At 71.8% G+C, this 209,280-nt stretch carries 178 protein-coding genes, 4 pseudogenes and 1 riboswitch (1 of these 183 running past the window's edge); of the genes and pseudogenes, 51 read left to right on the plus strand and 131 right to left on the minus strand.

Going from position 1 to position 209,280, the window contains the following annotated elements:
• On the plus strand, positions 1-144 hold the end of the coding sequence (gene dapD / locus ACIBP6_RS17135) for a 2,3,4,5-tetrahydropyridine-2,6-dicarboxylate N-succinyltransferase (protein WP_397053106.1). It extends 819 nt beyond the left edge of the window; the window shows 144 of its 963 coding nt (coding positions 820-963); the start codon falls outside the window, past its left edge; its stop codon occupies positions 142-144.
• 153 nt (positions 145-297) lie between these two features.
• Here the strand turns inward: dapD and pyk are convergent, their stop codons facing one another.
• The 5 genes from pyk to gltB all read right to left on the minus strand — a co-directional run bounded on the left by pyk (position 298) and on the right by gltB (position 9,986).
• Entirely contained in the window at positions 298-1,728 is a 1,431-nt protein-coding gene (gene pyk / locus ACIBP6_RS17140; protein ID WP_132614217.1) for a pyruvate kinase, read from the minus strand.
• Between the two features lie 35 nt (positions 1,729-1,763).
• Positions 1,764-2,111, minus strand: a complete 348-nt coding sequence (locus tag ACIBP6_RS17145; protein ID WP_397053108.1) for a DUF2784 domain-containing protein — start codon at positions 2,109-2,111, stop codon at positions 1,764-1,766.
• Complete coding sequence (locus ACIBP6_RS17150) at positions 2,108-3,763, minus strand: S8 family peptidase (protein WP_397053110.1); 1,656 nt, start codon at positions 3,761-3,763, stop codon at positions 2,108-2,110. The genes ACIBP6_RS17145 and ACIBP6_RS17150 overlap by 4 nt, the downstream gene beginning before the upstream one ends.
• A gap of 163 nt (positions 3,764-3,926) precedes the next feature.
• A complete protein-coding gene (locus ACIBP6_RS17155; RefSeq protein ID WP_397053111.1) occupies positions 3,927-5,405 on the minus strand; it encodes a glutamate synthase subunit beta in 1,479 nt (492 codons plus the stop codon).
• A gap of 75 nt (positions 5,406-5,480) precedes the next feature.
• On the minus strand, positions 5,481-9,986 hold the full coding sequence (gene gltB, locus ACIBP6_RS17160) for a glutamate synthase large subunit (RefSeq protein ID WP_397053113.1): 4,506 nt from the start codon (positions 9,984-9,986) through the stop codon (positions 5,481-5,483).
• Between the two features lie 282 nt (positions 9,987-10,268).
• Here gltB and ACIBP6_RS17165 point away from each other — a divergent pair, with 282 nt between their 5' ends.
• Both ACIBP6_RS17165 and ACIBP6_RS17170 read left to right on the plus strand, forming a co-directional pair.
• Positions 10,269-11,816, plus strand: a complete 1,548-nt coding sequence (locus ACIBP6_RS17165) for a bis-aminopropyl spermidine synthase family protein (RefSeq protein ID WP_397053115.1) — start codon at positions 10,269-10,271, stop codon at positions 11,814-11,816.
• Between the two features lie 403 nt (positions 11,817-12,219).
• Positions 12,220-12,995: pseudogene (locus tag ACIBP6_RS17170) on the plus strand (DUF899 family protein).
• Positions 12,996-13,266: 271 nt separating this feature from the next.
• Here the strand turns inward: ACIBP6_RS17170 and ACIBP6_RS17175 are convergent.
• The gene (locus ACIBP6_RS17175) at positions 13,267-13,857 is read right to left on the minus strand and encodes a hypothetical protein (RefSeq protein ID WP_397053117.1); all 591 of its coding nucleotides are present in this window, start codon (positions 13,855-13,857) and stop codon (positions 13,267-13,269) included.
• A gap of 31 nt (positions 13,858-13,888) precedes the next feature.
• On the opposite strand from ACIBP6_RS17175, the gene ACIBP6_RS17180 reads away from it, so the two are divergent.
• Positions 13,889-14,314, plus strand: coding sequence for a hypothetical protein (locus tag ACIBP6_RS17180; protein WP_397053118.1), 426 nt, complete (start codon positions 13,889-13,891; stop codon positions 14,312-14,314).
• On the opposite strand, the gene ACIBP6_RS17185 is transcribed toward ACIBP6_RS17180, so the two are convergent.
• The 6 genes from ACIBP6_RS17185 to ACIBP6_RS17210 form a co-directional block, all read right to left on the minus strand.
• Complete coding sequence (locus ACIBP6_RS17185; RefSeq protein ID WP_397053120.1) at positions 14,275-15,276, minus strand: hypothetical protein; 1,002 nt, start codon at positions 15,274-15,276, stop codon at positions 14,275-14,277. The genes ACIBP6_RS17180 and ACIBP6_RS17185 overlap by 40 nt on opposite strands.
• 1,028 nt (positions 15,277-16,304) lie before the next feature.
• Complete coding sequence (locus tag ACIBP6_RS17190) at positions 16,305-16,442, minus strand: hypothetical protein (protein WP_397053121.1); 138 nt, start codon at positions 16,440-16,442, stop codon at positions 16,305-16,307.
• Between the two features lie 654 nt (positions 16,443-17,096).
• Positions 17,097-17,801 (minus strand): VIT1/CCC1 transporter family protein, encoded by a 705-nt coding sequence (locus ACIBP6_RS17195; RefSeq protein ID WP_397053123.1) that lies wholly within the window; start codon positions 17,799-17,801, stop codon positions 17,097-17,099.
• Complete coding sequence (lgt, locus tag ACIBP6_RS17200) at positions 17,801-18,883, minus strand: prolipoprotein diacylglyceryl transferase (RefSeq protein WP_397053127.1); 1,083 nt, start codon at positions 18,881-18,883, stop codon at positions 17,801-17,803. Before lgt ends, ACIBP6_RS17195 begins: the two co-directional genes overlap by 1 nt.
• Before the next feature lie 26 nt (positions 18,884-18,909).
• Positions 18,910-19,677: a DsbA family protein gene (locus ACIBP6_RS17205; RefSeq protein WP_397053129.1), complete on the minus strand. Its 768-nt coding sequence runs from the start codon at positions 19,675-19,677 to the stop codon at positions 18,910-18,912.
• Positions 19,674-20,150, minus strand: coding sequence for a MauE/DoxX family redox-associated membrane protein (locus ACIBP6_RS17210; protein WP_132614195.1), 477 nt, complete (start codon positions 20,148-20,150; stop codon positions 19,674-19,676). The genes ACIBP6_RS17205 and ACIBP6_RS17210 overlap by 4 nt, the downstream gene beginning before the upstream one ends.
• Before the next feature lie 377 nt (positions 20,151-20,527).
• Between ACIBP6_RS17210 and ACIBP6_RS17215 the strand changes: the two genes are divergently transcribed.
• Positions 20,528-20,923 carry a hypothetical protein gene (locus ACIBP6_RS17215; protein ID WP_397053131.1) on the plus strand — a complete coding sequence of 132 codons (396 nt, stop codon included), beginning with the start codon at positions 20,528-20,530 and terminating at the stop codon, positions 20,921-20,923.
• Between the two features lie 52 nt (positions 20,924-20,975).
• Here the strand turns inward: ACIBP6_RS17215 and trpA (ACIBP6_RS17220) are convergent, their stop codons facing one another.
• The 8 genes from trpA (ACIBP6_RS17220) to ACIBP6_RS17255 all read right to left on the minus strand — a co-directional run bounded on the left by trpA (ACIBP6_RS17220) (position 20,976) and on the right by ACIBP6_RS17255 (position 26,750).
• Complete coding sequence (gene trpA / locus ACIBP6_RS17220) at positions 20,976-21,770, minus strand: tryptophan synthase subunit alpha (protein ID WP_397053132.1); 795 nt, start codon at positions 21,768-21,770, stop codon at positions 20,976-20,978.
• A 122-nt stretch (positions 21,771-21,892) separates the two neighbouring features.
• The gene (gene trpB / locus ACIBP6_RS17225; RefSeq protein WP_397053414.1) at positions 21,893-23,062 is read right to left on the minus strand and encodes a tryptophan synthase subunit beta; all 1,170 of its coding nucleotides are present in this window, start codon (positions 23,060-23,062) and stop codon (positions 21,893-21,895) included.
• A gap of 74 nt (positions 23,063-23,136) precedes the next feature.
• Complete coding sequence (gene trpC / locus ACIBP6_RS17230; protein ID WP_132623068.1) at positions 23,137-23,976, minus strand: indole-3-glycerol phosphate synthase TrpC; 840 nt, start codon at positions 23,974-23,976, stop codon at positions 23,137-23,139.
• 143 nt (positions 23,977-24,119) lie between these two features.
• Positions 24,120-24,545: a DUF2752 domain-containing protein gene (locus tag ACIBP6_RS17235; RefSeq protein WP_397053135.1), complete on the minus strand. Its 426-nt coding sequence runs from the start codon at positions 24,543-24,545 to the stop codon at positions 24,120-24,122.
• A 17-nt stretch (positions 24,546-24,562) separates the two neighbouring features.
• The gene (locus ACIBP6_RS17240) at positions 24,563-25,285 is read right to left on the minus strand and encodes a DUF4190 domain-containing protein (protein WP_397053136.1); all 723 of its coding nucleotides are present in this window, start codon (positions 25,283-25,285) and stop codon (positions 24,563-24,565) included.
• A gap of 108 nt (positions 25,286-25,393) precedes the next feature.
• A complete protein-coding gene (locus ACIBP6_RS17245; protein WP_397053138.1) occupies positions 25,394-25,990 on the minus strand; it encodes a Trp biosynthesis-associated membrane protein in 597 nt (198 codons plus the stop codon).
• An 8-nt stretch (positions 25,991-25,998) separates the two neighbouring features.
• Complete coding sequence (gene hisI, locus ACIBP6_RS17250) at positions 25,999-26,343, minus strand: phosphoribosyl-AMP cyclohydrolase (RefSeq protein WP_397053140.1); 345 nt, start codon at positions 26,341-26,343, stop codon at positions 25,999-26,001.
• A gap of 65 nt (positions 26,344-26,408) precedes the next feature.
• A complete protein-coding gene (locus ACIBP6_RS17255; RefSeq protein WP_132623074.1) occupies positions 26,409-26,750 on the minus strand; it encodes an STAS domain-containing protein in 342 nt (113 codons plus the stop codon).
• A gap of 150 nt (positions 26,751-26,900) precedes the next feature.
• Between ACIBP6_RS17255 and ACIBP6_RS17260 the strand changes: the two genes are divergently transcribed.
• On the plus strand, positions 26,901-27,734 hold the full coding sequence (locus ACIBP6_RS17260; RefSeq protein ID WP_397053142.1) for an MEDS domain-containing protein: 834 nt from the start codon (positions 26,901-26,903) through the stop codon (positions 27,732-27,734).
• Positions 27,727-28,134, plus strand: coding sequence for an ATP-binding protein (locus ACIBP6_RS17265; protein WP_397053144.1), 408 nt, complete (start codon positions 27,727-27,729; stop codon positions 28,132-28,134). The genes ACIBP6_RS17260 and ACIBP6_RS17265 overlap by 8 nt, the downstream gene beginning before the upstream one ends.
• Before the next feature lie 3 nt (positions 28,135-28,137).
• Here the strand turns inward: ACIBP6_RS17265 and ACIBP6_RS17270 are convergent, their stop codons facing one another.
• Positions 28,138-29,919, minus strand: a complete 1,782-nt coding sequence (locus ACIBP6_RS17270; RefSeq protein ID WP_397053146.1) for an ABC transporter ATP-binding protein — start codon at positions 29,917-29,919, stop codon at positions 28,138-28,140.
• The gene (locus ACIBP6_RS17275; RefSeq protein ID WP_397053416.1) at positions 29,916-31,733 is read right to left on the minus strand and encodes an ABC transporter ATP-binding protein; all 1,818 of its coding nucleotides are present in this window, start codon (positions 31,731-31,733) and stop codon (positions 29,916-29,918) included. Before ACIBP6_RS17275 ends, ACIBP6_RS17270 begins: the two co-directional genes overlap by 4 nt.
• Positions 31,734-31,848: 115 nt before the next feature.
• On the opposite strand from ACIBP6_RS17275, the gene ACIBP6_RS17280 reads away from it, so the two are divergent.
• Complete coding sequence (locus ACIBP6_RS17280) at positions 31,849-32,478, plus strand: TIGR03085 family metal-binding protein (protein WP_397053148.1); 630 nt, start codon at positions 31,849-31,851, stop codon at positions 32,476-32,478.
• Between the two features lie 30 nt (positions 32,479-32,508).
• On the opposite strand, the gene ACIBP6_RS17285 is transcribed toward ACIBP6_RS17280, so the two are convergent.
• Complete coding sequence (locus ACIBP6_RS17285) at positions 32,509-33,141, minus strand: MerR family transcriptional regulator (RefSeq protein WP_246075465.1); 633 nt, start codon at positions 33,139-33,141, stop codon at positions 32,509-32,511.
• A gap of 97 nt (positions 33,142-33,238) precedes the next feature.
• Between ACIBP6_RS17285 and ACIBP6_RS17290 the strand changes: the two genes are divergently transcribed.
• From ACIBP6_RS17290 to ACIBP6_RS17305, 4 genes are all read left to right on the plus strand, one after another.
• Complete coding sequence (locus ACIBP6_RS17290; protein WP_397053149.1) at positions 33,239-34,147, plus strand: hypothetical protein; 909 nt, start codon at positions 33,239-33,241, stop codon at positions 34,145-34,147.
• Positions 34,144-34,599, plus strand: a complete 456-nt coding sequence (locus ACIBP6_RS17295) for an ABA4-like family protein (protein WP_397053151.1) — start codon at positions 34,144-34,146, stop codon at positions 34,597-34,599. Before ACIBP6_RS17290 ends, ACIBP6_RS17295 begins: the two co-directional genes overlap by 4 nt.
• 129 nt (positions 34,600-34,728) lie before the next feature.
• A complete protein-coding gene (locus tag ACIBP6_RS17300) occupies positions 34,729-34,890 on the plus strand; it encodes a cytochrome c family protein (RefSeq protein WP_165970060.1) in 162 nt (53 codons plus the stop codon).
• Positions 34,891-34,951: 61 nt separating this feature from the next.
• Positions 34,952-36,313, plus strand: a complete 1,362-nt coding sequence (locus ACIBP6_RS17305; RefSeq protein ID WP_397053153.1) for a glutamine synthetase family protein — start codon at positions 34,952-34,954, stop codon at positions 36,311-36,313.
• 10 nt (positions 36,314-36,323) lie between these two features.
• Here ACIBP6_RS17305 and ACIBP6_RS17310 read toward each other — a convergent pair whose 3' ends face one another.
• Positions 36,324-36,941 carry a TetR/AcrR family transcriptional regulator gene (locus ACIBP6_RS17310; protein WP_397053155.1) on the minus strand — a complete coding sequence of 206 codons (618 nt, stop codon included), beginning with the start codon at positions 36,939-36,941 and terminating at the stop codon, positions 36,324-36,326.
• Positions 36,942-37,132: 191 nt separating this feature from the next.
• On the opposite strand from ACIBP6_RS17310, the gene ACIBP6_RS17315 reads away from it, so the two are divergent.
• On the plus strand, positions 37,133-38,125 hold the full coding sequence (locus ACIBP6_RS17315; protein ID WP_397053157.1) for an aldo/keto reductase: 993 nt from the start codon (positions 37,133-37,135) through the stop codon (positions 38,123-38,125).
• A 35-nt stretch (positions 38,126-38,160) separates the two neighbouring features.
• On the opposite strand, the gene hisF is transcribed toward ACIBP6_RS17315, so the two are convergent.
• Genes hisF through hisD form a run of 9 tightly spaced genes read right to left on the minus strand, consistent with a single transcriptional unit; the run spans position 38,161 to position 44,235 of the window.
• A complete protein-coding gene (gene hisF, locus ACIBP6_RS17320; RefSeq protein WP_397053159.1) occupies positions 38,161-38,922 on the minus strand; it encodes an imidazole glycerol phosphate synthase subunit HisF in 762 nt (253 codons plus the stop codon).
• The gene (locus tag ACIBP6_RS17325) at positions 38,919-39,329 is read right to left on the minus strand and encodes a Rid family hydrolase (RefSeq protein ID WP_397053161.1); all 411 of its coding nucleotides are present in this window, start codon (positions 39,327-39,329) and stop codon (positions 38,919-38,921) included. Before ACIBP6_RS17325 ends, hisF begins: the two co-directional genes overlap by 4 nt.
• 21 nt (positions 39,330-39,350) lie before the next feature.
• Complete coding sequence (priA, locus tag ACIBP6_RS17330; RefSeq protein ID WP_397053163.1) at positions 39,351-40,073, minus strand: bifunctional 1-(5-phosphoribosyl)-5-((5-phosphoribosylamino)methylideneamino)imidazole-4-carboxamide isomerase/phosphoribosylanthranilate isomerase PriA; 723 nt, start codon at positions 40,071-40,073, stop codon at positions 39,351-39,353.
• The gene (locus tag ACIBP6_RS17335) at positions 40,073-40,402 is read right to left on the minus strand and encodes a hypothetical protein (protein WP_132619658.1); all 330 of its coding nucleotides are present in this window, start codon (positions 40,400-40,402) and stop codon (positions 40,073-40,075) included. The genes priA and ACIBP6_RS17335 overlap by 1 nt, the downstream gene beginning before the upstream one ends.
• Before the next feature lie 52 nt (positions 40,403-40,454).
• Positions 40,455-41,084 carry an imidazole glycerol phosphate synthase subunit HisH gene (hisH, locus tag ACIBP6_RS17340; RefSeq protein ID WP_397053165.1) on the minus strand — a complete coding sequence of 210 codons (630 nt, stop codon included), beginning with the start codon at positions 41,082-41,084 and terminating at the stop codon, positions 40,455-40,457.
• A 25-nt stretch (positions 41,085-41,109) separates the two neighbouring features.
• Positions 41,110-41,265, minus strand: coding sequence for a hypothetical protein (locus tag ACIBP6_RS17345; protein ID WP_165970059.1), 156 nt, complete (start codon positions 41,263-41,265; stop codon positions 41,110-41,112).
• On the minus strand, positions 41,262-41,855 hold the full coding sequence (gene hisB / locus ACIBP6_RS17350) for an imidazoleglycerol-phosphate dehydratase HisB (RefSeq protein WP_111183057.1): 594 nt from the start codon (positions 41,853-41,855) through the stop codon (positions 41,262-41,264). The genes ACIBP6_RS17345 and hisB overlap by 4 nt, the downstream gene beginning before the upstream one ends.
• Positions 41,852-42,922, minus strand: coding sequence for a histidinol-phosphate transaminase (locus ACIBP6_RS17355; RefSeq protein ID WP_397053168.1), 1,071 nt, complete (start codon positions 42,920-42,922; stop codon positions 41,852-41,854). The genes hisB and ACIBP6_RS17355 overlap by 4 nt, the downstream gene beginning before the upstream one ends.
• The gene (hisD, locus tag ACIBP6_RS17360; protein ID WP_397053170.1) at positions 42,919-44,235 is read right to left on the minus strand and encodes a histidinol dehydrogenase; all 1,317 of its coding nucleotides are present in this window, start codon (positions 44,233-44,235) and stop codon (positions 42,919-42,921) included. The genes ACIBP6_RS17355 and hisD overlap by 4 nt, the downstream gene beginning before the upstream one ends.
• Before the next feature lie 354 nt (positions 44,236-44,589).
• Between hisD and ACIBP6_RS17365 the strand changes: the two genes are divergently transcribed.
• From ACIBP6_RS17365 to ACIBP6_RS17375, 3 genes are all read left to right on the plus strand, one after another.
• The gene (locus tag ACIBP6_RS17365; protein WP_397053171.1) at positions 44,590-44,775 is read left to right on the plus strand and encodes a hypothetical protein; all 186 of its coding nucleotides are present in this window, start codon (positions 44,590-44,592) and stop codon (positions 44,773-44,775) included.
• A gap of 58 nt (positions 44,776-44,833) precedes the next feature.
• Complete coding sequence (gene ligD / locus ACIBP6_RS17370; RefSeq protein ID WP_397053173.1) at positions 44,834-45,847, plus strand: non-homologous end-joining DNA ligase; 1,014 nt, start codon at positions 44,834-44,836, stop codon at positions 45,845-45,847.
• Between the two features lie 101 nt (positions 45,848-45,948).
• Entirely contained in the window at positions 45,949-47,466 is a 1,518-nt protein-coding gene (locus tag ACIBP6_RS17375; RefSeq protein WP_397053175.1) for a trypsin-like serine peptidase, read from the plus strand.
• On the opposite strand, the gene ACIBP6_RS17380 is transcribed toward ACIBP6_RS17375, so the two are convergent.
• The gene (locus ACIBP6_RS17380; protein ID WP_397053177.1) at positions 47,461-48,573 is read right to left on the minus strand and encodes an MFS transporter; all 1,113 of its coding nucleotides are present in this window, start codon (positions 48,571-48,573) and stop codon (positions 47,461-47,463) included. The genes ACIBP6_RS17375 and ACIBP6_RS17380 overlap by 6 nt on opposite strands.
• A gap of 54 nt (positions 48,574-48,627) precedes the next feature.
• Between ACIBP6_RS17380 and ACIBP6_RS17385 the strand changes: the two genes are divergently transcribed.
• Positions 48,628-49,359, plus strand: a complete 732-nt coding sequence (locus ACIBP6_RS17385; RefSeq protein WP_397053179.1) for an AraC family transcriptional regulator — start codon at positions 48,628-48,630, stop codon at positions 49,357-49,359.
• A 59-nt stretch (positions 49,360-49,418) separates the two neighbouring features.
• Positions 49,419-49,874: a Cys-tRNA(Pro) deacylase gene (gene ybaK / locus ACIBP6_RS17390; RefSeq protein ID WP_132622599.1), complete on the plus strand. Its 456-nt coding sequence runs from the start codon at positions 49,419-49,421 to the stop codon at positions 49,872-49,874.
• A 1-nt stretch (position 49,875) separates the two neighbouring features.
• On the opposite strand, the gene ACIBP6_RS17395 is transcribed toward ybaK, so the two are convergent.
• Both ACIBP6_RS17395 and murA read right to left on the minus strand, forming a co-directional pair.
• Positions 49,876-52,134, minus strand: a complete 2,259-nt coding sequence (locus ACIBP6_RS17395; protein ID WP_397053181.1) for a transglycosylase domain-containing protein — start codon at positions 52,132-52,134, stop codon at positions 49,876-49,878.
• Between the two features lie 73 nt (positions 52,135-52,207).
• Positions 52,208-53,524: a UDP-N-acetylglucosamine 1-carboxyvinyltransferase gene (gene murA / locus ACIBP6_RS17400; protein ID WP_246075658.1), complete on the minus strand. Its 1,317-nt coding sequence runs from the start codon at positions 53,522-53,524 to the stop codon at positions 52,208-52,210.
• A 63-nt stretch (positions 53,525-53,587) separates the two neighbouring features.
• On the opposite strand from murA, the gene ACIBP6_RS17405 reads away from it, so the two are divergent.
• Positions 53,588-54,103, plus strand: a complete 516-nt coding sequence (locus tag ACIBP6_RS17405; protein ID WP_397053183.1) for a hypothetical protein — start codon at positions 53,588-53,590, stop codon at positions 54,101-54,103.
• Here ACIBP6_RS17405 and ACIBP6_RS17410 read toward each other — a convergent pair.
• The 4 genes from ACIBP6_RS17410 to ACIBP6_RS17425 form a co-directional block, all read right to left on the minus strand.
• Positions 54,100-55,470 carry an amidase gene (locus ACIBP6_RS17410; protein ID WP_397053185.1) on the minus strand — a complete coding sequence of 457 codons (1,371 nt, stop codon included), beginning with the start codon at positions 55,468-55,470 and terminating at the stop codon, positions 54,100-54,102. The genes ACIBP6_RS17405 and ACIBP6_RS17410 overlap by 4 nt on opposite strands.
• 163 nt (positions 55,471-55,633) lie before the next feature.
• Positions 55,634-56,461: a nickel/cobalt transporter gene (locus ACIBP6_RS17415; protein ID WP_397053187.1), complete on the minus strand. Its 828-nt coding sequence runs from the start codon at positions 56,459-56,461 to the stop codon at positions 55,634-55,636.
• Positions 56,458-57,117: a hypothetical protein gene (locus ACIBP6_RS17420; protein WP_397053189.1), complete on the minus strand. Its 660-nt coding sequence runs from the start codon at positions 57,115-57,117 to the stop codon at positions 56,458-56,460. The genes ACIBP6_RS17415 and ACIBP6_RS17420 overlap by 4 nt, the downstream gene beginning before the upstream one ends.
• Positions 57,118-57,575: 458 nt before the next feature.
• Positions 57,576-59,246 (minus strand): fibronectin type III domain-containing protein, encoded by a 1,671-nt coding sequence (locus tag ACIBP6_RS17425; protein WP_397053191.1) that lies wholly within the window; start codon positions 59,244-59,246, stop codon positions 57,576-57,578.
• Between the two features lie 222 nt (positions 59,247-59,468).
• Between ACIBP6_RS17425 and ACIBP6_RS17430 the strand changes: the two genes are divergently transcribed.
• Complete coding sequence (locus ACIBP6_RS17430; protein WP_397053193.1) at positions 59,469-59,936, plus strand: hypothetical protein; 468 nt, start codon at positions 59,469-59,471, stop codon at positions 59,934-59,936.
• Between the two features lie 149 nt (positions 59,937-60,085).
• On the opposite strand, the gene dnaE is transcribed toward ACIBP6_RS17430, so the two are convergent.
• Complete coding sequence (gene dnaE / locus ACIBP6_RS17435; RefSeq protein ID WP_397053419.1) at positions 60,086-63,613, minus strand: DNA polymerase III subunit alpha; 3,528 nt, start codon at positions 63,611-63,613, stop codon at positions 60,086-60,088.
• 164 nt (positions 63,614-63,777) lie between these two features.
• Between dnaE and ACIBP6_RS17440 the strand changes: the two genes are divergently transcribed.
• Both ACIBP6_RS17440 and ACIBP6_RS17445 read left to right on the plus strand, forming a co-directional pair.
• A complete protein-coding gene (locus ACIBP6_RS17440; protein ID WP_397053195.1) occupies positions 63,778-65,205 on the plus strand; it encodes an amino acid permease in 1,428 nt (475 codons plus the stop codon).
• A gap of 43 nt (positions 65,206-65,248) precedes the next feature.
• A complete protein-coding gene (locus ACIBP6_RS17445) occupies positions 65,249-66,328 on the plus strand; it encodes an SGNH/GDSL hydrolase family protein (RefSeq protein WP_397053197.1) in 1,080 nt (359 codons plus the stop codon).
• A gap of 8 nt (positions 66,329-66,336) precedes the next feature.
• Here the strand turns inward: ACIBP6_RS17445 and ACIBP6_RS17450 are convergent, their stop codons facing one another.
• The gene (locus tag ACIBP6_RS17450; protein ID WP_397053199.1) at positions 66,337-67,596 is read right to left on the minus strand and encodes a chorismate mutase; all 1,260 of its coding nucleotides are present in this window, start codon (positions 67,594-67,596) and stop codon (positions 66,337-66,339) included.
• A gap of 290 nt (positions 67,597-67,886) precedes the next feature.
• Between ACIBP6_RS17450 and ACIBP6_RS17455 the strand changes: the two genes are divergently transcribed.
• Genes ACIBP6_RS17455 through ACIBP6_RS17480 form a run of 6 tightly spaced genes read left to right on the plus strand, consistent with a single transcriptional unit; the run spans position 67,887 to position 74,744 of the window.
• Entirely contained in the window at positions 67,887-69,695 is a 1,809-nt protein-coding gene (locus ACIBP6_RS17455) for a serine/threonine-protein kinase (RefSeq protein ID WP_397053201.1), read from the plus strand.
• A 10-nt stretch (positions 69,696-69,705) separates the two neighbouring features.
• A complete protein-coding gene (locus ACIBP6_RS17460; protein ID WP_397053203.1) occupies positions 69,706-71,424 on the plus strand; it encodes a serine/threonine-protein kinase in 1,719 nt (572 codons plus the stop codon).
• A 9-nt stretch (positions 71,425-71,433) separates the two neighbouring features.
• On the plus strand, positions 71,434-72,276 hold the full coding sequence (locus tag ACIBP6_RS17465; RefSeq protein ID WP_397053205.1) for an AraC family transcriptional regulator: 843 nt from the start codon (positions 71,434-71,436) through the stop codon (positions 72,274-72,276).
• 11 nt (positions 72,277-72,287) lie between these two features.
• A complete protein-coding gene (locus ACIBP6_RS17470; protein ID WP_397053207.1) occupies positions 72,288-72,950 on the plus strand; it encodes an AzlC family ABC transporter permease in 663 nt (220 codons plus the stop codon).
• Positions 72,947-73,261, plus strand: coding sequence for an AzlD domain-containing protein (locus tag ACIBP6_RS17475; protein ID WP_132623722.1), 315 nt, complete (start codon positions 72,947-72,949; stop codon positions 73,259-73,261). Before ACIBP6_RS17470 ends, ACIBP6_RS17475 begins: the two co-directional genes overlap by 4 nt.
• Positions 73,262-73,271: 10 nt before the next feature.
• Positions 73,272-74,744: a serine/threonine-protein kinase gene (locus tag ACIBP6_RS17480; protein ID WP_397053209.1), complete on the plus strand. Its 1,473-nt coding sequence runs from the start codon at positions 73,272-73,274 to the stop codon at positions 74,742-74,744.
• On the opposite strand, the gene ACIBP6_RS17485 is transcribed toward ACIBP6_RS17480, so the two are convergent.
• From ACIBP6_RS17485 to ACIBP6_RS17495, 3 genes are read right to left on the minus strand one after another with little or no spacing between them, the layout of a single operon-like run.
• Positions 74,693-75,622 (minus strand): RluA family pseudouridine synthase, encoded by a 930-nt coding sequence (locus ACIBP6_RS17485; RefSeq protein ID WP_397053211.1) that lies wholly within the window; start codon positions 75,620-75,622, stop codon positions 74,693-74,695. The genes ACIBP6_RS17480 and ACIBP6_RS17485 overlap by 52 nt on opposite strands.
• Entirely contained in the window at positions 75,615-76,172 is a 558-nt protein-coding gene (locus ACIBP6_RS17490) for a signal peptidase II (RefSeq protein ID WP_397053212.1), read from the minus strand. Before ACIBP6_RS17490 ends, ACIBP6_RS17485 begins: the two co-directional genes overlap by 8 nt.
• A 5-nt stretch (positions 76,173-76,177) precedes the next feature.
• Positions 76,178-76,588 (minus strand): TraR/DksA family transcriptional regulator, encoded by a 411-nt coding sequence (locus tag ACIBP6_RS17495; RefSeq protein WP_397053214.1) that lies wholly within the window; start codon positions 76,586-76,588, stop codon positions 76,178-76,180.
• A 471-nt stretch (positions 76,589-77,059) separates the two neighbouring features.
• Here ACIBP6_RS17495 and ileS point away from each other — a divergent pair, with 471 nt between their 5' ends.
• From ileS to ACIBP6_RS17515, 4 genes are all read left to right on the plus strand, one after another.
• Positions 77,060-80,206, plus strand: coding sequence for an isoleucine--tRNA ligase (ileS, locus tag ACIBP6_RS17500; RefSeq protein ID WP_397053216.1), 3,147 nt, complete (start codon positions 77,060-77,062; stop codon positions 80,204-80,206).
• Between the two features lie 510 nt (positions 80,207-80,716).
• The gene (gene trpB / locus ACIBP6_RS17505; protein WP_397053218.1) at positions 80,717-81,922 is read left to right on the plus strand and encodes a tryptophan synthase subunit beta; all 1,206 of its coding nucleotides are present in this window, start codon (positions 80,717-80,719) and stop codon (positions 81,920-81,922) included.
• On the plus strand, positions 81,919-82,734 hold the full coding sequence (gene trpA / locus ACIBP6_RS17510; RefSeq protein WP_397053220.1) for a tryptophan synthase subunit alpha: 816 nt from the start codon (positions 81,919-81,921) through the stop codon (positions 82,732-82,734). The genes trpB (ACIBP6_RS17505) and trpA (ACIBP6_RS17510) overlap by 4 nt, the downstream gene beginning before the upstream one ends.
• Positions 82,731-83,486 (plus strand): GntR family transcriptional regulator, encoded by a 756-nt coding sequence (locus tag ACIBP6_RS17515; protein ID WP_397053222.1) that lies wholly within the window; start codon positions 82,731-82,733, stop codon positions 83,484-83,486. The genes trpA (ACIBP6_RS17510) and ACIBP6_RS17515 overlap by 4 nt, the downstream gene beginning before the upstream one ends.
• A gap of 645 nt (positions 83,487-84,131) precedes the next feature.
• Here ACIBP6_RS17515 and ACIBP6_RS17520 read toward each other — a convergent pair.
• The 18 genes and pseudogenes from ACIBP6_RS17520 to mraZ all read right to left on the minus strand — a co-directional run bounded on the left by ACIBP6_RS17520 (position 84,132) and on the right by mraZ (position 106,536).
• Entirely contained in the window at positions 84,132-86,366 is a 2,235-nt protein-coding gene (locus ACIBP6_RS17520; RefSeq protein ID WP_397053224.1) for a hypothetical protein, read from the minus strand.
• 62 nt (positions 86,367-86,428) lie between these two features.
• Positions 86,429-87,307: a DivIVA domain-containing protein gene (locus tag ACIBP6_RS17525; protein ID WP_132623774.1), complete on the minus strand. Its 879-nt coding sequence runs from the start codon at positions 87,305-87,307 to the stop codon at positions 86,429-86,431.
• Positions 87,308-87,411: 104 nt separating this feature from the next.
• Positions 87,412-87,699 carry a YggT family protein gene (locus tag ACIBP6_RS17530; RefSeq protein ID WP_111185070.1) on the minus strand — a complete coding sequence of 96 codons (288 nt, stop codon included), beginning with the start codon at positions 87,697-87,699 and terminating at the stop codon, positions 87,412-87,414.
• Between the two features lie 80 nt (positions 87,700-87,779).
• Positions 87,780-88,280, minus strand: coding sequence for a cell division protein SepF (locus ACIBP6_RS17535; RefSeq protein ID WP_132623772.1), 501 nt, complete (start codon positions 88,278-88,280; stop codon positions 87,780-87,782).
• Positions 88,281-88,418: 138 nt separating this feature from the next.
• Positions 88,419-89,111 carry a YggS family pyridoxal phosphate-dependent enzyme gene (locus ACIBP6_RS17540; RefSeq protein ID WP_132623770.1) on the minus strand — a complete coding sequence of 231 codons (693 nt, stop codon included), beginning with the start codon at positions 89,109-89,111 and terminating at the stop codon, positions 88,419-88,421.
• A gap of 90 nt (positions 89,112-89,201) precedes the next feature.
• Positions 89,202-90,674, minus strand: a complete 1,473-nt coding sequence (gene ftsZ / locus ACIBP6_RS17545) for a cell division protein FtsZ (RefSeq protein WP_397053228.1) — start codon at positions 90,672-90,674, stop codon at positions 89,202-89,204.
• Between the two features lie 336 nt (positions 90,675-91,010).
• Positions 91,011-91,676, minus strand: coding sequence for a cell division protein FtsQ/DivIB (locus tag ACIBP6_RS17550; RefSeq protein WP_397053230.1), 666 nt, complete (start codon positions 91,674-91,676; stop codon positions 91,011-91,013).
• Positions 91,677-91,769: 93 nt separating this feature from the next.
• A complete protein-coding gene (murC, locus tag ACIBP6_RS17555; protein WP_397053232.1) occupies positions 91,770-93,167 on the minus strand; it encodes a UDP-N-acetylmuramate--L-alanine ligase in 1,398 nt (465 codons plus the stop codon).
• The gene (gene murG / locus ACIBP6_RS17560) at positions 93,164-94,240 is read right to left on the minus strand and encodes an undecaprenyldiphospho-muramoylpentapeptide beta-N-acetylglucosaminyltransferase (RefSeq protein ID WP_397053234.1); all 1,077 of its coding nucleotides are present in this window, start codon (positions 94,238-94,240) and stop codon (positions 93,164-93,166) included. The genes murC and murG overlap by 4 nt, the downstream gene beginning before the upstream one ends.
• A gap of 12 nt (positions 94,241-94,252) precedes the next feature.
• Positions 94,253-95,542: a putative lipid II flippase FtsW gene (gene ftsW, locus ACIBP6_RS17565; RefSeq protein ID WP_187368313.1), complete on the minus strand. Its 1,290-nt coding sequence runs from the start codon at positions 95,540-95,542 to the stop codon at positions 94,253-94,255.
• The gene (gene murD, locus ACIBP6_RS17570; RefSeq protein ID WP_397053236.1) at positions 95,526-96,902 is read right to left on the minus strand and encodes a UDP-N-acetylmuramoyl-L-alanine--D-glutamate ligase; all 1,377 of its coding nucleotides are present in this window, start codon (positions 96,900-96,902) and stop codon (positions 95,526-95,528) included. Before murD ends, ftsW begins: the two co-directional genes overlap by 17 nt.
• Positions 96,899-97,966 carry a phospho-N-acetylmuramoyl-pentapeptide-transferase gene (gene mraY, locus ACIBP6_RS17575; protein ID WP_132622761.1) on the minus strand — a complete coding sequence of 356 codons (1,068 nt, stop codon included), beginning with the start codon at positions 97,964-97,966 and terminating at the stop codon, positions 96,899-96,901. The genes murD and mraY overlap by 4 nt, the downstream gene beginning before the upstream one ends.
• Before the next feature lie 671 nt (positions 97,967-98,637).
• Positions 98,638-99,873, minus strand: a pseudogene (locus tag ACIBP6_RS17580) (UDP-N-acetylmuramoyl-tripeptide--D-alanyl-D-alanine ligase); the annotation flags it as partial.
• Positions 99,870-101,402: a UDP-N-acetylmuramoyl-L-alanyl-D-glutamate--2,6-diaminopimelate ligase gene (locus ACIBP6_RS17585; protein ID WP_397053421.1), complete on the minus strand. Its 1,533-nt coding sequence runs from the start codon at positions 101,400-101,402 to the stop codon at positions 99,870-99,872. The pseudogene ACIBP6_RS17580 and the gene ACIBP6_RS17585, both read right to left, overlap by 4 nt.
• 40 nt (positions 101,403-101,442) lie before the next feature.
• A complete protein-coding gene (locus tag ACIBP6_RS17590; RefSeq protein WP_449594566.1) occupies positions 101,443-103,173 on the minus strand; it encodes a peptidoglycan D,D-transpeptidase FtsI family protein in 1,731 nt (576 codons plus the stop codon).
• A gap of 899 nt (positions 103,174-104,072) precedes the next feature.
• The gene (locus ACIBP6_RS17595; protein WP_397053240.1) at positions 104,073-104,924 is read right to left on the minus strand and encodes a hypothetical protein; all 852 of its coding nucleotides are present in this window, start codon (positions 104,922-104,924) and stop codon (positions 104,073-104,075) included.
• Positions 104,914-105,879: a 16S rRNA (cytosine(1402)-N(4))-methyltransferase RsmH gene (gene rsmH, locus ACIBP6_RS17600; RefSeq protein ID WP_397053241.1), complete on the minus strand. Its 966-nt coding sequence runs from the start codon at positions 105,877-105,879 to the stop codon at positions 104,914-104,916. The genes ACIBP6_RS17595 and rsmH overlap by 11 nt, the downstream gene beginning before the upstream one ends.
• Positions 105,880-106,104: 225 nt before the next feature.
• On the minus strand, positions 106,105-106,536 hold the full coding sequence (mraZ, locus tag ACIBP6_RS17605) for a division/cell wall cluster transcriptional repressor MraZ (RefSeq protein ID WP_397053242.1): 432 nt from the start codon (positions 106,534-106,536) through the stop codon (positions 106,105-106,107).
• Positions 106,537-106,933: 397 nt separating this feature from the next.
• Here mraZ and ACIBP6_RS17610 point away from each other — a divergent pair, with 397 nt between their 5' ends.
• From ACIBP6_RS17610 to ACIBP6_RS17620, 3 genes are read left to right on the plus strand one after another with little or no spacing between them, the layout of a single operon-like run.
• On the plus strand, positions 106,934-107,983 hold the full coding sequence (locus tag ACIBP6_RS17610; protein ID WP_397053244.1) for an AAA family ATPase: 1,050 nt from the start codon (positions 106,934-106,936) through the stop codon (positions 107,981-107,983).
• The gene (locus tag ACIBP6_RS17615; RefSeq protein ID WP_397053246.1) at positions 107,980-109,242 is read left to right on the plus strand and encodes a DUF58 domain-containing protein; all 1,263 of its coding nucleotides are present in this window, start codon (positions 107,980-107,982) and stop codon (positions 109,240-109,242) included. Before ACIBP6_RS17610 ends, ACIBP6_RS17615 begins: the two co-directional genes overlap by 4 nt.
• Positions 109,239-111,677 (plus strand): transglutaminase family protein, encoded by a 2,439-nt coding sequence (locus ACIBP6_RS17620; RefSeq protein WP_397053248.1) that lies wholly within the window; start codon positions 109,239-109,241, stop codon positions 111,675-111,677. Before ACIBP6_RS17615 ends, ACIBP6_RS17620 begins: the two co-directional genes overlap by 4 nt.
• 59 nt (positions 111,678-111,736) lie before the next feature.
• On the opposite strand, the gene ACIBP6_RS17625 is transcribed toward ACIBP6_RS17620, so the two are convergent.
• From ACIBP6_RS17625 to ACIBP6_RS17670, 10 genes are all read right to left on the minus strand, one after another.
• A complete protein-coding gene (locus ACIBP6_RS17625; RefSeq protein ID WP_132621781.1) occupies positions 111,737-112,144 on the minus strand; it encodes a DUF3040 domain-containing protein in 408 nt (135 codons plus the stop codon).
• Between the two features lie 228 nt (positions 112,145-112,372).
• Positions 112,373-113,614, minus strand: a complete 1,242-nt coding sequence (gene dinB / locus ACIBP6_RS17630) for a DNA polymerase IV (protein WP_397053250.1) — start codon at positions 113,612-113,614, stop codon at positions 112,373-112,375.
• A 55-nt stretch (positions 113,615-113,669) separates the two neighbouring features.
• Positions 113,670-114,407: a methyltransferase domain-containing protein gene (locus tag ACIBP6_RS17635; RefSeq protein WP_397053252.1), complete on the minus strand. Its 738-nt coding sequence runs from the start codon at positions 114,405-114,407 to the stop codon at positions 113,670-113,672.
• 234 nt (positions 114,408-114,641) lie between these two features.
• Positions 114,642-114,980, minus strand: a complete 339-nt coding sequence (locus ACIBP6_RS17640; protein WP_132621775.1) for an MmcQ/YjbR family DNA-binding protein — start codon at positions 114,978-114,980, stop codon at positions 114,642-114,644.
• Positions 114,981-115,134: 154 nt separating this feature from the next.
• Complete coding sequence (gene nusB, locus ACIBP6_RS17645) at positions 115,135-115,545, minus strand: transcription antitermination factor NusB (protein WP_132621773.1); 411 nt, start codon at positions 115,543-115,545, stop codon at positions 115,135-115,137.
• Between the two features lies 1 nt (position 115,546).
• The gene (gene efp / locus ACIBP6_RS17650; protein WP_397053255.1) at positions 115,547-116,107 is read right to left on the minus strand and encodes an elongation factor P; all 561 of its coding nucleotides are present in this window, start codon (positions 116,105-116,107) and stop codon (positions 115,547-115,549) included.
• 220 nt (positions 116,108-116,327) lie between these two features.
• Positions 116,328-117,869: a serine/threonine-protein kinase gene (locus ACIBP6_RS17655; RefSeq protein WP_397053257.1), complete on the minus strand. Its 1,542-nt coding sequence runs from the start codon at positions 117,867-117,869 to the stop codon at positions 116,328-116,330.
• A 149-nt stretch (positions 117,870-118,018) separates the two neighbouring features.
• Positions 118,019-118,543, minus strand: a complete 525-nt coding sequence (locus ACIBP6_RS17660) for an SRPBCC family protein (RefSeq protein ID WP_397053259.1) — start codon at positions 118,541-118,543, stop codon at positions 118,019-118,021.
• Positions 118,544-118,745: 202 nt separating this feature from the next.
• Positions 118,746-119,759: a methyltransferase gene (locus ACIBP6_RS17665; protein ID WP_397053260.1), complete on the minus strand. Its 1,014-nt coding sequence runs from the start codon at positions 119,757-119,759 to the stop codon at positions 118,746-118,748.
• A gap of 134 nt (positions 119,760-119,893) precedes the next feature.
• Complete coding sequence (locus tag ACIBP6_RS17670; RefSeq protein WP_397053262.1) at positions 119,894-120,547, minus strand: methyltransferase; 654 nt, start codon at positions 120,545-120,547, stop codon at positions 119,894-119,896.
• A gap of 858 nt (positions 120,548-121,405) precedes the next feature.
• Here ACIBP6_RS17670 and ACIBP6_RS17675 point away from each other — a divergent pair.
• The 5 genes from ACIBP6_RS17675 to ACIBP6_RS17695 all read left to right on the plus strand — a co-directional run bounded on the left by ACIBP6_RS17675 (position 121,406) and on the right by ACIBP6_RS17695 (position 130,356).
• Positions 121,406-123,340 carry a KedN5 family methylcobalamin-dependent radical SAM C-methyltransferase gene (locus ACIBP6_RS17675; protein WP_397053264.1) on the plus strand — a complete coding sequence of 645 codons (1,935 nt, stop codon included), beginning with the start codon at positions 121,406-121,408 and terminating at the stop codon, positions 123,338-123,340.
• A 172-nt stretch (positions 123,341-123,512) separates the two neighbouring features.
• Complete coding sequence (locus tag ACIBP6_RS17680; RefSeq protein WP_397053266.1) at positions 123,513-125,603, plus strand: BTAD domain-containing putative transcriptional regulator; 2,091 nt, start codon at positions 123,513-123,515, stop codon at positions 125,601-125,603.
• Between the two features lie 59 nt (positions 125,604-125,662).
• Complete coding sequence (gene rfbA / locus ACIBP6_RS17685; RefSeq protein ID WP_397053268.1) at positions 125,663-126,538, plus strand: glucose-1-phosphate thymidylyltransferase RfbA; 876 nt, start codon at positions 125,663-125,665, stop codon at positions 126,536-126,538.
• A gap of 31 nt (positions 126,539-126,569) precedes the next feature.
• Positions 126,570-129,344, plus strand: coding sequence for an AAA family ATPase (locus tag ACIBP6_RS17690; protein WP_397053270.1), 2,775 nt, complete (start codon positions 126,570-126,572; stop codon positions 129,342-129,344).
• An 85-nt stretch (positions 129,345-129,429) separates the two neighbouring features.
• On the plus strand, positions 129,430-130,356 hold the full coding sequence (locus ACIBP6_RS17695) for a putative sugar O-methyltransferase (protein ID WP_397053272.1): 927 nt from the start codon (positions 129,430-129,432) through the stop codon (positions 130,354-130,356).
• Here the strand turns inward: ACIBP6_RS17695 and ACIBP6_RS17700 are convergent.
• The gene (locus tag ACIBP6_RS17700) at positions 130,331-131,146 is read right to left on the minus strand and encodes an SAM-dependent methyltransferase (RefSeq protein WP_165970248.1); all 816 of its coding nucleotides are present in this window, start codon (positions 131,144-131,146) and stop codon (positions 130,331-130,333) included. The two genes, ACIBP6_RS17695 and ACIBP6_RS17700, sit on opposite strands and share 26 nt — an antisense overlap.
• Before the next feature lie 291 nt (positions 131,147-131,437).
• Between ACIBP6_RS17700 and ACIBP6_RS17705 the strand changes: the two genes are divergently transcribed.
• Together ACIBP6_RS17705 and ACIBP6_RS17710 are read left to right on the plus strand one after the other, a co-directional pair.
• Positions 131,438-132,706 (plus strand): activator-dependent family glycosyltransferase, encoded by a 1,269-nt coding sequence (locus ACIBP6_RS17705; RefSeq protein WP_397053423.1) that lies wholly within the window; start codon positions 131,438-131,440, stop codon positions 132,704-132,706.
• Positions 132,707-132,775: 69 nt separating this feature from the next.
• Positions 132,776-134,092, plus strand: coding sequence for an MFS transporter (locus ACIBP6_RS17710; protein WP_397053274.1), 1,317 nt, complete (start codon positions 132,776-132,778; stop codon positions 134,090-134,092).
• 93 nt (positions 134,093-134,185) lie between these two features.
• Here the strand turns inward: ACIBP6_RS17710 and ACIBP6_RS17715 are convergent, their stop codons facing one another.
• From ACIBP6_RS17715 to ACIBP6_RS17740, 6 genes are read right to left on the minus strand one after another with little or no spacing between them, the layout of a single operon-like run.
• Positions 134,186-135,214: an NAD-dependent epimerase/dehydratase family protein gene (locus ACIBP6_RS17715; protein ID WP_397053276.1), complete on the minus strand. Its 1,029-nt coding sequence runs from the start codon at positions 135,212-135,214 to the stop codon at positions 134,186-134,188.
• Positions 135,211-135,807: a dTDP-4-dehydrorhamnose 3,5-epimerase family protein gene (locus tag ACIBP6_RS17720; RefSeq protein WP_132609356.1), complete on the minus strand. Its 597-nt coding sequence runs from the start codon at positions 135,805-135,807 to the stop codon at positions 135,211-135,213. The genes ACIBP6_RS17715 and ACIBP6_RS17720 overlap by 4 nt, the downstream gene beginning before the upstream one ends.
• Positions 135,808-135,852: 45 nt before the next feature.
• A complete protein-coding gene (locus tag ACIBP6_RS17725) occupies positions 135,853-136,566 on the minus strand; it encodes a class I SAM-dependent DNA methyltransferase (protein WP_132609358.1) in 714 nt (237 codons plus the stop codon).
• A 43-nt stretch (positions 136,567-136,609) separates the two neighbouring features.
• Entirely contained in the window at positions 136,610-137,731 is a 1,122-nt protein-coding gene (locus tag ACIBP6_RS17730; RefSeq protein WP_397053279.1) for a DegT/DnrJ/EryC1/StrS family aminotransferase, read from the minus strand.
• Entirely contained in the window at positions 137,728-139,080 is a 1,353-nt protein-coding gene (locus tag ACIBP6_RS17735; RefSeq protein ID WP_397053281.1) for an NDP-hexose 2,3-dehydratase family protein, read from the minus strand. Before ACIBP6_RS17735 ends, ACIBP6_RS17730 begins: the two co-directional genes overlap by 4 nt.
• The gene (locus ACIBP6_RS17740) at positions 139,077-140,291 is read right to left on the minus strand and encodes an FAD-dependent oxidoreductase (protein WP_397053283.1); all 1,215 of its coding nucleotides are present in this window, start codon (positions 140,289-140,291) and stop codon (positions 139,077-139,079) included. Before ACIBP6_RS17740 ends, ACIBP6_RS17735 begins: the two co-directional genes overlap by 4 nt.
• 19 nt (positions 140,292-140,310) lie before the next feature.
• On the opposite strand from ACIBP6_RS17740, the gene ACIBP6_RS17745 reads away from it, so the two are divergent.
• Positions 140,311-141,297 (plus strand): UbiA family prenyltransferase, encoded by a 987-nt coding sequence (locus ACIBP6_RS17745; RefSeq protein WP_397053285.1) that lies wholly within the window; start codon positions 140,311-140,313, stop codon positions 141,295-141,297.
• On the opposite strand, the gene ACIBP6_RS17750 is transcribed toward ACIBP6_RS17745, so the two are convergent.
• From ACIBP6_RS17750 to ACIBP6_RS17830, 17 genes and pseudogenes are all read right to left on the minus strand, one after another.
• Positions 141,290-142,141 (minus strand): phytanoyl-CoA dioxygenase family protein, encoded by an 852-nt coding sequence (locus tag ACIBP6_RS17750; RefSeq protein WP_397053287.1) that lies wholly within the window; start codon positions 142,139-142,141, stop codon positions 141,290-141,292. The two genes, ACIBP6_RS17745 and ACIBP6_RS17750, sit on opposite strands and share 8 nt — an antisense overlap.
• A 28-nt stretch (positions 142,142-142,169) precedes the next feature.
• Positions 142,170-143,009, minus strand: a complete 840-nt coding sequence (locus tag ACIBP6_RS17755; RefSeq protein WP_397053289.1) for a phytanoyl-CoA dioxygenase family protein — start codon at positions 143,007-143,009, stop codon at positions 142,170-142,172.
• A 31-nt stretch (positions 143,010-143,040) separates the two neighbouring features.
• A complete protein-coding gene (locus ACIBP6_RS17760; RefSeq protein ID WP_397053291.1) occupies positions 143,041-144,237 on the minus strand; it encodes a cytochrome P450 in 1,197 nt (398 codons plus the stop codon).
• A 25-nt stretch (positions 144,238-144,262) separates the two neighbouring features.
• On the minus strand, positions 144,263-145,450 hold the full coding sequence (locus tag ACIBP6_RS17765; RefSeq protein ID WP_397053293.1) for a nucleotide disphospho-sugar-binding domain-containing protein: 1,188 nt from the start codon (positions 145,448-145,450) through the stop codon (positions 144,263-144,265).
• On the minus strand, positions 145,450-146,709 hold the full coding sequence (locus ACIBP6_RS17770) for a cytochrome P450 (RefSeq protein WP_397053295.1): 1,260 nt from the start codon (positions 146,707-146,709) through the stop codon (positions 145,450-145,452). The genes ACIBP6_RS17765 and ACIBP6_RS17770 overlap by 1 nt, the downstream gene beginning before the upstream one ends.
• A 25-nt stretch (positions 146,710-146,734) precedes the next feature.
• Positions 146,735-147,922: a cytochrome P450 gene (locus tag ACIBP6_RS17775; RefSeq protein WP_397053297.1), complete on the minus strand. Its 1,188-nt coding sequence runs from the start codon at positions 147,920-147,922 to the stop codon at positions 146,735-146,737.
• A 26-nt stretch (positions 147,923-147,948) separates the two neighbouring features.
• Positions 147,949-149,346 carry a cytochrome P450 gene (locus tag ACIBP6_RS17780; protein ID WP_397053299.1) on the minus strand — a complete coding sequence of 466 codons (1,398 nt, stop codon included), beginning with the start codon at positions 149,344-149,346 and terminating at the stop codon, positions 147,949-147,951.
• Positions 149,346-151,055, minus strand: coding sequence for a prenyltransferase/squalene oxidase repeat-containing protein (locus tag ACIBP6_RS17785; protein WP_397053301.1), 1,710 nt, complete (start codon positions 151,053-151,055; stop codon positions 149,346-149,348). Before ACIBP6_RS17785 ends, ACIBP6_RS17780 begins: the two co-directional genes overlap by 1 nt.
• Before the next feature lie 60 nt (positions 151,056-151,115).
• Positions 151,116-152,201: an NAD-dependent epimerase/dehydratase family protein gene (locus ACIBP6_RS17790; RefSeq protein WP_397053303.1), complete on the minus strand. Its 1,086-nt coding sequence runs from the start codon at positions 152,199-152,201 to the stop codon at positions 151,116-151,118.
• On the minus strand, positions 152,191-153,162 hold the full coding sequence (locus tag ACIBP6_RS17795; RefSeq protein ID WP_397053305.1) for a polyprenyl synthetase family protein: 972 nt from the start codon (positions 153,160-153,162) through the stop codon (positions 152,191-152,193). Before ACIBP6_RS17795 ends, ACIBP6_RS17790 begins: the two co-directional genes overlap by 11 nt.
• A gap of 379 nt (positions 153,163-153,541) precedes the next feature.
• Positions 153,542-153,739, minus strand: a complete 198-nt coding sequence (locus ACIBP6_RS17800) for a ferredoxin (protein WP_132609386.1) — start codon at positions 153,737-153,739, stop codon at positions 153,542-153,544.
• A 2-nt stretch (positions 153,740-153,741) separates the two neighbouring features.
• Positions 153,742-154,935: a cytochrome P450 gene (locus ACIBP6_RS17805; RefSeq protein ID WP_397053307.1), complete on the minus strand. Its 1,194-nt coding sequence runs from the start codon at positions 154,933-154,935 to the stop codon at positions 153,742-153,744.
• Between the two features lie 54 nt (positions 154,936-154,989).
• Positions 154,990-156,159: a cytochrome P450 gene (locus ACIBP6_RS17810; protein WP_246074479.1), complete on the minus strand. Its 1,170-nt coding sequence runs from the start codon at positions 156,157-156,159 to the stop codon at positions 154,990-154,992.
• Positions 156,159-157,295: a flavodoxin-dependent (E)-4-hydroxy-3-methylbut-2-enyl-diphosphate synthase gene (gene ispG / locus ACIBP6_RS17815; RefSeq protein ID WP_397053310.1), complete on the minus strand. Its 1,137-nt coding sequence runs from the start codon at positions 157,293-157,295 to the stop codon at positions 156,159-156,161. Before ispG ends, ACIBP6_RS17810 begins: the two co-directional genes overlap by 1 nt.
• Before the next feature lie 166 nt (positions 157,296-157,461).
• Positions 157,462-159,309 (minus strand): annotated as a pseudogene (gene dxs, locus ACIBP6_RS17820) (1-deoxy-D-xylulose-5-phosphate synthase); the annotation flags it as partial.
• Positions 159,310-159,382: 73 nt separating this feature from the next.
• Positions 159,383-160,339: a 4-hydroxy-3-methylbut-2-enyl diphosphate reductase gene (locus ACIBP6_RS17825; protein WP_397053312.1), complete on the minus strand. Its 957-nt coding sequence runs from the start codon at positions 160,337-160,339 to the stop codon at positions 159,383-159,385.
• Positions 160,340-160,555: 216 nt separating this feature from the next.
• Positions 160,556-161,596 (minus strand): LLM class F420-dependent oxidoreductase, encoded by a 1,041-nt coding sequence (locus ACIBP6_RS17830; RefSeq protein ID WP_397053314.1) that lies wholly within the window; start codon positions 161,594-161,596, stop codon positions 160,556-160,558.
• Positions 161,597-161,689: 93 nt separating this feature from the next.
• Between ACIBP6_RS17830 and ACIBP6_RS17835 the strand changes: the two genes are divergently transcribed.
• Positions 161,690-162,577, plus strand: a complete 888-nt coding sequence (locus tag ACIBP6_RS17835; RefSeq protein ID WP_397053316.1) for an endonuclease/exonuclease/phosphatase family protein — start codon at positions 161,690-161,692, stop codon at positions 162,575-162,577.
• Here the strand turns inward: ACIBP6_RS17835 and ACIBP6_RS17840 are convergent.
• The 10 genes from ACIBP6_RS17840 to ribD are packed head-to-tail and all read right to left on the minus strand — an operon-like array spanning position 162,563 to position 170,768.
• A complete protein-coding gene (locus ACIBP6_RS17840) occupies positions 162,563-163,123 on the minus strand; it encodes a nucleotidyltransferase family protein (protein WP_132609402.1) in 561 nt (186 codons plus the stop codon). The two genes, ACIBP6_RS17835 and ACIBP6_RS17840, sit on opposite strands and share 15 nt — an antisense overlap.
• Complete coding sequence (locus tag ACIBP6_RS17845) at positions 163,120-164,211, minus strand: XdhC family protein (RefSeq protein WP_397053318.1); 1,092 nt, start codon at positions 164,209-164,211, stop codon at positions 163,120-163,122. The genes ACIBP6_RS17840 and ACIBP6_RS17845 overlap by 4 nt, the downstream gene beginning before the upstream one ends.
• A complete protein-coding gene (locus ACIBP6_RS17850; protein ID WP_397053320.1) occupies positions 164,204-165,280 on the minus strand; it encodes a VWA domain-containing protein in 1,077 nt (358 codons plus the stop codon). The genes ACIBP6_RS17845 and ACIBP6_RS17850 overlap by 8 nt, the downstream gene beginning before the upstream one ends.
• Positions 165,273-166,175, minus strand: a complete 903-nt coding sequence (locus ACIBP6_RS17855) for an AAA family ATPase (RefSeq protein ID WP_397053322.1) — start codon at positions 166,173-166,175, stop codon at positions 165,273-165,275. The genes ACIBP6_RS17850 and ACIBP6_RS17855 overlap by 8 nt, the downstream gene beginning before the upstream one ends.
• Before the next feature lie 45 nt (positions 166,176-166,220).
• Positions 166,221-166,673: a PH domain-containing protein gene (locus ACIBP6_RS17860; RefSeq protein WP_397053324.1), complete on the minus strand. Its 453-nt coding sequence runs from the start codon at positions 166,671-166,673 to the stop codon at positions 166,221-166,223.
• Between the two features lie 19 nt (positions 166,674-166,692).
• The gene (gene ribH / locus ACIBP6_RS17865) at positions 166,693-167,160 is read right to left on the minus strand and encodes a 6,7-dimethyl-8-ribityllumazine synthase (protein WP_397053326.1); all 468 of its coding nucleotides are present in this window, start codon (positions 167,158-167,160) and stop codon (positions 166,693-166,695) included.
• Positions 167,157-168,374 (minus strand): bifunctional 3,4-dihydroxy-2-butanone-4-phosphate synthase/GTP cyclohydrolase II, encoded by a 1,218-nt coding sequence (locus ACIBP6_RS17870; protein ID WP_397053328.1) that lies wholly within the window; start codon positions 168,372-168,374, stop codon positions 167,157-167,159. Before ACIBP6_RS17870 ends, ribH begins: the two co-directional genes overlap by 4 nt.
• On the minus strand, positions 168,371-169,030 hold the full coding sequence (locus ACIBP6_RS17875) for a nicotinamide mononucleotide transporter family protein (RefSeq protein WP_132609416.1): 660 nt from the start codon (positions 169,028-169,030) through the stop codon (positions 168,371-168,373). The genes ACIBP6_RS17870 and ACIBP6_RS17875 overlap by 4 nt, the downstream gene beginning before the upstream one ends.
• Positions 169,027-169,617, minus strand: a complete 591-nt coding sequence (locus ACIBP6_RS17880; protein WP_397053330.1) for a riboflavin synthase — start codon at positions 169,615-169,617, stop codon at positions 169,027-169,029. Before ACIBP6_RS17880 ends, ACIBP6_RS17875 begins: the two co-directional genes overlap by 4 nt.
• On the minus strand, positions 169,617-170,768 hold the full coding sequence (gene ribD / locus ACIBP6_RS17885) for a bifunctional diaminohydroxyphosphoribosylaminopyrimidine deaminase/5-amino-6-(5-phosphoribosylamino)uracil reductase RibD (protein ID WP_397053332.1): 1,152 nt from the start codon (positions 170,766-170,768) through the stop codon (positions 169,617-169,619). Before ribD ends, ACIBP6_RS17880 begins: the two co-directional genes overlap by 1 nt.
• A 105-nt stretch (positions 170,769-170,873) precedes the next feature.
• Positions 170,874-171,004: riboswitch (FMN riboswitch) on the minus strand.
• Between the two features lie 227 nt (positions 171,005-171,231).
• Here ribD and ACIBP6_RS17890 point away from each other — a divergent pair.
• A complete protein-coding gene (locus ACIBP6_RS17890; RefSeq protein WP_397053334.1) occupies positions 171,232-173,910 on the plus strand; it encodes an RICIN domain-containing protein in 2,679 nt (892 codons plus the stop codon).
• Positions 173,911-174,014: 104 nt separating this feature from the next.
• On the opposite strand, the gene ACIBP6_RS17895 is transcribed toward ACIBP6_RS17890, so the two are convergent.
• From ACIBP6_RS17895 to pyrR, 24 genes and pseudogenes are all read right to left on the minus strand, one after another.
• Positions 174,015-174,824 carry an oxygenase MpaB family protein gene (locus ACIBP6_RS17895; protein WP_397053336.1) on the minus strand — a complete coding sequence of 270 codons (810 nt, stop codon included), beginning with the start codon at positions 174,822-174,824 and terminating at the stop codon, positions 174,015-174,017.
• A gap of 30 nt (positions 174,825-174,854) precedes the next feature.
• A complete protein-coding gene (rpe, locus tag ACIBP6_RS17900) occupies positions 174,855-175,520 on the minus strand; it encodes a ribulose-phosphate 3-epimerase (RefSeq protein ID WP_132609422.1) in 666 nt (221 codons plus the stop codon).
• Positions 175,521-175,563: 43 nt separating this feature from the next.
• Positions 175,564-176,556 carry a phosphatase PAP2 family protein gene (locus ACIBP6_RS17905; protein WP_397053338.1) on the minus strand — a complete coding sequence of 331 codons (993 nt, stop codon included), beginning with the start codon at positions 176,554-176,556 and terminating at the stop codon, positions 175,564-175,566.
• A gap of 468 nt (positions 176,557-177,024) precedes the next feature.
• A pseudogene (locus tag ACIBP6_RS17910) lies at positions 177,025-178,569 on the minus strand (RsmB/NOP family class I SAM-dependent RNA methyltransferase); the annotation flags it as partial.
• Between the two features lie 250 nt (positions 178,570-178,819).
• Positions 178,820-179,746 (minus strand): methionyl-tRNA formyltransferase, encoded by a 927-nt coding sequence (gene fmt, locus ACIBP6_RS17915; RefSeq protein ID WP_397053340.1) that lies wholly within the window; start codon positions 179,744-179,746, stop codon positions 178,820-178,822.
• A 4-nt stretch (positions 179,747-179,750) separates the two neighbouring features.
• A complete protein-coding gene (def, locus tag ACIBP6_RS17920; RefSeq protein ID WP_132609430.1) occupies positions 179,751-180,299 on the minus strand; it encodes a peptide deformylase in 549 nt (182 codons plus the stop codon).
• A 62-nt stretch (positions 180,300-180,361) separates the two neighbouring features.
• A complete protein-coding gene (locus ACIBP6_RS17925) occupies positions 180,362-181,708 on the minus strand; it encodes a hypothetical protein (RefSeq protein WP_397053343.1) in 1,347 nt (448 codons plus the stop codon).
• Between the two features lie 37 nt (positions 181,709-181,745).
• Positions 181,746-183,215, minus strand: coding sequence for a hypothetical protein (locus ACIBP6_RS17930; RefSeq protein WP_397053345.1), 1,470 nt, complete (start codon positions 183,213-183,215; stop codon positions 181,746-181,748).
• Between the two features lie 49 nt (positions 183,216-183,264).
• Entirely contained in the window at positions 183,265-185,517 is a 2,253-nt protein-coding gene (locus tag ACIBP6_RS17935; protein WP_397053347.1) for a primosomal protein N', read from the minus strand.
• A gap of 136 nt (positions 185,518-185,653) precedes the next feature.
• The gene (metK, locus tag ACIBP6_RS17940; protein WP_132609438.1) at positions 185,654-186,841 is read right to left on the minus strand and encodes a methionine adenosyltransferase; all 1,188 of its coding nucleotides are present in this window, start codon (positions 186,839-186,841) and stop codon (positions 185,654-185,656) included.
• A gap of 128 nt (positions 186,842-186,969) precedes the next feature.
• On the minus strand, positions 186,970-187,332 hold the full coding sequence (locus ACIBP6_RS17945) for a hypothetical protein (RefSeq protein ID WP_397053349.1): 363 nt from the start codon (positions 187,330-187,332) through the stop codon (positions 186,970-186,972).
• A 125-nt stretch (positions 187,333-187,457) separates the two neighbouring features.
• Positions 187,458-188,669, minus strand: coding sequence for a bifunctional phosphopantothenoylcysteine decarboxylase/phosphopantothenate--cysteine ligase CoaBC (gene coaBC, locus ACIBP6_RS17950; RefSeq protein ID WP_397053351.1), 1,212 nt, complete (start codon positions 188,667-188,669; stop codon positions 187,458-187,460).
• A gap of 8 nt (positions 188,670-188,677) precedes the next feature.
• On the minus strand, positions 188,678-188,947 hold the full coding sequence (rpoZ, locus tag ACIBP6_RS17955; RefSeq protein WP_043638590.1) for a DNA-directed RNA polymerase subunit omega: 270 nt from the start codon (positions 188,945-188,947) through the stop codon (positions 188,678-188,680).
• Positions 188,948-188,952: 5 nt separating this feature from the next.
• Positions 188,953-189,546, minus strand: a complete 594-nt coding sequence (gene gmk, locus ACIBP6_RS17960; RefSeq protein ID WP_397053425.1) for a guanylate kinase — start codon at positions 189,544-189,546, stop codon at positions 188,953-188,955.
• 115 nt (positions 189,547-189,661) lie between these two features.
• On the minus strand, positions 189,662-189,985 hold the full coding sequence (mihF, locus tag ACIBP6_RS17965) for an integration host factor, actinobacterial type (RefSeq protein ID WP_132609442.1): 324 nt from the start codon (positions 189,983-189,985) through the stop codon (positions 189,662-189,664).
• A gap of 424 nt (positions 189,986-190,409) precedes the next feature.
• The gene (locus ACIBP6_RS17970; RefSeq protein WP_397053353.1) at positions 190,410-192,167 is read right to left on the minus strand and encodes a glycoside hydrolase family 15 protein; all 1,758 of its coding nucleotides are present in this window, start codon (positions 192,165-192,167) and stop codon (positions 190,410-190,412) included.
• Between the two features lie 396 nt (positions 192,168-192,563).
• A complete protein-coding gene (gene pyrF / locus ACIBP6_RS17975) occupies positions 192,564-193,256 on the minus strand; it encodes an orotidine-5'-phosphate decarboxylase (RefSeq protein WP_397053355.1) in 693 nt (230 codons plus the stop codon).
• Positions 193,257-193,281: 25 nt separating this feature from the next.
• Positions 193,282-194,259 (minus strand): dihydroorotate dehydrogenase, encoded by a 978-nt coding sequence (locus tag ACIBP6_RS17980; RefSeq protein ID WP_397053357.1) that lies wholly within the window; start codon positions 194,257-194,259, stop codon positions 193,282-193,284.
• Entirely contained in the window at positions 194,249-195,100 is an 852-nt protein-coding gene (locus ACIBP6_RS17985; protein ID WP_397053359.1) for a dihydroorotate dehydrogenase electron transfer subunit, read from the minus strand. Before ACIBP6_RS17985 ends, ACIBP6_RS17980 begins: the two co-directional genes overlap by 11 nt.
• Before the next feature lie 39 nt (positions 195,101-195,139).
• Positions 195,140-198,418, minus strand: a complete 3,279-nt coding sequence (gene carB, locus ACIBP6_RS17990) for a carbamoyl-phosphate synthase large subunit (protein WP_397053361.1) — start codon at positions 198,416-198,418, stop codon at positions 195,140-195,142.
• Positions 198,405-199,511, minus strand: a complete 1,107-nt coding sequence (gene carA, locus ACIBP6_RS17995) for a glutamine-hydrolyzing carbamoyl-phosphate synthase small subunit (protein ID WP_397053363.1) — start codon at positions 199,509-199,511, stop codon at positions 198,405-198,407. Before carA ends, carB begins: the two co-directional genes overlap by 14 nt.
• Positions 199,508-200,794 (minus strand): dihydroorotase, encoded by a 1,287-nt coding sequence (locus ACIBP6_RS18000; RefSeq protein ID WP_397053365.1) that lies wholly within the window; start codon positions 200,792-200,794, stop codon positions 199,508-199,510. The genes carA and ACIBP6_RS18000 overlap by 4 nt, the downstream gene beginning before the upstream one ends.
• On the minus strand, positions 200,791-201,708 hold the full coding sequence (locus ACIBP6_RS18005; protein ID WP_132609458.1) for an aspartate carbamoyltransferase catalytic subunit: 918 nt from the start codon (positions 201,706-201,708) through the stop codon (positions 200,791-200,793). Before ACIBP6_RS18005 ends, ACIBP6_RS18000 begins: the two co-directional genes overlap by 4 nt.
• Positions 201,705-202,250, minus strand: a complete 546-nt coding sequence (gene pyrR, locus ACIBP6_RS18010; RefSeq protein WP_132609460.1) for a bifunctional pyr operon transcriptional regulator/uracil phosphoribosyltransferase PyrR — start codon at positions 202,248-202,250, stop codon at positions 201,705-201,707. Before pyrR ends, ACIBP6_RS18005 begins: the two co-directional genes overlap by 4 nt.
• Positions 202,251-202,537: 287 nt before the next feature.
• Between pyrR and ACIBP6_RS18015 the strand changes: the two genes are divergently transcribed.
• The 6 genes from ACIBP6_RS18015 to bldD all read left to right on the plus strand — a co-directional run bounded on the left by ACIBP6_RS18015 (position 202,538) and on the right by bldD (position 208,825).
• Positions 202,538-203,782, plus strand: a complete 1,245-nt coding sequence (locus tag ACIBP6_RS18015) for an arginine deiminase (protein ID WP_132609462.1) — start codon at positions 202,538-202,540, stop codon at positions 203,780-203,782.
• A gap of 15 nt (positions 203,783-203,797) precedes the next feature.
• Positions 203,798-204,802: an ornithine carbamoyltransferase gene (gene argF, locus ACIBP6_RS18020; RefSeq protein WP_397053368.1), complete on the plus strand. Its 1,005-nt coding sequence runs from the start codon at positions 203,798-203,800 to the stop codon at positions 204,800-204,802.
• Positions 204,803-205,738, plus strand: coding sequence for a carbamate kinase (arcC, locus tag ACIBP6_RS18025; RefSeq protein ID WP_397053370.1), 936 nt, complete (start codon positions 204,803-204,805; stop codon positions 205,736-205,738).
• A gap of 10 nt (positions 205,739-205,748) precedes the next feature.
• The gene (locus tag ACIBP6_RS18030) at positions 205,749-207,170 is read left to right on the plus strand and encodes an amino acid permease (RefSeq protein WP_397053372.1); all 1,422 of its coding nucleotides are present in this window, start codon (positions 205,749-205,751) and stop codon (positions 207,168-207,170) included.
• Positions 207,171-208,028, plus strand: a complete 858-nt coding sequence (locus tag ACIBP6_RS18035) for a universal stress protein (RefSeq protein ID WP_397053374.1) — start codon at positions 207,171-207,173, stop codon at positions 208,026-208,028.
• A 302-nt stretch (positions 208,029-208,330) separates the two neighbouring features.
• A complete protein-coding gene (bldD, locus tag ACIBP6_RS18040; RefSeq protein ID WP_132609472.1) occupies positions 208,331-208,825 on the plus strand; it encodes a transcriptional regulator BldD in 495 nt (164 codons plus the stop codon).
• The last annotated feature ends 455 nt before the right edge of the window (positions 208,826-209,280 follow it).

Below are 209,280 nucleotides of genomic sequence, written 5' to 3' on the forward strand. Positions count from 1 at the left end.
CCCGACGGCACGGTGGTCAAGGCGGCCGAGCTGTCGGGCTCCGACGGCATCCTGCTGCGGCGCAACTCGCAGTCGGGCGCGGTCGAGGCCGTGCCGCGCAAGGGCCGGCGCATCGAGCTCAACGCCGCCCTGCACACCAACTGACAACCCTGCGGGCAACCTGTGGGCCACGGAGATGGCCCACAGGGCGCTCGCGTCGCGGCGGCCCGCCGGTGAAGGGTCAGCGGCCGTGTCCCTGGAAGGTCCTCAGCCGGAGTGCGGCGGGTGGCCGGCCACGACGGAGCGTGAAGAGAAAATCTAATGCGCGTGGGAGACGGCGGAGCCGATCGTGTGGACGCGCAGGGCGTTGGTCGAGCCGGGCGTGCCGGGAGGCGAGCCGGCCACGATGACCACCTTGTCGCCCTTCTCCAGCCGTCCCAGCGACAGCAGCGACGCCTCCACCTGCCGCACCATGTCGTCGGTGTGGTGGACGAACGGCACCTGGAAGGTCTCCACCCCCCAGGTCAGCGAGAGCTGCCCGCGCACGTGGGGCGAGGAGGTGAAGGCCAGCAGCGGGATCGGCGAGCGGTAGCGGGCCAGCCGCCGCGCGGTCTCACCGGACATCGTGAACGCCACCAGCGCCTTCGCCCCGACGATCGCCCCCACCTCGGCCGCGGCACGCGCGATGGCGCCGCCGGTGGTCTCCGGCATGCGCTCCAGCGTGTGGGTGGCGCTCAGGGAGTGTTTCTCCGCGGCGCACGCGATGCGGTCCATCGTGGAGACGGCCTCGATCGGGTAGTTGCCGACCGAGGTCTCGCCCGAGAGCATCACCGCGTCGGCGCCGTCCATGACCGCGTAGGCCACGTCGGAGGTCTCGGCGCGGGTGGGGCGCGGGGAGTTCATCATCGAGTCGAGCATCTGGGTGGCGACGATGACCGGGTGGGCCTTCTCGCGGCACAGCTCGATGATGCGCCGCTGGACGATCGGCACCTCTTCGAGCGGCAGCTCGACGCCGAGGTCGCCGCGGGCCACCATGACGCCGTCGAAGGCGTCGACGATCTCGGGGAGCCGGTCGACGGCCTGCGGCTTCTCGATCTTGGCGATCAGCGGCAGCCGGACGGCCTCCTGCTCCATGATGTTGCGCACCACGTCGGCGTCGGACGGGCGGCGCACGAACGACAGAGCGATCATGTCGAAGCCGGTGCGCAGCGCCCAGCGCAGGTCGGCCTCGTCCTTGTCGGTCAGGGCCGGGGCGCTGACATTGACGCCCGGCAGGTTGAGGCCCTTGTTGTCGGAGATCATGCCGCCGATGACGACCCGGGTGATGATCCGCTCCCCCTCGACGCGGGTGGCCTCGAGCACGAGGCGGCCGTCGTCGACGAGGATCGTGTCACCGGGGCGGACGTCGTTCGGCAGCCCCTTGTAGGTGGTGGAGACCTGCTCGCGGTCGCCCGGCACGTCTTCGGTGGTGATGGTGAAGACGTCGCCGAAGCCGAGCCTGACGGGGCCCTCCCCGAACGTGCCGACGCGGATCTTGGGGCCCTGCAGGTCGGCGAGCACGCCTACGCCGCGGCCGAGGTCGGCCGCCACCTCCCTGACCCGGTCGAAGACCTCTCTGTGCAGGTCATGGGTGCCATGACTGAGGTTGAACCGTGCCACGTCCATGCCCGCGGCGATCAATTCGCGCAGGCGTTCTTCGGACGATGTGGCGGGGCCTAGAGTGCAGACGATTTTCGCGCGACGAGTCACGAGTCCTACCTTAATTGGTACAGACCACTTGGCAGTCACTGACGCCGGAGAACGTACCCGGCGTAGGAGAACAGAACGAGAACGGCGACTCCCAGACGTGCCAAGTTCGTGTGCTCCCCCGGGTAGATCACGCCCTCGATGTAGTGGTCGATGAATCCGCTGGACGGCAGCCCCGCCTGGCCGGCGTTGCGCCGCCCCCAGTCCTCGACGTGGGTCAGGGGACAGTCGACACCGAAGACCGACAGCACCCCCCAGGCCGTTACGGCGAGATGTAACCCGATCGTACGCCGCCACCGCCATGCCAGGAACCCGCCCACGGCCAAGTACGCCAGGAAAGCGAAGTGCACCACCATCGCGATGTCCGCGACGAGGCGATACATCATGGTTCGACAGTAGCGGCCTTCCAGGCGTCCACGATGCCGTGGCCGTAGAAACCGTTGTCCGCCGTGTCGCCCTCGCAGGCGTGCGTGACGCTCTGGCCGTAGGCCTTGTAGACGTACTCGCGCGGCGACGGGCAGGACTTGCGGGTCGCCGTCTTGTAGAGCAGGTCCTCCACCGTGGCCGGGGCGAGCTCCACGCCGCCCCTGCCGGGCTTGCCGAAGCGGCTGATGAGGATGGCGGCGACGCCGGTGGCATGCGGCGCGGCCATCGAGGTGCCTTCGAGGTACTGGTAGTAGGCGCAGGTGCTGCCCTTGCAGCTCTTGACGACGTCGGTGCCCTTGGGCTCGCCGTCGGCGTCGATGCGGGCCGCCTTGCGCAGCACGCGCTCGGGCGCGGCGGCCAGGATGCCACGGGCGGCGTTGGCGCCGCCGTGGCCGTCCAGCACGTCGCCGCCGGGTGCGGCCACGTCGGTCTGCTCCAGGCCGTAGTCGCTGTAGATCGCCTTGCGGCCGGACGGGCCGACGGAGGAGACCGAGATGACGCCGCGCGACTCGGCGGGGACGCTGAGGCAGGAGTTGTCGACCCGGCGCACCTTCTCGTCGCCCTTCGGGTAGCCGGGGCTCTGCCGGTCGACCGTGGGCCGGCCGAGGTCCATGGACCCGTTGCCGAGGGCGGAGACGATCGTGACGCCGCGCGCCCGGGCGTAGTCGACGGCGCGCTGGATGCCGGTGATGATGGCGCGCTGCTCCAGCTGCTGCTTCCTGTTGTCGGAGGAGTTGTCCGGGCAGTTGAACAGCCACGGGTCGACGAAGTAGCTCATGTTGACGACGTCCACGCCGATGTCGGCGGCGTACGCGAGGGCGTCGAGGCTGGGCTTGAGGAAGAAGAACCCGGAGTCCTGGCCGGCCCGGATGTTGACGATCTGCACGCCGGGGGCGACGCCCGCGATGCCGATGCCGTTGATGGGAGAGGCGATCGTGCTGGCCACGTGGGTGCCGTGGCCGTCGTCGTCGGCGTCCACGGGGTCCTTGCAGCCGCTGACCTCGCAGGGGCCGTCGAGCGTCTCGCCCTTGTCGTCCTTGGGCCGGTCGGTGACGAAGTTCCGGCTCAGCGAGCGGTTGAAGTTGGGGGCGATGTCGGGGTGCTTGCCGTCGACGCCGGTGTCGATGACACCGACCAGCACCTTCTTGGTGCCGGGGGCCTTGGCGTTGGCGCGGTCGGCGCCGATCATCCGCATGTCCCACTGGCGGCCGGCGAGCGGCTCGCCCCTGGCCTCGGTGAACGAGCTCGCGTCGGGGAAGGCCGCCCTCCCCGCGGTGCGGCCCGCGGCGACGCCGATGCGCCGGTCCGGGGAGACGCCCACTATGGACGGGTCCGCGCCGGCGTCCACGGTGAAGCGGTCGCCGTCGGCCCTGGCCATGAGGTAGCCGAGGCGGGTGTCCGCCGACAGCTGGGTGCCGCCGGCCCGCTCGACGGCGGCCTCGGCCTCGTTGCGTTTGCCCGGGGCGTAGAAGACGAGGTAGTCACCCTTGCCCGCGCTCCTGGTCTGCTGGGCGGAGGGGGTGCCGGCCTGCTCGGTGGCGGGTTTCTGCGGTCGTTGGGCCGTCCCGGGCGAGCAGGAGCTCAGCGCGACCACGGCGGCCAGCGCAGACAAGCCAGAGACGACCCGCCGCATAGTTCCCCCATCCGATATGCCGCAGAATCTGCATGTTCCCGACAGTCATCGACTGATGCAACCTAGTACCGAAATTTCGGTCGATGGGGGGCGAAGCAGGCGTTCAGGCGGGCCGGGATCCCCGGCCCGCCTGTACGCGGGATCAGACCAGCGGGCGCGCGGTCGGCAGGATCGGGTACGGCAGTGCCGTGTCCCCGGTCAGGAACCGGTCCACACCCGAGGCGGCGGCGCGCCCCTCGGCGATGGCCCACACGATGAGTGACTGCCCGCGGCCGATGTCACCGGCCACGAACACGCCGTCCACCTTCGACATGTACGTCTTGTCGCGCGCCACGTTGCCCCTGGCGTCGTAGAAGCCGTCGCCGGCGGCCTCGGCCAGGTCCTGCAGCAGCGAGCCCTTCTCCGGCCCGACGAAGCCCATGGAGAGCGTGACCAGCTCGGCCGGGATCTCCCGCTCGGTGCCGGGGATCGGCTTGAACCCGGCCTGCGGCCCCTCGACGCCGACCAGCCGCAGCGCCCGCACGTTGCCGTCGGCGTCGCCGACGAACTCCGTGGTGGAGACGGCGTACAGGCGCTCGCCGCCCTGCTCGGCCAGCTCCTCGTGGGCGCTCTCCACCTTGAACAACATCGGGTACGTCGGCCACGGCTGATTGTCGGGCCGCGCCTGAGGCGGCGTCGGCATGATCTCCAGCTGGGTGACCGACGCGGCGCCCTGCCGGATCGCCGTGCCGATGCAGTCCGCGCCGGTGTCACCGCCGCCGATGACCACCACGTGCTTGCCCTCGGCCGAGATCGGCGACCGGTCGAAGTCGCCCTCCTGGACCTTGTTGGACAGCGGCAGGTATTCCATCGCCTGGTGGACGCCCTTGAGCTCGCGCCCGGGCACCGGCAGGTCGCGCCACTGGGTGGCGCCGCCCGCGAGCACCACGGCGTCGAACTGCTCGCGCAGCTGGGCGGCCGTGACGTCGACACCGACGTTGACGCCGGTGCGGAACTCGGTGCCCTCGGCCCGCATCTGCGCCAGGCGCCGGTCGATGTGGCGCTTCTCCATCTTGAACTCGGGGATGCCGTAGCGCAGCAGGCCGCCGATGCGGTCGGCGCGCTCGAACACCACCACGTCGTGCCCCGCCCTGGTCAGCTGCTGGGCGGCGGCCAGGCCCGCGGGCCCCGAGCCGACGACCGCGACCCTCCTGCCGGTCCTGACGGGCGCCGGCTGCGGGGTCACCCAGCCCTCGGAGAACGCCCGATCGATGATCTCGACCTCGACCCGCTTGATCGCCACCGGGTCGGAGTTGATGCCGAGCACGCACGCCGCCTCGCACGGAGCCGGGCAGAGCCTGCCGGTGAACTCCGGGAAGTTGTTCGTGGCGTGCAGCCGCTCGATCGCCTCGCGCCAGTCGGTGCGGTAGACGAGGTCGTTCCACTCGGGGATGAGGTTGCCCAGCGGGCAGCCGTTGTGGCAGAACGGGATGCCGCAGTCCATGCAGCGGGCCGCCTGCTTGGTCAGCTTCTCCTGCGAGAAGTCCTGATAGACCTCACGCCAGTCGCTGATGCGCACGTCCACGGGGCGGCGCGCCGGCAGCTCCCGGTCGTGCGTGAAAAAACCCTTGGGGTCAGCCATCGGTACGCCTCCCTTGGCCCTGAACAGTGGTTGACATGCACAGCCGGCCATCATGGCCAGGCTCATCACGGCGGGTCATGACTGCACCGCGGCGGCCATGACCGCCTCGTCGATGTCCCTGCCTTCGATGCGGGCGGCCTCAGCTGCCGCCAGCACCCTCTTGTAGTCGGTCGGCATGACCTTGCCGAACCTGGCCAGCGCCGCGTCCCAGTCGGCCAGCAGCTGCTTGGCCACCGGCGAACCGGTCTCCGCGAAGTGCTTCTCGACCGTCTCCTTGAGGAACTCGGCGTCCTGCTCGGTGATCGCCTCGATGGCCACCATCTCGCGGTTGACCCGCTCGGTCCTCAGGTCCAGCAGGTACGCGACACCGCCCGACATGCCGGCCGCGAAGTTGCGCCCGGTCGAACCCAGCACCACGACCTTGCCGCCGGTCATGTACTCGCAGCCGTGGTCGCCCACGCCCTCGACGACCGCCGTGGCGCCGGAGTTGCGCACGCAGAACCGCTCGCCCACGACGCCGCGGATGAACACCTCTCCGGACGTGGCGCCGTACAGAGCGACGTTGCCGGCGATGATCTGCCCGTCGAGCGGGGCCGACTCGTGCGGGCGCACGGTGATGCGGCCGCCCGACAGGCCCTTGCCGAGGTAGTCGTTGGCGTCGCCGGTCAGCCGCAGCGTGACGCCGCGCGGCACGAACGCGCCGAACGAGTTGCCCGCCGACCCGGTGAACGAGGTGTCGATGGTGTTGTCGGGCAGGCCCTGGCCGCCGTACCGCTTGGTCACCTGGTAGCCGAGCATGGTGCCGACCGTGCGGTTGACGTTGCGGATGGGCAGCTCCAGCGTGACCGGGGTGCCGTCCTTGAGCGCGCCCTCGGCGAGCTGGATGAGCGTGTTGTCGAGCGCGTGCTCCAGCCCGTGGTCCTGGCCGACGATCCGGCGCAGCGCGGTGCCCTCGGGCAGCTCGGGCCGGTGCAGGATCGGCGACAGGTCGAGGCCGCCGGCCTTCCAGTGGTTCTCGGCCGCCGACATGTCCAGCATCTCGACGTGGCCGATCGCCTCGTCGAGCGAGCGGAAGCCCAGCTCGGCGAGGTATTCGCGGATCTCCTGGGCGACGAACTCGAAGAAGTTGACCACGAACTCGGGCTTGCCGGAGAAGCGCTTGCGCAGCTCGGGGTTCTGCGTGGCCACGCCCACCGGGCAGGTGTCGAGGTGGCAGACCCGCATCATCACGCAGCCGGAGACGACCAGCGGCGCGGTGGCGAAGCCGTACTCCTCGGCGCCGAGCAGCGCCGCGATGACGACGTCGCGGCCGGTCTTGAGCTGGCCGTCCACCTGGACGACGATGCGGTCGCGCAGGCCGTTCAGCAGGAGCGTCTGCTGGGTCTCGGCCAGGCCGAGCTCCCACGGCGCGCCCGCGTGCTTGAGCGACGTGAGCGGCGAGGCGCCGGTGCCGCCGTCGTGGCCGGAGATGAGCACCACGTCGGCGTGCGCCTTCGACACGCCCGCGGCGACCGTGCCGACGCCGACCTCGGCCACCAGCTTCACGTGGACCCTGGCCTCCGGGTTGGAGTTCTTCAGGTCGTGGATCAGCTGGGCGAGGTCCTCGATCGAGTAGATGTCGTGGTGCGGCGGCGGCGAGATGAGGCCGACGCCGGGCGTGGAGTGCCGGGTCTTGGCGATCCACGGGTAGACCTTGTGGCCGGGCAGCTGGCCGCCCTCACCGGGCTTGGCGCCCTGGGCCATCTTGATCTGCACGTCGGCCGCGTTGACGAGGTATTCGGAGGTGACGCCGAACCGGCCCGAGGCCACCTGCTTGATGGCGCTGCGGCGCTCGGGGTCGTACAGGCGCTCGGGGTCCTCGCCGCCCTCGCCGGTGTTGGACTTGCCGCCGAGGCGGTTCATCGCGATGGCGAGCGTCTCGTGCGCCTCGACCGAGATCGAGCCGTACGACATCGCGCCGGTCGAGAACCGCTTGACGATGCTCTCGACGGGCTCGACCTCCTCGATGGGGATCGACGTGCCCTTGCGCAGCTTGAACAGGCCGCGCAGCGTCATCAGCTGCTCCGCCTGGGAGTCGACGAGGTTCGTGTACTCCTTGAAGATCTCGTAGCGCCGCGTCCTGGTGGCGTGCTGCAGCTTGAAGACCGTCTCGGGGTTGAACAGGTGCGGCTCGCCCTCGCGCCGCCACTGGTACTCGCCGCCGACCTGGAGCCTGCGGTGCGGGTTCTCCACCCGCGGGTAGGCGTGGCGGTGACGCTGCGCGACCTCCTCGGCCAGCACGTCGAAGCCGACGCCGCCCAGGCGCGAGGTGGTGCCGGTGAAGCAGGAGTCGACGACCTCCTGGCTCAGGCCGAGCGCCTCGAAGATCTGCGCGCCGGTGTAGGAGGCCACCGTCGACACGCCCATCTTGGACATGACCTTGATGACGCCCTTGCCGTACGCCTTGATCAGGTTGCGCACGGCCTTGCGCTTGTCGATCGGCAGCGCGCCGGCGTCGGCGAGGTCCTCGATCGTCTCGATGGCGAGGTACGGGTTGATCGCGCCGGCGCCGTACCCGATGAGCAGGGCCATGTGGTGGCACTCGCGGGCCTCGCCGGTCTCGATGACAAGACCGATCTTGGTGCGGGTCTTCTCCTGGATCAGGTGGTGGTGCACCGCGCCGGTGAGCAGCAGCGCCGGGATCGGCGCCATCGACTCGGACGAGCCGCGGTCGGACAGCACGATGATGCGCGCGCCGTTCGCGATCGCCTGCGACGCCTCGGCCCGGATCTCCTCCAGCCGGTGCAGCAGCGCCTCGCCGCCGCCCGCGACCTCGTACAGGCCGCTGATGACGTACGGGTGGAAGCCCGGCAGGTCGTGCTCGTCGTTGATGTGGATGATCTTGGCGAGCTCTTCGTTGTCGATCACCGGGTACGGCATGACCAGCTGCCGGCACGACGACGGCCCCGGCTCCAGCAGGTTGCCCTCGGGCCCGAGGGTGCTGGCCAGGGAGGTGACCAGCTCCTCGCGGATGGCGTCCAGCGGCGGGTTGGTGACCTGCGCGAACAGCTGGGTGAAGTAGTCGTACAGCAGCCGCGGCTTTTCGCTCAGCACGGCTACGGGCGTGTCGGTACCCATGGAGCCGATCGGCTCGGCGCCGGTCTTCGCCATCGGCGACAGGATGATGCGCAGCTCTTCCTCGGTGTAGCCGAAGGTCTGCTGCCGCTTGACGAGCGCCTCGTGCGTGGGGATCTCGCGCTGGCGGGCGGGCAGCTCCTCGAAGCGCACCAGGCCGGCGTGCAGCCAGTCGGCGTACGGCAGCTCGGCGGCCAGCTCCGCCTTGATCTCGTCGTCCTCGATGATCTTGCCGCGGGCGGTGTCGATGAGGAACATCCGGCCGGGCTGCAGGCGGCCCTTGCGGACGACGTCCTCGGGCTTGATGTCGAGCACGCCGGCCTCGGAGGCGAGCACGACGAGGCCGTCGGCGGTCACCCAGAAGCGGCCGGGGCGCAGGCCGTTGCGGTCGAGGACGGCGCCGGCGAGGGTGCCGTCGGTGAACGTGATCGAGGCGGGGCCGTCCCAGGCCTCCATCATCGTGGAGTGGAACTCGTAGAACGCGCGCCGCGAGGCGTCCATCTCGGTGTGGTTCTCCCACGCCTCGGGGATCATCATCAGCACGGCGTGCGGGAGGCTGCGGCCGCCCATGTGGAGGAGTTCGAGGGCCTCGTCGAAGCTGGCGGTGTCGCTTCCCTCTGGGTCGCAGATGGGGAAAAGTCGCGAAATATCGCCCGGGATGTGGGCGGACTGCAACATCGCCTCGCGGGCCCGCATCCAGTTGCGGTTGCCCTTGACGGTGTTGATCTCACCGTTGTGTGCGATGTAGCGGTACGGGTGCGCCAGCGGCCAGCTCGGGAACGTGTTGGTGGAGAAACGCGAGTGCACCAGCGCGATCGCGCTCTCGTAGCGCTCGTCGCTCAGGTCGGGGAAGAACGGCTCGACCTGCTCGGGGGTGAGCATGCCCTTGTAGACGACCGTCCTGGCCGACAGCGACGGGAAGTAGACCCGGGCCTCGTGCTCGGCGCGCTTGCGCAGGCAGAAGGCGAGGCGGTCGAGGTCGAGCCCCGTGCGCCCGGCGGGGTCGGACACGAAGAGCTGGGCGAAATGCGGCATGACGGCCCGGGCGCTCGGCCCCGGCAGCGTACGGTCGACCGGCACGTCGCGCCAGCCGAGCACGGTCAGGCCCTCCTCGGCCGCGATCTCCTCGATCAGGCGGACCGCGGCGCCCCTGGCCTCGTCGTCCACGGGCAGGAAGGCGATGCCGGTGGCGTACGCACCGGCGGCCGGCAGCTCGAAGGGCACGACCGCGCGGTAGAACGCCTCGGGGATCTGCGTCAGGATGCCGGCGCCGTCGCCGGTGTCCGGCTCGCTACCCTTGGCCCCCCGGTGGTCGAGATTGCACAGCGCCGTCAGCGCCTTCACCACGATCCCGTGGTCACGCCGCCCCGCGACGTCGGCCACCATGGCGACACCACAGGCGTCGTGCTCGTTGGCGGGGTGGTACAGGCCCTGAGGCTCGGGGAAACCGAGGTGGGCAGCAGGCATTGAATCCCTCCCGTCGTCATCGTCTGTCATGAACTGCTGTACAGGCGGGGACGACGTTGGCCCTGCTGCATACCGTGGGTAGAGATTACCGCACCCTGCCGGAATGGTGCCCACAGCGTCCGCATTGCGAACATTGGCCACCATCCCAGCATGCGAACTCCCTATCCCAAACCCCGGACCAGGCGAGCGGAATTCCCGATCCGCGCGACGATTTCCGCCCGGGCGGACGAGCCGGTTCCGCCTGGGCGGACGGGCCGGACGAGAGGTCGATAGGGTGCCACCATGGAGCGTGAGGGGGTCGAGCGGCTGCTCGCGGAGGCCGGGGCCGACAGCAGGCGGTTGCGGCACGCGCTGGCGCTGCTGAGCGACGGCCAGTGGTGGACGCTGGCCGACGTGGTCCGGCAGAGCGCCACGTCCCGGCGCACCGTCGAGTCGCTCGTCCGCGAGCTCCCCCTGGAGCACGACGGCGACCGGTTCCGCATGCCGCTCGTCGACGCGCCCGACTACCAGGACCTCCTGGCCGTGGCGCCGCCGCCGGAAGACCCGGTGGCCCACCTCGTGCCCCACTACGGCCACGCCCTCGACCGGCTCACCGACCTGATCGCGAAGGCGCCGCGGGCCCGCCATGTGCTCGACCACGTCTCCGCCACGCCCGAGACCGTGCTGCGGCGGGCGCTGCTGCTCGGCGCCCGGTTCTGGCTGCCGGGCGCACGGCTGCTGTGCGTGGGCGACCACGACCTGACCTCGCTGGCCGTCAAGCTCGTCCATCCCGAGGCCGACGTCACGGTGGTCGACGTCGACGAGCGCATCCTGGCCTACATCGACGAGCAGGGGCTGGGCGTCCGCACCCGCTGGGCCGACCTGCGGCTGGGGCTGCCGCCGTCCGCGCGCGAGCACGACCTCGCCGTCACCGACCCGCCGTACACGCCGGAGGGTACGGGCCTGTTCGTGGCGCGCGCCCTGGAGGGGCTGAAGGACGACGGGCGGGTGCTGCTGGCGTACGGCGCCAGCGAGCGCACGCCGATGCTGGCCCTGAAGGTGCAGCAGGAGCTGTCACAGCTCAACCTGGTCTACGAAGCCGTTTATCCCGACTTCAACCGATATTTCGGGGCGGAAGCCATCGGGTCGGCGGCCGACCTGTACATCCTGCGCCCGACTTCCAAGACCCGCCCCGCCGTCCAGTCACGCCTTAGCCGCCTGTCCACCGCCATCTACACCCAGGGCCCGCAGTCCGTCGAAAGCGCCGCCGGCGCGTCCACGGCCTCGGCGACGGCCCTGGAAGGCTTCGAGCCGGACCTACTGGTCGGCGACTGGCCCAAGGACCTCACACCACCGCGGGTCAAACTCCCGACATGGCTCGCCAAGCCATACGCCGCCGCGCCGGAGCGCGTCGCCGTAGCCGTGCCACCGGGCCTGGAGTCCGCACTCCCCCGCCTGCTCCTCGCGACCCGCGCCCCCCAGGTCCGCGTCCTGCTCTCCGGCGCGCTCCCACCGCTCCCGCAACCCCTCTCCACCGTGTACGACCTGCGCCCCGGCGACGGCATCCTCGACGCCGTACGCCTCCCGCACCCCACCGACGAGGCCGCCTCGGTCCTGCGCCGCATCCTCGACAACGGCCACGCCAAACTGGCCAACACCTGGCGCGAAGCCCTGATCGCCGTCGCCCGCTCCCAGGGCACGGCCCTCACGAAGAACGACGCCCGCACCCTGATCCGCCAGGCAGCCCCCTGGTCCGACGACCTGACACCGCTCGAAACCCCCCTCCACCACCTGACGGCCCTGCCAGCCGCCGTAACGACCACGGTCACCGCCCTCACCACCACCCTCTAGCGGCGGCGCCGTGGACGGCGACCGTCTTGGCCGCCCACGCCACACAGATCGCCACCCCACCAGGACGACCACGCCCCCAGCGTCGCTTCCGGCCACCCACGTCCTCTTGTCAGCGAACGGTGCCCGCACCCTGATCGTCGGACAGCGGAGTGACCCGACACCCCGCCCGCGAGGCCGCCCTCCACCGCCTGTCCGCCCTACCGACACAGTCACCGCCGTCCCCACTGGCCGACGCGGCCGGCCGCCTGACCAATGGCGCGCCATCTCGCGGCTACGCCTCAGCGGTCGGCGATCCCCCGAGGCGCCTGCCACCATGAGTTCCGGCCGGATCTCAGGTCTGTCCTGGTGACCGTCCCAGCGCGTCGTACGACGCTGCTCGGCACGAGACACCACGGAGGACACCATGACGACCACGCCGAGTGACCCCGCGCTGCCCGGCCGCCCGCCCATCGTCGACCTGGTCACCTGGCAGACCGCCCGTGACGAGCTCCTGGCCCGCGAGAAGGCCCACACCCGCGAGGGCGACGCCATCGCGGCGCCCGCCGCCGGCTGCCGATGGTGGAGCTCGACGGGACGGCGGACGTCGTCGGCGCCGACGGCCCTGTCCCGTTCCCGCACCTGTTCCAGGGCCGCGACGAGCTCGTGGTCCACCAGCACATGTGGTACGACGACGCGCCGCACCAGGGGCAGTGCGAGGGCTGCACCACCACGGCCTGGCACCTGAAGGACGCCGCCTACCTGAACGCCCGCGGCGTCTCGTTCGCCGTCCTGACCACGGGCAGGTGGGACGAGGTGGCCTCCTACGTCGAGTTCATGGGCTACACCCAGCTCTGGTACTCGGTGCGCGACGTTGACCCGCCGGTCGGCGGCAGCATGGGTCACATCACCTGCTTCCTGCGCGACGGCGACCGCGTGTTCCTCACCTACTCGACGACGGGCCGCGGCAACGAGCCGGTCAACGGTTCCTTGAGCCTGCTCGACATGACGCCCTACGGCCGCGGCGAGGCGTGGGAGGACAAGCCCCAGGGCTGGCCCGAGGGGAGCGGCCCGTGCTGGTCCTGGCGCTCGGACGCGGACGGGAACGCCAGCTGGGGCCCGACCAGCCGCCCCGTGCCGCAGTGGACCCGCCCCGGCGCGACCCCCGTGGAGACGCTCGGCCGGTACGGCCACCACCACTGACGCGCCTTCGTCGACGGCATCGGCGAAGGTGTCTGTTGCCGGGCAGATCCTCCGGACGATGCGAGGTTCGCCCGCACGCGACCACGAGACCCTCCCCGCCAACCCACGAAGCCCTGAGCTGGACCACCGCCCACCGGGCAGCTCGGCAACCGCCTCACCCCGCTGACCGAGTACACAGACGCTCTCTCTAAGATCAGCGGACCAGCCCGACACCTCAGCGGTCGCGGGTCAGGGATCGGCGCTCCCCGACGGCGCTACGGCGCCGGCCGGTTCAGGTGGCGGCGACGACGCGGTTCTGGACCACGCGACCGAGGCCGTCGAGGGCGACGAGGGCCCCCACCAAGTCGTCCGCGCTCGCCTTCCCGCCCACCCAGCTCACCGTCACGAAGTGGCCCATGGCGCGGACCTGGGCGCTGCTGCCGACGGCGTCGAACGCGATGCCCTGCCGTACGAACCCGTCCTTGCGCAGCCCCGCCACCAGCGCGTCCGCCGCCCGCCCGTCACCGAGGTTGAAGATGACGAACTGCCCCGCCATCCCCCCGCCCCGGTACGTGGCCTGGAGTGCCTGCGTGCATCCCTCGGCCGAGACACCCCACAGGACCTCGGCACAGTCGCCGAACTGCGCCGTGGCGTCCAGAGTCAGTGCGCCCAGAGTGCGGGTGGCCGGAGTGAAGACCTCGTCGAGGGTCAGCGGCGCGGCGTCGGCCTGCCGGGTGTCGATGGCCGCGTAGAAGGCGGAGGTCGGCTCAGCGTGGAACATGGCCGGCCGCGGCTCCTCCCCACGCAGCCACAACCACCCGGCCACGGCGACAGCCACCACACCAGCGGCCACCACGACAGGAATGACGACACGTCGGGACATCAGCCAGTCTCCCCCGAACCGACGACGTTGCATGGCATCAGACCACCGCTCCCACACCTACGACCACGCCGAACAACCCCCGGCCGCACGAACCCTCACCATGACGACCCCAGAAGGCCCCACCGCCGCATCGGACGCCGCCGTCACCACGACCACCCCGCACGGCACCGTCACCGTGCGGACGACGCCCATGACCACCCCGAACGGCGCCGCGACCGCACCACGCGGCACCACAATCCCGCCGAACGGCGCCGTCACCACGCCAGACGACACCACGACCACCCCGCACAACGCCGTGACCGCACCACACGGCGCCCCGCGGACGAGCAGCGCTCAGGGCGACGCGGTGGGCCGCCTCGCCGGCGCGGCACCGCACCGGGGCGCGCTCTCCCCCGCCTACGACCACTTCGAACGGCATCAGGAGGACGGCCCCGTGACGGCGACGACCCGGCGGTAGACGGCCTTCTCCGCTCCGCGCAAGGCCAGGGTGAGGGAGACGAAGTCGTCCTCGGTGTCGGGCTCCGCGCCGTCGACCCTGCCGATCCACACCAGGCCGACGTAGTGACCCAGCGCGTAACCCCCGGCCTCGGAGTAGCCGCCCGCGGGGAAGGCCGCCTTGGAGGACTCAAGGGGGTGCGTCCAGCCGCCACGGTAAAGCGTCTTCAAAGAGTCGACCAATCCCGCGGCCGACTCGCCGTCCTTGAGGTTGAGTAGCGTGTACTGCCCCACGTACCGGCCGTCGGAGCTGGCATACAGACCTCGGGCGGCCTGGGTGCAGCCGCCGTCCGACACCTGTTCGAGGAGACTGTCACCCCACAGCACGGCGGCGCAGTCGGCGTCGAGCTGTTTGGCGACGAGCTTGAGCTTGAGCTTCTTGGTGACGGGCAACTCGCTCTCCCCGAACACCTCCTTCTCGGTGAGCGCCTTGGCGTCCTCGGCACGCTCGGCCAAAGGCGCGAACAGCTTGGGCGAGCCCCAGCCGTGGAACACCTGCGGCAGCGCCGCGTCCGGGACGATCACGGCGACGCCGGCCTGTCGTTCGGGCGAGTGGTCGCCGAGCGACTGGATGGCCGCCACCAGACCTCCGGCACCCGCGAGCACGACGACGACCGTGGCGATGACGACGATCAGCCGCTGTTGTTCCGGCCGCAGCCCCATGCCGGTGAGCACCGGGAACTGCCAGTCCGAGCGCGGCGGCCGCCGCCGCTGCCGGGCCGCACCGCCCGACCGCCCGCCGGCTTCGGCGGCCTGCGCCGCCAGGTCGCGCGACGCGGCCTCCGCCCGGGCGCGTCCGCCGACCCGAGGAAATCCCTCGAACCCAGCAGAACCGTTCTCCTCACCACCGGCGTCCTCAGAAGCCCACTCCCACTGCGACTCCTGATCCCGCTCACCCCGAGCAGAACCACCGCCACGGGACATCCCCTCACCCCGCTGGCCCTCAGGACCACCGGAACGGGCGACCTCCTCACCCCGCCGGACCGCACGACGGCCACCAGCACGGGACACGCCCTCGGTCTGCGAGCTCCCGGCAACATCACCGGAACGGGGTGCCCGGTCGATCCGTTCGCCCCCGGTGACACCGCTGAGGTGGGAGGTCTCCTCGGCCCATCCGGCCCCAGCGGAACGAGACGGCCTCGCGAGCCTGTCGGCCTGGGCCGGATCGTCGACGCGAGGAAGCTCCTCGAACCCGTCGGTGTGCCCAGCCGCCCGGTCGCCGCGACTTCTCCGACGCCCGCCGTCCGAGCGGCTCCGCCGCCGACGACCACCGTCAGCGCCGTCAGCGCCGTCTTGCCACCCGGAACCGCTGTCCGCGCGAGCCGCCTGCCGGCTCCCGTCGCCCGGAGCCGCCGCAGCACCGCGCCCGCGTTCCGCCACGCCAGGTTGCCCGCCATCACCCGGACCCGTGGCTTCCCAGCCACCACTCTCCGCCCGCGCCGCCTCCCAAGCACCACTTCCCGGCCGCGCCGCCTCCCAAGCACCACTTCCCGGCCGCGCCGCCTCCCAAGCACCACTCTCCGGCCGCGCCGCCTCCCAACTACCGCTTCCGGAGCGCGCCGCCTGCCGGCCGCCGCTCTCGGGCCGCGCCGCCTCCCAACTACCGCTTCCAGAACCCGTACCTGACCGGCCGCCATCCCGCGGACTGCGCGCGTCACGGCCACCGTGTTCGGGGTGCGCCGCGTCCCAACCGCCGCTTGCCGTGCGGGGGTCGCGGCCGGTGTTCGTGGCGAAGAAGTCTTCGCCTGGCCCCGCGACCGGTGACGTGCCGTCGCTCTGTCCGGCCCCCTGCCAGTCGCCGGCCGCGCGATCGGCGGATCGACCGTCGCGCGTACGCCCCGCCCGTCGGGCGGCGCGTCCACCGGCTGACCGGCCGCGCCGCCCGGCACCGGGTGCCGGGCGCTCGTTCCCGATCTCCGGCCGACCCGGCTCACCTGTGGAGCCGCCACCCGTCAGCGGCCGGCCACCATCGCCGGGCGGCGCAGGCCAGCCACCTCCAGCGCCTCTGCCCGCGCCACCGTCGTCGCCCGCGAACCAGCCGCCGTCAGCGCCTTGAGCGGACCGAACGTCACCCGCCGCAGACCAGCCACCCTCCACACCCTGAGCGGACCGAACGTCACCCGCCGCAGACCAGCCACCCTCCACACCCTGAGCGGACCGAACGTCACCCGCCGCAGACCAGCCACCCTGGGCACCGCTCGCGGAGCGGCCTTCGCCGCCTGCGAACCAACCACCCTCGACACCCTGAGTGGAACGGAGGTCGCCAGCCGCCCAGCCGTCGGTGGCTCGGGCGTCGTGGCGGCCGGTGACCGGCCGGCCGCCATCGGCTCCCGGACCCGGCCGACCGTGGCCTGCGGGGCCCGCCTGACCGGCGTCAGCGCCCGCCCACCAGCCGTCGGACGCCGTGTGCTGCCCGGCGTCACCCGCCCACCGGCCGTCGGACGGCGGGTGATGCGCGGCGTCACCCGCCCATCTGCCGTCGGACGGCATGTGGTGCGGGGCGTCGGCGCCCGCCTGCCAGGCTGCGGTCGAGTCACCCGGATGAGGCCAGGCGCCGTTGCCCGGAACGTGGCCGTTACCGCGGCCCATGCCGTCCGCGGCGCTCGCCGAACGGCCGCCGCTACGGCGCACGCCGTCCGCGGGTCCCGCGGAGCGGGCGTTGCGCCCCGTGTCGTCGGCCGAGCCTGTCGAGCGGTCGTCGTTCGGTCGGCCGCCGGGAGACGGCGTGCCTCTTCTGCGGGCCATCACAGCCCCGTCGTCCCGATCAGGTTGCCGACGCCGAACGTGACGCCGGCCGCCACCGCCCCCACCAGGAGCTGACGCAGCCCGGTGTACCACCAGCTGCGTGCCGTCACGGCCGAGACCAGCGCGCCCGCCGCGAACAGCGCCACGCACGACACCCCCGCCGACCACCCGAGGTGCTCAGCCCCGAACACGTACGGCAGCAGGGGCAGCAGCGCCCCCACCGCGAACGACAGGAACGACGAGACCGCCGCCACCACGGGCGACGGCAGGTCGCCCGGAGCCACACCGAGCTCGGCCCGGGAGTGGACCTCCAGCGCGTGCTCGGGGTCGCGTGAGATCTGCCGCGCCACCTCGACGGCCAGATCGGGCGTCACGCCCTTGTCGACGAACGTCTGGGCGAGCTCGGCCAGCTCGTCTTCGGGGTGGCGGGCCAGCTCGCGGCGTTCGACGGCGATCTCCGCCTGGGCCAGCTCGCGCTGGCTGGCGACCGAGACGTATTCGCCGCCCGCCATGGACAGCGCCCCGGCGGCCAGGCCGGCGACGCCACCGAGGGCGATGATCTTGGTGTTGCCGGTGCCGCCCGCGACGCCTGCGATGAGCGCGAAGTTCGACACCAGGCCGTCCATCGCGCCGAACACCGAGGGCCGCAACCAGCCCCCTGTGACGTCGCGGTGGTGGTGGTGGGCCTCCGCGCGGCCGCTCATCAGGAGCTCTTCTCCTTCGTCGCGGGTTCGGTGGCGTCGGGCGCGTCACCCGCCCCTGCTGCGTCGTCGCCGGAGCCCTCGGCCCGCGGCTCGCCGCCCTCCGGCGAGCCGCCCTCGGACGGATCAGGTCCGGAAGGACGATCATCGGAACCGCCGGGCGGGGCGGCCGAGGACTCGCCCGTGCCGGGGTCGGCCTGGCCGGACGCGTGCTCCGGATCGACCTCCGCGCCCGGCATGTCAGACAGGTCGGACGGCCCCAACACGACCTCGTCGCCCGTCTTGTTCCTGGTCGCCCAGAAGTACACGAGCGCGCCGACGAAGAGCACGATCGCCGTCCACTGGTTGAGCCGCAGCCCGAGGAAGTGGACCGCGTGGTCGACCCCGCCCACGGGGTCGATGCGCAGCCCCTCGATCCAGAAGCGGCCGAGCGTGTAGCCGGCGACGTAGAGGGCGAACAGCCGCCCGTGGCGCAGCGCGAGGCGGCGCCCCACGAAGATCAGCGCGAAGCCGAGCGCGAGGTTCCACAGCGACTCGTACAGGAACGTGGGGTGGTAGAGGACGCCGGGCTCGCCCCCGTGGTCGACATCGATCTCCAGGCCCCACGGCAGCGTCGTGGGCGAGCCGTACAGCTCCTGGTTGAACCAGTTGCCCCAGCGGCCGATGGCCTGCGCGAAGGCGATGCCGGGCGCGACGGTGTCGGCGATCGCGCTCATGGACAGGCCGCGCTTGCGCGCGGCCAGCCACACGCCGACGGCGCCGAGCGCGATCGCGCCCCAGATGCCGAGACCGCCTTCCCAGATGAACAGCGCCTGGATCGGCTCCTTGATCGCGCGGCTGCCGAAGTAGGTCTGCCAGTCGGTGATGACGTGGTAGAGCCGGCCGCCGATCAGGCCGAAGATGACCGCGGGGACCGCGATGTCGATGATCGTCCCCGGCCGGCCGCCGCGGGCGCGCCAGCGCCGCTCGCTCAGCCAGACGGCGACGACGACGCCGAGCACGATGCAGAGTGCATAAGCCCGGATCGGGATGATTCCGAGATACCAGACCCCCTGGGAAGGGCTGGGAATCGAGGCAAGGGGCATGTCACGTGAGGGTAGCGGAAGCGAGCCTACTTGGCCGCCCCGGTAATCTCATCGCGCAGCTGCCGCGGGCTGAAGAGCACCCCATTGTCTATTTCCGTGCCGTTCAGTTTCACTGTCGGCGTGTGCTGGATCTTCTGCTCGTCGAGGATCTTCTTGCTGTACGCGGCCTGTGCCTCGCGGTTCTTCTCCTGGGTGACGCAGGCGTCGAAGCCGGGCGAGGTCACGCCGGCCTCCTTGCCCCACTGCTTGAGCTGGTCGGGCGTGAACCCGGGCTCGGTCTCCGAAGGCTGGTTGCGGAAGAGGAGGTCGTGGAAGGCCATCCACTGCTTGCCGTCGGCGACGCACCGGGCGGCGTTGGCCGCGCGCATGGAGTTGGACCGGGTCGGCTCCTGCGAGAAGATCGTGATCGGGTGGTAGACGACCTTGACCTTGCCCTCGAGAGCGAGGTTCTTGAACGTCGCGCCGCTGACCCGCTCCAGCTCCTTGCAGGCGGGGCACTGGAAGTCCTCGTAGATGTCGACCACGGGCGCGGTGACGCCGGCCTTGGCCATCACGACGCTGCCGTCGGGCTGGATGGAGACCGGCGCGAGCTGGGAGGCGGCCTCCTCCGAGCGGGAGTTCATGGCGGCGTACCACCAGCCGGCACCCACCGCGGCGACCGCCACCACACCGGTGGTCACGTACGTCGCCAGCCGCTTGCGCCGTTCGCGGGCGCGGGCGGCGGCCTGCTGTTCCTTGATCTTGTCGCGCGCCGACTTCGGCATGGTGTTCGTCCGTCCGCCCTTGGTGGTCATCGTTCGTCCTCCTCGTCATCACTCCTGCCGCCCTCGATGCCGAGGGCTCCGTCGAGCGCGAAACGGCCCGGCGGGAATCGCACCGCCCAGGCGGCGAGCAGCACCAGACCGAAGTCGCGCACGATGTCGAGCAGGTAGGTAGGCTCCTGTCCGGCCCCGAGCTGGCCGCCACCGCCGAAGCAGCCGCAGTCGATCCGCAGGCCGTTCGCCCACGCCCAGGCGATGCCGAAGACGAACGCGAACATGAGCAGCCCGGCGATGACACCGGCCACCCTGGTCAGCAGACCGACGACCAGCAGCAGGCCGACCACGATCTCCAGGATCGGCAGGGCGTAGCCCACCGGGACGGCGACCGACTCGGGCAGCAACTGGTAAGCCTTGACCGCCACGACAGAGTCGGCCGGGTTGCCGATCTTGAGCCCGCCTGCCGCGATCAGCACCCCGCCCACGACGAACCGCGCGACGGTCGTCACCCAGAGTATCGTCATTGTCGCTTTGGGTGACAATGGGAACGATGACGCGGTCACGAATTGTCTCTCCTCTGCCTCTGCGCCGGGATGCGCACAGTACCCGGGAATCCATCCGATCACGCCGCAGATAAGCATCAGCTAAGCCAGCTTTCACCTTGCCATCGGGGAGATTGTCGTTTTCACCCGCTCAAGGTAAAAGTTGCTCATACAAGCAAAGAAGGACGCATCCGTTACGAGCTTCGCCCGGCGGGCGCAGATCGTGGGCACGACCATCGCCACGATCCACGGCGACCTGGCGGAGTTCATGGGACGGCGGGTCAGCGCCAGGGCGACGGCCGCCCGACGCGCTGGACGCGTACATCCGCTCACTGGTGGAGTACGTGCGGGACCGTCGCGCCGAGATGCGCGCGGCCACGGAGATCTCCGTCAATTGGCGGCCGGAGGGCGGCGCGGCGCTGAGCGAGGCTGCCACGAGCCCGTCCGCGCTGCCCCATCTCGGACGGTTGCCCGCCCGGGGTCAGGAGAGCGGCGAGTTCGGGACGTTCAACCGCCGGGTGATGGCGACGGCGCTCCAGCGGGCGCTGGACGGGCTGCCGTTCCCGCTGGAGGCGGACCCCGACGCCGACCTCGACGAGTACGCCGACGAGCTGGCCGCGCTCTTCGCCCGCGCCACGCGAGGAGCGGGGCCCTCATGGACCTTGCTCGGCAGCCCCGATCATCACCCCGCCCCAGACAACACGCCATCGTTTGTCCGGAAATTTCGTCATCCAACCTGACGCACAACGTCAAGCGCGGCCCCCAAGCGGGACCGCGCTCAGTCGCGTCGCGTCAGCGGCGTACGCCCTTGGCCATGTCGCGGGCCAGGGCGGCGGCGGACTCGCGGCCCGCGGCCTCGTCGGGCGCGTCGAGCAGGCGGCGGATGAACGCCGAGCCCACGATCACCCCGTCGGCGTAGGCGGCGACCTCGGCCGCCTGCGCGCCCGTGCCGACCCCCAGGCCCACGCACACCGGCAGGTCGGTGTGCTCGCGGGTGCGGGCGACCAGGCCCTCGGCGGCGGTGTTGACCGTCTCCCTGGCGCCCGTGACGCCCATGAGCGAGGCGGCGTAGACGAAGCCGGTGCAGCAGTCGACGACCGCCTTGATGCGCTGCTCGGTCGAGCTGGGCGCGACCAGGAACACCGTGTCGATGCCGGCCGCCGCGGAGGCCGCGCGCCAGGGCTCGGACTCCTCGGGCGTCAGGTCGGGCGTGATGGTGCCCACCCCGCCCGCGTTGGCCAGGTCGCGCGCGAACCGCTCGGCGCCGTACCGGTCGATCGGGTTCCAGTACGTCATGACCAGCGTGGCGGCGCCGGTGGCGGCGACGCCCTCGACCGTGCGCATCACGTCGGCGATGCGGGTGCCGTTGGACAGCGCGCGGTGCACGGCGTCCTGGATCGTCGGCCCGTCCAGGAGCGGGTCGGAGTAGGGCAGGCCGATCTCGATGACGTCGCAGCCGGCCTCCACCAGGGCCGCGGCGGCGGCGATGGCGCCGTCCTTGGACGGGAAGCCCGCCGGCAGGTAGCCGACGAGCGCGGCGCGGTTGTCCGCCTTCGCCTTGGCGAAAACCGTCTGAAGAGTCGTCATGTCTGTCCGTTTCGCACTTATTGGCCGCACTCCGTGCGGCGGGCTCGGTCGCTCAAAAGCCGTCGCCTCCAGTCGTCGCCGCGGTAGCTTCGCTCCTTACGGCGACGGCGCTCCCCAGCGGGTCAGAGGTTGAAGTATTTCATCGCCGTGCCCATGTCCTTGTCGCCGCGCCCGGACAGGTTGACCAGGATCGTCGCCTCGGGGCCGAGCTCGCGGCCCAGCTTGAGCGCGCCCGCCAGCGCGTGGGAGGACTCGATGGCCGGGATGATGCCTTCGGTGCGGGCCAGCAGCGAGAACGCCGCCATCGCCTCGTCGTCGGTGATGCCGTGGTAGGTGGCCCGGCCGGAGTCCTTCAGCCAGGCGTGCTCGGGGCCGACGCCCGGGTAGTCGAGCCCGGCCGAGATCGAGTGGGACTCGATGGTCTGGCCCTCGTCGTCCTGCAGCACGTAGGTGCGCGCACCGTGCAGCACGCCGACCGACCCCGCGGTGAGGGTGAGCGCGTGCTCGCCGCTGTGGAGACCGCGCCCGGCGGCCTCGTAGCCGTGCAGCTGCACGCCCTCGTCGCCGATGAAGGCGTGGAAGGCGCCGATCGCGTTGCTGCCGCCGCCGACCGCCGCGCACACCGCGTCGGGCAGCCTGCCGGTCAGCTCCAGCATCTGGCGGCGGGCCTCGACGCCGATGATGCGCGCGAAGTCGCGGACCATCTCGGGGAACGGGTGGGGCCCGGCGACCGTGCCGAACAGGTAGTGGGTGGTGTCGACGTTGGTCACCCAGTCGCGGAACGCCTCGTTGATGGCGTCCTTCAGGGTCTGGGAGCCGTTGGTCACCGGGACCACGGTGGCGCCGAGCAGCTTCATCCTGGCCACGTTGAGCGCCTGGCGCTCGCAGTCGACCGCGCCCATGTAGATGACGCACTCCAGGCCGAGCAGGGCCGCGGCGGTGGCGGTGGCCACGCCGTGCTGGCCCGCGCCGGTCTCGGCGATCACCCGCTTCTTGCCCAGCCGCTTGGTGATCAGCGCCTGGCCCAGCACGTTGTTGATCTTGTGAGCGCCGGTGTGGGTGAGGTCTTCGCGCTTGAGCACGAGGCGGGCGCCGCCGGCCTGCTCGGCGAAGCGCGGCACGTCGGTCAGCGTGGTCGGCCGGCCGGCGTACGTGCGCAGCAGGTGGTCGAACTCGCGCAGGAACTCCGCGTCGTTCTTGGCCTTCTCGTAGACCGCGGCGACCTCGTCGAGCGCGGGGATCAGCGCCTCGGGCACGAACCGGCCGCCGAAGAGGCCGAACTTGCCGTGCATGTCGGGGTCGTCACCGTGCGGGCCGTTGCCCACCAGGTCGGCGGCGGTCAGGATGGAGCCTTCGTTTGCCACTGCTATCCCTCTGCTGAGTGGTCGGGGCGCGTCGACGGGTGAGCACCGGCGGTCACCAGCGCCTCCACTGCCTTGCGCGGGTCCTTGCCGGTGACCAGGCTCTCCCCCACCAGGACGGCGTCGGCGCCGTTGCGGGCGTAGGCGAGCAGATCGTGCGGGCCGCGCACGCCCGACTCGGCGATTTTGATGACATTATCCGGGATCTTCGGCGCCAGTTTCGTGAAGACCTCGCGATCGACCTCGAGTGTCTTCAGGTTGCGCGCGTTGATTCCGATGACCCGCGCGCCCGCCGCCAGCGCCCTGTCGAGCTCCTCCTCGGTGTGCACCTCGACCAGCGGCGTGAGCCCGATCGACTCGGCCCGCTCGATCAGTGACACGAGCGCCTCCTGCTCCAGGCACACGACCATGAGCAGGACCAGGTCGGCACCGTAGGCGCGGGCCTCCCAGAGCTGGTAGGAGGTCAGGATGAAGTCTTTACGCAGGATCGGGATGTCGACCCTGGCACGGACCGCCGCGAGGTCGTCGAGGCTGCCGCCGAACTTGCGCCGCTCGGTCAGCACGCTGATGACGTGGGCGCCGCCCGCTTCGTAGTCGGCCGCCAGCGCCGCCGGGTCGGCGATCGCGGCGAGCGCGCCCTTCGACGGGCTGGAGCGCTTGACCTCGGCGACCACCGAGACCCGGTCGCCTCCGAGCGCGGCCATGGCGTCCCTGGGCGGTTGTGCCCGCTCGGCTCGCTGCTTGAGCTCGTCCATCGAGACAGCCTGCTGACGTGCGGCAAGGTCGGCGCGCACCCCGTCGAGGATGTCGTCGAGGACACTCGGCCCTTCCGTCCGCTCACTCACGCGCTTGAGGTCCCTCCGGTCGACATTTGGGGGCGGCGGAGAGTTCGCGTCGCGTCCGCTCTCTGCCTATGCCCTGCATGCTATCGGCCTCCATGGGGTCTCCCCACCTCCGGTCCCCCTGCCGGCCGTCGGCCCAGCAGTACTTAAGGCGCGAGGAACGCCCCGAAGGGGAGATTACGGACCACCCAGTAGACCATGACCACCCCGATGAACGCCCACAGCCACGCGGGGTGGGGCAGCGGGACGGGCCGGCCCTTCCAGGCGTGCGCGGCCCACCTGCCCCACCAGAACACCAGGAAGGGGATCATCACCACGGTCAGCGGGTTGAGCCCGAGCGCGGCGACCGGGTCGAGATGGGCGAGCGCGTGGATGGTGCGCAGCGTGCCGCAGCCCGGGCAGTACAGGCCCGTGAGCGCCAGGAACGGGCAGGTCGGGTAGTGGCCCGGCTCGTTCGGGTCGATCACGCCGACGAACGCGAACAGCGCGCCCGTCCCGGCCGCCACCGCCAGCGGGGCGAGGAGCGGCCGTAGCCGGGCCGCGCCGCGCCGTCCGGTCGTCGCAGATGTCATGGTTCCAGTATCGAGCGTCAGCTGTACGAGCTGTCGTACGCGCTCGCGCTGGAGGCCAGGCCGAGCATGGCCAGGATGAACCCACCGAAGATCACCCACGTCAGCAGCCAGATCACGACGGTGATGTACGAGGTGACCAGGCCGCCCACGGCCATGCCCTGGCCCTCCTCGCCCGTGCGCTTGATCCTGCTCAGCGCGATGTGGCCGAGGATGACGCCGGGGATGCTGGTGAGGCCGCAGGAGATCAGCCCGACGATGCCCAGCACGAGCGAGGCCACCGCCATGCCGTTGGTGGACCTGGCCTGCGGCGCTCCGTAGGCGGCGTAGCCCTGCTGGCCCTGCTGGCCGTACTGGTCGTAGCCGTAGCCGGGCTGGGCGCCGTAGCCGCCGCTCGGAGGCATCTGGCCGTAACCGAGGTCCTGCGGATAGCTGGGCGGCTGCTCGCCGTATCCCCCGCCGTGACCGGGCTGCTGGCCGTAGCCGCCGCTTCCCGGCTGCTGGCCGTAGCCGCCGCCGCTGCCGGGCTGCTGGCCGTAGCCGCCGCCGCTGCCGGGCTGCTCGCCGTAGCCGCCCGCGGGCGGCTGGCCGTACCCGCCACCGCCGGGCGGTTGCTGGCCGTAGCCGCCGCCGCTCCCCGGCTGCTGGCCGTACCCGCCGCCGGCGGGCGGCTCCTGGCCGTATCCTCCGCCGGGTGGCTGGGCGCCGTAGCCGCCGTTACCGCCCTGGTCCCCGTAGCTCATGAGCTGGCTCCTCAACTGTTCGTGGCGAGTTGCAACGGCAGCTTATTGAGAAAAGGTTTGCCAAGCCGACAGGGAATCAGAACCGTGGAGAATTCGTCACACGGGGCGTCAGCGCGAATCGGTGGGGTCGTCGCCCCGGTCGAGCGCGTCCCACAGCGCCCGGTCGTCGCTGACCTGCGCGTTCTGCCGGGAGGCGGCCTCGCCGGCGGGCCGCTCGTAGCGTGCCGACATGCCCGCCCACCTGGTGCCGCGCACGATCGCGAACACGCCCCCGGCGAACAGCAGCAGCGCGCCGGCGCCGGCGACGGCCGGCCACAGCGGCGCGATCTCCCACCGCAGGCCCGTGGCGGCGTGCACGACGTTCTGCTCGCTGAGCCAGCCGGTGATGTCGGCGGCCTCGAGCGCCCTCCAAGTGGCCGCCGCGGCGCCCGCGCCGCACAGGGCCAGCAGCGCGCCGACGATCCGGCGGCCGGCGCCCTTGGTGGCGAGCACGGCCACCACCCCCGCCAGCCCGGCCAGCGCCACGGGCGTCAGCGCGGGGCCGAGCGCGCCGCCGGTGGGCGCCTGTGCGTTCCCGTCACCGCCGGAGAGGACCCGCACCCAGGTCTGGCCCGCGGCGACCAGCACGAGCAGGCATCCGAGGGTGGTCGCCACCACCCAGCCCCACAGCTCTCTCCGCCCGTCCTGTGGTCTCGCCGTCTCCATGGGCCCGCCTAGCCGAGCATCTCGAGGCGCCCGGCGTCGAAGCACGTGCGGTCGCCGGTGTGACACGCGGCGCCGACCTGGTCGACCTGCACCAGGATGGTGTCGCCGTCGCAGTCGAGCGCCACGGACTTGACGTGCTGGACGTGGCCGGAGGTGTCGCCCTTCACCCAGAACTCCCCGCGGCTGCGCGACCAGTACGTGGCCCGGCCGGTGGTGAGCGTCCGGTGCAGCGCCTCGTCGTTCATCCAGGCCAGCATGAGGACCTCGCCCGTGTCGTGCTGCTGGGCGATCGCGGGGACCAGGCCGTCGGGATTGCGCTTCAGCCGGGCGGCGATCTCGGGGTCAAGGGACATGTCGCCATTCAACCAGCCCGTTCCCGTGCCCCGGCCACCGCCGCGGCCGTACGGCGTGCCGCCGGTCAGGCGAGGGCTTGGGAGAGGGTGTCGTAGATCGGGAACAGCGGCGCCAGGTTCGTCCGGCGCAGCCGGCGCAGCACCTGGCCGTCCGGCGCCACCAGGGCCATCGAGCCGTTGCGATCGCGCAGCGTGGCGAGGAGCCGCACCAGGACGCCGAGCCCCGTGGTGTCGATGAAGGTCAGCCCCGTCAGGTCGACCACCAGCCGGGGGCCGTGCGTCTCGACCGCCTCATCGAGGCATTTGCGCACGTCTGAGACGTTGTCCACATCGATTTCCCCCGCCAGGCTGACCACCACGAGATCGCCGTGTCGGCGTCGCGTCATCTCCAGCGCATCCGCGCCCATGCTCCTCATGACCCCTCCCGTGGGCGACCCCCGCCGAAAAGGTACACCTGCCTGTATCGCGTCACAGTGGGTTTTACAGAGAATGCGCTACGTGATGGTACGGAGCGCAGTAGTTTCGGAGGCCACGCGTGCTAGGGGAGGGACATTGTGGTGCACGTCGCTGAATCCGTTCTTGATCCTGATTTAGGGGATCATGTCTGCCTTCCGTTCGAGGACGAGCGGGAGCGCATGGCGGCCACGCGAGCCTTCACGGTGAACGGCCTGCGCCGCCGGAGCCTGGTGCTGATCGTCACGCACGCCGACAGCCCGGAGCGGACGCGCGACTGGCTGGCGCCGCTCGTGCCGGGATTCACCGAGGCCTTCTCGGCGGGGCAGGTCGAGATCCTGGCCAGCGCCGAGACCCACTTCACCGACGGCGCCTTCGACCCCGCGCGGGTGTACGCGGGACTCGCCGAGGCCGGCGACCGAGCCCGCAGGCGCGGCAGGCGGGGCGTGTACGCGCTGGTCGACGCCTCGTGGGGGGTGGGCGACGGGCCGGGGCACGCGGCGTTCGAGGCGGCGGCCAACAGGCTGTTCGGCGAGCGGTGGCTGGCGGCGGTGTGCCAGTACGACCGCCGCCTGTTCCCCCGCGACGACCTCGAACGGGCCGCGTCGGTGCATCCGATCGCGCCCGATCAGGCGCTGCTGCGCTTCGCCGACACCGGATCGCCGCGCGGACTGCGGGTCTGGGGCGACATCGACCTGACCAACCGGCCGGCGTTCGCCTCGCTGCTGGAGCGGCTGGAGAAGGAGCCGGGCGAGGTGGTCATCGACGCCTCCGAGCTCGACTTCATCGACGCCGGCTCCGCGCGGCTGCTGACCCTCACGGCGATGGCCAGGCCGCGCGGCGCCACCGTGGTCGTCTGCCGCGGCCCCGTCGCCCGGGTGCTGCGGCTGATCAGGGCCGACGAGTTCCTGGCGGTGCGCCGGGTGGACGATGTGTAGGCAGGTGCTCTGCGCCGGCTTCGCGCGGGGGCGCATCACCTCCCTGCGCCGGGCGGTGACGGAGCACGCCAGGTGCGAGGGGCTGACCGGCCGCCGGCTGGAGGACTTCGTGCTGGCGGTCAACGAGATCACCACCAACGCGGTCGTGCACGGCGGCGGTCACGGGCGGCTGCGGCTGTGGGCGTACGGCGGGCGGCTGTGGTGCGAGGTCACCGACGAGGGGCCGGGGCTGCCGGCCGGGTGGGTGGGCGACATGCGCCCGCCCACGGGGTTCGAGCATCGCGGGCGGGGGCTCTGGCTGACCAGCATGTTGTGCGACCACATCACGATCGTGTCGGGGCCGGGCGGCACGACCGTGACGTTCGCGACGGTGTGCGACGGCCCGGCCCCGGACCGGTGACGGTCAGGAGTGGGCCGCAGAGACCCACGAGGAGTGCAGGTCGGCGTACACGCCCGGCTCCTTGACCAGGTCCGCGTGCGCGCCGCGCTGCACGAGCCGGCCGGCGTCGAACACCAGCACCTCGTCGGCTTTCTCCGCGGTCGACAGCCGGTGCGCGATCGAGACGGCGGTGCGGCCCCGGGTGACGCCTTCCAGGGCGCGCGCGAGGCGTACCTCGGTGGCCGGGTCGACCGCGGAGGTGGCCTCGTCCAGCAGCAGCAGGTCGGGGTCGGCGAGGTAGGCGCGGGCCAGGGCGACGAGCTGGCGCTCCCCCGCCGACAACGACTCGCCGCGCTGCCCGACCGCCGTGTCCAGCCCGGCGGGCAGCCCCTCCACCCAGTCGGCCAGGCCCAGCTCGGTCATCGCCAGCTCGATCTCCGCGTCGGTGGCGGACGGCTTGCCGTAGCGGATGTTGTCGGCGAGCGTGCCGTCGAACAGGAAGCCGTCCTGCGGCACCATGACGATGCGCTCGCGCAGGCAGGAGAAGCGCACCTCGCGCAGGTCGTGGCCGTCCACGGTGACGCGCCCGCCGACCGGGTCCATCAGCCGCGTCAGGAGCTTGGCGAACGTGGTCTTGCCCGACCCCGTCTCCCCCACCACGGCGACCCGCGTGCGCGGCGGGATCTCCAGCGTGATCTCCCGCAGCACCGGCTCGCCGCCGGGGTAGGCGAAGTGCACGTCCTCGAACGCGACCGAGATGGGGCCGCGGGGCAGCTCCACGCCGCGCTCGCCCGGGTCGGCCACGTCGGGCGGGGTGTCGAGGACGCCGAGGATGCGGCGCCAGCCGGCGACGGCGTTCTGCGCCTCGTTCAGCACCTCGGTGGCGGTCTGCAGCGGCGAGACGAACAACGTCACCAGGAACAGGAACGCGATCAGCTGCCCCTGCGAGATGTCGCCCGACAGGCCCAGCCGTACGCCGAGCAGCACGATGCCGGCGATGGCGAGCGCGGCCACGATCTCGGTGAGCGGGAAGACGAAGCCGACGATGGTCTGCGCCCTGATCTGGGCGCTGCGGTTGGCGTTCACCGACTTGTCGATGCGCTCGCCCGTACGGCGCTCGGAGGCGTAGGCCCTGATGACGGCGGCGCCGACGACGGACTCGCTGACCGCGGCCAGCATGTCGCCGGTGCGCTCCCGCACCAGCGTGTACGCCCGCGACAGCAGCCGCTGGAAGCGCGGCAGCGCGATCATCAGCGGGATGAAGCAGGCCCAGACCAGCAGGGTGAGCTGCCAGGAGTAGACGAACATCAGCACGGTCGCCACGAACAGCTGGCCGAGCGACACGATGATCATCAGCCCGCCCCACTGCATGAAGGTGCTGATCTGGTCGATGTCGTTGGTGACGCGGGAGACCAGGGCGCCGCGGCGCTCACTGTTCTGCGTGAGCACCGACAGGTCGTGGACGTGCCGGAAGCCGCGTACGCGCAGGGTGGCCAACGACGATTCGGTGGCCTTGTACAGGCGCACGTTCATGAGGTAGCCGGCCAGGGCGGTGACCACCACGGCGGCGGCGCAGATCAGCACGGCCGTGGTGATGTACTCCAGGTCGGGCCGGCCGGTCTTGAGCCCGGTGTCGATCGTCTGCTGCACCGCGATCGGCACGATGATCTTGCCGACGGTCGCGACGACGGCCAGGATCAGCGTGCCCGCCAGCCCCTTGCGGAACTCGGGGGTGAGCGACAGGCCATGCCTGATGGTGCCCAGCGCCGAACGCTCGGCGTTGCGCTGGATGCTCTGCGCCGTCATGCGCTGACCTCTTCCTGATCTTCCTCGTCCTCCAGGCGGGCCGGTCCGGTGACCGGTTCTGCTTCGATGGCGGCGCGCTCGGCCTCCTCACGCTCGTAGGCGGTGACCAGGTTCCGGTAGCCGGTGCAGCGCTTGACGAGCTCCTCGTGCCGCCCGCGGTCCACGACGCGGCCGTGGTCGAGGTAGACGACCTCGTCGGCGAGCGCGATCGTGGCCATCCGGTAGGCGACGACCACGACGGTGGACGCCTCGGCGGCGTCGCGCAGGCCGTACAGGATCTTGGCCTCGACCTGGGGGTCGACGCTGGAGGTGGCGTCGTCCAGGATGAGCAGGCGCGGGCGGCGGACGACCGCGCGGGCCAGGGCCACGCGCTGGCGCTGGCCGCCGGACAGGGAGGCGCCGCGCTCGCCGACCCGCGTGTCGAGGCCGGCGGGCAGCCGGCCGACGAAGCCGTCGGCCTGGGCCAGGCGCAGCGCGGCCCACACGTCCTCGTCGGGGACGTCGCCGCCGAGGGTGACGTTGCCGCGTACGGTGTCGTCGAACAGGAACGTCTGCTGCGGCACCAGGGCGACCGAGTCGGCGATGCCGCCGTAGGCGACCTCGCGCAGGTCGAGGCCGTCGAGCAGCACCTGCCCCGACGTGGGGTCGACGAGGCGGACGAGCAGCTGCACCAGGGTCGACTTGCCCGAGCCCGTGGGTCCGACGAGGGCGACGGTACGCCCGGCGGGCACGTCGAAGGTGACGTCGTGCAGCACCTCCGCCTGGCCGTAGGCATAGGAGACGCCGCGGACCTCCAGCGCCGCCGGGGTGGGCGAGGCGAGGTCCTGCGGGCCGTACTCCATGGAGCCGGTGGCGTCCAGCACGGCCTGCACCCGCTGCCAGCCGACGACGCTGCGCGGCAGCTCGGCCAGCACCCAGCCGAGCGCCCGGATCGGGAACGACAGCAGCGTGAACAGGTACGCCACCTGCACCAGGTCGCCGGCGTCGATGGAGGACGTCGACAACCGCAGCGCGCCCACGGCGAGCACCGCGAGCACGCCGAGCGTGGGCAGCGCCTCCAGCATCGGGTCGAACAGCCCGCGCACCCGGCCGACGGCGATGTTGGCGTCGCGCAGCTCGTGGGCGCGCCGCAGGAACCGCTGGGTCTCCAGGTCCTCGCGGCCGAGCGTCTTGACGACGAGGGCGCCGTCGAAGGACTCGTGGGCGATCTCGCTGACCTCGGCGCGCAGCTGCTGGGCGCGGGTGGCGAGCGGGCTCAGCTTGCGCTGGTAGACGAGGTTGAGCACGGCGATGGCCGGGAAGATCAGGAAGCCGACCACGGCGAGCACGGTGTCGGTCAGGATCATGGCGACGGCCGCGGTGATCAGCATGACGACCACGCCGACGGCCATGGGCAGCGGGGCGAGCGGCGCCCAGGCGGCCTCGGCGTCGGCGCTGGCGTTCGAGAGCAGCTGACCGGTGGGGTGGCGGTGGTGCCACGACAGCGGCAGCCGCAGATACTGCTTGGTCACGTCACGCCGTGACCTGGCCTGCATGCGGTACTGCAGCAGACCCGCGAGGATGCGCCGCCCCGCCACGCCGATGGCCTTGAGCAGCGCCGTGCCGATGATGAGCAGCGTGCCGGTCCACAGGGCGCCGTCGGCGACCCGGTCCTCGGCGAACGAGGGCAGCACCACGTTCTGCGTCGCCCAGCCCAGCGCCCACGCCGAGGCGACGGTCATGCCGCCGTAGACGGCGCTGGACAGGACGGCCAGCGTGAATACCGCTTTCTCCGTGCGAATGGCCACCCCAAGGACGCGGAGTCCTTGACGCATCACGGCCGAGGTGACCTTGGTCGCCACGCGGTACGTTTCCTTTCATCTGACATTTCTACGTATGTCCCTATCACGGCTGATCATCCTGTTATTCCCCACAGGTAGGGTTGAGTACGTGACTCACGCTCGTGGCGAACGCACCGCGCTCTGCGACCTGCTCGACCGGCTCGGCCCGGACGCGCCCACCCTGTGCGCGGGATGGACCACCTCTGACCTGGTCGCCCACCTCGTCGTACGCGAGCGCAGACCTGACGCCATGCCCGGCATCGCGCTCAAACCGCTGGCCGGCTACACCGCCTCCGTGCAGCGGCGCATGAAAGCCGGCCACCCCTACCCCGAGCTGGTCCGGCTCGCGCGCAGGCCCGGCGGAGTGTACGGCCTGCTGCCGGCGCTCGACGAGGCGGTCAACACGCTGGAGCTGTTCGTCCATCACGAGGACGTGCGCCGCGCCCAGCCGTCGTGGGAGCCCCGGCAGCTGCCCGCCGACCTCGACCTGCTCATCTGGAAGCGGGTCGCGGCCGGCGCCCGCCTGATGCTGCGCAAGGCGCCCGTCGGCGTGGTGCTGCACCGGCTCGGCGGTGGCGTGACGCTCGGCGGGCCCCGTGGCGGCGCCCGGGTCGAGGTGACGGGCAGGGCCGGCGAGCTGCTGATGTTCTGCTTCGGCCGCCAGTCGCACGCCAGGGTGGACCTCACCGGCGACCCCGGCGACATCGGCCGGCTGCGCGAGGCGTCGCTCGGCGTCTGAGAGGTCCCCGCCGCCCGAGCCCCGTGCCGTCTAAGCCGGCGGGCGGGTGTACATCCGCTCGCTGATGGAGGCCTGCGCCAGCCGGCGCAGCGCGGCGATCAGCGTGTCGCCCACCGAGGTGCCGACGACCACGATCTCCACCGCGCGCTCGCGGTCGCTCACGTCGGGACCGAGCAGACGCAGGTCGGCCTCGGCGGCCTTCTCGGCGGCGTCGGCGTAGGCGTCCATCTCGTCGATCATGTCGTGGTAGCCCACCTCGTCGAGGGTGGCCAGGACGCCCACGGCCGTGCGGTAGGCGGGGTCGCCGGTCCTGGTCCGCCAGCCGCGCCGATCCAGCAGGTCGCGCAGGCGCCGCTCGGCCTCGTCCCTGCTCGGGCCCGGACGAGCCTCCCGCTGCTGCGTCACCGTCTTCTGCGCCGCTCCGAGCAGGTTGAAGTCCTCCAGGTCCGGGTTGTCGATCTGCGCCATCAGGTCGCGGATGACGGCGATCGACAGGCCGCCGTACTCGACCAGGGCCCGTACGAGGCGTAGCCGGCGTACGTGCTGCTCGCCGTAGTCGGCCTGGTTGCGGCCGGTCGGGCGGCCCGGGCTCACCAGTCCCTCGCGCATGTAGTACTTGATCGTGGGCACCGGGATTCCGGTCGTCTCGCTCAGCTCCGCCATCCGCACGTTTTCCCATCCTCTCTTGCCGTACGTCGATAGCTTAGCTATAGATAGTAGTGAGTAGCACTATCCACTATCGTCGGAAAGGCGGCCCCCCATGCTGCGCTGGCACCGCCCGCTCATGCTCTTCACCGCGGCCATGACCGCCCTGAGCGTCGTCTTCCTCGCGCTCGTCCTCCTGGACCCGCGCACCCTCGACGGCTTCCCGATCTGGGTCAAGCCGCTGAAGTTCGCGGTCTCCTTCGCCCTCTACTCCTTCACCTGGGCCTGGCTGCTGTCGCTGCGCCACCGGGCCGGCCGGGTGAGCTGGTGGATGGGCACGGTCCTGGTCGGGGCCGGCGTCATCGAGGTCGCGCTGATCGCCTTCCAGGCCGCCAGAGGCCGCCACAGTCACTTCAACGAGTCGACGCCGCTCGACGGGGCGATCTGGATCGCCATGGGCGCGACCATCGGCCTGCTCATGATCGCCAACCTCGTCGCCGCGATCCTGGTGATCACCGAACGCCAGACCGACCTGGTCAACACCTGGACCGTACGGCTCGGGGTGGTCATCTCCACGCTCGGCATCTCCTCCGGCGGCCTCATGGTCACCGGCGTCCCCGGCCAGACCTGGGCCGAGAACTTCGCCGGAGCCCACACCGTGGGCGTCGCCGACGGCGGCCCCGGCCTGCCGCTGGTCGGATGGAGCACCGAGGGCGGCGACCTGCGCATCGCGCACTTCGTCGGGATGCACGCCCTGCAGCTGCTGCCGCTGTTCGCGATGCTGCTCGCCGCGCTGTCGGCCCGGTGGGCCGTGCTGCGCGCCGAGGAGGTCAGGGCCCGTCTCGTCCTGGTCGCGGGCCTGGCCTACGGCGGGCTGTTCCTGCTCGTGCTCTGGCAGGCGCTGCGCGGGCAGCCGCTGATCCGCCCCGACGCCCTGACGCTGGCCGCCCTGGGCGCGCTCGTCGTCGCCGCCCTCGGCGGGGCCGCCACCGCACTGCGCCGCACGCGGGAGGTCGCCCAGTGACCGCGTTCCTGTTCGACCTCGGTTTCTACGTCGCCGCGCCGTTCTGGGCGCTGATGATCCTGGCGCCCACCTGGCGGGTCACCCGCCGTGTCATCGGCTCGCCGCTGATCGTGCTGCCGGCGGTGGCCGTCACCCTGGCGCTGCTCGTGCCGCGGCTCGGCGCGGTCTGGCCGGTGGTGTCGCGGCCGTCACTGGAAGGTCTGGAAACGCTCACCTCCGACCCGGGCGCACTGGCCGCGCTCTGGGCGCAGATCATCGCCTGGGACCTGTTCCTGGGGCGGTGGATCTACCTCGACAGCCGCGAGCGGAACGTCCACCCCCTGCTCATGGCGCCGTTGCTCGTCCTGACGATCCTGCTGTCGCCGATCGCCCTGCCGATCTATCTCCTCGTGCGCCTCGCGCCATGGCCGCGCCGGCCGGGAAATCCCGGCCGGACAGGCGCTCCGCAGTGACCGCGAGCCCGTACCATGGCTTACGAAAGAAGCCCCCCGGTTAGGATCATGAACATCTTCATAGAAGATGCCTAGGGATCGCCCAGATTCGGGTATATACGGCTGGGAATGGACTGCAGGAGGCCCCCCATGCAGGTCAAGAAGGTGCTCACCTACGTGGCCGTCGCGTTCGTGATCTTCTATCTGTTCACCCGGCCGGCCGAAGCGGCCGACGCGGTCAACGGCGTGTTCGCAGGAATCTTCCAGGGAGCGGATCGGTTGGCCGTCTTCTTCTCCAGTGTTCTGAACTGACCGACGTTCCTGTCCGCGTGCGGTGCTTCCCCGCAGTGCCGGAACGTGTTACGCAGACAGGATGAGAGATCGCCCCAGCGTCACCAAGTCCCATCAGCTCGATCCCGACGTACGGCGCATCCTGGAGCGCGCCGAGCTCGAGGGCGTCGAGCTGATCCGGTTCCTGTACGCCGACCACGGCGGCGTGATCCGCGGCAAGGCCGCGTCCCGGTCACGGCTCGCCGAACGGATCGGCACGGGCATCGGTCACACGGTGGCCATGATGGCGATGAACTTGCTCGACCAGCTCCAGGACGTCGAGCAGCTGGGCCCGGTGGGCGAGGTGCGCATCGTCCCCGACCCCGCCACGTACGTCCCGCTGCCCTACGCTCCTGGGGCGGCCGCGATGCTGTCCGACCTGCGGCAGCAGGACGGCACGCCGTGGGGCGCCTGCCCGCGGACGTTCCTGAAGGACGCGATCGACGAGCTCGCCGGCGAGGGCTACTCGCTGGTCGCCGCGTTCGAGCCGGAGTTCACCCTCGGCCGGCGGCTGCCCGACCCGGCCGGCGGGCCCGACCGGCTGGTGCCGATCGACGACTCCCTGTGTTACGCGGCCACCGGCTTCGACACCGTGCACGACTACACGATCAAGCTGGTGCGCGCCCTGGAGACCCAGGGCCTGCGGGTCGAGCACTACCACCCCGAGCTGGGGCCCGGCCAGCAGGAGCTGTCGGTGCGCCACGCCCCCGCGCTGCGCGCCGCCGACAATCACGTGATCTACCGCGAGACCGTGCGCGGTGTGGCCCTGCGCATGCAGATGTGGGCCTCGCTGGCCCCCAAACCGCTGGCCGACCAGGCCGGCAACGGCGCCCACCTGCACCTGTCGCTCTGGCGTGACCGGCACAACGTCTTCGCCGAGGACGGCGCGGCGCGTGCCGGCTTCATCGGCGGCCTGATCGCCCACCTGCCCGCGCTGACCGCGCTGACGTGCGGCAGCGTCAACAGCTTCCGCCGCCTCTCCCCCCGCGCCTGGGCCGGCGCGTACGCCGTCTACGGCCCCGACAACCGCGAGGCCGCGATCCGCGTCTGCTCCCCGCTGGGCGAGAGCGGCGAGCCGAACCTGGAGCTCAAAACGTCCGACTCCTCCGCCAACCCCTACCTGTCGCTCGGCGCCGTCATCCACGCGGGCCTCGACGGCATCCGGCGGGGGCTCGACCCTGGCGAGCCGGTGGACGTCGACCCCGACACGCTGCCGGGCCGCTATCCGCGGCTGCCGGCCTCACTGGACGAGGCGCTGGACGCGCTGGAGGCCGACGAGGTGCTCATGGAGGCGCTCGGGCCGTTGCGGCGCAGGGCGTACCTGGCCGTCAAGCGGTCGGAGGCGGACGCGTTCGCCGCCAACGACGTCCCCTTCGAGCTCTTCCACCATCTGCGGGCCTTCTGAACGCGGCCGGTCAGGACGCGGGGCGGCGGAAAGCGCCGTACCACCACAGGGCCGCGAGCTCGCGGGCGAACGTCAGGTCGCCGCCGCCGTCATCGATCTGGATGTGATGGGCGATGGCCGACTCTCCGCCCCAGACGATCACCCGGCAGGCCGCCTCCACGGAGACACCGCCGACCGTCCGGCCCTCCGACTGCTCCGACATCAACGCCTGCCTGACCTTCGCCTCGAAGGCGTCCAGGTCGGAGGAGTAGAAGTCGCGGATCCCGCTGTCGTACGCGGCCGCCTCGGTGATCGCGAGCAGCACCGCGGAGTGCTGGCGATGGAACGCGATGGACTCGGCGAACATCGCGGCGAGCCCTTCGACGCCGTCGCCGGGCTCCCAGCGGCCGGCGATCTCCAGCAGGTCCTGCCGCAGGGTCCCCGCGAGGCGGGCAAGGATGTCCGTCTTGTCGCGGAAGTGCACGTAGAACGTCGAGCGCGCGATGCCGGCCTCCTCAAGGATCCGGGCCACGCTGATCTCGGTGTATTTCATGCCTTCGGACAACAGCCGCTCCACCGCGGCGAGCACCCGCGCGTCCAGAGCGGCGCGACGGTCTCCGCCACTGCGGCTCCTGGTGATCGAAGGCATGGACCAATCCTAGGGTTCTCCCGCCGGCCAACCGGCCGAACACACTGTACGGACACCATGTACGATTCCAGGTGAATCGCGGTGGCCGTCACCGCGCACCGGGGAAGGCGCGGCGTCCTGGTCGCGCCCGCCGGCAGCAGCAACAAGGAGTACTGGTGGAATACCGACAGTTGGGAAGCACCGGAGTATGGGTGTCCGCGGTTTCCCTGGGCACCATGACGTTCGGCGGAAACACGCACCCGCTCTGGAGCGCCATCGGCGGGCTCGGCCTCGACCAGGCCCGCGTCCTCGTCGACCGCTCGCTGGACGCGGGGGTCAATCTCTTCGACGCCGCCGACGCGTACGGGGACGGTGAGAGCGAGGAGATCCTCGGCGCCCTGCTGGGCTCCCGGCGCCAGGACGTCCTGATCGCGACCAAGCTGGCCATGCGCGTGGGCAACGGCCCGAACGCGCTCGGCCTGTCCCGCCTGCACGTCATGCGGTCGATCGAGGGCAGTCTGCGCAGGCTCGGCACCGACTACATCGACCTGTACCAGATGCACAATTTCGACCCGCTCACCCCGATCGAGGAGACCCTCGGCGCCCTCGACGACGCCGTTCGGCAGGGCAAGATCCGCTACGTGGGCGCCTCCAACCTGACCGGCTGGCAGGCCATGAAGGCGCTGGGCGCCGCCGACCGGGGCGGCCTGCCCAGGCTCGTCTCCATGCAGTCGTACTACTCGCTGTCCACCCGTGACGTCGAGGCCGAGATCCTGCCCATGGCCCGCGACCAGAAGCTGGGTCACCTGGTCTACAGCCCGCTGGCGGGCGGCCTGCTGTCAGGGAAGTTCGACCGTACGGGCAACACCGACGAGTCCGCTCGCCGGGCCCGCTTCCAGTCTCCGCCGGTCGATCGGGAGCAGGCGTACGACATCATCGACTGCCTGCGCCAAGTCGCCGAGCGCCACCGGACGAGCACGGCCTCGGCCGCGCTGGCGTGGGTCCTCGCGCAGGAAGGCGTCACCAGCGTCATCCTCGGCGCCAGGCGTCCCGACCAGCTGGACGACAACCTGAGCGCCCTCGACGTCCGGCTGACGGAGGAGGACCTGCGCGAGCTGGAGACCGTGAGCGCGCCACGCGTCCCGTCCTACCCGGGGTACGTGCAGGAGCAGTTCCGCATCAACAGGCTCTCGGCCCAAGCGTGAACAGAGAAGCCTCTGCCGGAGGCTTCCCTGGTCACTCAGCGAACCGGCTGCCCCGCCATCCGCAGCGTCTCCTTGACCTCGGAGATCTTCAGCGTGCCGAAGTGGAACACGCTGGCCGCGAGGACGGCGTCGGCGCCCGCGGCCACGGCCGGCGGGAAGTGCTCCAGCCGGCCCGCGCCGCCGCTGGCGATCACCGGCACCCGGACGACCGCCCGGACCGCGCGCAGCATCTCCAGGTCGTAGCCGTCGAGCGTGCCGTCGCCGTCCATGGAGTTGAGCAGGATCTCGCCCACGCCCAGCTCCTCGCCTCTGGCGGCCCACTCCACCGCGTCGATCCCGGTGCCGCGCCGGCCACCGTGGGTGGTCACCTCGAACCCGCTCGGGGTGCCCGGCGCCCGCCGGGCGTCCACCGACAGCACGACGCACTGCGCGCCGAACCGCTTGGACGCCTCGGTGAGCAGCTCCGGCCGCGCGATGGCCGCGGTGTTCAGCGACACCTTGTCGGCGCCCGCGCGCAGCAGCCGGTCGACGTCGTCGACCGAGCGGACGCCGCCGCCGACCGTGAGCGGGATGAACACCTGCTCGGCCGTCCTGCGCACCACGTCGAGCATGGTCTCGCGCTCGCCCGAGGACGCCGTGATGTCGAGGAAGGTCAGCTCGTCGGCGCCCTCCTCGTCGTAGCGCCTGGCCAGCTCGACGGGGTCGCCCGCGTCGCGCAGGTTCTCGAAGTTGACGCCCTTGACGACCCGCCCGGCGTCCACGTCGAGACAGGGAATGACTCTTACCGCTACGGTCATGCTCGCAGTGCCTCGATTTCGATCTCGACCAGCATGCGCGGGTCGACCAGCCCGGCCACCCGCACTCCGGTGCAGGCCGGGCGTACCTTGTGGAAGATGTCGTGGATGGCGCGCCCGACCGGGTCGAAGTCGCGGTGTTCCACCACGTAGTAGCGGACCATGACGACGTCCTCGCGCGTCAGGCCGCCCATCATGACCGCCTCCAGCGCGATCTCGATGGCGGTCAGGCTCTGCCGGTAGGCGTCGCCGATGTGGCGCACCTCTCCGTCGACCGTGGCCGTGCACCCGGACACGATCACCCGGCCGCCCACGACGACCGCGCGGGCGTAACCGTACTTCTCCTCCCAGACGCCGCCGGAGAACACCCGGTAGCCGGTGCTCTCCATACCGACCCCACTCAAGCTCATCTCGCCCCTCCCGGCCCGGGACTACGCGCGTACCGCGGCAAGCGCGTCTTCCAATGTGAACGCGTGAGCGTAGAGCGCCCTGCCCACGATGGCACCCTCCACTCCGTCGGGCACCAGCGAAGCGAGTGCGACCAGGTCATCGAGGCTGGAGACGCCTCCGCTGGCCACCACGGGCTTGTCGGTACGGGCGCAGATGCGGCGGTACAGGTCGAGGTTGGGGCCCTGCATCATGCCGTCCTTGGTCACGTCGGTGACGACGTAGCGGGGGCACCCGTCGGACTCCAGCCGGTCGAGGACCTCCCACAGGTCGCCGGCGTCCTCCGTCCAGCCGCGCGCGGCCAGCGTGGTGCCGCGCACGTCGAGCCCCACCGCGATCCTGTCGCCGTGCTCGGCGATGATCTTGCGGCACCACTCGGGGTTCACCAGCGCCGCGGTGCCGATGTTGACCCGGCGGCAGCCGGTGGCCAGCGCGGCGGCCAGCGACGCGTCGTCGCGGATGCCGCCGGACAGCTCGACCTGGACGTCGAGCTTCCCGATCACCTCGGCGATCAGCTCCCGGTTGCTCCCCCGGCCGAAGGCGGCGTCGAGGTCGACCAGGTGGATCCACTCGGCCCCGGCCTGCTGCCAGGCGAGCGCCGCGGCCAGCGGTTCGCCGTAGCCGGTCTCGGTGCCGGCCTCCCCTTGCACCAGGCGTACGGCCTGGCCGTCGGCCACGTCGACGGCGGGCAACAACACGAGTGACATCAGGTCCTCCGGTCGAAAGCGAGAGTCACCACAACGGGTGCGAGCAGCAGGGAGAAGACCAGGACGGCCAGGCTCACCGGCAGGGAGCCCCAGACCAGCCAGACGAGCACCTGCACGAGCACGAAGCCCAGCGCCACGACCGCGTTCTGGGCGCGCTGGCGACGGGCGAGCAGGCCGCGCTGGCGGACGTAGCGCACGGGCCGCGGCGTCAGGCGGGCGAGCAGGGAACGGCGGCGCGCCAGACGGGCCTGCCGCTCCTCGTTCGCCCGCATCGCGCGCGCCCGCTCGGCCTCGCGCTCGGCGCGCCTGCGCGCACGCTCCTTGCTCACCGATCCTCCCTCAGGCCGGCCCGGCGGGCGCGTGTGTCCACGCGCCCAGCGCTCACAACGACGACACCCAGTTCTTCAACAGCGTGGCGCCGGCGTCACCGGACTTCTCGGGGTGGAACTGGGTGGCCGCCAGAGGGCCGTTCTCCACGGCGGCCACGAACGGCACGCCGTGCTCGGCCCACGTGACCAGCGGCTCCGCGAAGCCTTCGCCGGTGCGCAGCTCCCACTCGCGCACGCCGTAGGAGTGCACGAAGTAGAAGCGGGTGCTCGCGTCGAGGCCGGCGAAGAGCACACTGCCCGCGGGCGCCCTGACGGTGTTCCACCCCATGTGGGGCAGCACGGGCGCGTCGAGCCGCTCGACCGTGCCGGGCCACTCGCCGCAGCCCTCGGTCTCCACGCCGTGCTCGACGCCCCGGGCGAAGAGGATCTGCATGCCGACGCAGATGCCGAGCACCGGGCGGCCACCGGACAGGCGGCGGCCGATGATCTGCTCGCCGCGGACGGCCTTGAGCCCCTTCATGCACGCCTCGAACGCGCCCACGCCCGGCACGACGAGCCCGTCGCACTCGAGCGCCGCCTCGAAGTCGGATGTCACGGTCACGTCGGCGCCGGTCCTGGCCAGGGCGCGCTCGGCCGAGCGCAGGTTGCCCGAGCCGTAGTCGAGCACCACCACGCGTTTCATCGGTCATTCACCGCCCTTCTCTTCGTCACCACCACAGGAGCCCAGCCGTGACCGCCATCACCGCGCCGAGCGCGCAGACGGCGGCACCGATCTTGATGCCCTGTTTGATCAAGGAGAACACGCCCCCCGCGAGGAACAGCCCGATGAAGACCATCACTCCGGCGAGGAGGTTGTCGGTCACAGGACGCCCTTGGTGCTCGGCACGCCGGTGGCGCGCGGGTCGAGCTCGGACGCCTCGCGCAGCGCCCGCGCCAGCGCCTTGAACTGCGCCTCCACGATGTGGTGGGCGTTGCGGCCGTACGGGACGTGGACGTGCAGGCAGATCGCGGCCTGGGCGACGAACGACTCGAGGATGTGGCGGGTCATCGTCGTGTCGTAGTCGGGGCCGATCATCGGCGCCATGCCCTCGGGCTCGTGGTGCACGAGGTAGGGGCGGCCGGACAGGTCGACGGTGACCTGGGCGAGCGACTCGTCGAGCGGGCACGACGCATTGCCGAACCGCCTGATGCCCGACTTGTCGCCCAGCGCCTCGCGGAACGCCGCACCGAGGGCGATCGCGGTGTCCTCGATCGTGTGGTGGGAGTCGATGTGCAGGTCGCCCTCGGTCTTGACGGTCAGGTCGAACAATCCGTGCTTGCCGAGCTGGGCCAGCATGTGGTCGTAGAAGCCGACCCCGGTGGACACCTCGACCCGGCCGGTGCCGTCGAGACCGACCTCGACCAGGACCGAGGTCTCCTTCGTGACGCGCTCGACGCGGCCTACGCGACTCACAGGACTCCTTCCAGGGCGGCGCGGAAGGCCGCCATCTCCTCACCGGTGCCGATCGACACCCGCAGCCATTCGGGCGGGCCCACCTCGCGGATGAGCACGCCGCGCTCCAGCATCGACTCCCACACCGCGCGCCGGTCGGGGAAGCGCCCGAACAGCACGAAGTTGGCGTCGGAGTCGGCCACTTCCAGACCCTTGGACCGCAGCCAGGCGACCGTGGCGTCGCGCTCGCGCCGCAGCTCGCCGACCGTGCCGAGCAGCTCCTCGCGGTGGCGCAGCGCCACCCGCGCCGCCGTCTGCGTGATCGTCGACAGGTGGTACGGCAGCCGCACGAGCAGCAGCGCCTGCACCACCGCCGGGTGGGCGGCCAGGTAGCCCAGCCGGGTGCCGGCCATGGCGAACGCCTTGGACATCGTACGGGTGACGATGAGCCGCGGGTGGGCGGGCAGCAGCGTCAGCGCCGACGGCGTGCCGGCCCGGGCGAACTCGAAGTAGGCCTCGTCGACCACGACCATGCCGGGCGCCGCGGCCACGACCGCCTCGATCGTCTCCAGCGGCAGCGCCGTGCCCGTCGGGTTGTTGGGCGAGGTGAGGAAGACGATGTCGGGGCGGTGCTCCTCGATCGCCGCGGTCGCCTTGCCGGGGTCGAGGGAGAAGTCCTCCTCCCGGCTCGCGTTGATCCACTCGGTGCTGGTGCCGGAGGTGATGATCGGGTGCATCGAGTACGACGGCTCGAACCCCAGGGCGCTGCGGCCGTGGCCGCCGAACGCCTGCAGGATCTGCTGGAGCACCTCGTTGGAGCCGTTGGCCGCCCACACCCGCTCGGTGGTCAGGCCGTGGCCGAGGTAGCCGGCCAGCTCGGCGCGCAACGCGACGGCGTCGCGGTCGGGGTAGCGGTTGAGCTCGCCCGCCCGCGCCCCGACCTCGGCCGCCAGGTCGGCGACCAGCTCGGGCGAGGGCGGGTAGGGGTTTTCGTTGGTGTTGAGGCGTACCGGGACGTCGATCTGGGGCGCGCCGTAGGGGGTCTTGCCCCGCAGGTCGTCGCGGATGGGCAGGTCGTCGAGGTTCACGAGCCCTCCGTGGGCACTCGCCAGTCGAATCGGGCGCGGATCGCGGCGCCGTGCGCGGGCAGGTCTTCCGCGTCGGCCAGGACCGACACGTGGGCGGCCGCCTGCGCGAGCGCCTCGCGCGAGTAGTCGACCACGTGGATGCCGCGCAGGAACGACTGCACGGAAAGGCCGCTGGAGTGGCAGGCGCACCCGCCCGTGGGCAGCACGTGGTTGGAGCCGGCGAGGTAGTCGCCGAGCGAGACCGGCGCGTACGCACCGACGAAGATGGCGCCCGCGTTGCGCACCCGCGCCGCCACGGCCGCCGCGTCGGCGGTGTGGATCTCGAGGTGCTCGGCGGCGTAGGCGTCGACGACCTTGAGGCCGTCGTCGATCGAGCTGACCAGCACGATGCCGGACTGCCGGCCGCTCAGCGCCTCGGTGATGCGCTCGGAGTGGCGGGTGGCCGAGACCTGGCCGGGCAGCTCCTTCTCGACCGCGTCGGCCAGCTCGGGGCTGGTGGTCACCAGCACGGCGGCGGCGATCGTGTCGTGCTCGGCCTGGCTGATCAGGTCGGCGGCGACGTGCACCGGGTCGGCCGTCTCGTCGGCCAGGATGGCGATCTCGGTCGGGCCGGCCTCGGAGTCGATGCCGATCTGCCCCTTGAGCAGCCGCTTGGCCGCCGCCACCCAGATGTTGCCGGGGCCGGTCACCATGGTGGCCGCGGGGCACTCCTCGGTGCCGTAGGCGAACATGGCGACGGCCTGCGCGCCGCCGACGGAGTAGACCTCGTCGACGCCGAGCAGCGCGCACGCGGCCAGGATCGTCGGGTGCGGCAGGCCGCCGAACTCCTTCTGGGCCGGGCTGGTCACGGCCAGCGAGCCGACGCCGGCCTCCTGGGCCGGGACGACGTTCATCACGACGCTGGACGGGTAGACCGCGCGCCCGCCCGGGACGTAGAGGCCGACGCGGTCGACCGGCACCCACCGCTCGGTGACCGTGCCGCCGGGCACGACCTGCGTGGTGACGTCGGTGCGGCGCTGGTCGCGGTGGACCAGCCGGGCGCGCCTGATCGACTCCTCCAGCGCGGCCCGCACCTTCGGGTCGAGCTCGGCCAGCGCCCGGCGCAGGGCCTCGGCGGGGACGCGGGCGGAGGCGATCTCGACGCCGTCGAACCTGGCGGTCAGCTCCCGTACGGCCGCCGCCCCGCGATGGCGTACGTCGTCGCAGATGGGCCGCACCTTCTCCAGGGCGGCCTCGACGTCGAGCTCGGCGCGGGGCAGCACGTCGCGCAGATCCGCAGGCAGGGAACCGCGCATGTCAATACGGGAAATCACCCTCACAGTCTACGGAGTCCACGCCCTGCGTCTCGTTCTGTCCACTATGCGGACGACACTCAGAGAGGGGAGGCGGCCGCGGGGGCGGCGCTCGCCGACACACGCCCGCGCGACCGCCCTCGCCCCGGACCGGGCCTGCCGGGGCGTCGCCGTGGCCGTCACGGGGGGTACGGCCACGGCCGGGGAAAGCCTGGGCCGCCACCTCTGCCCGTGTTGTCCGGGAACTAACGCCCTGTACCAAGAAAAACTTTGAGTAGTCAAAAGCTAACCATACGCATGATTTGTGGCTTCCGCGTGTCATGCGGGCGTCCGATTTATACCGTTTTGCGAGGTTTGGCGGTTAACCTTGCCGCCATGGGACGGTGGCACGGGCCCGGCGGCCTCGTGATAGAGGTGATCATTCTGGACGATCGCCCTGTGCTGCGCGTCTGCCACCACGTGAACGGCCGGACCTACCTGCGCGGCTACTGCGCCACCGTCGCCGAACTACACCAACACGGCGTAGATCTGGCCGAACTGGTGGAAGACGGGTCGCTTTGACCATCTGCAGACCCGGGCCGGCCACTGCCGATCCACCCCCTGGGGTACGGCATGCACCATGGTGCGGCTGCCCGCCTACTCGCCGATGCTCGCCCAGCTCGGCACCCTGAGCTCCGTGCAGGGACCCGGCTGGGCCGTGGAGATGAAATGGGACGGCGTGCGCGCCCTGGCCTACGTCGAGGACGGCGCCGTACGGCTGTTGTCGCGCAACGGCAGGGACATCACCGCCGCCTACCCCGAGCTGCAGCTCATGGCCGGCGCCACCGGCGGGCGCGCGACCGTCATCGACGGCGAGGTCGTGGCCTTCGACGATGCCGGGCGGCCCAGCTTCGAGGCGCTGCAGCCGCGGATGCACCAGCGCCACCCTGCGACCGTGGCGCAGCTGGCCAGGACGGTACCGGTGACGTTCATGGCGTTCGACATCCTGCACCTGGAGGACGGGAGCACGGTCTCCCGGCCGTACACCGAGCGCCGGGAACTGCTGGAGGGCACGCTCACGCCCGGCTACCGGTGGCAGGTGCCCGTCTGGTTCAGCGGGCAGGCCGAGCGGGCGTTCGACTCCTCCCGGCAACTCGGACTGGAAGGGGTGGTGTGCAAGCGGATGAGCTCCCCGTACCGGCCCGGCCGGCGCAGCGCCGAATGGACCAAGGTCAAGAACGTCAGCGCCGTCGAGGTCGTGATCGGCGGCTGGAAGGCCGGCGGCGGGCGGCGGGCGGGCATGATCGGCTCGCTCCTGCTCGGCGCGTACGACCCGCGCGGGCGGCTGCGGTACGTCGGGCACGTCGGCACCGGCTTCACCCAGGCCATGCTGCGCGACCTGGGCGAGCGCCTGGCGCCGCTGGAGCGCGGGGAGCCGGCGTTCGACGAGCCGGTGCCGCGCGAGCACGCCCGCGACGCGCACTGGGTGGAGCCACGGATCGTGGGCGAGGTGCAGTACGCCGAGGTCACCGGTGACGGGCGGCTGCGTCACCCCTCCTGGCGAGGGCTGCGGCCCGACCGGGAGCCGTCGGAGGCGAGCACGGAGGAGATCCTGCCGCCCGGCCGCCACGAGGGCGGCGCCGCCGCGGGCTGAACGCGACACGAGACCCTAACTACACTTCGCGCTCATATGGTGACTTAAAGTGATTATAGGGCTGTCGAGCTGTTTTGGGGGACATTGTGCGGAGAACTCTGGTGACCACCCTGGCCGCGCTGGCCGGCCTCGCCTTCACCACTCCCGCGACGGCCGACCGGCCGCCGGCCTCACGGCCGGTGAAGGCCGGGGCGGCGGACCCGGAGCCCGCGGTCCGCGCGCTCGGGCGCGACCGTTCATGGGGGGCCGAGTCGTCGCCGCTCATGCGGCCGGGGCGCGCGGTGCGTTACTGGACTCCCGGCAAGCAGGCCAAGGCCAGCCCCGTCGACCTGCCGCGCAGCGCACCGGCGCCCCACGGCAGACCGCACGGCAGGCTCCACGGCAGCGCGCGCACGGCCCGGCCGCACAGCGTGCCCACGGCCAAGCGCCTCACGCCCGGCGGCGACGACAACGGCTACGCCCGCGTGACCAGGCCGTACACGGCGGCGGCGCACAGCCGCATCACCGGCCGGCTGTTCTTCGTCAACGCCTTCGGGCAGGGCGACTCGTGCAGCGCCTCCGTCGTACGCTCGGCCACCCGGCTGCTCATCGTCACCGCCGCCCACTGCGTCTACGGCGTCCCCCCTGGCTCGGTGATCGGCCGGTGGCACAGCAACTTCGCGTTCGTGCCGGCCTACGACGGGCGGGCGGAGAGCGTGCGGCGGCGCGAGCCGTACGGGCGGTGGGGCGGGCGGCGGGCGTGGAAACCCGACGGCTACACCGGGCTGAGCGGCGGCGACTGGAACTCCGTCTACGACATCGCCCTCATCGAGGTCGGCAAGCGCAAGCGCACCCTGCAGGACGCCGTCGGCGCCTTCACCCCCATGCTCAACCGGGGCGGCCGGCACACCATCACCACCACCGGCTATCCGGGACTGCTCGGCAGACAGCCCTACGACGGCCGCGACCAGCTGATGTGCGTCGGCCGGACCCGCCGCGCCGACGGCCTCACCCGCGCCCCGGTCATCACGGCCTCCACCACCGCTGACACCACGGGCGCGTCCCCGGCCGGCCGGATGGTGACGGACAACTGCCACCTGCACAAGGGCCACAGCGGCGGCCCGTGGATCGTGCGCGGCACCGGGGACCTGGTCGGCGTGCTGTCGGCGGGCAAGGAGGACGGCGAGTCCGAGGGCAACTCCGTCGCCACCACGCTCAACCCGGAAGGTTACGGCGCGATCGTGCAGCAGGCCGACCCGCGCGGCGTGTACGACGCACTGTCGGTCAGGACGTCGGGACCGTCCCGCCGGGTCAGATCCGGCGGCTCCGCCACCGTGACCGCCACCGTCACCATGCGCGGCCTCCTGGCCGCCGCCCAGGTGCCGCTCACGCTGACCGTGCCGCCCGGCACGAAACTGGCCGACGTCAGCGGCGCCCGCTGCTCGACCGCCGGCAGACGGGCCGACTGCACGATCGGCGCCGTACGCCCGGGCAGCCCCGTGCGGATCACGGCCCGGGTCGAGGTGGGCTCCGACGCCGACCGGCGGCCGGCGATCGTCGCCCACGTCACCTCCTCCCGTCTGGACCCGACCCGGCGCGACAACACCAGCGTCCTGCGCCTGCCGGCCCGCCGGTCATGAGGGCTCCCTCAGCGTGCGCGCCAGCAGCCAGGCCAGCACGGGGAACACCACCAGGCAGGCAAGTGCCGTCCTGAGCGAGGCGGCCTCCGCCACCGCGCCCACCAGCGGGCCGACCAGGCCGCCCACGCTCACCGCGAGGCCCAGGGTCACACCGCTCGCCGTGCCCAGCCGAGTCGGCAGGAAGTCCTGGCCGAGCGTCACATGCAGGGAGAAGGGGGCGTACAGGGCGATCGAGGACGCGGCCACGAACACGTACGCCGCGGGGCCCGGCACGAACACCACCCCGGCCACCGCGGGCACGGCCAGCGCGTACGCCAGCCGCATCGTGCGCACCCGGCCCCAGCGCGCGGCCAGTCTGCCGCCCAGCACGGTGCCCACCGCCCCGCCCGCGAACAGCGTGAACAGCGCCACCGCGCCGGCCGCCCCGCCGCCGAGGTGCAGAGCCACGAAGGCGCTGAGGCCGACGTACACGACGGAACGGAAGACGATCACGAGGGTCAGCCGGGCGAACGACGGCCAGTCGTCGCGCCCCGAGACCGGCACGGCGGCGCCCCGCGCCGCCGCCGCTCCCCCGGACAGCGCCCTGACGGCCGGCAGCGTCACCAGCGCACCCAGCACGGCCGGCAGCGCCAGCCACGGCGAGGCGCCCAGCCCCCAGACCGCGAGCAGCGGCGTCACGAGCACGGGAGCCGAGGCGAACCCGAGCGTCCCGCCCAGGGAGAACCAGCTCATCCGCACATGGCTGCCCTCGCTCGCCAACCGGGCCAGCCGGGCGGACTCCGGATGGTAGGCCGCCACGCCCAGCCCCGACAGGGCCACGGCCAGGCAGGTCAGCGCGTACGAGCCGGTCACTCCCCCGGCGGCCACCCCCGCGCCGGACAGGATCATGCTCACCGGGATCAGCCACGGCATCCGCCGCCGGTCGGTCAGCACGCCGAAGATCGGCTGCACGATCGACGACAGCAACGTCGCGGCCAGCACGACGCCGGAGACGGCGACGTACCCGTAGCCCCGCTCCACGACCAGGAACGGCACGAGGGCGGGCACCGCGCCCTGGTAGAAGTCCACGGCGGCGTGACCGGCGGCAAGCATGGGGATCCTGTTCACGCCCCGATCATGGACCGGGCCGGCGCTGGCCCGCTTCCGATAAAGTGCCAACTCATGCCGGAAATCCGCCATCTACCGGAAGCGCCCACCGGGCGGCGGCCCCTCGCGCCCGGCGCCGGCATCGACGCCCACCGCCACGACACCCACCAGATCGTGTACGCCCGCCGCGGCGTCGTCTCCGTCACCACGGACGCCGGCACCTGGGTGGCGCCGGCCAACCGGGCGATCTGGATCCCGGCCGGCACCGTCCACGAGCACCTCGCCCACGGCGACACCGACCTGCGCCTGGTCGGCCTGACCCGCAACCCGCTCGCTCTCCGCCGTCCGGCCGTCCTCGCCGTCAGCCCCCTCCTCCGCGAGCTGATCGTCGCCTACACCGGCGCCCTGGAGGACGGCGAGCGGGCCAGAATGCTGGCCGTGCTGCTGGACCAGGTCAGGCGGGCGCCCGAGCAGCCGCTGCACCTGCCCACGCCCAGGGACCCGCGGCTGGCCGCCGTCTGCGACGCGCTCCGCCGCGACCCGGCCGACCGCCGTACGCTGGCCCAGCTCGCCGTCCAGGCGGGCGCCGCCGACCGCACGCTGGCGCGGCTGTTCCGGGCCGAGCTGGGGATGACCTTCCCCCAGTGGCGCACCCAGCTCCGCCTGCACCGCGCCCTGGTCCTGCTGGCCGACGGCGTGCCGGTGACGGCGGTCGCGCACCGGTGCGGGTGGGCCTCGGCGAGCGCGTTCATCGACGTGTTCGGGCGGGCCTTCGGGTACACCCCCGGCCGCGCCTTTACATTGTAGATTCGCTACAATCGGGTGCCGTGAGCACATCGAAAGGCAAGGGCGGCACTCCGGCCACCATGGCGCTGACCAAGGCCAAGGCCGCGTTCACGCTCCACCCCTACGATCACGACGCCTCCGCCCAGGCCTACGGCGAGGAGGCCGCCGACGCGCTCGGCGTCCCGTACGAACGGATCTTCAAGACGCTCGTGGCGGAGGTCGAGAGCGGGCTCGCGGTCGCGGTCGTGCCGGTGGCGGGCAAGCTCGACCTCAAGGCGCTGGCGAGCGCGCTCGGCAGCAAGCGGGCCGCGATGGCCGAGGCCGCGAAGGTCGAGCGGGTGACCGGCTACGTCGTCGGCGGCATCAGCCCACTCGGCCAGCGCAAGCAACTCCCGACCGTGGTCGACTCCTCCGCCCTCGACTTCGCGACGATCTACTTCTCGGCTGGCAGGCGCGGCCTGCAGATCGAGACCGCGCCCGACAACCTCATCACGCTCACCCGGGCGATCACCGCCCCCATCGGCAGGCGGGGCTGAGCTACCAGTCGAAGAACCCGTGCGACCGGTGCCGCTCGCGGCGGGGCCGGCCGTACGACGGCGGCAGCAGGCCCTCGCCCATCAGCCACTCGACGAGCCGGCGGTGCCGCCTGCCGAAGCCGTGGTCGCCGCGCCGCCTGCCCTCGCGTTCCCCGTCGCGGGCCTCCTCCCGGGCGAGCGCCTCCTCCAGGCCCGGCGTGTGTCCGCCGCCGAAGCGCGACATGTCCGGCCCGGGGAAGCCGCGCGACTCGGTGTTCCGCAGCGCCGACCGCATCGACTCCACCCAGATCGGCCCCGGCAGCGACGCCCCCTGCACCGACCCGTAGAAGCGGTCGCCGATCTGCACGCCCTGCAGCGGGAACCGGTACGACCCCCGGATGTCGCCCACGCTCACCGCCGCGGCCAGCGCCGGCGTGTACCCGGCGAACCAGGCCGAGGTGTAGCCGTTGTTGGTGCCCGTCTTGCCGGCGGCGGGCCGGCCGAGACCCTGCCCCTTCATGGTGCCCTGGTCGAACACGCCCTCCAGCACGTGGTTGACCGCGTCGGCGACCGGCTGCTCGATGGCCCGCTCGCACGCGGGCGGCACGTGTGTGCGCCGCCCCTCCCTGCCGACGATCTCCACGATGGCCAGCGGCCGGCAGTACATCCCGCGCGCCGCGAACGCCGCGAACGCCGCCGCCACCGTCACCGGGTCCATCTCGTTGATGCCGAGGGTGAACGTCGGCACCTCGCGCAGCGGCTTGCCGTCCGCCCGCGTGATGCCGAGGGCCTTGGCCGTGCGCACCACGTTGCAGAGCCCGACCTTGCGCTCCAGCATCATGTAGAAGATGTTCACCGACTTCCAGGTGCCGGTCTCCAGGCTGTGCGGGCCGCCCTCGCCCTCGCCGCTGGCGTTCAGGATGCGGCTGTTCGGGTCGTTGACCGGCTTGCCGTCGCAGTCGCGGTAGCCCTGCGACGGCACGAGCGAGCCCGGCGTCATGAAGCCGTCGCCGAAACGCCAGCCCTGCTTCAGCGCCGTGGCCAGGGTGAACACCTTGAACGTCGATCCGGCCTGGAAACCCTGGCCGCCTCCGTGGGCCACGTCGGCGACCAGGTTGAAGGTGGTCTTGGGGCCGTTCTTGCGGTCGCCGGGGTTGCGGCCGAAGCCCTTGCTGGCCGCCATCGCCCGGATCCGCCCGGTCCGCGGTTCCACCATCGCCTCGGCGGCCACCTCGGTGTCCTCGGGCGAGACGTGCCGCTTGATGGCCCGCTCGGCGGCGCGCTGCGCGATCGGGTCGAGGCTCGTCCTGATCGTCAGGCCGCCCCTGGCCAGCCTGTTGCGCCGCTCGGCCTCGGTGTTGCCGAACGCCGGGTTCGACAGCAGCTCGCGCTGGACGTACAGGCAGTAGAAGGGGTACTCGCTCTGCTCGCAGCCGCCCGGCTCGGGGCGGAGGTCGATGCCCAGCGGCGCCGCCTTGGCGCGCGCCGCCTCCTGCTTGGTGATCCAGTTCAGCCCGGCCATGCGGTCGAGCACGAGGTCGCGCCGCTCCCGCAGCCGGGCCCGATGGTCCCGCCCCAGCGAGGGGTCCGTCGAGTACGGCATCCGCACCGCCCCCGCCAGCGTGGCCGCCTGCTCCAGCGTCAGCTTCGAGGCCGAGGTGGAGAAGAAGCGCCGGGCCGCCGCCTCCACGCCGTGGGCCCCGGCGCCGAAGTAGGCGATGTTCAGGTAGCGCTCGAGGATCTCCGCCTTGCGGTACTTCTTCTCCAGCGCCAGCGCCAGCCGCAGCTCGGTGATCTTTCGGGCCAGGTTGGGCGCGCGGGCACGATCGCGCTCGGCGTTGGTACGGGCGTTCTCCACCAGGATGTTCTTGACGAGCTGCTGGGTCAGGGACGATCCGCCCTGCCGGATGCTGCCCGCCTGGGTGTTGGTGAGCAACGCCCGCAGCGTGCCGCGGACGTCGAGGCCGCCGTGCTCGTAGAAGCGGGCGTCCTCGATGGCCACGATGGCCCGGCGCATCACCGGGGCGACCTTGCGCAGCGGGACGATCCTGCGGTTGGTCTCGTAGAACTGCGCGAACGGCCGGCCGTCCTTGTCCAGCAGCCTGGTCACCTGCGCGAGCGGCTCCTCGCGCGGGGCGGGCGGCAGGTCGATGAAGGTCTTCGTCACATCACGCGCGGCGATGCCGCCCCCGCTCACCACGGGCGCGGCCAGTGCGGCCACCAGCACCCCGCCGAGCGCCCCCGCCAGCCCGAGTCCCCCGACGGATCTGAGTACGGTCACGTCACTTGATGTGCGACGTCCCGATCATTGGCAAACGCCCGCTTCCAGCGTCTTTACAGTTGTTTACTGCTGCTTACTCACCCGAGTCCCTCCTGATGTTCAGCCCCAGCGAGGCGAACTGCTCGAACGGCCGGTGGTAGCCGCGCTCGATGTGGTGCACGCCGCGCAGCGTGGACGGCCCGTCGGCGACCGCCGCCGCCAGCACCGCCGAGAAGCCGGCCCTGATGTCGGGCAGCGTCACGTCGGCTCCCCTCAGCCTGGAGACACCCCGCACGACGGCCGAGTGGCGGGCGTTGGTGTCGTGGTAGCGGCAGGCCGGGCCGCCCAGGCACTGGTCGAACACCTCGATCTCGCAGCCCATCCGCTGCAGCGCGGGCACGTACACCAGGCGGTTCTCGAAGACCGTCTCGTGCAGCACCGACATGCCGTGGCTCTGGGTGAACAGCACCATCAGCGGCGTCTGCCAGTCGGTCATGAACCCGGGGTGGGTGTCGGTCTGCACCGCCGCCGCGCGCAGGCCCTCCGGGGGCGCGGTGGCGCACAGGTACTCGTCGTTGATGTCGAACCTGGCGCCCATCCTGGCCAGCGTGGTGATCGCGGTGACCAGGCGGTCCTGCGGGCAGCCGTGCACGCGGACCTCGCCCTGGGTGATCAGACCGGCCGCCAGGTACGAGAACGCCTCGATGCGGTCGCCGGCCAGCCAGGTGGAGGCGCCGTGCAGGCGCTCGACGCCCTCGATGAGGATCCTGCGGTCGGGCGACAGCTCGATCATCGCGCCCATCCGCTGCAGGAACAGCGCCAGCTCCACCACCTCGGGCTCGGTGGCGGCGTTCTTCAGCACCGTCTTGCCCTCGGCCAGCACCGCCGACATCAGCACCGTCTCCGTGGCGCCCACGCTGGGGTAGGGCAGCTCGATCCGGGTGCCGCGCAGGCGGGCCGCCTTGGCGAAGATGCCGCTCTCGCCGACCTCGACCTCGGCGCCCATCGCGCGCAGGGCCTCGACGTGGAAGTTCACCGGCCGCCGCCCGATCGGGTCGCCGCCGACCAGCGGCACGAACGCCTCGCCCGCCAGGTGCAGCAGCGGGCCCAGCATGAGGATGGGGATGCGGTTCAGGCCGGTGAACGCGTCGGGCACCCGGGGCTCGATCGCCGGCCCCTTCTCGATCCTGATCTCCGTGCGGGAGATCTCGACATGGATGCCGAGGGCGCGCAGCATGTCCGCCGTGATGCCGACCTCGCCCACCTCCGGGGCGTTGTGAATGCTGCTCTCGCCGTCGCCCAGCATCGCCGCGACCATGTGCTTGGAGACGCCGTTCTTGGAGCCGCGTACTTCGACGTCCCCCCGGAGGGGGCCGGAGGGTTCGATCTTCCAGACCTCTTCTGCAATCACGAAGCGAGCCTAGCCGGGGGATACCATCGAGCTGATTCGGACGCACATGTGAAGGGGAGTGGCGTGACGAGGGAAGTACGCGCATTTGCGGTAACTGTCCTCACTCTCGCCGCTCTCGGGGTCGCCGCCGGCCTGCTCTGGTCGGGCGTCACGCCGCGGGCCCCTTACCAGGTCACCGAGCAGGGCCCCACGCTGGCCGACCCGACCACGCAGGCGCTGATCGCGGCCGACGGCTGGTTCGCGGTGATCACGGGCGGGCTGGGACTGCTGTGCGGCGGCGTCGCCTGGTTCATCGGGCGGCGCTGGATGCTCGCGGTGCTGCTCGGGCTCTGCGCGGGTGGGGTGGCGGCCTCCTTCCTGACGTTGTGGACCGGGTCGACGTTCACCATCGGATCGGTCGTGGTGCAGGCCGCGGCCGTGCCCGGGATCAAGGTCGTCCCTGGGGCGCTGAAACTGACGGCCCCCGGGGTGCTGGTGTCCTGGCCGCTGCTGGCCGTGGGGTTCTTCACGCTGCTCGAAGGCATGCACGGCTACCGCGAGTCGCCCCTGCGGCAGCCGTACGGGGGTCCGGTCGTCTAGAGCGGGGGCCTGCGCAGGCCGTGCCCCGTGGCCTGCTCGAACGCCCGCGCCACCCGCAGCACCCTGGCGTCCTCGAACGGCGGCCCGATGATCTGCACGCCCACCGGCAGGCCGTCCTCCGTGAAGCCGGCCGGGACGGACGCGGCCGGCGCGTGCAGCACGCTGATCCAGTACGCCGAGCGCATCCAGGCGAGGTAGTCGGGCAGCCGCCGGCCGTTGATCTCGCTGACGTGCGGCTGCTCCACCGGGAACGGCGGCACCTGGCTGACCGGCGCGATCAGCACGTCGTAGGTGTCCCAGAACGCGGCCATGCGCTGGTAGAGGCGGCTGCGCGCCACCTCGGCGGCCACCAGGTCGGCGCCGGTGACCTGGCGGCCCTGCTCGACGTTCCAGGCGGTGTTGGGGCCCAGCCGGGTCTTGTCGCCGTGGGCGAGCAGGTAGTACCAGGCCCGGTAGGTGCGGAACGCCTCCTCCGCGCCGGTCAGGTCGGGATCGGTCTGCTCCACGTGGGCGCCGAGGCGTTCGAACACGGCCGGCGCGGTCGCGGTGACCGCCGCCGTGCGCGGGTCCACGGGCAGCCCGCCCAGGTCGGGGCTCCACGCCACCCGCAGCCCCGCCACCCCCTCCTCGGGCTCGGGCGCGAACATCTCCTTGATCGAGTACGGCGAGCGCCGGTCGAACCCGGCGATCGCGCCGAGCATCAACGTGACGTCCTCGACCGTCCTGGCCATCGGCCCAGGGACCGACAGGGTGTACCAGGCGGCCGTCTCCGAGATGCCCGGGACGCGGCCGGGCGTGGGGCGCAGGCCGACGACGTTGCAGAACGAGGCGGGGTTGCGCAGGGAGCCGCCCATGTCGCTGCCGTCGGCCAGCGGGATCATGCCGGTGGCCAGCGCGACCGCCGCTCCCCCGCTGCTGCCGCCGGCCGACTTGGTCGGGTCGTACGGGTTTCTGGTGGCGCCGAACACCTCGTTGACCGTGTGGGAGCCGGTGCCGAACTCCGGGGTGTTGGTCTTGCCCACGGTGATCGCCCCGGCCGCGCGCAACCGCCGTACGACCAGGTGGTCCTTGCCGGGCACGTGGTCGGCGAAGAGCGGGGAGCCGTACGTCGTGCGGATGCCGGCCGTGTCGACGAGATCCTTGTGCGCGACGGGCACGCCGTGCAGCGGCCCGGCCGGCTCCGCGGCGTCGGCCGCCTTGGCCGCGCCGAGGGCTTGTTCGGCGACCAGGGTGACGACGGCGTTCACACGGGGATTGACCTGCTCGATGCGGTCGAGGTGCGCCTGGAGCACCTCGACGGCACTCACCTCGCGCGTCCTGATGAGACGAGCCAGTTCGGTAGCGGGCAAATAACACAGTTCGCTCACCCTGCGATCCTCCCCCAATTCCCATCACCCCCACCCAATTACCCCGACGTCGCCCACACCCGCCCAATCACCCGCCGCCTCCACGGACCGATGCCGGTCACCCTCCCGCCCGGCCGAACCAACACCGGTCCGTTCCGGCAGCGGTCCCGGCCGATTCCGGACCTCAGGGCAGCAGGGCCGTCACGGCGGTCGCCACGTACAGGCCGCCGCCGGTGGCCACGGCGACGCCTGCCAGCGCGGGCGTCCAGGACGCGGCGGCGCGCAGGGAGCGCAGGCCGGGCGCTTGCCGCCGGCCGAGCCGCCCCATGAGTGCGGCCCCGCGGACCGTCACCACCCCGACGGCGGTCAGTGTGGCGGCCATGCCCACCCCGAAGGCACCCACCAGCACCACCGCGTCCAACGCCCGCCCGGTGAGCAGCCCGCTCACCAGCACGATGAACGCCGACGGCGAGGGGACCAGACCCCCGGAGAGGGCGAGGGCGGTGAGCCCTCGGCGCGACCACGGATCCATGAGCTCCTCCCCATGCCCATGACCGTGACCGTGCCCGTGACCATGCCCGTGCCCGTGCCCGTGCCCGTGCCCGTGCCCGTGCCCGTGCCCGTGCGCGTTCGCGGGCGCCGTCCTTCGTGAGCGGAGGTGGCGGTACGTCAGATGCACACCGACCCCGATCACCACCGCGCCCGCGATCACCTGCAGCCACGCCGTGACGGCCTTGGTCCCGACGGCGGCGCTGCTCAACCCCACCCACACGAGCGCGAGCGCGAGCACCGACACCGTGTGCATGAGCGCGACGACCACGCCCAGGCGGAGCGCGTCCCGGCACCGGCCGTGCGTGCCGATCAGGTACGCCGCCGTCACGCTCTTGCCGTGCCCCGGCGCGACCGCGTGCAGCGCCCCCACGCCCAGCGCCACGGCCAGCATCAGCCAGAACGCCCCCGCCCCGTCGAACAGCGCGATCAGGTAGTTCTCCGGCCCCGTGGTGCCGTTCACGCGGCCACGCCCACGCGCCGCCGCCGCCCGCGGACGAGGAACGCGACCAGCGCCGCGAGCGCGGCCACCAGCACCACGGCGGGCACCGCGAGCGACACCCCGCCCACCGCCGACGGCTCGAACCTCAGGTGCCGGGTGTCAGCCTCGGCCGTGAGCATGGTCTGCGCCGGGTCGGCGGGCGTCCCGGCGGTGAGCACGGTGCGGTACGCCTGGTTCAGGTCGGTCAGCGCCGCGATCCGGACGTCCACCTCGACGACCGGCTCCGCGCACGCGAATCCGAACCGTGCGCCGTCGGTGAGCAGCCGCTCCAGCGGTTCCAGCTCGCCCTCACAGGGCCGCCCGTCCTGACTCACCTCCACCCGGGACAGCAGATAGTCCCGTACGGCGGCGGAGCGGGCCAGCTGCTGCTCCCCCGTCAGTGCGGTGTCGATGCCCTTGGACGGATCTCCGAACGCGCCGAGCGAGCGGCCCAGCGCCACCCAGTCGTCCTCGGCGGCCTTCCACGACAGGCTCACCTGTGAGCCTTCCGCCACGATCGTGGCCATGGACGGCGGGCCGAACGGATGCGCCGACGCCGGCGCCCCCGCGACACCGGCCGGCACGACGACGGCAACGGCGAGGAGCACGCAGGCACGTGCGATGAGGGCGAGTTTCACGAGCGACTCCTGTAGGCAACCAATCGAAGATCCACGCACACACGGCGTCCCACCCGGGTGGGACGCCGCACCGGCACGACACCCCACCGCGGTCTGACGTCACACCCGCACACGGCCGACCCCCACAGGGTGCGCACGTCCGGACATGCCAAGCCCCGTCAGGCGGGCCTCGCCGCGGCAGCCACACACCGGGCGAGCCGGACCCCGTCTCCGCGGGGCGCACGGCTCACCGGCGAGCCCCGGTCGCGGCGTGGAGGCGACGCGGGTCAGGCGGACCCGGCTTGTAGGGACCAGGCGGGTCCGCACGGCCCGGTCGGCCCACCCGTCCGTCGGTACGCGATGCGGCCCGGTTCTCGGAGCCGTCGCAGGCCGTCAGGTCTGGTGGGGCGGCCAAGCAGGCGGGCAGGCCGGGGGGAGGGAGGGGTGGGTGGGCCGGGGTGGGGCCCACCCGTCCGGGGTCATCTGGTGACGGTGATGGCGGGGCTGGTGATCTTCTGGTGCTGGCTGTCCAGGTAGACCACGTACACGCCGTTCTTCTTCGCCAGGACGGGCACGCGGACGTCCTGCTCGAACCGGCCGAGTTCGTCGGCCTTGCCGTAGCCGACGAGCAGGCCGTCACGGTCACCGCGGCGGGCGTCGTCCTCCTGCGGGCGCCACCAGATGGCCACCTTCTCGCCCGGGTCGTAGCCGTACGCCGAGACCTTGACCTCTTCCAGGCGCCGCGCCGAGGTCTTGTCGACGACGACCTGCTCGCCGACCGTGTTCTCGGGGGTGCGCAGCTCGTTCACGGTGCGCTCGCCCTCGTCGTTCTTGCGGATGACGAACCCGTCGTGGTGCTCGCCGTTGGCGTAGCGCGCCTCGAACGTGATCGTCTCCTCGCCGACGTCGATGAGCTGGTAGAGCTGGGTGTTCTGGCTGGTGCTGCGGACCTCGGCGCCGTTGTTCGTCCAGTTCTCGCCACCGTTGAGCGCGTACATCTTGCCGCCGGAGACCGACACGACGTAGGCGACGCCGTTGTGCACGGTCGCCGACTTGCGCGCCGCCACCTGGTTGCCGCGCCCGTACGAGTGGTCGTGCCCCTGCAGCACCAGGTCGACGCCGTACTTCTCGAACAGCGGCGCCCACTGGGCGCGGACGTTCGGGTTGTTGCGGGTGCCGGTGGTCGAGTACACGGGGTGGTGGAAGGTCACCACGGTCCACTTGTTCGGGTTGTCCTTGAGCAGGCCCTCCAGCCAGGCCGTCTGCGCGGCCATGAGCGTGGCGTTGCTCTGCACGTTGCTGTCCAGGCCGATGAAGCGCACACCCTGGTAGTCGAGGGTGTAGACGGTCTGCTTCAGCTCGGGGTTGCCGGGCCCGTTGTCCGGATACGGGAACTGCGGCCGCCAGAACGTGGACAGCCCGCCGCTGTACTCATGGTTGCCCGGGATCGAGATGTTGTTGATCTGACCGTCGATGAAGCCGCCGGCCTTGAACCACTGACCCCACTGCTCCTCGCTGTTGGCGGAGTCGATGAGGTCGCCCGCGTTGACGATCGCCTTGGCCTGCGGCCGGTCCGCGAACGCCTGGCGGAACACGCGCGGCACGGCGGAGTCGAGGTAGTTCTGCGCGTCGCCGTAGTAGATGAAGGAGAACGGGTCGAAGCCGGAGGCCGCCGTGGTGAAGTCGGTCCAGGCGCTCCAGTTGGTGCCGTCGCCGACGCGGTAGGTGTAGCGGGTGTTCGGCTTCAGCTCGCCGAACTCCACCGTGTGGTACGTCGAGGCGTACCCGAGCGTGGTGTTCACCGGCGTGCTGGCCATGGCCTTGACGCTGGTCACGGCGCCGGGCGTCGGCTGGACCTGGCCGAGGGCGCGCGGCGCCTCCAGGATCTGGGCCTGGGCGTTGTCCGCGGTGGCCTCGGCGCGCCACGACACGCGCTGGCTGGTGGCGGGCGTGGTGGTCGGGATGAGGATGATGCGGTCGGGGATCGGGGAGGGCTTGTGCACCTCCGCGGCGGGGTAGACGGGCGGCGCCGCCACACCGAGGGCGGCGGGGCCCAAGGCTAAACCGGCGATCAGCAGCGCGCCGGTGCCGGCCGCCACGAGCTTGGCCTGCCGCGACCGCGGGGACCACGGCTTCCTGGTCTCGTTCACTTCTGGCTCTCTCCATGAGGCGTGGAACCCGTCCGCGTGCGGGACGCGCGCGGACGTCAGCGAATTGACGCAGGCGCCGCTGACGATCATCTGTCCGCCGGCTGGCCGCCGGGTTAATTCATGATCGTCAATGTGGTGGTCACCGGACGTTGGCCCGGCGTTCTCCCGGCCACGTCTACGATCATCGCGGATCGCGGGAACCGATGCCTCGGAGGTGGACGGATGGTGGTGACCGCCCGTCGCTGGGGGCTGCTGCCCGCCGTCGTGGCGCTCGGCACGCTGTTCGTGGTGCCGCCGGAACGGCCCGTGGTCAAGACGGAGACGTTCATCACCGCCGAGACCACCGGGGTGCTGATGATCGAGGGCGGCGAGTGCTTCAGCGACCCGGCGTACTCGCCGGAGGCCGCCGACCGGATCGTCCTCTACACCCCGTGCGCGCAGGGCGCCGACAACCAGTCGTACGGCTTCACCCACGCCCCCGACGGCGCGTACGACGCCGCGGCGCTGAAGGCGTTCGCGTGGCAGAGCTGCGGCGAGCGGTACGCCGAGCTGTGGGGCCCGCAGCGCGACGACCTGAGGTACTACCCGATCATGCCGACCGCGGAGACCTGGGCCGACGGCGACCGCGACGTGATGTGCGCCGTCTACCGCCCCACCGGCCGCCTCGCCGACTCAGCCCTCCCCCACTGACCACGCCGGACCACCCACCCGCGCCTGTACGACGCGACCCCGGCCGACCCCGTCACAGCGCTGCCCCGGCCGAGCCCGTCACGGCCGGGATGGAGCCGCGTCTTGGGGGCGCCGGACGGACGAGTTCTCCGAGGTCGCCCTGCGGGGCGTCAGGCGCCCACGCAGGCGGGGCCGAGGAGTTCTTTCAGGTCGCCCATGAGGGCCGGCGAGGGGGTCACGCGGTACCGGTCGCCCACCCGCATCACCGTGGTCTTCGGGCCGTTGTGGACCTGGAGGTGCACCTCGGAGGTGCCCGGATGGGTGGCGAGGACCTCCTTCAGCCGCCCCACCACCGGCGGCGTGCAGCGGTTGAGCGGCAGGCTCACCAGCAGCGGCCCGCCGGACTCCTGGGTCAGGTCGGGCGCCGTCACCTCCATGGCGATGATCTTGGCGACGTCTTCCCGCTTGTCGATCCGGCCCTTGACGAACACGATCGCGTCTTCGGCCAGGATCGTCGAGCACAGCTGGTACGCCGACGGGAAGATCATCACCTCGATCGAGCCTTCGAGGTCTTCCAGCTGGGTCAGCACCCAGGTGTCGCCCTTCTTGGTGACCTTGCGCTGCACCCCGCTGAGGATGCCGCCCAGTGTCACCACCTGCCCGTCGGGCCGGCTGTCGTCCTGGACGGCGGCGATCGAGCAGTCGGCCCCGGCGGCCAGGATGTGCTCGACGCCGAACAGCGGGTGGTCGGAGACGTACAGGCCGAGCATCTCGCGTTCGAACTGCAGCAGCGTGTTCTTGTCCCACTCCCCCACGGGGATCTGCACGTCGAACGTCTGGTCCTCGCCGCCGTCGATCGCGCCGAAGAGCGAGTCCTGGCCGATGGCCTCGTTCTTCTTGATGTCGATGATCGCGTCGACGGCCTGCTCGTGCACCATGACCAGGCCCTTGCGCACGTGGCCGAGCGAGTCGAACGCACCCGCCTTGATCAGTGACTCGATCACCCGCTTGTTGCAGACGATGGCCGGCACCTTGCGCAGGAAGTCCTTGAAGTCGGCGAAGCGGCCCTTCGCCTTGCGCGCGGCGATGATGCCGTCGACGACGTTGCCGCCGACGTTGCGGACGGCCGACAGGCCGAAACGGATGTCGGTGCCGCGCGGCGTGAAGTCGAAGTCGGAGTCGTTGACGTCGGGCGGGAACACCTTGATGCCCATGCGGCGGCACTCGTTGAGGTACAGGGCCGACTTGTCCTTGTCGTCCTTCACCGAGGAGAGCAGCGCCGCCATGTAGGCGGCCGGGTGGTTGGCCTTGAGGTAGGCGGTCCAGTAGGCGATGAGGCCGTAGGCGGCGGTGTGGGCCTTGTTGAAGGCGTAGTCGGAGAACGGCAGCAGGATGTCCCACAGCGCCTTGATGGCGGCGCCGGAGAAGCCGTTGTCCTTCATGCCCTGCTCGAAGGAGGCGTACTGCTTGTCCAGCTCCGCCTTCTTCTTCTTGCCCATCGCGCGGCGCAGCAGGTCGGCGGCGCCGAGGGAGTAGCCGGCCACGCGCTGGGCGATGGCCATGACCTGCTCCTGGTAGATGATCAGGCCGTACGTCGTGTCGAGGATGTCCTCGAGCGGCTTCTCCAGCTCGGGGTGGATCGGCGTGATCTCCTGCTGGCCGTTCTTGCGCAGCGCGTAGTTGGTGTGGGAGTTGGCGCCCATCGGGCCCGGGCGGTAGAGCGCGAGGGCGGCGGAGATGTCTTCGAAGTTGTCGGGACGCATGAGCCGCAGCAGCGAGCGCATGCCGCCGCCGTCGAGCTGGAACACGCCGAGGGTGTCGCCCTTGCACAGCAGCTCGTAGCTCCTGCGGTCGTCGAGCGGCAGCGAGAGCAGGTCGACCTTCTCGCCCGTGGTCGCCTCGATCATCTTGAGGCAGTCGTCCATGATGGTGAGGTTGCGCAGGCCCAGGAAGTCCATCTTCAGCAGGCCGAGCGTCTCGCAGGTCGGGTAGTCGAACTGCGTGATGATCGCGCCGTCGGAGTCGCGGCGCATGATCGGGATGTGGTCGGTCAGCACCTCGCGGGACATGATCACGCCGGCGGCGTGCACGCCGGTCTGCCGGATCAGGCCCTCCAGGCCCTTGCCCAGGTCGATCGTGGACTTGACGTCGACGTCTTCCTCGTAGAGCTTGCGAAGCTCGCCGGCCTCGTTGTAGCGCGGGTGGTCCTTGTCGAAGATGCCCGACAGCGGGATGTCCTTGCCCATGACGGCGGGCGGGAACGCCTTGGAGACCCGGTCGCCCAGCGCGTACGGGTAGCCCAGGACGCGGCCGGCGTCCTTGATGGCGGCCTTCGCCTTGATGGTGCCGAACGTGGCGATCATGGCGACCTTGTCGGCGCCCCACTTCTCCGTCACGTAGCGGATCACGTCGCCGCGCCTGCGCTCGTCGAAGTCGATGTCGACGTCGGGCATGGACACACGCTCGGGGTTGAGGAACCGCTCGAAGATCAGGCCGTGCGGGATGGGGTCGAGGTCGGTGATGCCCATCGCGTACGCCACCAGCGAACCGGCCGCCGAGCCCCGGCCCGGGCCGACCGGGATGCCGTTCTGCTTGGCCCACATGATGAAGTCGGCGACCACGAGGAAGTAGCTCGGGAAGCCCATCTGCTCGATGATGCCGATCTCGTACTCGGCCTGCTTCTTGTGCTGCTCGTCGTAGCCCTCCGGCCAGCGCCTGGCCATGCCCTCCCAGACGGTCCTGCGGAAGAACTCGCTCTCCGTCATGCCGTCGGGGACGGGGTAGGTCGGCATGAGGTTCTTGAACGCGAAGAACCCGGCCGGGTCGACCTTCTCGGCGACCAGCAGAGTGTTGCGGCAGCCCTCGGCCCACAGGTCGGAGGAGTCGACGGCGCGCATCTCGTCGGCGCTCTTGATGTAGTAGCCGCTGCCGTCGAAGCGGAAGCGGTCGGGGTCGGACAGCTGCTTGCCTGTCTGGATGCACAGCAGGGCGTCGTGCGAGGCGGCGTCGGACTCGTAGGTGTAGTGGGAGTCGTTGGTGACCAGCGGCGGGATGCCGAGCTCCTTGCTGATCCTGGTCAGCCCGTCGCGGACGCGGCGCTCGATGTCGAGGCCGTGGTCCATGATCTCCAGGTAGAAGTTCTCCTTGCCGAAGATCTCCTGGTATTTCGCGGCGGCCCGCAGCGCCTCGTCGTACTGGCCGAGCCGCAGCCTCGTCTGCACCTCGCCCGACGGGCAGCCGGTGGTGGCCATGAGGCCCTCGGCGTGCTCGGCGAGGATCTCGGCGTCCATCCGCGCCCACTTGCGCACGAAGCCCTCGGTGTAGGCGCGCGAACTGAGCTTCATCAGGTTGTGCAGGCCGGTCTTGTCGCGCGCCCAGATCGTCATGTGGGTGTAGTAGCCGCCCGCCGAGACGTCGTCGCGCTTCTGGTGCGGCTCGCCCCACAGCACCGGCTTCTTGTTGTGGCGCGCCTCGGGCGCGACGTAGGCCTCGATGCCGATGATCGGCTTGATGCCGGCGCCGGTCGCCTGCCGGTAGAAGTCGTAGGCGCCGTGCATGTTGCCGTGGTCGGTGATCGCGATCGCGGGCATCCCCAGGTCGCCGACCTGTTTGAACATCTGCTTGAGGCGCGCGGCCCCGTCCAGCATCGAGTATTCGGTGTGCACGTGCAGATGGACGAACGAGTCGCTGGACGACATGGAGCGGCGCCTCCCGGTCTCGGTGGTTGTGCTCAAAAACTTTAGTGCTCCCTGCCGACACTTCGGAGCCCGGCGGGCCGGACGACCGGGCGGTGCGGCGGTCGCGAGCGCGCTCGGCGGCGCCGATATCCTCAGGTCACCGTCCGTATGCGAGGAGACACGCTGTGCGCACACAGACCGACGAGGGATACACGCACGCACTCGGCAACCGCCAGGTCCAGATGATCGCCATCGGCGGGGCCATCGGCGTGGGCCTGTTTCTCGGCGCCGGCGGCCGGTTGGCCGCCGCGGGGCCGGCTCTCGTGCTGTCCTACGCCGCCGCCGGGGTGGCCGCCTTCTTCGTCATGCGGGCCCTCGGCGAGCTGGTGCTCTACCGGCCGGTGTCGGGCTCGTTCGTCGAGTACGCCAACGAGTTCATCGGCCCGTGGGCCGCCTTCGCCAGCGGCTGGATGTACTGGGTCAACTGGGCGTTCACCGGCATCGCCGAGCTGACCGCGATCGCGACCTACATCCACTACTGGGCGCCGGCCTTCCCCCAGTGGCTCACGGCGCTGATCGCGCTGGGGTTCGTCATGGTGGTCAACCTGCTGTCGGTGCGGCTGTTCGGCGAGCTGGAGTTCTGGTTCGCGCTGCTGAAGGTGCTGGCCATCACGGTGTTCCTGGTCGTGGCCGTGGTGCTGGTGGTGTTCACCGTCGGGCAGGCGAGCCCGGCCAACCTGGTGGCCCACGGCGGCTTCTTCCCGACCGGCTTCCCGCTGGTGCTGATGAGTCTGCAGTCGGTGGTGTTCGCGTACGCCTCGATCGAGCTGGTCGGCATCGCGGCCGGCGAGACGGCGCGGCCGCGCGAGATCATGCCGCGGGCCATCAACGGCGTGGTGTGGCGCATCGCGATCTTCTACGTGGGCTCGGTGCTGCTGCTCGGCATGGTGCTGCCGTGGACGGTCTACCGGGCGGGCGAGTCGCCGTTCGTGACGTTCTTCTCCGGCCTCGGGGTGCCGTGGGCGGCCGACGCGATGAACCTCGTGGTCATCACCGCGGCGATGTCGTCGTGCAACTCCGGCCTGTACGCCACCGGCCGCATCCTGCGCTCCATGGCGATGAAACGGGAGGCCCCCGGCTTCACCGGCACGCTGAGCTCCCGGCACGTGCCGATCGGCGGCATCCTGTTCACCGCGAGCATGCTGCTCGGCGGGGTGGCGCTGTTCTACTTCCTGCCCGCCCGGGCCTTCAACATCGCCACGGCCTGCGCCTCGCTGGGCGTGATCACGACGTGGGGGGTGCTGGTCTACTGCCAGACGCGGCTGCGCGGCGCGGGTCACCGCTCGGCGTTCCCGATGCCCGGCTCGCCCTACACCAACTGGCTGACGCTCGCGTTCCTGGCGCTGGTGGTGCTGCTGATGCCGTTCGCCGACGAGGACCAGCGGGTGGCGTTCTTCCTCATCCCGGCCCTGGTCGTGGGGATCGCGGTGGGCTGGAAGGTGGTCGGCCGCCGGCGGCCGGCCGCGGGTGGTGAGCCTCCCGCGGGGCCGCCCGCCGGGCCGTCCGGCGGCCCTCCCGCCGGGCCGCCCGCGGAGTTCCGCGCCGAATCGTAGCCGCCGCGACAGCCCCGCACCGATCACCGGCTTGGGTAGTCTCGTGGGCGCAAGGAAGGAGCCACAGGTCGGGGAGGTCACGCTGGACGAGGCTCGGCGGAAGATCGTCCGGATCTCGGCGGCGGCCGCGCTCGGCGTCGCGCTCGCGCTGGCCTGCCTGCCCCTCGGGGTGTTCCCGAAGCTCGCCTGCGCCCTGCTCGACGCGGGCTGCCCCACCACCGAGGAGCCGCGCGGCCGGTTGCCGCAGGTGACCCGGCTGACGCCCGTACAGGTGGCGCAGGGCGGCCGGTACGTCGCGCTCGGCGACTCCTACTCCTCGGGCGAGGGCGTCTACGACAGCGACCAGCCGCCGGTCAACGACGGGGCCGACCGCTGCCACCGGTCGCCGGGATCGTACGCCCCGCTGGTCGCGCGGACGTACCGGTTCGCCCGCGGCACCGCCTTCTACGCCTGCAGCGGCGCCACCAGCCGTCAGCTGCTGACCGGCCAGTGGGGCCATCCGCCCCAGATCACCCGCGTCGACGCCGGGGCCGGCCTGGTGACGCTCAGCATCGGCGGCAACGACGCCGGTTTCACCGAGGTGCTCACCGGCTGCATCGTGAAGCTGCCGTGGTCGTCGGCCTGCGTCGACCAGGAGGCCGCCGTCGGCCGCCGCATCGGCGAGCTGCAGGCGAACATGATGACCGTCCTGAAGGAGCTGCGGGTACGCGCGCCGAACGCCCGCGTGATCGTCCTCGGCTACCCGCGGCCGTTCCCCGCGCAGCCGACGGAGACCGTCGACAACCTGAGCGTGGCCGACCAGCGGTGGCTGAACACCGTGACGCGGCGGCTCAACGACGCCGTGAAGGCGGTGGTGGCCGAGTTCGACCGGACGATCGCCGCGTTCGGCGGGCCGGGCAGCGCCGAGTACATCGACGCCTACGAGGCGTTCACCGGGCACGAGGTGGGGCGGCCGCAGCCGTACCTGAACGGGTTGACCATGGACATGGAGGAGATGACGGTCAACGCCCGGAGCTATCACCCGACGGGCGACGGGTACCGCCGCTTCGCCGAGCTGATCACCCGCCAGATCGCCCAGGGCCCGGGCCGGCCCATGAACAACTACCACGTGACCACCCCCTGACCGCCGGGTCACGCGGGCGGCCGGTCGGCGCCGCGTTCCTCGGCGAGGTGGAGGCCGGCCTCGATGACGGCGTTCATGATGGGCGCGAGGCGGGTCTCGCCCAAGGTCGGGGCGCGCCGGGCCATCCGGGCGACGACGGCGCGTTCGCGGGCCAGGTCGCGGCCCGCGAAACCGCCCACGGGCTTGATCCGCTGCACGATGCCCGCCAGGGCCGCGCGGCGTTCGAGCAGGGTGGCGAGGGCGGCGTCCACCCGGTCGATCGCCTGCCTGCACTCGGGGAGCGTGGTGGGCGACTCGTCGCGGAGCAGCGCGCCGACCACGGTCACCGCCTCCTCTGCCGCCCGCAGGCCGGCAGCCGCCGGCAGGCCCGCACCCGCCTGCCCCGGCACGCCGTCGTCCGCGCCGCGCGGGGCGCCCTCACCGTCCGGGAAGCCCGAAGCCTCCGCGGATGGCAGGGGCGCGTGGGGACGCACGGCCAGGGCGGCGCTGATCTCACGGGCCGCGGCACCCGCGTCACGCTCCTTGAGCGCCACACCGTGTCCCACAGCGTGTCCCGCACCGTGTCCCTGCGACGCCTCGGAGCGGCCGGCGCCGTTCCCCTGCAATGCCTGGGAACGCCCGGCGCTGTCTCCCCGCAGCACCTCGGGACGGCCGCGGCCGTTCCCCCGCGACGCCCCCGCGTGAACGCCGTAGGTGTTCTGCGACGTCTCCGAGCCGTACGTCCCCCGCGGCGCGCCGGAGGGGACCGGCGGTGCGGAGACGATCAGCCCGTCGGCGCCCGCGGCGACGGCGGCGGCCGACAGGCCCGGGTCGGCGGAGACGTCCACCAGCACGGGACGCCCCGTGGCGGCCCGCGCCGCCCGCATGAGCGCCAGATCGGGCCGGCCCCCTTCGCAGAGGATCACCCGCCCGTCGCCCTCGGCGGCGCAGTAGCCGGCCAGGCCCAGCCACTCCTCCAGGGACGCCGAGGCCCGCCGCTCCACCACGACCGGCAGCCCCAGCGCGGCGGCCGCCCGCACCAGCGGGATGTCGCGCGTCCACGACGCGCCCACCACCACCGCGTCCGCGAGCTCGGCGATCGCCGGCAGATCGGCCGCCGACGCCGGCTCCGCGAGCAGCGCCGGCCCGCGCCGCTCCCGCAGCACCGCGTACGCGTCGGCCCGCCCGCCCCCGCGCAGGCTCACCCGCCCGCCGATCACCACCGCGGGCCCGTCGCCCACCAGCAGCCCGCCCAGCGCGACCGCGTGCCGTTCCCCAGTCGATGACATCCCGACACTCCCCACTCGGCCGGCCTCCGGAGCCGGCGGCACCAACGAAAAAAGGCAGAGACGGGTGTCTCTGCCTCGTGCCGACTCCAGGTGGTCGCTAGCGGACGACCGGCTCTCCCGGAGCCGGCTCGATAAACGCGTAGCGACGACAAGTCATGTCGGAAACTCTACACCTACCGCTCGACCTGCTGGGCAGTACATGCCCAGGGCGTAGTGCCCTCCAGGCGAGTCGCCGTTGATCCCTCGCTATGGGAGTATTTCTTGGCCTAGAGGAGGGTTTGAGGCCGTTGATGTCGGATCGAAAGCAGGAGGGACGCCGCATCGCCGGCCGCTACCAGCTGCAGGAACCCATCGGCAGGGGCGGAATGGGCATCGTGTGGCGTGCCCACGACGAGCTCCTGGACCGCACGGTCGCGGTCAAGGAGGTCAGGTACGCCGCCGCCCTGGGCGAGGAGGTGCAGCTGCTGAACCGGCGCACGATGCGCGAGGCGAGGGCGGCGGCGAGGTTCGAGCATCCCAACGTGATCGTCGTGCACGACGTGATCGAGGAGGACGACCGGCCCTGGATCGTCATGCAGCTCGTCCAGTCGCAGTCGCTGGGCGCCGTGATCAAGCAGGACGGGCCGCTGCCGCCCAAGCGGGTGGCCGAGATCGGCCTGGCCATGCTGGACGCGCTGCACCGCGCCCACGAGGCCGGCGTGCTGCACCGTGACGTCAAACCCGAGAACGTGCTGCTGGCCGACGACGGCCGCGTCGTGCTCACCGACTTCGGCATCGCCACGCTGGAGACGGAGACGCAGCTCACCGTGACGGGCCTGGCGGGCACGCCCGCGTTCATCGCCCCCGAGCGGCTCAAGGGGCTGCCGGCGCGGCGCGAATCCGACCTGTGGTCGCTGGGCGCGACCCTCTACACGGCCGTGGAGGGCCGCTCCCCGCACGAGCGGGGCATGGCGCTGGCCACCATGCACGCCGTGCTCACCGACGAGCCCGACCCCATGCGGCACGCGGGCCCGCTCACCGAGGTGATCAGCGGGCTGCTGATCAAGGAGCCGGTGCAGCGGCTGACGTACGAGGAGGCGCAGCGGCTGCTGCGCAAGGCCCTCGCGGAGACGAGCCCGGCGCCGACCGCGCAGTTCGCGCCCGTGCAGGAGCTGCGCGTGCCCACGCAGCCGACCAAGCCGAAACGCCCGGCGAAGGCCAGGCGCCCGTACGCCCCCGCGGTGGACGAGACGCCGACCGACCCCGACCTCGCCGTGCCCGCCGCGCCGCCGGAGACCGGCGCACGCATCCCCTCGGTGACGGTGGAGCCTCCTCCCCCCTCCGAGCCCACGGTGGGCAGCTCACGCGGCGAGCCGCGGCGGGCCGGGATGATCGCCGCCGCGGCGCTGGCGGTCGTGCTGGTCGCCGGTGTGGGCGGCTATCTCGGCCTGAACTCGGCGCCCGGCGACGACTCGGGGCCGATCGGCGCCGGGAGCTCGGACACCACGCTGTCGCAGGGCTCGCCGAGCGCGTCCTCGCCGCAGTCGCCCTCGTCCCCCTCTCCGAGCGCGTCGCCCAGCACGTCACCGAGCCCGTCGTCGAGTCCGTCGTCGAGCCCCAGCGCGACGGCCAGCCCCAGCCCGAGCCCGACACCTGAGGAGACGAAGGACCCGCTCCCGGCCGGCTGGAAGATGTACAAGGACAAGAAGATGGGCTTCTCCATCGGCCTGCCCAAGGGCTGGGACGTCTGGACGCGCAGCGGCCGGCAGGTCAAGTTCAAGGGCCCGGGGGCGGCGTCGAACGCGTACGTGATGATCGAGGAGGCGGCCAAGCCGGGCAAGGACCCGTACAAGGACTGGCAGCGGCAGGAGCCGTACCTGAAGAACAACTTCGGCGGCTACAAGAAGCTCGACATCAAGCGGGTCGACTACCAGAAGGCCGCCGCCGACTGGGACTTCACCTGGGTCACGAACACCGGCAAGACGCGGGTGCGCAACCGCGGTTTCATCACGGAGAACGGACGGGCGTACGCGATCTACTGGCACACCCTCAACAGCCACTGGAAGGACGACTACCCCTTCTTCGAGGGCTTCTGCGACACGTTCGTGCCCGCGAAGTAGGCTTCCACGCGTGGACAAGCGGGTCAGCGGCCGCTATCGACTGATCGAGCCGATCGGCGAGGGCGGCATGGGGGTGGTCTGGCGGGCCTACGACGAGGTGCTCGACCGTACGGTGGCGATCAAGGAGGTCCGCTACACCGGCGTCGACGAGGCCCGGCGGGCGGAGCTCAACCGCAGGACGATCAGGGAGGCCAGGGCGGCGGGCCGCCTCGACCACCCCTCGGTGGTGGTGGTCCACGACGTCGTCGAGGAGGACGGCCGTCCGTGGATCGTCATGCAGCTCGTCCGGTCCCGCTCGCTGGCGCAGGTGGTCCGCGAGAGCGGGCCGCTGCGGGCCGGCCAGGTCGCGGTGATCGGCGACCGGGTGCTCGACGCGCTGCGGGCCGCGCACGCGACCGGGGTGCTGCACCGCGACGTCAAGCCGGAGAACGTCCTGCTGGCCGACGACGGGCGGGTCGTGCTGACCGATTTCGGCATCGCCTCCATGGAGACCGAAACCGGGCTGACGGCGACGGGCGGGCTGGTGGGCACGCCGGCGTACATGCCGCCCGAGCGGCTGAACGGCGAGCCGGCCCGGCCCGAGTCCGACCTGTGGTCCCTGGGCGCCACGCTGTACACGGCGGTCGAGGGGCGGCCGCCGTACAAGGGCGACTCGTGGGCGGCGACGGTGGCGGCGGTGCTGCGCGACGAGCCGCGGCCGCCGGTTCACGCGGGCGCGCTCACGCCGGTCATCATGGGCCTGCTGCACCGGAGCCCGGCCGGCCGCATGCCCGCCGACCAGGCCGCACGCCTCCTGCGCGAGATCGCCTCCTCCCCCGGCCCCGCGGCGTCCCCCCGCCCGTCTCCCGGCGATCGGCTTGTCCCCGAGCCCCGCGACGACCGGTCCGTCCCCGGGACCTTCCCCGGTCACGGCCGGACCCCGCAGGACACGTTCCCCGGCGATGAACCGCCCGTAGCCTTCCGGGGCGGCGGCCCGCCGGGCGTGGAGACGCCTTCCGCAGGGGCCGTGACGGTGACCGGGCGGCGGCGCGCGAAGGCGCTGTGGATCGGCTTACCGGCCGTGCTGGCCGTCGCGGCGGCGGTCGGCACGGCGGGCGTGCTGCTGTCCGAACGCCGTACGACGTCCACCGCGAGCGGCGACCCCACGGACACGACCACGGTGAGCGCCGGCCCCACGGACACGGTGAGCGCCGGCCCCACCGACACCACCCCGGCGAGCAACGGCCCCACGACCCCCGGACCGGCCCCCACCCAGGAGCCGAGCGGCGCCGTGGTGCCCGAGGGCTGGCGGCCGTACGCGAACACGGCCGGCCGCTTCCGCCTCGCCGTCCCCAAGGGCTGGCGGGCGAAGAAGAACCCCGCCAGGGACAGCGTCTCGCTCCAAGGCCCCGGCACCCCGGGAACGCTCCTCGTGGAGTGGACCGTCCCTGACATCCCCTGGCAGGACCCGGTACGCCACTGGATCGGCCTCGAACGCGAGATCCGGGCGAAAGGCGAGTTCCGGCAGTACACCCGGCTTGGCATCACCCCCACCGACTACCTCGGCGTGCGGGCGGCAGACTGGGAGTTCACCCGGCTGCGTGAGGGGGTGCTGATCCACGTGATCAACCGCGGCTTCCACACCCCCGACGGCCGCCCGTACGCGATCTACTGGGAGACCCCGCAGTCCCGGTGGAAGCAGGACAGACACTACTTCGAGACGTTCACGAAGACGTTCAGACCGCAGTGAGGAGGTGCCGTGAAGGAGCAGGCGCGCTTCTGGCGGCACCCGGCGGTGCCGGAGACCGACCTGCTCAAGGCCCGCTACGTCACCCACCGCTTCTCCCGGCACGCCCATGACGGCTACGCCATCGGCCTGATCGTCGAGGGCGTGGAGGAGTTCCACTACAGCGGCACCCTGCACCGGGCGGGGGCGGGCGAGGTGGTGCTGGTCAACCCCGACACCGCGCACACCGGCCAGGCGGGCGTGCCAGGCGGGTGGTCGTACCGCATGCTCTATCCGTCCATCGACCTGCTGGCCGGGGTCGCCGCCGAGCTGGGCGGGCCGTACGGCACGCCGCACTTCCCCTCGCAGGTGGTGCGCGACGACCACGTGGCGGCGCTGCTGGCCCGCGCGCACCGGGCGGCCGAGCGCGGCGACGCGCTGGCCGCCTCGACGCTGAGCCGTACGCTGTTCGCCCGCCTGCTGACCCGCCACGCCGCTCCCCGGCCGCCGTCGGCGCCGCCCGCGGGAGGCAGGAAGGCCGTGCGCGAGGCCATCGACCTGCTGCACGACAGCCTGGTCGACCCGCCCTCGCTGGACGAGCTGGCGGTCGCGGTGGGCGCGCGGCCCTTCGCGCTGCTGCGGGCGTTCAAGGAGGCGACGGGCCTGCCGCCGCACGCCTACCTCACCTCGCTGCGGGTACGCCGGGCCCGCCACCTGCTGCTGACCGGCATGCCGGCGGCGCGGGTGGCCACCGAAGTGGGCTTCACCGACCAGGCCCACCTGAACCGGCACTTCAAACGGGTCATGGGCGTGCCCCCGGCGGCGTACCAGCGGGCCGCAGGAACGTACAAGACCGGCGGTTCCAGGAGCACCTAGCCTCTGTCCCCATGGACCAGACAACTCACCGTTCCGCCGCCGTGCGGGACGGTCTCGGCGTGGGCCTGGCCGTGGGGCTGTCCGGGCTCGCCTTCGGCGCCGCGGCCGTCACCGCGGGCCTGACCGTGCCGCAGGCGTGCGTGCTGAGCCTGCTGGCGTTCACGGGAGCCTCCCAGTTCGCGCTGACCGGCGCGGTGGGCGCGGGCGGCGACCTGGTGGCCGCAAGCCTCGGCGCGCTGCTCCTCGGCGGCCGCAACACCCTGTACGGCCTGCGCCTGGCCGACCTTCTTCGCGTACGCGGCCCGCGCCGCCTGCTCGCCGCCCAGGGCGTCATCGACGAGACCACGGCCGTCGCGCTCGCCCAGCCCACCCCTGAGGCGGCCCGCACGGGGTTCGTGACCACGTTCGCCGCCCTGTACGTCACCTGGAACCTCACCACGCTGGCGGGCGCGTTCGGCACGTCGTCGCTGGGCGATCCCGCCATGCTGGGGCTGGACGTCGTGGGCCCGGCGGCGTTCCTGGCCATCCTGTGGCCGAGGCTGACGGGCAGCGCCGAGCTGCGCGGGCTGGCCGCGGCCGCGGCGGTGATCGCGTTGTGCGCCACCCCGTTCTTCCCACCGGGCGTGCCCGTGCTGCTGTCGGCCGTCGCGGTGCTGGTGGTGATGGTCCGATGACGACCTTGTGGTGGGCGATCGCGGCGGTCTGCGCGGGCTGCTACGCGCTGAAGCTGGCCGGGCTGGCGGCGCCGCGGCAGGTGCTGGACCACCCGTCGGTGCGCCGCTTCGCCGAGCTGGTGCCGGTGGCGTTGCTGGGGGCGCTGATCGCGGTGCAGGTGTTCACGGAGGAGGGCGGGCTGAGCGTCGACCCGGCCCGGACGGCCGGCCTCGGGGCGGCGGTCGTGGCGCTGCTGCTGCGGGCGCCGTTCCTCGTCGTGCTGGCCGCGGCGGCCGCCGTGACGGCGCTTGTGCGGATTTTTCTCGGGTAGTCGCCGGTGCATGTCCGATTCAGCGGCGTTGGTCGGTGGGCGCTACCGCCTCCTCAGAACGATCGGCAAGGGCGGCATGGGCAAGGTCTGGCACGCGCACGACGAGGTGCTGGGCCGCGACGTGGCGGTGAAGGAGGTCCTGCCCCCTCCCGATCTGAGCGGCCCCGAGCGCGAGGTGTTCTCCGTACGGACCTTCCGTGAGGCGCGGGCGGCCGGCCGGGTGTCGCACCCCGGCGTGGCCACCGTGTACGACGTCCTGGAGGAGGACGGTCACCCGTGGATCGTCATGCAGCTCGTGCACTCGCGCACGCTGGGCGACCTGATCCGCGACGACGGGCCGATGCCGCCGCGCGAGGCCGCGGGCATCGGGCTGCAGATCCTGGAGGCGCTGCGCGCCGCGCACGCGGCGGGGGTGCTGCACCGGGACGTCAAACCGGACAACGTGCTGTTAACGCCGGACGGCAGGGCCGTGCTCACCGACTTCGGCATCGCGACGACGGAGGACGACGCGCCCGTCACCAGGACGGGCATCCTGATCGGCACCCCGGCGTTCATGGCGCCCGAGCGCGCGGAGGGCGGCCAGGCCAGGCCTGCCTCCGACCTGTGGTCGCTGGGCGTGACGCTGTACATGGCCGTCGAGGGCCGTTCGCCGTTCCAGCGCGACAACGCCCTGGCCACGCTGGGCGCGGTCATGCACGCCGAACCGGAGCCGACGGTCGGCGCGGGCGTGCTGGCCCCTGTGCTGGACGGCCTGCTGCGCAAGGACCCGGACGAGCGGATGGCGCTGGAGGAGGCCGAGCGGCGGCTGGCCACGATCGTGGCGGGCGGCGTCCCGGAGGCGACCGGCCCGGTCGCGGCGGGCGCCCTGGCAGGATCGGCCGCGGGTGCCGCGGCTGGCAGGCCCCGCCGGATCCCGATGGCCGCCATCGCGGCGGGCACGCTCGTCGTGGCGATCGTCACGGGAGGAGCGGCGTGGCTGACGCACCGCCCGGCCGACGTCTCGCCCGACCCGGTCCCCGCGGTGGTGACCACGCCGAGCACGTCGTCGCCCTCCCCTTCCGCCCCGTCACCCGCCCCGAGCAGCGACGCCCCGGCGACGACGTCCCCGCAGGCCACCATCCGGACGTACACGCCCCCGCCGTCCGCTGAGCCCACCCGGTACGCGCCGCAGCCCTCCCCGACCCAGCCCCGGGAGCGCGGCACGGACAGGCGCGGCAACGACGACGACGGGGAGAACCGCCGGACGCGGGAGCCGGAGCCCACCAAGAGCAAGAAGGACAAGAAGGAGGAGGAGGAAGAGCCCTCGGAGACCCCCAGCGAGTCACCCGACAGGGTGGAGGGGTCGAGCGGCGGGACCGGCGCGGCGAACAGCAGAGCCGGGGGCGCGAACGGCGCTGCCGTGGGCCGGCAGGCGGGACGGCCCAAGCCGCCTCAGGACTCGTCGCGCACCAGGTCGAGGGCCTTCTGCAGGTCCTGCGGATAGTCGGTGCTGAACGACATCCACTCCCCCGTCGCCGGGTGCTCGAACCCGAGCGCGACCGCGTGCAGCCACTGCCGGGTGACGCCCAGCCGGGCCGCGAGCGTGGGGTCGGCGCCGTAGAGCAGGTCGCCGACGCAGGGGTGGCGCAGCGCCGACATGTGCACCCTGATCTGGTGCGTGCGCCCGGTCTCCAGCTTGATGTCGAGCAGGGACGCCGCCCGGAACGCCTCGACCGTGTCGTAGTGGGTCACCGACGGCTTGCCCCCGGACACCACCGCGAACCGGCCGTCGCCCGACGGGTGCCGGTCGATGGGCGCGTCGACGGTGCCCCGGAAGGGGTCGGGATGCCCCTGGACGAGCGCGTGGTAGCGCTTGTCGACCGTGCGTTCCTTGAAGGCGCGCTTGAGGTGGGAGTAGGCGTGCTCGCTCTTGGCCACCACCATCGCGCCCGTGGTGTTGGCGTCGAGCCGGTGCACGATGCCCTGCCGCTCGGCCGCGCCGCTGGTGGCGATGGTGTGGCCGGCTCCGAGCAGCCCGCCGATCACGGTGGGACCGGTCCAGCCGACGGTCGGGTGGGCGGCGACGCCGATGGGCTTGTTGACCACGATGATGTCGTCGTCCTCGTACACGATGGCCATGCCGGGCACCGGCTCGGCGACCGGCATGGGCGTGGCCACCGGCGGCGGCAGCGTGACGTCGAGCCAGGCGCCGGCGCGCACCCGCTCCGACTTGGCCGGCTGCCGGCCGTCGACCAGCACCTCGCCGGCGACGATCAGCTCGGCGGCGCGCGTACGGGAGAAGCCGAACAGCCGCGACAGCGCGGCGTCGAGGCGCTCGCCCTCCAGGCCGTCGGGCACGGGCAGACTGCGCTGCTCACTCATCCTTCGCCACCTCCTTGGACCCGTCGATCTGCACGTTGCGCCAGGCCAGGATGACCGCCAGGATGCCGCCGCAGACGATCGCGGAGTCGGCGATGTTGAACACCGGGAAGTAGTCGATGACGGGGAAGTGCCCGGGCAGCACCTCGATGAAGTCGACGACGTGCCCCTGGAGCTGCGTGGGCCGCCCGAGCCCCGAGGGGTAGCGCAGCAGCCGGTCGGTGAGGTTGCCGAGCGCCCCGCCGAGCAGCAGCCCGAGCGCGAACGCCCAGCCCCTGCTGCCGAGCTTGCGGGCGGTGCGCACGATCGCGACGACGACGCCCGCGGCGATGAGGGTGAAGACGAAGGTCATTCCGGTGCCGATGCTGAACGCGGCACCGGAGTTGAAGATCAACCGGAACTGCAGGACGTCCGGGATGACCACGTGGGGCGCCTGTCCTTCCAGCGTGCGCAGCGCGACCGTCTTGGTCACCAGGTCGGCCACGTAGATCACGGCCGCCAGCACGACGAGAACCGCGAACAGGCGCCGGCGGGGGGTTGCTGCCGGCGGCACTGATCCTATCGGCGTTCCTCCCTCTGCTTGCAGGCCACGCACAGCGTCGCCCTCGGGAACGCCTGCAGGCGTTCCTTCCCGATCGGCTTGTGGCACGATTCGCACACTCCATAGGTCCCGGCGTCGATCCTGGCGATCGCACGTTCGTTCTGCGCGACGAGATCGCGCGCATTCAGGGTAAGGGCGATCTCGCGTTCGCGCTCGTACGTCTTCGCGCCGGCGTCGGCCTGGTCGTCGCCGGCGCCCTGGGTGACGTCTCCAGAGGCTATCTCGGTCTCGTGGCGGAGGATGTCCGCCTCGAGTTCGTCGATCTCCTGCTGGAGCCTGCCGCGTACCTCGGCCAGCTCCTCGTCGGACCACATCGACGGAGTGGTGGTCTGCGTGACTGCCGCCATGGCTGCCTCCATGCTGATCAAGGCCGTAATGGTGCGGGCAGCTTAGGATCCGTATAACGGAACGGCAAACGACCCGCCGGACGGTTTACCTCCCCCGTACTATCCCGCCTCGCGGATTCAACTCCTCCCCAGAGACGTCCATTCCCACAACTTTGCGCCGTTTACGCCGTCCGTACCGAGGTGGTGATGGTCGTCCCTTGGCGCGGCGTACGCCCCACCTGGGAGAACCACGGGGAAAACGTGGAAGCCTCGGGCCCCGCTCTGCGTTATGGTTTAAGCCTGCAAGGCGTTGATGGGGCCCGACTGTGAGGGATATCACCCCGGAGCCGCCGGAAGAACGGCTTTCGCGAGCTCAGTAGAACCGGCAGCAGCCCCAATGAAGAGGGCCTCGCCCGCGCGAGGTCAAGAAGGGTGGTACCGCGGAGCCGCGAGGCTTCGTCCCTTCACGCGAAAAGCCCTGCCGGCCGATCAAGCGTGGAGGTCACGCCCGACATGTCGTCCCCAACGTTCCGCTCTCTTCCCGCGCAGGTCGACCTGCCCGCGCTCGAGCGCGAGGTCCTCGAACGCTGGCGGGACGGGAAGATCTTCGAGCGTTCCGTGGAGCAGAACTCCGGCAACCCCGCCTGGGTGTTCTACGAGGGCCCGCCCACGGCCAACGGCCTGCCCGGCGTCCACCACGTCGAGGCGCGCGTGTTCAAGGACCTGTTCCCCCGCTACAAGTCGATGCGCGGCTTCAGCGTGCCCCGCAAGGCGGGCTGGGACTGCCACGGCCTGCCCGTCGAGGTCGGCGTCGAGAAGGAACTCGGCCTGTCCGGCAAGAAGGACATCGAGTCGTACGGCATCGCCGAGTTCAACGCCAAGTGCCGCGAGTCGGTGCTGCGCCACGTCGACGCGTTCGAGCAGCTCACCGAGCGGATGGGCTACTGGATCGACCTGTCGCAGGCCTACCGCACCATGGACCCGTCCTACATCGAGTCGGTGTGGTGGTCGCTGAAGGTCGTCTTCGACAAGGGGCTGCTGTTCCGCGACTTCCGGATCACCCCCTACTGCCCGCGCTGCGGCACCGGCCTGTCCGACCACGAGCTGGGTCAGCCCGGCGGCTACGAGACCGTCTCCAGCCCGTCGGTCTACGTCCGCATGCCCGTGACGTCAGGGCCGCTGGCCGAGCTCGGCGCCTCGCTGCTGATCTGGACGACCACGCCGTGGACGCTGGTCTCCAACACGGCCGTCGCCGTGCACCCCGACGTCACCTACGTCGCCGCCCGCACCGCGGACGGCGAGGTGCTGGTCGTGGCCGAGCCGCTGCTGTCGGTGCTCGGCGAGGGCGCCACCGAGGTGGCCCGCCACACCGGCCGCGAGCTGGAGCGCACGACCTACACCCGCCCGTTCGACCTCGTCGACATCCCGGGCGCCCACTACGTCGTGCTGGGCGACTACGTCACCGTCGAGGACGGCACCGGCCTGGTCCACCAGGCTCCCGCCTTCGGCGCCGACGACCTGGCCGTCATCCGGCGCTACGACATGCCCGTCGTCAACCCGATCGGCCCCGACGGCCGCTTCCTCGACGACGTCCCCATGGTCGGCGGCCGGTTCTTCAAGGACGCCGACGAGGAGCTCACCGAAGACCTGCGGGCGCGCGGCCTGCTGTTCCGCGGCGGCCACTTCGAGCACAGCTACCCCCACTGCTGGCGCTGCCACACCCCGCTGCTCTACTACGCGCTCCCGTCGTGGTACATCCGCACCACCGCGGTCAAGGACCAGATGCTGGCCGAGAACGCCGGCACCAACTGGTACCCCGACACGATCAAGTGGGGCCGCTTCGGCGAGTGGCTGCGCAACAACGTCGACTGGTCGCTGTCGCGCTCGCGCTACTGGGGCACGCCGCTGCCGCTGTGGGTGTGCGCCGAGGACGAGTCCCACATCACGTGCGTGGGCTCGCTGGAGGAGCTCGGCGCCCTCGCCGGTCAAGACGTCTCCGCCCTCGACCCGCACCGCCCGTACGTCGACGACGTCACGTTCGCCTGCCCGTCCTGCGGTGGCGAGGCGCGGCGCGTGCCCGACGTCATCGACGCCTGGTACGACTCCGGTTCCATGCCGTTCGCGCAGTGGGGCGAGCGCGGCAAGCCCGAGGGCGTCTACCCGGCGCAGTTCATCTGCGAGGCCACCGATCAGACGCGCGGCTGGTTCTACTCGTTGATGGCCGTCGGCACGCTCGTCTTCGGCCAGTCCTCCTACGAGAACGTGCTCTGTCTCGGCCTCATCCTGGCCGAGGACGGCCGCAAGATGAGCAAGCACCTCGGCAACATCCTGGAGCCGATCCCGCTGATGGACCGCCACGGAGCCGACGCGCTGCGCTGGTTCATGGCCTGCTCGGGCTCGCCGTGGGCCTCGCGCCGGGTGGGGCACAACACCCTCGAGGAGATCGTCCGCAAGGTCCTGCTGACGCTCTGGAACACCTCGTCGTTCTTCACCCTCTACGCGGGCGCCGAGTCCTGGTCGCCGTCCATGATGGCGCAGGCCACCCCGGTCGCCGAGCGCCCGCTGCTCGACCGCTGGGTGCTGGCCGAGCTGCACCGTACGGTGTCCGAGGTCACGGCGTCGCTGGACGAATACGACACCCAGCGCGCCGGCCGCCGCCTGGCCGACTTCCTCGACGACCTGTCCAACTGGTACGTCCGCCGCTCGCGCCGCCGCTTCTGGCAGGGCTCCCAGGACGCCTTCGCGACCCTGTACGAGTGCCTGGAGACGACGCTGCGGCTGCTGTCGCCCATCACGCCGTTCCTCACCGACTACCTGTGGGACGTCCTGCGCCCGGCCGACGCGCCCTCCTCCGTGCACCTGGCCTCCTGGCCGCAGGTGCGCGAGGACCTGCTCGACCCGGCCCTGTCGGACCAGATGGCGCTCGTCCGCCGCCTGGTGGAGCTGGGCCGCTCGGCCCGCGCCTCGTCGGGCGTGAAGACCCGCCAGCCGCTGCGCCGCGCCCTCGTGGGGGCGCACGACTGGCCGTCGCTCCCCGACGAGCTGCGCGGCCTGGTGGCCGACGAGCTGAACGTCCAGTCGCTCGAGGACATGTCCGGCTTCAGCGCCGACCTCGTGTCGTACACCGTGAAGCCGAACTTCCGGGCGCTCGGCAAGCGCTTCGGCTCGCAGACCAAGCTGGTGGCCGCCGCGGTGGCCGCCGCCGACCCCACCCGCCTGGCCAGGACCCTGCGCTCGGGCAGCACGGTCATGGTGGAGTCCGACGAGCTGGGCGAGATCACGCTCGGCCCCGACGAGGTGATCGTCAACGAGCAGCCGCGTTCGGGCTGGGCGGTGGAGACGGGCGCCATCGGCACGGGCACGGGCGAGACGGTCGCCCTCGACCTGGAGCTGTCCGACGAGCTGCGCCGCGCCGGCCTGCTCCGCGAGGTCATCCGCCTGGTCCAGGACGCCCGCAAGTCGACCGGCCTGTCGATCAGCGACCGCATCGACCTGTGGTGGACCACGACGTCGCCCGAACTCGCGGAGGCGTTGCGCACCGAGGGCAACGTGGTGGCCGAGGAAGTCCTCGCCGCCACCCTCACCGAGGGCACGATCGAGAGCCTCCCCGCCCACCAGGACGAGGATCTCTCCCTGACCTTCCAGCTCCGCCGCGTCTGATCGCGACCCCGGGCCCCGGGCCGCCTGCTGACCAGGCGGCCCGGGGCCCGGCCGTGCCGGCATCGCCCTCACCTGCCGCGGCCGATGCTCCAGCTCGGCGGCGACCCCGCACACCACTCCGGCGCCGTGACATCGCGACCGCACACCCTCGCGAGGGCGCGCTCCCGTAGGTCACAGCTCGGCGTCCGCGTATCGCCTCGTAGCCTCCCTGGCCCGCGCCCCGTTCGCGCACCAGCCGACCGCTCCACCGCCCCAGGCGTCGTGCACGGGCGGCGGCCGGCAGCATCACGTGGGCGACCAGCGGCTCGTCCGGGCGCACGCCGCCCGGCACCCGCCCGTGGACGCCCCGCGCTGCCCCCGTGGCCGACCCGGCAGCGTCGTGCGGCAACCGCACCAGGACCAGCGACTCCCGCCAGGCCGCTCCAGCCGGGGATGGCGTGTCCACGCCGTCCATGCCACACTGACTGTTATAGAACTCTCAGAAGTGTTATAGAACGAGGTGAACGTAGGATGCGAGACGTGTTGCCGTGGGGTGAGCCCGTCCCGGTGGCCGGGACGATGGGCGAGCCCCAGCCGCGGGGCCGGTTCGGCGAGTACGGCGGAAGGTACGCGCCGGAGTCCCTGGTGGAGGCGTGCCGCGAGGTGGACGAGGCGTTCCGGGAGGCCTGGGCGGATCCGGGCTTCCGCGGCGCCCTGGCGCGGCTGCTCGCCGTGCACGTCGGGCGGCCGACCCCGCTCACACCGGCCTGGCGGCTGTCGGGAGAGCTGGGCGTGCAGCTGTACCTCAAGCGCGAGGACCTCACCCACACCGGATCACACAAGATCAACAATGTGCTGGGCCAGGCCCTGCTGGCCACCCGGATGGGACGGCGCAGGCTGATCGCCGAGACGGGGGCGGGCCAGCACGGGGTGGCCACCGCGACCGCCGCCGCCCTGCTCGGGCTGGAGGCCACGGTGTTCATGGGTGAGCGCGACATCGAGCGGCAGGCGTTGAACGTCTTCCGGATGCGCATGCTGGGCGCCGAGGTGGTGCCGGTGACCACAGGCAGCCGTACGCTCAAGGACGCCACCAGCGAGGCCATGCGTCACTGGGTGGGCGCGACCGGCGACTCCCACTACTGCCTCGGCTCCGTCGTCGGGCCGGATCCGTACCCGTGGATGGTCAGGGAGTTCCAGCGGGTCATCGGCGACGAGGCCCGCGGGCAGTGCGCCGCCGAGCTGCGGACCGGCGTGCCGGACCATGTGGTCGCGTGTGTCGGCGGCGGCTCCAACGCGGCCGGCACGTTCGCCGGATTCGCGGACACCTCGGCGCGCTTCGTCGGCGTCGAGGCGGAGGGCGGCGCCGGGGCGGCCCGCGGCCGGCTCGGCGTCCTGCACGGCTGCCGCTCGTTGTTCCTGCAGGACGACGACGGGCAGATCACCGAGGCGCACTCCATCGCCGCCGGGCTCGACTACCCGGGTGTCGGTCCGGAGCACGCCCACCTGCGCGACCTGGGCCGGGCCCGCTACGTCACGGTGACCGACGACGAGGCGGTCCGCGCGGCCGTACGGCTGGCGCGCACCGAGGGCATCGTCCCGGCGCTCGAATCGGCGCACGCCCTCGCCTGGATCATCCGCGCGGTGGCCGGCGGTGAACTGCCCGCCGGATCGACGGTCCTGATGACGTTGTCCGGCCGGGGCGACAAGGACATCTCCACCCTGAAGGAGCTGGTGTGACGAACCCCACCCTGACCGCGGGCGCGGTCGAACGCCACCTGCGTGCCCGCCGGGACACCGGTCGCGCGCTGCTCATGCCGTTCGTCACCGGGGGGATCACGCCCGGCTGGACGGATCACCTGCGGGCGTTCGTCGCCGCCGGGGCGGACGCGATCGAGGTCGGCCTGCCGTTCTCCGACCCCACGCTGGACGGCGTCACCATCCAGGAGGCCAACGACACGGCGCTGGCCCGGGGGGCGAGCACGCGCCGGATCCTCGCCGACCTGGCCGGGCTGCCGGACCTGGGCGTGCCACTGGTCGCCAGCACCTACTACAACCTGGTGCTGCACGACGGGCCCGAGGCGTTCTGCGCGGCGCTGCGCCACGCCGGCGTCACCGGTCTGATCGTGCCCGACCTGCCGGTGCACGAGGCCGGCGAGCTGACGGATGTGGCCGCCGCCGCCGGGATCGAGCTGGTCCTGCTGGCGTCGCCGGCCACGCCGCAGCCGCGGTTGGAGGAGATCTCGCACCGCAGCCGCGGATTCGTCTACGCGGTGTCGCTGATGGGCACCACCGGTGAGCGGGCCACCCTGGCCGCTTCGGCGGCGGAGCTCACGCAGCGGATCAGACGCGGCACCGACCGGCCGGTCTTGCTAGGATTTGGCATTTCCACGCCGGACCAGGCGCGGGAGGCCGGCCGGCACGCCGACGGCGTGGTGGTCGGCGCCGCGGTCGTGCGGCGGGTGCTCGACGGGGCGGGACCGGACGACCTGCGGGCCTTCCTCGCGACCCTGCGGCAAGCCCTCGACCAGGAGTGTGACCGACCACGATGACCCCCGACGCCGGGCACGAGGCGAGATACCGCGCCATCGCCGCCGACCTCGCCGCGAAGATTCGGTCGGGCCACTACGCCCCCGGTGAGGCGCTGCCTCCGCAGCGGGAGTTGAGCGCCTCCTACGGGGTGACCCTCATGACGCTGCGCCAGGCGTTGCGGGAGCTCAGCGGCGATGGGCTGATCGTGCAGCAGCCCGGCAGGGGCACGTTCGTCGCCCCGCCTCACCTGGCCTACCACCTCGGCTCGCTCCGCAGCCTGGTCGACGATCTGCGTCAACAGGGTCATGACGTGCGTACCGTGGTGGCCGGGCGGGCGGTGCGCCGGGCCCCCGCCGCGATCGCCGCGGAGTTGCGGCTGCGTCCCGGCGACACGGCCCTGCGTCTGGAACGGGTCCGCGAGTTCGCCGGGCGTCCCGCCGTTCACCAGGTGTCCTGGGTACGCCGGCCGGTAGCCGACGAGATCCGCGACCGCGACTTCACCGCTGTCTCCCTCTACACGGCGCTCGCCGACGCCGGAGTGGCGGTCGCCAGGGCGTCCGAGGTGGTCCGGCCCGGTTTGCTCGATTCCGCCGCCGCCCGGCACCTCCACGAGCCTCAAGGCAGCCCGGTGCTCGTCAGCACCCGGATCACCTACGCGCTCGACGCCACGCCGGTGGTGTCCGACCACGCCACCATCCTCGGCACCATGATGGAGATCCGCACCGAACGCGCCGCCACCGGCCTCTCCCTCATCTGGGGCGCCACCAGCTAGACGAGTCAGTCCCGGAGCCTGTACGTGGCCACCAGGGATGGTCCTGGACGGCGAGGTGATGAAGGCGCCGGCTGAGACACGCGGACAGCAAAAGCCACTGTGCCAAGGGCGCAAACCCCCAGAACGGCGACTCCGGCGGAAAGGGGACGTCCACCCGGGCGAACGCCGACGGTCACGAGGAAGGCGCAGAACACGGCTGATGGCGGCCGACCTGGGTTACTCTCGGGGCGCCCCGGCCGACAAGGTCGCCCGCCGACCGGTCCTGCGCCGCTGTCCTTCGTCCCACCGTGGCCGAGCGGCAGACGACCCACAGCCGTCTCGCCCCGCGTCCACGCCCGCTTGACCGTCGGCCTCGGTGACCGCCGACAAAGGCCTCCCGCTCCCGCGGCATCCGTGCCCGTCCGCGCCGACTCCGCATCAAGACCTGGTGGTCAACCGCGGCTCTCATGGCGGCCGCCCCATCAGCCATGATCCAGCTCCCTCCGAGGAATAGAGGGGCTGGGCCTTTCGCCTCGTCAAGACCTCGGAAGGCCACCTCGCCGGGCTCCACTTGCGAGGTGCCATCCGGTGGGTCCGAAGCCTCCATAAGATCCGAATCCCGTACAGGCCCAAGGCTTCCGGGCCGACTGCCGTGCCGAAGCTGAGTCAGCCGACCGTTTCGCGGGCGTGCTGGCATACCGAGCAGCTCGTGAAGCCGGCCGCCTGGGCCGAGGAGAGGGCCATCGTCTGGACCTCGGCGTCACCAGCGCCACGGATCAGCGGGCAGTCGGTGCTGTGGTAGCGGCGAGTGCCGACGATCACCTTCACGGTGCCGGGACGCTCACCCTTGCCCCCGCCACTGCTGTCGTCCTCGGAGTCGCCGCCGTTCTTCGCGTCGGCCTTCGAACCAGGCTTCGTACCGCTCTTGCCGGAGCCTTCGCCCGCTGTCGCGCCGGGCCCCTGAGGCCGGGACGTGCCGGCACCTTGGGGTCGGGACGCGCCGGTTCCCTCGGGCCGGGAGGCGGCGGGAGCCGGCGTTCCACCCCCGGAGGCCGCGGTGGAGGAGCCGCCCTTCGGCGCGGAGCCGCCGCGGGCCGCGGCGGACGAACCTCCGCCGTCACCACCGGGCCCACCGCCCTTGGCGGCGCCCTCCTTCGCAGACCCCGCCGTGGAAGAACCCGCTTCGGGAACGCCCGGCTGGGAACCACTCGCCTTGGGGGCGCCCGGCTCGGGGGCAACCGGCTTGGGAGCGCCGCTCTTGGACGCTTCCGCCGGAGAGTCCTCACGCGTGGAGCCGCCCGCACCCCGCCCGGAGGCAGGCACGGACGGACGTCCGGTCGCGGCCTTCCCGGCGCCGGACGACCCTGCGGGCGGGCCCGGGGGCAGCGGCCCCTTGGGCTTGGCCTGGGATTCGGCCGAGGACGCGGGCCGCTCGTGGATGATCACGGTCTCGCCGTCCGAGGACGGCTCGGACCCGGCAGGCCGCTCGGACGGCTTGCCGGAACCCGAAGGACGCTGAGCCGGCTTGCCGGGCCCGGTGGGCCGCTGAGACGGCTTGTCCGGACCGGAGGAGGGACGTACGGACGCCCCAGTACCCCCTGGGCGCCCGGGCATCGCGGAAGGAGACACGCGCGGCTGCGGCGCCGTGACGGGGCCGAGGTCGTCGTCATCGGCCGCACCGGACGCCCCCTGCCCCGGCTTGCCGGAGGGACGACCAGCCTGCTCGACACCGGCCCCGCCCTGTCCACGCTCTCGCTCAGCGGACGCCGGACGACCGGCCCCCTCACCGGAGGCACCGGACTGAGCGCCCTTGCCACCGGAGCGATCCGTCTGACCAGGCTTGCCACCCGGACGATCGGGCTGATCACCGGACTTGCCGGGCTCAGCGGCGGCACGGGAACGGCCGGCCTCCCCGGAAGCGGCCTCAGGACGGCCGGCGTCTTCGGACGTGGCCCCAGGGCGGCCGGGCCGAGCGGCGGCACTGTCAGCCGTCTCGGGCTTGCCCCCACCAGGCTTGCCGCCCGGACGGCCAGGCTCACCCGGCGACCCCGCGGCGGTCTTGGATCCCCCGGAGGCCGGCTCACCGGACCCGGACGGCTTGGCGGACGGCGGCTCGGCACGCGAGGCGTGCGGCGGCCGGAAGTAAGAAGTCTCGGACTCCGCCTGCTCGTCATCCGATGCGGCGGCGGAGGTTGCCGGGGCCTGGCCCGCGGCGTCGGCCGGGGAGCGGCCGAACCAACCGGTGGCGCCTTCCTCGTGCGCGGCGGCAGGCTCCGGGCTGGGGGTGGAAGCCTTCGTGTCAGGCTTCGGCGGGGCGACCGGCGACCGCTGGTCGCGGGTCTGCGCGGAGGTCTCGGCCCGGCTCTCGGTGGTGACGACGAGCTCGGGATCGGCGGCAGGCGGCAACTGCCGTCCGCCGAGCGCGGCGTCGGGAAGGCACGTCGTGCAGGGCGTGAAGCCCTCTTCGCGTGCCTCCTCGTAGGTGAGCTCCTCGCTCTCCCTGCCGATCAGCTGCCTGCACCCGGCGACGTGGTAACGCTTGCGTCCCGGGATGACCAGCACGATCGCGTCGCCCGCGACACCGCTCGCCACCGGGGGGCGCGCGGCGGGGGCGTGGGGGGCCGCCGTCCGCTGCGGAGCCGGGGGATGCGGTTGGGGTCGCGGCTGATGAGCCATGGGGCCGGTCTGGGGGTACGGCGGAGCCGGCGGCATGAGCCCCTTCGGGGGGGTGGCCGGCGCAGCGGCCTGCCCACCACCGGGAAAAAGCTCGTTCCGCCGCAGGAACGCCCCGATCACCAGGAACAGCGCGGACAGCACGCTGACCACGATGGACCACATGATCAGGAACGGCTTCGCCAGTACGAAGCCCGCGATCAGCAGTACGACTGCCGCGAGCACCAAACCAGCACTGATAAGGATCACAGGGGGCTCTTTCGAGTGACAGGTCCTAGTGACCCGCTACTTTACCGGCGGTCGTTGTGGGGACCGTCAGCACCGGGGAAAGCGCCCTGCGGAGCCTCGCCGCCGAACGGGTTGGGGCCACCGGGAAGCGGCTGCTGTCCGCCCTGCGGCACGGCGTGCGACATGGCGGGAGCCTGCTGACCCTGCGGGCCACCCGGCATGACCGGGAACCCACCGCTGCCCTCGGCGGAGACGTTGAGCTCGGCGAGCTGGTTCTCCAGGTAGAGCTTGAGCCTGCTGCGGTATTCGCGCTCGAAGCTGCGCAGCTCCTCGACCTTGCGCTCGAGCTCGTCGCGGGTCTGCACGAGCGAGCCCATCGCCTGGCGGTGGCGCTCCTGCGCGTCGCGCTCCAGCGTCTCGGCGCGGGCGCGGGCGTCGCCGATGACCTGCTCGGCCTGGCGGCGGGCCTTGGTGAGGATCTCGTCGGCCTCGCGCCGGGCGCGGGTCACCGTCTCGTCCGCCTCCCGGCGGGCGTCGGCGATCGCCTGGTCGGCGGTCTGCTGGGCGAGCGCGAGCACGCGGGCCGCGGTGTCCATGTTGTCCTCGGCGGGAGGCATGTTCATGGCCACGGGGACCGGCTGCTGCTGCACCGGCGGCTCAGGGGCCCGCATGGGCTCCGGCTGCGGCGGGGCCATCATCTCGGGCTTGGGCTGCTGCTCCTGGACCGGGGCGGAGGCCATGGGCATGTTCATGCCGCCCGGCACCTTCCCACGCAGGCACTCGGCCAGCTTGGCGCGGAGCTCCTCGTTCTCTTGGATCAGGCGGTCAAGCTCAGCTTCGACCTCGTCGAGGAAGGCGTCGACCTCTTCCTCGTCGTAGCCCGGCCGCAGCCGGGTGGTACTGAACTGCTTGTTCCGCACATCAGCGGGCGTCAGCGGCATTTTTTGGTCTCCTTGGCGCGCTTGGAGTCTGTCCGGAGGACGGTAACCCGAATCACTTCAGCGCGGACACGAGTTGGAACACGACCGGCACGACACAGGCCCGCTCATCGCAGCATTCCGGCGATCTGAATCAAGATCAGGACCACGATGAACAGGACAGTGAAGCTTAGGTCAAAGGCCACCGTACCCAACCGGAGCGGAGGAATGAAACGGCGGAGGAACTTGAGTGGTGGGTCGGTTGCGGTGTAAGTGGCCTCCGCCAGCACCAGGACGACGCCCGTAGGACGCCACTGACGGGCGAAAGCCTGCACCGTCTCGAAGATCATCCTGCCGATGAGCAGCACCAAATAGAGAGACAGGACTACGACCAAGATCTGACTGACGATCCCCACGGCCCGGCCGCGCCTCCACTTCTGGTGTGCCCTCCCGGCCTCGGCGAGACCTGGTTGGGTCCGATAGACATACAGAGACTCTAACTCTGGTTGAAGAACCCGCGCTCCGCGATTCGGGCCTTGTCCTCAGCGGTCACCTCGACATTGGCAGGGGACAACAGGAACACCTTGTTCGTAACACGTTCAATGCTGCCGTGCAGGCCGAAAACCAGACCTGCTGCGAAATCGACCAGACGCTTGGCGTCGCTGTCGACCATCTCGGTCAGGTTCATGATGACCGGGGTGCCGTCACGGAAGTGCTCACCGATGGTACGCGCCTCGTTGTACGTGCGCGGATGCAGGGTCGTGATGCGCGCCAGATCCGTCGTACGGCGCTCCACGACGGCGGTCGTGGGCCTGGGCGCGGGAACCACCGCATCGGGCTCGTCGTCGCGGTCCTGGACCGCGACGGGCCGCTCCTCACCGGGCCGCTGCACGTCGTCGTCGTAGGCGTACTCGTCCGGGTACGTCTCATACCTCTCGTAGCGGTCGTCCTCCACGAGACCGAGGTAGACCGCCATCTTGCGCATCGCGCCGGCCATCGCTACGTCGTCCTCCTGCTCATGGTCGCACCCGCTCGGGTCCGTCGCCGTGTCCGAGGCGGTAGGGCGTACCCCCTGGAGCTCACCGCTGATCGACCTCTACTTGATCGTGGACCTGGAGACCCACTTGAGGGGACATTACCTGACGAAGGGCTTGCGACGACCGAGCAACGCCGTACCGACGCGCACGTGTGTCGCACCGTACGCGATGGCCTCGGCCAGATCGCCGCTCATGCCCGCCGACACCATCGTGGCCCGGGGGTGCTGCTCCTGCAGGCGCACCGCCAGGTCGCGCAGACGGGAGAAGGCCTTGGCCGGCTCTTCACCCAGCGGCGCCACGGCCATGACCCCGCCCAGCCACACGCCCTCGGCGAGGGCCACCTCGTCGGCGAGCGGCAGCAGGTCGGCGGGGCGGCAGCCGCCCCTGGCCGGGTCGTCGTCCAGCGCCACCTGCAGCAGGCAGCCCACGTTGCGGCCCTGCCGGACCGCCTCCTTGCTGATCGCCTCCACCAGCCGCAGCCGGTCGACGGATTGGATCACGTCGGCGTAGCCGACGACGGAGCGGACCTTGTTGGTCTGCAGCTGGCCGACGAAGTGCCAGGTCAGCGGCAGACCGGCCAGCTCGTGCGCCTTGGCGGCGGCCTCCTGGTCGCGGTTCTCGCCGACGTCGCGCACGCCCAGCTCGGCCAGGATGCGGATGTCGTCGGCGGGCCGCGTCTTGGTGACGGCGATCAGCGTGACCTCGCCACGGTCGCGCCCCACGGCGTGACACGCCTGTGCGATGCGCGCGTCGACCTCGGCGAGCCCGGCCGCGATCTCGTCCCTTCTCACGTGCCCTCCCTCACTCCCGGCGTCCTCGCGCCCCTCGCACACGACGGCGCCGCTCCCGGATCCCTGCGGGGAGCGGCGTCAGGTGTGCGGCTACTTGAGGAAGTCGGGGACGTCGAGTTCCTCTTCCTGTTCCTCGAAGACCACTCGCGGACGTTTGGCGGGCTCCGACATGCGGGAGGTGATGGGCGTGGGCGGGGTGGCGGGCTCGGGAGCGGGCCGAGGGATCGAGACGGGGCCGGAGGGCTCGTCGGCGGGCTCGTCGGAGTCCTGCTCGACGGCCTGCACAGGCTCCACCGGTCGCACGGGCTCGGGCCGGGACTCGACACGGGGCTCGACACGGGGCTCGGCCCGCGGCGGCTCCGGCCGCGACTCCACGCGGAAGTCGGGGCGCGGCTCCGTACGGGGCTCGGGACGAGCCTCAGGACGGGTCTCCGGGCGCGCGTCGGACCTGAAGTCCGCCCTGGGCTCCGGACGCACCTCAGCGCGCGGCTCAGGGCGCAGCACGGGCGGCTCGGACTTGACGCTCGGCGACGACAGGCTGGGCCGCACGGGAGGCGCGGGCGGCTGGGCGGCGGGGCGGGCGGCCGGGCGGGGCACCTGCTTCTCCGTCGGGCCCGGCACGTCGTCGAAGCCCGCCGCGATCACGGTCACCCGCACCTCGTCGCCGAGGGCGTCGTCGATGACCGTACCGAAGATGATGTTGGCGTCGGGCGCCGCGGCCATCGACACGAGCTGGGCCGCCTCGTTGATCTCGAACAGGCCGAGGTCGGAGCCGCCCGCGATCGACAGCAGCACGCCGTGGGCGCCGTCGATGCTGGCCTCCAGCAGCGGGCTGGAGACCGCCATCTCGGCCGCCGCCACCGAGCGGTCGTCGCCGCGGGCGTGGCCGATGCCCATGAGCGCCGAGCCCGCTCCCGACATGACCGACTTGACGTCGGCGAAGTCGAGGTTGATCAGACCGGGCGTGGTGATCAGATCGGTGATGCCCTGGACACCCGACAGCAGCACCTGGTCGGCCGCCTTGAAGGCGTCGAGCACGCTCACCTGCCGGTCGGAGATCGACAGCAGCCGGTCGTTGGGAATCACGATCAGCGTGTCGACCTCGTCGCGCAGCGTCTCGATGCCCGCCTCGGCCTGCATGGCGCGGCGCCGGCCCTCGAAGCTGAAGGGCCGCGTCACGACGCCGATGGTCAGCGCGCCGAGTGACCGGGCGATGTTGGCCACGACGGGCGCGCCGCCCGTGCCGGTGCCGCCGCCCTCGCCGGCCGTGACGAAGACCATGTCGGCCCCCTTGAGGACCTCCTCGATCTCCTCGCGGTGGTCTTCGGCGGCCTTGCGGCCCACGTCGGGGTTGGCGCCCGCGCCCAGACCGCGCGTGAGCTCACGGCCCACGTCGAGTTTCACATCGGCGTCACTCATCAGCAGCGCCTGGGCGTCGGTGTTTATCGCGATGAACTCGACGCCCTTGAGTCCCTCTTCGATCATCCGGTTGACGGCGTTCACTCCGCCGCCGCCGATGCCGACGACCTTGATGACCGCGAGGTAGTTCTGCGGTGCTGCCACGACGAGGGGCCTTTCCGCTCGTTGACTTGCCATTTCGGTGCGGATTGTCTCCGCTTTTTCTCAGTTCGGGTATCTCTCAACCTCAGGTTGAGATTTAGATTTATGTCAACCTGAGGATTGATACGGACAGTAGGAGTTACGCTCCGGGCGGGTCAACTAACCGCGCCGCAAGCACGTCCGGCGTGTCGCGGGCTGTCCGATTCGCTCCGCGCGCACGCCAGGTCGCGGCCCTCCACTGCCGAAAGTCCGGCTTACAGGCTCTCACGCCGCGCGCCGCGTCTCGCACAGGCTCGGCGATGCCGTTGCCCCCGGGTTGCCAGACCCTGACGATCACGATCACTTCAGCGTCACCACGTCGGGAGAGCTGACGTCGTACTGGGCGGCCTTCTCGCGTCTGAGCAGGGAGGTCAGGATGCGGCCCTTCTCCTGCGGGCGGTCGGTGCCGCCCCAGATCACGGTGCGGCCGTCGGACAGCTCCAGGGTGACGCCCTCGGCCGTGCCGGCGCGTACCTGCCTGACCTTGGCCGCCACCTCGTCGGGGACCGCGTCGATGACCTGCAGCGCCGCCATCATGGCGGGGTCGCCCTCGGCCGGGCGGTCGACCTTGAGCACCGGCAGCAGCGGCGGCAGGGCGGTCTCGATCTCGATCACCACGCCGTGCTTGTCGACGATCGCGTACTTGTCGCCCGCCTGGATCATCGCCACCGGCTCCCGCTCGACCACCTCGATGCGCAGCGTGCCGGGCCAGATCCGGTCCACCTTGGCGCCGGCGAGCTGCCTGATGCCGAGAACGCGGCCCTGGACCTCGGCGAGGTTGACGGTGGCCAGGGGATGCAGATCCGGTACACCGGCCTGCTGTTCGATGCGTTCCTCCGGTACTGTGAGATTTCCCACGATCTCGATCGAGCGCACCCCCAGCACCGGTGAGAGGAACACCAGCCACGCGGCCGTGCCGACCACCCCCGCGGTCAGCAGCACCAGGAACGCCTTGCGCGCCTTCATCGCCCTCCCCGCATGGTCGTCACTGCATGATCGGCACAGAACCTACGCCGACGTGCGGCGTGAGCGCGCCCGCCACGCCCGAAGCGGGGCCTGTCAGGAGAGGCGGGCGACGATCTGCGGGCCCAGCTCGGTGACGTCGCCCGCGCCCATCGTGAGCACGATGTCGCCCGGCCGCGCCCGCGCGGCCACCAGCGCCGGCACCGCGGACCGGTCGGGCGCGTACGCCACCTGCTCGGGCGGCAGCGGCACCCGCCCGGCCACCATGGCACCGGAGACGCCGGGCTCGGGGTCCTCGCGGGCGCCGTAGACGTCGAGCACGATGGCCTCGTCGGCGAGCCCGAGCGCCTGGCCGAACTCCTCGGCGAAGAAGCGCGTGCGCGAGTAGAGGTGCGGCTGGAAGACGGCGATGACCCGGCCGGTGCCGGAGTAGGAGGCCACCACGTCGCGGGCGGCCCGTAGGTCGGCGGTCAGCTCGGTCGGGTGGTGGGCGTAGCTGTCGAAGACGGCGATGCCGCCGGCCTCACCCTTGGCCTCGAAGCGGCGCTTGGCCCCCGTGAAGGCGCCCAGGCCGTCTCTGATCTCCTCGAACGGCAGCCCCAGCTCGTCGGCCACGGCGATGGCCGCGGCGGCGTTGAGCGCGTTGTGCGCCCCGGGAACGGCCAGGCGCACCTCACCCTTGCCCTCGATGCCGAACACCGTGCCGAACCCGTCGGGGCGGACGTCGCGGACGCGGTAGTGCTCGCCCTGCGTGCCGTACGTCTTGACGCGCTGCCCGCGCTCGGCGGCGCGCCGCGCCAGCTCGGCCGCGCCCGGGTCGTCGGCGCACACGACGAGCAGCGAGCCGACCCGGTCGGCGAACCTGGCGAAGCTGTCGTGCACCGCCCGCGAGTCGCCGTAGTTGTCGAGGTGGTCGGCCTCGACGTTGGTGACCACGGCGATGTCGGGGGCGAGCATGAGGAACGAGCCGTCGCTCTCGTCGGCCTCGGCCACGAACACCCGGCCCTGCCCGTCGTCGGCGCCGAGCCCGGTGGTGACGAGCTGGCCGCCCACGCAGTAGGACGGGTCGGCGCCGCACTTCTGCAGCGCCACGGTGAGCATCGAGGTGGTGGTGGTCTTGCCGTGCGTGCCGGCGATGGCCACCGCGGTGCGCCCGGCCATGACGGAGGCCAGCGCGGCGGCCCGCGGGATGATCCGCAGCCCCTGCTTGAGCGCCTCGCCGAGCTCGGGGTTGGAGTCGCGGATGGCGGTGGAGACGATCACCGTGTCGACGTCCCTGATGTGGGAGGCCGCGTGCCCGATGTGGACGGTGGCGCCCAGCTCGCGCAGCTCGGTGATCAGCTCGGAGCTGCGCGCGTCGCTGCCCGACACGCGTATGCCGCGCTTGAGAAGGATGCGGGCGATGCCCGACATGCCGGCGCCGCCTATGCCGATGAAGTGCACCCGTCCCAGATCTGCTTCGGCGACGGGATCGACCAGCTTGACGAGACTCATCGGGCTATCTCCAACACTTTCCGGGCAAGCGTGATATCGGCGTCCTTGCGCCCCAGCCGGGCGGCCGCCTCCGACATGACGGCGACCCGCTCGGGGTCGCGGAGGATGGGCAGGACGTTCTGGATGATCCAATCAGGTGACAGGTCGGCGTCGTCGACCATCAGGCCGCCGCCTCCCTGCACGATGCGCTCGGCGTTGATCCGCTGCTCGCCGTTGCCGTGCGGCAGCGGCGCGTACGCGGCCGGCAGCCCGACCGCGGTCAGCTCCGCGCAGGTCAGCGCCCCGCTGCGGCACAGCGCCAGGTCGGCGGCGGCGTAGGCGAGGTCCATGCGGTCGACGTAGGGCAGCAGGACGTACTGCGGGTCGCCGGGGGGAGGCTCCTGCTCGACCGTGTTCTTCGGGCCGAGCACGTGGAGCACCTGCATGCCGGCCGCGCGCAGCGCCGGCGCGGCGGCCAGCGCGGCCTGGTTGATCGACCGGGCGCCCTGGGAGCCGCCGAAGACCAGCAGCGTCGGCCGGTCGTTCTCCAGCCCGAACCACGAGCGCGCCTTGTCGCCCGTGGACAGCCGGTCCAGCGTGACGATCTCGCGGCGCAGCGGCGTGCCGATGTAGTGGGCCTTGGGCAGCGCGGCGTCGGGGTAGCCGGTGAACACGTGCTCGGTCAGCCGCGCGCCCAGCCGGTTGGCCAGCCCCGGGCGCGGGTTGGCCTCGTGGACGACGATCGGCAGGCCGCGCCGCCGGGCCGCCAGGTACGCGGGGGTCGCGACGTAGCCGCCGAAACCCACCAGGATGTCGGCCTTGACCCGGTCGAGGATCGCCGACACGGCGTTGATCGCCCCGGCCAGTCTGCCGGGCACGGTCAGCAGGCTGGGGGTGATCGCCCGCGGCAACGGCACGGCCGGCACCAGCTCCAGCTCGTATCCCCTGGCGGGCACCAGCCGTGTCTCCAGGCCGCGATCGGTGCCGACGCACGTGATGCCGATGCTCGGGTCAAGGTGACGCAGCGCGTCAGCAAGGGCCAGCGCGGGCTCGATGTGCCCGGCTGTCCCCCCACCGGCGAGGACCACCCTCATCTCGGTCACTCCCTAACGTCTCATCCGGCCTCTGGTCATACCCCCCAGGCCCAGCCAGCTTAGGGCCCGGGAGACCGGCCCGGGGCCACGAGCCGCCAGCGCCTCCCGCGCACCCGGTTCCCGCTTGGCGAACGACAACAGCATGCCGAGCGCGGCCAGCGTGGGGAGCAGTGCGGATCCACCGTACGAGACCAGCGGCAGGGGGATGCCGGTGATCGGCAGGACGCTGAGCACGGCGCCCATGTTGACGGTGGCCTGGCCGACGATCCAGGCGACCATGGCGGCCGCCGCCAGGCGGATGAAGGGGTCGTTGACGCGCACGGCGACGCGCAGGCCGGCGTAGCCGAGCAGGCCGAACAGCGCCACCACCATGAGCGTGCCCATCAGCCCGAGCTCCTCGCCGAGGATGGCGAAGATGAAGTCGCTCTCGCCGTGGGGCAGCCAGCTCCACTTCTGCCGGCTGCTGCCCAGCCCGAGCCCGAACCAGCCGCCCGAGCCCATGGCGATCTGCCCCTGCACGGCCTGGTATCCGGCGCCCTGAGCGTCGGCCCATGGGTCGAGGAAGGCGCCGATGCGCGCCATCCGGTACGGCTCCACCTTGATCATGATGACCGCGGCCAGCACCGCCAGCGCCAGGATGCCGCCGAACAGCTTGATCGGCGCGCCCACCACCCACAGCAGCGCCAGGAAGATCATGAAGAGCACGAGCGTGGTGCCGAGGTCGCGGCCGAGCATGACCATGACGGACAGGAGCGCGGTGCCGGGCATGAGCGGGATCAGCATCTGCCGCCACTCGATCCGGCCGTGCCGGGCGCGCCTGGCCAGCAGGTCGGCTCCCCACAGCAGGAGCCCGAGCTTGGCCGGCTCGGACGGCTGGATGGTGAAGTCACCGATGTAGATCCACCGCTGCGCGCCCAGCTCGGACGAGCCGATGAACAGCACCATGATCAGCGCGATGATCGACAGCGCCATCAGCGGATAGCCGGCCCAGCGGAAGAACTTGACCGGCAGGCGCGAGCAGACGTACATCACCGGCACGCCGAGCGCGGCCGACAACGACTGCTTGATGAACCACGAGAACGGGCTGCCGGTCTTCTGCAGCGCCTCGATGCTGGAGGCCGACAGCACCATCATCAGCCCGAGCGCGAGCAGCAGCGCGCTGCACATGATGATCAGGTAGTAGGTGGTCAGCGGCTTGCCCAGCAGGTCCTTGACCACCGCGAGCTGTTCGCGGGCCCACGTGCCCGGCCCCTCCTGCAGCGGCGCGGCGGGGCGCGCGCGTTCCTCAGCGCTCGTGCTCACGCCGTGCCCTCAGCTCGCGTACGGCACGCGCGAAGGCCTCCCCCCGCGCCGGATAGTTGGCGAACATGTCGAGGGAGGCCCCCGCCGGGGAGAGCAGCACGGTGTCCCCTGGTGAGGCCAGCCGGGCGGCTTCGGTGACGACTCGTTCCATCGCACCAGTGTCCCGATCCGGAATGTCTACGACGGGGACATTCGGCGCGTGTCGCGCGATGGCTTCGGCGATCCGCGCGCGGTCGGCGCCCAGCAGCACCGCGCCGCGCAACCTCGGGGCGGCCTCGCGGACGAGGTCGTCCACGTCGGCGCCCTTGAGCAGGCCGCCCGCCACCCACACCACCGACGGGTACGACGCCAGCGCCGCGGCGGCGGCGTGCGGGTTGGTGGCCTTGGAGTCGTCGATGTAGTCGACCTCGCCGATCCGTTCCACGTGGGCCAGCCGGTGCGGGTCGGGCACGAAGTCGCGCAGCCCCTGCCGCACGGCCTCCGACGGCACCCCGAGCGAGCGGGCCAGCGCGGCGGCGGCCAGCGCGTTGGCCACGTTGTGCGGCGCGAACGGGCGTACGTCGTCGAGCGTGGCGAGCTCCTCGGCCGCCTCGACGGGGTCGGCCACGAACGCCCGGTCGACCAGCAGGTCCTCCACCACGCCGATCTGGCCGCTCCTCGGCACCCGCAGCGTGAAGCCGACGGCACGCGGGTACGGCGCCGCCAGCCGGGTCGCCTCGGGGTCGTCGGCGTTGTAGATCACGGTGCCGGCGCGCTCGAAGATGCGGCCCTTGGCGGCGGCGTACTCCGCCATGGAGCCGTGCCAGTCGAGGTGGTCGGGCGCGACGTTGAGCACGGCCGCGGCGTGCGGGGCGAGCGTACTGGACCAGTGGAGCTGGAAGCTGGACAACTCGACGGCCAGCGCGTCGTACGGCTCCGCGACGGCCTGCACCACCGGCACGCCCACGTTGCCCACGGCGACCGCCTTGCGCCCGGCGGCCAGCAGGATCGAGGTGAGCATGCGCACGGCGGTGGTCTTGCCGTTGGTGCCGGTCAGCGCCAGCCACGGGGCGGCCTGCTCGGGACGCAGCCGCCAGGCCAGCTCCACCTCCCCCACGACCTCGACCCCGGCCCGCAGCGCCGCGGCGATCAGCGGGTGGTGCGGCGCCCAGCCGGTGGTGACGACCCGTGTCGCCCCGTCGGGCAGCACCGGCTCGCCGAAGCGGGTCTCGGCGCCCACCCGCGCCAGCTCGGCCGCGGCGGCGAGCTGGCGCTCGCCCTCCGTGGACTCCACGACCACGACGCGCTCGCCGCGCTCGGCCAGCAACCTGGCCACGGCGGTGCCGGACACGCCGAGCCCGGCGACACAGGTGAGACTCATGCCCCAGGCATCCATTCGACGTAGAACAGACCGAGCCCGAGCGCCGAGCAGAGCATCGCGATCAGCCAGAAGCGGACCACGATCGTGGTCTCCGCCCAGCCCTTGAGCTCGAAGTGGTGCTGCAGCGGCGCCATTCTGAACACCCGTTTCCCGGTCAGCTTGAAGGATCCGACCTGGATGATGACCGACAGCGTGATGATCACACACAGGCCGGCCAGGATGATCAGCAGGAGCTGGGTGCGGGTGGCGATGGCCAGACCGGCCAGCACGCCGCCGAGGGCCAGCGAGCCGGTGTCGCCCATGAAGATGCGCGCGGGCGGGGCGTTCCACCACAGGAACCCGATCAGTGCCCCCAGCACCGAGGCGGCGACCACGGCGAGGTCGAGCGGATCTCGTACCCAGTAGCAGTTGGGGCCCAGCTGGTCGATGCAGTTGTTGCGCAGCTGCCAGTTGCCGATCAGGATGTACGCGGCCAGCACGGTGCCGGTCGCGCCGCTGGCCAGCCCGTCGAGGCCGTCGGTGAGGTTCACCGCGTTGGAGAACCCGACGATCATGATCAGCACCCAGATGGTGAACCCGACGATGCCGATCGACGGGCCGATGTCGCGCAGGAACGACAGGCGGGTCTCGGCGGGGGTGATCCCGTACACGTTGGGCTCGCGGACCACCATGAACGCGAAGACCGCGCCGACGACGAGCTGGCCGAGGGCCTTCGCGCCGCTGCGCAGGCCCAGGCTGCGCTGCTTGTAGATCTTGATGAAGTCGTCGAGGAATCCGACCGCGCCGAGCCCTGTCATGAGGAACAGCACGAGCAGGCCCGACACGGTCGGCGGCTCCAGCGTGGCCAGGTGCGAGCCCCCGTAGGCGAGCAGGGCGGCCAGCACGATGACCGTGCCGCCCATCGTGGGGGTGCCGCGCTTGCCCTGGTGGCCGGAGGTCGAGGCCGCGAGTTCCTCGCGGATCTCCTGGCCGTAGCCACGCCGCGAGAACAGCCGGATCGCCAGCGGGGTGCCCAGCATGGACAGGATCAGGCCCACCGCGCCGGCGATGATGATGTTGGTCACTGGGCGGCACCCCCGAGCAGCAGCTCGGCCGTCCGCTCCAGGCCCATGGCCCTCGGTCCCTTGATCAGCACCGCGTCACCGGGGCGCAGCCAGCCGGCCAGCTCGGCCGCGGCCGCCTCGGCGTCGGGCACGTGCACGATCCGCGTCCCCTGCCCGAGATGCGCTCCCCCGCCGCCCGCCCCGGGCGGCCCCCCGACCACGGGAGCGTGCGGCCCCTGCGGGTGCGGGCCAGGCCTGTGAGTGCCCGGTACGTGAGCCGCGGGCGGCACCGGCGCAGGACCGCCGTACGGCGCCCCACCGGGCACAGGACCGCCGTACGGCGCCCCACCGGGCACCGGCCCACCGTGCGAAGCCCCACCCGGAACGGGACCACCGGCGCCGCCGGGAACAGGGCCGCCGGGAACAGGACCGCCGGGAACAGGGCCGGGCACCGGAGCAGGAGGATGAGGAACGCCGGGAGCCGTGGGCTGCGGGGCGGGCCGGACCGCTCCGGCGTGACCCGGCTGACCGGTCGCGCCCGCGGGAGGCCGGCCAGGAGAAACCGCCCCGGCGGGACCAGCGTGCACAGCCGCACCCGTGGGCGGCGGGACGGGCGGTGCCGCCCCGGCCGGCCCGGCCTGAGGAGCCGGGCCGGGAAGCGGAGGAGCCGCTGGGTGAGGCGCGGGGGCCGATTCGCGGGCGGCGGCGTGCGCGCCCTCCAGGACGGGCTCGGCGTCGGGCCCGGCCACGACGAGGCCCGCCAGCCCCGCCGAGCCGGCCATCCGCCCGAGCTCGGCGTTGAGCGCCGGCCCGTCGTCGCCGAGCTCCCGCAGCGCCGCGATGACCGCGAACCGCCGCCGCCCCTTGCCGAGCACCTCGAACATCTCGAACGCGGCCCGCATCGAGTCGGGGTTGGCGTTGTAGGCGTCGTTGACGACGGTCACCCCGTCGGGCCGGTCGGTGACCTCCATCCGCCACCGGCTGCGCGGCGTGGCCGCCGACAGCTCCTCGGCGATGGTCGCCACCGGCAGGCCCAGCTCGTAGCCGGCCGCGGCGGCGGCCAGCGCGTTCTCGACCGCGTGGCCGCCGTACAGCTGCAGCGACACCGGGGCGGTGCCGGACGGCGTGCGCAGCGTGAACGAGGCGCGACCGCGGGCGTCGACCACGACGTCCTCGGCCCGGATCGCGGCGGACTCGCCGCGCCCGAAGAAGGTCACCCGCGCGTCAGTGCGGGAGGCCATGGCCCGCACCAGCGGGTCGTCGGCGTTGAGCACCGCCACGCCCGTGCGCGGCAGCGCCTCCACCAGCTCGCCCTTGGCCTTGGCGATGGCCTCCTTGCCGCCGAACACGCCGAGGTGGGCGGTGCCGACGTTGAGCACCACGCCGATCTGCGGCGGAGCGATGCGGGTCAGGTCCTTGATGTGGCCGATGTTGCGGGCGGCCAGCTCCAGCACCATGAAGCGGGTGCCGAGGTCGGCCCGCAGCACGGTCAGCGGGTGGCCGAGCTCGTTGTTGAAGCTGCCGACGGGCGCGACGGTGGCGCCGATCCGGCCGGTGAGCCGGGCCAGCAGGTCTTTGGTGCTGGTCTTGCCGGCCGAGCCGGTCACGCCGATCACGGTGACCTCGGGCAGCGCCCTGACCTGGGCGGCGGCCAGCTCGGCGAGCGCGGCGGCGGCGTCGGGCACGATCACCGACGGCGCCTCGACCGGCCGGGTGGCCAGCACGGCGACGGCGCCGGCGCGGACGGCCTGCGCGGCGTAGTCGTGACCGTCGACCCGCGCGCCCTTGATGGCGACGAAGAGGGATCCCGGTTCGACGGCCCGTGAGTCGATCACGACGGGCCCGCGCACCACAGCGCGGGGATCGGCCATGCCCGACAGGGCGCCCGAGGTTATCTCGGCGATCCTGGCCAGAGGCATCGGGATCATGAGTGCTTCCTGCTTTCCTTGCGTGCGTCGATCGCTTCGGCGACCACGTCGCGGTCGTCGAAGGGGATCACCTCGCCAGACACGTACTGGCCCTGTTCGTGGCCCTTGCCGGCCACCACGACGACGTCGCCGCGCCCGGCCCGGGCGATCGCGAGGCCGATGGCGGCCGCGCGGTCGGGCTCAATGATCACATGAGCGCGGTCGTGCTGCGGAACGCGGAGCGCTCCCTCCGTCATCGTCGTGAGGATGGCCAGCGGATCCTCCGAGCGCGGATTGTCGCTCGTGAAGATGGCCACATCCGCCAGTCGTGCGGAGATTTCTCCCATAATGGGACGTTTACCCGAATCGCGGTCGCCGCCACAGCCGAGCACGATGATCAGCCTGCCGGCCGTCACGGAGCGCAGGGAGCACAGCACCGATTCGACGGCGCCCGGCTTGTGCGAGTAGTCGACGATGGCCTGGAAATCCTCATCGGCGCCGGTGACACGCTCCATACGCCCGGGCACGCCGGTCAGCGTGCCGACGCCGTGGACGGCCGTCTGCAGCGGCACCCCCGCCTCCACGAGCGTCACAATGGCGCCGAGCGCGTTGGCGACGTTGAACGGGCCGGGCAGCGCGATCTGCGCGTCGGCCTCGACCCCACCGGGCCCCACCACCCGGAACGCGCTCCCGTCGGCGCCGAGCCGGGCGTCCATCGCCCGCCAGTGGGCCTCCGGGTCGCCCTGCGCCGAGAACGTGGTCATCGGCACCTTCGCCAGGCCGAGCAGCTCGCGCCCGTAACGGTCGTCGACGTTGGTCACTCCGGCCCGGCTCAGCTCGGGCTGGAACAGCTTCGCCTTGGTCGCGAAGTAGTCGTCGAAGTCCTTGTGGAAGTCGAGGTGGTCCTGCGACAGGTTGGTGAACAGGGCCACGTCGTAGAAGATGCCGTCGACCCTGCCGAGCGCGAGCGCGTGGCTGGAGACCTCCATGGCGGCGGCGGTGACACCCTCCTCGCGCATCAGGGCGAACAGGCCGTGCAGCTCCGACGCCTCCGGCGTGGTGAGCGTGGACTGGAAGCGCAGGTCGGCCGCGCGGATCTCGACCCCGCCCACCAGGCCCGTACGGTGACCGGCCGCCCGCAGGCCCGCCTCCAGCATGAACGTGGTGGTGGACTTGCCGCTGGTGCCGGTCACGCCGAGGATCTGGATGTCGTGGGCCGGCTGGCCGTACACCCAGGAGGAGATCTGCCCGAGCAGGCCGCGCGGATCGGGCACGACGAGCACCGGCAGCCCCGTGGCCACCGCCGCCTCGCGGCCGGCCGGATCGGTGAGCACGGCGACGGCGCCGCGCGCCATGGCGTCGGCGGCGTAGTCGGCGCCGTGGGCGCGGTTTCCTGGCAGGGCGACGTAGAGGTCGCCGCGCCTGACGTTGCCGGAGTGGATGGTCACGCCGGTCAGGGCGGCATGAGGTGAGCGCGACGAGCCGGAATCGGCGTCGAGCATGGTCGCGAGCCCGGTCAGCGGGCGAGGCGGGCTGGACGTGGGGCGCATGGACGACGGGGGACGCACGGCGAGAGCGTACCTTCCCTGCTCACTGGTCCGCGCGCGCCCGCACCGGCGGCGCGACGGACCCTGTGGGAGGAATCTTCTTGCTCTTGATGGCGAACGTCATCACATCCTTGAAGACGGGGGCCGCCAGCTCTCCGCCGAAGTGGCCCTTCTTGGGGTTCTGCACCACCGACAGCACCACGAGCCGGGGCTTGTCGGCGGGCGCGAACCCGGCGAAGGAGGCAGTGTAGCCGTCGTAGCGGCCGAGTTCGGCGTCGTAGCGGTTGGCCGTTCCTGTCTTGCCCGCCACCCGGTAACCCGGGATGGCGGCCAGCTGCCCCGTGCCCTCGGCGCCGACCGCGCTCTCCAGCATCGTCGTGATCTCCTTGGCCGTCGTCTCGCTCACCACCTTGGTCTGCTTACCTGCGGGAGCGGGGACGAACCTGCCCGAGGCGTCGGTCGTGCCGGCCACGATCTGCGGCTCGACCTTGACGCCGCCGTTCGCGATCGTCTGGTAGACGCTGGCCATCTGCAGTGCCGTCACCGAGACGCCCTGCCCGTACGCGACCGTGCAGTTCTGGCTGCCCGACCACTTGCGGTAGTCGGGCAGCAGCCCGGCCTCGGCGTTCGGGACGCCGCCGCCCGGCCTGGTGCCGAAGCCGAACGCCTGCAGCATCTGGTACAGCCGCGCGCTGCCGATCTCGCGCGCCGCCATGACCGTGGCGACGTTGCTCGACTCGGCCACCGCCTGGCGGAAGGTCATCGACTCCACCTTGTGCGTGTGGGCGTCGTGCAGCACCTGGTCGGCGCAGCGGATGCGGTCGGGCACGCGGTACACCGTGTCGGGCGTGACCGCGCCGGCCTCCAGCGCGGCGGCGGCGGTGATCACCTTGTTGGTGCTGCCGGGCTCGAAGACGTCGGCGGCGGCCTTGTTGACGTAGCTCTTCGGGTCGGCCCTGCGCCAGTTGCCCAGGTCGAGCTCCGGGGCGTTGGCCATGGCGACGATCTGGGCCGTCTGCACGTCCATGACGATCACGGTGCCGCTGTCGGCGTTCGACGCGCGCACCTGCTGGTCGATGGACTTCTGGGCGGCCCACTGGATGTCGCGGTCGATCGTCAGGCGCACGTCCTTGCCCTCGACCGGTGAGGTGTGCTGGCTGCTGGTCATCGGGATGCGCTGGCCGTCGCGGCCGGTCTCGACGAGCTGCTTGCCGTCGCGGCCGGCCAGCAGGGAGTTCTTCGCCTGCTCCATGCCGCCGAGTCCGGTGCCCTCGTCGCCGACGAAGCCGATGAGGCTGCCCGCCAGGTCGCCGGCCGGGTAGAGCCGGCGGTAGGTCCTCTTCGTCGCCAGCGACGGGATGCGGGCCTGCAGCAGCCTGGTCGCCACGACAGGGTCGACGTCGCGGGCCAGGAGCTGGTAGCGGGTGTGGGTCCTGGCCAGCTTCACGGCCATCTCCTGCTCGGTGCTGCCGAGCTGCTGGGCCAGGATCTGGGCCACCTTCTGGCGGATCTGCGCGGGCACCTTCGTGGGGTCGATCGACACCTCGCGGGCCTCGACGGTGACGGCGAGCTCGTGACCGTTGACGTCGGTGATCGAGCCACGCTTGGCCGGGATGATCTCGATGTGCTGGCGTTGGCCGACGGCGGCGGCCTCGTACACCTTGGAGTCGAGGCCCTGCATCTGGATCAGCCGCCCGGCGAAGATCGACAGGATGAAGGTCATGCCGATGAGGCCGATGTTGATGCGCCGGCGCGGGCTGCCCAGGCGCAGCATGAGCGGCGGCCTCGGCGGGCGCGGCGGGGTCGGCGGCCTGCCGGGGCGGCGGGGTGGCGGCATGTCGGCGCCGCGCCGCCCGGGAGTGTGCTCGCGGGCGTCCTGGCGGCTTCCGGCCTGCGCCCTGGGAGCGCCCGCCTGGGTACGGCGCAGCGGCCCGTCGTCGCGGCCCCTGGCACGGTCGTCATGCCCCTGGGCGGGCCGCCCCCGGAGGCGGTCGCCCGGTCCGAGCGGACCCCGCCCGCGCGAGGGCTCGCCGCGGCCACGGGGTGTGGCGTCGTCGTCGCGGGGACCGCGCCTACGCGGCGGCTCGTCGTCGTCGCGAGCGGGTCCGCGCCGGCGTGGTGGCTCGGCGTCGTCGCGGCCCGGGGCGGACCGGCCGCGGACGGGCTCGTCGCGGGCCTGCGACGAGCGGCCCCGCGGCCGGTCGTCGTCACGGGGACGCCTGCGTGCCCGCGAAGGGTCGCCGTCGGGACGCGAGCGTGACTCGTCGTGGGAGCGCCCGCGCGAGGAGCCGGAACGGCCCTCGTCGTCGGGATCCTGAGGCGGGCGGCCCCGTGCAGAGCCGTCGCGGCCGCGCGGCTCCTCGGACGGGTCCTGAGGTGACCGCCCCCGTGAGCCGTTGCGGCCGCGCGGTTCCTCCGACGGGTCCCGAGGCGGCCGGTCGCGGTCGTCGTCGTGCCCGAACGGCAGCTCGAACGGATCGGGCCGCTCGGACGGCCGGCGCGGCGGCTTCTCCGGCGACGCCGGCGAGCCCGACCCCTCAGAACGCGCGGAGCCGCCCTGCCGCCCCGACCGTCCCGGTCCGCCCGGCGTACGACGAGCGGCGCCGGGCCCTCCCTGAGAGCCGGCGCCGCCAGCGCCGCGGCCGGGACCCTGTCCCCTGCCGCCTGATTCCCTCACCGTTCCGCGTCCACCCGGCTGACCTGGTCGCCCGCGCTGCTCCAGCTGTTGACGTCGTCCCAGTCAGGGTGCTGGCCCTGCTTCTCGGCCAGCTCGGCGATGACGTCGGGCTGCGTCTTGCGCTGGTATTCGAGCTCGATCTTCTCGTTCTCCTGACGTGCCACCGCGATCTCGTTGCGCAGGGTGGCGTCGGTGATGGTGTCCTGCGCGAGCATCGTGTTGAGCAGCAGCAGGCTCACCAGGCCACCGCACAGCAACCCGACGACGAGCAGCACGAACGGCGCCCGCTGCCGGCGCGCGGGACCGCGCCGCGGCGCCGGGCGGCGCGACGGGGCGGCGGCGCGCGAGGCCGCCGGCCGCTTGGTCGCGGCCCCCTCGGCGGCCGGCGTCTTCACACCGGTGCCACGTCCGGTGGGCGGGGCCTTCACCCCGGTGCCGCGCCCGGTGGGCGGGGCCTTCACCCCGGTGCCGCGCCCGGTGGGCGGGGCCTGCACCCCGGCACCGCGCCCAGTGGCAGGCGCCTTCACGCCGCCCCGGGCCCGTTCGGCCGCGGAAGGCCGCGCTGCGGCGCCGGCGCGTGCGGAGACCGGTCTCCTGGCTTCGGACCGCCCGCGCTCGTCGGCCGGCGCCCCGCCGGCCTCGGCGCGTACGCGTTCGTCCGCCGGCCGCCTGCCCGCGGCCTCGGCGCGCGCGCGTTCGGCGGCCGACCGCTTGGCCTCGGCCTCGGCACGCACGTCGGGACGGGGACGCGGCGTGGACTGCGGCGGCGTCGCCGACCGGCGCGTACCCGCCTTGGGCACGGCACGGCGGACGTTCGCACTCCGGCCGGTCTCCTGCTCAGTCGTCAACACGGATCCTCTCTGCCGCCCGTAGCCGGGCCGAGGCCGCCCGCGGATTGCGGGCGAGCTCTTCGTCGCTTGGGAGCTCCGCTCCCCTCGTCAGCAGGCGGAACCTCGGCTGGTGCGCCGGCAGCGGGACGGGCAGCCCGGGCGGGCTGGTGTCCCTGGTTCGCGCCGTGAGGGCCTGCTTGGCGAGCCGGTCCTCGAGTGAGTGGTAGGAGAGCACGACGACTCGCCCACCGAGCACCAGCGCGTCGAGCGCCGCGGGCAGCGCCGCCTCCAGGGCGGACAGCTCCGCGTTCACTTCGATGCGCAGCGCTTGGAAAGTCCGTTTCGCGGGGTTGCCCCCGGTGCGCCGGGTCGCGGCGGGGATCGCATCGCGGACGATGTCCGCCAGCCGCTTGGTCGACGCGATGGGTTCTTTCGCGCGCTCCTTGACGATAAGGCCCGCGACCCTGCCCGCAAAGCGTTCCTCGCCGTAGTCGCGCAGAATGCGGGTCAATTCGGCCGCCGAGTAGGTGTTGACCACCCGTTCGGCGGTCAGCTCCTGCGAGGTGTCCATGCGCATGTCGAGCGGCGCGTCGTAGGAGTAGGCGAACCCGCGCTCGGCCTCGTCGAGTTGCGGGGAGGAGACCCCGAGGTCGAAGAGCACGCCGTCGACCGTGGTGTGCCCCGCACGGGCGAGCACCTCGGTCAGGTCACCGGAGGAGGCGTGCACCAGCGTGATCCGCTCCGCGTACGGGCTCAGCCTGCGGGTGGAGTGTTCGATGGCGAAAGGGTCACGGTCGATCCCGATCAGGCGCAGCGCCGGATGCGCGGCCAGCAGGGCCTGCGAGTGGCCGCCGAGGCCGAGGTTGGCGTCGACGACGACCGGCTCTGGCACCTCCAGCGCGGGACCGAGCAACTCCAGTACGCGGTCGAGCATCACCGGAACGTGACCGCCCCCGCCGACGTTGTCGTCCATCTCCAACCCCCCTTCTCGCGTCCTTGCTCGCGGATGACGCGTCATGCGATCGTTCGCCGGTCATTCCTGGGTCCCCACCCGGCGCCGCCCGGCCAGGTCCCCATCCGCACCCTCTTCGTGGACGCCCGCCATCTGACACCGGGGAAGGTGCATCAGCTGGCGGACAGTGGTTGCGGGTGGAGACCTCGCCGAACGACTTCACCGACGGATCGACCGTGGTTCCACTTACAAGATCCCTGGCAGCACCTCCTCCGACAGATCGGCGAACGCCTGTTCCTGCTCGTTGAGGTAGGTGTCCCAGGCCTTGGCGTCCCAGATCTCCAGCCGGGTGTTGGCCCCGATGACGACGCACTCACGCTCCAGGCCGGCGTACTGGCGCAGGCCCTGCGGGATCGTGATGCGGCCCTGTTTGTCTGGTGTCTCGTCGGACGCGCTGGCGAAGAAGACGCGGCTGTAGTCACGCACCGCCTTGGCGGTGACCGGGGCGGTGCTGAGAGCCTCGGTAATGCGCTGGAACTCCTCCACGGGAAAGACGTAGAGGCATCGCTCCTGGCCTTTGGTGATCACAAGACCCTCCGCCAGCTCCTCACGGTACTTAGCCGGCAGGAACAGCCGTCCCTTGTCGTCCAGACGCGGTTGATGGGTGCCGAGGAACACCGGCCCCACCTCCCGTGCCTCGTGAAGCGCTCAGCGCTGGTGCACCGGGCCCTCCACTGCGCACCACCATACTCCACTTCTCCCCACCGTCAACTGATTCGAACCGTCTTCATCATCAGTTTCCGATGCGTTACCGCAGGTCAGGGCGATGGAGCGGAGTGGAGGGGGTGAGCGGCCCGCGCACGCCGCTGGGCGTGTCGGCGGGTTCAAAAGGCCGACGGAATAAGGGGTCGCGGGGTTCGGGGGCCACGGGGTGGAGGAAAGTGGAGCGGCCCACTCCCCCAGGCGTCATGAGAATCGCGACTGTATGCGACATGAGCAGGAACTAAACAGGGGTTGCCGGGACTATCCACAAATGTCGCTCTAGAACCCCCAGCGTCGTAGGGTCGTACAGACAATGGAAAAGGAATGGCATGGCTCCCGCAATGGCACCTCACGGGACAGCCGTCGCACTTCTCATGGAGGCCTGGTGGCAGTAACCCATGACGTCCCTCCCCAGCTCGACGAGCTGGTCTCCACCGCACATCGCATCCGCGAGGCCATCGAGTCGGTTATCGAGGGCAAGAGCGACGCTGTCCGCCTCACGCTGACCGTCCTGCTCTCCGAGGGACACCTCCTGATCGAGGACGTCCCGGGCGTCGGCAAGACCATGTTGGCCAAGGCACTGGCGCGCTCCATCGACTGTCCCGTACGCCGGGTGCAGTTCACCCCCGACCTGCTGCCCAGCGACATCACCGGGGTGAGCGCGTACAACCAGCAGACGAGGGAGTTCGAGTTCAAGCCGGGGCCGATCTTCGCCAACATCGTCGTGGGCGACGAGATCAACCGCGCCTCGCCCAAGACCCAGTCCGCGCTGCTGGAGTGCATGGAAGAGCACCAGGTGACGGTCGACGGCGTCACCTACCAGCTGGACGCCCCTTTCATGGTGATCGCCACTCAGAACCCCATTGAGATGGAGGGCACGTACCCCCTGCCGGAGGCGCAGCGCGACCGTTTCACCGCCCGTGTGGCGATGGGCTACCCCGAGCCCACTGCCGAACTGGAGATGCTCGACGTGCACGGGGGCACCTCCCCCCTCGACAAGCTGCAGCCGGTGGCCACGACGTCGGAGGTGCGCGCCCTCATCGAGGCCGTACGCGGCGTCTACGTCTCCCAGGCGGTCAAGAAGTACGCCATCGACCTGGCGGTGGCCACCCGCCACTCCCCCGACCTGCGGCTGGGCGCCTCCCCGAGGTCCACGCTGCAGCTCGTACGGGCCGCGAGGGCGCACGCCGCGCTGTCCGGCCGCGACTACGTCATCCCCGACGACCTGCAGGACCTGGCCATTCCCGTGCTGGCGCACCGGCTGCTGCCCAGCGTCGAGGCGCAGGGGCAGCGCAGGCTGCCCGAGCAGGTGGTGACCGATCTGATTAGGCGCGTGCCGGTGCCGGAGACGCGAGCGTCGTGAGAGCCGGACTGCGGGCGCTGACCTCGCGGGGCAGGTCGTTCCTGGCGTCCGGGATCGCCGCGCTCGTCATGGCCGTGATCCTGGGCGAGAACGACCTGTTCAGGATCGGCATCCTGGTGACGGCGCTGCCGCTGCTGGCCGCGATGGTGGTGGCCAGGACCCGCTACCGGCTGAGCTGCGCCAGGCGCCTCGACCCGCCCAGGGCCGAGGTGGGCGGCGAGGCCACCGTGACCCTGCGGCTGGAGAACGTCACCCGGCTGCCCACCGGGCTGCTGCTGATCGAGGACACGGTCCCGTACGCGCTGGGCGTGCGTCCCAGGTTCGTGCTGGACCGGGTCGAGCCGAGAGGCGTGCGGGAGATCGACTACCGGGTCCGCTCCGACCTGCGCGGCCGGTATCCGATCGGGCCGCTGTCCATCCGGATCGCCGACCCGTTCGGGCTGGTCGAGCTGACCCGTTCGTTCACGATCAGCGACACGCTGGTGGTGACGCCGCAGGTGGCGGCGCTGCCCCACGTACGGCTGTCGGGCGAGTGGGCGGGCGGGGGCGACAGCCGTACGCGCAACGCGGCGGCGGCCGGCGACGACGACGTCGCGCCGCGCGAATACCGGCAGGGTGACGACCTGCGGCGGGTCCACTGGCGTTCGACCGCCCGCCGCGGCGAGCTCATGGTGCGCCGCGAGGAGCAGCAGTGGCAGAGCCGCGGCGCGCTCCTGCTGGACACCCGCCGGCACGCCCACCGCGGCGAGGGCCCGCGCTCGTCGTTCGAGACGGCGGTCTCGGCCGCGGCGTCGATCGGCGTGCAGCTGGCCCGCGAGGGCCTGGGCCTGCGGCTGGTGACCGACCAGGGCCCCGAGCACCTAGGTGACAGCGGCGTGGGCCACTCGCTGCTCGACACGCTCGCCGTCGTCCGGCACAGCCCGGCCCGCTCCCTGGAGATGGGCGTCGCAGCCCTGCGCCAGGGTGGCGGCGAGGGGCTGATCGTGGCCGTGCTCGGCGCGATCGACGCCGAGCAGGCACAGGAGCTGGCCAGGCTGAGGCACAGCGGCATCACCGGCGTGGCCGTGATGCTCGACGTGAGCACCTGGGAGGGCAGCGACCGCAGCGCGCAGGAGAACTTCGAGGCCGCGCAGACGATCCTGGCCGGCTACGGCTGGCGCATCGTGCGGCTGCCGGCGGGCGTCTCGCTCGCCTCCGTCTGGCAGGACGCCGCCAACCCCGGCAGGTACGTGCTCAACCCCACGGGAGGCGCGGCATGAGACTGACGATCGCCTCGGGAGCGGCCGCGTTCACCGCGGCGTTCCTGCTCTCCCCGCTCTTCCAGGGCGGCAGCTGGTTCTGGACGTCGCTCGGCGCCGTCCTCGCCGTGGTGGCGGCGGGCCTGCTGAGCAACCGCCTGACGCTGCCCGCGTGGGCGTCGCCGCTGGTGGGCCTGGCCGCGACGTGGCTCTACCTGACGTTGTCCTTCTCCTCCGACAAGGCGTGGGCGCTGCTGGTGCCGACGAAGGCGTCGGTCGTGGAGCTGGCGCGGCTGCTGGACATCGGGTGGACCGACATCCAGCGCTTCGCCGCCCCCGTTCCGGACACCGAGGGCATCACGCTGCTCACCGCGGGCGGCGTGGCGCTCATCGCGATCGCCGTGGACCTGCTCGCCGTACGCATGCGGCGGGCGGCGCTGGCCGGGCTGCCGCTGCTGGCCCTGGCCATGGTCCCGGCGACGATCCTGGCCGACCCGATCAGCTGGCCCGCGTTCATCCTGGCCGCGCTCGGCTTCGTCGGCCTGCTGATCGCCGACGGCCACGAGCGCGTCGGCCGCTGGGGCAGGGCGGTGCTGGTACGCCGCACCCGCCTGGCCCCCGGCCGGCCGGTCGCCGGCCGGCCCGCAACCGCGGACACGAGCGCGCTGCGGCTGTCGGGCAAGCGCATCGGATTCGCCGCGATCGCGCTGGCGGTGCTGCTGCCGGCCCTGCTGCCGGCGATGGAGCCGGTGTCGTTCTTCACGTTCGGCGTGGGCGGCTCGGGGTCGGGACGGGGCAACTCGATCAGCATCCCCAACCCGATCGCCAACCTGAAGGGCCAGCTGGAGCTGCCGGAGCCGCGCGAGGTCCTCAGTTACACCAACAACGACGACACCCCGCGTTACCTGCGGATCTACGCGCTGGACACGTTCGACGGCCAGCAGTTCGGGATGACGCAGCCGAAGGGAGCGCCGCAGAACCGCACGGACAACGGCCCGCTGCCCGCCCCCACGGGCCTCAGCCCCACGACCGCGACCAAGGACGTGGTCACGGACGTCAGGATCAGCGACCAGATCGAGCGGCTGTCGTTCCTGCCGCTGCCGTATCCGGCGCGGCAGATCCAGGTGGACGGCGACTGGCGGGCCGACATCGACACGCTGATGGTCTTCTCCACCCGTGAGGAGGCCGCCGGCCTGGAGTACGAGGTGCAGACCAGCGAGCCGGAGGTGAACCCGGACCTGCTCGACTCCCTCGACGGCAGGCGGCCGACGACGGACCCGCGTTACCTGCGCCTGCCGCCGAACCTGCCCCCCGACATCCGGGGGCTGGCCCTGCAGGAGACCGCGGATGCCAGGACCGACTACGAGGCCGCGGTGATGCTGCAGCGGTTCTTCACCACGGACGGCGGCTTCACCTACAACCTGCGCACGCAGGGCCACAGCAACTCGGCGCTGCGCGACTTCCTGCTGCGTGACCGGGCGGGCTACTGCGAGCAGTTCGCCGCCTCGATGGCGGTGCTGGCCAGGGTGCTGGGCATCCCGTCGCGGGTGGCCATCGGCTACACCGGCGGGGTGAAGATCGGCGACCGGTGGTCGGTCGGCACGAACGACTCCCACTCCTGGCCGGAGCTGTACTTCGAGGGTGTGGGCTGGCTGCCGTTCGAGCCGACCCCGTCGGGGTCGGCCGGGCAGGGCAGCGCGCGGGTGCCGGCGTACTCGGAGCCCAGGCCCGAGGCGACGGAGGAGGAGACGACGACTCCGACGCCCGGGGCGACGAGCTCCTCGTCGGACGAGCCTTCGGAACAGCAGGCCCGGCAGAACGAGCGCCAGCTCGACCGTGAGGCCCAGGACACGGCCGGTGCGGTGCCGGTGGACGAGTCGATGCCGCTGATCGGCCAGATCGGCATCGGGGCGGGCGTGCTGCTGCTGGTGCTGCTGATCCCGGCCGGGATGCGGCTGGTCACCAGGAGCCGGCGCGTACGCGCTCTGGGGTGGAAGGTGTCGGAGCCCTCCGACGACCTGACGGCCGCGATGATGTCGGGCCCGCCGGGCCGGCATCCGTCGGTGGCGGCCGCGTGGGCGGAGCTGGACGACGTGCTGTACGACTACGGCATGGCGCGGGTGCCCAGCGAGACCCCGCGGGCGCTGGCACGCCGGCTGGCCGAGCAGTACGGGTTCGACGCCGACGCCACCGCGGCGATCACGGCCATCGCCTCGGCGGTGGAGCGGGTGTTGTTCGCCAGGGACCCGGGCGTGATCGGGCCCATGAGAAAGGACCTGCGCACGGTGCGGCAGGCCCTGGCGGCCACGGTGTCACGCGGGCGGCGGATGCGGGCGGTGCTGCTGCCGCCCTCGACGCTGCGGCGGCTGAGAGGCGTCGGGGAGCGGCTGCTCGACGGGTTCGACCTGCTGGAGACCATCAGGCTGCGCAGGACGGCAGCGCAGAAGGGCTCCTGACCGGAACGAACGTGCGGCCGTCCCCCTGGGGGCGGCCGCATTCTCGTCTGCCGGTTCGGTCAGCGCTCGTCGTGACGACGGCGCCAGCGCTCTTCCATGCGCTCCATGAACGTGCCCCGGTTTCCCCCGCGGGCCTGCTTGCCCGGAGGAACGGCGCCGCCCTGGGGCGCGGCGGAGTCACCGAACCCGTTCATGCGTTTCCAGCTGGACAGGCCCCACAGACACGCGGCGAGCATGACCACGAAACCGCCGACGCCGAGCGGGATCAGCGCACTGCCACTCAACACCACGCCGACCATCATGACGACGACGCCGATGGCAAAGCCGATGGAGGCCTTGACCAGGCGACGCTTGTAATGGCTGCGTGGGTCACTGATCCTTACGGTGTTGGCCCACTTCGGGTCCTCGGCGTAGAGGGCCTGCTCGATCTGGTCGAGCAAGCGCTGCTCGTGCTCAGAGAGCGGCACGGCGCCTCCCAAGGACAGCCCCAGGACGGGGAAGACGGCAACGGACGACACGGGGTGTCCGAACCTCGCGGTCGGTCATCCCCAGAATACGAGGCTGTAGACGTAGGCGAAAGCAAACGTCCAACGCAGACCAAACCGGAGGTGACGTCATGGCTCTATTGTGGACCATCTCGCCCCCCTTACCCCAAAATCGCGACACGCACGCCCCCACAGATCCGGACATGGACGTCATGTCTCTATTTCATCAAGCTTGCCACGTACCAGGGACGCCGGGAGCACCGCATCGGGTCCGAATCTCCGGATCGCCTTGTCCATGGCCTGCTCCGCCTCGCGCCAGCCGGTCTCCTTCTCGCCGAGACCGAGCTGGTGAGCGGCTTCGCCGGCCGGCCGCAGGTTTTCCATCCTGACCCCCACCAGGCGCAACCGCACCCGCTCGAGACCGGCCGCGTGGAACAGCTCACACGCGGTGGCGTAGATCACCTGAGCCACGTCGGTGGGCTCGCGCAGCGTGCGCGAGCGGTTGATCGTCGTGAAATCGGCTCGGCGAAGCTTCACACTTACTGTCCTTCCCACATGACCGGCCTTACGCATGCGGGCGGCCACCCGCTCCGACAGCCGCAGCAGCTCTCGACGGATCATCTCGGGATCGTCCACGTCGGTCGCGAACGTCTCCTCGTTGCCGATGCTCTTGTCGGGCACGTGCGCGCTCACCGGGCGCTCGTCGCGCCCCCATGCCAGCGCCGCCAGGTGGCCGCCGACGGCCTGCCCCAGCTCGCGCCGGAGCGTGCCCGGCGGCACCCGGGCCAGGTCGCCGACCGTGCGGATGCCGAGGCGGACGAGCGCCTGCTCGGTGCGCTCGCCGACGCCCCACAGCGCCGACACCGGCAGCGGGTGGAGGAAGTCGACCACCTCGCCGGCCGGAACCACCAGCAGCCCGTCGGGCTTGCACTGCTTGGAGGCGAGCTTGGCGACGAACTTGCTGTCGGCCACGCCGACCGAGCAGGTGATGCCGTAGCGGTCGAGGACCTGCTCCCTGACCAGGGCGGCGATGGCGGTGGGCGGGCCGAGCCTGCGCCGGGCGCCCCCGACGTCGAGGAACGCCTCGTCGGAGGCGATCGGCTCGACCAGCGGGGTGATCGCGTGGAAGATCTCCATCACGCCGCGGGAGACCTCGGCGTACTTGGCGTGGCCGGGCGGGATGACGGTGGCCTGCGGGCAGAGCCGGCGCGCCCTGCTCATCGGCATCGCGGAGTGGACCCCGTGGGCGCGGGCCTCGTAGGTGGCGCTGAGCACGACGCCGCGCCCGGCGGGCGAGCCCACGATCACCGGCCGGCCGCGCAGCTCGGGACGGTCGAGCAGCTCGACGCTGGCGTAGAAGGCGTCCATGTCGACGTGGAGGATCGGACAGCCGCTGTCATCGACCCCGGTCCGCGGAGCGGGGCCGATGCCGGTGATCTGCTTGCGAGACACGCCGCCGATTCTATCCGAACGCGCGTTCTATACCGAGGGGGGTGGTCATCGAACCTCAGCTCCTGTGGGCCAGGACGTGCAGCTGCATCGCGATGTCGCGCAGCACGGGGTGGGTGGCGGCGGCCTGCTCGAGAGCGGCCAGCGCCTCGGCGGCCCGCGGGTCGCCGTCGACGATCCTGCTGGGCACCAGGTCGGCGAAGACGCGCACCCCGTGGACCGAGCCGACGGTGAAGCCGGTCGAGGACAGCAGCTCGACGAGGGTGTCGGCGGTGTAGCGCCGCGGCGTGGGGTCGCGGTCGCCCCAGCTGCCGCACGGGTCGGCGAGCACGGCCCTGGCGTCGTCGAACTGCCCGGCGATCGCTCGGTGGATGGCGCTGGCGACGGGGTTGGCGGCCAGCACGCTGACGGCCCCGCCCCTGCGCAGCAGGCCCGCGACGGCGGTCAGCGCGCTGATCGGGTCGTCGACGTATTCCAGCACGCTGTGGCAGAGCACCAGGTCGGCGGCGTCTCGGGGCAGCAGCTCGCCGAGGTCGGCGGCGTCGCCCTGCAGCGCACGCACGCCCACGCCCTTCTCCTTGGCGCGGCGTTCGAGCGCGGCCAGCGAGTCGGGGCTCGGGTCGACGACGGTGACGGCGTGCCCGAGCGCGGCCAGCGGTACGGCGAACCCGCCGGTGCCGCCGCCGGCGTCGACGATGTCGAGCGTCTCGCGGCCGACGGCCGCCGCGCGCTCGGCCAGCACGGACCGCAACGCGTCCCACACGACGGCGGTGCGCACCGCCGGGGTCCTCGTCACGCCTTCTGCACGCAACGTCGGCTCGCCTCCCTCTCCCTCGCGACCGGCGCCCTCGCGAACGCGCACTTCGCGAACGGCTCTCTTCGCGGACGGGCCCAGCCTACGCGGTGAGCGGGAGCGCCCGCTCCTCTCCGGCGAGACCCGCTCCGGGACGTGCCGGGCTCACCCGCCCAAACGGGACGCACGCCTCTCCGGAACGCGCCGGATCAGCCACCGGAACGGGCGCCCGGTGGGTCAGACGTCGGATTCGGCCGCGAGTCGTTTCGGGGCGCGCAGCCGCCAGGCGTCGGCGAGCAGCTCGCCCATCTCCTCGGCGTCCACCGCCCCGAATCGGACGAGCACGATCGCGTGGCCGTCGTAGTGGGGCATGGTGCGGAACTTGGCCGGTTCGGCGGCGATGAGGCCGTCCTTGTCCTCCTGCGAGGCCACCGGGAGCACCAGCAGGTCGCCCTCTTCCCTGACCCGGGCGAACCACCTGCCCCGCACGTAGAAGGCGGGGGTGCCGTACATGGGTTTCTCGGCGGTCTCGGGCAGCGCCAGCGCGAGGCGGCGTACGTCCTCTTCTGTCACCATGGCCACCACGTTACGGGCGGGAGAACGAGCATGGAAAAGGGCGCGTCGCGGCTGGTGACGCGCCCTTCGCCGTACGGACGCCGGTCCGCCGTGCGGGCCGGCGTGGTTGGAACGTACCCCGAACGGGCGGTCGCGGTCCGCCCAAAAGGGGTGTCTAAAGGGTGAGGCTTGGCTTGAGTTGCTTGAAGCGCGCGAGCAGGCCGTTGACGAACTGCGGCGACTCGTCGGTCGACAGCTCGCCCGCCAGGTGCACCCACTCGCTGATGACCACGCCCTCGGGCACGCCCGGCATCCACAGCAGCTCGTACGTGCCCCCGCGCAGGAGGTTGCGGTCGACCGCGGGCATCCGGTCGAGCGTCCACCCCTCGGCGTAGGTGGTGATCAGCTCGTCGATGCGCGCGCGGTGCCGGGCCACGCCCTCGACGATCGTCGAGGTGTACTCGTTGACCGGCGGCTCCTGCCGGGCCACGCGCTCGGCGAGGATCTTCAGCGGATCCTCGCTGCGCAGCTCCGACTCGAAGAGGATGTCGAGCGCCCGCCTGCGTGCTTTGCCGCGTGCCGACACCTCAGGCCCGGCCGAGGTATTCGCCGGTGCGGGTGTCGACCTTGACCTTCTCACCCGTGGTGATGAACAGCGGGACCTTGATCTCGGCGCCGGTCTCCAGCGTGGCGGGCTTGGTGCCGCCGGTGGAGCGGTCGCCCTGCAAACCCGGCTCGGTGTTGGAGATGGTCAGCTCGGCGGCCGCGGGCAGGTCGACGTAGAGCGCGGCGCCCTCGTTGAACGCGACCGTGGCCAGGGTGTTCTCCAGCATGTAGTTGGCGGCGGTGCCGACGGTCGCGGCGGGCACGTTGACCATGTCGTAGGTCTCGGTGTCCATGAACACGAAGTCGTCGCCGTCCTTGTAGGAGTACTGCATCTCCCGCTTGTCGACGTTGGCCACCTCGACCTTGACGCCGGCGTTGAAGGTCTTGTCGACGACCTTTCCGGAGAGGACGTTCTTGAGCTTGGTGCGTACGAACGCACCGCCCTTGCCCGGCTTGACGTGCTGGAACTCGACAACGCTCCAGAGGTCACCGCCCTCGAGCTTCAGCACCATGCCGTTCTTGAGGTCGTTGGTCGTCGCCACTCGTTCTTCTCCCGGGTGCGGCCGCTCTTCAGGACGAGCAGCTCCTTGGTCGTCTTCGTGAAAGTTCCGGCCCGCCTGCACGTGTCACGAGGGATGGCCCTCGTCGCGAACCCCGCCCCGGCCCGGAAGGTAGACCCCAGGCTCGACGGTGATCGGAACTCGATCCTTTAGTCTACCGGTCCTCGAAGGGCCCAGGAACGGCTCAGCCGCCAGGCGGGGGCTAACGGCCGGGCAGGCTCCAGTCGTTCATGAACTCCACCGCCGGCCCGAACGGATCCATCTCGCCCTTCTCCAGAGCCTTCGCCAGGTCGCGGTAGACCTCGGTGATCTGGCGGACCCGGTCGTCACCGGACCTCCTGGCCGCTCTCCAGAGCTTCTCGCGGGCCTTGCCGGCCACGCGCGGGTCGATGCCGCCCATGCGCTGCTGGGCCGTCAGCGAGTCGTCGAACGCCTTCATCCACTCGCCCCACCCGCCCGGGGGCATCGCCTGTCCCACGGTCGCCTTCGGGCCGGCGGTCTCGCGCAGCACGGTCGGCTCCTCCTCGGGCCCGAGGGTCGCCACGACGGCCTGCGACGGTTCGGGAGCGGGCGACGGGGGCGGGGCGGCGGTCGTCCGGTCGGTGGGGACGGCTGCCGTGGTGGGCTGCGCGGGCGGCTGCTCCTGCCGCGCGCCCGCCCACGTCACCATGCCCACCGTGACCACGGCGATGGCGAGGACGGCCGCGCCGAGCTGCACGACCAGCCTGCGGTTCGTCGCGGGCCCCGGCTCGGGACCGAGGTCGGCGGCCTGGAAGACCGCCGTGTCACCGGAGCGGGGCGGCCACGCGGGAGCGCCGCTCTGGAGCACCTGGGTGGCGCCGGGGTTCGCGGTGAGCCCGGGGTCGCGCAAGGAGGCACCCGTCACGTGCGCACCGGTCATGGGGGCGCCCGTCACGTGCGCACCGGTCGTGGGGGCACCGGTCATGGGGGTACCGGTCATGGGGGCGGCGGGGCGCGGGCGGGCGATGGCCGCGAGCGTCCGCCGGATCACCTCGCCACTCGCCGGTCGCCTGGCCGGGTCCTCCGACAACATGGCCAGCACCAGCCGGTCCAGTGCGGCGGACACCTCGGGTCTGATCGTGCTCGGCGGCGCCGGCGGCCCCTGGGGCGCGCCCTCGAAGGGCGGGCGTCCGCAGAGCAGCTCATAGCAGACGCAGCCGAGCGCGTAGAAGTCGCCGGGCACCTGGGCGGCCTGTCCGGCGGCGCGTTCGGGGGCCGCGTAGCGGCTGCTGTCCCGCGCGGTCTCACGCTCGCCCATGCCGAAGCCGACGACCTTGAGCACGCCGCTCGCGGCCAGCCGGAAACTGCCGGGGTCGACCCGTCCGTGCACGACCCCGGCCCGGTGGGCGGCGTCGAGCCCGGCCGCCGCCTGCCCGATCAGGTCGCACACCTCGACGATCTTCAACGGCCCGCGCGCCGCCAGCTCCTCGCCGAGGCTGAGCCCGGTCAGGAACTCCATCACCAGGAACGGCGCCCCGTCGTGGTCGCCGACGTCCAGCACCATGGCGACGTTCGGATGGATCACTCTGGCCACGGCCTGGGCGTGCTGCCTGAGCATCTCCCGGGTGGCGGCACCGGCCGCCTTGGCGCGCAGCACCTTGACGGCCACGACCCAGTCGGCGCGCGTGTCGTACCCCCGCCAGACCTCGCCCATCGGCCCGCTGCCGATGCGCTCGTCTAGCCGGTACCGGTCTGCGACCAAGGACGGCGTCGCGTCGGACATATCCCCGCCAATAGCATTAGGAAGGCAAAGTCACCTAACCATAGGCCCCCTGACGGGCTTCCGTGGAAATCCGGTGCCGGACGACGACACACAGCCGCCGCCCCTCCGCCGCCTCTTCGCGGTCCTGGAGCGACGGGCGTGCGGCCCGGCTACGACTCCATGATCAGGGCGCGCAGGCGCCGGACGTCCTGGCGGAGCGTGCGCCGCAACATCGGGGCGACGAACGGGGCGAGCAGGCGCTCGGCTCCGCGCAGCCGGACCCGGACCACCATCGTCACCGTGCAGCGCTCTCCGTCGAGCGGCTCCACCCTGCGCTCGCCGTCGGAGTCGCTCCCCTTGGTGTTGCGCCAGGAGAAGCGCAGGCCGGGGCCCACCTCGGTGACGATTCCGCTGCTGCGGTAGGGCCTGCCGGCGATGCGCATGACCTCGTCGATCGTGGTGCCGGGCGCCACCGGACCGGGCGGGTCGCTCTTCGCGCTGATCACGCCGGAACGCCAGCGCCGGTCCAGCGCGTAGTCGGCGACCACGAACCACACCTTCTCGGCGGGCCGGGGCATCTCGGCCGTGGCCTCCAGCACGAACATGGAGGCGCCCGTCGTCTCGGCCCGCCCGCTCCGCGCCGTACCGCCGTGGCGTCCCGCGTCGTCCCGCCGTGTCACAGGGAGCCGTTCCACGCCGTGGACCTGGCCCGTGATCCGCCTCGTGATCCGGCTCGTGATCTCCGGGCCGGCCGGACGGCACCCGGTGGACCGACGCCGTCGGGACTGGCGTCCGCGAAGGACGGGACGGGGGTCACGTCGGACGCTGTCATCGCATGCTCCTTGGTCGTGAGCGCCGGGGGACGCAGGCAATACGGGATGGCGCGCGGGCGCGACGTCAGGCCGTGACCACCCGCATGACGCTGACCGCTCCACCGAGTACCTCGCGGGTCGTGACCAGGCGCAGCCCCGCCCGGGCGAAGAGCTCGCGGAACTCCGGCCCGGTGCGGATCATGCCCTTGTCGATGAGCGTGGACATGTCGCTCATCAGGGCGATGGGGTCGGCCGACGAGTCGTCCTCGGCCATGATCATGTCGATCACGAAGAGCCCGCTGTCGGAGCGCATCGCCTGCCGGCAGTGCCGCAGAAGGCGCACCGCGCTCTCGTCGTCCCAGTCGCTGAGCGTGTTCTTGATGATGTACGCGTCGCGTCCCGCCGGGGGCGCGTCCACGAGGAAGTCACCTGGCACCAGGGAGCAGCGGTCCGACACGCCGGCCTCCTCCAGCACGGCGGAGGTGCCCCGCAAGCCGGCCTCCAGGTCGAAGACGGCGCCGGTCAGCTCCGGGTGGGCCCGCAGCAAGGCGGCCATCAGCGAGCCGTTTCCGCCGCCGATGTCCACCACGTCGCGCGCGCCGTCGAGGTCGAGGCAGGCCACCAGTGGAGGGGCGTCGGCCGCGGCCGCCTCCCGCATCCAGGCGTAGAAGGCGGACTGCGCCTCAGGGTGCTCGGCCAGCCACTCGTAGCTCGAACGGCCGAAGACGTGTTCCACCGCGCTGCCGCCGGTGCGCACGGTGTGGTCCAGCCGGCCGAACGCGCTCCAGTTGGGCTCGCCGACCATGTGGTTGACCATGGCCTTCATCGGCGAGCCCGAGCACAGCAGCCGCCCGGCGGAGGCCAGCTCGTAGCGGCCGTCCCCGGTCGCCGTAACCAGCTCCAGGTGGACGGCCGCGCGCAGCAGGCGGCGCAGGTTCGGCTCGTGGCAGTCGGCGAGTTTGGCCAGCTCACCCGGCGTGACAGGCCGGGAGGCGAGGTGGTCGGCCAGATCGAGCGCGGCCATGGTCCGCACCACCTGCGCCGAGATGAACCCGAACAGCAGGTCCATCAGGCGTCGGGCGTCTTCGTACTCCTCCATCGGCACTCCTTGGAACGGGGGTCACGGTCGGGACGGGCGCCGCGCGGGCGCGCTGACGCCGCCGCGTGACCGGCGGTACGGGGCGGCTCAGGCGGAGACGATGGGGCGGGTGCCCCTGGCACGCGGGCCCGGCCTCAGCGGGGACACAGCTCCAGCATGTGGAGGTGCCAGGCGGAGTCCTCTTCGATCTCCTCGTCGACGAACAGTTCGACCAGCGGATCGGGGATCGCCGAGGTCGCCAGCGTCTCCAGGATGCGCAGATCCAGGCCGGCCTCGTCGGCGAGGTCCCGCACCAAGGTGGGGTTGCCCAGCGCCTCGCCGAACCACAGGTAGATCCGGCCGCCCGGGGTCAGCAGCTCGACGCCCTTCTCCAGGAAGTGCCGCAGCTTCGAGAACTCGGGGTCGAACATGGTCTCGTGCCAGATGGAGGAGTCCATGGACTCCTTCGGCGCGTCCAGGAACGGCGGGTTCCAGTAGATGCCGTCGAACCGCTCGCCCGGCTCGACCGCCGAGTACATGTCGCTCACCCGGGCGGTCACCCGGTCCGCCACGCCGTGGCGGACGGCGTTCAGCTCGGTGTTGCGTACCGCGGCCGGGTTGAGGTCGAGGCCGACCACCGACTGGCAACCGGCTTTGGCGGCGAGCACCGACATGACGCCCGTGCCGCAGCCCATCTCCAGGAACGACGACATCCCGGCGAACGGGATGGTGTGGGCGTACAGCTCACCGCCGGGCCCGTAGAAAGGCGGCCACACCTCGTCGAGCAGGTCCCAGTCATGGCCGACCAATTCGAATACCTTCGGACGTTCCTCGTCCGACCGGTATTTCTCGATAATTTTCTTTCCTATTTCGAAATCAAAGTTCTTCGCGTCCATGCCATCCTGCCTGTCGCGACGGACAAAATGCTTATGCGTGGTCGTCACGTGTCGATGCGCTGGGCGAATCGGACTCTTGTGGGAATCTGCCATGGATCTCCTGCAGGCGCAAGAGCGGGACGACAGTGTCCATTCGTCCCTGACAGAGCGGGTTCCCGCGGTGCTCGGTCACGGTCCGCGACCGGCGTCCGGCCGCTCGCCCACGGCCGCCGGAGAGCGCGGCACGCCGCCAACAAACGATCGCGCCAGGCTGTGAGGCCATCGGGCGTCCCGCGGGCGATGCCGTGGGACGCCCGACCATCCCGTCCGGCGACGGCACGGTCACCGAACGCCATCACGGGGTCGGCCGGCACCTTTGGCCAGCACGAAAGCGCCCGACCCCGCGGTCCGCAAGGGCGACAAGACCAAATAGCCTGTCATCTCCTATGGCCGCCGGCGCTTCGGCCGAAATATCCCGGCGGCACTCCCGCATTTCACCAAGACTGCCGGTCGCCGCTGCTGTCAAATTTGCCGCTCCGCGTCGCGCTCCGCCGGAATGATCCGCGTTATCCCAGGTCGGTCTGGACATATCCGGACATATCGCAATTCGCACCTCGCTGCAGCTTCGCTGCAGAGCCGCAGGCAAAGCCTCACCTAACATCGATCAAGTATCCAGTCGCGCGCTGCGGACACGAATCGGCTCAGGGGGTGAGCCGAAAGGTTGCGGACGGGTCGATGGCGAGGCGCCGCACCCACTCAATCAACGCCTGAGTGCAAGGGAGAGAATCGCCCATGGCGCAACAGCCTCTCAAGGTCCGGCTGGTGCAGCAGGGAGTCTGGGCCATGTCGCTGGAGTCCATGCCGTTGGCCTCGGGTTACCTGATGGCGACGGCGCTCCAGGACGAGCGCATAGCCGAGCACATGGACATCCAGATCCGTAACTTCGACGGCGGCAGCACGCTGTTCGGCATGGCCAACCAGCTCTTCGAGGAAGATACGCCCGACATCATGGGCTTCTCCGTCGTCGGCTGGAACTACCAGCCGTTCGCGGCGCTGGCCGAGACGTTCAAGCAGCTCAATCCCGACGGGTGGGTCGTCTTCGGCGGCAATCACGTCTCCAACCAGGCCACCCGGGTGTTCCGCATGTTCCCCGACGTGGACATCGTGGTCAACGGTGAGGGCGAGTTCACCTTCCGGGAGCTGTTACACGCCCGCCTCGACGGCCGCTCACCTCATGACCTGAACCACATCCAGGGCATCTCCTTCCGCGACGAGTCGGGGACCCTGGTCACCACAGAGGACCGCCCGCGCATCGAGGACCTCGACGTCATCCCCTCGCCCTTCCTGACCGGCGTCATCCCGATGAAGAACCAGGACGGGGTCTTCCCCTACGACGTCGCCCTGCTGGAGACCAACCGAGGGTGCCCGTACAAGTGCTCCTTCTGCTACTGGGGCGGGGCCGTCGGCCAGCGCGTACGGGCCTTCTCCCGGGAGCGGCTGCGCCAGGAGATCGAACTGTTCGCCCAGCACAAGGTGCACACCCTGGTGCTGTGCGACGCGAACTTCGGCATGATGCCGATCGACCTCGAGTTCGTCGAGGACGTCATCGAGCTCCGCCGCCAATACGGCTTCCCGAAGAGCATCGAGACCTCGTGGGCGAAGAACAAGTCCAAGGTCTTCTACCAGATCGTCAAGGAGATGAAGAACGCCGGCCTGCACAGCTCCTTCACCCTGGCGCTGCAGACGCTGGACGACAACACGCTCGACCTGATGAACCGGCGCAACATGAAGGTCAACGACTGGGAGAACCTGGCCGAGTGGCTGGGCCAGGAGGGCCTCGACTGCTACGCCGAGCTCATCTGGGGCGCCCCGGGCGAGACGGTCGAGTCGTTCATGAAGGGCTACGACCGGCTGGCCAACCACGTGTCGCGGGTGGCCGTCTATCCCATGCTGATCCTGCCGAACACCACGTACGCGGAGGAGAAGAAGCGCTTCGGGCTGGTCACCGTACGGGGCAACACCGACGATTTCGAGTACGTGCTGTCGCACGACACCATGTCGCCGGCCGACAACAGGTACATGCACCGGTTCATCTTCGTCTCACGGCTCATCGCCGAGAACCCGGTGTTCAGATACCTGTGGATGCCCCTGCGGACGCTCGGTGGCATCACGCAGTCGCAGCTGATCCGCTCGCTGATGGACTGGTTTGAGACCGACCAGGACCAGAGTGTGGAGCCGTTCCGCACCGGCATGGTCAACTCCTTCACCGACTCCGACGTCCTCGCTCCCGTCCTCACCTACGTGTACGGCACCGACGAGGCCAAGCAACTGCTGCGCCGGTGGTGGACGCAAGCCGTCCTGCCGCTGCTGCCGGAGGAGCACCGCGACCTGCTGACCACGGTCTTCGACTACGACCTGCTGACGCTGCCGGCGTACACGCGGCCGGGGCGCGAGATGTCCACCCGCTACGCCAACGAAGGGCTGCCGCAGACGGAGATCGGCGGCGAGAGCTACTACGTGTCGGGCGACATCGCGCTCAGCTGCGACGTGCCGGCGCTGGTGCAGGCGCTGCGGCGCGACGAGCCCTACGACGACGCCCTCGAAGGCCTGACGACGTCGATCTACTACAAGGTCGGGGCCAACCACTTCCTGCCTTCGACGAACCACGAGGAGATCGTCTACTACATGGGCAGGCTGGAGCGGCAGCTCCATGACCGGGAAGTTTGACACTCTCCCGGCGAGTCCTCTCGCCAGCTCCGGATCATTTCGTTCCCGGACCCAGCCATCCGATCGAGCGCTTGTATTACGGTGATCTATGACTCTTGTCTACTCCGCACGGAAGCTTTGCGCCACATATGACGATGGGCTCGTGGGTGACGACACAGGGGGATCGAAAACCATGGAACCGCATGTCGCTTCGTTCGGCCGGCTGCTGCACGAACGGCGGACCCGGTTGGGCCTCACGCAGCGGGAACTGGCGGAACGAGCAGGGGTCAGCGTGCGCGCGGTCCGCTACATCGAGCGGGGTGAGGTGCAGCAGCCTCGGCAGGAGTCCGTGCGGAGCCTCGCGGAGGCCGTGGGCGTCGATCCCGACCAGTTGAGCCTGCCGGCGGCACGCGGTCAGAAGGACGCCGACTCCAGCGCCCTGTGCCTGGGCATCCTCGGCTCCCTGACGGTTCGGCTGGGCCGGCGCACGGTCGACATCGGCTCGCTCAAGCAGCGCTGCATGCTCGGCCTGCTCGCGTTGCAACCGAACGAGGTGGTCAGCCGGGACGAGATCATCGATGTCCTGTGGGGCGACGATCCGCCCGTGACCTGCGTCAGCCTTGTCCACTCCTACGCCTCCCGGCTGCGCCAGACGCTGGAGGGCAGCCGGCAGACCAGCTCGCGAGAGCAGCACATCACCGCCACGCGGCAGGGCTACAAACTCACGGTGGAGCCGGAGCAGCTGGACCTGTTCGTCTTCAACGACCTGGTGATCCGGGCCAGGGAGATGCACGACGACAACGAGGAGAGCGCTCTTGACCTCTTCCACCAGGGGCTGAGCAGCTGGCGCGGGCCGGTGCTGGCCGACACGGTTCCGGGGCTGCGCCAGCACCCGGCCGCCATCCGGCTGTCGCACCAGCGGCTCGCGGTCGTGCTCGCCCACGCCGACCTGGCCATCCAGACGGGCCGGCCGGAACAGGCGGTCGAGCATCTGCGCGCGCTGGCCTGCAGCGAGCCGCTGCACGAGGGCATGCACGCGCGTCTCATGCTGGCACTCGCCGGCTCCGGGCAGCGCGCGGCCGCGCTGCAGGTCTTCTCCGACATCCGCACCCGTCTCAGCCACGAACTCGGAGTCGACCCGAGCGAGGAGCTGAAGGCGGCCCACCTGCAGGTGCTTCGCCAGGAGGCTCCGTCCGAGCCCGTGCCCGAGACCGAATCCAGGCACCGGTCGACGCTGGTGATGCGCATGGTCGCCCCAGCCCAGCTGCCTCCCGACGTCGCCGGTTTCACCGGGCGCTGCCGGGCCCTCGACCGGTTGCGCAACCTGGTCTCCCCGACGGCCACGGGCACCGGCGCGAAGGTGATCGCGGTCACCGGGATGGCCGGCGTCGGCAAGTCGGCGCTCGGCGTCCACTGGGCGCACGAGATCCGCGGGATGTTCCCCGACGGCCAGCTCTACCTCGAGCTGAACGGCAACTCCCACACGCCGCTGTGCCCCGTCGAAGCGCTGGGGCGGCTGCTGTCGGCGCTCGGCGTGCCCCGCGACCGGATACCGGCCGCCCAGGCCGAGGCCACCGCGCTCTTCCGCACCCTGCTGGCCGATCGCCGGATGCTGATCGTGCTGGACGACGCGGCCTCCACGGCCCAGATCCGGCCGCTGCTGCCGGGCAATCCCGACTGTCTGGTGCTGATCACCAGCCGGACGCAGCTGGTGAGCCTGACCGCGAGCGACGGCGCACCGCTGGTCAACCTCGACGTCCTGGCTCCGGAGGAATCGGCCGCACTGCTGGCCGGCATGCTGGGCCGCAAGCGGGTCGCCGCGGAACCGGAGGCGGCGGCGGTGCTGGCTGAGCTCTGCGGGCACCTGCCGCTGGCGCTGCGGATCGCCGCGACCAACCTCATCGTCCGGCCGGGCCGGCGGCTGGAAAGCTTCGTGGCCGAGCTGCGGGATGGCGACCGGCTCTCCGCGCTGCGGGTGGACGGCGACGAGCTGTCGATCCGGGACGCGATCGACAGCTCCTACCGCAAGCTCCGGCCGGCCGCCCGCCGGCTGTTCCGCTACCTGGGCCGGCACGCGGAGCCGGAGATCACTTACGTGACGGCGGCGGCGATGCTCGGCACCGCCGTCCACCGGGTCAAGCCGCTGCTGGAGCAGCTGTGCATGGCGAGCATGCTGCGGCGGGTGGCGCACGACCGCTACCGGATGCACGGTCTGCTGCGCTACTACGCGGCAGAGCGAGAACGGATGGAGACGTTCACGGCCATGAGCGAGTGCCTCGGGTGAGGAGGCCGCGGGGCCGCAGCGGACCTCCTGGCGGAAACCTGGTGAGGGGAATGCCATAAATGAAGGGCATCGTTTTGGCGGGCGGCTCCGGAACGCGCCTGAGCCCGATGACCATACCGGTCTCCAAACAGCTCCTGCCCGTCGGCGACAAACCGATGATCTACTATCCGCTGTCGGTGTTGATGCTGGCGGGCGTGCGCGACATCCTGCTCATCTCCCGGCGGTCGGACCTGCCGCTGTTCCAGCGGCTGCTGGGCGACGGCTCCCAGCTCGGCATCCGGATCGGATACGCCGCTCAGGACGCGCCGAACGGCATCGCCGAAGCTCTGATCATCGGCGCCGGTCACATCGGGGAAGATCCTGTCGCCCTGGTGCTCGGGGACAACATCTTCCACGGCACGGCCTTCCAGTTCGTGCTGGAGGAACACGCTCGCGACGTCCAGGGGTGTGTGCTGTTCGGCTACCGCGTCAAGGACCCGCACCGCCACGGCGTCGCGGAGGTGGACGAGCAGGGCCGCCTGGTGTCACTGGAGGAGAAGCCGCACCGGCCGCGCTCCAACCGCGCCGTGACGGGCCTGTACTTCTACGACAACGACGTGGTCGACATCGCCAAGAACCTGCGCCCCTCGCCCCGGGGCGAGTTGGAGATCACCGACGTCAACCGGGGCTACCTGGAACGGGGCCGGGCCCGCCTGGTGGATCTGGGGCGCGGGTTCGCCTGGCTGGACACCGGCACGCCGGAGTCGCTGATGCAGGCCGGGCTGTACGTGCGGGCGCTGGAGGAGCGCCAAGGGGTGCGGATCGCGTGCATCGAGGAGGTCGCCCTGCGCAAGGGATACATCGACAGCGAGTCCTGTTACCGGCTCGGCGCCGCAATGGCCGGCAGCGCCTATGGCCGCTACGTGATGGAGGTGGCGCAGGAACTGACGGGCTGACTGGATCAAGGCCTCTCGGAAGAAACGGCCCATGTTTGAGCGAAGCAAGCTGTTCGAACGGCTCCGGCACTACTACCTGGAAAGCGCCCGCGAACGGGGCAAGGTCGTCCTGATCAGCGGCGGCGTCGCCACCGGGAAGACCGAGTTCGCCTATCGGTTCGCGCAGTACGCGAGAGGCTCCGGGGCCTTGCTGCTCAACGCCACCGCCTCGGCCCAGGACCGGTCGGTCCGGATGGGCGTCGTCGGCCAGTTGTTCTCCAGCGCGGACCTGCCGCCCGCCGTGGCACAGGTGGCCGAGGACGTCACCGGCCTGGCCGACCGCACCGGCGGGGCGGGCGGGCGCGCACCGGCCGACCCGACGGAGGACCTGCTCGTCCAGCGCGCCTGCGCGGCGCTGCTGAAGCTCGCCAGGTCCGGTCCCCTGGTGATCGCCGTGGACGACGTGCACTTCGCCGACGAGACGTCGGTGCGCACCCTGCTCGCGCTGCAGCGCCGGATCGGAATGGCGCGGGTGTTGTTGCTGCTCAACCAGCGCGACTCGGCCGACCGCCGTCAGGCGCGTCTGAGGGCGGAGCTGACCCGCCAGCCGTACTTCAGGCTGATCAGGCTGGAGCCCCTGTCCCCGGAGGGGGTGAAGCGGCTGATCGAGGCGAACCTCGGATCGCCCTCCTGCCCGGCCCACCTGACGACGGAGTTCCACCGGCTCAGCGGCGGCAACCCGCTCATCGTCCGTGCCCTGATCGACGACCACCGCGCGGGGCGCGGGAGGCGCGGCCGCGGGCCGGTCATCGGCGGCTCGTTCGAGGAAACGGTGCTGATGTGTCTGCACCGGCACGACGCCGGAGCAGTGCGGACCGCCCGCGCCGCGGCGGTGCTGGGGCCGAGGGCGAGCGCGGAGACGATCGCCCGGCTGACCGGCGAGCCGGGCGGCACGGTCGCGGCGGCGCTGGAGCGGCTGGAGGCCGGCGGGCTGGTGCAGGGGCCGCAGTTCCGGCACCCGCGGGCTCGCTCCGCCGTGCTGCGCGACCTGCCCGCGGACCTGTCGGCCGCGCTGCGTCTGCGCGCTGCCGAGGTGCTGGAGTCCGAGCACGCGCCGCTCGTGGAGATCGCCGCGCACCTGGTCCAGGCCGGCTCACCGCCCCCGGCCCGGTACGTGCACGTGCTGGAGCGGGCGGCTCAGCAGGAGTGCGCCGGCGGCGATGCCGAGCAGGCGGTCAGGTGCCTGCGGCTGGCGCTGCGCGGGCGGCTCAGCGACCGCAAGGAGGCGTCGCTGACGGCGTCGCTGGCCCGCGTGCAGTGGCTGATGAACCCGACCGGGATGAGCGAGCAGCTGGACGCCCTGGTCGCGGCGGACGCCGCCGGGCACCTCGACCCGGTGGACGCGCTGATGACGGTCCGGGCGCTGGCGTGGGTGGGGCGGCACGCCGACGCCGCGGCCGTCCTTGAGCGAGCGGCCGGCCGCACGGTACCGGCCGGAGCGGCCGACCTCCGGCAGACGGTGGCGTGGCTGCGTCGCCGGCACCCGAACGTGCTCAGCGCCGTCACCGTCTGTCTTCCGGAGATCCCGCCCGGCGCCATCGTCCCCCGCCCCGGCACGGGCCGCGGCGGCCCAGGAGGCGGCACGGGAGCGGTCGCCGGGCCCGGGGCGGGCCTGGCGACCGGCGCGGACCTGCTGGGCGGGGCTGGGGTGGGAGGCGACGGCGGGGTGGACGGCGCTGAGCACACGTTGCAGACCTACCGGCTCGGCAGCACCACGCCCGAGGCGGTGATCACGGCCATCCAGACGCTCGTCCAGGCAGGGCGGCTCGACCGCGCCGGCCACTGGTGCGAGGCGCTGCTCCCCGAGGCGGGGCCCACCTGGCGTGCCGTCCTGCTGGACGCCGAGGCGGGCATCGCGCTGGCCCGCGGTGACCTCCCGGCCGCCGCCCGGCACGCCCGCGCGGCGCTGGCGGCGCTGCCCGGCGACGGCTGGGGGGTGGCCGTCGGCTCGCCGCTGGCCAAGCTCGTCCTGGCCGCCACCGGGATGGGAGAGGCGGCCGAGGCCGCCTCGGTGCTGCGCCGTGTGCTGCCCGACGCCGTCCGGAGCACCGCGTACTGGCTGGAGGTGCTGCACGCGCGCGGCCGGCACCACGCCGCGGCCGACCGGCCGCACGCCGCGCTCGACGACTTCGCGGCCGCGGGGCGGCTGGCCATCGCCTGGGGACTCGACCACCCCGAGGTGGTGCCCTGGCGTGTCGAGCTGGCTCAGGTCCACGCGCGGACGGGCGGCCTGGACGCGGCGTGCGAGCTTGCCCGCGAGCAGCTGGAGCTGCCCGGCGGCGATCAGCCGCGCGTCCGGGGCGCCTGCCTGCGCGTGCTCGCCGCGGCCGCCCCGATCCGGGAGCGGCTGGGCTTACTGCGCGAGGCGGCCGAGCTGTTCCAGGCGTGCGGCGACCGGTACGAGCTGGCGCTGACCTACGGCGAGCTGGCGCGCGCCGGAGAGGCGGCCGGGCAGGGCGAGCGGGCGGGCATGCTGGCGCGGCACGCGATCAGCCTGGCCGGCGAGTGCGGCGCGGTCCCGCTGCGGGACCGGCTGACGCGGCGGCCGCCCGAACGGCCGGCGTCCCTGGAGGCGCTCAGCCCGGCCGAGCGGAAAGTGGCGGTGCTCGCCACCCGTGGTCTGACGAATCGGGAGATCGGCCGCAACCTGCACATCACCGAGAGCACGGTCGAGCAGCACCTGACCCGCATCTACGGCAAGCTCCGCATCAACCGGCGGACCGACCTGCCGGCGAAGGTGCCGGTGAGCCTGACCGACCCCGTCTGATGCCCGGCCCTAGCCCGCCCGAGGCCCTCCCGAGGCCCGTTCGAGGCCCGGCCTCAGGCCCCGCCCCACGTAGTGAGGAGACGACATGAGCACCGGCTACCAGCCCAGCCGCCAGTGGGATCGCATCAGCAGGGAGTGGCTCGAGGAGGCGGAGATCGACCTGGCCACCTTCAAGAGCGGCCGGCCCAACCACAAGATCTCCCTGTGGAACCCGGAGACGAACGGCGTCCGGTTTCTCAAGACGCTCGTCTACAACCTGTGCACGACGCTGACTCCGCGGGACTGGGAGAGGCTGGGGGCCACCCGCAACCGCGACTACGGCGATCCCATCCAGGTGCGTCACGAGGGCCGGCACGTCTGCATGGACTACCTGCAGGCCACGCTGGAGGCGGGCTTCCTGGAGGACCGGGTGGACCTGCGGGGCGGCAGGGTGATGGAGATCGGCGCCGGGTACGGCCGGACTTGTCACCTGCTGCTGTCGAATTACGACATCGCCTCGTACCACATCGTGGATCTGAGGAGCACGCTGCGGCTCAGCCGGGAGTACCTGCGCACCGTCCTGGACCGCGAACGGTACGACAAGATCACCTTCGTCGAGATCGGCGACGTGGACGCCGTGGCCGGGCCACTGCGGATCGACCTGTGCCTCAACATCGACTCCTTCGCCGAGATGAACCCGGAGACCGTGCGCGGCTACCTGTCCCTCATCGACCGCGGAAGCGCCTGGTTCTACGTCAAGAACCCGGTCGGCAAGTACCTGGACTCGAGCCTGGACGGGCACGCGGAGGGCGCCGAGGCCGTCCGGCACGCCATGGAGACCGGGTTGATGCAGCAGGTGCTGGACGTGCACGACAGCGAGGCGGTGCGGGCCGCGGCGCCCGCGTTCGTCGCCGCGTACCGGCCGGGGGCCGGCTGGCGGGACGTCGCGAACGCCTGGGCCCCACCGTGGAGCTTCTACTGGCAGGCGCTGTACCGCAACGAGGGAGTCACTCCGCGCGGCGGACGGCCGTGATGAGGACGTAGGTCATCTCGTCGGAGTCGGAGAGCTCCTCCAGCTCCGCGTCGTCGGGGACGTCCTGCCCCTCGGCCTTGAAGTCGGCGGCCGTGGCCTTCAGGACGTCCGCGACGTGGTCATACGTCTTGCGGGTGTTCTCCCCGATGTCGACGACCTCCAGCACGTCGAAGCCCGCCGCCTGGATGAGCTCGCGGTATTGGTCGGCCGTCGGCAGCCCGGCCACCATCAACATCTGAGCGGACGCCTCGGTCTCCTTACCGGCCTGGCCGTCCTCGCCGAGCACGCCGGTGAGGTCGGCGAAGACCAGGCGCCCGCCCGGCCGCACGATCCGCCCCATCTCGCCGAGCGCGGTGATCTTGTCGGCGATGTGGCCCAGCGATTCGATGGCGAAGACGCCGTCGAAGGAGCCGTCGCCGAACGGCAGCCGCAGCGCGTCGGCGAGCTCGAAGCGAAGCAGGTCCGGAGCGTCCTTCACGCGCTCCAGCGCCTGCCGGAGCTGGTGCTCGCTGATCGTGATCCCGGTGACGTGGACGCCGTTCCTGGTCGCGATCCGGTGGGCCGGCTTGCCGTTGCCGCATCCGACGTCCAGGACGTGCTGCCCCTGGGAGAGCGCCAGTCGCTCGCCCACCATGTCGGTCAGGCGGTCGGTGGCGACTTCGATGGAGCTGTCGTCGCTCTCGTCGTGCCAATAGCCCACATGCACATTGCCGCCCATCGCCGCGGCGAACATGTCGGAGACCCGGTCGTAGTAGGCGCCCACGTCGGCGGAGGTCGGCTCAGCGGTCATCGTCATTTCCTCCCATTGCTCATTCACGCGTAAAAGCATCTCGACGCGAATGACATCGAATAACAGAAAATCGCTGCAGATATACATCTCCAGCCTCATCAAGGTAACCGCTCACCGGCATCTCGGACATGGCCGGACGGGTGATTTAGGGGGGTGTTAGGGGGTGATTAGGGGTGGGTCGCCACATCTTTGATCGATAGCCTGTTCGCGCAGGTGAAAGCCCGGAATCGGGCCGCATCCCACCTTCGCCGGTTTTCGGCGGCGAAGCAACGGCAAGGTTTGGAGTAAGTGGTGCGCGTACTAATCACATGCTATCCGGTGACTTCGCATTTCTATGTGCTGGTCCCGCTCGCCTGGGCCCTGCGCACGGCCGGCCACGAAGTGGTCGTGGCCGCCCGCCCGGACATCCACGACGACATTGTCAAGGCCGGTCTGACCGCCGTGACGGTCGGCGACGAGATGGACATGACGCGACTCGTCAGCTCGCTCGATGAGCTGCCGGACGACGGCACGCCGTACGGCATGGGCTACGACATCGCCGAGACCCGGCCGGAGCTGCTGACGCTCGACTACGTCAAGGGCGCGCTCGGCCTCCACTGCTGCATCATCCCCGACTACCTGGCCAACGAGGCGATGCTCACCGATCTCGTCGCGTTCGCCGAGCACTGGAAGCCGGACCTGGTGATCTGGGACTTCCTGACCTTCCCCGGCCCCATCACCGCCAAGGCCGTCGGCGCGGCGCACGCCCGCGTGCTCGTCGGCGTCGACCATGCCATGCGGATGCGCGCGCGGTTCCACGAGCTGCGCGCGCAGGATCCCGACGGGCCGCAGGACGACCCGGTGGCCGACTGGCTGGCCGCGCGGGGCGCGCCCTTCGGGGTGGACTTCGACGAGGAGCTGCTGACGGGCCAGGTGACGCTCGACCCGTACCCGCCGTTCCTCAGCATCCCGCTGGACCTGCCGACCGTACCCGTCCGGTTCACCTCCTACAACGGGTCGTCCACGTACCCGGACTGGCTGCTCGAACCGCCGACCCGCAAGCGCGTGTGCCTGTCGCTCGGGGCCAGCTCGCGCGTCGCCGGCGTCCACGACACCGACAAGATCCAGCAGCTGCTGCGGGCCATGGGAGAGCTGGACGCCGAGGTGATCGCCACGCTCAACGCAGACCAGCTGCAGGGCGTGACCGTGCCGGACAACGTCCGCGTCTTCGACTTCGTGCCGCTGAACGCCCTGCTGCCGAGCTGCGACGCCATCGTCAACCACGTCGGCTACGGCACGATGGGCACCGCCCTGATCCACGGCGTGCCCCAGGTCATGGCCCCGGAGAACCTGTGGGGCGAGTCGATGCTGGCGCGGCGCATCGAGGAGCGCGGCGCCGGCATCTGCATCCCGCCGGAAGAGGTGACGCCCGAGTCGATCGCCGGCGCCCTGCGCCGCGTGCTGGAGGACCCGTCGTTCAAGACCGCCGCCGAGCAGCTGCAGAAGGACCAGCAGACGGTGCCGACACCCGCGGAAGCCGTCCACGAGCTGGAGCGGCTGGTCGAGCGGCGCCGCCGCTGACGTGACCGCGGGCGGGCCGGCCCGCCCGCGGCGCTCTCGACGAACCGTCGCGTCCCCCTGAGGAGCCTCATGTCATCGACCGTCCCACCCTCTCCAGCGTCCTCGCCCGCCACGTCGTCCGCCCGCCCGTGGCGGACCGCCTTCCTGGCGGGGATGGGCGCCTACCTCGACGCCGGCGCCACCATCAGCACCGGCACGGTCCTCGTCCTGTACCAGTCGGCTCTGCAGCTCGACGACGCGACCATCGGCATGATCTCCGGCCTGCTCACGTTCTGCTTCGCCGCCGGCGCGGTCGTCGGCGGCCGGCTCGGCGACCGGTTCGGCCGGCGCCGGGTGTTCATCCTGACGATGTCGCTCTACGTGGTCGGCATGGCGGTCCTCACCGGCGCCGCCGCGCCGGCCATGCTGTACGCCGGCGTGGTGCTGGTCGGCTTCGCCATCGGCGCGGATGTGCCGGTGTCGCTGGCCTTGATCGCGGAGGAGGCGCCGAAGGGCAAGAAGGGCCGGATGATCGGGCTGTCCGGCCTGCTCTGGCTGATCGGCACGATCGTGCCCGGCATCCTCACCATCGTGGTCTCCCACATGGGCGCGATGGGCGCCCGAATCCTGTACGGGCAGCTGCTGGTCACCGCGGTCATCGTGCTGGTGTTCCGGCTGGGCCTGCGCGAGTCGGCCGAGTGGTCGGCCGCGCAGCGCCGCACCGCGGACCTGATCGACGCCGGCCGCTCGGAGGAGATCCAGTTCGCCGCCCTGCGGCAGCTCTTCGCGCCGCCGGTGGTCATCACCGTGCTGGCGACGGGCCTGTACTACGCGATCTGGAATCTCGACGCGAACACCTTCGGCCAGTTCAGCACCTTCATCTGGGTCAACCTGTCGCACCAGAGCGTCGAGTCGCTGGCGATCTTCGGCTTCGTCGCCCTGCCGATCTCCCTCGCCGGCATGCTGATCTTCCTGCGCGTCGTGGACCGGCCGGCGCGCCGGGGCTGGTTCGTCTTCGGCACGGTCGTCTCAGTGATCGGCTTCGCGCTGCCGCTGCTTCTCGGGCCCACGGCGGTGGCCATCGCGGGAACGCTGATCCTGTCGGCGGTGGGCGCGTCGTTCTCCGGGGACCTGATGTACAAGGTGTGGACCCAGGAGCTGGTGCCCACCCTGCTGCGCAGCACCGCTCAGGGCATCACGCTGGGGTTCGCGCGGGTGCTCGCGGCGCTGTTCGCGGTGGTGACGCCGACCCTGGCCACCAACAACCCGACGGTGCTGTTCTCGCTGCTGCTGAGCTTCTCTGTGGTGGCCGCGGGCATCGGCCTGTACTGGATCCCGCGCCTGCCGAAGGCGACCGAGCTGGAGAGTCCGGTCGCCGCCACCCCGCCCGCCGGGACGCCGGTCTGACCCCGCTCACGGCACGGCCCTGGACAGGGGGTGTCCCGCCCGGCGACATGCGCACCGGGCGGGACACCCGCGTGCCCCGCCCGGCCGGCTCTGTCATCGGGTGGGGACGGACGACGACGCGAGGGCGGCGACGGTGCGGGTCAGGGCCTCGCGCAACGGCACCTCCGGGCGCCAGCCGGTGACCCGGCGAAACGCCGAGGAGTCGACCTCCACGCTGTGGAAGTCGGTGCTGCGCGCAGCGCCCGCGGGCGGCTCGACGACCGTCACCGGCACCGGCGGCAGACCGGTGTGCGCGGACACCACCTCGGCGATCAGCGCGAACACGTCGCCGAGCCGCCGGGCCGCGCCGGTGCCCAGCAGCCAGTGCCTGCCGGCCAGCGGCTCGGCGTTGTCCAGCGCGGCGGCGAAGGCGCGGACCACGTCGTCGACGTAGAGCAGGTCACGCAGGACCGAGCCGTCGTTCCACATCGTCAGCGGCCGGCCCTCGAGCGCGCGGCGCGCCATCGCGGACACCACTCCCCTGTCGGCCGCCGTCGAGTCCGCGCCATGGCCGAACACGGTGGGCAGCCGCAGGGAGATCCCGCGCACCGCGCCCTCGGCCGTGGCCTTCTTGACGACCTCCTCGGCGCGCAGCTTCTGCCGGTCGTAGGCCGTCTCCGGCAGGTCCGGCTCCGTGCCGTCGATCCGTATCCGTTCCGTCGTGCCGGCCTGCGCCGTCGTCCCGGCGAACAGCACGGCCGGCGGTCCGGCCGTGCCGCCGGCCCTGCTGCCGGCCCTGCTGCCGTCCGCGAGCACGTCGACGAGGTCGCGGACGAGGCCGACGTTGACGCGCTCGGACTCGGGGTCGTCGTCGGCGCCGCGCCAGCTCTTGCCGCCCGACAGTGCCGCGACCAGGTGGACGACCGCGTCCGCGTCCCGTACGGCCTCGGCGAGCCGGTCCTTGACGGTCAGGTCGGCCGAGCGTGACTCGACGTCGGCGACCGGGGCGGAGGGCGGGCGCGGCGGCCGCCGTGCCACGGCCCGCAGCCGGACCGGCCGCTTGGCCAGCTCCCTGGTGACGGCCGAGCCGATGAACCCGGACGCGCCGAGGACCACCACCAGCGGCCGGTCGTCCGCCGTCACGACCGGCCCTCGATCGCCAGGCAGGTGGCGTACTCGGGCAGCATGCCGCGGACACGCGCCTCGGCCAGCGTGGGGGCGGCGGTGTCGCGCTCGGACATGATCGGCGCGGGCTCGGCGGGGATCGGCAACCCCAGCGCCGGGTCCAGCGGCGTCAGGGCCAGCTCGTGTTCCGGCACGTACGCGCTGGAGACGAGGTACGACATGACCGTGTCGTCCTCCAGCGCGACGAAGGCGTGGCCCACACCTACGGGCAGGTACGTGGCACGGAAGTCGTCCTGGTCGAGCGTCACCGAGTCCCAGCGGCCGAACGTCGGCGAGCCCACCCTGATGTCGACGACGATGTCCAGCGCCCTGCCACGCGGGCAGTACACGTACTTGGCCGAGCCCGGGGGCGTCACGGTGAAGTGCACGCCGCGGACCACGCCCCGGCGTGACCTGCTGTGGTTGCTCTGCGCGACGCGGAACAGCGGCCGGCCCACCGCCTCGGCGAACGCCGCCTCCTGGAACGGCGACAGGAACAGCCCCCGCTCGTCCGGGAAGACCTGGGGGGTGAACTCGAACGCGCCGTCCACGTTCAACGCACGTGCCTTCATACTCGCCCTTCCTCGACATCCGTGGCTTGCTGCGACGACCGTGGCTCAGCCACGGCAGGCGACGAAGAGGCCGCGACCGGAGTGCAGGCCCTCGATGTACTCGACGGCGAGACCGGCCCCGGCGAACGCCGCCTCGTACTCCGCCCGGCTGAACAGCCGGCCCAGGTGGACCTCCGAGAAGTGCCGCACGCCGTCGCCCGGGGTGGCGATCACGTGGTGCACCTCCGTACGCGAGCAGTCGCCCTCGCGCCTGCCGTGAGACACCCGGGCGACGGTCCGCTCGCCGACGGTCACCACGTCACCCGCGACGTAGCCGTCGCTGAAGGTCTCGGGGAACCACCACGGGTCCACCGCGACCACCCCGCCCGGCGACAGGTGACGGGCGAAGCATTGCAGGGTCCGCGTCAGCTCCGCGGCGGATTCCACATGCCCGATCGCCCCCGTCATGCAGGTCACCACGTCGAAGCGACGACCGAGGTCGAAGGCGCGCATGTCGCCGTGGTACCAGACGCACGGCAGGTCCTTCACCCGGGCCACGGCCAGCATGTCCTGCGACAGCTCCAGCCCGGCCACGTCCTCGAACAGGTCCGCGAACTCCTCCAGGTGGGCGCCGGTGCCGCAGCCGACGTCCAGCAGCGACCGGGCGTCCGGCAGCAGCGAGCGGGCGCGGCGGGCGACCTCCTCGGCCTCCGCCCGGTAGTCCCGGCCGCGGCCCCGGTACATCAGGTCAGAAATCTCCGCATAGTCCGTGCCGTACACGTTTCTCCTCTTTCATTCGATGTCCGGTCGTGCCCCGCACCGGTCAGAGCCGTTCCAGCACCTGGCGCAGCGCGCTGATCACCTTGTCCTGCAGATCCGGGGTGAGGGAGGCGTACATGGGCAGGGAGAAGATCTCCTTGGCCAGCGACTCGGTGACGGGCAGCGACCCGGTGGCGTAACCGAGGTGGGCGAAGCCCGTCATCGTGTGGACCGGCCACGGATAGCTGATGTTGAGCGAGATGTCGTAGCCCTTGAGCGCCTCGATGATGGCGTCCCGCCGTGGGTGGCGGACCACGTAGACGTAGTAGACGTGGTCGTTGCCCGAAGCGATGGCCGGCAGCACCAGGCCGCTCTCCCCCGTCAGGTCGCCCAGCCCTTCGGCGTAGCGACGGGCTACCTCGCGCCGCGCGGCGATGTAGCCGTCGAGACGGCGCAGCTTGCGGCGCAGGATCTCGGCCTGCACGGCGTCCAGCCGACAGTTGTGCCCTGGGGTCGCCACCACGTAGTAGGTCTCCTCCATGCCGTAGTAGCGCAGGCGGCGCAGATTCCGGTCGACGTCGTCGCGGGCCGTGACGACGGCGCCGCCGTCGCCGTAGGCGCCGAGGACCTTCGTCGGGTAGAAGGAGAAGGCCGCCGCGTCGCCCATGGTGCCGGCCAGCCGGCCGTGGTGGCGCGCACCGTGGGCCTGGGCGCAGTCCTCCAGCAGCGCCAGCCCGTGTGCCTCGGCCAGGCGCCGCAGCGGCGCCATGTCGACGCACTGCCCGTACAGGTGCACCGGCACGACGGCCCGCGTGCGCGGGGTGACGGCGGCCTCGACCTGGGCGGTGTCCATGAGATACGTGACGGGATCGACGTCGACGAAGACCGGGGTGGCACCCGCCTCGTCGATGGCCACGACGGTGGGCGCGGCCGTGTTGGACACGGTGATCACCTCGTCGCCACGGCCCACGCCGAGCGCCTCCAGGCCGAGCTTGACCGCGTTGGTGCCGTTGTCCACGCCGACGCAGTGCGGCAGGCCGTGGTAGGCGGCGTACTCCCGCTCGAACCCCTCCACGCTGGGGCCCAGCACGAGCCGGCCGGAGCCGAACACGGTCTGCACGGCGTCGAGGATGTCCTCGCGCTCCTCGTGGTACTCCTCCAGGTAGCCCCACACGTAGGTGGTCACTGTTCAGCCTCCCGTGCTGTCTCGTCGGCCGCGGCGAAGCCCAGGAGCGTGAGCAAGGTGCGCACCTGGACGTTGAGGTGGTTGGCGTAGCACACCAAGGTCGTCAGCTGCCGCGCGGTCACCCACGCGAAGCGGTCGGGGACGTCGAGCGGGAAGTCCTCGCCGACGTCCACGATCAGGTAGCGGTTGCGAGCGTGGTAGAAGCGCCCGCCCTCCTCCGACTGGACGGTGTCCAGGAGGATCCGCTCGGGCGGGGCCGACAGCACCTCGCCCAGGAACGCCGGCCGGCGGTTCGCGGGCAGGCCCGCGTAGCTGCCGGGCTGGCACTGGACGGTGGGGGCCATCTCGACGGCGTCGAGGCAGCCCGCCTCGGACCGGGCCTGGACGAGGTAGTGCCGGGTGCCGTCGACGCGGCGCGACAGCAGGGCGACGACCCCGGCGCCGGTCGGCGCCAGCATGGGCTGGGACCAGCGCTCGACCTCACGGCCGGTGGCCTCCACGTCGACGCCGATGACCGCGAAGTGCCGGTGCTCGCAGTGGTGGATCGACTCGGGGGTGCGCACCCAGTCGCGGACCTCGCGCAGCGGGATGCGCCGCCGGACGGTGGCGTCCCCGGCCTTGGCCTCGGTGAACCAGCTCAGCAGCTCGCGGTCGTCGTGGTGGGGGCGTTCCGGACCGCTGGGCAGCCGTGCGGCGACCAGGCCGGACAGCACGCTGCGGGCGTCCATGCCGACCAGGTCGTCGCGCCGGAGCAGCGGGCCGAGGTCGTCCAGCGGCACCCAGTGGTGGCCGGGGAGCACGGGCACGTCGTCGCCGGGGGCGAGCAGGACGGCCATGTTGCGATTGCGCTTGGCGAGGAACCAGGACGCCTGCTCCGACTGGAGGGAGTCGAACAGGATTCGCCCGCGCCGGCGGCGGGTCGTTCCGAGGAACCTGTCGAGGTAGGGCACCGGCAGGCCGCCGTGGACGCGGGTGTAGTTGCTCCGGGTGGCCTGCACGGTGGGGGCGAGCTGGGTGCCGCCGGCGTTGCCCGGCTCGACCTTGGCCTGGAACAGGCCGTGCAGCCGACCGTCGACCTCCTTCAGCAGCAGCCCGAGCACGCCGTACTCCGGCTGGACGACCAGGGGCTGGTCCCAGGCGTCGAACTCCAGTGACGAGTCGCGGACGCGGATGCCCTCCACGGTGAAGAACCGGCCGCTGCGGTGCCGCAGGTCGCCGGTCTCCGGGTCGGTGCGCCACTCACGCAACGCGTCCAGGGGGACCCGGCGCACGCGCAGCGTGTTCTCCCGGCGGCGCTCGGCGAGCCACGCGTCCACCGAGGGCACCTCCAGACGCGCCGGCGCCGTCACCGCGCGGTCCTGGCCGCCGGAGGGGTCCAGCCGGCCATGGAGTCCATGAAGCGCCGGGAGACCACCTCGGGCAGGAAACCGCCGAGCCAGACGCCGCCGTTGCGGGCGGCCACCGCGAGCGGAGCTCTCATCTCGGCGAACCGGCCCATCCGGCGTGACATCCGGCTCATCCGGATGGTGCGGGGACGCCGGACGCGGTCGTAGCGGGCGAGGCCGGCGCGCAGCGCGTCCCAGTCGCCGGCGTCGCCGACGGTGTGGGCGAGCTCCACGGCGTCCTCCAGCGCCAGGTTGGCCACGCCCACGTTGGGCGCCATCGGGTGTGCGGCGTCGCCGACCAGGACGACCCGGCCGCGGGCGAAGCCGTCCAGCGGGCGCGGCAGCTCCTCGATCTGGTCGAAGTAGGTGGTCTCGTGGGTCGCCCGGCGCAGCATGAGCGGGATGGGGTCGTGCCAGTCTCCGAACAGCCGAGCCGGCCCGTCCGGGGAGTCGCGGACCGAGCGCCAGAGCGAGGAGCAGGCCAAGGCGGAGAAGTGCACCCGGTCGCCGGGTAACGGCAGGATCGACAGGCGCAGTCCCGCGCCCCACGTCTCAGCGGCGACGGGCGCCATCCCCGAGGCGGGGACGACGGCGCGCCAGCTGACGGCGCCGCAGGAGCGGACCGGGGGGTGGTCCGGGTACAGGCAGCGCCGCACGGCGGACCGGATGCCGTCGGCGCCGACGACCAGGTCGGAGGTCAGGGACTCGCCGGCGACGATCAGCTCGGCCGGGGTGGCCGCGTCGCCGGGCCTGATGTCCTCCACGCGAGCCCCGTAGCGCACGGTCCCCTCCGGCAGCGCCGCCTCCAGCGCCTGTGCCAGGTCGGTGCGCAGCAGGGAGCGGATCGACTCGCCGTAGCGCCGCTCGACGAACTCCAGCCGGCTGCGGGCGATGAACCTGCCGCTGGGCGCCCGCACGCCGCCTTCCTCCTGGACCACCGAACACCGCCGCACGCTCTCCCCCACGCCGAGGGCGTTGAGGGCGTGCAGGCCGTTGGGGGTCAGTCCGATGCCGCCGCCGGTCGTCCGCAGGACGGGGCTCCGCTCGAATACGCGCACGGACCATCCCCGATTGGCCAGACCTATCGCAGTGGCGAGGCCGGCGATACCGGCCCCGACGATATGCGCGGTCCGCGTTTTTTTATTCATCCGAGAAACTCCCGTTCCCAGCGGCATATCGGTATAGTACTCAGCTATGTCTGGTTCTTTCAGTATTCGCGTGCGATTCTTCGCCCATCTGGAGGCGTGCCGACCCGACACAGTTTTCTACGTGGGATTAGTGGGAATGAGCGGCGCCATTCTTACCGATCCGGGAGCGGGGCCGGGCAGCCTGTTACTCGCCTGGCTCGTCCCCACCCTCGCCTGGATAGCCTCGTTGTACGGCGGCGACTATTTCGACCGCGAACTCGACGCGAAAGTCAAGCCACACCGCCCGGTACCGTCCGGGCGCATTCCCGCGGCCACCGCCAAATACCTCATGATGGCGCTGATCGGGACCGGGGCGGTCCTCGCGGCGCTGGCCAATCCGTTCACCTTTCTCCTGGTGATCCCCGCCACCGTCTTCGGCATCGCGTACGCGAAGGTGCTGAAGGGGCGCGGCCTGTGGGGGAACGTCAGCCGCGGCCTGCCGACCGCGCTGACGCTGCTGTTCGGGTCGATGATGGTGCAGCCGCTGCCGGAGCCCGTGCTGCTGCCGCTGGCCCTGATGTTCTGGGTGCACGACTCGGGCTCCAACCTGCTGGGGGCGCTGTGCGACCGCGACGGTGACCGCGCCGGCGGCTACTTCAGCTACCCCGTCAAGCGCGGCGACGACGCGACCGTCCGCGCGCTGACGATGTTCTCTCTCGGCTGGGTGTCCATCGGGCTGGGCTGGCCGCTGATCTCGCCGGCCGCGAGCGGCGTCGATCTCCCCGTCTATTACCTCGCTCTTCTTCCGGCCGTGATTCTCGGCGGAATATCGCTCAAGCGGATCCTGGAGGCGCCCCGGCCCTTTCCGCGCCAGGTCGGGCTGCGCGCCCATGAGATCGTGGTTCTCGACCGGATATTCCTGGGTTCCTTCTTGATGGCGGCCGCCGGGCAGGTGGCCTTCGCCGTCGCCGTGGCGGCGCCATCGCTGCTTGCCACCGTCGTCGCGCGGCGGCTGATGCGGAGCCGGTACGAGCCGACCCCGCAGGTCAGCTGACGCGCAGCGCGTTCTTCGGGTCGCCCCCCTTGTACAGGCCGAGCACCAGCTCGTGGGAATAGCCGAGCAGTTCCTGGACGTCTTCCGCCAATTCCGCCGCCACGCGCGGCGGAACGCTGAGCGTGCTGTTCTCGATCTGGCGCAACCAGGCGACCTGGTAGGCCATCGAGAAGAAGTGCCGCACGTCGGAGTCGGTGGTGTTCGCGCCGCCGGCGTGGAACAGGTCGGCGCGGAACAGCAGCACGTCGCCCCGGTTCATCTCGGCCTGCACCGCGCCCTCCCAGCCGGGCGCCGCGTCGCTCGCCAGGCCGCCGTGGCTGTCGAGCACCACCCAGGTGGCCCCGTTGGCGGCGGTGAACTCCGTCATCGCGGCGATGGCCGTCAACATGATCGGGTGCTCGCCCACCGGCATGTGCGGCCAGGCGACCGTGTCGCGGTGCAGCCCCTGGGCGGGCGCTCCGGGCCGGCGCTCGATGTACTCCGTCAGCGTCAGCAGGACGGTGTCCGACAGCGGCTTGAGCAGCCTGCGGGCGCAGCCCAGGATGTCCGGATGGACGACCATCCCGGCGGCGCACGGGATGGCGCCGACGAGCAGGTGCAGCGCCGTGGCCGTGTCGGGACCCTGGTAGGTGCCGAGCATCGAGCGGGCCGTGTACTCCCACTCCTCCGGGTGGCTGCGCTTGTGCTCGGCGATCTGCCCGAGCAGGGTGTCGCACTCCTGCTCGGTGTAGGCATCGCAGAGGATGACCGCGCCGCGGTTCTTGACCGCGTCGTCCAGCTCCGCCGGGTCGTAGGGCGGCTTCAGGCGTGGGATGACGGCCGTGCCCGCGGTCGTTTCTGTCATGACAGTGCCTCCGTTGTCTCCATGGTTTTCAGCGGGCGGCCAGCGCGTTGCCGGGGTCTCCGCCCTTGTAGAGGCCGAGCACGTCCTCCGGTACGTAGCCGAGCAGTTCCCGCAGCTCCTCCGGCAGCTCGGCCGCCATGTCCGGCGGAACGCTCAGCGTGCCGTTGTCGACCGTACGCAGCCAGCCGACCTGGTATCCGGTCGAGAAGATGTGTCGCACGTCCGTGTCGCTGTGGTTCGCGCCACCGGCGTGGAAGAGGTCCGCGCGGAACATCAGCGCGTCGCCCTGTCCCATCTCGGCCTGCACCGCGCTGCTCCAGTCCGGCGCCGGATCGGTGGCCGGACCGCCATGGCTGTCGAGAACCGCCCAGGTCCCGCCGTTCTCGGCGGTGAAGGGGCTCATGGCGGCCATCACCGTGAGTGCGATCGGGTGCTCGCCGACGGGGACGTGCCGCCAGGAGAAGGTGTCGCGGTGCAGCTCCTGCCGGGGCGCGCCAGGCCGGCGGGCCATGTACTCGGCCACGGTCATCAGCACGGTGCTCGACTTGGGACGCAGCAGCCGGCGCGCGCACCCCAGCAGGTCCTCGTGCAGCACCATGGAGGCCGCGCACGGCACCCTTCCGATGAGTGCGTGCAGCGAGGAGGTCGTCTCGCCCTGGAAACTCGCGAGGACGGAACCGGCCGCGTAGTCGGCCTCCTCCGGATGGGTGCGCAGGAATGCGGACACCTGGGTGAGGAACGTCTCGCACTCCTCGCGCGAGTACGCCTCGACGAGGATCGCGGCGCCGCGGTTCTTGACCGCGTCGTCCAGCTCCTCCGGGTCGTAGGGGCGCTTGAGTCGCGGGACCGCGCCCGGCTGGGTACTCATGCTGTTCACAACGGCCTCTCGGTTCGGATGTTCACCAGGTGACGGGGAGCCGCTTGATGCTGACGTCCATCCCGTCGCAGCTCCACTCAAGTTCGGCGGGCGGCACGGCCAGCCGGATGCCGGGGATCTTCGTGATGAGGGTGCCCAGCGCCACCTCCAGCTCCATGCGTGCCAGCGCGGCGCCGAGGCAGTGATGGATGCCGTGCCCGAACGCCAGGTGCGGCCCGCGCTCGGCGCCCGGGGAGATCGCGGCGGGGTCCGGGAAGGCCCCCGGGTCGCGGTTGGCGCCGGCCCGCGAGATGATCACGGTGTCGCCCCGGGCGATGCGCACGCCGCAGATCTCCACGTCCTGCTGGGCGATGCGGTTGATGCCGACCTCCTCGTCCTGCAGGCGCAGCAGCTCCTCGACAAGCCGGGTCGTCTCGATCTGGCCGGCCCGCACCTGAGCCATCACCTGCGGGCTGCCCAGCAGCCTGAGCAGCGCGTGCGAAATCGCCGAGGCCGTGGTGACGTACCCGGCCATGAGCAGGCCCATGGCCATCGCCGCGATCTCCAGCCGGGTGAGCCCGTCCGGCTCGCCCGAGTGCCGGGCGAGGTCGCTGACGAGGTCGGTGCCGTCCGGCTTGCCGTCCACGAGCTTGACGACGAACTGCTGCAGGTCGAGGAAGGCCGCGCCCATCTCCTCGTCCGAGCCGCCCTCGACGGAGCGCAGGATCAGGTCCGACCAGCGGCGGAACCGTCCCCGGTCCTCGGCGGCGATGCCGAGCAGCTCGGAAATCATCGTGATCGGCAGGGGGTAGGCCAGCGCCTCCATGACGTCGGCCTCCGGTCCCCTGGCCAGCATCTGGTCGACGAGGTCGGCGGCCACCGGCATCGCGCGCCGCCGCAGCTCGGCCACCCGGCGGGCGGTGAACGCCCGGGTGACGCTGCGACGCAGCCGGGTGTGCTCCGGTGGGTCCTTCAGGAACATGAATCCGGCCGCGAGGTTGTCCTCGCTCTCGGTCATCGGCACCGTACCCGGGTACTGGGTGCCGAAGGCCGGGTGCCCGAGCAGCGTCCTGACCTCGTCGTAGCGGGTGACCAGCCAAGCCTGTCGGCCGTCGGCCAGCTGGACCCGGTGCAGCGGCCCGGCCGCGCGTAACTCCGCGAGGGCCGGCGGCGGCTCGATCGCCGAGGTCCGGGGGAACGGATAGGCGGGCAGGGGCGTCGCCGGGAGTTCGTCCTGCATGATGTGCGTTACCTGTCCCCTCGTCTCAGCTTTCCGCTTGCCCGGCCAGCTCGCGCTCGACCGTGTCGGCGAACTCGCCGCCGCGTCGGTCGCTGAGCAGCGTGCGCCGGAACTCCGCCAGCCGGCGTGCCATGTCGGCGTCGTCCACCACGCTCTTGACGATCTTCGCCAGTTCCGCACCGGTGAACGGCTCGCGCAGCCGTACGCCCAGGCCGAGCCGCTCCACGCTGTCGGCGACGGCGTGCTGCTCGCCGATCTGCGGCGCGATCAGCACCGGCACGCCCTGCGCGAGCGCCTCCACCGTGCTGGTCAGACCGCCATGGGAGATGGACACCGCCGCGTGCTGGAGCGTGTCGATCATCGGCAACCTGGCGCGCATCAACACCCGGCCGGAGACCGGCCCGACATCCTCGGGCCGCACCTTGTCACCGAGCGCCACGGCGGCATGCCAGCCGAGCTGCTCGAGGCCCTCGACGCAGGCCCGGAAGAAGCCGGTCTTGTTCTGCTCGTTGAACACCGTGCCGAGCGAGACCGCGGCCAGCGGCCTGGCCGCGCGCAGCCACGGCACATCCGGCGACTCCTCGGGCGGCCGGATGCACGGCGCCACGAACGTGTAGCGGGAGTCGAACGTCTCGCCGCGCGGCTGCAACGAGCGCGGGAACAGCGCGATGTTGCGCTCGGCCTGGCTTTCGAAGAATTCCATCGGCGAGATCGAGCCGAGACCGACCTCGTCGAGGAAGTCCGCCGCCTCCGCGAAGAAGCCGCGCATCGACTCCTCGTCGTCGGTACGGGACTGGTAGTCCTGGTGCAGCGAGAAGTGCTCGTTGGAGGCGAAGATCGGCCATGTGCGGACCAGCGGGAGGTCGAAACGACGGCTGACGAGCCAGCCCGCCATGTTGAGCACGTCGGAGACCAGCAGGTCGGGCGGGTCGGCGCGGACGACTCGCTCCAGGGCCGCGAACGAGGCCCTGGTCTCCTGGAGCATGAGCCGCAGCACCTTGCTCATGTCGGCCAGCTCGGCCCGGCCGACGTCGGAGTCCATCGGCGAGTCGTACGGGACGGGGTCGGCGACCTTGGCCACCTCTGCGGCGAAGCGCGGCGAGGCCAGGCAACTCACCCGGTGACCGCGCCGGCGCAGCTCGGCCGCGCCGTACAGGACGGGGTAGGTGTGGCCCCACGCCGGGATCGTGGCGAACAGGATGTGACGTCCCATCACACCTCTCCCCCGGCCGGGACGACGCTCACGCCCACCATCAGACGCTCGGGGAAGCGGTCGCCCAGCATGTTCTGCCGCCACGGGACCTCGTCCCAGCGCTCCAGCAGCTCGAAGCAGATGCCTGACTCCACCAGGGCGTCCACCGCGATCTGCAGTTCGAGCCGGGCGAGGTTGGCGCCCAGGCATCGATGGATCCCGAAGCCGAAGGCGATGTGCCGGGACAGCCCCTCCCGGTGCGGATCGAACGTGCCGGGCCGGTCGAACATCGACTCGTCCCGGTTGGCGGCGATCAGCGGCGCCACCACGATGTCGCCCTTGTTGATGGTGGTGCCGCCGACCTCGAAGCTGCCGGCGGCGAAGCGCGGCATGGACTCGCCGTTGTCGCCGGACTGGATCCGCAGCACTTCCTCGACGAACAGCTTGGATTGCTCCCGCACGTCGGGCGCGGCCCGCAGCCGGTCCATCCAGCCGTCCTCGACCAGGTGCCGGACGGCGACCGCGATCGCGTTGGCGGTGCTGACGTAGCCGGCGACGGGCAGCCCGAGCACCATGGTGGTGACCTCGACGTCGGTCAGCTTCTCGTCGACCGTCTGGGAGCTGATCAGGTGGCCGATGAGGTCGGCACGCGGGTCGTGGTTCTCCCGGCGCCTGCGGGCGATCAGCGCCATCACGTAGTCGTTGAGCGTGTGCCAGCCCTCTCTCGCCTCCGCGCCGCCGTTCTCGTGCATGGGCACGAGGAGCTTGTCGGACCCGCGACGGAACATGTCGCGGTCGGGGGCCGGCACGCCGACCACCTCGCCGATGACGTTGATGGTCAGCGGCTTGGCGAAGCGCTCCATGAGGTCGATCGGCCCGTCCGCGGTCTTCATCGACTCGATGAGCGCGTACGCCGTCTTCTGGATGGCGTCCCGATACTGCTCGACCCGGCCGACCGCGAAGGGGCCGGCGACCAGGCCGCGCAGCCGGGTGTGCTCGGGCGGGTCCTGGAAGATCGACTCGTTGGCCTCGTAGGTGCCGCTGCCGCTCTCCATGTCGATCGGCTGGACGCTGAACGTCTGACTGCCCAGCACGGCCCGGATGTCCCTGTACCGAGTCACCAGCCAGGCCGGCTCGCCGCCCGCGGTCCGCACGCGGGAGACGGGACATTCGGCGCGCAGGGCGCTCCAGTCCATGTGATCGATGTCGACGGGCCGGAACCGCTCGACCGGCGGCGGCTCCCGGGACATCTTGACCTCTGCTGGCTCTTCCGATGCCATCGTTGTCTCCTTAATCCACCGTCAGTCACTGCACCGTAAGCATCAGCTTCGAAGGCCCGCGGACCATCATCCCGGCCTTCCACTCGACGGATCCTGGCTCGTCCGTCAGCCGCAGCGCCGGCAGGGCGGCCGTCAGCACCTCCAGCGCGACCTGCAGCTCCAGGCGGGCCAGGGGGGCGCCGAGGCAGTAGTGGGCGCCCAGGCCGAACCCCAGGTGCGGGTTGGGGGCGCGGGTCAGGTCCAGGCGGTGCGGGTCGGCGAAGACCGCCGGGTCGCGGTTGGCGATGACTGTGGCCGCCACGACCGGGGCGCCGGCCGGGATACGGGTCCCGCTCAGGGTGACCTCCTCCAGGGTGAAGCGCGGCGAGGCGCCGTTGGCCTCCATCGGCACGTACCGCATGAGCTCCTCGACCGCCGAGGGGATGACCGACGGGCGGGAGACCAGCTCGCGGTAGCGGGATGGAGTCTCCAGCAGCACGTACAGGAAGTTGGGCAGCTCGGTGGAGGTGGTCTCGTAACCGGCGGCCAGCACGGTCATGACGACCATCACCAGCTCGTCGTCCGTCACCGCGCCGGTCTCGGACTGGGAGGCGACCATGGCGGAGATGAGGTCGCCCTGGGGGTCCGCACGCCGCTCGGCCAGCAGGCCGGAGATGTACTCCCACAGGTTCCCGGCCGCGCTCAGCCGCTCCTCCTCCGAGATGGAGGTGGTGGCGAGGCCCGCCTCGGCCCACTGCCGGAACCGGCCGCGGTCGCCGTAGGGCACGCCGAGCAGCTCGCAGATCATCCTCAGGGTGAACGGGACGGCGAAGTCCTCGACCCCGTCGAACGGCTCACCGCCGGCGATCGCCTCCTTGGCCAGCTCGGTGGCGATGACCGTGGCCCGCTCGCGCAGCCGCGCCACCCGCCGGGCGGTGAACGCGTACTGGCACACCGAGCGCACGCGCGTGTGCTCCGGCGGGTCCATGGCGACGATCCCGCCGCTGAAGTTCTCGACCGTGACTCGGGGGACGTCGCGCTCCAGCGACAGCGCGCGGGAGAAGCGGCCGTCCGACAAGACGGTCCGGACGTCCTCGTAGCGGGTGACCAGCCAGGCCGGCTCGCCGTACGGGAACACGACCTGGCTGACCGGCTCCTCCGCCTGGAGCCTGGCGTACTCCGGGTCCAGCTCCAGACGCTCGGCCCGGGGAAACGGAAAGACGTGGGGTTCCATCGTGGCTCTACTCCCGTATCGGCCTGTCATCGTTCATCGCCCGGACCCCGCAGGGCCGGCGAGCCCTGCCGGGGCAGGCGGTTCTCCACGATCGTCACCTCCGCGCCCCGCCGCGGCACGAGCATCGGCCCCTTGGGCCGCACCCGCTCCGCGGCGCGCCGCCGCGGTTCCACCTGCACATGGCGCAGGATGCCGCTGATGACGGTGCGCATCTCCACCATGGCCAGGGACGCGCCGAGGCAACGGTGGCTGCCGCCGCCGAAGGGCATGAAGTGCGCGCTGGACGGCTCCACCGGGTGGAACCTGTCGATGGAGTAGGCGTCGGGCCGCTCGTACAGCTCCGGCGAGAGATGAAGCAGCCCGAGGGAGACGGCGAACATCGTCCCGGCGGGGAAGACGTAGCCGGCCTCGCGCCATTCGCCGATCGCGACGCGCCCGATGTCCATCGTGGTCGGCCGGGCGCGGATCGCCTCGTGGATCGCCGCGTCGACGACCGTCCAGTCGCCCGCCCGCACCGCGGCGACGACCCGCTCCAGCGCGCCGGGCGTGCGGGTGACCCGCTCGAAGAACCAGGCGAGCTGGGTGGCGGTCGTCTCCTGGCCGACGGTGAGCAGGGTGACCAGGTGGTCGCGCAGCTCGGCGTCCGTCACGCCGTCCCCGTCGCCGTCGTGCGCGAGCAGCAGCGACACGACGTCCTTGCCGCCAGGGCCGTGGCTGGCCCGGCGGTCGCGGATCTCCGCGTAGATGATCTCGTCGACCTCGGCCAGCAGCCGCTGGAAGCGTGCCCACGGCCCGACCCCGCCGAACGGCCGGCGGATCGCCGGCAGCAGGATGATCAGCGGGTTGATGTCCAGCAGGCGCGGCACGAGGACACGTAGCCGCTCCAGCCGGGAGGAGTCGGTGATGCCGAAGACCGCCCGCATCATGACCTCCAGCGTGACGCGCTGGAAGCAGTCGAGGAGGCGCACGGTGGAGCCCGGCGCCCACTCGCGGATCTCTTCCTCCACGATCTGCTCCATGAGCCCGACGTACTCGGCGACGTTGCCGCCGTGGAGCGGACGGATGAGGACGCGGCGGCGGGCGGTGTGCTCGTGACCGTCGGACATCAGCAGCGAGTGCCTGCCGACCACGAACTTGATCGACTCGTTGGCGGCGGCCGCGTCGAAGTTGTCCGCGTCGTCGCGCAGGATCCGGCGGATGCCCTCGGGCGTGCAGATGTACACGACGTTGCCGAACCCGAGGATCCGTGCGGTGAACAGCGGGCCGTAGCGCTCGGCGCAGGACCTGCCGAACCTCGTCGGGGCCGCCGCCCACAACACCGTCTGCACGACGGTGGGCAGCCGCGGCCCCGGGGGCAGGCCACCGGCCCGGCCGCGCGCCGCCGGCCGTGCCTGGCGGGCCTGCCGTCTGTCCCGCGCGAACATCACTGCGGCTCGCCTCCGGGGCCCGCCATGAGCTTGAGCCACCTGCCGATGGCTCTGAGCGTGAACGTGTGGGCGATCAGGTCGTCGGTGTAGCACAGGTCGTCGAAGTAGAGGCCGACGACGCTCGGCCGCCACGTCCCCTCGTCGTCCTGATGCCGGAGCAGCCAGTCGATGCCGCGCAGGATGGCGGGGCTGCGCGGGTCCTCGCCCGCCTTGAGCAGCGCGAAGATCGCCCAGCCGGTCTCCTCGGCGGTGCGCCCCTCCGGGGGGAGCTCGTGGTGGCGCGGCCAGCCGCCGTCGTCGGCCTGGTTGTCCAGCAGCCACTGCCGGGCCGCGCGCGCCACGGGGTCGGCGCCCTGGCCGGTGTCGACGAACGTCTCCAGCAGGCGGCTGGTGCCGTGCGTGTTGTCGCGGAACCAGATGGACTCGATGGAGCCGTCGTCCTTCTGGTGCGCGCGCAGGTAGGCCAGCGCCCGCCCGACCGGCGAGCCGGGCGTGTCGGGCTCGCCGTACCGTTGGAGTGCCATGACGACGTGCGAGGTCACCCCGGCGCACGGGCGGTCGTTCATGATGTGGGTGTTGCGGACCCACTCCGACCAGGAGCCGTCGGTGTTCTGCTGCTTGCGCAGCCAGCCGATGCCGAGCCGGACCGCGGGGTGGTTGCGTGGCACGCCGAGGTCGGCCAGCACGCCCAGCACCACCGCGGTGTCCTCCGACTCCGGCCAGCCCGAGGGCAAGGCCCAGCTCCAGCCGCCGGCGGGCATGCCCAGCGACGGGAACGGCTTGTTCCACTGGCTGCGCAGCAGCCACTCGCGCGTGCCCCTCAGCAGCGGCTGGGCGGCGACGTCCTCGAACTCGGCGAGAGCCATGATCGAGTAGGCGGTGACGGAGATCTCGAGGTCCCGGTCGATGGCCCAGGAGCCGTCCTCGCGCTGCGTCTCCAGCAGGTAGGCGAGGGAGCTGAGCTGGACGTCCACGCCGACCCCGGCCTTCTTCAGGCCCAGGTAGACGAACCCGGCGATCATCGGGCATTCCTCGATGCCGCCGTTGGTGCCGGCCACGTCGCGCAGCCAGTTCAGCGCCATCGGCTCGGCGATGCGGCCGAGCAGCTTGCGCGGCAGAGACCGGTTCATGGTGCGGGCCTGCATGATGCCGAGCCCGAGGATCGCGGGCAGCGCGATGGAGACCTTGTTGCGCAGGTTGGCCGGCAGCAGCATGATCTCGACGGGCTGGTCGGGTTGCTGCTGGAAGTCGCGCAGGCCCACCAGACCCCAGATCGTGGGCAGCGCCGCCGGCCAGGTCTTGGGCGCCTCACCGCGCAGGCCCGGGATGACGTTCATCCCGTCGTTCTCGTCGATGAAGGTGTGGGCGCGGGCTATCGCCCCCCGCGATTCCTCCCGGTCGATCTCATGCAACGCCGCCAGCCCGAACGCGGTCATGCCGGGGCTGCTGGGCGCCTCGGCGTCGGCCATGCTCCACCCGCCGTCCTCGCGCTGGTGCGTGCGCAGCCAGCGCACCGCGGCCGCGATGCGGTCGGCGTAGGCATGCCGGTCGGCTCGGTACAGCGACAGCGCGCCGAGCGCGGTCGCGATGGTGGACGAGGAGAGCCGGTCCACCCAGGACCCGTCCTCACGCTGCCGGTCGTAGAGGTGTGTGATCGCGCTTTCGGCTGCTTTCTTGGCCCGCGTGTGCAGGTGCTCGACGTCCATCGTCTCCCCTCTCCCCTATCACCCGAAGTCACCGTCAGGTCGGCTGCCGCCGTCCGGCCGTCAACCGGAGGGCGTGGCGGCGGTCGGCTCCAGCGGGCGGGCGATCCGCCGCTCCCGCATCACCGCGGCGATCGTGCGCCGCAGTCCCTCGGCCAGGTCGACCTCGTTGCGGAAGCCCAGCAGCGTGCTGAGCTTGGTGGCGTCGCAGTGCTGATGCCGGAGCTGGCTGGCCCCGGAGCCGGCGACCACCTCGTAGCCATTGGCCCGGATCAGTTCGGCCCGTTCCGGGTCGTGCGGCCGGCACTCCTCGCTGGAGCGGCGGATCAGCTCCTCCACCAGGTCGACCGTCGTCCGGTGCGCCGCCGGCGCCATGTTGAACACCTCGCCGCGGGCCCGCGGGCTGAGCGCGATCGCCGCCAGCGCGCGGCAGACGTCGCCGACGTAGACGTAGTCGCGCCGGTGCCGCAGTGAGCCCTCGTAGACGAGCGGCGGTTTGGGCTCGGCCGGGTCGAAGAGCCGGCTCAGCGAGCGCGGCACGATACGGGGGCCGGCGTCGTCGTCGCCGGGGCCGAACACGTTGCACAGGCGCAGCACGGACACCGGCAGGCCGAGCTCGTCGCCGTACATCCGCACCAGGCCGTCCGCCGACAGCTTGCCGACGTCGTAGACGCCGCGGGCGCCGAGGACGGACATCTCCGTGTAGGCGTCCTCGAGCAGCTCCCCGTAGACCTTGTCGGTCGAGGTGAAAACGAACCTGTCCAGGTCGGGGCAGGCGACCCGGACCGCTTCGAGCAGGTTGATGGTGCCCGTGACGTTGGCCATGAGCGAGCCGTGCGGGTCGAGGTAACCCGAATCGACGGTGGAGGAGGCGGCCAGGTGGAACACCACGCTCGGCCGGGCCGCGCCGACGGCGTCGCGGCACTGCTCGAAGTCGGTGATGTCCAGCTGGACGTGGGCCGCCCGCGGGTCGAGCCGCCGGTTGGCCGGGCACCCGGCACGGTCGAACACGGTCACCCGGAAGCCGCGCCGGGCCAGGTGGGCGGTCAGGTGGCTGCCGATGAAGCCGCAGCCGCCCGTGATCACCACGTGCCCGCGCGCGTCGTCGTCCGGTGTGTCACGCGTCCGGTCGGCCGGGTCAGCGGTCACGGTCGATCGCCTCCTCGGCGAAACGGGCCAGGCGCTCGCGACTCAGTGTCACCGGGAGCCCGGCCAGCGCATCGACCGCCTGCCGGCTGTAGTGCGCCGCCAGCCGCTCGGTGCCGGCGAGCGCCCCGGTCCGCTCCAGGATCGTGATGAGCGCCTGCCGGTTGGCGGTCGGATCGCCTTCGCCGGACAGCCCGTCCGTGATGGCCAGCCGATCCATGGAGTCGCCGAGCTCGTAGGCGAGGATGACGGGCAGCGTCAGCCTCCCGTTGCGCACGTCGCTGGTGTCGGGTTTGCCCATGACGCCGGTCTCGCGGGTGTAGGAGAGCAGGTCGTCGTGGATCTGGAAGGCGATGCCGAGGTTCTCCGCGTAGCTGCTGAGCGCCTCGACCATGGCGTCGTCGCCTCCGCCGAGCAGGGCGCCGCATTCGCAGGCGCCCTTGAAGAGCGAGGCCGTCTTGAGGCCGGCCATCGTGAGGTACGCCTCACGGTCGAAGTCCATGCGCTCGCAGATCTCGGCTTCCATGATCTGGCCGCGGCACAACTCGATGCCACGCCGGGCCACGACGTCGAACGCGGCCACGATCCGGCTGTCGGCCGCACCGGTCTTGCGGCACTCGGCCAGACTGAGGAACAGGTCGAAGATCAGGGCGTCGCCGGCGACGATGGCGTTGTCCACCCCGAACTGGTGCTGGACGGATGGTTTGCCCCGGCGGATCTCGTCGTCGTCGATGATGTCGTCGTGCACGAGACTCGCGACATGGCCGGACTCGGCGCCCATGGCCGCGGGCAGGACGACACGGGCGTCACCTCCCACCGCCAGAGCCGACTCCAGAACGAGGATGGGGCGGAACATCTTGCCGGACGGCACCAGCGCGTGGGAGCACATCGAGTCGAGGGAGCTGTGCCCTCCCGTCCACCGGCCGGTCAGGCCCGCGCTCACCTCCATGATGAGCGGCGCCACTCCGTTTATCGACGACAAGACGTTGCGGGCTTGCAGATCACCTTCTATACCGCTCTTAGCCATGCTCACGCATAACCTCGTCTTCCTTAGGCCGGAAGATTTTTAAGTAGCGTATGCGAGCGGCCGTTGATCGAACCTGGATGGAAACTGCATCGCGGTTGTGCCCCGTAATGGCCTCCACCTCCGCCTTGTCGCCCGGCCGTCGAAGCGAGCGGCAATATGAAGGGGAAAACCAGCACGCCGGGCGACACACATTCCGCGGGAATTTGCCGAAAAGAAGCGAGGCGCCCCCCGAAAACGGCCGCAGGAAATCGTCAAGATTTCACGTGCCGCGTGGAGGACACCTCGCGTTGCTGTTTTTCCGACGACCGCCGGAGGGTCAATCGTCGGCCAGCGTGATGGCGCCGGACGGGCAGGAGTCCACCACCCGCCGCACCAGGTGGAGCCGGTCGTCGGCCGGGCGCTCCACGACGAGCACCACGGTGCCGTCCTCCTCGCTCTGCTCGAACAGGTCGTGCGCGGTCAGCGCGCACATCCCGGCCCCGACGCACACGTCCTTGTCAGCGACGATTCTCATGATCACCACGCTACCGGGAGCTTCTTGACACCATGCACGATCATCATGTCCTTCGTGGGAACGTCCTCGGGCGCGCAGGCCAGCCGCAGCGTGGGGAAACGCGCCAGCAGAGCGGGGAAGGCGATGCGCATCTCGATGCGGGCCAGCTGCTGGCCCAGGCACTGGTGGGGCCCGTACCCGAACGTCAGGTGGCCCTGCGCGGATCCGGTGATGTCGAGGCGCTCGGGGTCGGTGAACCGCTTCGGATCGCGGTTGGCCGCAGGCAGCGAGACCACCACCACCTGTCCCTTCCGCACCAGGGCGCCCTCGACCTCCACATCCTCCAGCGCCGCCCGCAGCGGGCCGAAGTGGATGATGGTCAGGTGCCGCAGCAGTTCCTCGACGGCGCCGTCGATCAGGGAGGGGTCGCCCCGCAGCAGCGCCAGTTGGTCAGGGTGGCTCAGCAGCGCGAACGTGCCGAGCCCGAGCATGTTCGCGGTCGTCTCGAAGCCGGCGCCGAACAGGATGAAGCCGATGTTGGTCAGCTCCTCGTCCGACAGCTCGCCGCTGTCGACCAGGCCGCTGAAGAAGTCCTCCCCGGGTGCCTTTCGCTTGTCGGCGATGAGCCCGGCCAGGAATTCGAGGAACGCCGTGTAGGCCTCCATGGCCTCCTCACCGGGGGCGTCGGTGTCCACCATCGTGCCCAGGTGGTTCTGGAACTCCTCCAGGCGCGCGTAAGGGACGCCGAACAGCTCGCAGATCACCCGGGACGGCACCGGCAGGGCGAACTCCCGCACCAGGTCGACGGGAGACCCGGCCGCCTCCATCCGGTCCAGGCAGGTCTGGGTGACCTCGGCGATGCGCGGCTCCAGCTGCTTCAGCCGGCGGGCGGTGAACTGGGCGATGAGCAGCCGCCGGTAGCGCGTGTGCTCGGGCGGGTCCATCCGCAGGAACTCGCCGGCCTCCGGCGGGCCGCCGGCGATCTCGTGCGCGAAGCCCAGGTCGAGGGGGACGTGCATCAGTTCGCGCCGCGCGCTGAAGCGCGGGTCGGCCAGCACCGTGCGGGCGGCCTCGTAGCCGGTGGCCAGCCATCCGACGTGCCCGTCGACGAAGCTCAGCGGCGTCATGGGCGCCTGCTCGCGCAGGCCGGCCAGGGCTCGCGGCGGGTCGAACGGGCCCGGGCGGTCGAAGGGCAGGGCGATGGGGCATTGTTCCATGTCATGTGCTTTCGGTTGGGGGCTGCGCGAACCGGTCGCCGGAGAAGTGAGCCGTCACCACTCGACGGGGAGGCTGAGCAGGACGCCGGTCGAGGAGTGCGGGCTGCGCTGCAGCTTCTCCACCGGCACGGCCAGCCGCATGTCCGGGAAGCGCCGGGTGAGGTCGGCGAAGACGGCCTGAAGCTCGATCCGGGCGAGCTGCGCGCCGATGCAGTAGCGCGCGCCGAAACCGAAGGTGAGGTGCGGGCTGTCCTTGCGTGAGGCGTCGAAGCGGTCGGGGTCGGCGAAGACCGCGCCGTCGTGGTTGCCCGCCCCGATGTCGAGGATGACCAGATCCCCGGCGCGTACGGTGACCTCGCCCACGGTCAGGTCCTCGCGGGCGTAGCGCGGGATCCCGGGACCGCCCAGGCTGGGCGCGCGCAGGATCTCCTCCACCGCGGACGGGACGAGCGAGGGGTCGTCGTGCAGTGCCCGCCACTGGCCGGGATCGGCAAGGAGGCACGCGGCGCCCAGGCCGATCTGCGACACCGTGGTCTCATGCCCGGCGAACAGCAGCATCATGGTGTGCATGGCGATCTCATCGTCCGACAGGTCTCCGGACTGGAGCATGCGGGAGATGACATCGTCGGCCGCTTCGTCCCGTTTGCGCTCTACCAGCCGCTTGCCGTACTCGTACAGCTCCATGAGCCCCTGCTCGGAGCGGGCCGGGTCCAGGATGTCGCCGGCGGCGCGCGACAACTTGGAGAACTCGTCGCGGTCCTCGTACGGCACGCCGAGCAGCTCGCAGATCACCAGCACGGGCAGCGGCCCGGCCAGGGCCTCCTGCAGGTCGGCTGGGGAGCCGTGCCGCTCCAGCTCGTCGAGCAGGTCCGTGGTGAGGGCCTCGACGCGCGGCCGGAGTGCTCGCATGCGGCCCGGCGCGAAGTGCGGCTGGAGCTGCGCGCGCACCCGCGCCTCGTCGTCGTGCTCGGTGTCGAAGTCCCCCATGGGGCCGCTGAACAACATCCAGTCGCCGAGGCGCGAGGCCTTGTCGGGTTCCCGGTGGGCGCGGCCCAGCCGCGGGTCGGCGATCAGGGCCCGGATCTCCTCGTACCCGGTGACCAGCCATGCCGGGTGCCCCACCCGGGTCCGCACGGGATGAATGACGCCGCGGGATTGCAGATCGCGCAGCGCCGGCGGGACGGCCAGCGGGTGCACCTGTTCGAGCGGGAGTTGCACGGTCATCACGATGTCCATTCGTCGCTGTCTTGTCCGGCTTCGCCGGCGATTCTCATGGCCTCGTCGATCAGTGCCTCGGCGATGCGCGACTCCGGTACCGTCTTGACGACCTTCCCCTTGACGAAGATCTGGCCCTTGCCGTTGCCGGCCGCCACCCCGATGTCGGCTTCCCTGGCTTCTCCCGGGCCGTTGACGACGCAGCCCATCACGGCTACCCGGAGCGGTATCTCCATCTCGTCCAGGGCCGCGGTGACCTCCTCGGCGAGCTTGTACACGTCCACCTGCGCCCGGCCGCAGGAGGGGCAGGACACGATCTCGAGCTTGCGCGGGCGCAGGTTGAGCGACTGCAGGATCTGGACGCCGACCTTGACCTCCTCGACCGGCGGGGCCGACAGGGAGACGCGGATGGTGTCGCCGATCCCCTCGGCGAGCAGCGTGCCGAACGCGACCGCCGACTTGACGGTGCCCTGCAGCGGCGGGCCGGCCTCGGTGACGCCCAGGTGCAGCGGGTAGTCGCAGGCGGCCGACAACCGGCGGTAGGCCTCCACCATCACGACAGGGTCGTGGTGCTTCACCGAGATCTTGATGTCGTGGAAGTCGTGTTCGGCGAAGAGCGACGCCTCCCACAGCGCCGACTCCACCAGGGCCTGCGGCGTGGCCTTGCCGTGCTTGGCCAGCAGCCGGGGATCCAGCGATCCCGCGTTCACGCCGATGCGGATGGGGGTGCCGTGGTCCTTGGCCGCCCGCGCGATCTCGGCGACCTTGTCGTCGAACTTCTTGATGTTGCCCGGATTGACCCGGACGGCCGCGCAGCCGGCCTCGATGGCGGCGAAGACGTACCTCGGCTGGAAGTGGATGTCGGCGATGACGGGGATCGGGGACTTGGTCGCGATGATCGGCAGCGCGTCGGCGTCGTCCTGCGACGGGCAGGCGACCCGGACGATGTCGCACCCGGCCGCGGTGAGCTCGGCGATCTGCTGCAGGGTCGCGTTGACGTCGGCGGTGACCGTCGTCGTCATGGACTGCACGGACACAGGCGATTCGCTGCCCACGCCCACCGAACCCACCCGGAGCTGCCGGGTGGGCTGTCGCTCGCCGAGCACCACGGATGGCGGGGCGGGCATCCCGAGATCAACTCTCATCAGAGCGCTGCCTCCTTCAGTGCGTCTGGTCGCCGACGCCCCTGTGGCCTGGGTAGCCGTTCGAGGCGAGGACCTGGCGGGCCCTGCCCGCCAGGCGCGGGTCGGCGATGAGTTTGGCCAGCCATGGGCTGACGTGTGTGGGCGCGGCGAGACGGCGATTCTTCCCGGCGAGCCGGCGCAGCACGGCGGCGGAGACGTCCTCCACGGTCAGGCCGCACTCGGCGAGCACCTCGGCGCGTTTGCCGTGCTGCAGGAAGCGCCTGGGGATGCCGAAGTCCGCCACCGGTGTGCCGACGCCCGCGTCGCGCAGCTCCTGGGCGACGGCGGACCCGAACCCGCCGGTCCGCAGGCCGTCCTCGACGGTGACGACCAGCCGGTACCGGCGGGCCATATCGGGGATGGCCGCGTTGACCGGCTTGACCCATCTCGGGTCCACCACCGTGACGCCGAAGCCCTCCTCACCGATGCGCGCGGCGACGCCCAGCGCCAGTCCCGCCATCGCGCCCACCGACAGGACGAGCACGTCCCGGCCGGCGTCGCGGCGCAGCACCGCCATCCCGTCCGCCTCGTCCACGGCCGGGATGTCCGGCCCGACCGCACCCTTGGGGAAGCGCACGACGGCGGGCCCGCCGGTGACGCGCAGCGCCTCGCGCAGTTCCTCACGCAGGGTGCGCGCGTCGCGGGGGGCGGCGATGCGCAGACCGGGGACGGCCTGCAGCATCGCCACGTCCCACATCCCGTTGTGCGACGGGCCGTCGTCTCCCGTCACGCCGGCCCGGTCCAGCACGAACACCACCGGGCACCCGTGCAGGGCCACGTCCATCAGCACCTGGTCGAAGGCGCGGTTGAGGAAGGTCGCGTACACCGCCACCACGGGCCGCAGCCCCGCCATGGCGAGACCGGCGGCGGAGGTCACCGCGTGCTGCTCGGCGATGCCGACGTCGAAGACGCGCTCCGGGAACCGCTCGGCGAAGGCGTCCAGCCCGGTCGGCCCCAGCATCGCCGCGGTGATGCCGACGATCTCCGGCCGCCGCTCGGCGAGCGTGACCAGCTCGGCGCCGAACACCGACGTCCAGGACCGGCCTGCCGCGGTGGTCGGCCTGCCGGTGGCCGGGTCCATCACGCGCACGGCGTGGAAGCAATCCGCCTTGTCGTTCTCCGCGTGCGGGTAACCGTTGCCCTTGCGGGTCAGGCAGTGCACGAGCACCGGCCCGTCGAATGCCGCGGCCTGCCGCAGCGCGGTCTCCACCGCCTCGATGTCGTGCCCGTCGATCGGCCCGAGGTACTTCAGCCCCAGATCCTCGAACATGCCCTGCGGGGCGACCAGGTCCTTCACGCCCGTCTTGATGGCGTGCAGCGTGTCGTACACCGCCGGTGCGGGCTGCAGCAGGCGCTTGCTCCAGTCCAGGAAGCGCTCGTACCCGCGGGTGGTGCGCAGCGTCGCCAGGTGATCGGCCAGCCCGCCGATCGTCGGCGCGTACGACCGGCCGTTGTCGTTGACCACGATGACGAGAGGCAGATCCTTGGCGGCGGCGATGTTGTTGAGCGCCTCCCAGGCCATGCCGCCGGTCAGCGCACCGTCGCCGATGACCGCCACGACCTTGCGGTCGGTGACTCCGCGCAGCCGGTATCCCTTGGCCAGGCCGTCCGCGTAGGACAGAGCGGTGGAGGCGTGGGAGTTCTCGACGATGTCGTGCTCCGACTCGGCACCGCACGGGTAGCCGGACAACCCGCCCCGCTGCCGCAGGCCGGAGAAGTCGTGCCGGCCCGTCACGATCTTGTGCACGTAGGCCTGGTGGCCGGTGTCCCACACGATGCGGTCGCGGGGGGAGTCGAACACGCGATGCAGGGCCAGGGTGAGCTCGACGGTCCCCAGGTTGGGTCCCAGATGGCCACCCGTCCTCGACACCTGCTCGACCAGGAACCGCCTGATCTCCGCGGAGAGCGTCAGCAGTTCTTCCCCTGACAGGACACGGAGGTCCTGCGGTCCCCGGATGGACTCCAGCAGTCCCATGTACGCGCTCCCTTCGTTCGGCCGGCGGAAACTCGGTTGCGGAAAGTCGACCCGGGCGGGCGGGTGCCGGAGGTCATGGCGCCGCCCCACCGCCCTCGGCCAGCCGCATCGGCATGAAGAACACGACGTCCTCGGTCGCGCCGGTCTCCACCTCGATGTCGTGGAAGCCCCATGCGGACAGCCGTTCCAGCACCTGGTCCACCAGGACCTCGGGAACGCTCGCGCCGGAGCTGACACCCACCGAGGTCACCCCGTCGAGCCACCGCTCGTCCAACCGCGACACGTCGGGCACGAGGAACGACCGCACGCCGTTGTCACGTGCCACGTCGACCATGCGCTGGGAATTGCTGGAGTTCTCCGAGCCGACCACGAGCACCAGCTCACAGCGCGCGGCCAGGGATTTGATCCCGTTCTGCCGGTTCTGACTGGCGTAGCAGATGGTCTCGCTGCTGGGCTCGGCCAGGTTGGGGAACCGTTCGCGTACACGGCTGACGATGCCGCTCGTCTCGTCCACCGCGAGCGTCGTCTGGGTCACGTAGCCGACGGCGGTGGCGGGATCCAGGTCCAGCCGGTCGACGTCCTCGGCGGACTCGACGACGATCGTTCGCTCCGGCGCCTCGCCGCGGATGCCCTCCACCTCTTCGTGGTCGGCGTGGCCGATCAGCAGCAGGACGCGGTCGTCACGCGCGAAGCGGCGGGCCTGCTGATGCACCTTGGACACCAGAGGACAGGTCGCGTCGACGACGTCCAGCCGGCGGCTCTCGGCCTGGGCCCGCACCTGCGGGGAGACGCCGTGGGCGGAGAAGATGCAGATCGCGCCTTCGGGGACCTCCGCCTCGGAGTCGACGAACCGGGCGCCCCTGGCCTCCAGCCGGTCGACGACGTGGCGGTTGTGCACGATCTCCTTGCGCACGTAGACGGGGGGCCCGTAGAGATCCAGGGCCCGCTCCACCATCGCGATGGCGCGCTCGACGCCCGCGCAGAAACCTCGAGGCTGGGCTAGGACGACCTTCTTCCGTGCTGAAGCCATATACACCGCCGCTCGGGCGCCCGCGCACGATCTGCCGGGTCCACGTCTGGAGCTCCTGACCGGATTCATGATCGATGCTACGGCAGCGGGCGGCCACCACCCTGCAGCCGACCTGCACGATCGCGGCACACCGGGCGCCGTCCGGGACCTGCGGTGACACCCCGCCGGCCCGGACACCGGAGCACAGGCGGGGGCAAGACGCTCAGGACGTGCCGATCAGGATGCGATGTCCTTGATCTTCTCGATCAGCCGCACCCGGTCCTCGTGCGTCCTGCCGAACGGTGCCACGTTCAGCGTGCTCACCCCGGACTCCTTCAGCGCCTGGACGCGGTCGCGGACGAAGCCCTCGCTGCCGATCAGCGAGGTGCGCTCCAGCAGCTCGGCCGGCACCAGGGCGGCCGCCTCGTCCTTCTTACCCTCCAGGTAGAGGTCCTGGATCTGCTCGGCCTCCCTCTCGTAGCCGTAGCGGCGGGCCAGGTCGTTGTAGAAGTTCTTGCCCTTGGCGCCCATGCCGCCGATGTACAGGGCCGCCATCGGCCGCCCGAACTCCCGCAGCCCCGCCACGTCGTCGCCGATCGCGAGGGACGCCTGCGCGATCACGTCGAGCTCGCCCAGCTCGGGGTCGCGCCGGTCCTTGCCCGCGGCCAGCGAGGGGCCCCAGACGTCGGCGGCCTTCTCGGGCAGGTAGAAGATCGGCTCCCAGCCCTCGGCCAGCTCGGCGGTCAGCTCGACGTTCTTGGGGCCGATGGCGGCGACCACGATCGGGACGCGGGGGCGTACGGGGTGGTTGATGAGCTTGAGCGGCTTGCCCAGCCCGGTGCCCTGGTCGGGCGGGAGCGGCAGGGTGTAGTGCTTGCCGGCGTGCTCGACGCGCTCGCGCCGCCACACCTTGCGGCAGATCTCGATGACCTCCCGCGTCCGCCCCAGCGGCGCGGTGTACGGCACCCCGTGGAACCCCTCGATCACCTGCGGCCCCGAGGCGCCGATGCCGAGCGTGAAGCGCCCGTCGGAGACGAAGTCGAGCCCCGCGGCCGTCATGGCCAGCAGCGTCGGCGTGCGGGAGTAGATGGGCAGGATGCCCGAGGCGATCTCCAGCCGCTCGGTCCTGGCCGCGATGTAGCCCATCTGGCTGACCGCGTCGAACGAGTACGCCTCGGCCACGAACACGATGTCCAGCCCGGCCTTCTCGTAGTCGGCCAGTTCGGCGACCGTCTCCTTGAAACCGCCCGAGTAGTTGAGTGCCATACCGATCCGCATGCCGGGCTCCCTGTGAACCGAATGTTGTTCCGTTTCGACGCGGACAGGTTATCGCGTCCACGTGCCGGGACGGCAGCCGCTAGCGTAGATCGCGTGCTGAGTCGGGTCGTCGTCATCGTGTCCGCCGTGGTGGCCGCGGCCCTGGCGGGGCATGCGCTGATCCCCGCCTTCGGCGGGTTCACCCCGGTCCTGGAGAGCATGCTGCCCTGGGTCGGGCTGGCCGTTCCGCTGCTGCTTCTTCTCGCCGCGCTGGCACGCTCCACAGTGGCCGCCGTCGCGGCTCTGGTGCCGGGCCTGGTGTGGGCCGCGATGTTCGGCTCCACGCTGCTGGCCACGCCGCCGGGCGGCCGCAGCGACCTGGCCGTCGGCACGGTCAACGTGGGCGTGCGCAACAACGCCTCGGGCGAGGCCGTCCGCCAGATCGCCCAAGACCTCGACCTGCTGGCCGCGCAGGAGCTGACGGCCGGCGGCCCGGCGGCCAAGCAGCTCAACAAGATGTTCAGATATCGCTATCCGGTCAGCACGGTCGGGTTGTGGAGCCGCTACCCGATCAGCGACGCCAGGCCCCTCGACGTCGGCCTGGGCTGGCCCCGGGCGCTGCGCGCGGTCGTCAGCACCCCCAAGGGCAAGGTGACCGTCTACGTCATGCACCTGGCCTCGGCCAGGCCCGGGCAGACCACCACGCGCGACGCCTCGCTGGCCCGGGCGCGCAAGCTCATCGACGCCGACCGCAGCAAGCGCATCCTGCTGCTCGGCGACCTCAACACCGCCACCACCGACCGCGGCATGCGCGGGCTGACGCCGCCGCTGGTCGACGCGCAGCGGGTGGCGGGCGACGGGTTCGGCTTCACGTGGCCGGCCGCGTTCCCGATCACGCGGCCCGACCACATCCTGTTCCGCGGCATGACCGCGACCAAGGCGGGCGTGGCGCCGGCCACGGGCAGCGACCACCGGGCGGCGATCGCGTCACTCCGCCTCTAGCAGGTCCAGGTCGGCGGGGGTGTCGATGTCGGCCGGGTCGCCGTAGGCGTCGCACGGCACCTCGGTGACCAGCCCGGGATGGGCCTTCAGGTACGGCCGCGCCCCGACGTCCCCCACGGCCAGCTCGGCCACCCCCGCGAAGTGCTCGCGGCCGATCAGCACGGGGTTGCGGCGCCGGCCACCGTACGTGGCGACCGCGAGGCCGGCGCCGGAGGCGATCAGCGCACGGACCGCCTCCGGGCGGATCAGCGGCTGGTCGACCAGCGCGACCACCACCGCCCCGGCCTGCGGGGGCAGCGCGGCGAGGCCGGCGCGCAGCGACGAGCCCATGCCGGAGGCCCACTCCGGGTTGTGCACGGTCACCGCGCCGCACACCTGCGCCACGGCCGCGCCGAGCACGACCACGACGGGGTGGCAGCCGCCCTCGGCCAGCAGGCGCACGCCCCGGTCCACCAGCCGCTCGCCCGCGTACTCGACCAGCGCCTTGGGCCGGCCCAGCCGCGAGCCCCGGCCGGCGGCCAGCAGCAGCCCCGCGACCTCGCTCACGCCGACTCGTGGTGGATGCGGCCCTCCGTGGCGGACAGCGGGCGTCCGGAGCCGCCCCAGCGCAGCTGGATCAGCTCGGCGGCGATGGACACGGCGGTCTCCTCGGGGGTGCGCGCGCCTAGGTCGAGGCCGATGGGCGAGCGCAGCCGGGCCAGCTCGTCGCCGGTCAGCCCGGCCTCGCGCAGCCGTTCCAGGCGGTCCTCGTGCGTTCGGCGCGAGCCCATGGCGCCCACATAGCCGGCGCCGGTGCGCAGCGCCACCTCCAGCAGCGGCACGTCGAACTTCGGGTCGTGGGTGAGCACGCAGATCACCGTGCGCTCGTCCACGTCGACGGAGGCGAGGTAGTCATGCGGCCACTTGACCACGACCTCGTCGGCGTCGGGGAACCGCTTGGCGGTGGCGAACACCGGCCGCGCGTCGCACACCGTGACGTGGTAGCCGAGGAACTTGCCCACCCGGGCCACCGCCGCGGCGAAGTCGATCGCCCCGAACACCAGCATCCGCGGCGGCGGCGCGAAGGAGTGCACGAACACCGCCAGGTCGTCCAGCCGCCGCTCTCCCTGCGGCCCGTAGCGGCGCAGGCCGGTCAGGCCCTGGGCGAGCATGCCGCGGGCGTCGTCGTCCACGGCGTCGTCGAGGCGGCCGAGGCCGAGGGTGCCGGAGGAGCGGTCGGGCCAGACGATCCGGCGGGCGCCGACCCGGCCCGGCCCCGACACGACGGTGGCCACGGCGACGGGCTCGTGCGCCTGCACCGACGCGGCGATCTCGCCCAGCTCGGGGAACGCCTCCCGCGAGACCGGCTCCACGAAGATGTCGATGATGCCGCCGCAGGTCAGCCCCACGGAGAAGGCGTCGTCGTCGCTGACGCCGTAGCGCTGCAGGACCGGCTCGCCGAGGTCGGTGGCCAGCTCGAACACCGCGCCCTCGATACAGCCGCCTGAGACGCTGCCGACCACCTCGTCGCCGCGCACGGCCATGGACGCGCCCGGCGGCCGGGGCGCGCTGCTCCACGTGCCCACCACCGTCGCCAGTCCGAAACGGGAGCCGGACCGCCACCACTCCATGATCTCCGGCAGCACGTCACGCATGGGCGAGCCTTTCGCTGAGTTGCTCGTAGGCGGCCAGGCTGTGCCCGGCCACCAGGTCGTCGAGGTACGGCAGAGCGGCCCGCATCCCGCCCGTGAGCGGCTGGTAGTCCGCGTACCCCTTGTGAGGATTGACCCAGATTACGCGGTATGCCTGACGGGACAGCCGAGCCATCTGCGTTCCCAGCAGCTCGGGGTCGCCGCGTTCCCAGCCGTCGGAGGCGATCACCGCGATCTCTCCCCTGGCGCTGGATCGGGTGAGGAACGCGCGCAGCTCCTCGCCGAGCCGGGTGCCGCCGCTCCAGTCGGGGACGGTCCTGGACACCGCGTTGAGCGCGGTGCCGGGGTCGCGGTGGCGCAGTTCGGCGGTGATCGGGGTGAGCCGGGTGCCGACCGAGTAGACGCGGGTGGCCCGGGGCTCGCTCCTGACCAGCGCGTGCGCGAAGCGCAGCAGCGTCTCGGCGTACGGCGCCATCGAACCGCTGACGTCCACGAAGAGCACGACCTTGCGCGGACGCGTGGTGTGCCGGCGGTGGCGCAGCCTGGCCACGTCGCCCTTCCTGAGCGCCTCCCGGATGGTGCGGCGCCGGTCGAGCACGCCCCGGTGGGAGCTCTCGAACCGCCGCGAGCGCCGCCGGGCCCGCCCGGCGCGCAGCAGGGCCAGCATCCGGTGCACCTCCTCGCGCTCGGCCTCCGACAGCCGGGCCACGTCGCGGTGGCGCAGCACCTCGATCCGGCTCGCGGTCGCGGGCGCCGCCGTGCCGTCGTCGTCGCCCGTCTCGCCGTCGGCGTCGCGGGTGGCCAGGTGCCGGGTGACGCTCACGGAGGCCGTACGGGTGGAAACGGCCCGCAGCCCGCCGAAGTAGGCGGCGAAGCAGCGGTCGTAGCGGGGCAGGTCGTCGGGCGTGGCGCAGAGCGTCAGCCGCCCGGCCCAGTAGACCTCGCCGGGGTCGGTCACGTCGAGGTGGTCGAGGGCCTTGAGCAGGTTCTGGGTGCGTTCGTGATCGGCCCCGACACCCGCGGCGCGCAACGTCCTGGCGAAGCCCGTCATGGTCGCGGCCAGCTCATCCATGGCCCTGCAGCCCGCCGAGCAGCCCGTTGCCCATGACGGTGGCGACGTCCTCGCGGTATTTCAGCGCCGCCCCGAGCGTGGCCGCCGCCAGGCCGGGGTCGAGCTCCCTGGCGCCGAGCGTCAGCAGCGCCTCCGTCCAGTCGAGCGTCTCGGCCACGCCCGGCGGCTTGACCAGGCCGGCCTGCCGCAGCCGCTCGGCCGCCCGCGCCACCTGCGTGGCCAGCGTCTCGGTGCAGGCGGGCAGGCGCCGCAGCAGGATGGCGACCTCCCGGTCGAACGCCGGGTGCTCCAGCCAGTGGTAGAGGCAGCGCCGCTTGAGCGCGTCGTGCACCTCGCGGGTGCGGTTGGAGGTGACGACCACGACCGGTGGCGTCTCGGCGCGGATCGTGCCGAGCTCGGGGACGGAGATCGTGAAGTCGGAGAGCACCTCGAGCAGGAACGCCTCGAACTCGTCGTCGGCGCGGTCGATCTCGTCCACCAGCAGCACGCTGGGCTGCGTCTCGATCGCCTTCAGCAGCGGCCGGGCGATGAGGAAGCGGCGGTCGTAGATCTCGCCCTCCAGTCGGCCCACGTCGGTGATGCCGGCGGCCTCGGCGGCCTTGAGGTGGAGCAGCTGGCGGGCGAAGTCCCAGTCGTACAGGGCCTGGGCGGCGTCGAGCCCCTCGTAGCACTGCAGCCGGATGAGCGGTGCCTCCAGCAGCGCGGCGAGCGTCTTGGCCAGCTCGGTCTTGCCGACCCCCGCCTCCCCTTCGAGGAAGAGCGGCCGCCCCATCCGCAGGGCGAGGAAGGCGGCCGTGGCCAGCCCCTCGTCGGCCAGGTAGGCTTGCCGGTCGAGCAGCTCGATGAGCTTCGCCGGCGACTCGATGTCCGTTGCCCTGATTGTCCGCCCCAGCACCCCTTCAGGCTACGTCGGCGGCGGGCCGCGGGCATCACGGGATCGTCACTTCTCGCGCGCTTCGCCCCGCTCGCGGATCAGGGCCTCCAGCTCGGCGGTGGCCTGGCGGGCGCGGGCCTTCTCCGACCCCTGGATGCCCATCGCGCCGATGGTGCGCCCGTCGGAGAAGTCGATGCGCGGCCAGGGGTCGCCCACCAGGAGCGTCACCTCCAGGGCCTCCGCCCAGGAGTACCGGTGGGTGCGGACGGCGTTGACGATGGTCAGGCCCTCCTCGTCGGCCTCCACCCGCACCCGGCCGAGCAGATGCAGCACGTACGCCACCGCGCCGCCGAACGCCACGATCGCCAGCCGGTCGGCCAGCTGGAACGGCTCGGCGATGTGGACGGCCATCACCACCGCCCCCACGACGATCAGCACGGCGAAGCCGTAGGCGACGATCCTTCCCCGGCGGGGGCGCCAGGTCACGGGCAGGGGCGGCGGCTTGACGAGCTCGGGCACGAGGGAAACCTACCGCAGCTCAGCGGAGGTCCCGAAGGAGGAGGGCGGTCTCCAACGCGGCAACGGTGGATTCGTACCCCTTGTCCTCTTTGCTGCCCGGGATGCCGGACCGGTCGAGGGCCTGGTCGATCGTGTCGCACGTGAGCACGCCGTTGCCGACCGGCGTCTCCTCATCCAGCGAGATCCGGGTCAGCCCCGAGGTCACCGAGTCGCAGACGTAGTCGAAGTGGGCGGTATCGCCACGGATGACCGCGCCCAGCGCCACCACCGCGTCGCAGCGGCGGGCCAGCGCCTGGGCCACCACCGGGATCTCCAGCGAGCCCGGCACCCGCAGCACCGTCGCCACGGCGCCGCTGTCGTCGCACGCCTGCACCGCCCGCGACACCAGCTGGTCAGTGATCTTGGCGTGCCAACTGGCCGCCACGATCCCCACCGTCAGTCCCGACGCGTCGGGCACCGAGATGCCCGGACGTCCTTCCCCGCTCATGAAGCCTCCGAGATGTCGTGGCCAAGCCGGTCCCGCTTGGCCTTGAGATAGCGCTCGTTGTAGGGGTTCATGGCCACGGGCATCGGCTCGCGCCCGAGGACCTTGATGCCGTAGCCGTCCATGCCCTTGAGCTTGGCCGGGTTGTTGGTGAGCAGCCGCACCGACTTGACGCCGAGGTCGGCCAGGATCTGCCCGGCGTTGGAGAACTCCCGCGCGTCGACCGGCAGCCCCAGCTCGACGTTGGCGTCGACGGTGTCGCTGCCGTTGTCCTGCAGGCTGTAGGCCTTGAGCTTGGCCAGCAGGCCGATCCCCCGGCCCTCGTGGCCGCGCAGGTAGACCACCACGCCCCTGCCCTCCTGCGCGATGGCCGACATGGCGCTGTCGAGCTGCACGCCGCAGTCACAGCGCAGCGAGCCGAGCACGTCGCCGGTCAGGCACTCCGAATGCGCCCGGACCAGGATGTTCTCGCCGTCGCCCAGATCGCCGAAGGCGAGCGCGACGTGCTCGCCGCCGTCGAGCGCGCTGGCGTACCCGTAGGCCCGCCACATCCCGTACGCGTTGGGCAGCCGCGTCTCGGCGACCCGGGTGACCATGCTCTCGGCCCGCCGGCGGTAGTCGACGAGCTGCTCGATGGAGACCAGCGCCAGGTCGTGCTCGTCGGCGAAGCGGCGCAGCTCGGGCAGCCGGGCCATGGTGCCGTCGTCGTTGACCACCTCGGCCAGCGCCCCGGCGGGCGACAGCCCGGCGAGCCTGGCCAGGTCGACGGCCGCCTCGGTGTGGCCGCGCCGGGCCAGCACCCCGCCCTCGCGGTAGCGCAGCGGGAAGACGTGGCCGGGGCGTACCAGCTCGTTGGGCTCGGTGGCGGAGTCGGCGAGCGTGCGGATGGTCCTGGCCCGGTCGGCCGCGGAGATGCCGGTGGTGACGCCGTCGCGGGCGTCCACGGTGATCGTGTACGCCGTGCGCAGGCGCTCCTTGTTGTGCACGACCATGAGCGGCAGCCCCAGCCGGTCGAGCTCCTTGCCCTCCATGGCCACGCAGATCATGCCGCTGGTGTGACGGATGGTGAACGAGCACAGCTCCGGCGTGGCCTTGGCCGCGGCGAAGATGAGGTCGCCCTCGTTCTCGCGGTGCTCGTCGTCGACGACCACGACGGGCTTGCCGGCGCGGATGTCCTCGATGGCCCGCTCGATCGGGTCGAGCGTGATGTCCGTCATCGCGCCACCGCCACGGCCAGGGCCGCCGTCCGGTATTCACGCAGCCACTTCATGAACCCGATCACCACCAGAACGAAGAAGATCCCGTACACGGCCCCGGAGACCACCAGGCCCGAGCTGAACGCGAGCGGCACCCCGACGATGTCGACGGCCACCCACACGATCCAGAAGTCCACCAGCGCCCTGCCCTGCGCCCACGTGGCCAGCGCGCTGCCGACGAAGATGTAGGCGTCGGCCGCCACCAGGAACGCGCCCTTGGGCAGCGGCTCGTGGGCGCCCCACGACAGCCCGGTCACGTAGAACAGCAGCCCGACCAGGACGGTGCCCGCCAGCAGGGCGCCGATCAGCATCGAGCGCTCCCACCACCGCGCGGGGCGGATGGCCAGCTTCGCGCCGTTCTGTGTGCCGCGCCGCCAGGCCCACCAGCCGTAGACGGCCAGGCCGGCGAACAACGCCTGCTTGAGCGCGTTGCCGGTGATCTGGGCGTTGACGGAGGCGATGAACAGCAGCACCGAGCCGGCGAACTGCACCGGCCATGTCCACATCGACGCGCGCATGGCCAGCAGGACCGTGGCCAGGGCGGCGATGTTGCCGACCAGGTCGGTCCAGAGCACGTGCGTGCCGAATATCTCGAATCCGGCCTCGGCCCAGCTCACTGCGTGGCCACCAGCCTCTCCACGTATTTCGCGATCACGTCGACCTCGAGGTTCACCACGTCGCCCACCCGGCGGTCGCCGAGGGTGGTCAGCTTCAGCGTGGTGGGGATGAGGCTCACGCCGAAGCTTTCGTCGTCAACCGTCGTGACCGTCAAACTGATTCCGTCGATGGCGATCGAGCCCTTCTCCGCGACGTAGCGGGCGAGCGCCTCCGGCAGCGAGAAGCGCAGATTGTCCCAGTTGTCGCCGGGCTCGCGGGAGAGCAGCACGGCGGTGCCGTCGACGTGGCCCTGCACGATGTGACCACCCAGGCGCTGGTCGGCGCGTACGGCGCGCTCCAGGTTCACCGCCGAGCCCTCCGCCAGCGCACCCAGGGAGCTGCGGTCGAGTGACTCCTTCATCACGTCGACGGTGAACACGTCGTCCTCGACCGTCACGACCGTGAGGCACACTCCGCTGACGGCGATCGAGTCGCCGTGCGCGGCGTCGGAGGTGACGAGCGGGCCGCGCACCGAGAGCCGGGCTCCGCCGCCCGCTTGCTCGATGGCCACCACGTCGCCTTTTTCCTCGATGATTCCGGTGAACATCACTGCTCCTTGCCGGGGTGAGGGGCGGGCCGGGCGATCAGCCGTACATCCGGGCCCATGGGTGAGATTTCGTCAAAAGTCAGGCGGTGAAGGTCGGCGATCGTGCCCGCCCCGGCCGCTCCGAGCGCGGCCGGGCCGGAGCCGAGCAGCGCGGGGGCGAGGTAGGCCACCACACGGTCGACCAGGCCCCGCGCGACGAACGCGCCGGCCAGCGTCGGGCCGCCCTCCAGGAACACGCTGACCACGTCGCGCGCGGCCAGCTCGCGCAGCAGGGCGTGCAGGTCGAGGCCGCCGTCGTGGCGCGGCAGGCGCAGCAGGTCGGCCTTGAGGTCGGTGCCGGCGTCCTCGGCCACCGCGACCAGCGTCGGCGCGGCGTCGTCGAGGACGCGGGCCGCCTGCGGCGTCCTGGCGTCGGTGTCGACCACGACGCGCAGCGGGACGCGCACGGCGCTCCCCGAGCGGGTCGCTCCAGAGCGTGCCGCCCCAGAGCCCGCCGTCTCAGGACGGGCCGTCTCAGGACGGGCCGTCAGGCGGGGATCGTCGGCCAGCACCGTGCCGACGCCCGCCATGATCGCGTCGGCGGCGGCACGCATGCGGTGCACGTCGGCCCGCGCCTCGGGTGAGGTGATCCACTGGCTGGTGCCGTCGTCGGCGGCCGACCTGCCGTCGAGCGTGGCGGCGAACTTCCACGTCACGTGGGCCCGGCCGAGCCGGGCGTAGGCGAGCCACTCCTCGTTGACCCGCTCGGCCTGCTCGGTGAGCACCCCGGAGGTCACCGCGACCCCGTGGGCCCGCAGCCGAGCCGCGCCGCCCGCCGCCTTGGGGTTGGGGTCGGGCACGGCGACCACCACGCGGGCCACGCCCGCCTCCAGCAGCGCCCGGCTGCACGGCCCCGTGCGGCCGGTGTGGTCGCAGGGCTCCAGCGTGACGTACGCCGTGCCGCCGCGGGCTCGCTCCCCCGCCTGCGCCAGGGCCACGACCTCGGCGTGCGGACCACCCGCGTACGCGTGGAAGCCCTCGCCCGCGACCCGCCCCTCGGCGTCGAGCACGACGCAGCCCACGACGGGGTTGGGGCTGGTGCTGCCATGGCCGAGACGGGCCAGCTCGACGGCGCGTGCCATGGGGGCGGCGTCGTGCGCCGGAATCTCCACCCGGGTCTCCTACTCGCCAGTAGCTCCAAGCCACGGCGGGCCCCGGGGGATCATCGTGATGCGCGAATGCACCACGTCAGGCGCCCGGCTGGGACGCCGGACACCGCGCGCGCTTCCTCCCATCCGGACTTTAACCGTCGGTCCCGGAATTTCACCGGGTCAACCGGCCGATGGCATCGGCCGGGTCGCGGACTGTCACCGCCGGTTCGGACTTTCACCGACCCCGGAGCACGCTAGCTCTTTCGGATACCAGTGTGCCATGCCGCCCCACGAGCCCGCGACGGCCCCTCCACCGCCGCGTACGCGCAGGCGAGAGCGCTCCGCCGCCGCTGAGTCTCCGGGGCCGAGCGCGTATTACTGCGCAGAACGCCGGCCGCGGCCCTGCCATCATGCGAGATCGTCCTGACGAGCGACACCCCCGCCATGAACGCCGTCCCGGCGCGTGGCGACGAGGAGAGATTCTGTGAGTACCGAGTACGCGAGGGGCATCCAACCCTCGCGACGGCGGATGCGGTCGTACGGCCTCATCATGGCCGCAGCGGCCCTGGCGGCCATGGGCTCCCTGGCGGCCGCACCGGCCTCGGCGGCCACTGCCCGGACGGTCACCCCCGTCACGGCGGCGGCCGCGCCGCCCAGCGGATCGACCACCGTGGTCAACAAGAACAGCGGCAAGTGCGTGGACGCCTTCGCGGCCGCGACCGCGGACGGCACCGCCGTCCAGCAGTACCGCTGCAACGACACCGACGCGCAGCTCTGGCGGTTCCAGCCCACCGACAGCGGCTACTACCGCGTCGGGTCGGCCCTGAACCCCGCGCAGGTCTGGGACGACAAGGACGTCTCGCCCTCCGACGGCGGCCAGATCCAGCTGTGGTCCTACTCCAACGGCGCCAACCAGCAGTGGAAGCCGGTCGACGAGGGGAACGGGTCGTTCCACTTCGTCAACCGCTTCAGCAGCAAGTGCCTCGACGTCCCCGCCGCCTCGACCGCGGACTCCGTCCGCCTCCAGCAGTACACCTGCAACGGATCGGCGGCGCAGTCGTTCAGCATGGGCGCCCCCGCCGCACCGGCTCCGGCACCGGGAACCCCCGACTTGGGCCCGAACGTCCTCGTCTTCGACCCGTCGACGCCGGCCGCCACCATCCAGAGCGCGGTCAACAGCGTCTTCGGCAAGCAGGAGCGCAACCAGTTCGGCAGCCAGCGTCACGCCCTGCTGTTCAAGCCGGGCTCGTACAACGTGAACGTGAATGTGGGCTTCTACACCCAGGTCCTCGGCCTCGGCCTGTCGCCCGACGACGTCACGATCAACGGCACCGTGCACGCCGAGGCCGACTGGTTCGACGGCAACGCCACGCAGAACTTCTGGCGGGGCGCCGAGAACCTCTCGGTCACCCCGCCCAACGCCAGTGACCGCTGGGCGGTCTCGCAGGCCGCGCCGTACCGCCGGATGCACCTGCGGGGCAACCTCGCCCTCGACGACGGCGGCTGGTCGAGCGGCGGTCTCATCGCCGACTCGAAGATCGACGGCAGGGTCGACTCCGGTTCGCAGCAGCAGTGGCTGACCCGCGGCTCCCAGATCGGCGGCTGGTCCGGCGACAACTGGAACCACGTCTTCGCCGGTGTCAGCGGCGCGCCCGCCACCGCCTTCCCCACGCCGTCGTACACCACCGTCGGCAAGACGCCGGTGACCCGCGAGAAGCCGTTCCTGTACGTCGACCAGGCCGGCGACTATCAGGTCTTCGTGCCCGCGCTGCGGCACGACGCCCAGGGCGCCAGCTGGACCTCCGGCACGACGGCGGGCGCCTCGATCCCGATCGGCGAGTTCTTCATCGCCAAGCCGGGCGACACGGCGGCCGACGTCAACGCGGCGCTGGAGGCGGGCAAGAACCTGCTGTTCACGCCCGGCGTCTACCACCTCACCGACACGATCAAGGTGACCCGTCCCGACACCGTGGTGCTCGGCCTCGGCCTCGCCACCCTCCAGGCGGACAACGGCGTCATGGCCATGTCGGTCGCCGACGTCGACGGCGTCAAGATCGCCGGCCTGCTCATCGAGGCCGGCACGACGAAGTCGCCGCTGCTGATGCAGGTCGGCCCGGCAGGCGCCGGCGCGAGCCACGCGGACAACCCGACGTCTCTGCACGACGTGTACTTCCGCGTCGGCGGCCCGATCGCGGGCAAGGCCACCCAGTCCCTCGTGATCAACAGCTCGGACGTGATCGGCGACCACATGTGGTTGTGGCGGGCGGACCATGCCGACAACGAGCACCCCGGCACCGTGGGCTGGACGACCAACACCGCGGACACCGGCCTGGTCGTCAACGGCGACGACGTCACGATGTACGGCCTGTTCGTCGAGCACTACCAGAAGTACCAGGTGATCTGGAACGGCGACGGCGGCCGGACGTACTTCTTCCAGAACGAGCTCCCCTACGACCCGCCGAACCAGTCGGCCTGGATGAACGGGACCACCAAGGGCTACGCGGCCTACAAGGTGGCCGACTCGGTCACCGCCCACGAGGCCTGGGGCCTGGGCAGCTACGCGTTCTTCAACGTGAACCCCGGTGTCGTGGAGGCGCACTCCTTCGAGGTGCCGGACAAGCCGGACGTGACGTTCCACAGCCTGATCACCGTCTCGCTCGGCGGCAAGGGAACCATCTCCCACGTGGTCAACAACACCGGCAAGGCCGCCGACTCGGGCAGCACCGAGTCCACGCTGAAGAGCTACCCGGCCGGATCGACCGGCACGATCACCAACCGGGCCACCGGCAAGTGCATCGGGGCAGCCGGCGGCAACACCGCCGACGGTACCGCGGTCGACCTCTACTCCTGCGTGGGCGACGCCACCCAGCGGTGGACCGTGAGCTCGGACGGCTCCATCCGCACCGCCGGCAAGTGCCTCGACGTCGCGAACTCCGCCACCGGCGACGGCGCCAAGGTCCAGCTCTACGCCTGCAACGGCAGCGACGCGCAGAAGTGGTACTTCACCCCCGCCTTCGACATCGTCAACCCGCACGCCGACAAGTGCCTCGACCTGACCGGCAACTCCACCGCCGACTTCACCAAGGTGCAGCTCTGGAGCTGCACCGGCGCCCCGAACCAGAAGTGGGCCGCGCCCAGCGGTCTGCCGTCGGGCGCGTCCTGACCTGACCTGACCCGGACCCGCTTCCCGGCGGGTCCGGGGAGCCCTTCACCGAGAGGCCCGTCACGCGATGACGGGCCTCTCCCGTCGTGCCGGCGTGACTGGACTCAGGCGGCCATGATGCGCTGCGCGCGGCGCGCCGCGGGGCTGTAGCGGACCTGCCCGGGGACCAGGCCGAGCCCCGTGTGCAGGGCGCGCAGCGTGGCGGTGGCCCACAGGTCGCCGAAGGGCGTGGCGGGCAGGCCGTACAGACGTCTCGCCCAGCGCGGCAGTGTCTCGAACGACAGGAACGTCAGCGCGGGCAGCGCCGGCTTGAGCGGCGTCAGCAGCAGCGGCAGCGGCGCGTTGAGCGACAGCCGCAGCGGGTGGGACGCCTCGGGGACGAACCGCAGCCCCGGCCGCTGCGCCTCGATGTAGTCGTGCAGCTCGGCCACCGACCCCGGCACGTCGTCCGCCTTCAGCCCCACCACCTCGGCGGCCCGCCGCCACTCGGCGACGAACGCGTCGGCCTCGTCGTCGGTCAGCCGCACCCCGGCGCGCCGGGCGACCGACAGGTAGGAGTCGACCTCGCCCACGTGCACCCAGCGCAGCGCGTCGGGTTCGTCCAGACGGTACGTGGCGCCGGTGTCGGGGTCGTGGGCGGTGAGCGTGGCGTGGATCTTGCGAACCCGGCGGCCGGCGCGCTCGACCTCCTCGGTGCTGCCGTACGTACGGACCCGGACGAACTCCGTGGTCCGCACGAACCGCGACCAGGCCTCGTTGGGGTCGAGAAGCGCGGAGTTCTGCAGGACGCCGCGCATCGCCCGCGGGTGCAGCCCCTGCATGAGCAGCGCGCGGATGCCGCCCACCAGCAGGATCGGCTCACCCATCACCCGCCAGGTCACCGAGCGGGGACCGAAGATCCCATGGTCGCCCATACGTCAGAAACTACCCGGACGGGCAGGGGTTCATGTAGCAAGCGCACGATTGGCCGCGGCGCGCAGGGAATCGACGGCGGCCTGCGGGTCGGAGGCGCCGTAGACGGCGCTGCCCGCCACGAACACGTCGGCTCCGGCCTGCGCGCAGCGCTCGATGGTGCCGGCGTCGACCCCGCCGTCGACCTGCAGCCAGATCCGGCCGCCATGGCGCTCGACGAGCTCGCGGGCCCGGCGCACCTTCGGCAGCACGACGTCGAGGAACTTCTGCCCGCCGAAGCCGGGCTCGACGGTCATGAGCAGCAGCATGTCGATCTCACCGAGCAGGTCGGCGTACGGATCGACGGGGGTGGCCGGGTTGAGCGCGAGGCCCGCCCTGGCGCCGAGCGAGCGGATCTCGCGCAGCGTGCGGATGGGGGCCCTGGCCGCCTCGGCGTGGATGGTCACGCTGCCGGCCCCCGCCTCCGCGTACTGCGGCGCCCAACGGTCGGGGTCGGCGATCATGAGATGGCAGTCGAGGGGCGTCGCGGTCGCCTTGCGCAGCGCCTCCACCACGGGCAGCCCGAGCGTCAGGTTGGGCACGAAGTGGTAGTCCATGACGTCGACGTGCAGCCAGTCGGCGTTGGGCACGGCGGCGGCCTCGTCGGCCAGCCTGGCGAAGTCGGCGGCGAGGATGCTGGGCGAGATCTGTACGGCCATGATGGCTCAGTCTATTGACATCCTCCGGCCCCGGCGGAGCAGGCTACCTCGCGACTTCGTGGGGGACGGGCCGCCGCCGCGGAGCCGGCGACATGAGGCCCAGCTTGATGAACAACAACGGCGCGCCCACCTGCACCCACAGCGTCAGCAGGGCGTAACTCAGGTAGGTGGCGGCGAGGGTCTCGGGGAGCACTTCGCGTTCGGCGTACCAGATGAGCAGCGCCACCGTCATGCCCAGCGCCCAGCGGGCGGTGCGCACGGCGGGCGGCCCGCCCGCGTCGAACCACCCCAGCCGGTACATGATCGACGCGCCGGCCAGCGTGCCGAGCAGCACGCCCGACATGACGACGACGGTCTCCAGGCTCCCGGGATCGACCATCCCCGCGGGCCCCCACGCCCGCGGACGCGTCCACCCCGCGTACGGGGCGTTGGCCAGCAAGGCCGCGCCGATCAGCGCGCCCGACAGGAGCACGGAGACGCCCAGCTGCGCCCACAGGGCCTGCCCCCGCCACCAGGTCACCGCGGGCCGCTCCGCCTTCCCGACGACCACCAGGACGGCCGCCCCGAGCGCCACACCGACCACCACGTCGGAGATGAAGTGCACCCCCAGGTACACCCGGCTCAAGCACACCAGCGCGAGCACCGTTCCAGCCGTCACCCATGCCCAGGGCCGCCCCACCTCGCCCGCGACCCGTCCGAGCGCGGCCGTGCCCGTCTGCGCGTGCCCCGACGGCATCCCGAAGGAGTCCTCGACGGAGATCGCCCGCACCCTGGCGTCGATCCAGTACGGCCGCGGCTGGTGGAAGGCGAGCTTGGCGATCGCGTTCACCGCGGCCGCCAGCAGCACGGTCAGCCCGAGCCGCAGCGCGAACGCCGGATTGACACACCAGTAGAGCACCGGCAGACAGAGCAGGAAGAACGCGTCCGCCCCGAACACCGACACCAGCTCCAGCACGGGCCGCACCGCGTCAGGCCACTGCTGAAGCCAGACGATCGCCCCGAGCTCCGCCTCACGCAATTCATCCACAAATGCCACGCCGTCGATCTGACCACACCATCCCGCCCGCTGTTCCCGATCACCGTGAAACGACACGCCGACCAGTCACCCACGCACGCCGCACCACCGCCGGCGGCCCGGCGGACGCCACCTTCCGTGGACACCGGCGCCGCACCCCGAAGCCAGGGCACCGGCCCGGCAAGCCCCCCAACGCTGAGCCCCGTACGCCGCCGGACCTCAACGGGAAGCCCGACCGCACCGCGGCTCCTGCTCCTCCACGCGCGACATGCCGCCGGCGGCGCCATGCAGGTGCCCGGTCGCGGCCACCGTGCCGGCGCCGTGCCGGCGCCGTGGCGGCCGAGCCTCGCCGGACGACCGGAGCGGGGAGCCCGACCGGAACGTCGACGTCAGCCGTCCCCGGCTTGCTCGTCCACCAGGGTCTCGCCGAGGGCCCGGCCGGCCCAGGAGCCTCGGCCGGGCTGTGGCCCACCGGCCCCGGCCGTCCGGTCAGGGGAGTTTGCGCAGCAGGGCCAGGAACATGGCGTCGGTGCCGTGGCGGTGGGGCCAGAACTGGGCGTGCGGCCCGTCGCCGAGTGCGTCGACCTCGGGCAGGTAGGCGCGGGCGTCGAGCTGCTCGACGTCGTTCCTGCGCGCCAGCACGTCACCGATGACCACCCGGGTCTCCGCCAGGTGCGGCGAGCAGGTGACGTACGCCACGACACCGCCGGGCCGTACGGCGTCGAGGGCCGCGGCGAGCAGGCTGCGCTGCAGCTTGCCCAGGTCGGCGATGCCGGCAGGGTCACGCCGCCAGCGGGCCTCGGGCCGCCGCCGCAGCGCGCCCAGCCCGGTGCAGGGCGCGTCCAGCATGACCCGGTCGAACACCCCGGGCCGCCACGCGGGCTCGGTGCCGTCAGCGGTGATCACGGCCGCGTCCCGGGTGGTCTCCCACACCAGCCGCGCCCGGTGATGCTGCGCGTCGGACGCCAGCACCCGCGCCCCACCGGAGAACGCCTCAGGCCCGGCGCCCACGTCGGAGACCCCACCGCCGGCGCCCGCTGAAGCCGCACCGGCAACCCCGGCGGGCCCGGCCTGGCGGGCTGCCGGAGCTTCGTCTGACGCGCCGGCACCGCCCGGGGGCCGCATGCCGGCGAGGTCGCCGTGGGTGGCGATGGCGTCGAGGAGACCTGCCTTGCCGCCGGGGCCCGCGCACATGTCGAGCCACAGCTCGCCGCCTCCGTCGCGGGCGACCGGCACCCGGGTCAGGGCGAGCGCGACGAGCTGGCTGGCCTCGTCCTGTACGGCGGCGCGGGTCTCGGCCACGGCCTTGATCTGGCCGGGGTCACCTTCACGCAGGTAGGCGGCGTACGGGGAGTAGCGACCCGGCATGGTGCCGGCCGCCTCCAGCTCCTCCACGGAGCTGCGCCCAGGACGCGCCACCAGCGTCACCAGGGGCCGGGCGTTGTCGGCCTCCAGGAGCTCGGCCAGCTCCTCGGGCGACCCCAGCGCGTCGCGGAACGCCGAGACGATCCACCGGGGGTGACCGTGGGCGACGGCGAGGTGGCCGACCGGGTCGTCGGCCGGGTCGGGCGCGATGATCGGCAACCACTCGTCGAGCGTCCTGGAGCCGATCTTGCGCAGCACCGCGTTGACGAACTTCGCCGCACCGGGGCCGATGCGCAGGCGTACGAGATCGACGGTGGTGCCGACGGCGGCGTGCGGCGGCACGCGCATGCGCAGCAGCTGGTGGGCGCCGAGCCGCAGCGCGTCGAGCACGTCGGGGTCGGGCTCCCGGTCGCTGCACATGTCGATGACGGCGTCGTACGTGCCGAGGCCGCGCAGCGTGCCGTAGGCGAGCTCGGTGGCCAGCGCGGCGTCGCGTCCCTTGATGCCACGGTCACGCAGCAGCCGCGGCAGCAGCAGGTTGGCGTAGGCGTCACGCTCTCCCACGGCGCGCAGGACGTCGAACGCCGCGTTGCGCGAGGGGTCGCGCGCCGGCCTCCGCGGCCCCCGCCCGTCACCGCCACCGCCCCCTGGGGACCGCCGCGCTCCGCCGCCGGCACCTTGAGAGCGTCCGGAGCCGCCGCCGGCTCCCTGGGACCGCCGCGGACCGCCACCCCCTGGGGACTGTGCGGAACCGGCCCCCGGGGAACGTCGCGGGCGGTCGTCGCCGCTTCCGGATCCCTGGTGCCCTCTGGTCGTCATGCGCTCAAACCTTCGCCTACGGCCTGGACGGCAGGCCGCCGGGCATCGTGTACGTGACTGGCCTCGATATTACCCTCCGCGCCCCAGAAGGCACGATCTGTCACGCGAAGACCTCTTTGCCCTCTGGGCGAACTCCGCGGGCCCACTCGCCCGCTCCCATCAGCCGCTTGCCCTGCGGCTGCACCTCGCCCAGCTCCACCGCGTCGGTGGCCGTGCCGACCAGCACCGTCGTCTTGGTCGCGACGATCTGGCCGGGCGCGAGCCGCTCGCCGGTGATCAGCCGGACCGGCCCCACCTTCACCCGCTGGCCGCGGAACTCCGTCCAGGCGCCGGGGTTGGGGCTGCAGGCCCGGATGAGCCGGTCGACGTGCATGGCGGGCTTGGCCCAGTCGATCCGGGCGTCGTCCACGTTGATCTTGGGTGCGATGGTCACGCCGTCGGCGGGCTGCGGCCTGGCCTCCAGGGTGCCGTCCTCGACGCCGTCGAGGGTGGCGGCGAGCAGCCCGGCCCCCGAGACCGACAGCCGCTCCAGCAGCGTGCCGCTCGTGTCGCCGGCGCGGATCTCCTCGGTCACGACGCCGTAGACCGGCCCGGCGTCCAGCTCCTTGACGAGCTGGAACGTGGTCGCGCCCGTGATCGCGTCGCCGTGCAGGATCGCGTGCTGCACCGGAGCGGCCCCGCGCCAGGCGGGCAGGATCGAGAAGTGCAGGTTGATCCAGCCGTGCCGGGGCACGTCGAGCGCCGACTGCGGCAGCAGCGCGCCGTAGGCGACCACCGGGCAGCAGTCGGGCTCCAGCGCCCGCAGCCGGTCGAGGAACGCGGGGTCGCCGGCCTTGGGCGGGCGGAGCACCTCGATGCCCGCCTCCTCGGCGAGCGCGGCCACCGGCGACGGGTGGACCTTGCGGCCACGCCCCGACTGGGCGTCAGGACGGGTGACCACGGCCACGACGTCGTGGTGGGGCGAGTCGATCAGGGTGCGCAGGGACGGCAGCGCCGTCTCGGGTGTGCCCGCGAAGACCAGACGCATGCTCTCAGAGCGCCCTTCCGCCGGTCGGGTGGGGCGAGGCCTTGACCACGGGGGCGGACAGGCCGCTCCACTCCGCCTCGCGCACGGCCTTCATGGCGAGCTTGCGCTGCTTCGGGTCCATGCGGTCGATGAACAGGACGCCGTCGAGGTGGTCGGTCTCGTGCTGGAAGCAGCGCGCCATCAGGTCGGTGCCCTCCAGCACGACCGGCTCGCCGTACACGTTGAAGCCCTTGGCCACGGCGCGGATGGCGCGCGGCGTCGGGAACGACAGGCCGGGGAAGGACAGGCAGCCCTCCTCGCCCTCCTCGTCGATCTCCGGCGACAGGTCGAGGTCGGGGTTGATCAGGTGGCCGAGCTGCTCGTCGACGTAGTAGGTGAACACGCGCAGCCCGACGCCGATCTGCGGGGCCGCGAGGCCGGCGCCCGGGGCGTCCATCATCGTGTCGGTGAGGTCTTTGACCAGCTTGCGGAGCTCCTTGTCGAAGTCGACGACCGGGGCCGCCGGGGTACGCAGCACCGGATCTCCGAACAGCCGGATCGACTGGATCGCCAAGGGGTTCACTCCGTTTCGTCGAGCGTGGATCAGCCGCCCAGTTTAGTGCAGGTATGGACCCTCTACCGGCCCGCGCCCCGCGAACGCGCGTGCGCCAGCGTACGGGCCTTCAGCGCGGCCTTGCGGGCCGCCTTCACCACGGCCTGGTCGTCGTGGGCGGCGGCGAGCATGTCGAGCACGGCGATCGTGTCGGGGTGGCCGACCGCGGGCATCTGGCCGACCAGCCGGATCAGGTCCTCGCCCGGCTCGGGCGTGTCGATGCGGCCGGCGGCGGGCCCCGACATGTGCATGAGGGCCGCGAGGGAGTCGACCGCGATCCAGGTGTGGTCGTCGGGGCCGAGCGTCGGCGCGTCGAGGTCGCGGATGTGCAGCCAGGAGGCGGCGTAGCGGCGCATGAGCGGGTGGTCCAGCGCCTGCCGGACGGGCGCCTCGGCCTCCGGCCCCAGCTCCTCCAGGATGGCGCCGACCGCGCCGCGCTGGCCGGCGGTGCCGGACGCGGCGATCTCGACCAGCTCGCGGGCGGCGGACTCGGGCGAGCGGCGCTCCAGCCACCCGGCGACGGCGCTCTGCGTGGCACTGCCGTTGACCAGGGCCGCCACCAGCTCGGCCGCCGACAGGTCGGCGAACACCTCGACCTCGGCGGTGGTCGGCGCGTCGTGGCCCTCGCGCAGCAGGTCGCGGCGGACGGCCCACACCCCGAGCGGGGTGAGCGCGGTGCGCCCCGCCGCCGTCTGCTCGACCAGCCCGCAGTACGTCAGCAGCGACAGCGCCTCCAGCAGTTCGCCCGGCAGCGCGGCGGCCAGCTTGCGCATCTCGGCCGGGCCGGGCGCGCACGCCACCTCGTGGGACTGCAGGATGCCGCGCGCGAGGTTGGCGGTGGCGACGCCGGAGCGTACGGAGTAGATCGTGGCGAGCATCTCGGCCAGGTGGCCGTCGACCACGGCCGAGCCGGTCAGGCCGTCGTCGGCGCGGTCGAGGACGTCCATCACGACGCCGTCCCAGAACTCCAGCGTGGCTTCGACGGTGAGCCGCATCGACAGCGGCCCCCGCGACGCGCGCCCGCCGATGATCTGCAGCAGGCCGGTGTTGACCGCGACGATCCAGATCAGGCGCAGCCGGGAGGCCGGCACGCCGAGCTCCGCGGCGGCGGCCGCGGCGTCGGCGTCCGTCAGGTGCCCCTCGGGGACGACCGCGCGGGTGCCCGTCCAGCCGGTGAGCCGGATCGCGTCGGCCACCAGCGGCACCTCGGGCACCGCCCGGGCCAGCTCGGCGTCGGACGCCAGCGGGACCGGCGGGAACGTCAGCGCCTCCCGCTCCGCGCGAGTCTCCTCAAGGGGCCGCGGAGGCACGACGGCCTGCTCATCGATCAGCTTGCGCAGCTCGGCGAGTTCGAAGACGTTGTTTGCCACCCACGAAACTTACTGCACAGCGGTCACGTGAGCGTACTCAACGGATGGCTCGGGACCGGGCTTTGAACGCCGCCTTGCGCGCGGCCTTGGCGACCGTGCCGTCCGTGATGGAGCGCCCGAGGAGCTCCAGAACCTCGACCACGTCGGGATGGTCGACCCGCCACATCTCCTCGATCACGTGGGCGGGCGGGCCGGAGGCCGCCATGTTCTCGGCGAAGTTGTCCGGGTCCTCCTCGGCCGCGGGCATGGCCAGGGCGAGCATGTCGACGCTGACCCACAGCAGCTCCTCCTGGGTGAGCGAGGGCGCGGGCAGCCCCCTCGCGGCCAGCCAGTGGATGGCGTGCGGCCGCAGCTCCTGGTCGTCGAGGTAGGCGCGCACCTGGGCCTCCGCCCCGGAGCCGAGACGGTCGACGATGGTGATGGCGATGCCGCGGGCCACGGCGGGCGCGCCCGAGGCGGCGGCGAGCAGCTCGGCGGCGGCCTCGCCGGGATCGCGACCGGCCAGCCAGCGGGCGATGTCGGCCTCGGCCAGCTCGGCGGGCACGCCTTCGAGCAACCCTTCGATGAGCTCGTGCGCGTCGGCCTCGGCCAGGTCGGGGGCCAGCGGGGCGTCCATGCCGAGGGCCAGGTAATGTGCACGCAGCGCCCAGAGGGCGTGCGGGGTGAGCTCGGCGGTGTCGCCGTCGGTGTCGACCATGCCGCACCAGACCAGCCGGTCGAGCACGGCGGGCAGGTCGGCGGGGGTGTCGCCGGAGATCTCGTCGAGGTAGTCGCCGATCACGGTGACGGGCACCCGCACCTGGAGGCGGTAGAGCATGTCGAACAGGTCGTAGAGGCCCTCGTCGAGCTCGGGCGAGCCGGTGACCGCGCCGCCGGTGTCGTGGTCGAGCATCCGGGCCACGCGCTCGGACCAGGCGTTCAGCGGGTCGCCGCCGGCCGGCAGCGGCTCCTCGGCCAGCATCGGCACGGTCGCGAGCCCGGCGCGCAGCTCCTCGGTCTCGGCCAGCCGCACGGCGGGCAGCGGCGTGCAGCCCGGGCAGTCGCAGGGCGCCTCGCCCAGGTCGGGCAGCTCGCCGGCGGGGATGGCGACCGACTGCTCGAGCGACTCGGGACCGATCGAGCTGAACAGGCTCTTGGCCATGCCGAAGTTCGCCGGGTCGGCGAGGGCCTCGACCATGCGCGGCGCGATGTCGTCGAGCCGCTCGTGCATGCGCGCGGCGGTCTGGGCGCTCACCTTGCCGGCCTCGCTCAGGTAGCCGACGAGTGTGCGGGCCGCGGCGACGGTCTCGGACGCGCTCTCGGGCGGCGCGATGACCTTGCGCGGGTAGATGGACAGCAGCAGCTCGTCAAAGGTCTCCGGGGCGAAGTCACCCAGTTCGTTGACGTTCAGATAGTCGCTGGCGTAGTCGCAGAGCAGGCGGACCTCGTCCGCGTCAACCTCGACGCCCCGCGTGCTCCCCCAAGCGCGCAGGTCGTCGATGGCTTGGTTCACCCATTCGATCGACACAGAGGCACGCTAACGGCTGGCCAACGGATGAGCGAATCGGGGAAAGGGTCTAAATCAGGTCGAGGGGGTCGACACTCACCCTCACGACATCAGGCGTCTTACGCGCCGCACGCACCCCGCTGGCCCCTTTGAGCGCGGCGGCCAGGGCCGCGCCGCCCGACCGGCGTATCCGGATCATGGCGCGCTCCTGCCCGGAGTCGTCCACCGGGACGGGGCCGAGCACCTGGGCCTCGGGCGGGAGGCGTACCTCGTCGAGCATCTGCCGGACCGCGGCGGGCGCGCCGGTGAGCGTGGCCATCCGCACGGCGGGCGGGAACCCGAGCTCGGCGCGGTCGCCGAGCTCGCGCTCGGCGTGACCGACCGGATCCCACCTGATCAGAGCCTGTACGGCGGGCAGCCCGGCGTCGCCGAGCACCACCAGCTCGGCGGCGGGGCGCAGCAGGGCGGCGGCGTTCATCCACCGGCGCACCGCCTCCTCGCCCGCCCGCAGGTCCGCCCGTCCGAGCAGGGCCCACCCGTCGAGCAGCACGGCCGCCGCGTAACCGCCCTCGGCCACGGGCTCGGCGCCCGGCGTGGCGACGACGAGCGCGCGGGCGTCCGGAACCGACGCGAGGACGCCGTCGCGTCCGGAGGTGCGCACCGGCACGGACGGGAAGGCCCGCCCCAGCTCCTCGGCGGTACGGCGGGCGCCGGTGACCACGGCGCGCAGCCGGGGGCTGCCGCAGGACGGGCAGCGCCACGCCGCGTCCACCCGGCCGCACCAGCGGCAGTAGGGGGCCGTGTGACCGGCTCTCAGGGCGAGTGGCCCGTGGCAGCGCGGCTCCCCCTCGCCCGAGGGCGGAACCGCGTGGATCTCCGCCGTCATCCCGGCAGGCGCCTGCGGCCATCCGGCCGCCCTCCCACGCGTGCCGGCCTGGTCCCGGTCGTCCGGCGCCCGCTCCCCCGCGCCGCCCAGCTGGATCGCCCCCGCCATCGCCGAGCCGGCGTCCGGAGGCGCGACCCGCCTGGTCGGAGGCAGGACGCAGCGGGCGGGCGTACGGCAGTGGCGGCAGGCCAGGGCGGGCAGGTAGCCGCGCCTGGGCACCTGCACCAGCACCGGGCCGCGCTCCAGGCCGTGGCGCAGCGCCCGCCAGGCGATGCTGGGCAGCCGGGCCTGCCGTGCGGCCTGGTCCTTGGCCAGCTCGGCGTCCTCTCCCGCGGGGCGTACGCGGGGCGCGAGACTCCTGATCGTCGTACGGGCGGCCACGATGGGCCGGGCCCAGCCGGTCGCGACGAGCTGGGTGGCCTCGGCGGTACGCGCGTAGCCGCCGATCAGCATGGCCGCCCCGGCCCGGTGGGCGCGCAGCCCGAGCACCTCGCGCGCGTGCGGGTAGGGGGCCAGCCGTTCGGCGTGCAGGTCGTCGCCGTCGTCCCAGATGGCCACCAGGCCGAGATCCGCGACGGGGGCGAACATGGCGGTACGGGTGCCGACGACGGCGCGTACGTGGCCTCTCAGCACCTTCAGCCACCGCCGGTAGCGCTCGGCCGGGCCGAGGTCGGCGGTGAGCGCGACGTGCCTGCCGGGGCCGAGCATCCGGGCGAACGCGGCGTCCGCCAGCGCGACGTCCTTGCCGTCGGGCACCACGACGACCGCTCCCCTGCCGCCGTCGAGGGTGGCCAGCACCGCCTCGGCCAGCTCGGTCACCCACCCCCTGGCCCCGGGCAGCGCCGACCACACGGCGCGGGGCGCGCGCCCGTCGCGCAACGCCTTCAGGAACGACCGCCCGGCGGGGTAGGCGTCCCACGCGCTCGCCACGGAGGGGCCCGGCTCCGGGGAAGCCTCTTTCGCGGCCGCCGCAGCGGCCTCGGACGGCTCAGGGGCCGGTTCGGCTTCGGCCTTGGCGTGACGCGGCGGGATCGCCAGGCGCAGCACGTCGGTGAGCGTGCCCGCGTACCGGTCGGCGACCGCCCTGGCCAGTCCGGCGATCTCCGGGGTGAGCACCCGCTCCGGGGAGACCACACGTTCCAGCGGGGTCAGTTTGCCCTCGTGGTCGCTCGCGCCGACACGTTCGAGCAGGAACCCGTCGACGAGCTTGCCCGCGAACCGCAGCCGCACCCGCACCCCGGGCTCGGCGCTCTCGTGCAGGGTGGCGGGCACCAGGTAGTCGAAGGGCCGGTCGAGGTGCGGGAGCGGGCTGTCGACCACGACCCTGGCCACGGGCCGCTCAGGCGCGGCGACGGGGGCCCCTCTGGTGTCCTTCGCCGACACCGGGGGCCGCACGGCTTCGAGCGGCAGGAGGGCGTCGTCGGAGGAGTGGGTCACGCCTAACGTCTACCAGACCCCGCCACCCGCGACGTCCACGCGCACGGCGACCACCTGCGGGAAGCACGCAGACCGGTGCCGCGTCGTGGCGAAGCGGCACCGGTCGGGCGAGGCTCCCGCGGGGGAAGCCGGACGATCAGAGGCCGGCGGCGTTGCGCAGGGTCTCGGCGCGGTCGGTGGACTCCCAGGAGAAGCCCTCGCGGCCGAAGTGGCCGTAGGCGGCGGTCTCGGAGTAGATCGGGCGCAGCAGGTCGAGGTCGCGGATGATGGCGGCCGGGCGCAGGTCGAACACCTGGAGCACGGCCTCCTGGATCTTCTCCACGGGCACCTTCTCGGTGCCGAAGCACTCCACGAACAGACCCACCGGCTCGGCCTTGCCGATCGCGTAGGCCACCTGCACCTCGCACCGGTCGGCGAGCCCGGCGGCCACGACGTTCTTGGCGACCCAGCGCATGGCGTAGGCGGCCGAGCGGTCGACCTTGGAGGCGTCCTTGCCCGAGAAGGCGCCGCCGCCGTGGCGGGCCATGCCGCCGTAGGTGTCGATGATGATCTTGCGGCCGGTGAGGCCGGCGTCGCCCATCGGGCCGCCGATCTCGAAGCGGCCGGTCGGGTTGACCAGCAGGCGGTAGCCCTCGGTCTGCAGGTCGAGGTCGGCGAGCACGGGGTCGACCACGTGCTCCTTGATGTCGGGCGTCAGCATTTCCTTGAGGTCGATCTCGGCCGCGTGCTGCGTGGAGACGACCACGGTGTCGAGCCGGATCGGCGTGTCGCCGTCGTATTCGATCGTCACCTGGGTCTTGCCGTCGGGACGGAGGTAGGGCACCGTGCCGGTCTTGCGCACCTCGGACAGCCGCTGGGCGAGCCGGTGGGCCAGCGTGATCGGCAGCGGCATCAGCTCGGGGGTCTCACGGCAGGCGTAGCCGAACATGAGGCCCTGGTCGCCGGCGCCCTGGCGGTCGAGCTCGTCGTCGTCGCCGTCGACGCGGTGCTCGTAGGCGTTGTCGACGCCCTGGGCGATGTCGGGCGACTGCGCTCCGATGGACACCGACACGCCGCACGAGGCGCCGTCGAAGCCCTTGTGGGAGGCGTCGTAGCCGATCTCCAGGATCTTCTCCCGGATGACGCCGGGGATGTCGACGTAGGTCTCGGTCGTGACCTCGCCTGCGACGTGGACCTGGCCGGTGGTGATCAGCGTCTCGACCGCGACCCGGCTCTTGGGGTCGTCCTTGAGCATGGCGTCGAGAATCGCGTCACTGATCTGGTCGGCGATCTTGTCCGGGTGGCCCTCTGTGACCGACTCGGAGGTGAACAGGCGACGTGACAACTCAGTGGCTCCTCATGCAGCGGCTGCTGACGAATGTTAGGCCCGGGGCGGATGGGCGTGCTCGGGCCTGGCCGAAGTCTAGCCCTACCGGGCACCGAGTCGCGAAACCGTCCACCTACTGTCTCCTATCACAGTTCGGGCAGCGGATCCGGCGGGAGACTCTCCGGCGCGAAGATCTCCGCGTCGGCGGCCGAGACCACCGAGGCGTACTCCTCGTCGAACTCGAACACCCGCGAGCCGAGCTCGATCACCGGCCCTGGCCGGATCGGGCCGAGCCTGGTGTGCCGCGGGAACTCCGCGACCACCGACACCGGCCGATCGGTGCGCAGCGTCCGGGTGGCGAGCACGGATATGGCCGAGGCGGTGACGACGACGAGGAAGTTCCCCGAGCCCGCCGGCCCCGCGGAGAAGGCCGGGAAGACGTAGTGGATCTCCCCTTGGTCGCCGAGCAACGTCCTACAACGATCCCTGACAGCAGAACCCACCGGCATTCCATCCCCCTTTGCCCCAAGTATCCGCAGGCGTACGGGGGTGTCGCAACAGGTGATCAGGTAACTGCCTATAAACGGATTGCACACTGAAAGAGCGGCGTGTCCGTTTATCGATATCGGACGTGTCAGGAAAGGCGAGCGGCCACGAGGTCCCACACGGCGTCGGCGAGGTCTTCCTTGGGCCCGAACGGCACCTCGACCGGCTCTCCGCCCGCCACCAGCACGGTGGCCGCGTTGTCGGGGGTGCCGAACACCAGCCCCTCCCCCACCTGGTTGACCACGAGCAGGTCGCAGCCCTTGCGGGCGAGCTTGGCCTGCCCGTTGGCGAGCACGTCGTCGGTCTCGGCCGCGAAACCGACGATCACGCCGGGGCCCTCCGCGCCGGCCCGCGCGGCCCCTGCCGCGCGGCGCCGCTCGCCCAGCTCGGCGAGGATGTCGGGGTTCTTCGCCAGCCGGATGGGCTCGGGCTCGCCGTCCGTTTTCTTGATCTTGGAGCCCTGGCGTGTCGCGGGCCGGAAGTCGGCCACCGCGGCGGCCATGACCACCGCGTCGGCGCCCGCAGAGGCCTCGAGCACCGCCTCGCGCAAGTCCGCGGTCGACTCCACCCGCACGATCTTGGCGCCGGCGGGGTCGGGCAGCGTCACGTTGGCCGCCACCAGGGTCACCTCGGCGCCCCGCGCGACGGCCGTGCGGGCGAGGGCGTAGCCCTGCAGGCCGGAGGAACGATTGCCGATGAAGCGCACGGGGTCGATCGCCTCGCGCGTGCCGCCGGCGGAGACCACGATCCTGCGCCCGGCGAGGTCGAGCGGCCGGCCGCGCAGCACGCGCAGGCAGACCTGGAAGATCTCGGCCGGGTCGGGCAGCCGCCCGGGGCCGGTGTCGGCGCCGGTGAGGCGCCCCACGGCGGGGTCGATGACGACGGCGCCGCGCTCGCGCAGCGTCGCGACGTTGGCCCGGGTCGCGGGGTGCTGCCACATCTCGGTGTGCATCGCGGGCGCGAACACCACCGGGCACGTGGCTGTCAGCAGCGTGTTGGTCAGCAGGTCGCCGGCCAGCCCGTGGGCCGCCCTGGCCAGCACGTCGGCGGTCGCGGGCGCCACGACGACGAGGTCGGCCCCCTTGCCGATCCGCACATGGGGGACCTCGTGAACGTCGTCCCACACCTCGGCCGAGACGGGGTTGCCCGACAGGGCGGCCCAGGTGGGCGCGCCCACGAACTTGAGGGCCTCGCGGGTCGGGACGACCCGCACCTCGTGCCCGGATTCGGTGAGCAGCCGCAGCAGCTCACACGCCTTGTACGCGGCGATGCCGCCGCTGACGCCCAGGACGACCTTCATCGAAGGGGTCAGACCGCGCCTTCGATGGGCTCGGCGTTGAGCAGCCCCTCGGAGACCTCGCGCAGTGCGATGGACAGCGGCTTCTCCTGAGCGTGCGTCTCGACCAGCGGCCCGACGTATTCCAGCAGGCCCTCGCCGAGCTGGGAGTAGTAGGCGTTGATCTGGCGGGCGCGCTTGGCACCCATGATCACCAGTGAGTATTTGCTGTCGACGATGTCGAGCAGCGCGTCGATCGGCGGGTTGGTGATGCCCTCCGCGGCCGGGGTGGTGCCTGCCACGATTGTCAGACCTCTCGGTTGGTGGTTGTCGTGACCCCCTGAGGGTCAGTCATCAAGGCTATCAGCCGGCGACACACGTCTTGGACGCTTGTGTTGACCAAGGTGAGGTCGAATTCGCCCTCGGCGGCCATCTCGATCCGCCCGGCCTCCAACCGGCGCGCGATGACGTCCTCAGGCTCGGTGCCGCGCCCGCGCAGCCGCTTCTCCAGCTCCTCCCAGCTCGGCGGGGCCAGGAACACCAGCAGCGCCTCCGGCATGCTCCTGCGTACCTGCCTGGCGCCCTCGAGGTCGATCTCGAGCAGCGTCGGGACGCCGTCGGCGAGCTTCTTCAGCACCGCCTCGCGCGGGGTGCCGTAGCGGTTGCCCGCGAACTCCGCCCACTCCAGCAGCTGGCCCGCCTCGACCAGCCGGTCGAACTCCTCGCCGTCGACGAAGAAGTAGTGGACCCCGTTGACCTCGCCGGGCCGGGGTCTCCTGGTGGTCACCGAGACCGACAGCCACACCTCGGGGTGTGCCCGCCGGAGCTCGGCGACGACCGTGGACTTGCCGACGCCTGACGGCCCTGACAGGACCGTCAGCCGCCGCTCGCTCAAGGGCAGGAAGTCGTCCTCCGCTCCTGATCCGAGCGCCTCATGGGCACTGACGTCGCCGGACCAGGACCTCTCGGTCACTTCCTACCCCCCGTTGAACCTGCGCTTTCGTGTGGAACAGAGACTAGCTCTCGTTGCCACCGAACTCGCGCTCGAGGGCGGCCCGCTGGTTCGCGCCGAGGCCCCGCACGCGGCGGGACTCGGCGATGGCGAGCCGCTCCATGAGCTGCTTGGCGCGGACCTTGCCGACGCCAGGGAGCGATTCCAACAAGGCCGACACCTTCATCTTGCCGATGACGTCGTCGGCCTGCCCATCCTTGAGCACCTCAGCCAGAGAAACCGCGCCATGCTTGAGCCGGTTCTTGACCTCGGCACGCTCTTTACGGGCCTTTGCAGCCTTCTCCAGGGCTGCGGCGCGCTGCTCGGGGGTCAGGGGAGGAAGAGCCACGCCGGGTCACCTCGAATTTCTGTCGATGTACTCGGACGGGAAGGGAAACTAGCTGGTCATCGCCCCCTAAGCAACGTCAAGAGCGGTTTCTCTCGCGACAAAATCCACTTCATCACTGTGCGTGATCGTAAAATCACCTTCTGCTGATCAAATCGCCCTCACTTCCCCCTTCGCACGCCGGCTCGCACCGGCGCCGTGAAGTGCGGCGATGATCGCGCCACGGACGACCCCTCATGTCCGAAACCCCGTCCAGACCTGGGCCGAAACCCGATCGAAGATCGCGTGCGACACGCCTCACGGATACCTTATGATCTTGTGCGTGGGCCCTTTCCGGTCTCCGCGGCGCCGCCTCCACGGCGCCGTCGCGATGCCCGGAGAAGACCGCCGTCCCGGCTTCCCGCGTCACGCTTCGTGACGGCTCGGGCTAGCTGAGCGCCTGGGCCGTGTGGATCAGGTGGACGTGTGTGAACGCCTGCGGGAAATTGCCCAGCTGGCGTTCCCGCACGGGGTCGTACTCCTCGGCGAGCAGGCCCACGTCGTTGGTGAGGCCCAGCAGCCGTTCGAACAGCTCCGTGGCCTCGTCCTTGCGTCCGAGGAGGGCGAGCGCCTCGGCCAGCCAGAAGCTGCCCGCGAGGAAGGCGCCCTCGGTGCCGGGGAGCCCGTCGATGTCGTTGTGCTCGGAGGTCGGATAGCGCAGCAGGAGACCGTCCGTCGTCAGCTCGCGCTGGATGGCGTCGACCGTGCCGACGACCCGCGGGTCCTCCGGCGGCAGGAAGCCGGCGATCGGGATGAGGAGCAGCGCCGCGTCGAGCTCGCGCGAGCCGTACGACTGGGTGAACGTGCCGCGCTCGGCGTCGAAGCCCTTGTCGCAGACCTCGGCGTGGATCCGTTCCCGCAAGGCGCGCCAGCGCTCGACGGGCCCGGTGCGGCCGAACTCCTCGACGGCCCGCACCACATGGTCGGCCGCCGCCCACACCATGACCTTGGAATGGACGAAATGCCGCCGCCGGCCGCGGATCTCCCACAGACCCTCGTCGGGCTGGTCCCAGCTGCTCTCGATGAAGTCCATCAGCTTGCAGACGGTGGACCAGGCGTAGCTGTCGGGCTGCGGCATCCCGTGCTTGCGGGCCCGGTAGATGCAGCCGAGCGCCTGGCCGTAGACGTCGAGCTGGAGCTGGCTGACGGCGTCGTTGCCGATCCGCACCGGGCGGGAGCCCTCGTAACCGGAAAGCCAGTCCAGCGTCTGCTCCGGGAGCCGCCTCTCGCCCGCCACTCCGTACATGACCTGGAGGTCCTCAGGGCGGCCCGCCACGGCGCGGAGCAGCCAGTCCAGCCAGGCGCCGGCCTCGCCGACGTATCCGGCCCTGGACAGGGCGTCGAGGGTCATGGCGGCGTCGCGCAGCCAGCAGTACCGGTAGTCCCAGTTGCGTACGCCGCCGATGTGCTCGGGCAGCGACGTGGTGGGCGCCGCCACGATGCCGCCGGTCGGGCTGTAGGTGAGCGCCTTGAGTGTGATGAGGGAACGCACCACGGCGCCGCGCCAGGGGCCCGTGGCCTGGCAGTGGGAGACCCATTCCTCCCAGAACATCCTGGTCTTGCTGAGCTGATCACCGGGATCCATGGGGTCGGGCTTCGGCAGGTGGGAGGGCTGCCACGCGAACACGAACGCCCGGCGTTCCCCCGCGGCGATCGTGAAGGTGCCGGAATGCCGGTGACCGTCGCCCCGCAGGGGGACGGGTGCGTGGATCCAGATCGAGTCGGGCCCGCCGACGGCGTGGAGGTGGCCGTCGATGAGACGGCTCCACGGCACGATCCTGCCGTAGTCGAACCGGATACTGATCTCCACGGACATGTCCACCGTCCCGGACAGGCCCTCCACGATCCGCACCAGGTCGGGGTTGGCGTGCCGGGGAGGCATGAAGTCGATGACCTTGACGGTCCCGGTGGCGGTCTCCCACACGGTCTCGAGGATCAGCGTGTCGTCGACGTACGCGCGCCGCGTGGCCGTCTCGTGCCCGGCGGGGGCCAGCCGCCAGAACCCGTTGGACGCGTCGCCGAGGAGTTTGGCGAAACACGCGGGCGAGTCGAAGCGGGGAAGGCAGAGCCAGTCGATCGATCCGTCGCGACCGACGAGGGCCGCCGACCGCGTGTCCCCGATGAGGGCGTAGTCCTCGATCCGCACCTGAACCCTCTACCCCGCGTCGTCGCGGAGCGCCGTCACCGGCGCAAAGCCTCGGCCAAACGATCGGATGCCCTCGACGGCCGTGTCATACCGGGTGCGATCCGTGGGGCGTCGGCCACGCCCTCCGCCGGCAGCATCGGCGTGACGGACCGCGGGCACCTGCCGACGCCGGACCGTCGAGCCGGGCCCGTGTCGCGGCCGACGCAACCGGACACCGCGGCGGGCGCGCCGAAGCGGTCCCGGTTCGCGGCGGCGGCCCTGCGGCGGCCCTCCAATCCTCGCGCGCGATGCCGAAGGATCGACCGCGATGCCGGGCCCGCCGTAGCGCTCCCGGCCCTCCTCGGCCCGCTCGACGTGTCCGCCTGCTTGGACAGGCGAAGATGACAGCGGCGGCGGTCAGGAGGCGCGGCGCAGGGAGGCGGCGATGGCCGCCGCGGCGGCGCCTGGATCGGGGGCGGCGGTGATGGGACGGCCGATGACGAGCAGGTCGGCTCCGTCGGCCAGGGCCTGCTCCGGGGTGGCCACCCGCATCTGGTCCTGCGCGTCGCTCCCCTTGGGACGCACGCCGGGCGTGATGAGCGTGATCCCGTCGCCCACCTCGGCGCGCACCGCCGACACCTCGTTGGGCGAGCACACCAGCGCCGTGGCGCCCGCCTCGACCGACAGGGCGGCCAGGCGGCGTACGGCGTCGTCGGCCGGCCCCGCGATGCCGATACGGCCGAGGTCGGACTCCGACAGGGAGGTCAGGATGGTCACGGCGGCGATCCGGGTGTGCGGCGCGGCCTCCACGGCGGCCCTGATCATGGCGGGCCCACCGGCGGCGTGCACGGTGAGGATGGACGGCCGCAGCCGCGCCACCGCCCGGGAGGCCCCGGCGACGGTGTTGGGGATGTCGTGCAGCTTCAGGTCCAGGAAGACGGCGACGCCGCTGGCCCCCCGCACGGAGGCGATCACGTCGGGGCCGTAGCGCAGGTAGAGCTCCAGCCCCACCTTGACCGTGCTGACGTGCGGTGTGACCAGGGCGGCCCACCGGGCGGCGGTCTCCAGGTCGGGGGCGTCGAGAGCGACGGCGATGGGTGCGGGGGTCAACAGGTGCGCTCCTGGGATTCGGGAGTCAAGGCGTGCTCTCCTCGGTGTCTACCAACAGGTGCCGGGGCGCGCTCCCCGGCGGGCGATGCGCCAGGCCGACGGCGTCGGCCAGGCGCTGGAAGCCGCGGGCCCTCAGCAGGTCCTCCAGCTCGCGTTCGATGCGCAGGCAGGCGTACGGGTCGTGGAACAGCGCCGTGCCGACGCCGACCACGCAGGCGCCCGCGAGGACGAGCTGGAAGGCGTCGCGGCCGGTCATCACGCCGCCGATGCCGATGAGCGGCACCCCGGGGAGGGCGGCGTGGACCTGCCAGACACACCGTACGGCCAGCGGCAGGATGGCCGGCCCCGACAGGCCGCCGGTGACGGCGGCGAGCGAGGGCCGCAGCGCCTCGGTGTCGATGGCCATGCCCAGCGGATTGTTGATCATGGACAGCGCGTCGGCCCCGGCGTCCACGCAGGCCCGCGCGACGGCGACGATGTCGGCCACGTCGGGCGCGAGCTTGGCGACGACCGGCACGTCGTAGCGCATGATCGAGCGTACGGAGGCGATCACCTCGGCGGCGGCGCTGCCCTCGCGCGCGAACACGCGCCCGCGATCCTCCATGTTCGGGCAGGAAAGGTTGACCTCCAGCGCGGTCACCCCGGGCGCGTCGGCGAGCCTGCGGGCCAGCTCGGAGTATTCGGCGACGGTGCCGCCGCCGATCGAGACGATGGTCTTGATGCCGCGCTGGGCCAGCCAGGGCAGCTCGCGCTCCAGGAACGCGTCGATGCCCGGCCCCTGCAGCCCGACGGCGTTGAGCATGCCGGAGGGCGTCTCGGCCATGCGGGGCGTGGGCCGGCCGGCGCGCGGCGCCATGGTGATCGAGCGGGTGGTCAGCGCGCCGAGCCGGTGCAGGTCGAAGAACTGCGCGAGCTCCCGGCCGGAGGAGGCGCAGCCGGCGGCCGTGGTGACCGGGTTCGCCAGCTCCACGTGCGCTAGAAATGTCCTCATATCAACCGACATGTCGCGCACCGCCTCCGGGGGCGCCGAGCGCGTCGAACGGGATCGTCCCCACGTCCTCGAAACGCACCCGCTCCCCGCGGAACACCGGCCCCTCGGCGCACGCCCGGACCATCCTGGTGGCCCCGTCGTCGCCGATGACCGGCAGCACGCAGGTCATGCAGACGCCGATCCCGCAGGCCATCGACTCCTCCACCGCCGCCTGCACCGGGATGTCGAACTCCATCGCCACCGCCGTCACCGCCCGCAGCGTCTCCATCGGCGCGCACGCGTAGACCGCGTCGGCCCGCGTGTCGGCGATCACCGACGGCAGCGCGTCGGTGACCTTGCCGCGCAGGCCGAGCGACCCGTCCTCGGTGGTCAGCGTGGTCGTCGTGGCCATCCGGCGTGCCCGCATCGCCCCGAACACCCGCTCCGCCCCGGCGCCGCCGAGCACGAAGTCGACCCGGCAGCCCCGCGCCAGCAGCGCGTCGGCCAGCGGGAAGAGCACGGCGGAGCCGTACTCGGAGCCGACCAGCACGCAGTGGGCGGGGTCGCGGGGCAGCGGGAACGGCCGCCCGAGCGGCCCGACCAGGTCGAGCGTGTCACGGGCGCGCCGCTCGGCCAGCCAGGCCGTGCCGGGCCCGCGCATGGTGAAGACGAGCTCGACCGTGCCGCCGTAGTCGGACTTCACGTCGTGGATGGACAGCGCGCGGCGCGTCACCATCGACGTGTGGGGCCCGCCGACCGCCACCGAGACGAAGTGACCGGGGCGGTAACGCTCGGCGATGCCGGGCGCCACCACCGTCAGCGCATGGTAGGCGTCGACCCGGCGCGTCGTCAGCACCGTGCCCGTCACCTGCACCGGTGTACCGGCCAGTCGTCTTCACCTCCCGTGCCCGGGTCAGCCCCGGAGTGCCCGTGCGTGCTCCTGCAGCGACCGTACGCCGACGTCGCCGCGTACGATCGCCTGGATGCCCGCCGCCGCCGCGGCGAGTCCCGCGACCGTGGTGATGCACGGGATGCCGCGCAGTACGGCGGCCGTGCGGATGTCGTAGCCGTCGAGCCGCGTCCCCGACTCGCCGAAGGGCGTGTTGACGATCAGGTCGACCTCGCCGTCGAGGATGCACTGCACGCTCGTTGGCTCACCTCCGGGCCCCGGTCCCTCGCTGTGCTTTCGCACGATCTTGGCATGGACGCCGTTGCGGCGCAGCACCTCCGCGGTGCCCTCGGTGGCCAGGATCTCGAAGCCCAGGTCGGCCAGCGCCCTCACAGGGAAGATCATCGCACGCTTGTCCCTGTTGGCGACGGATACGAACGCGCGTCCCTTCGTCGGGAGCTCGCCGTAGGCGCCCGCCTGCGACTTGGCGTACGCGATGCCGAAGAACTCGTCGATGCCCATGACCTCGCCCGTGGAGCGCATCTCGGGCCCGAGCACGATATCGACGCCGCGGAAGCGGTTGAAGGGCAGCACGGCCTCCTTGACGGCGATGGACGCCTCCATCGGCAGCGTGCCGCCGTCGCCGGTGGCGGGCAGCATGCCCTCCTCGCGCAGCGAGGCGATCGACGCCCCGAGCATCACCCGGGCCGCCGCCTTGGCCAGCGGCGTCGCCGTGGCCTTCGACACGAACGGCACCGTACGGCTGGCGCGCGGGTTGGCCTCCAGCACGTACAGGACGCCGGCGGACATGGCGTACTGGACGTTGAGCAGGCCGCGCACGCCCACCCCCGCGGCGATCGCCTCGGTGGCGGCGCGGATGCGCTTGATGTCGTGGCTGCCGAGCGTGATCGGCGGCAGGGCGCAGGCCGAGTCGCCGGAGTGGATGCCGGCCTCCTCGATGTGCTCCATGACGCCGCCGAGGTAGAGCTCCTCGCCGTCGTAGAGGGCGTCGACGTCGATCTCGATGGCCTCGTCGAGGAACTTGTCGATCAGCACCGGGTGGCCGCCCTCCTGGGCGGACATGTACCGGGTGAGGGTGTCCTCGTCGTAGACGATGGCCATGCCGGCGCCGCCGAGCACGTAGGAGGGGCGCACCAGCACGGGGTAGGCGATCTCGTCGGCGATCTCCACGGCCTCGGCCACGGTCAGCGCGGTGCCGTGCTTGGGCGCGGGCAGCCCCGCCTCGGCGAGCACCCGCCCGAACGCGCCGCGCTCCTCGGCGAGGTGGATCGACTCGGGCGAGGTGCCGACCACGGGCACCCCGGCGTCCTTCAGCGCCTGCGCCAGGCCCAGCGGCGTCTGCCCGCCGAGCTGCACGATCACGCCCGCGACCGTGCCGGTCTGCTGCTCGGCGTGGACGACCTCCAGGACGTCCTCCAGCGTGAGCGGCTCGAAGTAGAGCCGGTCGGAGGTGTCGTAGTCGGTCGAGACGGTCTCGGGGTTGCAGTTGACCATGACGGTCTCGAACCCGGCCCGCGACAGCTCGAACGAGGCGTGCACGCACGCGTAGTCGAACTCGATGCCCTGCCCGATGCGGTTGGGCCCGGAGCCGAGGATGATGACCTTCTCCCGCTCGCCCGCGGGGACCTCGGTCTCCTCGTCGTAGGTGGAGTAGAGGTACGGCGTCTTGGCGGCGAACTCGGCGGCGCAGGTGTCGACGGTGTTGTAGACCGGCCGCAGCCCGAGGGCGTGGCGCAGGTCGCGCACCCTGGCCTCGTCGATGCCGCGGATCTCGCCGATCTGCGCGTCGCTGAACCCGAGGTGCTTGGCCTGCTCGAGCACCTCGGCGGTCAGCTCGGGCGCTTCGGCGACGGCCTCGGCCGTCTCGTGGATGCCGAAGAGCTGGTCGATGAACCACGGGTCGACGCTGGTGGCGGTGTACAGCTCCTCGGGGGTGGCGCCCGCCCTGATGGCCTGCTGCATCGTGCGCAGCCGCCCGTCGTGCGGGACGCGGCAGCGCTCCAGCAGCTCGTCCTTCGGCACGAGCGGGCCCGCCCAGCTGAAGGAGGAGTTCTTCTTCTCCAGCGAGCGCAGCGCCTTCTGCAGCGCCTCGGGGAAGGAGCGGCCGATGGCCATGGCCTCGCCGACCGACTTCATGTGGGTGGTGAGCGTCTGGTCGGCGCCGCGGAACTTCTCGAACGCGAAGCGCGGCACCTTCACCACGATGTAGTCGAGCGTCGGCTCGAAGGAGGCCGGCGTCTCCTTGGTGATGTCGTTGGGGATCTCGTCGAGCGTGTAGCCGATGGCCAGCTTGGCGGCGATCTTCGCGATGGGGAAGCCGGTGGCCTTGGAGGCCAGCGCCGACGAGCGCGACACGCGCGGGTTCATCTCGATGACGATCATGCGGCCGGTGCGCGGGTCGACCGCGAACTGGATGTTGCAGCCGCCGGTGTCGACGCCGACCTCGCGGATGACCGCGATGGCGACGTCGCGCATGTTCTGGTATTCGCGGTCGGTCAGGGTCAGCGCGGGCGCGACGGTGACGCTGTCGCCGGTGTGGACGCCCATCGGGTCGATGTTCTCGATGGAGCAGACGATGACGACGTTGTCGGCCTTGTCGCGCATGACCTCGAGCTCGTACTCCTTCCAGCCGAGGATCGACTCCTCCAGGAGCACCTCGGTGGTCGGGGACGCGTCGAGCCCGGCGCCGGCGATGCGCCGCAGCTCGTCGGCGGTGTGGGCGAACCCGGAGCCGACCCCGCCCATGGTGAACGACGGCCGCACCACCAGCGGGTAGCCCAGCTCCTCGGCGGCGGCCAGGCATTCGTCCATGGTGTGGCATATGACCGACTTGGCCGACTCGGCGTTGAGACCGTGCTCGCGGGCGACCTTGGCGACGATCTCCTTGAACCGCTCGCGGTTCTCCCCCGCCTGGATGGCGTCGAAGTCGGCGCCGATCAGCTCCACCTCGTACTTGGCCAGGACGCCCGACTCGTGCAGGGCGACCGCGGTGTTGAGCGCGGTCTGGCCGCCCAGCGTCGGCAGGAGCGCGTCGGGGCGCTCCTTGGCGATGATCTTCTCGACGTACTCGGGGGTGATCGGCTCGACGTACGTGGCGTCGGCGAACTCCGGGTCGGTCATGATCGTCGCCGGGTTGCTGTTGACGAGGATGACGCGGAACCCCTCGGCGCGCAGCACGCGGCACGCCTGGGTGCCGGAGTAGTCGAACTCGCAGGCCTGTCCGATCACGATCGGCCCCGAGCCGATGACCAGGACGGACCTGATGTCCTCACGCTTGGGCACGGCTCATGACCTCACAGAACTCGTCGAACAGGTAGGCGGCGTCGTGCGGCCCGGCGGCGGCCTCCGGGTGGTACTGGACGCTGAAGGCGGGCCGCTCCAGCAGGCGCAGGCCCTCGACACAGCGGTCGTTGAGGTTGACGTGGCTGACCTCGGCCGGCCCGAAGGGCGTCTCGAACGGCCCGTCGAGCGGCGCTTCCACGGCGAACCCGTGGTTGTGGGCGGAGATCTCGACCTTGCCGGTGCGGACGTCCTGGACCGGCTGGTTGACGCCGCGGTGGCCGTAACGCAGCTTGTACGTCGACAGCCCCAGCGCCCGGCCGAACAGCTGGTTGCCGAAGCAGATGCCGAAGAACGGCACCCCGGCCCCGAGCACCTCCCGCAGCGCCGAGACGTCGGCCGTGGCCGGGTCGCCCGGCCCGTTGGAGAAGAAGACGCCGTCGGGCCCGACCGCCATGATGTCGTCGTACGTCGCGGTCGCCGGCAGCACGTGCACCTCGCAGCCGCGCTCGGCCATGCGCTGCGGCGTCATCCCCTTGATGCCGAGATCGACCGCCGCCACGGCGTAGCGCCTGCCGCCGATGGCCGGCACGACATAGGGCTCGGTCGTGGCCACCTCGGCGGCCAGATCGGCTCCTTCCATGCCCGGTGCGCGGCGTACGCGCTCGACCAGCTCCTCGACCGGCTCGGACGGCGCGGTGAAGATGCCGGCGCGCATGGCGCCGCGCTCGCGCAGGTGGCGGGTCAGCGCGCGGGTGCCGGGGATGGCGATCCCGACGACGCCCTGCTCCTTGAGGTAGTCGTCCAGCGAGCGGGTGGCCCGCCAGTTGGAGACGATCCGGGACGGCTCGCGCACGACGTAACCGGCCACCCAGACGCGCCGGGACTCGGGGTCTTCGTCGTTGACGCCGGTGTTGCCGATGTGGGGCGCCGTCATGGCGACGATCTGACGGTGGTAGGACGGGTCCGTGAGGGTCTCCTGGTAGCCGGTCATGCCGGTGTTGAAGACCATCTCGCCGAACGTCTCGCCCTCGGCGCCGTACGGGGTCCCGTGGAAGACGCGGCCGTCTTCCAGGACCAGCAGCGCTGTGTTCAAACCAGCTTCCCTTCGAGAACGGTCGGCCTGCCGCGCAGGAACGTGGCCACCACCCGGCCGGGCAGCGTCATGCCCTCGTAGGGGGTGTTCCTGCTCTTCGACGCGAAGGCGGACGGATCCACCTTGGTGCGTACGGACGGGTCGTAGAGCGTGATGTTGGCCGGGGAGCCCGCCTGGAGCGGCTGCCCGTGCCCGGCCAGGCGGCCGATGCGGGCCGGCACGACGGACATGCGCTCGGCCACGCCGGCCCAGTCGAGCAGGCCGGTCTCGACCATGGCCTCCTGGACGACGCTGAGCGCGGTCTCCAGGCCGACCATGCCCATGGCCGCGGCCGACCACTCGGTCTCCTTGTCCTCGACCGGGTGGGGGGCGTGGTCGGTGGCCACGACGTCGATCGTGCCGTCGGCCAGCGCGGCGCGCAGCGCCTCGACGTCGGCGCGGGTGCGCAGCGGCGGGTTGACCTTGTAGATCGGGTTGTACGCGCCCACCGGCGACTCCTCGACCAGGTCGTCGGTGAGCAGCAGGTGGTGGGGGGTGACCTCGGCGGTGACGTTCCAGCCCTTGGACTTGGCCCAGCGCAGGATCTCGACGGAGCCCGCCGTGGAGACGTGGCAGACGTGCAGCCGGGAGCCGACGTGGGCGGCCAGCAGGCAGTCGCGGGCGATGACCGCCTCCTCGGCCACGGCCGGCCAGCCGGTGAGGCCGAGCCTGCCGGAGACGACGCCTTCGTTCATCTGGGCGCCGGAGGTGAGCCTCGGCTCCTGGGCGTGCTGGGCGACGACGCCGTCGAACGCCTTGACGTACTCCAGGGCGCGGCGCATCAGCACCGCGTCGTCGACGCACTTGCCGTCGTCGGAGAAGACGCGCACGCGGGCCGCGGAGTCGGCCATGGCGCCGAGCTCGGCGAGCTGCCTGCCCTCCAGTCCGACGGTGACGGCGCCGACCGGGTGGACGTCGCAGTGGCCGAACTCGCGGCCGAGCCGCCACACCTGCTCGACCACGCCGGCGGTGTCGGCGACGGGCGAGGTGTTGGCCATGGCGTGCACGGCGGTGTAGCCGCCCCGGGCGGCGGACTGGGTGCCGGTCTGCACGGTCTCGGCGTCCTCGCGGCCCGGCTCGCGCAGGTGGGTGTGCAGGTCGACGAGCCCGGGCAGCGCGATCGCTCCCGCGCCGTCGACGCTCTCCGGCCCGTCGAGCCCCTGCCGGATCTCGGCGATCATCCCGTCCGCGAGCCGGACGTCCACCGGCTCGCCGCCCAGGATCCTGACATTTCGAATGATCATGCGATCTCTCCCCCGAGCAGCAGGTACAGGACGGCCATGCGGATGGTCACCCCGTTGGCGACCTGCTCGACGATCGTGGAGCGCGCCGAGTCGGCCACCTCGGCGGCGATCTCCATGCCCCGGTTCATCGGCCCCGGGTGCATGACGATCGCGTCGTCGGGCATCTTCGCGAACCGGTCGCGGTCGAGACCGTAGCGGCGCGAGTATTCGCGCTCGCTCGGGAAGTACGCGGCGTTCATCCGCTCCTTCTGCACCCGCAGCATCATCACCACGTCGGACTTGGGCAACACCGCGTCGAGGTCGTACGACACCTCGCACGGCCAGCTGCCGACCGAGACGGGCAGCAGCGTGGGCGGGGCCACCAGCGTGACCTCGGCGCCGAGCGTGTGCAGCAGCAGCACGTTGGAGCGGGCGACCCGGCTGTGCAGCACGTCGCCGACGATCGTGACCTTGCGCCCCTCCAGGCCGCCCAGCCGGCGGCGCATGGAGAAGGCGTCGAGCAGCGCCTGCGTGGGGTGCTCGTGGGTGCCGTCGCCGGCGTTGACCACGCTGCCGTGCACCCACGTGGCCAGGCGGTAGGGCGCGCCGGAGGCCGAGTGGCGGATGACGACCGCGTCGGCGCCCATGGCCTCCAGGGTGAGCGCGGTGTCCTTGAGCGACTCGCCCTTGGACACGCTCGACCCCTTGGCCGAGAAGTTGATCACGTCGGCGGACAGCCGCTTGGCCGCCGCCTCGAACGAGATGCGCGTACGGGTGGAGTCTTCGAAGAACAGGTTGACCACCGTGCGCCCGCGCAGCGTGGGCAGCTTCTTGATGGAGCGTTCCGAGACTCGCGCCAGCTCCTCGGCGGTGTCGAGAATGAGCAGCGCGTCGTCCTTGGCCAGGTCGCCCGCGGAGATCAGGTGCCGGTTCACCTCGCGCCCTCCTTCATGAGCAGGACGGCGTCGCGGCCGTCGGTCTCCTCCAGGTAGACCTTGACCTTCTCGCTCTTGGCCGTCGGGAGGTTCTTGCCGACGTAGTCGGCGCGGATGGGCAGCTCGCGGTGGCCGCGGTCGACCAGCGTGGCGAGCTGGACGGCGGCGGGACGCCCGAGGTCGTTGAGCGCGTCCAGCGCGGCGCGGACGGTGCGGCCGGAGTAGAGGACGTCGTCGACGAGCACCACGACCCTGCCGTCGATGCCGTCGGGCGGCAGCTCGGTGCGGCCGAGCGGCCGGGCCGGCCCACGCCGCAGGTCGTCGCGGTACATCGTGATGTCGATGGAGCCGACAGGGGCCTTGACGCCTTCGAAGCGCTCGATGCGGTCACCGAGCCGGCGGGCCAGCGTGGCGCCGCGGGTCGGGATGCCGAGGAGGACGACGTCGCCCGCGCCCTTGGTGCGCTCGAGGATCTCGTGCGCGATGCGGGTCAACGCCCGGTGAATGTCCGGGGCCTCGAGAACGGCCCGGGAATCGGACATGACGAAAACTCACCACCTTTCCCGCCTCACGGGACGGGTCTTAAAGGATTGGTCGCGACACACATTACCAGGGGCTACCAGCCACAACGCGGGCCCCCTCCGTGGCGCCGATTCCAGCCCAAGGCCGCGAACCGGTAATTTTCCCTCCCCCCTGTGCGCCCGCACGGTGTCAGCCCGCCGCAGGCGGGGCAGATCACAGGACGTCCTGGGCGGCGGTTCCCCGGGGCGCGTACGAGGGGCGGGCCCTGCGGGCGTGAGGCCGCGCCCCCGGGGGGGATACAGCAGAGATGGCATTTCATGTCGATTCCGAGGTGGGGCGGCTGCGGCAGGTCCTGCTGCACACCCCCGACCTGGCGCTCAAGCGGCTGACCCCGACCACCAAGGACGCCTTCCTGTTCGACGACGTGCTGTGGGTGCAGCGCGCGATCGAGGAGCACGCGGAGTTCGCGAAGGTGCTCACCGACCACGGCGTGCGCGTGCACCTGCTGGCCGACCTGCTCAGGGAGACCGTCGAGATCCCCGAGGCGCGCAAGCACATCCTCGACTCGGTCGTGGACGAGCGCTGGCTCGGCCCGGTGGCCATCGACGACATCCGCAACACCCTCGACGGGATGGACGCGGCGACACTGCAGCTCTACCTGACCGGCGGCATCACCAAGCGGGAGATCGTCGAGATGGGCTGCGAGCCCAAGGCGGTCACCTTCCACGCGCTGGCCGACGACGACTTCATCCTGCCTCCGCTGCCCAACCACCTGTTCACCCGCGACACGTCCTGCTGGGTCTACGACGGCGTGTCGATCAACGCGATGCGCAAGAAGGCCCGCATGCGGGAGACGGTCAACATGGAGGCCGTCTACATGTACCACCCGTTGTTCGCCGGCGGCTTCAACCGGCCCGGCGAGGGCGGCTACCACTGCTGGCTGCCCGGCCGGTCGATGGCGCCCGCCACGCTGGAGGGCGGCGACGTGCTGGTCCTCGGCCGGGGCGCGGTGCTCGTCGGGATGAGCGAGCGCACCCAGCCGCAGGCGGTCGAGATGCTCGCCCAGCGGTTGTTCCGGGCCGGCTCGGCGCAACGCATCGTGGCGCTCGACATGCCGAAGGCGCGGGCGTTCATGCACCTCGACACCGTGATGACGATGCTCGACGTGGGCGTGTTCACCAAGTACGCGGGTCTCGGCATGCTGCCGTCGTACACGATCGAGCCCGGCGACACCCCCAAGGAGCTCAAGGTCACCGACCACCCGCCGCAGGACATGCACAAGGCCATCGCGCACGCCCTGGACCTGCCGGACATCACCGTCCTGACCCCCACCCAGGACGTCTACGCCGCCGAACGCGAGCAGTGGGACGACGGCTGCAACGGGCTGGCGCTGGCGCCCGGTCTGGTCATCGCCTACGAGCGCAACACCACGACCAACAACTACCTGCGCGACAACGGCATCGAAGTGATCACGATCAGGGGCAGCGAGCTCGGCCGGGGGCGCGGGGGGCCGCGGTGCATGAGCTGCCCGCTCGAACGTGACGGCGTCTAGGGGGACCTGATCCGCATGGCTGTCGACCTGCGTAACCGCTGCTTTCTCAAGGAGCTCGACTTCACGCCCGCCGAGCTCGGCCACCTGCTGCGGCTGTCGGCCGAGCTGAAGGCCGGCCGACGGGCCGGCGACGAGCGGCAGCGGCTGCGGGGCCGGCACATCGCGCTGGTCTTCGAGAAGGCCTCCACCGGCACCCGCTGCGCCTTCGAGGTGGCCGCCCGCGAGGAGGGCGCGTACGTGACGTCCCTCGACGCGGCCGGGTCGGAGCTCGGGCACAAGGAGTCGGTCGGCGACACCGCGCGGGTGCTGGGCCGGATGTTCGACGGCATCGAGTACCGCGGCGGCGCGCAGGCGCGCGTCGAGGAGCTGGCGGCGCTGGCCGGCGTACCGGTCTGGAACGGCCTGACCGACGAGTGGCACCCCACGCAGACGCTGGCCGACATGCTCACCATGCGCGAGCACGCCGGCCGGCCGCTGCGCGAGCTGTCGCTCGCCTACCTGGGCGACACGCGCAACAACGTGGGCCAGTCGCTGCTGGTCGCGGGGGCGATGTTCGGCATGGACGTGCGGATGGTCGGCCCGAGGGCGCTGTGGCCCGACCCCGACCTGGTGGTCAAACCCGCCCAGGAGATCGCCGCGGAGACCGGGGCCCGCATCACCCTGACCGACGACGTCACCGGCGGCGTCAAGGGGGCCGACTTCCTCTACACCGACGTGTGGGTGTCGATGGGCGAGCCGGCCGAGGTGTGGGACGAGCGCATCAAGCTGCTGCTGCCGTACCAGGTCAACGAGCTCGTGGTGGAGTCCACCGGCAACCCGGGCGTGCGGTTCATGCACTGCCTGCCCGCCCTGCACAACCCGCGGACGCGGGTCGGGCGTGAGGTCTACGACCGGACGGGGCTCGACGCGCTGGAGGTGACCGAGGGCGTCTTCGAGTCCCGGCGCTCGATCGTCTTCGACCAGGCCGAGAACCGGCTCCACACGATCAAGGCGATCATGGTCGCCACGCTGGGAGACTGAATGCGGGTCATCGTGGCACTGGGCGGCAACGCGGTCCTGCGGCGCGGCGAGCGGCCCGACGCCGACGTGCAGGCCGCCAACGTCCGCACGGCCGTCAAGTCGCTGGCCAGGCTCGCCGTCGAGCACGAGCTGGTCATCACCCACGGCAACGGCCCCCAGGTGGGCATGCTGGCCCTGGAGAGCGCCGCCGACCCGGCGCTGAGCAGGCCGTACCCGTTCGACGTGCTGGGTGCGCAGACGCAGGGCATGATCGGCTACTGGATGCAGCAGGCGCTGCAGAACGCGCTGCCCGGCCGGCAGGTCCTCGCCATGGTCACGCAGACGCTCGTGACGGCGGTCGATCCCGCCTTCGCGAACCCCACCAAGTTCGTCGGTCCGGTCTACGAGCAGGAGGAGGCCGAGAAGCTGGCCGCCGAACGTGGCTGGACCGTCCGGCCCGACGGCGGCCACTGGCGGCGCGTGATGCCCTCCCCCACCCCCCAGCGCATCGTGGAGACCCGGCTGATCCGCCGGATGCTCGGCCAGGGCGTGACCGTGGTGTGCGCGGGCGGCGGCGGCATCCCGGTCGTCCGCGACGAGGCCGGGCGGCTGTCCGGCGTGGAGGCCGTCGTGGACAAGGACCTCACCGCGGCGATGCTGGCCGAGTCCCTGGAGTGCGACGCGTTCCTGAGCCTGACCGACGTGCCGCGGGTGATGCGCGGTTTCGGCACGCCGCAGCAGACGGAGATCGGCCACACCACGCCCCACGAGCTGCGCGCGCTCGACTTCCCCGACGGCTCGATGGGGCCGAAGGTGGAGGCGGCCTGCCGGTTCGTGGAGACCACCGGCGACATGGCCGCCATCGGGAAGCTGGACGAGGCCGAGGGCATCCTCGCCGGCACCGCCGGGACGATCATCACGCCCAACGGCAGGTGGCCCCTGACGAGCACGCTGTAGGGGGTGCGGATTGACGCTGGCCGAGCGGCTGCTGCGGACCAAGCCGACCGAGCGCATCGTGGCCGAGGGCGGTCACGGCGAGGGCGGCGATCTGCGCCGCACGATGTCCCTGTGGCAGCTGACGCTGTTCAGCGTCGGCGCCACGCTGGGCACGGGCATCTTCGTCATCCTCGGGCAGGCGGTGCCCAAGGCCGGTCCCGCGGTGGTGCTGGCCTTCGTGCTGGCGGCGTTCACCGCGCTGCTGTCGGCACTGTCGTACGCCGAGCTGGCCGGGACGATCCCGGTGTCCGGCTCGTCCTACTCCTACGCGTACGCGACGCTGGGCGAGCTGGTCGCCTGGGTCTGCGGCTGGTGCCTGATGCTGGAGTACGCCGTCTCGGTGGCGGCCGTGGCCGTGGGCTGGGGCGAGTACCTCAACGCGTTCCTGAGCTCGCTGGCCGGCGTCGCGCTGCCCGACGCGATCACCCGCTCCCCCGGCCAGGACGGCGGCGTGGTCAACGTCACCGCGATCGCCATCGTGCTGCTGGCCACCTGGTTGCTGCTGCGCGGGGCCTCCGAGAGCGCCACGGCGAACGCGTTCTTCGTGCTGATCAAGGTGGCGGTGCTGCTGTTCTTCTGCGTGGTGGCGTTCACGGCGTTCCGGTCGGGCAACCTCGCGCCGTTCGCGCCCATGGGGGTGGCCGGCATCACGGCGGCGGCCTCGCAGGTCTTCTTCTCCTACATCGGCTTCGACGCCGCCTCGACGGCCGGCGAGGAGGCCAAGAACCCCAAGCGCGACCTGCCGCTGGCGATCATCCTGTCGCTGGCCATCGTGACCGCCGTGTACGTCCTGGTGGCGCTGGCCGCCGTCGGGGCGATGCCGTGGACGGACTTCGACCCGGAGGGCACCGAGGCGAGCCTGTCGCACATCGCCGACCTGGCCATGGGTGCCACCTGGCCGGGGCTGATCGTGTCGTTCGGCGCGGTCGTCGCGATCGCCAGCGTCGTGCTCACCGTCATCTACGGCCAGACGCGCATCCTGTTCGCGATGTCCCGCGACGGGCTCATCCCCCGGGTCTTCCAGCGGGTCAGCCCCCGCCGCCAGGTGCCGGTCGCCAACACGCTCATCGTGGCGGCGTTCATCTCCGTGCTGGCCGGGCTGGTGCCGCTCGGGCAGCTCGCCGAGGCGACCAGCATCGGCACCCTGTTCGCCTTCGCCATCGTCAACGTCGGCGTGCTCGTGCTTCGTTACCGCAGCCCCGAGCTGCCGCGCAGCTTTCGCACGCCGTTCTTCCCTGCCACGCCGGTGCTCGGCGCGGTCATGTGCGTCGTGGTGATGGCGGGGCTGGCCGGGGTGACCTGGCTGGCGTTCGCGCTGTGGATGCTCGTCGGCCTGGCCTGCTACTTCCTGTACGGCTATGGCCATTCGCGGCTGAATGCCGAGGTGCGCTGAATGAAGCTCGACAACGTGCTGGCCGGATACGTCGCCGGGCCGCGGGGCCGCGACGGCCTGTGCCTGGCCCTGCTGCTCAGGGAACGCGTGCACGCCCGCCTGACGGTGGCGACCGTGCAGCCGCCCGCCTGGTCGGCTCCCGGGCCGTCCAAGGCCGAGGAGAGCGCCTGGCGGGCGTACCTGCGCGAGCAGGCCGCCGCGATGCTGGACCAGGCCCGCGAGCTGGCCGGCGACGACGCCGAGTACGTCACCCACCCCTACCGTGGCAGCGGCAGGGGGCTCCTGGAGCTGGCGCGAAGGAGCGGCGCCGACGTGGTGGTGATCGGCTCGGCCCCGGGCGGCGGCAAGGGGCGCATCGCGCTGGGCAGCACCGCCGACCAGCTGCTGCATGCCTCCTCCGTTCCGGTCCTGCTGGCGCCGCGCGGCTTCGGCGACGACCCGCCGCCCGCGTTCGAGCGCCTCACCCTCGCCTACCGCCGGGGCCCCGGCTGCGACGCGGCGATCAAGGACGCGGCCCACACGGCCGCGGTGCTCGACGTACCGCTGCGGCTGGTCACGCTGGTGGTCAGCCCCGGCCGGCGCAGGAAGATCGAGAAGGACATGCTCGGCCGCCTGCGGGACCAGGCCGCGGCGGACCTGCGCGCCGCGGCGCGCGGACGCTCCTCGGTGGACGTGGAGGTGCTCGAAGGGCGCAATGTGGCCCAGGCGCTCGGCACGACCACCTGGCTGCGCGGCGAGATGATCATATGCGCTTCCAGCGACACGGGGCCACTCAGGCGGGTATTCCTCGGAGACACCTCGATCAAGATCGTCAAGGCGGCCACCTGTCCGGTCATGATCTTGACACGACAGCCCTGACATGGACGAATTCCCGCGTCAAGCCCCGCCGGAGCGCTGTTAGTTCTGGGACATGAGGGGCGTTTGCGGCGTTCCCTACCGGACCGGATTCGGCATCTTTTTTCCAATCAGCTTGACCTTGAGCGCCCGCGCCTTTACCGTCACTGTCCGTAACCACTCCCCGCGGCGTTCTGGGGTAAACCCAGGGCCATGGCTACCGATGGTGCCGAACCCGGCACCAGACCCCCCGGTGGCGCGGGCATTCGCCGCAAGGGAGCACAATCTACTGAGAGCGATACATACGAGAGCCGGGGGGCCACACGATGCCGTCTGAGTACGCAAAGTCGCTGGGTGCAAGACTCCGCGCCATCCGCACCCAGCAGGGCCTGTCCCTGCATGGAGTCGAAGAGAAGTCGCGTGGCAGGTGGAAGGCCGTGGTCGTGGGCTCCTACGAGCGCGGCGACCGTGCCGTGACCGTGCAGAAGCTTGCGGAACTTGCCGACTTCTACGGGGTGCCCGTTTCCGAGCTGCTGCCGGGCGGAGCCGCCCCCAGCCCGCTCGGGCCGACGCCCAAGCTTGTGATCGACCTGGAGCGCCTGGCGACGCTGCCGAAGGAGAAGGCCGGCGCCCTTGCCCGCTACGCCGCCACCATCCAGAGCCAGCGTGGTGACTACAACGGCAAGGTGCTGTCGATCCGCCAGGAGGACCTGCGCTCCCTGGCGGTGATCTATGACAAGTCACCTGGCGAGCTGACGGAGGAGCTGATCAGCTGGGGCGTCCTCGACGCCGAGGCCCGGCGCGCGGTCGACTCCTTCTGACGCGGCTGTCCTGAGCCGGTCTGTCTCCCCGGTCACCCGGCCGCCCAGGAGCTCACCGTACGCCACCACAAGGCCCCTCGCCCGAGCCCCTGTCCCCGGCCGGCCCTGGTTGCTCTGAGCCCCGCTCGGAGCAACCCCGAAACGGCCAAGGTCAGGGAACGCCGACCAGGGAAACGCCGAGACCGCTTGCCCAGGGGACCCTTGAGCCCGCTGCTCTTGGGAGCGCTTCCCTCGTCCATGACCGAGATTCGGTGACGCCGGTTTTCGCCATGCCCAGGTCGATGCCCAGGTCGCTATGCCCAGGGCACTTCTGCTTTCGGGGCACCCGCCCGAGCCGTGGGGGCGCCCCCCCCCCGCCCCCCCCCCCCCCCGCCCCCCCCACCCCCCCCCCGCCCCCCCCCGGGGCCCCCCCGCCCCCCCCCCCCCCCCCCCCCCCGGCCCGCCGCGGCCCCCCC

It is taken from the genome of Nonomuraea terrae, assembly GCF_044465245.1.
Classification (GTDB): domain Bacteria; phylum Actinomycetota; class Actinomycetes; order Streptosporangiales; family Streptosporangiaceae; genus Nonomuraea; species Nonomuraea terrae.

Bases quoted from the DNA above. Each gene is read 5' to 3' on its own strand.
- ACIBP6_RS17430 (WP_397053193.1), top strand. From the start codon at position 59,469: ATGGTGGTGACCGCCCGTCGCTGGGGGCTGCTGCCCGCCGTCGTGGCG.
- ACIBP6_RS17155 (WP_397053111.1), bottom strand. From the start codon at position 5,405: ATGGCTGACCCCAAGGGTTTTTTCACGCACGACCGGGAGCTGCCGGCG.
- ACIBP6_RS17640 (WP_132621775.1), bottom strand. From the start codon at position 114,980: ATGGTGACAGAAGAGGACGTACGCCGCCTCGCGCTGGCGCTGCCCGAG.
- ACIBP6_RS17620 (WP_397053248.1), top strand. From the start codon at position 109,239: ATGAGACTGACGATCGCCTCGGGAGCGGCCGCGTTCACCGCGGCGTTC.
- ACIBP6_RS17755 (WP_397053289.1), bottom strand. From the start codon at position 143,009: ATGAGTACCCAGCCGGGCGCGGTCCCGCGACTCAAGCGCCCCTACGAC.
- ACIBP6_RS17665 (WP_397053260.1), bottom strand. From the start codon at position 119,759: ATGGAGGAGTACGAAGACGCCCGACGCCTGATGGACCTGCTGTTCGGG.
- ACIBP6_RS17245 (WP_397053138.1), bottom strand. From the start codon at position 25,990: ATGGAGACGGCGAGACCACAGGACGGGCGGAGAGAGCTGTGGGGCTGG.
- ACIBP6_RS17450 (WP_397053199.1), bottom strand. From the start codon at position 67,596: ATGTCATCGACTGGGGAACGGCACGCGGTCGCGCTGGGCGGGCTGCTG.
- murC (WP_397053232.1), bottom strand. From the start codon at position 93,167: ATGAGTCTCGTCAAGCTGGTCGATCCCGTCGCCGAAGCAGATCTGGGA.
- ACIBP6_RS17775 (WP_397053297.1), bottom strand. From the start codon at position 147,922: ATGGAACCCCACGTCTTTCCGTTTCCCCGGGCCGAGCGTCTGGAGCTG.
- ACIBP6_RS17285 (WP_246075465.1), bottom strand. From the start codon at position 33,141: ATGGCGGAGCTGAGCGAGACGACCGGAATCCCGGTGCCCACGATCAAG.
- ACIBP6_RS17590 (WP_449594566.1), bottom strand. From the start codon at position 103,173: ATGCTGCGCCTGGGCAGCCCGCGCCGGCGCATCAACATCGGCCTCATC.
- ACIBP6_RS17180 (WP_397053118.1), top strand. From the start codon at position 13,889: ATGGCATCAGACCACCGCTCCCACACCTACGACCACGCCGAACAACCC.
- ACIBP6_RS17385 (WP_397053179.1), top strand. From the start codon at position 48,628: ATGCCGGAAATCCGCCATCTACCGGAAGCGCCCACCGGGCGGCGGCCC.
- ACIBP6_RS17610 (WP_397053244.1), top strand. From the start codon at position 106,934: ATGGAAAAGGAATGGCATGGCTCCCGCAATGGCACCTCACGGGACAGC.
- ACIBP6_RS17690 (WP_397053270.1), top strand. From the start codon at position 126,570: ATGTTTGAGCGAAGCAAGCTGTTCGAACGGCTCCGGCACTACTACCTG.
- ACIBP6_RS17695 (WP_397053272.1), top strand. From the start codon at position 129,430: ATGAGCACCGGCTACCAGCCCAGCCGCCAGTGGGATCGCATCAGCAGG.
- ACIBP6_RS17845 (WP_397053318.1), bottom strand. From the start codon at position 164,211: ATGCGTGACGTGCTGCCGGAGATCATGGAGTGGTGGCGGTCCGGCTCC.
- gltB (WP_397053113.1), bottom strand. From the start codon at position 9,986: ATGCCTGCTGCCCACCTCGGTTTCCCCGAGCCTCAGGGCCTGTACCAC.
- ACIBP6_RS18015 (WP_132609462.1), top strand. From the start codon at position 202,538: ATGGCATTTCATGTCGATTCCGAGGTGGGGCGGCTGCGGCAGGTCCTG.
- ACIBP6_RS17195 (WP_397053123.1), bottom strand. From the start codon at position 17,801: ATGAGCGGCCGCGCGGAGGCCCACCACCACCACCGCGACGTCACAGGG.
- hisI (WP_397053140.1), bottom strand. From the start codon at position 26,343: ATGTCCCTTGACCCCGAGATCGCCGCCCGGCTGAAGCGCAATCCCGAC.
- ACIBP6_RS17760 (WP_397053291.1), bottom strand. From the start codon at position 144,237: ATGCAGGACGAACTCCCGGCGACGCCCCTGCCCGCCTATCCGTTCCCC.
- ACIBP6_RS17720 (WP_132609356.1), bottom strand. From the start codon at position 135,807: ATGAAGGCACGTGCGTTGAACGTGGACGGCGCGTTCGAGTTCACCCCC.
- ACIBP6_RS17680 (WP_397053266.1), top strand. From the start codon at position 123,513: ATGGAACCGCATGTCGCTTCGTTCGGCCGGCTGCTGCACGAACGGCGG.
- ACIBP6_RS17145 (WP_397053108.1), bottom strand. From the start codon at position 2,111: ATGATGTATCGCCTCGTCGCGGACATCGCGATGGTGGTGCACTTCGCT.
- ybaK (WP_132622599.1), top strand. From the start codon at position 49,419: ATGGCGCTGACCAAGGCCAAGGCCGCGTTCACGCTCCACCCCTACGAT.
- rsmH (WP_397053241.1), bottom strand. From the start codon at position 105,879: ATGGACGACAACGTCGGCGGGGGCGGTCACGTTCCGGTGATGCTCGAC.
- rpe (WP_132609422.1), bottom strand. From the start codon at position 175,520: ATGGCCGTACAGATCTCGCCCAGCATCCTCGCCGCCGACTTCGCCAGG.
- ACIBP6_RS17780 (WP_397053299.1), bottom strand. From the start codon at position 149,346: ATGTTCGCGCGGGACAGACGGCAGGCCCGCCAGGCACGGCCGGCGGCG.
- bldD (WP_132609472.1), top strand. From the start codon at position 208,331: ATGCCGTCTGAGTACGCAAAGTCGCTGGGTGCAAGACTCCGCGCCATC.
- trpB (WP_397053218.1), top strand. From the start codon at position 80,717: ATGCGAGACGTGTTGCCGTGGGGTGAGCCCGTCCCGGTGGCCGGGACG.
- ACIBP6_RS17765 (WP_397053293.1), bottom strand. From the start codon at position 145,450: ATGGGACGTCACATCCTGTTCGCCACGATCCCGGCGTGGGGCCACACC.
- murD (WP_397053236.1), bottom strand. From the start codon at position 96,902: ATGAGTCTCACCTGTGTCGCCGGGCTCGGCGTGTCCGGCACCGCCGTG.
- ACIBP6_RS17475 (WP_132623722.1), top strand. From the start codon at position 72,947: ATGACGACCTTGTGGTGGGCGATCGCGGCGGTCTGCGCGGGCTGCTAC.
- ACIBP6_RS17480 (WP_397053209.1), top strand. From the start codon at position 73,272: ATGTCCGATTCAGCGGCGTTGGTCGGTGGGCGCTACCGCCTCCTCAGA.
- ACIBP6_RS17745 (WP_397053285.1), top strand. From the start codon at position 140,311: ATGTCTGGTTCTTTCAGTATTCGCGTGCGATTCTTCGCCCATCTGGAG.
- ACIBP6_RS17515 (WP_397053222.1), top strand. From the start codon at position 82,731: ATGACCCCCGACGCCGGGCACGAGGCGAGATACCGCGCCATCGCCGCC.
- ileS (WP_397053216.1), top strand. From the start codon at position 77,060: ATGTCGTCCCCAACGTTCCGCTCTCTTCCCGCGCAGGTCGACCTGCCC.
- ACIBP6_RS17455 (WP_397053201.1), top strand. From the start codon at position 67,887: ATGTCGGATCGAAAGCAGGAGGGACGCCGCATCGCCGGCCGCTACCAG.
- hisF (WP_397053159.1), bottom strand. From the start codon at position 38,922: ATGACCGTAGCGGTAAGAGTCATTCCCTGTCTCGACGTGGACGCCGGG.
- ACIBP6_RS17980 (WP_397053357.1), bottom strand. From the start codon at position 194,259: ATGTCGGTTGATATGAGGACATTTCTAGCGCACGTGGAGCTGGCGAAC.
- arcC (WP_397053370.1), top strand. From the start codon at position 204,803: ATGCGGGTCATCGTGGCACTGGGCGGCAACGCGGTCCTGCGGCGCGGC.
- priA (WP_397053163.1), bottom strand. From the start codon at position 40,073: ATGTCACTCGTGTTGTTGCCCGCCGTCGACGTGGCCGACGGCCAGGCC.
- ACIBP6_RS17830 (WP_397053314.1), bottom strand. From the start codon at position 161,596: ATGCGGATCGGTATGGCACTCAACTACTCGGGCGGTTTCAAGGAGACG.
- ribH (WP_397053326.1), bottom strand. From the start codon at position 167,160: ATGAGCGGGGAAGGACGTCCGGGCATCTCGGTGCCCGACGCGTCGGGA.
- ACIBP6_RS17175 (WP_397053117.1), bottom strand. From the start codon at position 13,857: ATGTCCCGACGTGTCGTCATTCCTGTCGTGGTGGCCGCTGGTGTGGTG.
- ACIBP6_RS17270 (WP_397053146.1), bottom strand. From the start codon at position 29,919: ATGACGGCGCAGAGCATCCAGCGCAACGCCGAGCGTTCGGCGCTGGGC.
- ACIBP6_RS17240 (WP_397053136.1), bottom strand. From the start codon at position 25,285: ATGAGCTACGGGGACCAGGGCGGTAACGGCGGCTACGGCGCCCAGCCA.
- ACIBP6_RS17895 (WP_397053336.1), bottom strand. From the start codon at position 174,824: ATGGGCGACCATGGGATCTTCGGTCCCCGCTCGGTGACCTGGCGGGTG.
- ACIBP6_RS17770 (WP_397053295.1), bottom strand. From the start codon at position 146,709: ATGGCATCGGAAGAGCCAGCAGAGGTCAAGATGTCCCGGGAGCCGCCG.
- ACIBP6_RS17700 (WP_165970248.1), bottom strand. From the start codon at position 131,146: ATGACCGCTGAGCCGACCTCCGCCGACGTGGGCGCCTACTACGACCGG.
- trpA (WP_397053132.1), bottom strand. From the start codon at position 21,770: ATGACGACTCTTCAGACGGTTTTCGCCAAGGCGAAGGCGGACAACCGC.
- lgt (WP_397053127.1), bottom strand. From the start codon at position 18,883: ATGCCCCTTGCCTCGATTCCCAGCCCTTCCCAGGGGGTCTGGTATCTC.
- ACIBP6_RS17305 (WP_397053153.1), top strand. From the start codon at position 34,952: ATGAGAGATCGCCCCAGCGTCACCAAGTCCCATCAGCTCGATCCCGAC.
- ACIBP6_RS17810 (WP_246074479.1), bottom strand. From the start codon at position 156,159: ATGACCGTGCAACTCCCGCTCGAACAGGTGCACCCGCTGGCCGTCCCG.
- trpB (WP_397053414.1), bottom strand. From the start codon at position 23,062: ATGCACGGCAAGTTCGGCCTCTTCGGCGGCCGGTTCGTGCCCGAGGCG.
- ACIBP6_RS17470 (WP_397053207.1), top strand. From the start codon at position 72,288: ATGGACCAGACAACTCACCGTTCCGCCGCCGTGCGGGACGGTCTCGGC.
- ACIBP6_RS17945 (WP_397053349.1), bottom strand. From the start codon at position 187,332: ATGCCGGTGGGTTCTGCTGTCAGGGATCGTTGTAGGACGTTGCTCGGC.
- ACIBP6_RS17675 (WP_397053264.1), top strand. From the start codon at position 121,406: ATGGCGCAACAGCCTCTCAAGGTCCGGCTGGTGCAGCAGGGAGTCTGG.
- murG (WP_397053234.1), bottom strand. From the start codon at position 94,240: ATGAGGGTGGTCCTCGCCGGTGGGGGGACAGCCGGGCACATCGAGCCC.
- ACIBP6_RS17800 (WP_132609386.1), bottom strand. From the start codon at position 153,739: ATGAGAATCGTCGCTGACAAGGACGTGTGCGTCGGGGCCGGGATGTGC.
- ispG (WP_397053310.1), bottom strand. From the start codon at position 157,295: ATGAGAGTTGATCTCGGGATGCCCGCCCCGCCATCCGTGGTGCTCGGC.
- ACIBP6_RS17870 (WP_397053328.1), bottom strand. From the start codon at position 168,374: ATGACGGACATCACGCTCGACCCGATCGAGCGGGCCATCGAGGACATC.
- ACIBP6_RS17740 (WP_397053283.1), bottom strand. From the start codon at position 140,291: ATGCCGCTGGGAACGGGAGTTTCTCGGATGAATAAAAAAACGCGGACC.
- ACIBP6_RS17265 (WP_397053144.1), top strand. From the start codon at position 27,727: ATGTGTAGGCAGGTGCTCTGCGCCGGCTTCGCGCGGGGGCGCATCACC.
- ACIBP6_RS17785 (WP_397053301.1), bottom strand. From the start codon at position 151,055: ATGGACGTCGAGCACCTGCACACGCGGGCCAAGAAAGCAGCCGAAAGC.
- ACIBP6_RS17525 (WP_132623774.1), bottom strand. From the start codon at position 87,307: ATGCCGCTGACGCCCGCTGATGTGCGGAACAAGCAGTTCAGTACCACC.
- ACIBP6_RS17205 (WP_397053129.1), bottom strand. From the start codon at position 19,677: ATGACCACCAAGGGCGGACGGACGAACACCATGCCGAAGTCGGCGCGC.
- ligD (WP_397053173.1), top strand. From the start codon at position 44,834: ATGGTGCGGCTGCCCGCCTACTCGCCGATGCTCGCCCAGCTCGGCACC.
- ACIBP6_RS17850 (WP_397053320.1), bottom strand. From the start codon at position 165,280: ATGGATGAGCTGGCCGCGACCATGACGGGCTTCGCCAGGACGTTGCGC.
- ACIBP6_RS17290 (WP_397053149.1), top strand. From the start codon at position 33,239: ATGCTGCGCTGGCACCGCCCGCTCATGCTCTTCACCGCGGCCATGACC.
- ACIBP6_RS17185 (WP_397053120.1), bottom strand. From the start codon at position 15,276: ATGTCCCGTGGCGGTGGTTCTGCTCGGGGTGAGCGGGATCAGGAGTCG.
- ACIBP6_RS17485 (WP_397053211.1), bottom strand. From the start codon at position 75,622: ATGAGTGAGCAGCGCAGTCTGCCCGTGCCCGACGGCCTGGAGGGCGAG.
- ACIBP6_RS18000 (WP_397053365.1), bottom strand. From the start codon at position 200,794: ATGATCATTCGAAATGTCAGGATCCTGGGCGGCGAGCCGGTGGACGTC.
- argF (WP_397053368.1), top strand. From the start codon at position 203,798: ATGGCTGTCGACCTGCGTAACCGCTGCTTTCTCAAGGAGCTCGACTTC.
- coaBC (WP_397053351.1), bottom strand. From the start codon at position 188,669: ATGAAGGTCGTCCTGGGCGTCAGCGGCGGCATCGCCGCGTACAAGGCG.
- ACIBP6_RS17710 (WP_397053274.1), top strand. From the start codon at position 132,776: ATGTCATCGACCGTCCCACCCTCTCCAGCGTCCTCGCCCGCCACGTCG.
- ACIBP6_RS17825 (WP_397053312.1), bottom strand. From the start codon at position 160,339: ATGGCTTCAGCACGGAAGAAGGTCGTCCTAGCCCAGCCTCGAGGTTTC.
- ACIBP6_RS17880 (WP_397053330.1), bottom strand. From the start codon at position 169,617: ATGTTCACCGGAATCATCGAGGAAAAAGGCGACGTGGTGGCCATCGAG.
- rfbA (WP_397053268.1), top strand. From the start codon at position 125,663: ATGAAGGGCATCGTTTTGGCGGGCGGCTCCGGAACGCGCCTGAGCCCG.
- ACIBP6_RS17255 (WP_132623074.1), bottom strand. From the start codon at position 26,750: ATGGGCGCGGATGCGCTGGAGATGACGCGACGCCGACACGGCGATCTC.
- ACIBP6_RS17275 (WP_397053416.1), bottom strand. From the start codon at position 31,733: ATGCGTCAAGGACTCCGCGTCCTTGGGGTGGCCATTCGCACGGAGAAA.
- ACIBP6_RS17165 (WP_397053115.1), top strand. From the start codon at position 10,269: ATGGAGCGTGAGGGGGTCGAGCGGCTGCTCGCGGAGGCCGGGGCCGAC.
- pyrR (WP_132609460.1), bottom strand. From the start codon at position 202,250: ATGTCCGATTCCCGGGCCGTTCTCGAGGCCCCGGACATTCACCGGGCG.
- ACIBP6_RS17805 (WP_397053307.1), bottom strand. From the start codon at position 154,935: ATGGAACAATGCCCCATCGCCCTGCCCTTCGACCGCCCGGGCCCGTTC.
- dnaE (WP_397053419.1), bottom strand. From the start codon at position 63,613: ATGTCGTCCAGCGACTCGTTCGTCCATCTGCACGTGCACACCGAATAC.
- ACIBP6_RS17235 (WP_397053135.1), bottom strand. From the start codon at position 24,545: ATGACATCTGCGACGACCGGACGGCGCGGCGCGGCCCGGCTACGGCCG.
- ACIBP6_RS17585 (WP_397053421.1), bottom strand. From the start codon at position 101,402: ATGCGCCCCACGTCCAGCCCGCCTCGCCCGCTGACCGGGCTCGCGACC.
- ACIBP6_RS17300 (WP_165970060.1), top strand. From the start codon at position 34,729: ATGCAGGTCAAGAAGGTGCTCACCTACGTGGCCGTCGCGTTCGTGATC.
- ACIBP6_RS17365 (WP_397053171.1), top strand. From the start codon at position 44,590: ATGGGACGGTGGCACGGGCCCGGCGGCCTCGTGATAGAGGTGATCATT.
- ACIBP6_RS18035 (WP_397053374.1), top strand. From the start codon at position 207,171: ATGAAGCTCGACAACGTGCTGGCCGGATACGTCGCCGGGCCGCGGGGC.
- fmt (WP_397053340.1), bottom strand. From the start codon at position 179,746: ATGCGTCTGGTCTTCGCGGGCACACCCGAGACGGCGCTGCCGTCCCTG.
- ACIBP6_RS17655 (WP_397053257.1), bottom strand. From the start codon at position 117,869: ATGTCCGACGCGACGCCGTCCTTGGTCGCAGACCGGTACCGGCTAGAC.
- ACIBP6_RS17550 (WP_397053230.1), bottom strand. From the start codon at position 91,676: ATGAAGGCGCGCAAGGCGTTCCTGGTGCTGCTGACCGCGGGGGTGGTC.
- ACIBP6_RS17325 (WP_397053161.1), bottom strand. From the start codon at position 39,329: ATGAGCTTGAGTGGGGTCGGTATGGAGAGCACCGGCTACCGGGTGTTC.
- ACIBP6_RS17535 (WP_132623772.1), bottom strand. From the start codon at position 88,280: ATGGCCGGCGCGATGCGCAAGATGGCGGTCTACCTCGGTCTCGTGGAG.
- ACIBP6_RS17310 (WP_397053155.1), bottom strand. From the start codon at position 36,941: ATGCCTTCGATCACCAGGAGCCGCAGTGGCGGAGACCGTCGCGCCGCT.
- hisH (WP_397053165.1), bottom strand. From the start codon at position 41,084: ATGAAACGCGTGGTGGTGCTCGACTACGGCTCGGGCAACCTGCGCTCG.
- ACIBP6_RS17750 (WP_397053287.1), bottom strand. From the start codon at position 142,141: ATGACAGAAACGACCGCGGGCACGGCCGTCATCCCACGCCTGAAGCCG.